We start from the raw sequence: 225,339 nt of genomic DNA on the forward strand, positions 1-225,339 counted from the left end.
TCAATGACCTGGACGCCGCCATCGCCCACGTGCGCCGGCACACCTCCGACCACACCGAGGTGATCGTCACCCGCACGCCGGCGCATGCGGAGGCCTTCATCCAGGCCTTGCGATCCGCCGTGGTCATGGTGAACGCGTCTTCGCGCTTTTCGGACGGGGGCGAGCTGGGCCTGGGTGCCGAGATCGGCGTTTCCACGACCCGCCTGCATTCCTACGGCCCGATGGGGCTGGAGGCGCTCACGGTGGAGCGCTTCGTCGTTCGCGGCGAGGGCCAGATGAGGCACCCGGACCTGCGCTGACCGCTGGCCTCAGGCGGACTCGGTCAGCGCGGTGAAGTCCTGTGGGCGGGCGTCCTCGCCCATATGCAGGACGGTCACCTTCCCCAGCACCAGGGCGCGCGCGACGGCCGGCGGCGCGCCCAGGGAATCGGCCACTTCCGTCAACGTTGCGCTGCGCGGCTGGCTGCGCCTGTCCACGCGACTGAACCGGAACCGGTTGTACTCGGCCCACGCGATCAGCAGCAATGCGCACGCGACGGCCAGCACCGGGAGCGTGAACAGCAGGAACGGCTCGATGGTGTGCTCGCGCACGTAGAGTTCGAAGAACGCCGTGCGGATGCCGAGCAGCCACAGGATCAGGGTGACCAGCGGCGTCCACAGGTAGACGTACACCATCCAGAAGCCCAGGGTGACGAAGCCCCATGCTGCGCGTTGCAGGCGCGGCTGCTTCATGGGCTTGCGGATCAAGCGCGAATCGAATTTCATCGTATCCCCCGGTCAGGGCTGACCCATGTGGCGCGTCCGCGCCGGCGACGCATCAGCGTCTTCGGCACCGCCACGACGGTGGTGAACAGGCTCAGCATCCAGTACGCCATCGGGTACCAGATCATCCAGAAATAGTTGCGGCCCACCGCGGTCTCGTAACGGCGGTCGATGACGATGCTGCTGGCGAACTGCAGCATGCAGATCAGGGCCAGGATCACGCCGTGCCAGGACGGCAGCAGGGTGTGCACGTACAGCCCGGGCGGCATCTGCACGAACTTGCCCAGCAGCCAGAGCACCATGATGAGCAGCATGGTGTACGCCCAGACCACGCTGAGCAGGTATTCGACCAGCACCGCCCACATCCGGCGCTTGCGCCAGGTGAACATGTCCACGCTGTGGCGGATCAGGACTTCGACGCCGCCCTGCGCCCAGCGCAGGCGCTGGCGCCACAGGCCCTTGAGGGTTTCCGGCATCAGGATGAAGCACAGCGCGTTGGGCTCGTAGCGGATATCCCAATGGTCGAGCTGCAGGCGCCAGCTGATGTCGATGTCCTCGGTCACCATGTCGTCGGCCCAGTAGCCGATGCGGTGCAGGGCGGTGCGGCGGAAGCCGCTGATCACGCCCGACACGGTGAAGATCCGGCCGTAGACGCGTTGTGCGCGCTTGATCATGCCAATGATCGACGAGAACTCGCCCACCTGCAGACGGCCGAGCAGCGTGGAGCGGTTGCGGATGCGCGGATTGCCGGTCACCGCGCCCACGCGGGGGCCGGACGTCAGGTGCCAGATCATCCAGTGGGTGGCGTATTCGTCGAGCAGCGCATCGCCGTCGATGCAGACGAGGTATTCGCTGCGTGCGGCCAGGGCGCCCATGCGCAGCGCGTTCGCCTTGCCCAGGTTGCGGTCCAGGTGGATCACGCGCAGGCGCGGGTGCTTCGCCGCCAAGGCGTTCAGTCGGTCGCCGGTGTCGTCGCGGCTGCCGTCGTTGATGGCGATCACCTCGAAGTCCGGATACTGCTGGGCGAGCGCGCCGCCGATCGTGTCCTCGACGTTGTCGCCCTCGTTGTGGCACGGGATCAGCAGCGTGGCGAACGGCATCACCGCCATCGGCGGCGGCTCGTTGCGCGGGCGCGCGTGCCGTTCGCGGCGGAAGTAGTAATAGAGCCCACCGGACATCCAGAAGAAGGACATCACGATCGGATACAGGAACGCGAACTGGAACAGCGTCTCGAGGTACGTGCCCATCATCGTTCCTCGTACGGGAAGCTGCGCGCCGACAGGCTGCCGCGCACGTCGGGCAGGCGCGGCTGGTCGCCGATGAAGTCGTCCGGGTACCAGCCGAGGTGGCGCACGCCATCCGCCTGCAACTGGCGGACCAGGGCCTGCAGGGTCTCGCCCGGGATCGGCGTGTTGGTCCGCCAATCGCGCGTCTGCAGTTCGAACAGGGTCTTGTTGAACGACGGATCGTGGGCGCGCACCGCATCGGCCAGTTCGCGCATCCAGGCGGCGGGACGGCGATGCTCGCCTTCCATCCACGGCATCGCCATCAGAGCGGTGTAGTCGTAGGCGGTGAGGAACGTGTCCAGGCGCTGGCCGAACCATTGCTGGCTCTCCGGTTCCAGCACCGTGCGTGCGTACAGGTTGCGGACGGTGAGCAGCTTGGGGCGCCAGCGCTCGGCGGAGCGCTTCAGCTCGAGGGTGAAGTCCACCAGCAGCTGCGCGCGCGCATCGGCATCGCCGACGGCAGGCACTTCGTCGTCGCGCAGGTAGGCGTCATCGTGGAACAGCAGGCCTTCGAAGTAACTGGCGATCGCGAGGTCTTCGTAGATGTCGCTCACCATCGCGCGGACGCGGGGATTGCTCGGATCCAGGCGGAAGATGTCGCCCTTGCGCTCCGGCAGGGCGAGAGCCCGTCGCTGCGCCGGATCGGCAGGTTCGAAGCCCAGGACCGGCAGCCAGGCGAGCACCTTGACGCCCGCGCGCGTGCGCAGCTGCCACGCCACGCGGTTGAAGAGGTCGGCGCGCACCGGCAGGTGCCGGTTCGGGAAATACAGCGCATCCGCGGAGCCATTGCCATCGGGATCGGCGAAGGCCTGCAGGAACACGTGGGTGGGGCCGATCCGCTTGACCCGCTCCAGCAGCACGTCGAGATTGCGGTTCAGCTGTGCAGGATCCGCATCGTAGACATAGTCCAGGTCGACCTGCATGGCGCGCACGCCGGTCACGTTCTCGTCGCGTCGCAGCTCGTAGGCCAGGTCGTTGACGCTCGGGTTGTCGCTGAGCAGCAGGCGCGCCAGACCGTGCAGATCGTTGCCCAGCGGCTGCTCACGGCCTTCCAGATCGAACGACACCGTCATGCCGAGGGTTTCGGCAATGCCGTTGCTGATGCTGTTGTACGCGGCATACGGCCAGACGATCGCGCGCGGCCGCACGCCAAGCTCGCGCTGGAGCAGGTCGGCACTGGTCTTCAGGTCGGCCTGGATGCGGGCGCGGTAGTCGGCTTCGGTCTCGTAGTGGTGCGCGCCGGCATCGTAGCGGCGGGTGATGGCCGCCGGCGTCATGTTGCCCTGCGGGTTCGACTGCACGCCGTGGTGCAGGTCGTGGCTGTGCGACGCGATTTCGACCAGGCCGGTGGCCTGCATTTCGCGAAGTTGCGCCCAGGTCAGGAAATCGTCGCGCGTGAACATGCGCGGGCCGTAATCGACCTGGCGATCCTTGGGCAGCTCCACCCAATCGGTCACCACCGCCACCAGCGCGGGGTAGCCATACGCGCGCAGCAGCGGAAACGCATGCGTGTACACGCTGCGGAGGCCGTCATCGAAGGTGAGCAGTACGGCTTTCTCCGGCAGCGCACGTTCGCCGCGGGAGGCGGCCATCACGTCGCCCAGGCTGACCGGGTGATAGCCATGGCCCGACAGCCAGTCGAGGTGGGCCGCGAAGTTCTGTGCGCTGACCGCGTAACCGTCCGGATCGCCCTTGCGGGCGACGTCGTCGCGGATGTCGTGGTAGCTCAGGACCAGCAGGCGGTTGCCGCCCACTTGGAGCGTACTGGCGCCCACGCCGGCACCGGCCGCGAAGGCCACGAAGGGCGATGCGGCGACCAGGGCGAGACAGGCGCGCAGCACGAGTGCGAACAGGATGCGCGTCATGGTCATTCTCCCCACCGATATTCGATATCCAGCGCGACGCGCTGTTCCCGCTGTCCGTCGTACACGGGACGCGACCAGGACACGCCGTAGTCCAGCAGATGACCCATGCCCAGCTTCCACTCGTGCCGGTAGCTCGCCCGCGGTACCCAGGCGGTGCCATACCCTTCCTGCCAGTACGTGCCGGCCGTGATCTCCAGGCGCTGCCGCAGGTGGCGTTCGTAGCGGCGCCACGCGATATGGTCGAGGCGCACGCCGCCATTGAAAGCGTGGTCGCTGGAAGGATTGAAGTACGGCGCATCGTCCCGGCTGCCGCGGGACGCATACGCGTCGCCGATCACGTCGACCAGCAGGTGCGGCCGGGTGATCCATCGGCGCTGGCCGACGAGACCCAATTCCTGGCGCCGGTTGCCGTCGTCGTAGTCCCAATGCTTGTAGCGAAGACCCAGCTGACCCTGCTCGGAAGGCGTCCACGTCACCGCCGCCTGCCACGCGTCTGCGCCGATCCCGCTGCGTCGCGCCTGCAACGAGGCCTCCGGGTCCGCGTGGAATGCCGCGGCGCTGGCAGACCAGGTGTCGCTGAAACGCCAGCCCGCCTGCAGACCGAACGCCGTGTCGTCGAGATAGCGATCGTCCGGCCGCAGGGCCTGCGCCTCCAGCGAGAGGCGATCGTGCACGTAGCGCAGGCCCATGCCGGCGTAACGACCATGGACGCGCTCGCCTTGGAAGTCCGCCCACGCGTCGCTGGCCTGTGCCGTGATGCGCCAGCGATCGCCCAGCAGCGGGCTCTCCACGGAGAGGCCGTATTCGCCATCGCGATTGCCGAGCGGCGACGCGGTGTTGCCGTTGCCTGTGGCATCGCTGCGGCCGGTGGCCGCCCACGCGCGTCCGTGCCAGCCCTGGCGCGCATCCCAGTAGCGCTCGAGCCGGCGGACATGGGTATTGCCGGGGTATTGCTGGATCAGTCCGTCACGGAGCATCCGCGCCTCTTCGACACGGTCGAGCGACAACAGCGACTCGGTCGCTCCGATGCGGGCTTCGGTGCTGCGCGGATCCAGGGTCATCGCCATGCGCTGCCGTTCGAGCGCGCGCTCGGTCCAGCCGCGCATGCTGAAGACCGAGCCGAGGCGCGACTGGAGACCGGCATTGTTGGGCGCCAGCGCGACGAGCGCCTGCAGCGCCGTTTCCGCTTCGCGAAGTCGGTTGCCGTACGCGGTCACCATCGCGTGGTTCGTGTCGGCTTCGAATCGTTGCCAGTTCTGGTGGCCACGACGCGCGCCCGCGGCACGGGGCCAGGGTTCGTTCGCCTTGGCCAGCGCTTCGAGCAGCGTCAGGGCGCGGTCATGCTGCTCCGACTCGAGGTAGGCGTAGGCGAGCAGTAATTGGATGTCGAACTCGCCCGGCATCTCCTTCAGGGAGGCTTCAAGCGCCGCGGCCGCTTCTTCGGGGTGACGGGTCGCTAGCAGCGAATCGCCGACCTTCGCCAGGGCATAGGGCGGCACGCGCACGCCGTCGGCCTGCAGGGCACGGTAGGCGGCGACCACCTCCTCGTGCTTCTCGAGCGTGTTGAGGATGATCAGCGTGTCCAGCCGCGCGCGCGTCGCGTCGACGCGTTCGGCCGGCGTCAGGCGTGCGAGATGCTCGGCCATCGCGCGCTCGGCGAGCCGCATCTCGTCGAGCCGCGACGAGGTCTCCTGTGCATACAGGCCGCCCCACACGATCAGGCGCGCCAGGCGATCGCTCTCCAGGCGATTCGCCTGCGCTTCGGTGAATGCCTGGGGCCGCTCGCTGTAGAGCTGCCAGGCGCGCTGGGCGTTGCCCAGGTCGGCCAGCGTCAGTGCGCGCAGCCGGTAAGCCTCGTCATCGCTGGACCTGGCCGACAGCAAGCGCTCGTAGATCGCCAAGGCCGCGAGCCACTGGCGTTGATCGCGCAGATGCGCGGCCTCGTCCAACTGGGCATCACGCGACGCGGGCAGCGCGTCGACGGGAGCCGCCAGGGCGGACGGGAGTTGCAGGGAAAAGCCCGAAGCGCATGCGAGGGCGAGGGGCAGCAAACGGAGTTTCAAGAGCGGGCCTGACGTACGGGCGCGGGGGACGCGATCCTTCAGGGACTGTCTTAAGCAAAAACTCTGCCAATTCTCTAAACGGGTGTCGGGAAGGTCAGGTTTTGGTCGCGCGTGTTCATTTTTCGTAAAGATAGGTGAACCCTGACGGGCGCGAATCTCCCCAACCGCTCATCCGGCCAGCGGCAGCGAGGGGATATGTCGCTCGGCAGGACAAACGACACGTTCCGCTGGGGGCCGGCGGCGGGCAAAGAGTGACGCTCCGCGGCATATTTCTGTGACGGACAGCAAGTTTTCGGGCTTCCCCGAGTTGAGGGCAACCCGGGGGGATGACGGGAGCGGGAGGCCGTGGCGCGTGCCGCAACGCCCGAGCCGGGCTTGGGTCTGTTGCCGGAAACCGGGCAACAAAAAACCCGGGAAACTTTCGTTTCCCGGGTTTCATGTGTTGGTCGGGGAGACAGGATTCGAACCTGCGACCTCTACGTCCCGAACGTAGCGCTCTACCAGACTGAGCTACACCCCGTGAGCCGCGCATTGTATGCAGTCGTCGCGCGTGCGGCAATAGGGCGAGTCCTTTTCCTGTCGGTCCGGGGCCTTCCCATCTAGAATGCGCTGTTGCCTTCTGCCGGAGTTTTTCGCTTGATCAAGCCCCGTACGCCGCCTGGAGTGATGGAACTGCTTCCGCGCGAGCAGATCGCCTTCCAGCGCATGCTGGACACCATCCGCCGCAACTACGAGCGCTTCGGCTTCCTGCCGGTGGAAACGCCGGTATTCGAGCTGTCCGAGACGCTGCTGACCAAGTCGGGCGGCGAAACCGAGCGGCAGGTGTACTTCGTCCAGTCCACCGGTGCGCTGGCGAAGGAGGGCGACGGCCTGCCCGAACTGGCGCTGCGTTTCGACCTGACCGTGCCGCTGGCGCGCTACGTGGCCGAACACGAGCACGAACTGACGTTCCCGTTCCGCCGCTACCAGATCCAGCGCGTCTATCGCGGCGAGCGCCAGCAACGCGGCCGCTTCCGCGAGTTCTACCAGTGCGACATCGACGTGATCGGCAAGGACGCGCTCAGCGTGCGCTTCGATGCCGAGATCCTGGCGGTGATCCACGCCGTGTTCAGCGACCTGGGCATCGGCGACTTCACCATCCAGTTGAACAACCGCAAGCTGATGCGCGGCTTCTTCGAGGCGCAGGGCGTCACCGACGGCGAGCAGCAGGCGCTGGTGCTGCGCGAGGTCGACAAGCTGGACAAGCGCGGCGCCGACTACGTGCGCGAGACGCTGACCGGCGAAGGCTTCGGGATGTCGGCCGAGGGCGTGGACCGCATCCTGGACTTCGTCGCCATGCGCAGCAGCAGCCACGCCGACGCGCTGGCCAAGCTCGACGCGCTGGGGCAGGGCAGCGAGATCTTCAACCAGGGCCTCGCTGAACTGCGCGAGGTGCTGGAGCTGGTGAAGGCGCTGGGCGTGCCGGAAGCGGCGTACTGCCTGAACTTCTCCATCGCCCGCGGCCTGGACTACTACACCGGCACGGTCTACGAGACCCAGCTGGACGGCTATCCGCAGATCGGTTCGATCTGCTCCGGCGGCCGCTACGAGGACCTGGCCAGCCACTACACCAAGTCGAAGCTGCCCGGCGTGGGCATCTCGATCGGGCTGACGCGCCTGTTCTGGCAGCTGCGCGAAGCCGGCCTGATTGCAGGCAGCGACGAGAGCAGCGTGCAGGCGATGGTCGCCCTGATGGACGAGGGCCAGTTGGCCGAATCGCTGGACATCGCCCGTCGCCTGCGCGCGGCCGGCATCAACACCGAAGTGCAGATGGAAGGCCGCAAACTGGCCAAGCAGTTCCAGTACGCCTCGCGTGCGAGCATCCGCTTCGTGGTATTGGCGGGTGATGACGAGCGCGCGCGCGGTGCGGTGACCGTCAAGGACCTGTTGCGCGAGCAGCAGTTCGAAGTGAAGCGCGAAGACTTGGCCAGCAGCCTGAAGGTTGAGCTGGAACAGGCGCGCGCACTGGCGGGGCGCTGACATGAAACCGATCCTGCTGGATGGTGCGTCGCTGACGCGCGACAGGTTGGTGGAGATCGCGTTCGGTGCCAGCGTCGAACTGGACAAGGGCGCACTGAAGGCCGTGGCGCGCGCGGCGGATTTCCTGGCCGAACAGGTCCGCCGTGAGGAGCCGATCTACGGCGTCTCCACCGGCTTCGGCAGCAACGCCGACAAGCTGCTGGGCGCGCACCCGGTGCGCGACGAACTGCCGGGCGCGGCGAAGTCCGGGCGCTCGCTGCACGAAGAGCTGCAGTACAACCTGATCGTCACCCATGCCGTCTGCGTGGGCGAACCGATGGCGCCGGAGATCGTCCGCGCCATGCTGGGCATCCGCATCAACACGTTGTTGAAGGGACACTCCGGCATCCGCGTGGAAACGCTGCAGGCCCTTGCGGCGATGCTCAACGCCGGCATCGTGCCGGTGGTGCCGTCGCTGGGCTCTGTCGGCGCGTCGGGTGACCTGGCGCCGTTGTCGCACCTGGCCATCGTGCTGCTGGGCGGTGGCGAAGCGTTCTACCAGGGCGAGCGCATGCCGGGTGCCGACGCGCTCGAGCGCGCGGGCTTGACGCCGGTGTCGCTGTCCTACAAGGAGGGCCTGGCGCTGAACAACGGCACCGCGCAGATGCTCGCCATGGGCGTGCTGGCCACCTATCGGTTGGATCATTTGCTGGATACGGCGGACCTTGCGGCGGCGATGACCATCGATGCCTTCGCCGGTCGCCTGGGTGCGTTCGCCGAAGAGGTGCATGCACTGCGCCCGCACCCCGGTCAGGTGCATGTCGCCGCGCGCCTGCGCGACTTGCTGGCGGGTTCGACGCTGGCCGACATTCCCTATCACCTGGTGCCTCGGTTTCGCACCTGGCTACCGGGCAGCTGGGACACGCCGGCATCGCAGGCCCTGCGCTTCGACATTGGCTGGGACTGGGTGCCCACGGGGCAGCGCCACGGGCGCGAGAAGTTCTACCGGCGCTTCATGCCCTTCCGCGGCGGCAAGAAGCACCAGCCGCAGGACAGCTATTCGCTGCGCTGCATCCCGCAGGTGCACGGCGCCGTGCGCGACGCGGTGGAACAGGCCAAGCGCGTGCTGGAGATCGAGCTCAACGCGGTCACCGACAATCCGCTGGTGTTCCCGGATCGCGAAGCCACGCACGTCGAGGAGCAGGTCATCTCGGCCGGCCATTTCCACGGCATGCCGCTGGCGCTGGTGATGAGCTACGTGAAGGCCGCCATTCCCACGCTGGCGTCGATCTCGGAGCGCCGCCTCAACAAGCTGGTCGATCCGGCGACCAACGACGGCCTGCCAGCGTTCCTGATCGGCAACGAGGACGGTACCGAGTCCGGCCACATGATCGTGCAGTACAGCGCGGCCGCCATCGTCAACGACCTGGCGAGCCGCGCGCATCCGGCCAGCGTGTTCTCGGTGCCGACCAGCGCGAACGCCGAAGATCATGTCTCGATGGGCGCCAACGAGGCGCGCCATGTGCTGGCGATGACACAGGACCTCGGCAAGGTGCTGGCACTGGAGCTCTACACCGCCGCGCAGGCGCTGGACCTGCGTCGCGACATGATCAACGCCGCGCGTTCGCTCGCAGATCGGACCGATGCCGAAGGACTGGCCGCCAAGGTGTCCGGTGGCCCGTCGCCCGGCACGGAAGGTCGGGATGCCTTCCTGGCAGAAGTCGATGCATTGCGTGCCGCGCTCGCCGACAGCGAAGCCTTCCATCCGGGGCATGCCGTCGCCGCGGCGCACGCGGCGATCCGCGCCCGGATTCCCTTCCTCGACCGCGATCGCGCACTCGATGGCGAAGTCGCCACCGCCGTGCGTCTGGTGGAGTCTGGCGAGATCCTTGCCGCGGTCCGCAACCGCTGAGTTCCAGGGAGGGTAGGTGTGGGAGCGATGTAAGTCGCGAGCTTCAACGCCATCGCGACTTACGTCGCTCCCACGCCTGGAATCCCGAACCCTACAGCGTCCGCACGCAGTCCCGCCCCTCGGCCTTGGCGGTGTAGAGCGCCTGGTCGGCGACCTGCAGCGCCGATTCCAGGCTGTCGCGGGCTTCCAGGTCGACGCAATGCACACCGATGCTGGCGGAGATCGCGATCTCCAGCTCACCGCTCCGGCACGGCTGCGCTCGCAACGCCTGGCGCAATTCCTCGGCCACCACGCTGGCTTCGCCCAGGCCCATGCCGGGCAGGGCGGCGATGAACTCCTCGCCCCCGAAACGGGCCAGCAATGCGCCATGCGGGCGCAGCGCCTCGGCCAGCGTGTTGGACGTGCAGCGCAGGCAATCGTCGCCGACCAGGTGGCCGTAGGTGTCGTTGATGCGCTTGAAGTGGTCCAGGTCGATCATCAGCAGCGAGATCGGTCGTTGCGAGTTCCGCGACTGCGACAGCAGGTGCTCGAAGGCTTCGCGGAAGTGGGTCCGGTTGTACAGGTCGGTCAGACCATCGAGGCGGCTGGATTCACGCAGCCGGTGATGGGCGCTCTCCAGTTCCGACATCGCCTGGCGTAGCTCGGCGGTGCGGGTGATGACCTGTTCCTCCAGCTGGTTCTTAGCATCGCGCACGATGCGTTCGTTCTCGTTACGCAGCGCGGCGTAGCGGTAGCCCAAGGCGACCGACAGCAACAGCATCTCCAGTGCGGAGCCGATCTGCACGCCGTACTCGGTCATGAAGGTCTTGGGCAGCAGGCCGAACGCCAGCGCCACGAAGATGCCCGTACCCAGCAGGAACATCGTCCACGCGAGCAGGAAGACCTTCGCCGGGCGGTAGCCGCTGCGCACCACCACCAGCGCGATCACCGCAATCCACGCGATGCTCGGGAACACCGCGGCCGACGCGATCGGCGTGGCCACGTGGTACGGCAGCTGGGTGGCTGCGATGCCCAACAGCACAAAGAAGGCGATGATCGCCTTGCTGATGCGGTCGCCCCATCGCCAGCGCGTGTTCAATCCCAGGAACGTGCGCGAGAACTGCTGCATGCCGATCTGAGCCAGGCAGACCGACAACGGGACCGACTTATCGGCCAGCCAGGTGGAATGCGGCCAGAAGTATTCGAAGCCCAGCCCGTTGAGGGTGAACAGCACCAGCCCGAAGGCGGTGATGTGGAACAGGTACCAGAAGTAGCTGCCGTCGCGCAGCACCAGCCAAAGCACCAGGTTGTAGAAGAACAGCGCGACCAGGATGCCGTAATAGATGCCGATGCCGAGCTGGCCGTCGCGCGAGAGTTCGGCGAAGGCGGCGGGCGTGTAGAGGAACAGCGGCACCTGCATCGAGCTCTGGCTCTGCACGCGGACCAGCAGGTCGACCGGCTGATCGGTGGGAAGCTCCAGCCAGAAGTTCGGATGCCGGTAGCGGATGCTGCGGTGCTCGAACGGGAAGGTGTCGCCGCCCGTGTGGTGGACCGTGCGGCCATCCGGGTAGCGCGCGTAGATGTCGATCCGGTCGCTCAGCGCGTACTGCTGGACCAGCAGCCAGCGTTGTTCGCGGGCGTTGGTATTGGTGACCGCGACGTGGAACCAGAAGGCGCCGGTCTGGAAGCCAAAGGACGCATCGCCGTTCGGCAGCGGCGCGAAGCGTCCGGTATCCAGCAGTCGCTGCGCCTCATCGAGGGTCGCCGCGCCGCCCGCGTCGTGCAGGTAGGTGGTGTGTGGGGCCAGCGCCGCATAGCTCGCGTCAGGTCCGATGCGGGCCGGCGTGGAGGCCGCGGCGGCCATGGGCCACAGCAACAGGGCGAACAGCCATACCCACCAGCGCGGGTGGCTTGTCGTGTCTGTGCGTCGTCCCTGCATGCCCATCCCCCCCGGGTGGCCTGTCCGCATGCCGGCGGTCTCGCCGGGCCGGCCGTGCGGCGTCCTTGGCAGTGTACTCATCGTCCTTGCCCACTCCAGCCCATCGTCGGTCCCCTGGTATGGCTATGCCGGAAGTAACGGGAAAAGCCCGTCATTCCAGACATGCTCCGGGTTGACGAGCGGCCAAGGCATCAATTAATGTATTAGCACGTTAATACATTAGTGCATGATCCCGCCCATGAAGCGCCGCTCGCCCCAGGACGAAGTCGCCGACAACGGCCCCCTGCAGGCCCTCTCCGAGGCGCTGGCGGCGTTGTCGGACCCGGGTGAGGTGCGCGCCTTCCTGGAAGACCTGTGCACGCCAGCCGAGCTGGAGGCCATGGCCGACCGTTGGCGGGTGGTGCCCCTGCTGCTGAAGGGCGTGCCGTACCGGGAAATCCACGATCTCACCCAGGTCAGCGTGACCACCATCGGCCGTGTCGCCCGCACCCTCGAGCGGGGCGCGGGCGGTTACGCCGCCGCCGTGCACCGCCAGCAGGCGGCGACGGCTACCGCCTCCCACTGAGCGTTCTCCATGAGTCCCACCCTGACCCCCGCGACGCGCGAGCGTCTGCGTATCGCCATCCAGAAGAGCGGCCGGCTCGCGGAGCCGGCGCGCACGCTGCTGGCCGCCTGCGGCCTGAGCTGGCGCGAAAGCCGCGACAAGCTGTTCTGCTACGGCGAATCGCTGCCGGTGGACCTGCTGCTGGTGCGCGACGACGACATCCCGGGCCTGATCGCCGATGGCGTCTGCGACTTCGGCATCGTGGGCCGCAACGAACTCGACGAACAGGCGGGCGAACGCGCCCTGATCGGCTTGCCAGAGGCGTACCGCGAACTTCGCCCGCTGGGGTTCGGCAGCTGCCGGCTGATGCTGGCCGTTCCGGAAAGCTGGGACTGGACCGGGCCGGAACAACTGCAGGGCCTGCGCATCGCCACCAGCTATCCCTCCGTCCTGCGCCAATGGCTGCAGGCGCGCGGCATCGACGCGGCCGTGGTGGAGCTGTCAGGTTCGGTGGAAATCGCGCCGAAACTGGGTACCGCCGACCTCATCTGCGACCTGGTTTCCAGCGGCGCCACACTGGCCGCCAACCAGCTCAAGCCGGTAGAGACGCTGCTCGACAGCGAGGCCGTGCTCGCGGGCCCGGCACGCGCCTTCGACGATGCACGTGCCGGCCTGGCCGACATGCTGCTGCGCCGCCTGGACGGCGTGCTGAAGTTGAAGGACAGCAAGCTGCTGATGTTCCGCGCCGAGCGCGAGACCGTACCGGCGCTGGCACGGCTGCTGACGGACAGCGATGGCGTGGTGACGCTGCCGGGCAACGGCGAAGGTCCCCTTTCGCTGCAGGCGATGTGCCACGGCACCGTTACCTGGCAGCGGTTGGAGGAACTGCAGCGTGCGGGTGCGCAAGGCCTGATGGTGCTGTCCGTCGAGAGGTCGCTGGCATGAGCGCTTCCGTCGCACCGCGTTACGACTGGGCCACGCTCGACGAGGCCGCGCGCACCGTGCTGCTCGCGCGGCCGGTGCAGACCGTCGCGCAGCGCACGCGCGATGCCGTCGCCGACTTGCTGGCCGATGTGCGCGTGCGTGGCGACGCGGCGTTGCGCGAGATCACCGCGCGGCTCGATGGCGTCGCACTGTCCGGCTTCGCCGTCAGCGATGAGGAATTCGCTGCCGCGCACGCGGCCGTGTCTGCGGAACTGAGGCAGGCGATGCTGGAGGCGGCCGGGCGGATCGAGGCCTTCCACCGCGCCGGCATGGCGCAACCGTATGCGGTGGAAACCGCCCCCGGCGTGGTGTGCGAGCGGGTCATCCGGCCGATCCCACGCGTGGGCCTGTATGTTCCCGCGGGCACGGCACCTCTGCCGTCCACGGCATTGATGCTGGGTGTACCCGCGCGGCTGGCCGGCTGTCGGGAAGTGGTGCTGTGCACGCCGCCGCGCAAGGACGGCACCGCCGACCCCGCGGTGCTGGTCGCCGCGCAGCTGACCGGCATCCGCCGCGTGTACAAACTGGGCGGCGCGCAGGCCATCGCCGCGATGGCGTTCGGCACCGACAGCGTTCCCAAGTGCGACAAGCTGTTCGGGCCCGGCAACAGCTACGTCACCGAGGCCAAGCAGCAGGTCGCGCAAGGCGGTGCCGCCGCTATCGACATGCCGGCGGGTCCGTCGGAAGTGCTGGTCATCGCCGACGCCGGTGCCGATGCGGCGTTCGTCGCGGCCGACCTGCTGTCGCAGGCCGAGCACGGTCCCGATTCGCAGGTGCTGTTGGTGTCCGACGACGCGGGCCTGATCGCGCGCGTGCAGGATGAACTTGCCACGCAGCTCGCAGCCCTGGACCGCGCCGACATCGCGCGGCAGGCTCTGTCGGCATCGCGGCTGGTGCAGGTCGCCGCGCTGGAGGAAGCGTTCGCCATCAGCAACCGGTATGCGCCCGAACACCTGATCCTCGCACTGCGCGAGCCCCGTGCGTGGCTGGAGCGGGTGGAAGCGGCGGGCTCCGTATTCCTTGGCGACTACACGCCGGAAGCGCTGGGCGATTACTGCAGCGGCACCAACCACGTGCTGCCCACGGCGGGCGCGGCCCGCGCCTACAGCGGCGTGAGCGTGGCCAGTTTCCAGAACTTCGTCAGCGTGCAGTCCGCCAGCCGCGCCGGCATTGGCGCCATCGGCGGCTGCGCGGTGACGCTCGCGCAGGCCGAAGGCCTCGATGCGCATGCCAATGCCGTCACGCTGCGCCTGCGCAAGGCGGCTGCGTGAGCGCCATCCTGCCGCTGGTGCGTCCGGACCTGCGCGACTTCGCCGGCTACAAGTCCGCGCGCAGCGAGTCGTTGCGCGGCGACGTATGGCTCAACGCGAACGAGTCGGCCTGGTCCAATCCCGCGGATGGGGAAGGGCGCAGCCGTCGCTATCCGGATCCGCAACCGCCGGCCCTGCGCGCACGACTCGCGGAACTGTACGGCGTCGCACCCGCCGCGCTACTGGTCGGCCGTGGCAGCGACGAGGCCATCGACTTGCTCGTGCGTGCCTTGTGCGTGGCAGGCCAGGACGCCATCGTCGTCACCCCGCCGGTCTTCGGCATGTATGCGGTCTGCGCACGCCTGCAGGGCGCGCCGCTGGTCGAGGTGCCGTTGGTGGACGGCGTTGATGGTTTCTCCGCCGACCTGGAGGCGATCCGCGAGGCTGCGCTGTCGCAGCGCGCCAAGCTGGTTTTCCTGTGTTCGCCCTCCAATCCCGCGGGCAGCGCCATTCCGCTCGCCGGGATCGCTGCGCTCGCCGGCGCACTGGAGGGCAAGGCCGTGGTCGTAGTGGACGAAGCCTACGGCGAATTCGCCGACGGCCCATCCGCGACAACGCTGCTTGCGGCGCATCCGAACATCGCCGTCCTGCGCACGCTGTCCAAGGCGCACGCGCTGGCGGCCGCGCGGATCGGCGTCGTGATCGGCAACGAGGACCTGATCACCATCCTGCAGCGCTGCCAGGCGCCGTATCCGGTGCCCACGCCGTGCGCCGACCTGGCGCTGGCGGGGCTGTCCGATGCGGGGCTGGCGCAGACACGCGAGCGGATCGCCCTCGTGCGCCGTGAGCGTGACCGGCTGCTTGATGCGCTGGCGCAGTCGCCTGGCGTGTTGCGCGTGTATCCATCGCAGGGCAACTACCTGCTGGTGCGCTTCGACGATGCCGAAGGCGCGTTCCGCGCGCTGCTCGCCGCCGGGGTCGTGGTGCGCGACCAGCGCGCCGCCCCGCAACTGGGCGACGCATTGCGCATCACCGTCGGCTCGCCCCACCAGAACGACCGCGTCATCGCGGCCCTCAACGCCCGGGAGCAGGCGGCATGACGCCCATCCTCTTCATCGACCGCGACGGCACCCTGATCGAGGAGCCCGAAGATTTCCAGATCGATGCCTACGAGAAGCTGCGCTTCGTCGCCGGGGTCATCCCGGCGCTGCTGAAGCTGCGCGACGCGGGCTACCAGTTCGTGATGGTCAGCAACCAGGACGGCCTGGGTTCGGAGCAGTATCCGCGCGCGTCGTTCGAGGGTCCGCACGCGCTGATGATGCAGGTCTTCGAAAGCCAGGGCATCCGTTTCCGCGACGTGCTGATCGATGAGAGCTGGCCGCACGAGAACAAGGCCACGCGCAAGCCAGGCATCGGCCTGGTGATCCCGTACCTGCAGGACCGCAGCATCGACTGGGCGCGCTCGGCAATGGTCGGGGACCGGCCCACGGACAACCAGTTCGCCGACAACCTGAAGATCCGGGCGTTCCAGCTCAAGACCACGCAGTTCGGTGGTGACTGGGATTGGGCCGGCATCGCGCATGCGTTGGCCGACGCGCCGCGGCGCGCGGTCGTCCAGCGCAACACGAAGGAAACCAAGATCCGCGTCGAAGTTGACCTGGACCGCGTCGCCGAGCCGGTGGCGAAGACAGGTCTTCCGTTCTTCGACCACATGCTGGAGCAGATCGGCAAGCATGGCGGCTTCGCTCTCGACGTGCGCGCCGACGGCGACCTGCACATCGACGAGCACCACACGGTCGAGGACACTGGTCTGGCGCTGGGTCAGGCGCTGAAGGAAGCGCTGGGCGACAAGCGCGGGATCGGCCGGTACGGCTTCACGCTGCCGATGGACGAAACCTTGGCCAGCGCCGCGCTGGATTTCAGCGGGCGCCCGTATTTCATCTTCGAGGGCGAGTTTCGCCGTGAGCGCGTCGGCGACTTGCCGACCGAACTCGTGCCGCACTTCTTCCGTTCGCTGTGCGATGCGTCCGGGCTGAACCTCAACCTGAAGGTGCAGGGCGAGAACGACCACCACAAGGTCGAAGCGAGCTTCAAGGCGCTGGCGCGCGCGTTGCGCCAGGCCATCCGGCGCGAAGGCGCAGAGTTGCCCTCGACCAAGGGCGCACTCTGATGCGGGTGGTACTGGTCGATGCCGGGGGCTCCAACATCGGGTCGGTGCGCTACGCCCTGCAGCGGCTCGGTGTCGAAGCGGAACTGACGGGCGACGCCGCGACGATCCGCGCGGCGGACCGGGTGATCCTCCCGGGCGTCGGCGCGGCAGCGGTTTGCATGGCGCGCTTGCGTGAACTGGACTTGGTCGAGACGCTGCGCGCGCTGGAGCGGCCGTTGCTCGGCGTCTGCGTCGGCGCGCAGCTGTTGTTCGCCCACTCCGAAGAGGACGATACGCCGTGTCTTGGCCTGCTGCCGGGCCGCGTCCGCAAGCTGCCGGTCTCGCCCGGTATCCGTGTGCCGCACATGGGCTGGAACACCTTGCAGCGCCGGCGCGACAGCTCGCTGGTGGACGGCATCGCCGAGGGCGACCACGCCTACTTCGTCCACAGCTATTCCGCGCCGGTCGACGACGATTGCCTGTGTAGCAGCGAACACGGGGCGCGCTTCGCGGCCGTGGTGCAGCGTGGACGCGTGGCCGGGGCGCAGTTCCATCCGGAACGGTCGGCAGGGGTGGGCGCACGCCTGCTGAAGAATTTCATCGAGTACGGACTGCAATGACCGGTTTCACCCTCTATCCCGCGATCGACGTCCGCGACGGTCGCGTCGTCCGCCTGGCACAGGGCGACTATGCGCGTGAGACGCGCTACGACGGCGCGCCGCTTGAGGTGGCGGTCCGCTATGCCGGTCAGGGCGCCGCGTGGCTGCACCTGGTCGACCTGGACGCGGCCCGCGCAGGCGGTTACACGCTGCTGCCGCTGCTGCAGGCGCTCGCCCGCGACACATCGCTGAAGGTGCAGACCGGTGGCGGCGTACGCGAGCGCGATGACGTGGCGCGCCTGCTCGATGCCGGCGCGCAGCGTGTCGTGATCGGTTCGCTGGCGGTGCGCGCCCCCGATACCGTGCTGGCCTGGCTGTCTGAGTTCGGCAGCGAGCGCATCACCGTGGCGCTGGACACGCGCCGCGATGGGGACGGCGTGTGGCGGCTGCCCGTGCATGGCTGGACTGAGACCGCGTCGGAGACGCTGGAAGTGCTGGCGACCCGTTATGCTGAAGCGGGGCTGCGTCACTTGCTATGCACCGACATCGCCCGCGACGGCATGCTGAGCGGACCCAATCTCGACCTGTACGCATACCTGCGGGCCACCGTGCCGACCTTGGCCGTGCAGGCCTCGGGTGGCGTGAGTGCGGTGGCCGATGTCAGCGGCGCGCGTGATGCCGGATGCGCCGGTATCGTACTGGGTCGCGCGCTGCTCGAAGGCCGGTTCACCCTGCCGGACGCCCTGGCATGTTGAGCCGGCGCCTCATTCCCTGCCTCGACGTGCGCGAAGGCCGTGTCGTCAAGGGCGTCAAGTTCCGCGACCACGTCGACATGGGCGACATCGCCGAACTGGCACTGCGCTACCGCGACGAAGGTGCGGACGAACTGGTGTTCTACGACATCAGCGCCAGTCCGGAAGGGCGTTCCGTCGACTACGCCTGGATCGAACGCGTCTCGCGCCTGCTGGACATCCCCTTCTGCGTGGCCGGTGGCATCCGCGATGTCGAGACCGCGCGCCGCGTGCTGTACAGCGGGGCCGACAAGGTGTCGGTCAATACGCCGGCGCTGGAGCGTCCCGACCTGATCAGCGAGCTGGCGCAGGCATTCGGCGTGCAGTGCGTGGTGGTGGGCGTGGATTCGATCCTCGAAGCCGACGGCGAATGGCGCGTGCGCCGCTACACCGGCGATCCCACGAAGATGCAGGGCGCCGGCCTGCGCACGCTGGATTGGGTGGTTCAGGCACAACGGCTCGGTGCCGGCGAGATCGTGCTGAACTGCATGGATCAGGACGGCGTCCGCCGCGGATACGATCTGGCCCAGTTGCAGGCCGTGCGCGCCCTCTGCGAGGTGCCGCTGGTCGCGTCGGGTGGCGCGGGCGAGGTGGAGCACTTCGTCGATGTCTTCCAGCAGGCGGACGTCGACGGTGCACTGGCGGCAAGTGTCTTCCACAGCGGGCATATCCGGATTCCGGCATTGAAGCAGGCACTGGCAGAACAGGGCATCGAGGTGCGACGTGGCGAGTGAATCTGCGGGTCGCGGGCTGGATCCCGCGCGGCTGGATTGGGCCAAGGGCGATGGGCTGCTACCGGCCATCGTGCAGGATGCCGCGACGCTGCGCGTGCTGATGCTCGGCTACATGAGCCGCGAGGCGCTGGAAGCCACGCTGGCGAGTCGCAAGGTGACGTTCTTCAGCCGTAGCAAGCAGCGCCTGTGGACCAAAGGCGAGAGCTCGGGCCATGTGCTGGAGCTGGTTTCGGTGGACGTGGACTGCGACGACGACAGCCTGCTGGTGCTGGCGCATCCGCGCGGACCGACCTGCCACCTGCAGCGCGCCAGCTGCTTCCCTGACGCGCCCGGTGCCTTCCTCGCCGAGCTCGACGCGCTCATCGCGCGGCGCGAGCGCGAGCGGCCGGCCGACAGCTATACGACGCGATTGTTCGAGGCGGGCGTGCGCCGCATCGCACAGAAAGTGGGTGAGGAAGGGGTGGAGACCGCATTGGCGGCCGTCGCCCAGGACGAGCCGGCTTTGCTCGGCGAGAGCGCCGACCTGCTGTACCACCTGATCGTGCTGCTCCGTGCGCGCGGGCTGTCGCTGGACGATGCGATCACCGTCCTGGCCCAGCGGCACGCCCGCTGACCGCATCGGCTGCCGCGGGTCATAATCGGCCCGTCGTCCCTGCCGGAGTCGCCATGCGCGCCTCGCTGATCGCTGTCGTCCTGGCGCTGTTCGCCGTTTCCGCCCATGCGTTTCCGCCGCCTTGCAGTTGGGGGCAGGTGTTCGAGGACCGGAACGGCAACGGCGTCCGCGATACCGGAGAGCCCGGGCTGCCGGGTATCAAGGTCTCCAACGGCATCGATATCGCGATCACGGATGCGCGGGGCGAATACAACCTCGAGTACATCGACGGCCGCACGATCTTCATCATCAAGCCGGCAGGCTACGACCTGGCCGTACGGCGCGATGGCCTGCCTGCGCGCTGGCGCAACCTGCAGTACCACGCCGGGCCTGCACTGAAGTACGGCGGCATCCCGCAGCGCCAACCGGACTGCACCCACTTCGCGCTGAGGCCGAAGCCGGCAGGGCAAGCCGAACTCGATGTACTGCTGTTCGCCGACAGCCAGACCTCGTCCGTGGAGGACGTGGACTACTACTGGCGCGATATCGTGCAACCGCTGGTGGGGAAGCACGGCGCGGCCCTGGGCCTGACGCTCGGCGATGTGACCAACGACGACCTGTCGCTGTACCCCGAGATCCTGCGCACGACGATGAGCCTGCAGGTGCCGTGGCTGTTCATTCCCGGCAACCACGACCTCGATTTCGACGCGGCCAGCGATGAGGAATCGTTGCGTACGTTCCGTCATCACCTGGGGCCGGACACGTTCGCCTGGGAAGAAGAGGCGGCGACCTTCATCGGCCTGGACGACGTGATCTACCAGCCCGGCAAGTCGCCGGCGTACTTCGGGGGTTTGCGTGAGGACCAGTTCGCCTTCCTGAAGGCCTACCTGCCCACGGTGCGCAAGGATCGGCTGCTGGTGATCGGCGTGCATATCCCGTTCTACGAGCCCGGTGCGCGCGGCTTCCGTCCGCAGGACCGCGAGCGCCTGTTTGCGCTGCTGAAGGACTTTCCGCATGTCCTCCTGCTCAGCGGACATACGCACACACAGCGCCACTGGTACCACGATGCCTCGACGGGCTGGCAGGGCCTGGCGCCGCTGCATGAGTACAACGTCGGTGCCGCCTGCGGCGCCTACTGGTCGGGCGTGAAAGATGCCGAAGGCATTCCCGACACGACGATGGCCGACGGCACACCCAATGGCTATGCACGGCTGCGCGTGCGCGCGGGTGGCGAGTACGCCTTGTCCTGGCATCCGGCGCGCGTGACGGACGACAGTGGCATTGGCTTGCACGCACCGCGCGTGCTGCGCAAGGGCGCGTACCCGGCGTGGGGCGTGTTCGCCAATGTGTACATGGGCGATGCCGATACACGGGTGGAGTACCGCGTCGATGGCGGTGCGTGGAAACCGATGAAGCGCGTCGAACAGCCCGATCCGCGCCTGCTGGTGGAGAACATGCGCGACGACGTCGCCGACGCGCTGCGCGGCTACGACCGTTCGCCGGAGGCCGAGGCGTCGCAGCACCTGTGGCGGGGCGCATTGCCCACCGACCTGGCCGAAGGCGAGCATGCGGTCGAGGTGCGCGCGTTCGACCGCTGGCGCGGTGAGCAGTCCGCCCGTACGTCGTATCGCCTGCAGATCGCGGAGCCCTGATCATGGCCGCCACGGAGCTGCCCATCGAACTGTTCGTGGACGCTGCCGCGTGGGAACGCTGGCTGGAGCGCCACCCCGCGTCCGAGGGCGTGTGGCTGAAGATCGCAAAGAAGGACTCGGGCGTCGTGTCGGTCAGCTATGCCGAAGCGCTCGACGTCGCCCTGTGCCATGGCTGGATCGATGGGCAGAAGAAGGGCTTCGACGAACAGTGCTTCCTGCAGCGCTTCACGCCACGGCGCGCACGCAGCACCTGGTCGAAGATCAACGTCGCCAAGATCGAGGGCCTCGTCGCCGCGGGAAGGATGCGCCCCGGGGGATTGCGCGAGGTCGAGGCGGCCAAGACCGACGGCCGCTGGGACGCGGCTTACGACGGGTCCAGATCGATGGAAGTGCCGCCGGAGCTCGCCAAGGCCCTGGCGAAGAACCGCAAGGCGAAAACCTTCTTCGATGCGCTCGACAAGACCAACCGCTACGCGGTGTGCTGGCGTGTGCAGACGGCGGTAAAGCCGGAGACCCGGCAGGCCCGCGTGGAGAAGCTGGTCGCCATGCTGGCGCGCGGCGAGAAGATCCACGGGTCCTGAAACGGAAACGCCTCCCGGGGGAGGCGTCCTGAAACCTGGCGGGCGAGCGGAGGCTGGCGGGCGAGGTTCACGTGGCTGGCTGGCGGAGGCTGGCTTGCGACGTGGCGCGCAGTCTAGTCAGATCGGCCGAATCATGTAGAAACGCGAATCGCTCTCATCGCGCCGCGCGGCTGGCGCGGACGCTGAGCCACGCACCGGTCAGCAGCAGCGCGATGGCGACGGCCTGCATCCAGTGCGCCTGCGCGCGTCCCGACGCGACCAGCAGCAACGTCGACAGCAGCGGCGCGAGATACGACAGGCTGCCCAGCAGCGCGATGTCGCCGCGCTTGGTGCCGTGGTCCCACAGCCAGAACGCGGCGCCCACGGGGCCGACGCCCATCACGGCGAGGACCAGCCATTGGGGCGCGTCCGGCGCGACCGTGCGTTCGAACAGCAGGTGCGCGATGCCACCCAGGACGGAAACACCGGCGCAGGCCACAGTGATCGCGGCGGTGGGCACATCAGCAAAACGACGGTTGAGCACCGAGTACGACGCCCAGATCACCGCGGCGCCGAGCGCGGCGAGGTAACCGGGCACGTGCGCCGGGTCCACCTGCAGCCCGCGTCCCCGTGTGACCAGCAGGACCGCAGCCGTCAGCCCCAGCAGCGTGCCCACCCATTGCCCGGCACGCACGGCGACGCCGCCCAGCAGGCCGACGAACACCACGATCAGCAGCGGCCACAGGTAGTTGAGCAGGTTCGCTTCCACGGCGGGCGCGCGCTTGAGCGCGATGAAGTACAAGGCGTGGTAGCCGAACAGGGCCAGTGTGGACAGGGCCAGCGCCGCCCAAGGCTGACGCAGCTCATGCCAGCCGGCACGTCCGCGCGATGCTGCTCGCAACAGGCCGAGCAGGGCTGCGACACCGAAGCTGATCGCCAGCACCTGGAAGGGCGGCAGTGTGCCGGTCGCCGTGGTCAGCACGGCCAGCGAGGCCCACAGCAGGATCGCCACCAGCCCGATTAGCGTGGCCGTGCGTTGCGATGCCATTGCGGGATTTAGTGCGGCAGTTCGATCGCATCGAACGCGTCGACGCGCGGATGGCCGTGCGCGGCGTCGCCTTGGCGCGGCACCGGATAGTCTTCCAGACGATCGATCAGGCAGGTCTGCAGGCCGGCTTCGCGCGCGGCATCCAGCTCTTCCACCACATCGGACAGGAACAGGACATTTCCGGCCGGTACGCCGATGCGCGCGGCGATCGCGCGATAACTGTCGGCTTCGCGCTTGCCGCCCACTTCGGTATCGAACCAGCCGGAGATCATCGGCGTCAGGTCGCCGGCGTCGCTGTGGCCGAAGAACAGCTTCTGCGCCGGTACCGAGCCGGACGAGTACACGTACAACGGATACCCTTCGTCGTACCATCCGCGAAGCGCGGGCGCAGCATCGGGATAGATGTGCGCGGTGAAATCGGCGTCGCGGTAGCCCGCTTCCCACACCAGACCCTGCAGCGCCTTCAGCGCCGTGTGCTTGCGGTCCTGGTCGATCCAGCCCTGCAGCGTCTCCACGATGACATCGTCGCTGCAGATGCTGCCGTGCTCGGTCGCCACCACGTCCAGCCAGCGACGTACCTCCGGATCGTCGCCGTGTTCGCGCACGAAATCGGGCAGGGCGCGCCGCGCGTAGGGGAACAGCACGTCCTTCACGAACGAGATGCTGCTGGTGGTGCCTTCGATGTCGGTGAGGATGGCGGAAACGGGCATGGGATTCCTGTAGAGCGGAGCTCGCTCCGCTGCTCTTGTCCGGACGGTTGTGCAGCCGAGCAAGCCCGGCTCTACACGGTCAATGGCCCTGCGTCAGGCCTTCGTAACGCGGGAATTCCTGCGCGATGGTGGTGCCGGTGAAGTGGCCGACCCAGCCATCCGGCTCGGTGAAGAAGCGGATCGCGATGAAGCGCGGCTCGGGGCCCATGTCGAACCAGTGCAGCGCGCCATCGGGCACGGCGATCAGGTCGTCCTGCACGCATTCGATCTCGTAGACCTTGCCGTCCACGTGCAGCGTGAACAGACCGGAGCCGGCCACGAAGAAGCGCACTTCGTCTTCCTTGTGGAAGTGCTCGTCGAGGAACTTGGCGCGCATCGCCTCGCGCTGCGGATTGTCCGGCGCGATGCTGACAACATCGACCGTCTTGAACCCGCGCTCGGCGACCAGGCGGTCGATGTCGCTGCGGTAAGCGGCCATGACGTCCTCGGGCGTCGCGCCCGGCTCGACCGGCTTGGTGGCCTTCCAGCGTTCGAAAACCACGCCGATCTTCTTCAGCTCGGTGGCGATGAAGTCGGGGTCGTAGCTGGCGAACTCCGGCGTGGCCGGGTCCGATTCCTTGAAGATGCGTAGGCGGCTCATGGCGATGGCGTGAAGCGGCGAGGGGACGCTAAGGGTAGCAAACCCGGTCCCCGCGCCCTGTTGCGGAAACGGAACGCTGCGATAACCGGCGGTTATCAGCGGCGGCAGCCGAGCTTGCGCAGCTCCAGTTCGGCCGCGAAGAGGAACTCGAAGGCCTCCAGGTGCCGGCGCGCCTCGGCCATGGTGCGGCCCCAGGCGTACAGGCCGTGGCCGTCGATCAGGTAGCCCCACAGCGGCTGCCGGTCGAGCAGGGCATCGACCTGGGCGGCCAGCGTCGGCATGTCCTGGGTGTTGGCGAACACCGGCACGTCGATTGCCATCTCGTGCGTCTGGTTGCCCTGGAACGCCTTCAGCAGCTCGAAGCCTTCCAGGCGGACATGGCCGGCGCCGGCGAACAGCCGCGAAGCGACCGTCTGCACCAGCGAGTGGGTGTGGAGCACGCAGCCGATTTCCGGATAGCGGCGATACAGCTGCGTGTGCAGCAGCGTTTCCGCCGAGGGTCGGTGGTCGCTGCCGACCGCCTTGCCGTCGAAGTCGACGACCATGATGTCGCCTTCCACCAGACGGCCCTTGTCGCGGCCGGAGACCGTGATGGCCGCATGGCGTTCGTCCAGGCGCTCGGAGAAGTTGCTGCTGGTGGCGGGGGTCCAGCCAAGCTGGGACAGCTCGCGCACATTGCTGATGATCGAGTGCGCGCGGTCGCGCAGCTGGTCGGCGTCGTAGGGCAGGAGGCTCATGCGCGCAGTTTACCGCCAGTGGCTACCCGGCGCCCGTCCGCCGCGAACGGGCGAAGGTGCGGTACACCGCGAGCGCCAGCAGGGCCACGACGATGCCGCCCACCAGTGTCTTCACGGGCGTGGAATACACCAGCAGCCCGCACGCGAGCAACGCCCCGATCCCGATGGCCCGATCGCCACCGGACGCGGGGCGCGCGGGCGTGCCCCAGGCCAGGCTCAGGGACGCGGCGACATAGGCCATCACCACCAGCACCACCACCATGTTGATGATGGTTTCGAACTGGCCTGCGACGGTGGGCGACAACGTGAAGACCGCCAGCAACGTCATCGACACCGTGACGATGAAAAGTCCCCAGCCGGCAGCCCCGTTGGCGAGCAGACGGCCGAAGACCGGAGGCAGGAAGCCACGCTGCGCCGCACGCGCACCGGACTCGCCCGTCACCAGCATCCAGCCGCCCAGCGTGCCGGTCGCCTTGATGGCAGCGGCCGCCGCGATCACCGGGATCGCCCAGTCGCCGAACATGCGGCCTGCGACCAGCGCGAACGGCGCGCCGGAATCCGCCAGTTCCGCGGCGGGCACGATGCCCATCATCAGCACCGACGAGGTCAGGTACACCGCGCCCGCAATGACGATGCCACCCAGCGTCGCGATCGGCACGTTGCGTGCGGGGTCGCGCACGACGCCGGCCACCATCGCGCCGGTCTCGAGGCCGACGAACGCCCAGAAGATGGGCGCCAGCGACGATACGACGACGTGCGCATCCGAGGAGCCGGAGACATTCCATGCGGCGCGGTAAAGCGTGGTGTCGAAACTGCCCCAGCCCCAGATCAGGATGGCCGCCACGGGCAGCAGGCCCAGCACCACGCACAGGGACTGGAAACGCGCGATCGCGCGCGGGCCGAACAGGTTCAGGGCGAACATCAGCCAGATCAGCGCGATCTGCCCGATCACGCGCGTGGCCGCCCCGTCCTCGACCGGAAGCAGCAGCGCCAGGTACCCGAAGGCAGCGACCGCGATGGCGTTGTTGCCGATCCAGGACGAGATCCAGTAGAGCGTCGCGGCCAGGAATCCCATGTCGCGGCCCAGTGCGGGGCGCACGTAGTCGTCCGGGCAGTCGAGCTTGGGATAGTCGCGCACCAGCCGGGCGAACGTGGCGCCGAGCAGGACCGCCAGCAGCGTCGCCAGCAGCCAGCTCAGGGCGGTGACGCCGCCGGAGCGCGCCAGCGTGGCCGGCAGCAGGAAGAAGCCGGACCCGATCATGTTGTTGGCGACCGCGAAAGTCGCCAGGACCGGGCCGATCTTGCGGGGCGTGGTGTCGGACATGGGTGCTCGGAAAGAAAGCGGTATCGGACCCTGAAACGGAAAATGGCGCGTTTCCGCGCCATTCTCCGGAGTTGCGGCCAGGCGTCCCGTATCAGGGGCCGGCGTTCGGGCCTTCCTGCACCAGCGGGTCGGCGTCCAGCTTGTCGCCGTGGCCGTGCAGCAGGTGCTCGTTGCCCGGCGCCAGATGGCTGCGGCGACGCGCATAGGAGAAGTACACGATCAGGCCGACGATGGCCCAGACGCAGAAGAACTTGATGGTCGGGTTCCAGCCCAGGCTGAAGAACAGCAGGGCGCTGCCGGCGACGGCCAGCGGGCCGACGATCCAGATCAGCGGGGTCTTGAAGGGACGCGCGCGGCCCGGTTCGGTCCGGCGCAGCACCATCACGCCGATGGCGACGGCGGCGAAGGCGAACAGGGTGCCGGCATTGGAGATGTCCGCGAGGATGTCGACCGGGAACAGCGCGGCGAAGAAGGCCACGAAGATGCCGGTGATCCAGGTGATGACGTGCGGCGTCTTGTACTTCGGGTGCACCGAGGCCAGCTTGTCCGGCAGCAGGCCGTCGCGGGACATGGTGAACAGGATGCGGGTCTGGCCGAACATCATCATCAGCACCACCGAGGGCAACGCCAGGATGGCGGCGAAGCCGACCGCATCGCCCCAGCCCGGATGACCGATCTCGCGCAGCACGAAGGCCAGCGGCTCCTTGCTTTCCGACAACGGGCCACCGGGCTGTGCACCCATCGAGCCGATCGCGGTGTAGGCCACCAGCAGGTAGATGATGGTGCAGACCGCGAGCGAACCGATCAGGCCGATCGGGATGTTGCGGTTGGGGTTCTTGGTCTCTTCCGCCGCGGTGGAGACCGCGTCGAACCCGACATAGGCGAAGAAGATCGAGGCCGCCGCGCCGAGCACGCCGACACCGGACAGCGGAGTACCCCAGCCGTTCGGCAGCATCGGTTCGAAGTTGGTGCCCTGGACCTTCGGGAAGGCCAGCACGATGAACGCCATCAGCGCGATGATCTTGATCGCCACGAGCACGGCGGTGACCTTCGCCGACTTGCTGGTGCCCAGCACCAGCAGCCACGTCACCAGCAAGGCCAGCAGGAACGCGATCAGGTTGAAGCCACCCTTGTGGGTCACGCCGTCCACCATGTGGATCACGGCGCCCTGGTCCTTGATGTGTTCGACCCAGAACGGGCCCGCGGTCAGGAAGTCGGGCAATCCGATCCCATGGTGGGCGAGGAAGCCGTTCGCATAGCCGGACCACCCGACCGAAACGGCGCCTGCGGCGACCGCGTATTCGAGGATCAGCGCCCAGCCGACCATCCAGGCGAGGACTTCGCCCAGGACGGCATAGGAATAGGTGTAGGCCGAACCCGAGACCGGGACCATCGCGGCGATTTCGGAGTAGATCAGCGCCGTCAGCGCGCAGACCGCGCCGGCGATCATGAAGCTGTACATCATGCCGGGGCCGGCCTTGTTGGCCGCCACTGCGGTCAACACGAAGATGCCGGTGCCGATCACGGCGCCGATACCCAGCATGGTCAGATCGAAGGCGCCCAATTGGCGCGAAAGCGAGCGTTTGGCGGCGGTCTGGAGAATCAGGTCAAGCGGCTTTCTGCGCTGAAACAGCATCAGGTTCGTCCCCGGGTCTGGCGGCTGGCGGGACCGGGGCGGCGACTCAGCCACGGTCAATATTTCCGGAACATTACCCGCATTGGCTTCAGTGACACAAGCAACCTTCACGCGGCGATAATGACGCTCCCCTGTTCATTTTTGCAGTCGCCATGGCGTCGATTCCGCTCCGCTTTTCGTTTCTGTCGGCGCAATTGCAGGCGTATCGCCAGCGCTGGCCGGACGAAACCGGCGTGGTCGGCCAGTTCCTCGACCTGCTGGCGGATCCGGCCGATCCCTCCGTCCGCGAGCGGCTGGAAGGCCATCTGACGGGCGGTGCCTGGGTGGTCAGCGGCGACGGCCAGCGGACCCTGATGACCCACCACCGCAAGCTCGGCCGCTGGTTGCAGTTGGGCGGGCATGCCGATGGCGACATCGACATGGCACGGGTGGCGCTGAAAGAGGCCGAGGAGGAATCCGGCCTGGCCGATCTCTCGGTCGAACGCGAGATCTTCGACCTGGACCGGCACTGGATCCCGGAACGCAGGGGCATCCCGGGCCACTGGCACTACGACGTGCGCTACGTCGTGCACGCCGGGGGCAGCGAGGCCTACGTGGTTAGTGAGGAGTCGCTGGACCTGGCCTGGCGCGAGATCGCGCCGATGGCGGCCGACGACGATGCGTCGATCAGCCGCATGGCCCGCAAGTGGCTGGCGCGCAACCCGTAGGAGGCAAGGCCCGCCGGGCGGCGTCGCTCAGTACAGCACGCGTACGCGCAGCGTGCCCGGGATGGCCGCCATCGCGTCGCGCAGGCTGGCCGTCTGTTCCTCGTCGGCGGTGACGTCGATGACGACGTAGCCGACTTTCGGGTCGGTACGCAGGAACTGGCCGTCGATGTTGATGCCGCGGTCGCGGAAGATGTCGTTGATCTGCGACAGCACGCCGGGCACGTTGCGATGGATGTGGAGGATGCGGCGGCTGCCGTCGTGGCCGGGCAGGGTGACTTCGGGGAAATTCACCGCCGACAGCGTGCTGCCGTTGTCGCTGTAGCGGACCAGCTTGGCTGCGACCTCGATGCCGATGTTGTCCTGCGCTTCGAGCGTGGAGCCGCCGACGTGCGGGGTCAGGATGACGTTGTCGAGCCCCCGCAGCGGCGATTCGAACGACTCGGCGTTGCCCTTGGGCTCTACCGGGAACACGTCCACCGCCGCGCCGCCGACGTGGCCGGACTTCAACGCATCGGCCAGCGCGTCGATGTCGACGACGGTGCCGCGTGAGGCGTTGATCAGGTGGGCGCCGCGCTTCATCTTCGCGATCTGCGCCGCACCGAACATGTCCTTGGTCGCCGCGGTCTCCGGCACGTGCAAGGTCACCACGTCGCTCAGTGCCAGCAGGTCGTCCAGGCTGATGGCCGGGCGCGCATTGCCCAGCGACAGCTTGGTCTCGATATCGTGGAAAAGCACGTGCATGCCCAGCGACTCGGCCAGCACGCCGACCTGGGTGCCGATGTGGCCATAACCGATGATGCCCAGCGTCTTGCCGCGCACCTCGTGGCTGCCCGCCGCGGACTTGCTCCAGCCGCCGCGGTGGCATTCGGCGTTCTTCTGCGGGATGCCGCGCATCAGCAGGATGGCCTGGGCGACGACCAGTTCGGCCACGCTGCGGGTGTTGGAGTAAGGCGCGTTGAAGACAGGAATGCCGGCCAGTTCAGCGGCTTCCAGGTCCACCTGGTTGGTGCCGATGCAGAAGCAGCCCACCGCGATCAACCGGCGCGCCTGCGCCAGCACGTCGTCGGTGAGGTGGGTGCGCGAGCGGATGCCGACGATGTGGGCGTCGGCGATGCGCTGCTTGAGTTCGGCTTCCGGCAGCGACTTCTCGTGGAACTCGATCTGCGTATAGCCCGCCGCGCGGAAGGTCTCCACCGCGGTCTGGCTGACCCCCTCCAGCAACAGTACGCGGATGTCCTGCTTCGGGTACGAGGTCTTCTTGTTCGACATGCTGGAAGGTCGCAGCGGGGGAAGGGAAAGGGTCGCCACTATGCCAGATGCACGCCGTCGATGCTGCGGCGCGGAATGGAATGCTCGGTTGCCGTTTTTTGGGTTTGGTTGCCTCTGAAACGGACCCCTTCTCGGCTGGACGCAGCGCAGCATCGCTGGCACCCTGAGCGCCCCCGAAAATCCACCTCCGCAATGAGCGATCCGCGCCTGCAAGCCCTGCTCGACGCCGCCCCGGCGCTGCGCCTGAAGACCGATCCCGCCGACCTGGAGCACTATGGCCGCGACTGGACCCGGCGCTGGACGCCCGCGCCCCTGGCGATCGCGCTGCCCGCGACGGTGGACGAGGTGCAGGTGGTGGTGCGCTGGGCGAACGCGCACGGCGTCGCCGTCGTGCCCTCCGGCGGTCGCACCGGCCTGTCCGGCGGCGCGGTGGCAGCGAACGGAGAGCTGGTGCTCAGCCTGGAGCGCATGAACCAGGCGCTCGATTTCAATGCGGTGGACCGCACGCTCACCGTGCAGGCCGGCATGCCGCTGGAAGCCGTGCACAACGCGGCGCGCGAGCATGGGCTGGTCTATCCGGTGGACTTCGCCGCGCGCGGTTCCTGCGCCATCGGCGGCAATATCGCGACCAATGCCGGTGGCATCCGGGTGATCCGCTACGGCAACACCCGCGAGTGGATCGCCGGGTTGAAGGTCGTCACCGGCGCCGGCGAGGTGCTGGAGCTCAACAAGGCGCTGATCAAGAATTCCAGCGGCTACGACCTGCGCCATTTGTTCATCGGCTCGGAGGGTACGCTGGGCGTGGTGGTCGAAGCCACCGTGCGCCTGACCGATCCGCCGCCGCCGACCAACGTCATGCTGTTGGCGCTGCCGTCGTTCGACGTGCTGATGCAGGTGTTCGCGGCATTCCGCGAGCGCCTGCAACTGGAGGCCTTCGAGTTCTTCACCGACCGAGCGCTGCACCACGTGCTGGCGCACGGCGCGCAGAAGCCGTTCGACGAGGTGCATCCGTACTACGTGGTCACCGAATTCGCCATCGGCGACGAGGCGAAGGAAGCCGCGGCGATGGCGGCCTTCGAAGCCTGCATGGAGCAGGGCTGGGTCAGCGATGGCGTGATCAGCCAATCCGACGCCCAGGCCGCGCAACTGTGGCGCCTGCGCGAGGGCATCACCGAAGCGCTCGCCCGCTACAAGCCCTACAAGAACGACGTGTCGGTGCGGATTTCCGCGATGCCGGCCTTTCTCGCGGAGACCCAGGCCTTGCTGGGCGAGGCTTACCCGCAGTTCGACGTGGTCTGGTTCGGTCATATCGGCGACGGCAACCTGCACATCAACGTGCTCAAGCCCGACGACGTGGGGGATGCGGATTTCGTCACCCAATGCGAGCAGGTCACCAAGCTGCTGGCCGCGTCGCTGCAGCGCCACCAGGGCAGCATTTCCGCCGAACACGGCATCGGCCTGGTGAAGAAAGGCTACCTGGAAAGCACACGGAGCGCCGAAGAGATCGCGGTGATGCGTGGCGTCAAGCGTGTGCTGGATCCCAACGGACTGATGAATCCCGGCAAGCTCTTCGACGCGCAAGGGTGATGCGGGTTCATCCTGCGCGCAGCGTTTGCGGGTAGGCTTTGCGCACCGCGCCGCCGACGGCGTGCCCACCGGAAGATTCCATGTCCCGTTTGATCCTGGCCGGCGTGCTGCTGGCGCTTTCCGTCCCCGCCCTGGCCGGCAGCTTTGCCGGCAGCTCCGCGGGCGCGTCGTCCGCGGGTTCGTCCGCGTCCTCCGACAGCTCCTCCGGCGACGACAAGATCGTCCTGCAGGCACGCGAGGATGCCGCCAGCTTCGTCGCCAGCCATGGCCGCATCCGCGGCGCGCAGCTGGAAGCCGCGCTGCGCCACCTGCGCGAGACGGACGAAGCCGCGCGTCGTGCCAGCGACATGCAGCTGGCGCAGGCGATCCTGGCGCGTTGATGGTGCCGCGTCGGCCATGGGGCCGGCGCATCGGCGTGGCCCTGGCCTGCGTGCTGATGGGCCACGCCATTCCTGCTTTCGCCGTCCGCGTCGATCCTGCGGGATTGGATGCGGCGCAGGTCGCGGCCACACAGACGCTCGTCGACGATGTCCTCGCCCGTTTGCCGCGCGCGTGGCGGGGCGGATTGCCGCGGGATCTGGTCCTGGCATGGCGCACCGATCTGCCGCACGACGTGCAGGGCCGTCGCCATGGCCGGCGGCTGTGGCTCGATCGTGACCTGCTGGACAATCCGGACGCCTCCGCTGCGCGCAAGGCGCTCGTCCACGAACTCGCCCACGCGTACGACCGCGCGCATCGCAATGTCTTGTCCGGGGATGCGCGCCTGCGCGACCTGGCGGGTTGGCAGCGCAGCGTATTCCGCATCGCAGGTCGGCGCAGCCGCAACGATTTCACCGCACGCAGCCCGGATCGTTACGAGCTGACGCGACCGTCGGAATTCGTGGCGGTGAACCTGGAGCACTACGTGCTCGATCCGACGTATGCATGCCGGCGCCCAGCCCTGCATCGCCATTTCGCGATGCATTTCGGCGAGCCGGCGGTCGACGCGGCGTGCGCGCCCGGCCTGCCGTTCCTGGAAGCCGACGCCGCTCGCGGCGACGCGGCCCTGCTCGCGATGGATCCCGCGCGCGTCTACGAAGTTGACTACCTGTTGGCCGAAGGCAACACGCAGGCGATGAGCCGCTGGGGCCACAGCATGCTACGGCTGGTGGTGTGCGCGCCGGGACGCCCGCCCGGTCCCGACTGCCGTCTGGATCTCGCCCACCACCGTGTGGTGTCGTTCCGCGCGTTCGTGGGCGATGTGCAGATCTCCGGCTGGCGCGGGTTGACCGGATCCTATCCGTCCAGGTTGTTCCTGCTGCCGCTGGACCAGGTGATCGAGGAGTACACGAAGGTCGAGCTGCGTGGCCTGCAATCCATTCCGCTGCGTCTGCGCCAGGACGAGATCGCGTCGCTGCTGGAGCGGGCCGCGCAGCTGCACTGGAGCTATGACGGACGCTACTACTTCATCAGCAACAACTGCGCCGTCGAGACCTGGAAACTCCTGCACGACGGGGTGCCGCGATTGGCGAAAGCACCCTTGGCGAGTATCACGCCCACGGGTCTGCTGGAGAAACTGGCGCGGGAGGGTATCGCCGATCGCAGCCCACTCGACGATGCAGAGCAGGCCCGGCGCCAGGGGTATTACTTCGAACCGGCGAGCGCACGTTACGACGCATTGTTCGCCGTCGCGCGCGAGGCGCTGGCATTGCCGCAGCGCGATGTCCAAGCGTGGCTGTCGCTGGCGCCGGGCGAACGCGCGCGCTGGATGCCCGACGCTGACTTGAAAGCGAGCGCTGCATTGCTGGTGCTGGAGACCGCGGCGCTGCGCCGGCAGCAGTTGCTGTTGCGCGACGAACTGAAGCGGCGGTACCTCGGGCGCGACGTGCCCGAGGATGCCGCGCTCGCCGTGCAGGCGCTGAAGGCCTGGCTGGGCGACACCAGCTTCGTCAGCCGGCCCGCGGAACTCGCACAGGAAGGCTACGGATTGCCGCAATCGGTGGAGCGCACGCGTATCGCCGCTGAAGCGCAGGCGAGGGTGGCGCGGCTGCGTAGCCAGGACGCATCGTTGCGTCGCGATCTGGAGCGCTGGCTTCCTGAGGAGCAACGCGAAGCGCTTCGCGGCATCGAGGCCAATGTGGAGACGATCGGCGCGCGCCTGCGGGCCCTGGCGGCCGCAGGCGCGTCGTAACGGCGCGTCAGTCGGCGCGGCCGCCGAATTCGCCGGTGGTCGTGTTGACCAGGATGCGCTCGCCGTTGGTGATGTACTCCGGCACCATGATCTCGATGCCGGTGCTGAGCTTGGCCGGCTTCGGGCGTTTGGTGGCGGTGCCGCCCTTCAGTTCCGGCGGGGTTTCCACCACTTCCAGGGTCACGTGCTGCGGCAGCTGCAGCGCGACCGGCAGTTCGTCGATCACCTGCACGTAGCAGCCGCTCAGGCCGTCGGTGATGTAACCGGCATCGTCGCCGATGACATTGGCATCCAGCGTGTACGGCGTGTAGTCCTCGTCATCAAGGAACACGAACGCGTCACCGTCCTTGTAGGAGTACGTCGCCTGGCGGCGCAGCAGCTCCACTTCGGACAGGTTGTCGTCGGCGTCGAAGCTGGCGTCGAGCTTGTTGCCGCCCGGCACGCTGTACATGATGAAACGGAAGCGCACGTTGCCGCCGCGGCCCTGCGGCGAGCTGCGCTCGATGTCGCGGATCTGGTACACGCCGCCGTTGTGTTCGACGACGTTGCCCTTCTTGATGTCGAAAGCCTTCATGGATGAACCGTAGGTAGTAAGGGAAAGAGTTCGGTGGACTTACTTCGGCGCCAGCCGCACGGCGCCGTCCAGGCGGATGGTCTCGCCGTTGAGGTAGGTGTTGCCGAGGATGTAGGCGACCAGATCGGCAAACTCCTCCGGCTTGCCCAGGCGGGACGGGAAGGGGATCGACGCACTGAGCGACTGCTGTACGGCCTCGGGCATGCCGTCGACCATCGGCGTCCAGAAGATGCCCGGCGCCACGGTCATCACGCGGATGCCGAAGCGCGAGAGCTCGCGGGCCATCGGCAGGGTCATGCCGACCACGCCGCCCTTCGACGCCGAGTAGGCCGCCTGGCCGATCTGGCCTTCGTACGCCGCCACGCTCGCCGTGTTGACGATGACGCCGCGTTCGCCGTCGGCGTTCGGGGTGTTGTGCTGCATTGCATCCGCCGCTGCCTTGGCCACGTTGAAGCTGCCCACCAGGTTGACCATCACGGTCGACTGGAACGTGGACAGCGGCATCGGTGCCTCTTTGCCGAGCACGCGTCCCGCGCCGAGGATGCCGGCGCAGTTGATCGCGGCGTTCAGGCCACCGAGGAACGCCTTCGCGGCGGCGATGTTGGCGGACACGCCGGCTTCGTCGGTGACGTCGGTACGGACGTAGCGCGCGTTGGCTTCTCCCAGCTCCGCGACGGCGGCGGCGCCCTTGTCGTCGTTGACGTCGAACAGGGCGACCTTGCCGCCGTGCTGGACCAGATGACGGGCGACGGCCAGCCCCAGGCCGGAGACGCCGCCGGTGATGACGGCGCGGGTATCGGAAAGCTGCATGCGGCGGACCTGCTGCGGAAAGGGCCGCATTTTACGCGATGGCGGGGGGCAATGCCGGTGACGGGCGTGCGTCCCGTGGGAGCGACGTCAGTCGCGAATGAACGTTCCCTGTGAAGCCTCATCGCGACTGACGTCGCTCCCACACCTGCCCACTCTATGCGGGATTCAGGCGTGCAACGCGCGCTCCAGCGGGGTGTCGGCCAGCCGCCGTGCGAATTCGTCCGGCGACAGGCCCGGGGCGAACAGGAAGCCCTGACCCACCGGGACGCCCAGGTTGAGCAGGAACTGGCGCTGTGCTTCGGATTCGACGCCCTCGGCGACCAGTCCCAGCCCCAGGCTGCGGGCGATGGCCGAGACCGCTTGGCAGACGGCGACGTCGGAGCGGTTGTTCGGCACGCCTTCGGTGAACAGCGGGCTCAGCTTGAGGCCGTGGATGGGCAGCCGGCGCAGGTAGTTCAGCGCGCTGTAGCCCTCGCCGAAGTCGTCGATGGTCAGTACCACGCCCAACTGGCGCAGGTCGGCGAAGGTGCGCAGCGTGGCCGGCGCGTCCTCGATCAGCACGCGCTCGGTGAATTCCAGCTCCAGCGCGGCGCCCGGCAGGTCGAATTCGGCGAGGATCGCGCGCACGCGATCGGCGAGGTCGTCGCCGGCGAACTGCCGGTACGAGACGTTGACCGCCACCCGCACGATGCCCAGTCCCTGGTCGCGCCACGCGGCCACCTGGCGGCAGGCCTCGCGCAGCACCCAACTGCCGATCCGCACGATGTCGCCGGTGGTCTCCGCATGGCTGATGAACACGTCGGGGCGCAGTTCGCCCAGTTGGTGGTTCTGCCAGCGGATCAGCGCTTCGGCCGCGATGATGTGGCCGTTGCGCAGGTCGACCTGCGGCTGGTAGACGAGGCGGAATTCCTCGTTGTCCACCGCGCGCCGCAGTTGCGTTTCGATCTGCAGGCGGTCCTGCTGCCGCTGCGCCAGCTCCTGGGTGAAGCTCTGCCATCCGTTGCGTGCGCGATGCTTGCTGTCGTACATCGCGATGTCGGCATTCTGGATCAGCTGTTGCGGCCGCAGGCCGTCGCCCGGCGCCACGGCCAAGCCGATGCTCGCGGTGATGGCGAATTCGTCCTTGCCGAACCGGAACGAGTCCGCGAACGCGCCCAGCACCGCGTGCGCCAGCTGCTCGGGCAGCTGCGGGTCGTCGCCGGCGTCGCAGATCACCAGGAACTCGTCGCCGCCGAAGCGGGCGATCATGCCGTCGGTGCCCACGGCGCCGCGGATGCGGTCGGAGGCCTGCACGAGCAGTTCGTCGCCGGCGTTGTGGCCGAGGACGTCGTTGACCATCTTGAAGCGGTCCAGGTCGATGTAGAGCACCGCCACCTGCGCGCGCTCGGGATCGGACAGGCGCGCGCCCAGTTCGGTCAGCACGGCGTCGCGGTTCATCAGCCCGGTGAGGGGGTCGGTCCGCGCCTGGATGCGCAGCGTCTCTTCGGCCTGCTTGTCCTGCGAGATGTCCTGCATGGTGCCGGTGATGCGCGAAGCGCCCGGGTCGCCGGGCTCCGCATCGCCGATCACGCGGATCCAGAACGGATGGCCGTCGGCCTGCGTGCCCTGCAACTCCAGGTCGAAGCCCTTGCCACCGGCCGTGACGAGATCCAGCGCGCCGCGCAGCCGGCGGCGGTCGGCCTCGCGCAGGCAGGTGAGCATGTCGTCCAGGGTGATCAGCGGACGTGCCGCACCGAGGATGCGCTGCGCTTCGTCGGTGAGGTACATGCGGTCGCGGCCGATGTCCCATTCCCAGCCGCCGATGTGGGCCAGCGATTGCGCGCGGTCGAACAGCGCGCTGTCGCGCTTGAGCTCGGTGACGTCGCTGAACAGCGTGGTCACCTGCGATGGGCGGCTCTCGCCGGGCGCGAACTGCGGCACCGACGTCGCCGTCACCCAGATCAGGTGCTTGCGCTCACGGTGGTACATGCCCAGCAGCACGCTCTCCACCATCTGCCCGCTGTTCAGGGCACGCTGCGCGGGAAGCTCGTTGCGCTGCATCTCGCGGCCGTGTTCGTCGACCACGTGCCAGCGGTCGAGCGACAACTCGTGATTGACGCGCTGGTCCTCGCGGATGCCGAAGATGCGCATCGCCGCGCCGTTGCAGTACTGCACCACCAGGTCGCGGTTGTTCACCACGATGCCCTTGTCGATCGTCTCCATCAGCTCGCGGTAGCGCATTTCCGCGAGCCGGCGGCTGCTGATGTCGCGCGCCACCGCGACGATGCTCTTGCGGCCGTCGAAATTGATGTTGGCCGAATGCACTTCGACCGGGAACCGGGTCCCGTCGCCGCGCATGTTGGTGACTTCGATGACGTAGGTCTCGCCACGGTTCAACGTTTCCCACACCGGCACCAAATGGTCGCGCGGCAGGTCCGGGTTCAACACGTTGATGTTGCGCCCGACGATCTCTTCCGGCGGCCGCTTGTAGGCTTGCATGCCGGCCTTGTTGAGGTCCAGTACGGTGCCGTCCTCGGCGATGATGCTGACCGGATCGGGCACGGCATCGAACAGGTTGCGGTAGCGCGAACGCTCGGTGTCGGCTTCGTGCTGCTTGGCGAGCAGCGCTTTGCGCGCCTGGCGCAGCAGGTTGGCCGTGGCGTCGTCCGTGCCGCGTTCTGCCGCGGCGCTCTCCAGCGCGGCGACGAGCGCCTGCAGATCGAACCCGTCGCTGGCCGCGTCGTGGGTCATGCCGCAGCCGCCAGTGCCTTGCCGACGCGGCTGCCGGTTTCGCGGCCCAGGCGCGCGGCGAGCCAGCGTCCGGTCTCGGCGAGCAGGTCCAGGTCCACGCCGGTGCGCAGGCCCTGGCCATGCAGCAGGTAGACCACTTCCTCGCTGGCGACGTTGCCGCTCGCGCCCTTCGCGTACGGGCAGCCACCGGCACCGGATACTGCGGCATCGACCACGCGCACGCCGACGTCGAGGCAGGCCAGCAGATTCGCCAGCGCCTGGCCGTAGGTGTCGTGGAAGTGCACCGCCAGCGCCGGCATGGGTACTTCGTCGGCGACCGCCTTCAGCATGTCCGCGGCTTTGCGCGGCGTGCCTACGCCGATGGTGTCGCCCAGCGAAATCTCGTAGCACCCCAGTGCGTGCAATCGCTTCGCCACGCGCACCACGTCCGCCAGCGGCACGTCGCCCTGGTAGGGGCAGCCGAGCACGGTGGAGACGTAGCCGCGGACCTTGACGCCATCGGCGGCGGCGCGCGCCAGCACGGGCCGGAAACGCTCGATCGATTCGTCGATCGACGCGTTGATGTTCTTCTGGTTGAAGGCTTCCGACGCGGCGGTGAACACCGCCACTTCCTCCACGCCCACGGCGCGCGCGCGGTCGTAGCCGGTTTCGTTCGGCACGAGCACCGGGTACGAGGTCCCAGGGCGCCGGGTGATGGCGGCGAACACCTCGGCGGCGTCCGCCAGCTGCGGCACCCACTTGGGGCTGACGAAACTGGTGGCCTCGATGGTGAGCAAGCCGGTGCGCGACAGGCGGTCGATCAGTTCCACTTTATCGGCGGTGGCGACCTGCGTTTTCTCGTTCTGCAGGCCGTCGCGCGGGCCGACCTCGACGATGCGCACGAAATCGTTGGCCACAGCCGGAGGCGTGTGCGTGCTCATGGGCGCTTGTCCGCCTTCGCCCGGCGCATGCGCAGGGTCTTGGCCTTGCCGTCGAAGGCCTCGAACAACTCCGGATGCTCGCCCAGCAGGGTGCGCAGCTGCGCGGGGCTGCCTTCGAAGAGATACGTGCTGGCGTCGGTCTCGCGGGCCTTGAGAGTGCCCTGTTGGACGCGCTGCATGATGGTCACCGTGTCGAGCATCGCGATCTGCAGCGTATCGTCATGGATACGGTATTTCAGCAACGTGACGGCGCCTGCCGGCATGCCCTTGGGCGTGGGCGGCGCCTCCTGGCCGGTGCCGAACAGGCCTTCCAGTTCCTCGAACCCCAGCGCCAGATAGCGCTCGCCATCGACCTGGAAGCCGAGCGCATCGAAGCCGGGTTCATCGCGGCGGTTGTTGTCGCGCAGGCGGACGTGGCAACGCGCATCGACCTCCGCGTAATCGTCCTTGCCCAGCGGCACGCGGTCCTGCGGACTGTCGGGCAGGGGAATCCAGCGGCCGACCAGATCCGGATCGCAGGCGAGCGGGGCAGGGGCTTGTTCGAACATGACGCATCCGGTCAACAGGCTGGCCGCGAGCAGCAGGGCGGTCAACGGTCGCAGCGGCGCCATGGCGACCCTCATTCCAACGCCACGAGGACGGTATCGGCCTCGACAAAGTCGCCGGCGCTGGCGCGCACGTCCGCCACCACGCCATCGCGTGGCGCCTTGACGGCAAGTTCCATTTTCATCGCTTCCATCACCAGCAACTCCTGTCCGGCCGCGACCGCATCGCCGGGCTGCGCCTTCACCAGCACCACGCGTCCCGGCATCGGGGCGACGATCTTCCCGCTGCCTGTCGCCTCGGCCGCATCCGCGCGCCGGTAGGCAGGCACCGTCTCCACCGTCGTCCGTTGTTCCCCATCATGCAGCGTCAGGCGGGTGCCGTGGCGCAGGACGCGGAATCGCCGCGCCTGTCCATGAATACGCAATCCGAGCTGGTCGCCGGTCAGCCGCGCCGCCTCCACCTGGTGCTGGCCGTCGGCGAGCTCGACCCGGTAGCGGCCGCCATGGCCGTGCGCCAGGCCTTCCCAGGCCTCACCGCGGTGCTGGAACGCCAGCGGGCGGGCGCCCGCATGGCCGAGCCGCCAGCCGTCGGTGATCGCCCAGGGGGAGCCGGGCTCCTGACTGCGCGATGAGGCGGCCTGCGCTTCGGTTTCCTGGCGGAGCAGTTCGGCCACGGCGATGGCCACCCGGTGGCCGGCGGGCAACCCCGGCGCCGGCATGAACTCGTCCAGGTGGCGGTCCAGGTAGCCGGTGTCGATCCGGCCCTCGACGATCGCCGGGTGGCGTGCCAGCCGCTCCAGGAACGCGATGTTGGACTTGGGTCCGGCGATGTCGCACCCGGCCAGTGCTTCGCGCAGGCGGGCGAGGGCTTCGGTGCGGTCCGCGCCATGCACGATCAGCTTGGCGATCATCGGGTCGTAGAAGATCGTCACCGTGTCGCCTTCGACCACGCCGGCATCGATCCGCACGCCCGGCGAAGCGTCGGGCAGGACGAGCCGCTCGAGGCGCCCCGAACCGGGCAGGAAGCCGGCTTCCGGATCTTCCGCGTACAGGCGTACTTCGATGGCGTGCCCGTGCTGGCGGATGTCGTCCTGCGCCAGCGGCAAGGGCTCGCCGGCCGCGACACGCAGCTGCCACTCCACCAGGTCCAGGCCGGTGACCAGTTCCGTCACCGGATGCTCCACCTGCAGGCGCGTGTTGATCTCCATGAAGTAGAACTGTCCGTCGGGATCGACGATGAATTCCACCGTGCCGGCGTTGACGTAGTCGATGGCCTGCGCGGCCTTCACCGCGGCATCGCCCATCGCCGTGCGCAGTGCGGGTGTCAGGAACGGCGAGGGCGATTCTTCCAGCACCTTCTGGTAGCGGCGCTGCGCCGAGCACTCGCGTTCGTTGAGATGCAACGTGTGGCCGTGCGCATCGGCGAACACCTGGATCTCGATATGGCGCGGCGAGGACACGTAGCGTTCCAGCAGCACGCGGTCGCGGCCGAAGGCATTGGCGGCCTCGCGTTGGCAGCTTTCCAACTGGGCGATGAAGTCCTCCAGTCGGTGGACGACGCGCATGCCCTTGCCACCGCCGCCATGGGCCGCCTTGATCATCAGCGGGAACCCGATGCGCGCGGCCTCGCGCGACAGCGTGTTCGGCGACTGGTCCTCGCCGGTGTAGCCGGGCACGACCGGGACGCCTGCCGCCGCCATCAGCTCCTTCGCGCCGGCCTTGCTGCCCATCTTGCGCATCGATGGGCCGGACGGGCCGATGAACACCAGGCCCGCGGCCGCGACCGCATCGGCGAAGTCGGCGTTCTCGGACAGGAAGCCGTAACCGGGATGGATGGCCTGCGCGCCAGCCTCCTTGGCCGCCGCGATGACGGCATCGCCGCGCAGATAGCTGTCCGCCGGGCGCGGTCCGCCGATCAGGTAGGCCTCGTCGGCCTGGCGCACGTGCTGCGCATCGGCGTCGGCCTCGGAGTACACGGCGACGGTGGCGATGCCCAGCCGACGGCAGGTGCGGATGACGCGGCAGGCGATCTCGCCGCGATTGGCGATCAGGATCTTGGAGAACATCAGGCGTCGGTGTCCGCGGGCAGGTGGCAGACGGCTTCGATGTTGTGGCCGTCCGGATCGATGGCGAAGGCGCCGTAGTAGTTCGGGTGGTAATGCTCGCGCAGTCCGGGGGCGCCGTTGTCGCGCGCACCGGCCGCCAGTGCCGCGGCATGGAATGCGTCGACCTGCGCGCGGCTGCCTGCCCTGAACGCGATGTGCGAACCGCGGCCTGGCTCGCCACTGCCCTTGCCGACCCAGAAATGCGGTCGATTCGGCGGGCCGAAGCCGCAACCCTCATAGCCTCCGGTCATCTCGCGCGTCACGTCCATGACGACGCCGTAGCCCAGAGTACCCAGCACGCGTTCGTAGAACGCGCGGCTGCGCGCGTAATCGGCGACTTCGATGCCCAGATGATCGATCATCGGTTCAGTCCTTCGCCCAGCCGGGCGCGCGCTTGTCGAGGAAGGCGGACAGGCCTTCCTGGCCTTCCGGCGAGATGCGCAATCCGGCGATCAGGTCGGCGTTGTCGCCATCGATGCTGTCGCGGTCAGCGGTGGCCGCGACGCGCGCGACCAGTCGCTTCGCGCCGGCGGCGGCCAGCGGACCCGCCTTCAGCAGCAGCGCGATCTGGCGTTCGATGGCGGCATCGAGCGCCTCCGCTTCGACCACCTCGTGCAGCAGGCCGATCCGCAGCGCGGTGGCGGCGTCGAAGATCTCGGCGGTGGCGAACCAGCGGCGCGCCTCGCGCGCACCTATGGCCGCGATCACATAGGGCGAGATCACCGCCGGCAGCAGGCCCAGCTTGCTTTCGGTCAGGCCGAACTTCGCCGCCGGCACGCCGATGGCGATATCGCAGCAGGCCACCAGGCCCACGCCGCCGCCGAAGGCAGCGCCGTGCACGCGGGCGATGGTCGGTTTTGGCAGTTCGTCCAGCGTGCGCATGAGACGGGCGAGGGCGAGCGCATCCTGCCGGTTCTCCGCCTCGCTGGCGGCGGCCATGCCGCGCATCCAGTTCAGGTCCGCGCCGGCCGAGAACGACGCCCCGCTGCCTTCCAGCACGACCACGCGCACGTCGGCGTCCGCGGCCAGCTGTTCCAGCGTGGCGGTCAGGGCCGAGATCAGGCCTGCATCGAAGGCGTTGTGGAGGGCGGGACGGTCCAGCCGCAGGCGGGCGATGGCGCCGGTGCGTCCGAGCACGAGGGGGTGTTCCTGCGGCAATTCCGCCATTGCGACCGTTCCTTGCGAAGTCGCCGAATGATAACGGCACGCTGCGTTGCGGCCTTCCTGCACTGCGGCGATGCTACAATGAGAATAGTTCGCATTTGAGAGCCCGGCGTGATCCTGACAGACCTGCCTTCGCGTACCCCCGCCATCGTCGATACCGTGGAAGACCACGGTCCCCAGGACTCGATCGCCCGTCGCCTGCGCGAACTGGGCTTCGTCAACGGCGAGGAAGTGGAAGTGGTCGCGAAGGGTCCGCTCGGCGCCGAGCCGCTGCTGGTGCAGGTGGGCTTCACCCGCTTCGCGCTGCGCCGTTCCGAAGCCGCGCGCATCCGCCTGCGCAACGGAGCCACGGCATGAGCGCGGCCGAAGCCTCGACGCTGCGGCTGGCGCTGGTCGGCAATCCGAACTGCGGCAAGACCGCACTGTTCAACCAGCTGACCGGCAGCCGCCAGAAGGTCGCCAATTACGCCGGTGTGACGGTGGAACGCAAGGAAGGCCGCCTGCATTCCGCCGCGTCGGGACGGCAGTACGCCGTGCTCGACCTGCCGGGCGCGTACAGCCTGCACGCGGCGAGCCTGGACGAAGCGGTCACCCGGGACGTCTGCCGCGGCTTCTATCCCGGCGAACCCGCGCCCGACGTGCTCGTCTGCGTGGTCGATGCGACCAACCTGCGGTTGCACCTGCGCTTCGCGCTGGAAGTGCGCGAGCTCGGCAAGCCGATGATCCTCGCCGTCAACATGATGGATGCCGCGCAGCGCCGCGGCATCGCCATCGATCTCGCCGCGCTCGAGCGCGAGCTGGGCGTGCCGGTCGTCGAGACCGTCGCGGTGAAGCATAACGGTGCGCGCGCACTGGTCGAACAGATCGACCGCACCGCGGCAAAACCGCACGAACCGACCCAGCGCCTGGCCGAAGGCACGGACCTCCACGCCGAGACGCGTCGCCTGCTCTCGCTGGCGGTGAGCATGCCCACCCGGACGGCCAAGGTCGACGACGCGCTGGACCGCTGGCTGCTGCATCCGGTGTTCGGTCTGCTGGCGTTGGCGGTGGTGATGTTTTTGATCTTCCAGGCGGTGTACGCCTGGGCCACGCCGCTGATGGACCTGATCGAAGCCGGCAGCGGCGCGCTGGGCGAGTGGGCCGGTGCACTGTTGCCGGAAGGGCCGCTCAATAGCCTGCTGGTGGACGGCATCATCGCCGGCCTCGGCGGCGTCGTCGTGTTCCTGCCGCAGATCCTGATCCTGTTCGCCTTCATCCTGGCGCTGGAAGAGAGCGGTTACCTGCCGCGTGCCGCGTTCCTGCTCGACCGCATGATGGCGTCGGCCGGGCTGTCGGGCCGTTCCTTCATCCCGCTGCTGTCGAGCTTCGCCTGCGCCATCCCCGGCATCATGGCCACGCGCAGCATCCAGGATCCGCGCGACCGCCTGGCGACGATCCTGGTCGCACCGCTGATGACCTGCTCGGCGCGGCTGCCGGTGTACGCGCTGCTCATCGGCGCGTTCATTCCGCAGAAGACCGTGTGGGGCGTCTTCAACCAGCAGGGCCTGGTGCTGTTCGGCCTCTACGCCGCCGGTATCGCCAGCGCGCTGATCGTGTCGTGGGTGATGAAGAAGTGGCGTCGCGACAAGAGCGAGCACGCTCTGTTGCTGGAACTGCCGTCCTACCGCATCCCGCACCCACGCGATCTGCTGATCGGCCTGTGGGAGCGCGCGATGATCTTCCTCAAGCGCGTCGGCGGCATCATCCTGGCGCTGACGATCCTGTTGTGGTTCCTGCTGAACTTCCCGGCGCCGCCCGAGGGCGCGATCGGCCCGGCGATCGACTACAGCTTCGCCGGCCGCATCGGCCATGCGATGGCCGTGTTCTTCTCGCCGCTGGGGTTCAACTGGCAGATCTGCATCGCGTTGATCCCCGGCCTGGCCGCGCGCGAAGTCGCGGTGTCGTCGCTGGCGACGATCTATGCGCTGTCCGCCGCCGACGATGACGCGGCCATCCAGGCGCTGACGCCGGTGATCAGCGATGGTTGGTCACTTGCGACCGCGCTGTCGCTGCTGGTGTGGTTCATCTATGCGCCCATGTGCATCTCCACGCTGGCGACGATCAAGCGCGAGACCAACTCGTGGAAGCAGATGGGTTTCGCGACGTTCTATCTCTTCGCACTGGCCTACTTGGCCTCGCTGCTGACCTACCAGGTCGCCAGCGCACTGGGGGCCGGCTGAGCGATGGACGCCTCGCTCGCCCTGCAGTACGCCGTCATCGCGATCCTGGTGGTGGCCAGCGCGTGGGTGGTGCTGAAGAAGCAGTTTCCCGGTCCACTGCGCAAGGCGCGGATCGCGCTGGCGCTGCCGCTGCTGCGCGAAGGCCGGTCGAACTGGCAGCATGCCTTGGGCCGGTGGATCGCACCGGCCGGCAGCCTGGTGAACGGCCGGATCGCCGGCAAGGACTGCGGCGGCTGCGACGGGTGTGGTTGAGTTGGCGGATCAACCGTAACGGATCGCCAGACCCGCGATGCCCAGTCCCACGAACACCGTGAAAGACGCGATCGTCGTCCAGCGGTTGCCGGCGGCGGCCGCGATGCTGATCCGGTGCCGCTTCGCGTAGGCCCAGTCGCAGGCGGTCATGCCGATGGCGGCGCCTGCCAGCGCAAGCAACCAGGGCGACGGCAGGTCAGGCATGGGCAGCGCACGCACAAGCCAACTCGTGCCGACCGCGAAACGCAGCGCATCGAAGAACTGGCGGAAATGGAGCAGCGCGGCGGGCAGCACGAGCGCGAACGCGAGCGCCGGCAGCTGCGGCAGCCACCAGGCCACCCACAATCCCGCGACGGCCAGCCAGACCGGCATCAGTGCGATCCATGGCGAATGCAGGGTGGCAGGCCGTTCGCGTAGCGCCCACAGAGCACGCATCGCGTGCCAGATGCACAACATGCCGGCCACGGCGACGAACGCGAGACCCATCATGCGCTGTTGGCGCTCGGGCGCGAGCCCGACCACCGCACACAGACTGGCGATAGCCAGGGTCGCGAACGCCGCGGTGACGAGGACGGTCGCCCAGCGCCATGGACCGGCATAGAAAGGGTCGGCAATGCGCTCGAAGAAGACCTGCTGTCGGCCATCGAGGCCCGGCACGTCATCGCCGTAATCCGCCGTCAGTCGTTGCGACAGACGCGCTGCGCGAAATGCGAAACCGGGGACGCACGCCAGGACGAGCGCGAGGGGCCATCCGAAGGCGCGCTTCAGCTGTCGGATGGTCAGTGGTCGGTCCTCGTCGAAGGCGTCAGTGTTCTCCGTGGAGACCGCCTGCAAGACCTGCTGGCGTCGTTCCACCCACTCCGGTGGGGTGAACCCGAAGAACTCCGCGAGGACGGCCAGGGTCCCGGGCCGCACCTGCACTTCTTCGTACGCAATGCTCTCGAAGATTGCCTGCCCGATGCGGCGTTTCACTTCCAGGCCGTACAGGGCGGGATGGTGCTCAAGGTAGTGGCGGAACGCAGAAGGCAGATCTCCCTCCGCGCGGGCGATCAACTCCGCGCGCAACGTTGCCTCGTCGATCCGGGGCGTGGGGGGCTCGTGCGCTAGCGCGCTTGAATGTCCCGCATGCAGCGCGGGAGATGAGGTATCCGGCGCCGGCGTATCCGGCGAGGCCTCGGCACTGTACGCATCGGCGCCGGCTACCTCGAGCACCTGTCCGCGTATCAGCGACAACGCTTCCTGATAGGCCTCGTGCAAGTGCTGGAACCCCGCCGGATCCTCGTCCGGCCGTGTCGTCTTCAGCAGGCGGGCATAGGCACGCTTGATGGCGCGTTCGTCCGCGTCTGCGGGCAGGCCGAGGAGGGCAAAGGCGTCGGTCATGGTGCCGCTCCGGAACAGCGTGTCACTGAAAGCATCGCTAGTAGCATCATCCAAATGGCCACGCCGAAGGACCAACCCAAGCTGCCGGAGGACGATGAGGAAGAGGGTTCCGCGTAAGGCTTCCGGATCGATTCGGCATCTTCGAGCGTCATCTGTGCATAGCGCTCCAGTGCGATGACGTACGTCTCGAGCTGGGCGCGCGCAGGACCCGCCGTATCCAGTCCCAGGAAGTGCATGACCGCGGCCACGTGCCGCGGCGGCAGTGCCGGCTTCCGTAGCAGCGCGTCGACGATCTCATAAGCATGGGTTTCACGCGCACCGATCGAATAGAACGCCGGGTGCGCCTGCAACCACCGGAGGACGTCGCGGCCGCTGGCCGTTTGCGAGAGGTCGAACAGGGCAACGACGAACGTTCCGATGTCGAATGAGGGGGCAACGGCAGGCACAGGCTCGGAGGCGGATGTGGCAGGTGCGCCCGGCGCGTCGAAGACGAAGCCCCGTGGCGCTTCGGGTCCGCCGCCCTTCAATTGGCTGAGACAGAATTGGTAGGCCTGGTTGAGGCGCTGGAATCCTTCCGGATCGTCATCGGGCCTGTGGACTTTCAGCAGGCGCGCATACGCGCGCTTGATGGTGCGCTCGTCAGCGTCCTCATCGATATCCAGCAGGGCATACGGCCCATCGTTCACCCCTGCGCCTCGATGCTCTCCAGCATCCGCGCGAAATCGGCACGGTGTTCACGGATCTGCAGGGGATCCTGGCCGTCCAGCACCATGCGGAAGCGTACCAGGGCGTCCTGAAGGTCGCGACGCGCCCAGAGAAGTTCCTCGTACAGGCGCTCGGCGCGGGCGATCACCAGGAGATTCTCCTGTTGGTCACGGGGATGCACCTTCAATTGGGACAACGCCGCCAGGCGCTGGCGGATCTCGTCCTGGGTCAGCACGCCTGGGTTCTGCTGCAGGACCACCTCATGGGTCTGCCCGGTCGCCACGATAGTGGCTTCTACCTGCAGCAACCCATTGACGTCGTAGGTGAAGCGGATGTCAACGGGGTTCTCGTGCGCGGCGCGCGCCGGGACCTTCACCGAGATCGTGCCCAGCTTGACGTTGTTCTCCACGCGCGGGCTTTCGCCCTGGTAGATGTTGAACTCCACCTGCGTCTGCTGGTCGCGCATCGGCTGGTAGCGTTCGACCCGGCTGACCGGCACGGTCGCGTTGCGGTGGATGATCGGGGAGAACAAGCCGGTGGTGACCTGCCCACGCCCGTCGTCCTGCGCGGTGTCCACGCCGAGCGAATGGGGACACACGTCGGTGAGGATGATCTCTTCCAGCGATTCGTCGCGCGCCTTCATGCCGGCGGCCACCGCCGCACCCAGCGCAATCGCTTCGTCCGGGTTGATGTGCCGCAAGGGCAGGCGACCGAACATCCGCGACACCAACCGCGCGGTCAGCGGCATCCGCGACGCGCCGCCGACCAGAACGATGTCGTCCAGCTGGCCCGGCGCAAGGCGCGCGTCGCGCATGGCCCGCTCCAGCGGCGCGCGCATGCGCTGCACCAATGGCTCGCACAGCCGCGAGAAGCCCGCTTCGTCGATCTGCCAACGCCGCGGCTCGCCGCCCAGCAGGATATCGACGTCTACGGGACCGCCGGATGTGTTCGACAGTTCGCGCTTGGCCGACTCCAGGCGGCGCCTCAGCTGGGCATCTTCGCTGGCCGTCAGGCTGGCTGCGTCGACCTTGAGCTCGCGCAGGCAGGCATCGCGCAACGCGGAGAGAAAATCCTCTCCGCCAAGGAAGTTGTCGCCGGCGCTGGCGTGGACTTCCATCACGCCGTCGAACATTTCCAGGATCGAGACATCGAAGGTGCCGCCACCGAGGTCGAATACCAGGAAGCGTCCGCCCCCGTCGCGCTGCTGCAGGCCATAGGCCATGGCGGCGGCGGTAGGTTCGTTGATGAGGCGTTCGACCTTGATGCCGGCCAGCTCGCCGGCGATACGGGTGGCCTTGCGCTGCGCGTCGCCGAAGTACGCCGGCACGCTGATCACGGCCTCGGTGACGGGACTGCCGAAATGGCTCTCCGCATCGGCGACAAGCGCGCGCAGGACCAGGGCCGACAGTTCTTCCGGGCGCAGTGCATGCTTGCCGAGGCGGCTGACGCGGTTGGTGCCCATCCAGCGCTTGAAGCTCGCGACGGTGCGCTGTGGATGGGTGATCAATCGGTCCACGGCGGCCCGACCGACGATGAGCGCCTCGTCCGCATCCACGCTGACGACCGATGGCGTCAGCAGTTCACCCAGCGCGTTCGGGATAAGCACCGGGCCGTCGGGCCCGTGGTAGCCGATCAGCGAATGCGTGGTCCCCAAATCGATGCCGACGATCATCCAGCCCCCTGCTGGCGTCCTTGTCGATGCCGAGTGTAACGGGACGTACCGTGGGCGGGGAGGGCGTCAGTGCCGGGTGCGCCGTCCCGCGGCTTTGCCGGTGGCGGGGTTGAGTTCGACCGACAGGACGAAGCTGCGTTGCTCGTGGGGCTGCATGGCGCCGACGCCGACAACCTGGCGGGTCACTTCTTCGCCACGGTCGTTGCGGATGGAGAGCACCACGCTGTATTCCCAGGCCGCTCCCTCTGCGGGGGGCTGCAACGTCCCCTCGATGCGCAGCGGGGTGAGCGCGGGCGCCCCATTCGCGCCCGCACCGGGTTCGAAACGCAGATGGTGGCGGCAGCCGGGACAGACCGCCGCGCTCTCCAGGATCGTCGCCTTGCAGTGCGGGCAGGTGCGGGTGGCGCCGGCACTGCCAGGGCGGGGTTGGCTCATGCGGCGGCGCCGGGCTCCGTGCTGCCGGACTTGCCGCCCTTGGCGGCGGGCTCGTCCCAACCGAAGTCGGCCTGGCCGCGCATCCGCGAGCCGGCGGCAACGGTGAGGGAGCCGGCCTTGACGTCGCCGATCAGCACGCCGGACGCCAGCAGTTCGACGCGTGCGGCCGATTCGATGTTGCCCTCCAGCTCGCCGGCGATGGTGACCTTCTTTGCCCGTACGCCGCCGTTGAGCTTGGCGCCGGTCTCGATGGTGAGATCGCCCTGCACGTTGACGTCGCCCTTGAACTTGCCCGCGATGCGGATGTGGCCGGTGCCCTCGATCTTGCCTTCGATGGTCAGGTCGGAGGCGATCAGCGATTCCTTGAGCGTTTCCTGCGGCGCGCGCTCCGGTGCGCGGGTGCCCGGCGGGGCGGTCACGGTCGGGGAGAAGTCGGCGACCGCCGGGGCCTCACGCACGCCGGCGGGCGTGGGCTCGGAGGGGGGCGGGACGGCCTCTTTCTTTGCGGGGCCTTGGTCTTTCCAGATGGACATGCAGGGGATGCTCCGGGGTGGCAGGGCATTGGACTATCGCCAATCCGCGGAACGTCACGCTGTGATCACGCCTGCCAAACGGCGATGCCGTACGCGCCCCATCACACCGGTTCACGTTCCAGCCGGAGTTGTCTACGCGCCGCTCACATGCCTGAAGCGGGGGAGCCGATTCACCGCCCGCCGGCGACGTCGATGAAGGTGCCGGTGGAATAGGCCGCCCGGGACGACAGCAGCCACAGGATGGCTTCGGCCACCTCGTCCGGCAGGCCGCCACGCCGCATCGGCACGAAGGCCTTGACCCGTTCGACGCGTCCCGGCTCGCCGCCGTCCGCGTGCATGCCGGTGTAGATGAAGCCGGGCCGGACCGCATTCACGCGGATGCCTTCCTGCGCGACTTCCTGGGCCAGGCCGACGGTCAGCGTATCCATCGCGCCCTTGGACGCGGCGTAATCGACGTACTCCCCGGGCGACCCGGTCTTCGCCGCGACCGACGACACGTTGACGATCGCGCCGCCGCGGCCGCCATGGCGGGTCGACATGCGGCGCACGGCTTCGCGGCAGCAGAGCAGGGTGCCGGTCACGTTGGTGGCAAGGATGCGGTTGATGCGGTCGGCGTCCATCGCGTCGACGCGCATCTGCATTTCCAGGATGCCGGCATTGTTGACCAGCGCGGTCACCGGGCCCAGCGTGTGGTCCAGCCGGTCGAACATGGCGACCACGTCGGCTTCATCCGACACATCGGCCTGCAAGGCGATGGCGCGGCCGCCCGCCGCGGTGATCCGCTGCACGATGGACGCGGCCGCATCCGCGTCGCGGCGGTAGTTCACGCCTACGGCGTAACCGCGTTCGGCCGCGAGCAGCGACGTCGCCGCGCCGATCCCCCGGCTCCCGCCCGTGACGAGGACGATCTGCGAGGACATCGGCTACATCCGGAACACGCCGAACTTCGCCGGTTCGATCGGTGCGTTGAGCGAGGCCGAAATGCCCAGGCCCAGCACGCGGCGGGTGTCGGCCGGATCGATGATGCCGTCGTCCCACAGGCGCGCGGTGGCGTACCACGGGCTGCCCTGGGTTTCGTACTGGTCGCGGATGGGCGCCTTGAACGCGTCCTCGTCCTCCGCCGACCACGCCTTGCCGGAGGCTTCGATGCCGTCGCGCTTCACCGTGGCGAGCACGCTGGCGGCCTGCTCGCCGCCCATCACGCTGATGCGCGCGTTCGGCCACATCCACAGGAAACGGGCGCCGTAGGCGCGGCCGCACATGGCGTAGTTGCCCGCGCCGAAGCTGCCACCGATCACCACGGTGAACTTGGGCACCGACGAGCACGCCACGGCAGTGACCATCTTGGCCCCGTCCTTGGCGATGCCGGCGTTCTCGTACTTGCGGCCGACCATGAAGCCGGTGATGTTCTGCAGGAACACCAGCGGGATGCCGCGCTGGTTGCACAGCTCGATGAAATGCGCGCCCTTGAGCGCGCTCTCGCCGAACAGGATGCCGTTGTTGGCGATGATGCCGACGGGATAGCCGTGCAGATGGGCGAAGCCGGTCACCAGGGTCTTGCCGTAGCGCGCCTTGAACTCGTCCAGTTCGCTGCCGTCGGTGATGCGGGCGATGACTTCGCGGATGTCGAACGGCCGGCGCGTGTCCTTGGGCACGATGCCATAGAGCTCCTCGGCGGCGTACAGCGGCTCGCGCGCCTCGCGCAGTGCGACCGGCACGGTCTTGCAGCGGTTGAGGTGGCCGACGATGCCGCGCGCGATCTCCAGCGCATGACGATCGTCCTCGGCGAAATGGTCGGCCACGCCCGACACGCTGGTGTGCACGTCCGCCCCGCCGAGGGCCTCGGCATCCACCACCTCGCCGGTCGCGGCCTTCACCAGCGGCGGACCGCCGAGGAAGATCGTGCCCTGTTCGCGCACGATGACGCTCTCGTCGCACATCGCCGGTACGTAGGCGCCGCCGGCGGTGCAGCTGCCCATCACCACGGCGACCTGCGGGATGTTCTCCGCGCTGAGTCGCGCCTGGTTGTAGAAGATCCGGCCGAAATGCTCGCGGTCCGGGAAGACCTCGTCCTGCAGCGGCAGGAACGCGCCGCCGGAATCGACCAGGTAGATGCACGGCAGCCGGTTCTCGCGGGCGATCTCCTGCGCGCGCAGGTGCTTCTTCACCGTCATCGGGAAGTAGGTGCCGCCCTTGACGGTGGCGTCGTTGGCCACGACGACGACTTCCAGCCCCATCACGCGACCGATGCCGCACACCATGCCCGCGGCCGGTGCGGCGCCGTCGTACATGTCCTCGGCGGCGAGCGGCGCGATCTCGAGGAACGGCGAGCCGGGGTCGAGCAGGGCGGTGATGCGGTCGCGCGCGAGCAGCTTGCCGCGCTCGGTGTGCTTGCTGCGGGCCTTGTCGCCGCCGCCTTCCGCGGCACGCGCGAGCCGGCGGTCCAGTTCCTGCACCAGGACGCGGTGATAGGCCGCGTTGGCGGTGAAGTCGGGCGAGCGCGGGTCGAGTTGGGAGGCGATGGCGGGCATGCGGCACGCGGATGCGGGAAAGGCGGCATCAGACCACAAAGCCCCGCACGCGCCAAACCGCAGTGCAAAAGAAAAGGCCCGCTTGCGCGGGCCTTCCTGATGCGCGCGGAGGCGAATCGATTACTTCTTGACTTCTTCAGCCTTGGCTTCGGCCTTGTCGGCCACTTCAGCAGCCTTGTCGGCGGTCGCCTGGGCGGCGTCGGCGGTGGCCGCAGCAGCGGAAGCGGCAGCGTCGGTGGCGGCGGCTTCGGTCGCAGCAGCGGCGTCGCCGGCGGCGGCGGTCGCAGCGGCAGCGGCGTCGGTGGTCGCGGCGGCGGCGGCATCGCCCGCGGCAGCGGCGGCGTCGCCGGCAGCGGAAGCGGCGTCACCGGCGGCGGCGGCAGCCTGGTCGGCGGCAGCGGCGGCGTCGGCAGCGGCGGCGTCGGTGGATTCGCTCTTCGTGCAGGCGCTCAGGGCCAGGACGGCGGCGACCAGCAGGACGGTGCTCTTGATCTTCATAGGGATCCCCAAATCGGTATGTGTGTGGAAGGTGACGCCGGGAAGGCGACTGTGTTCGTCCGTTGAGGAGGCCGAACCGGGGTGCCGGACCCGGATACAGAAAAAGCCGCCAGCGAACTGGCGGCTTTCTCATTTTAACGCTAAATCAGGCAACCGCCAGCAGATTACTGCTTGGTGGCTTCCTTGGCAGCGTCGGTCGCGGCTTCGGCGGTGTCGGCAGCCTGGGCAGCGGCGTCGGCAGCAGCGTCAGCGGCTTCGCCGGTGGTGGCGGCAGCGGCGTCGGTCGCGGCGGTCGAAGCAGCGTCGGCGGCAGCGGCAGCGGCGTCGGCCGACTGCTGGGCGGCGTCGGCGGTGGCTTCGCCAGCGGCGGCGGAAGCGTCGGCAGCGGCCTGGGCTTCGGTCGAAGCGGCGGCGGCGTCGGCGGCGGCGTCAGCAGCCTGCTCCTGGTTCGAGCACGCAGCCAGGGCGAAACCCAGAGCCAGCGCGATCAGAGCCTTGTTCATGGTCATCTTTGCATTTCCTCGTCGTTAGTTAGGCAACGCGCAATTGCGCGCCTGCAACATGATGACAAGCCCATTACCGCTGTCAAGCGGTTGGCCGGTTATCTTTGTCAATCCGTTGTTAAACACTATGGGGCGAAGGAAAACACGCGCTCCCTCGCCCCAAACTGCGCAAAAACTCAGGCCACCTCGACCGCGATCGCAGTGGCTTCGCCGCCGCCGATGCAGAGGGTCGCGACGCCGCGCTTGAGGCCCCGGACGCGGAGCGCGTTGATCAGGGTGACCACCAGGCGGGCGCCGGACGCGCCGATCGGATGGCCGAGCGCGCAGGCGCCGCCGTTGACGTTGACCTTGGCGTGCGGGATGCCCAGTTCCTTGATCGGCGCCATCGCCACGACGGCGAACGCTTCGTTGACCTCGAACAGGTCCACCTGGTCGACCGTCCAGCCGACCTGCTTGAGCAGCTTGTCGATGGCCGCGACCGGGGCGGTGGTGAACCACTCCGGCTGTTGCGAATAGGTGGCGTGGCCCACGATCCGGGCCAGCGGCTGCAGGCCACGCTTGGCGGCTTCATCGGCGCTCAGGAGCACGGTGGCCGCGGCGCCGTCGGAGATGCTGGACGAGCTGGCGGCGGTGACGGTGCCGTCCTTCTTGAAAGCGGGCTTGAGGGTGGGGATCTTGGCGAGGTCGGACTTGCCCGGCTGTTCGTCGGTGGCCACTTCGACCTCACCCTTCCGGGTCGCGACCTTGACCGGGACGATCTCGCCGTCGAACGCGCCGGATGCCTGCGCGGCCTGGGCGCGGGTCACCGATTCGATGGAGTAGGCGTCCTGCTCCTCGCGGGTGAAACCGAACTTGGCGACCGTGGCTTCGGCGAACACGCCCATGGCCTGGCCGTCGTAGGGGTTGGTCAGACCGTCCCAGGCCATGTGGTCCACCGCCTGGAAGTTGCCGTAGCGGTTGCCGGTGCGCGAGTTCGGGATCATGTGCGGGGCATTGCTCATGGATTCCATGCCGCCGGCGACCACGATGGTGGCCGAGCCGGCCTTGATCAGGTCATGGCCCAGCATGATCGCCTTCATGCCGGAGCCGCACACCTTGTTGATGGTGGTGGCGCCCGCCGCATCGGGGATGCCGGCCGCGCGCGAGGCCTGGCGCGCGGGCGCCTGGCCCAGGTTGGCCGGCAGCACGCAGCCCATGATGACCTCGGACACGTCCGCGGCCGGAATGCCCGACTGCTCCAGCGCCGCGGCGATGGCGGCGGCACCCAGGGTCGGGGTGGGGACGCCGTTGAACTGGCCAAGGAACGAACCGATGGCGGTGCGCTTGGCGGCGGCGATGACGATGTCGGACATGGGGGATTCCCGCGTGGAGTGAGAGGGCGATTATCCCGCCGCGCCCCGACGGCCGGCAAATCGGCCGTTCGTACAGGGCCGCAACCCCCGCCGCGGCGTATGCTCGGGCCGGAGGGGACCGATATGTCAGACGAACCAGCCACCGATGCGGGGCCGCGCGCCTTCGTGGTGCCCTGCGCGACCCTGGATGCGGGCGCGCCATGGCGCTGGCTGCGTGCCGGCTGGCAGGACCTGCGCCGGGCGCCCGGCCTGTCCCTGCTGTTCGGCGCCGTGATCGTGCTGGTCAGCGCCGGCATTTCCTGGCTGGCGTTCGTCCTGGGGCGCTTCGCGTTGCTGGCGACCCTGCTGTCGGGCTTCGTCTTCATCGCCCCGCTGATCTGCGTGGGCCTGTACTGCGTGAGCCGCGGTCTGGAGCAGGGGCGCACCCCGCGCCTGCGGGATTCGTTCGTGCTCGCCCGGCGCGTGCTCGGCCAGGCCGGGGTGTTCGCCCTGGGGCAGGGGGTGATCATCCTGCTGTGGTCGCGCGCCGGGATGATGGTCAGCGCCTTCTTCCCGTTCGATGGCGGCGACCCGGGCGCGTTCTGGGAATTCCTGGCGCTGGGCTCCGCCATCGGTGCGGTCTTCGCCGCCCTGACGTTCGCGGTGACGGCGTTCTCGCTGCCGATGATCGCCGACCGCGACGTCGACATGGTGACCGCCGCCGTCTCCAGCGTGCACGCGGTCATGCGCAACAAGGGCGTGATGGCGGTGTGGGGCCTGCTGCTGGTCGTGCTGACCGTGATCGGGTTCGCCACCGCGCTGCTGGGGCTGGCGGTCCTGATGCCATGGCTGGCCTACGCCGCGTGGCATGGCTATCGGGAAACGCTCGACGCCTCGGCGTGGCCCGCACTGGATTGAGCGTCGTACAGAGGCCGCGAGGTAGGGCGGGCGTCAGCCCGCCATCACTATCCATGAACCCGACGGTGGGCCAAGGCCCACCCTACGACGACGGGTGGCTCAACCGCGACCGTCGAACAATTCCCGTCCGATCAGCATGCGGCGGATCTCGTTGGTGCCCGCGCCGATGGCGTACAGCTTGGCATCGCGCAGCAGGCGGCCAGCCGGGTACTCGTTGATGTAGCCATTGCCGCCCAGCGACTGGATGGCTTCCAGCGTCACCTGCACGGCCGCTTCCGAGGCATGCAGCAGGCAGCCGGCCGCGGCGGCGCGCGAGCCCTGGCCTTCGTCGAAACCGCGCGCCACCTGGTAGGCGAAGGCGCGGCTGGATTGCAGCGCGGTGTACATGTCGGCCAGCTTGCCCTGCATCAGGCCGAAGGTGCCGATGGCGGCGTCGAACTGCTTGCGCTCGCGCACGTAGGGCAGGGTGATGTCCAAGGCGGCCTGCATCAGGCCGATCGGCCCGCCGCTGAGCACCAGGCGCTCGGTGTTGAGGCCGCTCATCAGCACGCGCACGCCCTGGTTCACCTCGCCCAGCACGTTCTCGGCCGGGATCTCGCAGTTCTCGAACACCAGTTCGCAGGTGTTGCTGCCGCGCATGCCCAGCTTGTCCAGCTTCTGCGCGGTGGAGAAGCCCTTCATGCCGCGCTCGACGATGAAGGCGGTCATGCACTTGCTGCCCGCGTCCTTGCCGGCGGTACGCATGTAGACCAGCAGCACGTCGGCTTCCGGGCCGTTGGTGATCCACATCTTGTTGCCGTTGGCGACCCACACGCCGTCGCGCAGCTCGGCGCGGCAGCTCATCGAGCCGACCACGTCGGAACCGGCACCCGGCTCGCTCATCGCCAGCGCGCCCTTCCACTCGCCACTGGACAGCTTCGGCAAGTACGTCGCGCGTTGCGCGGCGTTGCCGTTGAGGTAGAGGTTGGACACGCACAGGTTCGAGTGCGCGCCGTAGCTCAGGCCCACCGAGCCCGATGCGCGCGAGATCTCCTCCATCGCGACCAGATGGGCCAGGTAACCCATGCCGCTGCCGCCGAACTCGGGATCCACGGTGATGCCGAGCAGGCCCAGCTCGCCCAGCTTGGGCCACAGGTCCTGCGGGAACGCATTGTCGTGGTCGATCTGCGCCGCACGCGGCGCGATCTCGGTCTGCGCGAACCGCTGCACGGCCTCGCGCAACGCATCCAACTCTTCGCCCAGCGGAAACCCGCTGACGGTATCCGGTCGCATTCGGTCCTCCCTCCTCCGCGGCCCAACTTCCAGGTTTTCGGTAACGCCTTCGGTCTCAGTGCTCGCCGCGCAGGTGGCCCATGAAGCGCGGCGCGGTGCGGCCCAGCGGCAGTTTCAGCTTGCCGATCGCCTTCATGCGGGCCTCGGCGATGCGGTCGGCCGCGTACTGCGGCGCGATGCCTTCCTTCTCGGCCAGGTCGAAGATCTTGCCGACCGTGTGGTAGATCGTCCGCATCATGCGCATCGCGCGTTCGCGGTTGTAGCCGTCGATCTCCAGCGACACGTTCATCACGCCGCCGGCGTTCACCGCATAGTCCGGCGCGTACAGGATGCCGCGCTTGGCCGCTTCCACGCCGGTGACGTGCGACATCTGGTTGTTCGCCGTGCCGCAGATCACCTTCGCCTTCAGGCGGGGCAGGGTCTGTTCGTTGATGGCGTACTCCAGCGCGCAGGGGCTGAACACGTCCACCGGCAGGTCGTAGATCTCGTCCGGCTTCACCGCTTCGGCGCCGTATTCCTCCACCGCGTGCTCGACGAGCGCCGGGTTGAGGTCGGTGACGAACAGCTTGGCGCCGCGCTCCTTCAGCAGCTTCACGAACTCCATGCCGATGTGGCCCAGGCCCTGCACGGCGTAGCTGTACTTGCCGATTTCCTCATTGCCGAACTTGCGGTTCAGCGTGGCCATCAGGCCCTGCAGCGCACCGTAGGCGGTGAACGGGGCCGGGTCGCCGGAGCCGCCGTGCACCTGGTGCACGCCCACCACGTACTCGGTCTCGCGGTAGACGTTCTCCATGTCGTTGACGTCGGTGCCGACGTCCTCGGCGGTGATGTAGCGGCCGCCCAGCGAGTCGACGTACCGGCCGAACGAGCGGAACAGCACCTCGGTCTTGTCCTGGCTGCTGTCGCCGATGATCACCGCCTTGCCGCCGCCGACGTTCAGGCCGGCCAGCGCGTTCTTGTAGGTCATGGTGCGGCTCAGGCGCAGCGCATCGGTCAGCGCCAGCGCGCTGTCGGCGTAGGGGCGCATGCGCACACCGCCCAGCGCGGGGCCGAGCACGGTGCTGTGGATGGCGATGATGGCCTTCAGCCCGGCGTCCGGGTTGTGGCAGAAGACGACCTGTTCGTGGCCGGAGGTGTCGAGCGTTTCGAAGATCATGGGTGGGCTCCGGTGCGCGGGCGGGGACCGGCGCGGGCTTGCCTTCAGCGTGGCTAACGGGTTGTCAGAAAAGAAAAAAGCGACGTTTCCGGTGTGGGCCGTGGTCGTCGCTGGGGGCCAGTTTAATCCAATCGCCCGCTATTGAGATGACAAGGGGGCGCCCGCCGGGGTGACCTCCGGCCTATTGTGGGAATCGAACGACCGTGCTATTTCTGCCCTCATGAGTCCCCAGGCCGCCACGCACAAAGGCAATGCCACCCGCGAGATGATCGTGGCGCGGGCGTACGACATCGCCGCCCGCCACGGGCTGGAAGGCCTGTCGATCGGCGAACTGGCCACGGCCGCCGGCATGTCCAAGAGCGGCGTGTTCGCCCACTTCGGCTCCCGCGAAGATCTGCAGCTGACCGTGCTGGAATGGACCGCGGATCGCTACGCCCGTGCGGTGATCGGCCCGGCCATCGGCCTGCCGCGTGGCCTGCCGCGGTTGCGGGCCATCATGGACAACTGGTTCCAGTGGGTCTGCGACAACCCCGATGGCTGCATCATCCTGGCCGCCGCCCACGAGTACGACGCCCGCCCGGGCCTGCTGCGCGACCGCATCGTCGATTGGCTGCTGCAGCTGCGCCAGCAATTGGTGAAGGCGATCGGCATGTGCATCGACACCGGCGAACTCTCGCCGAAGACCGACCCCGTCCTGCTCGCCTTCGAACTGTTCGCCGTCGCCCAGGGCCTGCACGACGCCCGACTCTACGACGCGAAGCACGCGCCGCTGCTCGCCCGCCGTTCCCTGGATCGCCTGCTGGCGTCCTACGGCGCCCCCGCTGTCTCCACCCCCGCCTGACACCCCCGAGGTCCACCACCATGGCCGCTGTCACTGTCCGTCAAAATAGCACGACCGTTCGCAAACCCCTGGCGCTGTCGCTGCTGAGCGCACGCTTTGCCGTCGGCAGCTGGCTCGCGCCGCGCAGCACGCTGGCCCGCGCCTTCCAGCTGTTCTGCACGCCCATGCCCGGCGCCCGGACGCGCGCGCGCCAGAGCGAGACCGCCGGTGCGCGCATCGGCGAACTCGCCTTCGGTCGCGAACGCCTGGCCATCTATACCTGGGGCGATCCCGCGCGCCAGCCGACCGTCCTGCTCGCGCACGGCTGGTCGAGCTTCGGCCTGCGTTTCCTGCCGTGGGTGGAACCGCTGCGCCGCGCCGGCTATGCGGTGGTCACGTTCGACCAGCCCGCGCATGGCCGCAGCAGCGGACGCCGCGCCACCTTGCCGATGTTCGCCGAGGCGATCGCCCGCGTGGCCGAACACACCGGGCCGCTGGCCGCCGTCGTCGGCCATTCGCTCGGCGGCGCCGCCACCGCCATCGCGATGGCGCGCGGCCTCGAAGCCGAACGCGTGATCCTGCTGGCGCCCGCCGCGGATCCGTTCGATGCCGCGCGCCGGTTCGGCGGCATGGTCGGGCTGGCGCAGTTCCTCAGCCGTCGCCTGTTCGACGAATACCAAGAACTCACCGCCCACGACGTGCGCGCGCTGCATGCGCATGCGACCGCGCCGCAGATCGGCCGCCCGGGCCTGGTCGTGCACGACCTGGAAGACACCGACGTGCCGTGGTGCGAAGGCGAGCGGTATGCGCGCTACTGGCCGCAGGCCACGCTGCTCAGCACCACCGGCCTGGGCCATCATCGCGTGACCATCGCGCCGGAAACGCTCGACGCCGCCCTGCGCTTCCTGCGCGGCGACAGCGTCGGCCAGCGCGTGGTCTCCACGCGCGACCTGCCGTTCGGCCTGTGCTGAAAAGCATGACCGCACGCCACCGTAGGGTGCGTGTGCGGTGTGCACTGGTGTGCAATTGGTGAGGTGCTGACGCGCGAACCGCTACAATCCCGGGTCTGTCAGTACCGTGAGTGACGTACGCGTGAGCACACCCGCCAGCCAGTTTCCCGCAGCCCAGGCCGATGCCACGCCGCTGCGCTTCGTGACCGCCGCCAGCCTGTTCGACGGACACGATGCCGCCATCAACATCATGCGCCGCCTGATCCAGGGCGAGGGCGCGGAAGTCATCCACCTGGGCCACAACCGCAGCGTCGAGGACGTGGTCCGCGCCGCGCTGCAGGAAGACGCCGACGGCATCGCGCTGTCCAGCTACCAGGGCGGCCATGTCGAGTACTTCAAGTACATGGTCGACATGCTGAAGGACCGCGGCGCCGGCCATGTGCGCGTGTTCGGCGGCGGCGGCGGCACCATCACGCCGGAAGAGATCGCCGAGCTGCAGGCCTACGGCGTGGAGCGCATCTACCACCCCAACGACGGCATGAAGATGGGCCTGGTGGAAATGATCCAGGACGTCGTGAAGCGCGCCGGCGACGCGCGCGCGGAAACCGCCGCCGCGCGCGACACCGCGCCCGCGCAGCCCAGGCTCACCGACGAAGCCGGCATCGGTCGCGTGCTCAGCGCCATCGAGGATGGCCGCTATACCGAGGCCGAGCTGGAGAAGTTGCGTGCGCAGTGGGCCAAGGGTCCGCATGCGCCGTTCCCCGCGCGGCCGACGCCGGTGGTCGGCATCACCGGTACCGGCGGCGCCGGCAAGTCGTCGGTCACCGACGAACTGATGAACCGCTTCCTGTCGTGCTTCCCGCAGATGCACATCGCGGTGATCTCGGTCGATCCCACCCGCCGCCGTACCGGGGGCGCGCTGCTGGGCGACCGCATCCGCATGAACGCGCTGCGCAGCGACCGCATCTACATGCGCTCGATGGCCACCCGCCGCCAGCACGTGGCCACCAATGCCGTGCTGAAGGACTGCATCGCCTTCCTGAAATCGCTGGGCTTCGACCTGGTGATCGTCGAGACCGCCGGTATCGGCCAGAGCGATTCGGAGATCGTCGACCTGGTCGACTTCCCGATGTACGTGATGACCAGCGACTACGGCGCGGCCAGCCAGCTGGAGAAGATCGACATGATCGACTTCGCCGAGCTGATCGTGTTGAACAAGTACGACAAGCGCGGCGCCGAAGATGCACTGCGCGACGTGCGCAAGCAGTGGAAGCGCAACCGCGTGGCGTTCCAGACCGCGGACGCCGACGTGCCGGTGTATCCCACCATCGCCAGCCAGTTCAACGACCCCGGCGTCAGCTGGATGTTCGCCAACCTGTGCCGCCTACTGCGCGAGAAGCTGCAGCTGCCGGCGGAGAAGTGGACGCCCGCGCTCGATACCGAGCTGAAGGAACCGCGCGCCACCGTGCTGATCCCCGGCAGCCGCGTGCGCTATCTGGCCGAGATCGCCGAACAGGGTCGCGGCATCAACCGCCGCATCGAGACCGAAGCCGAGACCGCCAGCCGCGCCCAGCATTACTGGCATGCGCTGAAGGACCTCGATGATGCCGCGCTGCCGACGGCGCTGGCCCTGTATCCGGCCGATGCGCTGGTGGGCGAGGGCGACCGTTCGCTCCTCACCCTGCGCCAGCGCTACAACGACGCCATCCAGTCGCTGTCGTCCGAGGCGCTCAAGCTGCTGCGCGAGTGGCCCGCCCGCTTCAAGGCCGTCACCGATCCGGTCAACGAGTACCAGGTGCGCGGCAAGACGATCCGCATCGAGAACTACCGCGAATCGCTCAGCCACCAGCAGATCCCGAAGATCGCGCCGCCGCCCTACCAGGGCTGGGGCGAACTGCTGACCTTCCTGCAGAAAGAGAATCTGCCGGGCAGCTATCCGTACACCGGTGGCGTGTATCCGTACCGCCGCACCGGCGAGGATCCGATCCGCATGTTCGCCGGCGAAGGCACGCCCGAGCGCACCAACCGCCGCTTCCACTACCTGTCCGTCGGCCAGCCGGCCGCGCGCCTGTCCACCGCCTTCGACAGCGTCACGCTGTACGGCGAAGACCCGGCGCCGCGCCCGGACATCTACGGCAAGATCGGCAACTCCGGCGTCAACATCCCCACGCTGGACGACATGAAGAAGCTGTACTCCGGCTTCGATCTGTGCGCGCCCACCACCTCGGTGTCGATGACGATCAACGGCCCGGCGCCGATGATCCTGGCGATGTTCATGAACACCGCCATCGACCAGCAGGTGGAGAAGTACCTGCAGGCCGACGACGCGCGCTGGGCCGAGGCGCAGCAGAAGATCGCGGCGTTCTTCGAAGGCCGCGCGCGGCCGCAGTACCACGGCGAGTTGCCGCCCACCAATACCGGCCTGGGCCTAGGGCTGCTGGGCATCACCGGCGATCAGCTGGTGGACGAAGGCACCTACGCGCGCATCAAGGCCGAGACGCTGGCCACCGTGCGCGGCACCGTGCAGGCCGACATCCTCAAGGAAGACCAGGCGCAGAACACCTGCATCTTCAGTACGGAGTTCGCCCTGCGCATGATGGGCGACATCCAGCAGTACTTCGTCGACAACGCGGTGCGCAACTTCTACTCGGTGAGCATCAGCGGGTACCACATCGCCGAAGCCGGGGCGAACCCGATCAGCCAGCTCGCCTTCACGCTGTCGAACGGCTTCACCATCGTGGAGTACTACCTGGCCCGCGGCATGAAGATCGACGACTTCGCGCCCAACCTGTCGTTCTTCTTCAGCAACGGCATGGACCCGGAGTACACCGTCATCGGCCGCGTCGCCCGCCGCATCTGGGCGCGCGCGATGCGCGAGCGCTACGGCGCCAACGAGCGCAGCCAGATGATGAAGTACCACATCCAGACCTCCGGCCGCTCGCTGCACGCGCAGGAGATCCAGTTCAACGACATCCGCACCACGCTGCAGGCGCTGTATGCGCTGTTCGACAATTGCAACAGCCTGCACACCAATGCCTATGACGAGGCGATCACCACGCCGACGGAAGAGAGCGTGCGCCGCGCGGTGGCCATCCAGATGATCATCAACAAGGAGCTGGGGCTGAACTTCAACGAGAACCCCTGGCAGGGAAGTTTCGTCGTCGACCAGCTGACGGACATCGTGGAAGAGGCGGTCTACAAGGAGTTCGAGGCCATCAGCGAGCGCGGCGGCGTGCTCGGCGCCATGGACACCATGTACCAGCGCGGCAAGATCCAGGAAGAGTCGCTGTACTACGAGCACAAGAAGCACGACGGCAGCCTGCCGCTGGTGGGCGTGAACACCTTCCTGCCGCGCGAGCACGGCGGCGAGATCGCCACCGAGATCGAGCTGATCCGGTCCACCGAAGAAGAGAAGGGCCAGCAGATCGCCAACGTCCGCGCCTGGCAGGCCTCGCGCAACGCGCTGGCGCCGGAAGGCGAGACCGACCATAGCCACGCCACGGCGTTGGAAGAACACGCCGACCCCGAGGTCCACGACGGCCACGGCCTGGCCTACCTGCAGCGCACCGCCCGCGAACGCCGCAACGTGTTCGCCGCGCTGGTTGAAGCGGTGAAGACCCACAGCCTGGGGCAGATCAGCCACGCGTTGTACGACGTGGGTGGCGAGTACCGGCGGAATATGTAAGCCAACGAACAGAAAACCCCGCTTCGGCGGGGTTTTCTTTGGGTGTGGGATGGGAGCGGGACTATGACGGGTTGCGTTACATGACGGGTAGCGTTATAGTCGGTGCGTGATCCGGGACTTCGCCGACAAGGAAGCCGAAAAAGTCTGGAACGGCACGTCCTCGCGGCGTCTGCCGGCCGACATGCAGGCCGTTGCCCGTCGCAAGCTGCGTATGCTCAACAACGCGGCCACGCTGGACGATCTGCGCATTCCGCCTGCGAATCGGCTGGAGGCGTTGAAGGGAGACCGCAAGGGCCAGCACAGCATCCGGATCAACGATCAATGGCGCGTCTGCTTCCGCTGGAAGGATGGCGACGCGCACGACGTGGAAATCGTCGATTACCACTGAACTGTCATGAGAGGAGTTCTTCCATGAAGACCCTGCCCAATATCCACCCCGGTGAAGTGCTGCTGGAAGAGTTCCTGTTGCCGATGGGCATCAGCCAGAACGCGCTGGCGCGTGCCGCGGATGTGCCGCCGCGCCGTATCAACGAGATTGTCCTCGGTAAGCGCGGCGTCACTGCCGACACGGCGGTCAGGCTGGCGGCAGCGCTGGGTACGAGCGAGCGTTTCTGGCTGGGCTTGCAGGCGGACTATGACCTGGAAGAGGCGCACCGCTCGCTGGGCGCTGCCGTGTCCAGGATCGAGCGCATCGCGGCATGAGTCGCGCTACGCACGCCGTCGCCTGAGTAATCAGGACGAAACCCCGCCTCGGCGGGGTTTTTTTTTGCGCATAACAACCGAAGCCTCCCTCTCCCTGCGCAGCGGGGAGAGGGTGCCGAAGGCGGGTGAGGGGCGAACGGAGTGGGGATGTTTCGGCGCCCGATGACGCACCGCGCCAGGCCCCTCATCCGCCCTCCGGGCACCCGCCCCGGCCGGGCGAAGCACGCCCGGCGTTCGGATGACCCGCGCGGCATGCCGCGCAAGCAGGTCATCCTCACCCCCGCTGCGCAGGGAGAAGGGAAAAGCGGTGGCGTTCCTCTTACCGGTACGCCCCCGGCCCCCGCCAGATCAGTTCGCCGCGGCGGTAGACGCGTTCGACGGTGACCACGTCGCGGGCGTCGCCGATGCCGGCCATGGCGGGGTCGTTGGGTTGCACCAGGCGGCAGCCGCCGGAGCCGCGGCGGGCGACGATCTCCAGGGGGCAGACCATGTATTCGCGACGGCCGGGCAGGGGGAAGGACAGTTCGGTCATGCCGCGGTCCTGCCATTGCTGCACGCGGATCTCGTTGCGCAGGTCGTAATAGATCTGGTGGCCGTCCACGTCCATGCTGGGGCTGGCGGCGTTGTCCTGGCCGCGGCCTTCGCTGCGGCCGGTGCCGGCGGTATAGCCGCGGTTCTCGGGGGCGGTGTCCTGGCTGAGCATGCCGGGCGGTTGGCCCCATTGGGCGGAGCGGCGCCAGGCGGGCTGGCTGGCCGGTGGGCGGGTCTGCGGGTTGGGCAGGGCCTGTTCGGAGGCGGTGGGCTGGGGCGCACTTTCTTCTTCCGCCACCGGGTTCTCGGCCTCGGTCACGCGGGTGGCGTCGACGGGCGAGGTGACGGGGGTGGTCACCAGGGGTTTGAGGGGTTTGGGGCGTTCGCGCGGGGCCTGGACGCCGGTCGGCGGCACGGGCGGGCGCTGGTCGTCGCGGTCGGTCTCGCCCAGGAAGTCCACCTTCACCCGCGCGCCGCCGCTGCTGCTGCCCTCGGGCGGCGTCAGTTCCAGCTGGGAGGAGTACAGCAGGGCCAGCACGAACAACACGTGCACCAACAGGCTGGCCAGGGCGCCGATCCGGCGCTCCCTCTGTTTTATGTAGAGGTCTTCCCTGTCCAGCGGGCCTAGCAACGCCGCGGGCGAGCGGCTTAGGGCGTCGCTCATGTGGGGGCGAGGGCGGGGGTGGGGGGGGTCATCAAGGAAAGCGGGAGCTAGGAGCCGCAATTATGGAGTGCTTCTAGTTGTGTAACGAGTATTACCTAACTCTGGCGAATGATTGAAAATTTTGATACTCGTCACAATAGTGAATCAGGAGTGGCAGATGTCTTGAGGGCCCGCCAGCTCTGCCGCCCGCCACCTATTGAGCTAATCTCAAGGACGAGTCTGATGAAACTTTCTCAAATTGCTCCGAACTCTGACGATTGGTTCGAAAAGCTGGGTGAAGCGATCAACCTCCCAGACTCCATGTATCAGGCGGCGGAGCGTAGCTACAAATCGGTGAGTAGCTGGCTGGAGCGCGATGACTCCTTCTTCAGCTCTGTCGATTTCCATGTCTATACACAGGGCTCCTTCCGTCTAGGGACCGCAATCGCGCCCCTTGATCCGGAGGAGGAATACGATCTGGATATCGTGTGTCAGTTCTCGTTGAGCAAGTTGGAGTACACGCAACGCGCAATTCATGAGGCTTTAGGCCGTGAGCTAAATGCCTACGCAGCTCGATACGGGATGGAGCAACCTTCAGCGTGGGATAGGTGCTGGACATTGAACTATGCGGAGAGTGCTCAGTTCCACATGGATGTCTTACCCTGCGTGCCGGACGCGGCTCGCCAGCGATATCTGCGAGAGAGTTTGGGTGTGGATACGGCTTTTGTAGAAAGCGCTGTATCTATCACTGATAGGACACACCAAAACTTTTCGCTCGTATCCGAGGAGTGGCCATCAAGCAATCCAAATGGTTATGCCAATTGGTTTCGTGAGCGAATGAAGCTCGCTTACGATAGGCGTCTAGAGAAAATCAAGCTAGTCGAAGCGAAAGTTGACGTCGACGAAATTCCAGAGTTCTCGATAAGAACTCCTCTTCAACTCGCGATTCAGATACTGAAGCGCCACAGAGACGTCTATTTCTCCACGCGCCATGGTGATCTGAAGCCCTCCTCGATCGTCATTACAACCCTTGCAGCACATTCGTACCAGCAGCAATCCACTGTTGCCACGGCGCTGGAAGGCCTTCTGCAAGGGATGGCTAACTTCGTAGAGCGAAAGGGCAAGACTTACTTCATTCCAAATCCATCCGATCCTCGAGAGAACTTTGCCGATGCATGGAATGTAGAAGGCGCAAAAGCGGAGTCATTCTATGCGTGGCTGGAAGTGGCGCGAGAAGATTTCTGGCGTGCAAGAGATCGCGTAAATCTTTCCGATTTCATGAAAGAGCTTGCGCCTAACCTAGGTGAGGCGCTGCTTGAGAATGCTTTCGCTGATGAGCCCAGAAGGAGGGCGGGAAGTCGGTGGAAGATTAGTCGCATCATGGCTGCGAAGCACAAGTGTCCCCCGGAGTGGCCGGTATCCGACAGGGGCAAAGTAAGCCTCGATGTGGAGGTTCACCGAGATGGCTTTCGGCCTTCGAGCATTCAGAGCGACGATAGTGAGGTCGCTAGATGGGCGCGCGTACACTTTCGAGCAAATACCGATGTTCCGGCACCATTCGAAGTTTTCTGGCAGGTAGTCAATACCGGTAGGGCAGCAACTGATGATGAGAATCTACGTGGAAACTTCGATCGCCAAGTCGAAGCTCATGGGCATCTGCGGCGCACCGAGACTGCCCAGTATCCAGGTAGTCATAGTATTGAATGCTTCATCGTAAAGAACGGATTCGTCGCTGCGAGATCCGGAATCTTCATAGTCAATGTAGCGTCCTCCAGCTTGTAGGTTGAGCGTCGTTCGTTCGGAGAAATGAAGTGAATCAAGATCAGCTTAGGAAAGAGATCGCCACGACGGGCTATGACGTCCTTTATGGAGCAAAGAAGCACTTTGCAACATACGACTTAGTTGAGAAAGCCCCTGGTTGGATCACCATAGCTACACTTGGAATTGGCATCTATGCGCTGTTCGTTCCAGCGCTTAATAATCGATATTTAGCCGCCGCGGTGCTGCTGGTAGGAGTTGCATCAATTTACTTCAACCAGTTTCAGTCGCAGAGTGACAAGTATGCTAAAGCTGGAGGCGAACTGATTGGAAAGTACGGTGCTTTGCGTGGACTCTATGGTCACGTTGTGAGTAGGGCTGCTGGTGAATCGGTGGACGACCTTGAAGGTGAGTACAAGAAGATTCTTGCTAGTTCGCAGACCGTCTACTTGCATCGGCATATTTTTCTTAGCGATTGGTATGCGCACTACAAGATATTCTGGCAGGCACAAATATCCTGGCTCGACGATGAGCTTAAATTCAAGTTCTGGCGGGACAAGATCCCGTTATCTCTAAGTGCTGCCGTTGTTGTTCTGTTCCTTGCGCTGATATGGGTTGGTTTCTGTACATCAATTGGATTTCCAAATTGTGGCTAATCATTACTTGGTGTAGGGGTCGCAGATGGGCGTGGGCGATGATTTCAGGACATTCTGCGGAAGTTTGGCGGTAACGCAGAGATCGGTCATCTCGGAGAGATATGAACTGATTACGAGGAGATTGAATCTCGACTTCTACAACACCGATTCGCGTGTGCAACATAGCGTTCAGGTTGGATCTTATGGTCGAGGCACTGCGACCGCTAAGACCAGTGATGTCGACATGATTTTTTGGCTTCCTCTCTCTCAGTACTACAGGTTTGATGCGTATTCGGGTAATGGTCAATCCGCTCTACTTCAGGCGGTGCGCGCTTCAGTGCGGGCGACGTATTCGAGCACTAGTGTCGGTGCGGATGGTCAAGTGGTCAGCGTGCCGTTTCATGACGGGATTAACTTTGAGGTGTTGCCTGCTTTCGAGAACTCCGATAGAAGCTTTACATATCCCGATGCAAACAACAGTGGTCGCTGGCGGGTCACTAGTCCGCGACCAGAGATCGAAGCGATGAATCTTATGGATTCCCTTTGCAACGGAAATCTGAAGAATCTCTGCAAGATGGCCAGAGCGTGGAAGCATGTCTGGAGTGTTCCGATGAGTGGCCTACTTATCGATACGCTTGCGTATCAGTTCATCAAAGACTACGAGTATCGTGAGAGGTCATTCTTGTACTATGACTTTATGAGTAGGGACTTCTTTGAGTTCTTGCGATCACATAGTCCTCTGCAGACTCGGTGGTTGGCTCCTGGATCGGGCCAGCATGTCTACCGCGAGGGGAACTTCGAGTACAAGGCTCTCCAGGTCAAAAATATCGCTGCCGCTGCATGCGCATATCAAGCCGATACCTACGGAGGAGTCGCCCGCGCTAAGTGGCGGCAGATATACGGAACCAAGTTTCCGGCGTAGCAGGAAGGTGCATGAAGCTTCTTCGTGAGGCTCAGCCAGTTGGCGCCCCGGATCGGCTAGGAGGCGGATCACGTAGTGCGCGCGCGTGTCAGCCTTGTTGCGGTTTGCGAGCCTAAGCATCCGTGGCGATCGCCTGCCACTCCGCCAACGATCTCTCTTCTCACACGAACCCCCTCGCGACACCCAAAAAGGGTCTCGCATGACCCTCCGAGGGTGTTTCTTCTCTCACTAAGGGTGTCGCGAGACCGAAAAAGGTCCGACGTTCCACCTAAAAGGGTCTTTCTTCTCTCACTAAGGTCCGACGTTCCACCTAAAACGGTGTCTCTTCTCTCATTGAGGGTGTCGCGACACCGAAAAACATCCAACGTTTCACCAGAAAGGTGCGCGCGTCAGTGGAAAAGGGTGGTTCTACTCACACATAGCTTGGCGCGTCAGGCGAAAAGCCTCGCTCGACACACACTAAGCCTCACGCGAGAGGCAAAAAGCCTGGCTCGACACACACTAAGCCTCACGCGAGAGGCGGAAAGCCTGGCTCAACACACACTAAGCCTGACGCGTCAGGCAAAAAGCCTGGCTCAACACACACTAAGCCTGGCGCGAGAGGCAAAAAGCCTGGCTCAACACACACCAAGCCTGGCGCGTGAGGCAAAAAGCCTGGATGGGATGTCGGGGCGGTGGTGGTCGCGGGCGTCGGTGACGCCGCGCTGAGCGGGGTTTGCAACCCGGCCTCCGGAACCGTGAGGCGCCGGGCCCCGGGTGCGGCCTGCGGCCTTACCCGGGCTACGCGAGGTGTCGCGTGCGCGGAAATCAAAGCGCCCCTCATCCGCCTTCGGCACCTTCTCCCCGTTGCACGGGGAGAAGGAAGCGACAGGTGCGCCGGCTCAGGCGCCCGACACCCGCGCCTTGTTCCGCAGCGACAGGCAATAGCCCGCCGTTACCGCGATACCCAGCAGCACCGCCAGCGAGCCGCCGATCACCGCCACATCCTTCGGCGCCGCGATCCAGAACCCCGCATAGACCAACCCGCTGAGCGCCATCGACCAGCCGGCCACCCGCTGCGCCTGCCGGGCCCGCGCACTGGGCACGAAGCGCTTGGGCATCTGGTTGCCGAACCACGCCACCATCAGGCCGACGGCGCCCATCACGATGCGGTCGACCATCTCGCTGTCGATGTAGCCCCGCGACCGCGCGAACGTCGCACACAGCGCCAGCACCACGATGCCGATGCCCCACGCCAGACTGGACAACACTTCTCTGTTCATTGCGAAGACCCCTTCTTGGACTTCGGCGCGGGATTGCCCGCACCGAAGGAGTGGACGAAACCGAGCAGTGCGTCTTCCAGCACCGACAGCTTCAGGTGATAGATCACGGACTTGCCGACCTTTTCCGCATGCACCAGGTCGGCCTCTTTCAGCACCGCGAAATGCGCCGACATCGTCGGCTTGGAGACATCGAACTGGTCGCTCAGCTCGCCCGCGCTCATCGGCCCCTTGCGCAGCAACTGCAGCACCTGGCGGCGGGTGGGATCGGAAAGGGCGCGGAAGACCTGACTCATGATGCGATAGTTAGCTAAACATCGAAATGTGTCAAGCGCCGTTGGTCGGGCGTGCTTGACCGGTTCCGTGCCGGGCGCCCGTGCATACTCACGACAGCCCGCTGGGGATGGCGGGCACCACCGGAGAGACCGAATGCCGACTGCGCGCGTCGTACGCCCCTTGCTGCTCGGGGCCCTGCTGCTTCCCTTCGCCACCGCCCTGGCCCAGGCGCCCATCGCCAAGGTGCAGCCTGTCACCGACGACTACTACGGCACCGCGGTCACCGACCCGTACCGCTGGATGGAAAGCGGCAAGGACCCCGACTGGATGCCCTGGCTGCAGGCGCAGGCCAGGCACACCCAAGGCGTTTTCGCCGCCATGCCCGGCCGCGCCTCGCTGCTGGCCGACGTGGCCGCGCGCTCCGGCGAACTCACCACCGTCGGCCAGGCCGAACAGGCCGGTGGGCGCGTCTTCCACGAAATCCGCGCGGCCGGCGAGCAGGACACCAAGCTGATGGTGCGCGAGGCCGATGGCCGCACCCGCGTGCTGCTCGACCCGACCACGTTGAAGAACGCCGATGGCGACCAGGTGATCGACCGCTGGGCGGCGTCGCCTACCGGCCGCCATGTGCTGGTCGCCTTGTCCAAGCGCGGTACCGAACACTCCACGTTGCGCGTGCTGGAGGTCGACACGGGCCGCTTCTTGCCGGTCGCGATCCCGCACGCCTGGATGATGAGCTGGACCCGCCATGGCGAAGGCTTCAGCTATCTCAAATTCGTCGGCGAACCGGGCACGCCGAGCTATTTCGTCGGCAACGAAGCCCGCCTGCATCGCCTGGGCACCCCCACACCGGACGTGCTGTTGGCCACCCGCGGGAAAGGCGGCATCAGCGCGAAGGCCGAACAGTTCGTGCCGGTGATCTTCGACCCCGACAGCCCTACCGCGCTGGCCGTCGTGCGCGATGGGCGCAACGAGATCGCGATCTACCGCGCCGATGCCGACCGCGCGATGACCGGACAGGCGACGTGGACGCCGGTGGCCGGCTTCGAGGATGTCGTGGTCGACACCGCCCTCGACGGCGATCGCCTGTACCTGATCTCGAAGAAGCAGGCCTCCGGTGGGCAGATCCTGCAGACCTCGGCGACGGCGCCGGACCTGAAGACCGCGCGCGTCGTCGCGCTGCCGGGTACGCCGGTGATCGAATCGATCCTGGCCGTGCAGGGTGGGCTGCTGGTGCGCACCATCGATGGACCGGCCTCTGGCCTGTGGCGCGTGGGTGCCGACGGCAAGGCGACGAAGCTCGCACTGCCGTTCGATGGCCAGGTCACCTCGCTGCAGGGCTGGGCACCGTCGTCCGAGGTGCTGGTGGCGATGACGGGCTGGTTCACGCCGTCCACGATCTACCGCCTCGACCTGCGCGACGGCCAGCTGAAGGACCTCGCGCTGGTGCCGCCGCTGCCGTTCGACACCGCCGGCTATGAAGCCCGCCGCAGCCAGGTGGCGGTGCGCGACGGCACGCAGGTGCCGTACACGCTGGTGATGAAGAAAGGCGCCACGCTGGATGCCGACACACCGGTGCTGCTGGAAGCCTACGGGTCCTACGGCTACGCCGCGCTGCCGCGCTTCAACGCGCGCGTGCTGGCCTTCCTCGACCGCGGCGGTGTGTACGCGCTGGCGAACGTGCGCGGCGGCGGGGAGTTCGGTCGCGACTGGCACTACGCCGGCAAGGCGGCCACCAAGGCCACCACCTGGCGCGATGCCATCGACGTGGCCGAGCAGCTGATGCGCGACAAGGTGGGCTCGTCGAAGACGATGACGCTGATCGGCACCTCGGCCGGCGGCGTGATGCTGGGCGGTGCGATCAACGAGCGTCCGGCGTTGTTCGCCGGCGCGATCGCCAACGTCGGCTTCATGAATCCCGTGCGCTACGTCTCCGAGCAGAACTACGCGGACATCGAGGAATGGGGCGGGCCGATCACCGATGCGGCCTCGTTCAAGACCATGTTCGACCTGGACCCGTACCAGCACATCCGTGCCGGCACGGCGTACCCGCCCACGCTGGTGGTGTCCGGCCTCAACGATCCGCGCGCCGCGACCTTCCACAGCGCCAAGTACGCCGCGCGCCTGGCCGCCGCGCAGGACGGGAAGGTGCCCGTGCTGCTGCGGCTGGATTTCGGCGCCGGCCATGGCATGGGATCGAGCCGCAGCCAGTTGGACGAGGTGTGGACCGACATCTACGCCTTCACCCTGGCGCAGGCGGGGCGCACGGATTTCAGGACGGCATCAGCGAAGTGACGCAGCGCCTCACCCGTTGAGCGGTTCGAAACCGCCATCGCGCCCCGGACGGTTGGGGTCCGGCGGTGGCGGCGGCGCGCTGACCGGACACACGCGCACCAGCAGGTTGAACTCGGTCAGCGAGAAGTCGTGCACCTTGTACGGCGGCGAACGGCCCTGGTTGAACTCAGCCAACGCGGTGTTCATGCCCGCCTGCACCTGGTCGCGCAGTTGCCGCGCAATGGCCGGGCCGATGAAGCCATCGAAGAATCCATCGCAGGCCGCTTCCAGCGCCTTCGCCACGGCCGACGAACAGCCGCCCGAGAGGATCGCCGACGCGGTGCCGAACGATACGTTGGTCCGCGCGAAGCCGTAGCGCGCGGCGACCCGCCCATCCACCGGGAACACCTCGAAACCCAACGTCATGTCGATGTCGGCATCGAACCAGTTCGGCACATCCGCGGTCAGCGGGATATCGACGACGAAACTGTTGATGCCGAAATCCACGCCGATCTCGCTGCCGCGCAACGTCACCTGGCCCGAGGACGGGAACGCGCGGCGCACCTCTTCGCGGATCAGGTCGCGGATCACGTCGCTGCGCTGCGGCAGCTCGAAGCACGCGCCGAAGTCGATGCCCAGCGTCACCTGGCCCATCATCCGCACGGCCAGCGGCGTGCGCAGCGACAGCGTGTAGGTAGTCTCGTTGTACGGCCGCGCGGGCCGCGTGCCCTGCGCCGGTACGATCTGCTCGCCTTCGCCGAACAAGACCGCTTCCACGTGCACGCCGGGCAGGAAGGTCGTCGGCATCGTCACGTCCCACGCCAGCGTCGACCATCCCCACGGCGTGCGTGGGTTGGGCGAGGCCGCGAAGTTCACCAGCACCGCTTCGTTGAGCAGTTGGATATGCCGGAAGCGTTCCGGATCGATGGGGGGCGGCAACACTTCGCCGTCGATGGCGGGATTGCCGTGGGTAGTGCCGGGAAAGCGGGGACGGTCGGCCATGATGCGACTCCTTCGGCGACATGCCGTGCATTCCGTCCAACGCCCCGGTCGCGGCACGACGGACACCGCACGTCGTACGTGCCCCGCTTTCACGTCGACATAACCCTACCAGCGCAATGCACCCTGCGTTTCCTTCTCCCCGCCTGCGGGGAGAAGGTGCCCGGAGGGCGGATGAGGGGCGGGCGCGGGGTCGCATCGTGCGCGGCGTAGCCGTCGGTCGCTGTCGAGGATGCGTTCGACGTCAGTACGCGGCGAACACGTCGCGTGCGCGACGGAAAAGCGCCCCTCATCCGCCTTCGGCACCTTCTCCCCGTTGCACGGGGAGAAGGGGACAGCCGGTACGACGTGTTTCTCCTGCTCCACGCCCTCAGGGAGAAAGGGGCCGCCAGCGCTTCGCTCCCGCGGCTTACAACACCGGCCACCACATGAAGGCGATGGCCGCCACGCTGCCGGCGGCCGTGAGCAGCGCCAGCAGGCAGAGCAGGGCACCCGTGGCCACCTTCACCCCCGCATGCCGAGAACGTTCCGCGGCGAAGTACAGCGACAGCACCGCCAGCGGCACCAGCCAACTGCCGAAGCTGACCAGGATGAAAGGCGCGCCGGTGTAGTCGATCGTGATGCCCAGCGGCGTCAGCACCAGCCCGGCCAGCATGATGCCGATGCGCAGGAACCACACCCCGTTCACCAGCAGGTACGCGCGCAGCGCATGCCGCCGGTGCGCGGCGACGTCCTTCGCCCGCGCACTGCGCCAGGCCAGCAGCGCGAAGACCACGATCAACAGCCCGTTCACCGAGATCGACAGATTGCTGGCCGGCCCCAGTTGCGAGCCGCGCACCCAGACCAGATAGAAGCCGGTCAGCGTGACCACCAGCGCCACCGACAGGAACACGCGTCCGTTCCACCGGTGCAGGTGCGGCCACCGTCGCCGCAGCGCCGGCACCAACTGCCAGGCGCCGGCGAAGGTCACCAGCCCGGCGAGCAGCGCGTGGCCGACGAACTGCAGGTTCCCCACCACATCGCCCGGCACATACCCGGTGACGTGCGGCTTGGCGTTCAGCGGCGACAGATCGCCGCCCAGCACCGGACCGCCGAAGAACAGCACGATGAAGGCCACGAAGGCCCACTGACCGAACGTGGCGGCGACGAACCAGGCGGTGGCGCCGAGCGAGAGCACACGGGACGGCGCGGGAAGGGAAGGCGACACGGGCATGGCAACGGCTCCGGGGAAGGGAGCCGCACGATGGGCGGCGCCTGCCGGGGCCGTCTCGCCGGATCGGAAATCGGCCAGCCGGATCGTGCGTGCGCATTCGGCGCGTGGCGGGGCGGCGGCCATGACCGATGGCGCTTGGCGCCGGATGCCCGCGGCCGCACCCTGTGGCGGACCCCACGAGGACACCGCCATGCCGACCTGGCCGACCATTACCACGGGCATCGCCGTCACGGTCGCGGTGGCTTCGCTGCTGATGCTGCTGTGGCAGCGCCCCAAACGCGACGCCGAGGTGATCTTCGCCGTGGTCAGCGGCTCGATGGCGCTCTCGCTGATGTCGCCGTGGATGGATGGCGCACCCACCTGGATGCTGTGGGCCGTCGCGATCGGCGGCAGCGCCACCTGCAACGGGTTCTGGCTGGTGTCGCGGGCGCTGTTCCGCGGCGACGGCGGCGTGGGCCGCGTGCACGTGCTGGTCGCGGGCGGCGTGGCCTTGCTGATCGCCGCCTACCGCGGCGCCACCCTCGGCACGCACGGGGCGGTGTCGCCCTGGGCGTCCGGGTTGGACAGCCTGCTGACGCTGGCCAGTTCCACCTTGCTGGTGCTGACCTTCCTGGAAGCGCTGCGCGGCGGCTGGACCACGCTGCCGACCAGTGAACGCCGGTTGCGGTCGGCCTTCATGCTGGTGTTCGCCGCCTGCGTGCTGACCACCACGTTGATGGGCGCGCTGGCCGGCACCTGGCCGTGGCTGGCGCAGGTGCGTGGCGGGGTGATCCCGCTGTGCGCGATGGCGATGATCCTGTTCACCCACGGCGCGCTGTGGCATCGCCGTCGCGTGCCGTGGCCGCCGGCCGAAGTCCCGCAGCCCGCCCGCGTGCCGGTGGGCCCGCAGGGCGCGGAAGAACTCCGCCTGGTCCGCGCGTTGCGGCATCAGTTGGACGTGCAGCAGGTCTACCGCGAGCCGGAGCTGAAGGTGATCGACCTGGCGCACCGCCTGGGCACCGCCGAACACAAGCTGAGCCGGCTGATCACCCAGGCGCTGGGCGAGAAGAACTTCAACCAGATGCTCAACCGCCACCGCATCGCTTACGCCTGTCGCCGGCTGGCGGATGCGGACGACGACGCTACCGTCCTCGACATCAGCGGCGACGCCGGCTTCGCCTCGCTGGGCCCGTTCAACCGCGCGTTCAAGACCGCGATGGGCTGCACGCCGACCGCGTATCGCGCCGCGCATCGTGCCACCGCACGCGCCGAGTTGGAGTTGTCGTAGCGCGGGACGGGATCGGGGGCGCCCTCACGGACGCCGGGATCCCGCTAACCCCTGAACAAAGCCGGCCCGCGAAGTGGATTCGGCTTGAATGAATCGTTAGGCGGCATCACCGCCACCAACGACGCTCCGGTGGATAGTCAGCCTTCGCCTCTGCATCCGCAGGTCCATGACACTTTATATCCCAGGCCTGCTGGGGAGTCAGAATGCGGACGCCGCACATGCGTAGGTCACAGGAGCGCGGCTGCGACCCGTCGATGAGCGATATGCCCCACACCTGCCCATCCTCAGCGCCTACGCAAAGGCAGGGGTGATACGCGCAGTCCTCATAGATATCGCCAGGCGAGATGATGAGGCTTTCAAGCTCGTTGCGCTCTGTCATGCGGGCTAACTGCTGTCGCCGCGCACGCGCTCCACGCGCTGGCGGTAGGCGCTGACGTTGTCGCCGTCGATGCCGGCGCGCTGGGTGCCGCGGATCTCGTCGATCTTGCGGTCCGCGCCGGTGACGGGCTGGGCGACGACCTCCGTCTCGCGCTCGAAGGCGTGCGACTTGTCGGTGTTGCGGTAGTAGCGGTACAGCGCCCAATACAGCGCGCTTGCGCCCGCAGGCCCCAGGGCCAGCAGCCATAGACCGTTGTCGTCGCTCATGCGCCCGCCCAGATGATCGCGAGGGCGATGCCCTCGAGGAATGTGCCCACCGTCAGCGCCGCCAGCAGCAGCTTCCAGTGCTGCACGGGCACGCTGCCCATCGTCTCGCCGGTGCGGCCGTTGACCGCGATGTAGTGCAGCATGCCGCCGTTCTTGCCGGGCTGGTGGTAGGAGTACAGCCACACCGGCAGGTACATCGACACCCAGCGCGTGCCGTGCACGTCCAGGCGTTCGCGTTCCCAGCGCACGCCGCGGTCGTAGCGGTCCACCGAATCCTCGACCTGCGCGCGGGCGATGGACAGCAGCTGGTCTTCCAGCCGGGGCCGCAGCTGCTCCACGTCGGTGTCGCGCTTCTCCGAGGTGAAGCCCGAGAGGTACGACGCATTCCACTTCACCGCGTTCTTGGTGTCGAACGGCAGGATGGTGTTGATGATGTTCTGCGTGTTGACGGCGGTGTCGAGGTTGCCGCGCTCGCGCGAGGATTCCAGCGGCAGGTCGTCGACGGTGAAGTCCACCTGGCGTTCGACCTGGTAGAGGTCGGCGTCGTAGTAGGTCTTCTTGTTCTTGTCGGTGCCGCGCGTGTAGCGGCGGATCAGGATCTCGCCCTTGCCGGCCACCTCGGCGCTCGCGTTGCCGTCGACGATCATGTAGGGCAGGTACACGCCGACGACGTTCTCGGGCGTGAACTGTTCCTTGAACGCCTTCAGCGCGAACAGCCGCCGCTTGTCGACGAACTGGCGGATGCGGGCGACCGCGTCGTCCTTCTTGATGTGGAAGGGCAGCACCGCGTCCGGCACCGCGCCGTTGGCGATCTGCTCGTTGACGCCGAACATGTGCCGGCACCAGTGGCAGCGCGCCGTCATCGCGTTCTCGGTGTTGACGGTGACCTCGGCGCCGCAACCGGTGCACTTGAAGGTCATCAGCAGCGCGGCATCGGCATCGATGTTGCGCGCGCCGGACGCCATGATGGTGCCGCGCAGGTCGGCGTGCCCGGTGCCGAAGCCGAAGGCTTCCTCGACGCGCGCGCCGTCCCATTCGTTGCGGCAGTACAGGCAGACCAGCAGGTCGGTGCCGGGCTTGTGGCGGATCTCGGTGGCGCCGCACTTCGGGCAATGGTTCTGCCCGTCGCGCAGCTCGGCCGAGGCGGTGTCGATGGCGACCGGGTCGGGCGCCTGCAGCTCGTCGCGGATGGCGTCGGGCAGGGGGGCGGGATCGACCGGGAACGTGCCGGGCAGCGGCGGCACGTCCTGCGGCGAGCCGGGCCCCAGGGGTGGGGCCGGCGGCAACGGCGGGGGCGCCGGACGGTTCGGGGTGGACATGGGCGGTGTGCGGATTACAGGCCCAGTGCCTTCGCCTTCAACGCGTCGTAATCGGCCTGGGTGATCAGGCCGAGGTCGAGCATCTGCTTGGCCTTCTGCAGCTTCGCGACCGGATCCTCCGCCGCCGGGGCGGCCGGCGTGGCCGGCTGCTGCAGCGCGCCCAGGCCACCCACCATGCCCGAGGCCATGCCCACGCCGACCAGGCCGGCGGCGCCGCCGGTCTCGCCGGCGGACTGGATGCCCTGGGCGACGCTGGCCTGCAGGTTGGAATTGCCGCGCGAACCGGCCAGCGCATCGGCGCGCTGCACGGTCTTCAGCAGTTCACGGGTGGTGGCGTCGTACTCGATGGAGACGATGGCGGTCTTGACGATGGCCAGGCCGCGGTCGGACTTCCACTGGTAACCCTGTTCCACCGCCGCCGACAGGCTCTGGGCGAAGCCCAGGGAATCCTGCTGGATCTTGGTGATGCGGTTGCCCTTGGACGGATCGTTCGTATACAGGCTGAAGGCCGGCGCCAGCGAGCCGACGACTTCGTTGAACAGCTGGCCGGCGGCCGCGTTGTCCAGGTCGGTGAAGTCGAACACCTTGCCCGGCTGCAGGTACGCGGCCGGCACGAAGTTCTTCACGAACAGGATCGGGTCGACGATCTTCAGCGTGTACGAGCCGCGCGTGATCGCGCCGACCTGGGTGTTGAGGAAGCCGTCGTCCCAGTAGATCTCGGACTGGGTGCCGAAGCGGTTCTCCGGCAGTTCCTTCAGCGAGACGAAGAACGCCGCCTGCTGCGAGCCCGGCTGGCCGCCGAACTTGAAGCGCTCCCAGCTCTGGGTGATGAAGGTCGACACGATGCCGTCGCCGGCGAAGATCGACTTGGAGTTGATGTCGTCCGAACGCCATTCGTAGCCGCCCGGCTCGGCGACGAACGCGGTGATCGCGCCGTCCTGCATCAGCAGCAGGCCGTAGCCTTCCGGCACGACGATCTTCGAGCCGTTGGTGATGATGTTGCTCGAACCGCTGGTGTTGGAGCCGCGACCGGCATTGGTGCCACGGGGGACCGCCGCGAACAGCGCGGCCGTCGCCGGCAGGCCGTCCGGCACGGTGTAGAAATCCTTCCACTGGTCGCCGAGCACGCCGCCGACCGCACCCACCACCGCCTGCACAAGACCCATGACATCGCTCCGTGATTCGGGGCGGGAAGGGGTACCCGCCAACCGTGACCGAGTATACAGAGCGATACGCAGCGTCCATGGCGCAGAGGTCATGCCTGCGGCGCGGGCTCCGGCTACCATGGCGCATGGCCACGGATGACACCGCCACCGTCCTGGAATCCGACCTGCCGCTGGTCCGGCGCGAGTTCCCGTGGCCGATCCGGGTGGGCTGCGTGCTCGCGGGCGCGTTCGCCATCGGCATGACGCTGTGGGAACTTGGCCGCGGCCTGTGGCCGCTCAACATCGCATCGCCGTTCTTCGCGGTCATCGTGGGCGGTGCGTGCTACGTCGGCGTGCAGTTCATCCGCGCCGGGCTGTCCGGCTGGGGCGACACCTGGACGTACGCGCCCCACGCCATCGTCGTGCAGCGCCGTGCCTGGGGGCGGTCGACGAGCACCCGCCTCAGCGCGACCAACGTGGCGGCCGTCGAGGTGCGCCGCAGCGAAGACAGCGACCACGACGACGCGCCGTGGCAGGTCGTCATCGTGCCGCGGCCCACGTTCTCCGGTCTGGCCGCCACGGCCGGCCCGGGTGGCGTGTTCGATGCGGGCAGCTACGGCTCGCAGGCCTACGCCGAGCGCGTGCGGCGCGCGTTGGCCGACCACCTGGGGCTCTGACCGCCGCATCTGCTGCAGCGCATGGTGCAGCCGGTGCCGGTTCGCGTATCGTGCGCGTGCAGCGCGGGGGCGCTGCCTGTCGTGCCGGTGGGGACCGGATGTCCGGTGGCCGGCACCAGGGGGTTTTCGACGAACGGACGATGCAGTGGGCGCGCGCCTCGGCGCGCGCGCGGCTGCACGCCTGTCATTCCATCATCACGGGGGAAGGGAATCATGTTGAAGCGCGTATGCGTGCTGCTGTGGGCGCTGTCGTTGCCGGGCCTGTGCCTGGCGGCGAAACCGATCGAATTGCCGATGCCGCTGGGCGAGCAGTTGCCGGTCGAGATCATCGAAGCGCAGCAGGAGATCGGGGTGGTGGTGCCGGCGACGGCCCAGAACATGGGTATGCAGTTCGGCCTGATCGGCGCGCTGATCGGCAGCGCGGTGCAGAACTCGCAGGTGAAGAAGGCCGAGGAAGCGGTGGTGCCGCTGCGCGACCTGCTGGTGGGCTATCCCTTCAACCAGAAGATGCAGGATGCGTTGCGCGCCAAGCTGGTGTCCGATGGCATCTCGCCGAATCCGCAGGTGACGGTGATGCCTTCGGCATGGGAGGCCCACGACGCGCAGCAGAAGGCGCAGCTGCCGCCGCAGGCGCTGGTCCTGACGCCGAGCTATTCGGTCGACAACCAGTTCACCCAGTTGACGGTGCTGGTGCACGCGCAGTTCGTGGAGCGCAGCGTCAAGTCGAACGGCAAGATCAAGGTGGTGCCGCGCCTTACGCGAGACTACAGCTACCAGTTCCCGATGTCCGGCGCGCGCAGCCCGGAGCCGATCCAGGACTGGCTGGCGCTCGGCGCGCCCGGCCTGGCGGCGGTGGTGGACCGCGGCATCCAACAGGCAGCCGACATGCTGGTGAACGACTTCACCGCCGAGAGTCGCGTGGCCTGGAACGCCAAGGTCAAGGGCGAAGCGGTCAACCTGTCGGGCATGCGCTACACCGGCGTGCCGGTGCGCCAGGGCGAAGGGTGGTCGTGGCTGCGCGTGGGCCGTGGCCACATGCAGACCCTGTTGGGCCTTGAACCCCTGCTGGCCGGTGCGCCGCTGCCGGCGGCCTTCGTGCCGGCGGCTGCGCCGACGAGGGTGGCCGCGGTCGAGGGCGCAGCGGGCGACCCAGCGTCCACGCCGGCCGAGGCGATCGCCACCGGCGCGCTCGACGCCACCGCCCCGATGCCGGCGACCGAAGCCGCACCGCAGGCACCGGCGACACCGGACGCGGCACCGGCCACCACGCCGGCCGATGTCGCGCCTGCGACCGCGCCGGTCGGGGGCTGAGGCGATGCGTGCCGGATGGGGCGCGCTGGCCGTCGGTTTGCTGGCCACGTCGCTGGGCGGCTGCGCGATGAAGGTCAACCGCGTGCAGATGGACGCCTCGCGGCTGGCCGGCAAGGTCGACCGCAGGGTGGCCTGCGCTTACCGGCAGGGCGAGGTGGTGGATGCGCGTCCGTCGACCGGGCGGGCAGGCGGCCTGGGCAAGCATCTGTTCCTGGTGGACGACGCGTCCGTCATCGTCCGCGAACGGATGACGGCGTTCGGCATCGCACCGCAGGGCGAGGGCGACGAGGTCGATGTGCGCATCCTGCACATGTACATGGCGCAGAACCTCGGTACCAAGGTGCCGGTGGTGGTGTTGAGCGCCACGGTGGGGACGCAGCCGGCCTTCACCCTGCGCTCGCAGAAAGCCTCGATGAACTGGAACGGCAGCGAGGACGAGGCGTACGAAGGCTATGCGCGCGCGCTCGACGATGCGATGACGCAGCTGGTGATGCGACTGGATGCGGGTTGCCGGACGACGTGATCGTCCTCGCCCGGTGATGTCGGACGCCCGGGCGCGCCCTGCGCATCCGGGCGTTGCGTGTTTGGGCCTGCGTCACGCCGCCGGCAAGGCCCGGTTGCGTCCTTCACCCTTGGCCCGGTACAGCGCCGCGTCGGCGGCGTGCAGTAGCGCGTCGGGCGTGCCGCCCTGCGCCGGTCGCAGGCTGGCGGCACCGATGCTGACGGTGACGATGTCGGCCACGCTCGACGCGCGATGCGGCAGGGCGAGGCGCTGCACGTCGGCCACCAACCGCCGGGCGAGCGCGAGCGCCGCGTCGGCGTCGCAGTCCGGCAGCAGGATGGCGAACTCTTCGCCGCCGTAACGCGCCGCCAGGTCGTCGCCGCTGCGCAGGCTGTCGGCCAGGTGGGTGGCCAGGGTGGCCAAGGCGGCATCGCCACCGAGGTGGCCATAGCTGTCGTTGTAGGCCTTGAATTCGTCGACGTCGACGAGCAGCACCGCCAGCGGCGCATCGCGCTCGGCATGGTCGTCCCAAGCCAGTTGCAGGCAGCGGGTGAACTCGCGCCGGTTGGCGATGCCGGTCAGTGCATCGCTGGCGGCCAGGTGCTGCAGGCGGGCATTGGCTTCGCGCAGGGCGTCGGTGCGTTGCGCCACTTCATGGGTCAGGGCGCGTTCGCGCGCCCGCGCGGCACGCAGGCGCAGGCGCACCAGGACCGCCAGCAGGCCCAGCACCAGCAGCACCGCCAGCGTGCGCAGCCACCAGGTCTGGTGCCATTGCGGCAACAGGGTGAAGCGCAGCTGCGCGCCTTCCTCGTTCCACACGCCGTCGTTGTTGCTCGCCATCACCCGGAACACGTAATCGCCGGGTGGCAGGTTGGTGTAGTAGGCGGCGCGACCGGTGCCGGGTTCGCTCCAGGCGCGGTCGAAGCCTTCCAGTTTGTAGCGGTAGCGCACGGCCGAGGGGGCCACGTAGCTCATCGCGGCGAAGTGCAGCTCCATGCGTTCAACGCCCGGGCCCAGCCGGCCGGCGCGCGCCGGATCCACCTCCACGCCATCCACCAGCAAGCGCTCGATCGCGACCGGCGGCGGTTGCGGATTGCCCTGCATGCGGTCCGGGTCGACGATGACCACGCCCTTGGCGGTGCCGAACCAGAGCCGGCCGTCGTCGCTGCGGTCCGCCGGCGTCTGCGAGGCGCCGTTGCCCTGCGCGTTGAGCATGCCGTCGCTGGTGCCGTACCAGTGCGGTTCCAGTTGCTGCACTTCGCCGCGGTCGAGCGCCGTGAAGCCGGCCTTGGCGAGGCGGCCGATGCCGCGGTTCGAACTGAACCAGAGATTGCCGCGACCGTCATCCAACAGCGCGAACACCGCATCGCCGTGGAAACCGGCGCGCTGGAGATAGCGGGTGACCTTGCCGTCACGGACGCGCACGATGCCCACGCTGGTGCCCAGCCACAGGCTGCCGTCGACGGCGGGATGGAAGGCGAACACGCTGGTGCCGGACAGGCCGTCGGTGCCGCAGGTGTCCACCACGCCGCGGAAGAGGCAGCGCAGGCCGCTGCGCAGGCCGATCCACAGGCGGCCCTCACGGTCTTCGTAGAGGGCGCGCGTATCGTCGCCACGCGTGCCGTCCACGACTTCGACCCGCGTGCCGTCGATCCGCGCCACGCCCTGCAGGGTGCCGGTCCACATGCCGCCCTCGCGGGCCGGGGCGAAGGCGAACACGATCGTGCCCGGCAAACCTTCCGCCAGGCTGAAGGTGCGGGCCCGTCCCGCGGCATCGAAGCGGGTGACGCCTTCGGTGCCGGCCACCCACAGCTGGCCGGCGTCGTCTGAGCGGATGGCGCGCACCAGTTGGCTGGGCAGCTGCCGGTTGTAGTCCGTGGCCGGCTGCAGCACCGCGCCGTCGTAGCGCGACAGGCCGGCGCCGTCGGTGCCCACCCACAGTGCGCCGCCGGGTGCCTGGTGCACCGCGCGCACGGCGTTGGAGACCATCTGCCCGGTCACCGTGACCAGCTTGGACGGGCTGAGCCGGTGCAGGCCGCTGGACGTGGTGCCGATCCACAGGTTGCCTTCGCGGTCCTCGAACATTGACCGCACGGTCTCGCCCTGCAGGCCGGCCAGGGTGTTGTCGCAGCTGAAGTGGTCGGCCGTCAGGCGGCACAGGCCCACGTCCAGCGGCGCGAACCAGACGCTGCCGTCGCGGTCGCCGTACAGCGTGTAGATGCGCCGCCCATCGAGCGCGGCCGCGCGCGGATCGCGCTGGAAACGGCCGTCGCGGAAGAACGCCGGACCGGCCTGGGTGCCGACCCAGGCTGTGCCCGCGGCATCGATGGCGAGGCTGTAGACCGCATTGCTGGGCAGGCCGTCGCGCTCGTCGTAAACCCGCGCACGGCCGTCCTGCCAGTGGACGACGCCGACGCCATCGGCCGCGATCCAGACGCCGCCGGCGCGGTCGGCGACGATGGCCCGGTAGAAGCCGCGCGGCGGGAAGCCGTCCGCATCGCCGAGCAGGCGGGGCTGCCCGTTCGCCATCCGCACCACGCCCGCATTGGTGGTCAGCCACAGGCCGCCCGCCGTGTCGCTGACGATGCCGAACACGCTCTCGATGCCGTCGGGCAGGCGCACCGGATCGAGGGTGCGGCCCTGCCGGTGGTACAGGCCGCCGTTGAGCGTGCCGACCCAGACGCCGCCGCGGCGGTCGGCGCTGACCGCGGTGATCGCCGAGCTCTTCAGGGCCGGCGCCACGCGCGGATCGATGGTCTCGAAGCCGTCGCCGCTGTGGCGCGCCAGTCCACCGTAGGTCGCCAGCCAGATGGCGCCATCGGCCTGCTGGGTGATGGACAGCACCGTGCCTTGCGGCAGCTCGTTCTCGTACCACGCGTGGGTGAACTGGCCGATCGCGCGGCGCGGTTCCAGGGCATGGGCGGGGAGCAGCAGGAGCGCGCACAGCACACCGGCGAGCAGGGCGCAGGCGCGCCGTACGTCAGGCATCATGCGGAATTCGAGGCATCGGTCCCCCACCGGTGTCGCGTCATGCTACCAGTTGATAGCGGCACCGGTGGCGGCGAATTGAGGGCCGGAACCCCGTACGGCCCGGCTCATCCGCGGACGGCGGCCTCGATCTTGGCGACGTCGATCTTGCGCATCTCCATCATCGCCGCGAACGCGCGCTTGGCCACGGCCTTGTCCGGGTTCGTGAACGCCTCGGTGAGCACGCGCGGGGTGATCTGCCAGTTCAGGCCCCACTTGTCCTTGCACCAGCCGCAGGCGCTTTCCGCGCCGCCGTTGCCGACGATGGCGTTCCACAGGCGGTCGGTCTCCTCCTGGTCGTCGGTGGCGATCTGGAAGGAGAACGCCTCGCTGTGCTTGAACGTGTCGCCGCCGTTCAGGCCGATGCAGGGGATGCCGTACACGGTGAACTCCACCGTCAGCACATCGCCTTCCTTGCCGGACGGATAGTCGCCGGGGGCGCGGTGCACGGCGGTGACCTCGCTGTCGGGGAAGATCGTGGCGTAGAAGTTCGCGGCCTCTTCGGCATCGTGGTCGTACCAGAGGCAGATGGTGTTCTTCGGGGTCATGGTGGTCTCCTGGGAAGGACGGGGCAGGGCAGAGGGCCGATCATCCCGGCCCGGCGGGAAAGCGGGGTGAATGCGGGGGCGTGCGGTGCTTCAGCCTTCGGCGAACGAGCCGGTGCGGACGTCGCCTTCGCGCTCATAGCGCCCGATGACGATGCCGGTCGGCGTGGTGCGCGAACTCGCCAGCCGGAAGGCCGCGGGGTGCTCATCGCCATCGAATAGGCGCTTGCCGCGGCCGAGCAGCACCGGATAGACCAGCAAGCGCAGTTCGTCGACCACGTCGCTGGCCAGCAGTTGGTGGATCAGGTCGCTGCTGCCCTGGGTGACGAGGTCGGGGCCGTCTTCGCGCTTCAGCGTGCGCAGCGCGCCGACCGGATCGTCGCCCAGCGCCTGGCTGTGGGCCCACGCCAGCGTGTCCGGATGATGCGTGGCCACGTGCTTGGTCGCGGCGTTGAACGCATCGGCGATGCCGCCGTGCGGCGCATCGCTGGGCACCTGCGGCCAGTAGCCGGCGAAGATGTCGTAGGTGCGGCGACCGAGCACCAGCGAGAAGGGGCGTGCGAACAGGCCGTCCATCGCTTCGTCGTCGCTGGCGTAGGGCCAGGCCCAACCGCCGAGGGCGAAGCCGCCGCTGCGGTCTTCGTCGGGCCCGCCGGGGCCCTGGATGACGCCGTCGAGACTGACCATGACGGCCACGATGAGCTTGCGCATCTCGGAATTCCTCGTAGAGCGGTGTGTCCGCCTTTCCCCAGCGACGAACGGGAGGCGGCCGGATCGACACGGCGTGCACGCGATCGTTCAGGATGCTCCGGCCCGCTTGCTAAGCTGGGCCCGACTTCCCTCGACAGGCGGTGACATGCACAGCAGGCGGAACTTCCTCGGAACGGCGGCGCTGGCCGCCTCGGCCCTGATGCTGCCGCTGGCGGGCCACGCGCCTGCGTTCGCGGCCGCTCCGCGCAAGCGCCTGCTGCCGCTGGCGTTGAATCCGGGCGATACGGTCGGCCTGGTCAGTCCCTCGGCCGCGACCGACGAGCCGCTGGACCTGCAACTGGCGCGGGAAGCGATGGAAGCCCTCGGGCTGAAGGTGAAGGTGGCGCCGCACCTGGCTGCGCGCCGCGGTCACCTGGCCGGCACCGACGCCGAACGCGCGGGCGACCTCAATGCGATGTTCGCCGATGACGAGGTCAAGGGCATCGTCTGCGCGCGCGGCGGTTCCGGTGCGGCGCGGTTGCTGCCGCTGCTCGATTACGCGGCGATCCGTCGCCATCCCAAGATCCTGCTGGGCTACTCCGACATCACTGCGTTGCACAACGCGCTGCTGTCGCAGGCCGGACTGGTGAGCTTCCACGGCCCCATCGGGATCGGCAGCTGGAACGCGTTCAACGCGGACCAGTTCCGTCGCGTGTTCTTCGAGCGCGAACAGATGGAATACCGCAACAGCGCCGACAAGGGCGACGAACTCGTCCAGCGCCGCAACCGCACCGTCACCATTACCGGTGGGAAGGCGCAGGGCGAACTGGTGGGCGGCAACCTGTCGGTGCTGGTGGCGCTCGCCGGCTCGCCGTACCTGCCGGACTTCCGCGGCAAGATCCTGTTCCTCGAAGACGTTTCCGAGGCGCCGTACCGGATCGACCGCATGCTCAGCACGCTGCGCCTGATGGGGGCGCTGGACCAGGTCGCCGGCGTGATCTTCGGCGAGTGCACCGACTGCGATCCCGGCAACGGCTACGGCTCGCTGACGTTGCCGGAGATCTTCGACGATTACTTCAAGCCGCTGAAGGTGCCGGTCTACCGCGGCGCAATGATCGGCCACATCCGCCAACAGTTCATCGTGCCCGTGGGCGGCCGCGTGGAGATGGACGCGGATGCCGGCACGTTCCGGATGCTGGAGCCGGTGTTCCAGCGGTAAGCGCCGGGTTTCGCATGCCTTGAACACGCGGAATCCCATCCTCCTCCCCTTAGCGCGACCGACCGGGTCGCCATCAGCCGCAAGGAGCACCGCATGAGCCCGACACCGAAGGACACCCACGACGCTTCGCGCCGCATCGATGCGCGCATCGACGAACTCCGCGATTGGCGTGGCGATGTGCTGGCGCGCGTACGCGCCCTCATCCACGAGGCGGATCCGGGCGTGGTGGAGGACGTGAAGTGGGTCAAGCCGACCAACCCGCATGGCGTACCGACGTGGTCGCACGACGGGCTCGTCTGCACCGGCGAGGTCTACAAGGCCTACGTGAAGCTGACCTTCGCGCACGGCGCCAAGATCGAGGACACCGACGACCTGTTCAATGCCAGCCTCGATGGCGGCACGCGTCGCGCGATCGACCTGCGCGAGCGCGACGTGCTGCAGGGCGCGGCGTTCAAGGCGCTGTTCCTGCGCGCGGTGGCATTCAACACGGCGAAGAAGGCCAAGGCCTGAGATGGCGACGAAGAAGGCCGCCACGAAGAAGGCGCCTGCTAGGAAGGCGGTCGCTAAGCAGGTGGCTACGAAGCCGACATCGCCCCGCCTGCTGTCCGGCGGCAATCCGCAGATTCCGAAGGGCGAGGGCGATGCCCCTGTGCGTGCGTACCTGGCCGCGGTACCCGGCTGGAAACAGGCGTTGGCCAAGCGCCTCGATGCGCTGGTGGAGAAGACCGTGCCCGGCGTGCGCAAGGCGGTGAAGTGGAATTCGCCCCTCTATGGCGCACCGGGCGCTGAGGGCTGGTTCCTTTCGTTCCATTGCTTCGAGCGCTATCTCAAGGTGACCTTCTTCCGCGGCCAGTCGCTGCGGCCGGTGCCACCCGAGGCGTCGAAGGTTCCCGATGTCCGCTACCTGCATCTGCGCGAAGGCGAGGCTTTCGATGAAGCGCTGCTGGGCGGCTGGATCGCGCAGGCGAGCCGGCTGCCGGGCGAGAAGATGTGACCGTTCGGCACAGCGCCCCTTGAAACCGGGCGCGGGAGCGTGTTCGAGTAGGGGGAGGCGCTAAGGGGAGATGCGTATGCGGGGAATGACGCAGTGGGGAAGCGGTGTATTGCTCCTGGTCGGCATCCTGATGGGCGGCCAGGCCAGTGCACAGGCGTGGCGCGCGCCCGACGGCACGCCTGGCCCCTCCACCGAATCGAGGAAGGAGGTCGACGGGTTCAGTGCGATGCTGCTGGTCACGCCGGACATGGACTGGCAGGACAAGTGGGACACGCCGCCGGACGTGATTCCGCACTTCCGGGAGGCGGACCGCGTGGCGCGTGATGAGCGCCTCGCCATCCTGATCTTCTTCGCCAATCCCGCCGAGGTTGATGGCAGCGCGCATACCGTCCTGGACCTGAAAGTCATCCAGCCCGATGGCAAGGCGCAACTCGCGGTCGAGGATGTCGCCTGCTTCACCGGCCCGCTCATGGGCCACCCGACCAGCGTGCGGCTGTGCGAAACGTCGCTTGGTTACATCGCGGATCCGGATGACCTGTCCGGCCAATGGCGCGTGGAGGTGGTGGTGAAGGACCGCAAGCGCAACGTCGAGATCCCCTTGCAGACAGGCTTCCAGGTGCTCGATCCCGGCGTGCGCGCGGACTGAGCTACATCAGCAGGCAGTCGATGCCATCCAGCATCACGTGGATCAGCAGGCCGATGCCGAACCAGCGGGTCTTCTTCGGCACGGCCAGGCCCGCGTAGACGGCGATGGCGGGCCAGGTGTGCAGCGGATGGAAGCCGATGCTGCAGCGGCCGGGCGCGTAGATCGGGTCGGCGATCAGATGGTCCAGGTCGATCACCCAGGCGGCCAGCATCCACAGCGCCGCACGCTTCCACTGGGCGGGCCAGCACAGGCGGGCCACGACCAGCGGCATGATGACGTGCAGCACCAGATGGAAGACGGGACGGAACTCCAGTTCGAGCATCGGATCAACGACGTGCGGCCAGCCAACGGTCGAGCTGGTTGGCGAAGGCCTGGCGGTCGCGCGCGTTGAACGCGGCCGGGCCACCGGTCTGCACGCCGGCGCCGCGCAGCTCGTCCATGAAGTTCCGCATCGACAGGCGTTCGGCGATGTTGTCGGGCGTGAAGCGGTCGCCGCGCGGATTGATCGCCTGCGCGCCGTTCGCCAGCACGCGCGCGGCCAGCGGGATGTCCTGGGTGACGACGAGGTCGCCGGCCTTTGCGCGCTCGACGATGGCGTCGTCGGCCACGTCGTAGCCGCCCTGGACCTGCAGGGCGCGGATGAAGCGCGAGGGCGGAGTCCGCAACCACTGGTTGGCGATCAGGGTGACGTGCACCTGCGCGCGTTCCCCAGCGCGGAACAGGATTTCCTTCACCGGGCCCGGGCAGGCGTCGGCGTCGACCCAGACCTGCGGCGCCGGGGCCGCATCGTCATTCATTCCGCGGTGTCGGCTGGTGCGTCCTCAGGCGCGGTATCGGTCCGGGCCGCGTCGCGTTCGGCGCGCTTCTTGGCGTCTTTTTCTTCCTTCTTCTTCTTCTTGGCCAGCTCGCGCTGTCGTTTCTCGAAGGAATAGTTGGGTGTAGGCATGGGCAAGTCGTCCAGGGAGGGAAGGGACCGTCCAGGGGCGGTCCGTACCCCTACACGATAGCCCGCAGTCGCGCTGCTGGCGAATCCCGGCGCCCGTCGGCTCGCTGCGGCCCCGGCCCCTGCGATACCATCGGGCCGTCGGCCACCCCTGGGGACTGGGGCGGTCAGGACGTCCTTCCATGGGGTGAACAATGCGGCGGATCCTCTGCCTGGTGCTGGCGGCCCTGGTGCTGGCTGGCTGTGCGAAACGTGTCAGGGAAATGCCGCTGCCTCCGCCCGTGGAGACGCCGCTACCGCCGCCTCCACCTCCGCCGCCTCCTCCTCCTCCTCCTCCTCCGACCAGTGCGGCGGAGGCAGCCGCGCTTGCCGAGGCACAGCGCCGTGCCGCGGCCGCCGAAGCCGAAGCGCGCGCACGCCAGCAGCGGGATGCGACGGCCCGCGAAGCGGCCGAGCGCGCGGCACGCGCCCGTCAGGCCGCGCAGGCCGGCAAACCGCCGGAGCAGGACTTCGTCAACGTCGACGTCTTCTATGCCACCAACCGCACGCCGGCGGCGGCCTTCGCCTCGCTGCCGGCGGGCGACCGCTTCACGCCGGCGCTCGCGCGCCAGCTGACCTACGGCACGGCGAGGATCAGCATCCCGAAAGTCCACGTGGCCGGCGAACTCGAGTCGCCGCGCTGGTACCTGCTGGAGTTCAAGGAGGATCCCAAGCAGCACGTCATCCTGCAGGATGTCGCCAGGCTGGAGAAATCGCCTTTCTTCGCGCGGCTGTACGACCGCGTCGGCGCCTCGCGCGGCAGCAATGCCTTCGTGTTCGTGCACGGGTACAACGTCAGCTTCCGCGATGCCGCCCGGCGTACCGCGCAGCTGGCCTACGACCTGCGCTTCGACGGGGCGCCGGTGTTCTACAGCTGGCCGTCGCAGGCGGCGCTGTCAGGCTATTTCACCGATGAGCAGAGCATCGCGCGCTCGGTGCCCTACATCGAGAACTTCCTGTCGGACCTCGCCGACCGCTCCGGCGCGCAGAACCTGTACGTGATCGGGCACAGCATGGGCACGCGCGGGCTGACCCAGGCGGTGCGCAACCTGGTGACGAAGCGTCCGGAACTGCGCGGTCGCTTCCGCGGCATCATCCTGGCTGCGCCGGACATCGATGCGAAGGTGTTCCGTACCGATCTGGCGCCGGCCCTGCAGGCGGCCAGTGGGCGCGTCACCCTCTACGCCTCGTCGGAGGACCTCGCGCTGAAGGCCTCCAAGCAGGTCAATCGCGGGCCACGCGCCGGCGACACCAGCGAGGGCGTGGTGCTGGTGTCCGGCGTGGACACCATCGACGTCTCGGGCGTCGACCAGAGCGTGCTGGCGCACTCGTACTTCATGGAATCGGACAAGGTGATGGGCGACATCCGCGAGATGTTCCGCGCCAACCAGCCCGCCGCGCAGCGCAAGCCGTTGCAGTCGGTGAAGCTGGGCGCCGGCATGTTCTGGAAGATCCTGCCGCCCCCATGAGGCGGCACGCGCGTCACCCGGCGGCGGACAGCGCCACGGGCGAGCGCGCGGTGGCGACGACGAACTCGCCCGGCATGCGGTAGCCCCGGCCGACGCGCCACGGCCGGATCGCCTGCAGGTAACGCGCGCGGACGCGTCGGCGGGTCGCATCGTCGAAGCGCGACCAGGCCATCGCCACGGGGCCGCCGACGAAGGCCGCGTCGCAGGCGTCGTCATCGCCGGCGTACTGCAGCACCGCTTCCACCCGGTGCTCCTCCGCGTCCACGAACCCCGCCCGCGTGCACAAATCGACCAGCATGCCCGCGTGGCCGAGCTGGAAGAACAGCGGGCACACGTCGCTGGCCACTTCCTCGTCGACGATCGGGAACACCGGCGACCAGCCGCAGCGGGCGCGCTGGCCCCATACAGCTACTGCGACGCGCCCGCCCGGACGCAGCGCCCCGTGCATGGCGCGCATGGCCTGGTCGGGGTCGGGCATGTACATCAGGCCCAGCGCGCAATACGCCAGGTCGAAGCCGACGCCCGAGGTATCCAGCGCCTCGCCGTCCATGCGCAGGAAGCGCGCATGGTGCAGGCCGTGCGCCCGCGCGCGCGCGTTCGCTTCATCGACCATCCGCTCGGCGATGTCCACACCGACCACGCGGCCTTCCGCACCGACGGCCTCTGCCGCGGCGAGCGCCATGACCCCCGTGCCGCAGGCCACGTCGAGCACGGCTTCGCCCGGCGCCGCCGGCGCGACCGCCAGCAGCCGACGGTGCGCGCCCGACAACTGCGCCTGCCAGAGCGCGTCGTAGCGGGAGGCGGCGAGGTCCCAGCCGTAACGCTGGACGCGCCGCTGCAGGCGTGCATGGTCCTTCACCGGCGCACGACCACGATTTCGAGGTACTCGCTGGGAATGACCAGGCCATTGCCGTTGCCGCGGTCCATGCGGTCCATCAGCGCATGCAGGTCCTGCTCCAGCTCGGCGGCCTTGTCGGCAGGCAGCGCCTGGAAGGCTTTCTGCACCGGCCCGTACCAGGTGCGGAACACGTCGATCATGTGGGCGGCATCGCGGTAGCGGAAGTTGAACATGCGCGCGGTGACGCCGATGGCGCCCGCGCTGTCGCCGAACAGCGACTGCACGTGCGCGGTGGTGCCCCACAGCGAAGGCGGCTGCACGCCGGCAGGCGGTGCGATATGGCGGCCGAGCACCTTGAACATCTGGCCGATGAAGCCCTCCGGCGTCCAGTTGGCCAGGCCGATGCGGCCGCCGGGGCGGCACACGCGCGCCAGTTCACCGGCGGCACGCGCGTGGTCGGGGGTGAACATCACGCCGAACGTGGACAGCACCACGTCGAAGCTCGCATCGGCGAACGGCAGGGCTTCGGCATCGGCTTCGGCGAAGGTGACCTGCAGTTGCTCCGCATCGGCGCGCGCCTGTCCCAGGTCGAGCAGGGCGGGCACGTAGTCGGTGGAGACCACCAGGCCCCCGCGGCGCGCGGCGGCGAGCGTGGCGTTGCCGTTGCCGGCGGCGACGTCGAGCACGCGTTCGTCCCAGCGCAGATCGACTGCTTCGGCCAGGCGCTCGCCGACGATCTGCAGGGTGGTGCCGACGACGGCGTAGTTGCCGCTGGACCAGGCGGCCTGCTGGCGCTGCTTGAGGGCATTCAGGTCGGGCGGGGTGGGGAGGGCGACGGCGACGGCATTCATGCGGGGCGTTCCAGGGATTGGGGAGGGCGCAGCGTGGCGGTCCCGGCGTGCCGCCGTCCTGACGGGGCGTCTGCCAGGGCTGGCCGCGCGTCCGGGCGTGCGCGTGGGTTTCCCGGGGCTCCGCGATTCCTTGCCGATCGTCCGAAGGCTGGCCGCGGCCCACGCCGGGCTGCGTTGTTGAGCCCAGAATCCGCTTGCCCCTGCCGTCCGTTGGAGTTCCGATCCATGAATACCCCCCACGACATCGCCCAGGCGATGCAGCGCGCCGTCAGCGTGTTTACCCGGCGGCCCGACATGGGCCTCCACGATGACGTGAGCGCGCAAGCGCACTGGCAGGGCGGCATGCGCGTCGTCGCCGCTCACGCATCGGGTGCGGAGATCAGCACGGACATGCCGGTGGAACTCGGCGGCACCGGCGACCGGCCGTCGCCGGGCTGGTTCTTCCGCGCCGGCATCGCGGCCTGCGCGACGACGGCCATCGCGATGGTGGCGGCCGAGCAGGGCGTGGCGTTGGACAGGCTGGAGGTGGAGATCGGCAGCCGCACCGACACGCGCGCGCTGCTCGGCATGAGCGGTGCGGACGGCGCCAGGATCGCGGCCGCACCGGCGTCGATGCAGATCGGCATTGCGCTGCACGCCCCGGGCGTCGATACCGCGCGCTTGCAGGCGCTCGTGGACGAGGCGCTGCGTCGTTCGCCGATGCAGGGCGCGTTGGCGGGCCAGCCTCCGATCCGCGTGGTCGTGTCGGTCGGGGACGGGCAGGCCAGCTGAGCATGGACGCGCTTTCCGAAATCCTGCGTGTCGTGCAGATGTCTGGCGCGTTCTTCGTCAACGCGCGCTTCAGTGCGCCGTGGTGCTACCAATCGCCGAAGGCCGCCCTGGCCGCGCGCTGGCTGGATCCGACGGCCGAGCAGGTGGTGATCTTCCACTTGGTTACCGAAGGCGAATGCCTGGTGGAAATGGACGGCGAGCCTCCGTTGGCGGTGCATGAGGGCGATGTGGTCATGTTCCCCGGCGGCGCCGCGCACCGGATGGCCTCGGCGCCGGGCTTGCCGCCGCCGCGTGGCGCGGCCGACCTGAAGAAACTGTTCTCCAGCCGTCCGCGCCGGCTCGCCTACGGCGGGGGCGGCGCACCCACGCGCATCGTCTGCGGTTATCTGGCCTGCGATACGCGTTTGGCGCGCCTGCTGCTGGATGGACTGCCGCCCGTCGTGCGCATCAGCCTGCGCGACTCGGAGGCGGGCGCCTGGCTGGAATCCTCCGTGCGGTATGCGCTGGCGGAAGCCCGTACACCGCGCCCCGGTGGCGCCAGCCTCTTGTCGCGGCTCGCCGAACTGCTGTTCATCGAGGTGCTGCGTCGCTATGTGCACCAGCACGAAGGCCACGCGGGCTGGCTGGCCGGACTGGGCGACCGCATCGTCGGTACGGCGCTCAACGCCCTGCACCAGAAACCGTGCCAGGACTGGACGCTCGCCGATCTCGCGCGCGCCGCCGGCACGTCGCGCTCGGTGCTGGCCGAGCGTTTCCAGCAGCTGGTCGGCACCTCGCCGATGCAGTACCTGACGCAGTGGCGGATGCTGATGGCGGCCAACCTGCTACGGCGCAGCAATGCGCCGCTTTCGCGGGTCGCGGAGGAAGTGGGCTACCAGAACGACACCTCCTTCAGCCGCGCATTCCGGCGCGAATACGGGCAGCCGCCCGCCGCATGGCGGCGCAGCCTGGCCGATGTCGGACAGGCTGCGCACGCCTGATGCCGCGTGGCGCGCTTACGGCCGCCGCTTGTAGGTGATTTCCATCATCTTGGCTTCCTTGCCGTCCGGGCCGGGGCCGTACATTTCGAACACCTCGGTGTTCTTGTCGGTCCAGCGGGTGGTCATGCGGCTGCTCTGCGGCTTCTTCGTCACCGGGTCGTTGTGGGTGCCCGTGTAGGTGCAGCTGAGCTGCGCATCGCAGGTGCCTTCGCTGATCATCAGGCCCGTGCTCATGCTGTCGTTCCACGTACCCCAGTACTTGCCGGTGACGTTGTCGAAGCCGTGCAGGCCCTGGCCGGTGAAGGGCTGGCCCATCACCTGCGAGGTGACTTCTTCCTGCATCACCCGGTTGCCGAGGATCATCTTGCGCGTCGCGGTACCGGGATCGACGCTGGGCGGCGCGCCGGGCGCATGCCAGCTCTTCACGACCAGGTCGTAGGTGCCGGCCATCGAGGCCAGCCGGCTGTGCTCCGTGCCCGGCGTGCCGGCCTTCTGGTAGGCCTCCATCATGGCCTGCATCTCCGGTGTCATCGCCGGCGGCGCGTCCTGGGCGTTGGCGGGGCCTGCGAGCAGCAGGGCGGTCACGGCGACGGACAACAGGGTGGTGCGGTGCATGGCGGCCCCTCCCGGGCGTGGTGGTGGCGCCGTTGTGCGCCCCGTCGCGCTCAGGTGGCGTGAAGGGCGCCCGCGCGCACGTCAGCGCCGCTGCGCGACCACGCCGTCCAGCGCCCGCTTTGCCTTGAAGCCGGCCTTCTCCAGTCGCTTTGCGACCTCGCCGGGCACGTCGCGCCCGCTGGTCAGCTTGTTGGGCGTCCCGGTGTAGTGGAACAGCTGGCCGCCACGACGCAGCACGCGCGCCAGTTGGTCGTAGAACGCCTGCGAATACAGCTCGCCGGCGATGCCGAAGCGCGGCGGGTCGTGGAGCACCGCATCGACGGACGCCTCCGCCACACGGACGATGGCCTGCGAAATGTCGGCATGCGCCAGCTGCAGCCGGCCGCCGTGCTCAGGCGCGTCCGGATCCGGCGACCACGGGTTGAGCGTGCGCAGCCACAGCACGTCCTCGTTCTTCTCGAACGACTGGATGCGCGCGGCGCCGGCGGCGAGGCAGCAGGCGGCGAAGTAGCCGAGCCCGCCGCAGGTATCCAGCACGGTCTTGCCGCGCGGCTCGACCAGCGCGACCTTGCGCCGCGCATCGTCCAGCGGCGATTCCTTCGACGTCGGCAGCATCTTGATGCCGTCGATCTCGAACGTGGGCACGCCCCACTCGGTGGGCACGAGCTTGATCAGCGACCCGGCATAGCGCGAGATCGGCGCGAAATCCTCGCCATCCCAGTGGTACAGCGTGCGGTCCTTCAGCCCCTCCGGATACGGATAGGCCGCGTCCCGCCAGCGCCAGGCCTCGGCGCCCAGTCCCACCTCCGCCTGCGTGCGGCCGAGGTCAAGCGAGCCTTCCCACGTGCCGTCCCCGCGATCGCGCGCAATGCGCAGCGCATGCGCGATGTCGCGGGTGAGGAGGGGGCCGGTGTAGTGGGGCATCCGCGTGAGCGTCCAGGCATGCCGCCCGGTCGGACGGTCTTGGAGATGGGGCCGCTATTGGACGCGGTTGGCGCGCCGCTGACAACTGCTACCATCGCGACCAGACAGCACAGGGGGCACGCATGGGGATGCGTCGGTGGTGCATGGCAGCGATGCTGCTGGCGGGCGGTTTGGGGGTCGCTCACGCGGGGATGGCAGCATCGGTTCCATTGCAGGCCGCGCCTGCGCCATTGTCGGTGCCGGACGCGGACGCCGCCGTGAAAGCCGTGACGACCGCGAAAGAAGTGGCCTATCGCGACATGCTAAGCCGCTTCGATGCGTCCGAATCGTCAGGGGGCGTCGCGGCGGTGATCGCCCGGTGCCGATTCATAGGCAACTACACCGAAGAAGACTATGGCGATTGGGTCGCGTCGGCGTCGGACGACTACGAGGCCTGCCTCGAACGTCTACGCCAGCGCTGGGCACGCACGCCCGAAGCGCAGTTGTTCCTCTATCAGCAGATGTGGGGCGAGGAAGCCGTCACCGAAGGGTCCGCCCTGATCAAGCGGGCGACGGCATGGCCGGCCCCGTTGCGCGCCGATCTTTACGCCACGCAGTCGCGGTTGCTTGACGCCCTCCATCAGAAGGAGAAGGCCAAGGACATGGCCCTGCTGGCCGCTCGTCTGGGAAACCACGAGCGCGTTCCGCAGGCCGTTGAAGCGCTATTGGCGAAGCAGGACCAAGCCGGTGCCGCGCGTTTGTTGCGGGAGGCGCCCGTGGCGACAAACGCGTGGACGGCGAACCGTCGCCTGGAGGTGGCGCTGAAGCTCGAGGACGCGCGTGTCGCGCTGGACGAAGTGGAGCGTTACGAAGGCAAGGAGCTCACCCTGGACGGCGCGTTGGTCGCGCGCGCGCATCTCAATGCGGGCAACGTCGAGGCGGCCCATGGCGCGTTGGAAGGCCTCGGGGAGGGCGATGACGAGGCCCAGGCGCGTTTCGACGTTGCGCTGGCGAGGGCGGACGTTCCGGCGGCGGTCGCGCAGATCGACATTACCAACACCGACGAGATCGCGACGCAGTTGGAACGGTTCGCGGTGCTCGCCAACCGGTTCCCGGCTTCGGTATTCCATTTGCCCATGCTGGGCATGGCCATGATGTCGGGTGGCATCCTGCTTTGCCTGGCGTTGTTGCCGATGATGCTTCTGGTGCCGGTCCATTACCGCGGACTGGCGCGTCGCGTGCAGGGTCGTGCGCCCGAGCCCCTTTATCCTCGCATCGGCCTGTGGCATGCGTGGTGGGCGATGGTGCTGCTGCTTGCGCTGCCTTTCCTGATCGCGGGCGTGGTCGAGCCTCGTTCGCTCGCCCGCTTGTTCACGGGAGACCCGCTGCCCGAGGCCAATGCGTTCTTCAGGATCAATCTCTGGAGCACCGTTGCCAGCCTGCTGCTGTTGATGCCGCTGGCCTGGCGAATGGGGCGCGAAGCGGTCACCGGACAGATCGGTGTGTGGCGGCAAGTGGGGTGGCTGCTGGTGGCGCTGGTGCTGCTGTACACCGTGGCTTACCTGCAGGGCGCGTGGCTCCAGTGGCGTGCCGAAGACAGCCGGACCCTGCAGACCGAAGCGGTCGAGCGCCTCCTGGATGGGGGCGCCTCGACCTACGGTCCGGTGCTGACCTTCCTTCTGATTGCAGTGCTGGCGCCGATCGTCGAAGAGGTGGTGTTCCGCGGGATGTTGTTGGGAGGCATGGCCCGCCACATCAGCTTCGGGTGGGCCAACCTCCTGCAGGCATTGCTGTTTGCGATCATCCACAACGACACGCCGCGCTTCTTTTTCTACTTCGCCATGGGGCTGCTGGCCGGCTTCCTCGTCCGCAGGACGCGTTCGCTGATACCGGCCATCGCCCTGCATGTCATCAACAACGGCTTCTTCTTCCTGTACGCGACCTAGCGGGGCCACCGGCGCGGTCAACGTGTTGTGCGTCCGTGTCCAAGATCGGAGGACACATCGTGGTCGCGCGCCGACCGCACCCGCCCCGGCAGCAGCATCGGCACCTCGCGCTGGTAGCGGCGGTAGGCCTCGCCGTGCTGGGCGATCAGGTCGCGCTCTTCGAAGCACTTCACGGCCACGATGATGTAGGCGGTGGTCACCGCCGCGAACAGCAGGTGGCCGGCCGTCATCGTGGGGGCGGCCCAGAAGGCGATCAGGAAGCCGAGCATCAGCGGGTGGCGCACGATGCGGTAGAGCGCGCGCACGACGAAGGGCGTTTCCGGCGCGGGCGCGCGCTTGCGGGCGAGGTCCCAGACCTGGCGCAGGCCGAACAGTTCGAAATGACTGATCAGGAACGTGCTGGCGAGCACCAGCAACCAGCCGAGGGCGGCGATCGCGTACACCGCGCCGCGCGCGAGTCCGCCTTCCACGTCCCACACGATCCCCGGCAGCGGTCGCCATTGCCAGAACAGCAACGCGAGCACGAGACTGGAGGCCAGCACGTACGTGCTGCGTTCGATCGGCTTGGGCACGAAGCGCGTCCACCAGCGCTTGAATGCCGGGCGCGCCATCACGCTGTGTTGCACGGCGAACAGGGTCATCAGCACCAGGTCGATGGCGAGCGCGATGAGGGTCGGCGTGTCGGCGCCGTTGTCGACATGTTTGGGGACGCCCGCGCCGGTGACGAAGGCGACGGCATACAGGAACGTGACGAGGAACACCGCATAACAGGCGGTGCCGTACAGCAGGGCAAGCAAGCGGGACATCGGGAATCTCCGGGGGAAGACAGGGCCGTCGCCGCGCGGACGCACCGCGCCGGGCGCGGGAGAGGAGGACGGTGCGCGCAGTCTGGGCAGCGGTCCCCGGCGTCGCCATGGGAACCTTGTCCCGGGTCGGCGACGCCGCCGGGTCCGATGCGGGACAAATGTCCCGGGTCTCAGTCCGCGGATCCGGGGAGATGTCCGTAGGTCTTCACGATGGCCTCGGCGCGGCTGCGCACGCCCAGCTTCCGGTAGAGGTGGGAGATGTGGTTGCGCACGGTCTTTTCGGCGATCCCCAGCTGCCAGCCGATCTGCGCATTGCTGCGGCCTTCGCACAGCAGCGAGAGGGTGGCGCGCTCGCGCGCGGTCAGCGACGCGGACAGGTCGCCGTCGCCCGGCAGGTCGGCGATGCGCTGGCCGGTGAACTCGAGCACCGCCTGCTGGAACTGTTGCCAGGCCGGTTCGTGCTCCAGCAGCACGTGGTTGCATGAGTCCAACTGCACGAAGGTGGCGCCGGGGATCGCGCTCGCCAGGCGCCTGCCCTGGGCCAGCGGTGCGATCTGATCGTCCGCGCTGTGCAGCACCAGGGTCGGCACGCGGACCTGCGGCAGGACCTCGCGCACGTCGATGTCGCCACGCGCGGCGAGCAGGGCGCGCGCGTTCTCCGGCGAGGTGGTGCGCCGGCACAGTTCGTTGAACCAGTCGAGCTGGGCGCGGCTGCCCTGGGGCACGAAGCGGGAGGTGAACAACTGGCGGAATGCGGGGTTGTCGTTGCCCCAGCCATGGCCGATGACGTCCATGAGGGCATTGAACAGGCTGCGGCGCTCCGGGTTCTCGCTGCGGTTGCCGCCCATCGCGTAGCCGCCGTAGAGGATCAGGTGCGAGACGCGATGGGGGTGGCGCACGGCGTAGCGGATCGCAGTGGCCGCGCCCTGGCTGATGCCGAGCAGGGCGAACGGGCGGTCGATGCCGGCGGCGTCCACCACGCGCTCCAGATCGTCCACCCAATGCGAGGCATCCAGCGCGCCGGCATGCCAGTCGGACATGCCGCAGCCGCGTTCGTCATGGCGGATATAGCGGAAATGCTCGCCGAAGAAGCGCGCCCAGTGCGACCAGACCGGGCTTTCGAGGTCGTACTGCAGGTGGGTGAGCCAGGTGGCCGCCTTCACCAGCGGCAGGCCGCGGCCCATCTCCGCCCAGGCCAGGCGGATCCGGTCGTCGGTCACCACATAGTGGACATGCTGCTTCATCACGCGCGGAGGGCCTCGGCATCGCAGGAGCGTCGCGGAGAAAACGCAACCGGTGGACCACGCCGGCCGCGGGAGCGGGTCGACTGCCGGCGCGGTGCTAAAGTGCCGCACTTCCTGCTGCCTGTACGTGAACGACACATGCAAATTTCGACCTCTCCCACGATCGGCACGCCCGGCCAGCCCTGGGGAGCGGCCGAGAAGGCCGCGTGGCGCACGCAGCAGCGCGTGCGCCGGCGCTACGCGGACGACGTGGTGGCCTCCATCGACCGCCTGCGCGAGCGTTTCGACGTGGAGGCCTACGGCACGCTCGACTACGGTCCGGGCGAGACCTATCCGCTGTATGCGATGCGCAGCCGTGGCTGGGACGACGCCTTGCCGCTGATGCTGGTCACCGGCGGCGTACACGGTTACGAGACCAGCGGCGTGCATGGCGCGCTGCAGTTCCTCGAGCAGCGTGCGGCCGAGTACGCCGGCCGCGCCAACCTGCTGGTCGTGCCCTGCGTGAGCCCGTGGGGCTACGAACGCATCCACCGCTGGAACGCGGATGCGCTGGACCCGAACCGCTCCTTCCGCGCGGACAGCCCCGCCCAGGAGTCCGCCGCGCTGATGGCCCTGGTCGCGCCGGTGAAGGACCGCGTGCGGATGCACATCGATCTGCACGAGACCACCGACAGCGACGAGACCGAATTCCGACCCGCACTGGCCGCGCGCGACGGCAAGCCGTTCGAGCCGGGCGAGATTCCGGACGGTTTCTATCTGGTGGACGACAGCGAGAACCGCCAGCCGGCTTTCCAGCAAGCCGTGATCGCCGCCGTCGCACGGGTGACCCACATCGCCCCCGCCGATGCGCAGGGCGAGATCATCGGGTCCCCGGTGGTGGCCGAGGGCGTCATCGAGTACCCGGTGAAGTCGCTCGGCTTGTGCACAAGCATCACCGATGCGCGCTACACCACCATCACCGAGGTTTATCCGGACAGCCCGAAGGCCACGCCGATCCAGTGCAACGATGCGCAGGTCGCGGCGGTGGTGGCCGCGATCGACTACGCGCTGGCGCACGCCTGAGTAGGCGCCACTGGCCGTTCACCTGACGGCCGGCAGCAGCTTCTCGGTGATCAGGCGGAACGTCAGTCGCGGCGCGTTCTGCACCTGGTAGTTGGTGGTCGTGATGACGACCACCAGTTTCTGCTCCGGGAACACCCGCACCGTGTTGCCGCCGGTGCCGTTCATGCCGTACGAGTCGAACGTGCGGGTTCCGCTGGTCTCGTGGTGCAGCCACCACAGGTAGCCGTAGTCGATGCCATCCTCGATGCGGGCGTGCGGACGGAGCGATGCGGCGACCCACGCCGCCGGCACGATCTGCTTGCCGTTCCAGCGGCCACCCTGCCGGTAGAGCTCGCCCAGCGCGAGCAGGTCGCGGCTGCGCAGTCCCAGTCCACCGCCGGCCTGCGCCAAGCCCTGCGGCGAGAACTGCCATTCCGGCGCCTGGATGCCGAGCGGCTCGAACAGCGTGCGTTGCGCGAACGCGGGCAGTGGCTCGCCGGTCGCGGCCTGGATCACGGCGCCCAGCGTGGCCACACCGGCCGTGCAGTAGCGGAAGCTGCGGCCGTACGGCGCGTCCTCAGGGCGCGTCGTCCACGCGGGGTAGCCCTGGATCGGCAGGTCGAGGTAGAAGCCCACCCAATCCTCGATCAGGTACATGCGTTCTTCGTTGCCGCGCGACCAGGTGTTCCAGTCGTCGCATTCCAAGGCTGAGGACATCGTCATCAGGTCTTCGACGGTGATGGCGTCCTTGCGTGGGTCGGGCAGCGCCGGCGGCGGTCGCCGCAGCAGTGGCAGGATCCGGGCCTGTGCGCCTGCCAGCTTCCCCTGGTCGATGGCGATGCCGGCGAGCATGCCGGCCACCGTCTTGGTGGCCGAGCGGGTGTTGCGCCGTGCTTCGCGCCCGCCCTCGTCGAAATAGCGCTCGTACACCAGCGTGCCGTCGCGGGCGATCAGCACGCTGGTGACCTTCTTGAAATCGCCGGCGCCGATGGCGCGCTCCATCTCGGCGAGCGCGGACGCATCCAGGCCCACGTCGACGGGACGTCCTTGCGGCAAGTCCGTGGCGTGCGCGGCTGCGGCGAAAAAGGCGAACGACAACAACCAGGGCGTGATCAGGCGCTGCATCGGGAAGGTCCGGTGTGGGGAGAGGGCGCCACGATGCCGGCGGTGGGGCACGATGGCTTGCACGTGGGCAACACGGGTCATTCAGACAGCCGAGCGGAACGCGGTGGGTGGCATGCCATAGGCGCGCACGAACAGACGATGGAAGTGCGCCTGGTCGGCGAAGCCGCACGCCACGGCGATCGACGCGACGGTGGCCGGACCGTGACGCAGCATCGCCGCCGCCCGCGCCAGGCGCAGGCGGCGCGAGTACTCGGTAGGGGTGCATCCGTGGCGGCGCCGGAACACCCGCGCCAGATGCACCGGATGCACATCGCACGCATGTGCCAGCGACGGAGTGTCGGCAGCGGAGTCGGCGTGGTCGTGCAGCCAGGCCTCGGCGCGCGCGAGCCAGGCGGGCCAGCCACGGGCGGCGGGTTCGGGCACGGCGATGGCATCGAGCATTTCGTCGAACAGGGTTTCCGCCAACACGCCGTCATCGCCCTGCCAGTCCGCGCAGGCCTGCGCCAGCCCATGCGCAAACGCCTGCGCGCGCCGCCCCGCGCGCAGCGCCCCGTGATCGAGGCCGCCGCGCAGCCTTGCCTGCAGCGTGGCGGGCAGGGCGATCGTCATGAATTCGCCGTCCAGATCATGGAAGCGATCGCGGTGTGTCGTGGCAGGTGGCGTGTAGATCAACGTGCCCGCCGTGCATTCGGGCGGGCCTCCTGCGGCCGATGTCAGATAGCGCCCGCTGAGCAGCAGCACCAGATGCGCGTCGTCATGCGTGTGCCGGGCCAATGCACGTGCCGGCACGGTGGGTGTCAGCCGGGCGATCTGGACGCCGTTGGCGAGTCGACGGACCGTGCCGGCGCCCAGGCAGCCTGCGCGGCGTGCGGGATGCGTTCGGGACGAGCCGGATGCGTCGACGGCAGCGGGCATGCGATGGCGTACGAAGGAAGGGTCATTCGACTCTGGCATTCGGCCGGGCGAACCGGCACGCCGATGCGACGAAGCGGGGGAGGGCGCGACGAACGCCCTGGAATGCGGTCCGCCGTTCGTCTGCTACACGCGTGAACGTCGCGAACGGTCCGCTTTGCGTGGCCGCGGGACCGGGGCGGCGCCGTCTTGTCCCTGTGAACGACTTCGCTGCGGAGGAACGGCTCATGCGTCACGTCTTGTGTGCAGGGATCATCGTGGCGGTCGGCGTGCTCGCCGGCTGCAAGTTCCAGGTGGTGCCGCGTGCGGTGGAATCGAAGCCGCAGGCCAACATCGTCGGCACCTTCAAGTTCGAGCGGCGTTGGCAAGGCACCGACCTCAACACCGGCGGGGGCTGCCTGGTATTCCAGAATGCGGCGCCGCTGGCCTGCGATGCGGGCGCGTTTTGCCAGGCGAACAAGCCCGCGGGCGCCGGCTACGGCTATTGCCTGCACAAGTCGGTCTCGGTGTGGGGCGCCCAGGGCAAGGGGCCACAGCAGTGCTGGTGGCAGCCGACGCCTGCCTCCTGCCTGCGCGGCACGCCTGTCGATCCGTTGAAGGTCGGCGAGACCTATCGCACCACCCCGGCCGTGCTGGCCAAGCCGCCGGGAACGAAGCCTGTCGTACGGTGGCGCGTGCTCACCTGCACCAACATCAAGCAGGGCGCCTGCGCCGATCCCAACGCCAAGGACGGCGAAGACCGCATGTACCTCGCCGGGCCGATCTGGTCGAACTGAGGGCCGGGCGGGAGTCAGGTGGCCGGGTGTACGCTGCCGGGACAGTGACGGATGGGAGCAGGTCATGGCGACCGGATGGGCGGGCGATGGCGCGGTGCAGGACCAGATCGATGCGACCGTGAAAGACGGCATCGAGCGGGCGCGGCGTGCGTTGCCGAAGGGGCCGAGCCTCACCCACTGCGAGGAGTGCGACAAGCCGATCCCGCTCGCGCGGCAGAAGGCCGTGCCGGGCGTGCGCCTGTGCGTGATCTGCCAGGAAGCCGCCGACCACGATGAGCAGTCCGCCGGCATGTTCAACCGCCGCGGCAGCAAGGACAGCCAGCTGCGCTGACGTCTTCTCCACGCCTTCTCTGCCGCAGGTCAGCATGGGTACGCTCCACACCGTCGCCGCCGTCATCCTCAACCCGCAGGGCGAGGTGCTGCTGGTGCGCAAGCGTGCGTCGGCCATCTTCATCCAGCCCGGCGGCAAGACCGAGCCGGGCGAAGAGCCGCTCTCCGCGCTGGCGCGCGAACTGGACGAGGAACTCGGCGTGCAGCTCGACCACGCTTCGGCCGTGTGGCTGGGCGAGTTCGAGGCCGATGCCGTCAACGAGCCCGGCTTGCGCGTGCGAGCCCATGCGTACCGGTGCGCCGTGCACGGCACGCCCGCGCCGCAGGCCGAGATCGAAGCACTGGCATGGGTCGATCCTGCGGGACCGTATGCCGTGACCGTGGCGCCGCTCAGCGCGGAGCACATCCTGCCGGCGTTGCTGGCGTGGCAGGGCAAGGGCGGCTCCACGCTGCGTTGATCGCCGTCCGGCGTGGCCTGCGGCGTCTTCGCGTGGCGTTGGATCGGATGGCGGTCGTCGCCATGTCCATCGAAGGAACCTGCGCATGCGCCCGACTGTCGTCGTATCCGTCGTGCTGTCCCTGCTCATCGCCTGGCCTGCGCAGGCCGGCTGGAAGGCCGCGACGCCGGAGGTCGCCGAAGCCGCCCGGCAGCCGCGCATCGCAGCCGCCATCGAGGCGGCGATGCGCTTCGACCGCGCCATCCTCGCGCACGACGCGCAGGTGTTCGCCGACACCTTCACCGAGGATGCGGTGGTCAACAATCCGTTCAATCGCATCGCCCGCAAGCCGGATGCCGTGGCCAACTTCGCGACCGGCCTGATCGACTACACCTCGCTGGAGCGGGTGATCGAGTACGCGGCCACGCGGGGCGAGCACGATGTGGTGCTGATGGGCGAAGAGCACCTGACGCCGGTCGGCAAGGCGAAGTTCGCCGGCAAGCAGGTCAAGCGCCGGACCACCGAAATCTGGACCGACGAAAGCGGCGGCTGGAAGCTGGCCCTGCGTCAGGCGACGATCTATTCCGCGGAGTAGATCGCCCTCAAGTTCCCCGGCCACCTGCCGCTACCGTCTCGACGGGTACGTCGGGGGACGCGCGTGGCACTGCTGGGGGCACTGACATCGTGGTGGCAACGTGGGCGTACGCCGGCCGTCGCGCCGCGCGTGGTTTCGACGATCCCGCCGTCAACCGCGTCGACAGGCACCCCGCCACCCGCGCTCGACCGCGACTGGGCGACCTCGCTGCTGGACGTGGCCTACGAGGGCCAGGCTGCGCCGCTGTCGCCGGAGGCCAGCGTGCCGCTGCGGTTGGCGGCGGAACAGGCGCTGGCCCGCTTCGCGGATGCGCCACAACGGCTGCCACGCAGACCACAACTGTTGCCGCAGCTGCTCAGCACGCTCAACGACGACGATGCCTCGGGCCGTGAGATCGCGGGTGTGATCGCGCGCGATCCGGCGCTGGCCGCCCACCTGCTCCGGCTCGCCAACAGCGCGCTCTACCGCACCCAGCCAGCGCCCATCGAGAACCTGGATCGCGCCGTGGCGCTGGTCGGCACCGAGGGCCTGCGCCACCTGGTGGCGATGGCGGTCATGCAACCGGTGATGCGGATGGAAGGCGGCGCACTGGGCGCGCTGCCCGACCTGATCTGGGACCACACGCAGCGTACGGCGCTGGCCGCCGCACAGTTCGCCAAGACGGTGGAACGCGAAGACGCGTTTGCCGCCCAGATGCTCGCGCTGCTGCAGGGCCTCGGCGCCATCCTCGTCGCACAGGCGCTTCGCGATGCCTGCGCACAACAGGATGGCATACCGGATGCCGGCGTCGCCGCACGGCTGCTGCAGGACGCTTCGCCGCGGCTGGGCCGCGCCGTCGCGCGCGAGTGGGGCCTGTCCGAACGCCTGTTGCAGGGCCTGGACGACCAGGCGCTCGACGACACCGCCGGCATGAGCGGCCTGGGCCGTGCCCTGGCCGTGGCGGCGCCACACGCGACCGCCGCGATGGCGGCCGCCCGGATCGCCGACGCCGCCTGATCGCGCGGTTGCATTCCAGTCAGGCAACACGCGCTGGATTGACGTCACGCTCATATCCGGTGGGGTATTCCTGCTGCGTCAGGGATCACGCGAGGTGTACCGATGACGCTGGCATTGCGTTGCCGTTGCGGACAGGTGAAGGGAATCGTCGTCACCGATCGCGCCTATGTGCGCGCGACGTGCTACTGCCGTGACTGCCAGGCCTATGCACGCCATCTGGGCCAGCCGGGCCTGATGGATGCCCACGGCGGAACCGACATCGTGGCGATGAATCCGCTCGCGGTGCGTTTCACCGCAGGCGAGGAGCACATCGCCGGTCTGTGCCTGCGCAAGGGCGGACTGTACCGCTGGTATGCGGAATGCTGCCGCACGCCGTTGGGCAACACGCCGCACGACGGCCGCACCGCCTACGTCGGGATGGTGACGGCCTGCCTGGCGCCGGCGGCGGAGGTGGATGCCTCGTTCGGGCCGGCAGGGCGTGTGGTGCTCAACACCGATTCCGCCCTCGGCGACGTCAGCGGCACGCCCGTCGCCTTTGTACTGGGGGGCGCGAGGATCGCCACCGGCATCCTGGGCGCGAAGCTCCGTCGCCAGCCTCCCTCCCTGTTCTTCAATCCGTCGGGACAGACGTTGCGCACGGCGTATCCGCTGAGTTCGGGCGAACGCGATGCCGTCGGTCTGGAAACGGGCTGACCGAAGGCCTTCCGGATTGACCCGGGATATTTGTCTGACTAAAGTCAGGCAATGGACGATACCCAGCGCCTGCGCCGCTTCAACCGGACGGTCACCCGCCGGATCGGCGTGCTCAACGAGGACTACCTAGGGCATGGGCGCCCGTTGGCCGAATCACGGCTGCTGTTCGAGGTCGGGCGAGATGGCGCGGACGTGCGCGACCTGCGCGCGCGCCTGGCCCTGGATTCGGGCTACGCGAGCCGGTTGCTGCGCGCATTGGAGGCGCAGGGCCTGATCCGCGTGCAGGCCTCGCCCGCCGATGCGCGTGCGCGCCGTGTCGTGCTGACGGCAAAAGGCCGGCGCGAGGTCGAGGCCCTGGACCGCGATTCGCAAGCGCTCGCCGATGCATTGCTCGCGCCGTTGTCCGAACGCCAGCGCATGCGGATGCTGGCGGCGATGGACGAGGTGGAGGCGTTGCTGCGCGCCTCGGCGGTGGAGATCAGCGTCGCGGATCCCGCCAGTGCGGAGGCACAGGCCTGCATCGGGGCGTACCTCGACGAACTCGATGCCCGCTTCGAGACGGGCTTCGACGCCGCGCGCAGCGTCTCGGCCAACCCGCAGGAGCTCGTGCCGCCGCAGGGCGTGTTCCTGCTCGCCTGGCTGGATGGCGCGGCGATCGGATGCGGCGGGCTGAAAGTGACGGGTGAGGGGACGGGCGAGATCAAGCGCATGTGGGTGGCGCCCGACGCGCGTGGCCTGGGTGTCGCGCAGCGCCTGCTCGATGCGCTGGAAGTTCACGCGCAGTCGCGGGCGCTCGTGCGCGTCAGGCTGGATACCAACCGCACGCTGGTGGAGGCGCGGGCGTTGTATGCGCGCAACGGCTATCAGGACATTCCCGCGTACAACGACAATCCGTACGCGGATCACTGGTTCGAGAAACGCCTGCCGGGCTGACATCGCCTCGGCCAACCTCTGGCACGGTCTTCCATCGGACGCAGCCGGTACCCTGTCGGGCCCGCGCGCATGCGCGACCGTTCCGGAGTTCCGTTTTGAAGAAGACCCTGCTGTCCAGCGCGACGTTGCTGGCCCTCACCCTGGCCGGTCCGCTGGCTGCGCACGACACCGACACCGGCTGCCTGGACGATGGCTGCACCGTGCAGGCGTTGTTCGCCGAGGCCGGCGATACGGGCTCCGCGGGTTCGGCGATCGCCGCCCGCCGCTTCGGTGCATGGGGCCTCGACACCGCCGGCATGGACCGCAACGCGAAACCCGGCAGCGACTTCTTCCGTTACGTCAGCGGCACCTGGGCCGACACCACGCAGATCCCGGCCGACCGCTCCAGCTATGGCGGCTTCGCGATCCTGCGCGACCTGTCGGAAGCGCGCCTGCGCGTGCTGGTGGAAGGTTATGCGCTGGGCGATCCCGCCACCGGCGGCGATGCGGCCAAGATCGCAGCCCTTTACAGGGGCTTCATGGATGAGGCGACCGTCGATGCGCTCGGCGCCAAGCCGCTGCAACCGGTGCTGGATGGCATCCGCGCGGCAAAGGAAAAGCGCGCCGTGGCGATGCTGATGGGCCAGCGTGGCGGCTTCTACGACAGCTTCTTCAACCTGGGCGTCAGCGACGACCAGAAGGATCCGGACCGCTACACGCTCTATCTGAGCCAGGGCGGCTTGGGCCTGGGCGACCGCGAAATGTACCTGCGCGACACCTTCAAGCCGCAGCGCGAGCGCTACGAGGCCTATATCGCGCAGATGCTGCAGCTGGCCGGTTGGGAGAAGCCGCAGGAGAACGCGAAGGCGATCCTCGCGCTGGAGACGCGCATCGCCGACACGCACTGGACGCGCGCCGAAAGCCGCAACCGCGACAAGACCTACAACCCGCTGGCGATGACCGACTTCGCGACGACGTCGCCCGGATTCCCGTGGGCGGACTTCTTCAAGGCCGCCGGCGTCGACGGCGCGGGCCTTGCGGTGATCCGCCAGGATTCCGCGATTCCGAAGATCGCCGCCATCTTCGCCGACACCGATGTCGCCACGCTGCAGGCCTGGCAGGCCTTCCACGCGACCGACAACGCGGCGCCGCTGCTGTCGAAGGACTTCTCGGTGGCGCAGTACGAATTCCGCGACAAGTTCCTGTCCGGCCAGCCGCAGCAGCGCGAGCGCTGGAAGCGCGGCGTGTCGTTCGCCGAATCGGCGATGGGCGAGGCGATCGGCCGCGACTACGTGGCGCTGTACTTCCCGCCGGATGCCAAGGCCAAGATGGATGCGCTGGTCGCCAACGTGAAGGCGGCCATGGGCGCGCGCCTGGACACGCTGGCCTGGATGAGCCCGGCGACTAAGAAGGAGGCACACGCCAAGCTCGCCGGCTTCGGCCTGAAGATCGGCCACCCGGAGAAGTACCGCGACTACAGCGCGCTGGTGGTGAAGAACGGCGACCTGTTCGGCAACGCGCAGCGCGCCGCCCGGTTCGAGTGGGACTACCGCCGCGCACGCATCGGCCAGGCCGTGGACAAGGGCGAGTGGGGGATGACGCCGCAGACCGTCAACGCGTACTACAACTCGGTGAAGAACGAGATCGTCTTCCCCGCGGCCATCCTGCAGCCGCCGTTCTTCGATCCGGACGCCGACCCCGCAGTGAACTACGGCGGCATCGGCGGCGTGATCGGCCACGAGATCATCCACGGCTTCGACGACCAAGGCCGCAAGTCCGACGGCCAGGGCGTGCTGCGCGACTGGTGGACGGCCGAGGACGCGGCCAAGTTCGAAGTGCAGGCCGCCAGGCTCGGCGCGCAGTACGAGGCGTACGCGTTCCCGCAACTCCCCGGCATGCACATCAACGGGCGCGTGGCGATGGGCGAGAACATCGGCGACCTGGGTGGCCTGACGATCGCGCTCGAGGCCTACCACCGCTCGCTGGCCGGCAAGCCGGCACCGGTGATCGATGGCTTCACCGGCGACCAGCGCTTCTTCATGGGCTGGGGCCAGATCTGGCGCACCCTGTGGCGCGACGATGCGCTGCGCCAGCAGTTGGTCAACGGCACGCATTCGCCGGGCCACATCCGCTCCTTCGCCCCGCTGCGCAATATCGATGCCTGGTACGACGCGTTCGGCGTCAAGCAGGGCGACCCGCTGTACATCGCGCCGCAGGAGCGCGTGCGGATCTGGTGATCCGGTGAGCTGACGAGGGCGGGACGGATCGTCCCGCCTTCCGTCGCGGGTTGCACGTCGCCGCCATCGCGCCGATGATGCCGGGCATCGTCATCGTCCCATGCCGTTCGCGTCATGCCCGCCACACCCGCACCGTCCCAGCAAGGCGATCTGTTCGGCGGCCCGCAACCGGGGCGCCTGCACCGGCTGTTCATCGCCCTCGTGCCGTCGCCGGGCGAGTGCGAGGCGTTGCGGCACCGGGCCGAGGACCTCAAGGCGGCATTCCCGCAAGCGCGTTGGGTACGGCCCGAGCGCTACCACCTGACCCTGCATTTCCTCGGCGAGAGCGACGGGCCCCGTGACGACATGGTGGCCTCCGCGCACGAGGCGATGCGCGACTGGCAACCGGAACCGGTCGGCATCACCCTCGACCACCTGCTGTGCCTGGGAAACCCCAAGAACCCCGCACTGACCCTCGCGGCGCTGCATCCGTCGCCCGCCGTCGTGGCGTTCTGGCGCAGCCTGCAACAGCGGCTGCTGCGCGCGGGCTTCAAGCAGCATGTCGGCCGCAGTTTCGTCCCGCACCTGACGCTGGCCTATGTCCCGCCGCGCACCGCGCCGGTGGATGTACAGCCGGTGGTGCTGCACCCGCAGGCGGTCCACCTGCTGCAGAGCGTCGAAGGCGAGGCCGACTACGGCCTGCTCGGGGAATGGCCGCTCGGCTGAGCCGGCTCAGTGGCCCTGCCGGCGGAGCGTGTCCAGCTTGGCCTGGTAGAGCGCCCGGGTATCGCCTTCACTGAGTTCGCGCGCATGGGCCAGCGCCTTGCCGGCACGCCGGGTGTCGCCCTGCAGGAAATACACGCGCGCCAGGCCGAAATGGAACCGGTGTTCCCCGTCGTACAACTGGATCGCCTTGCGGTAGTGCTCGGCCGCCTGCGCGAGGTCGCCGTCACGCTCGAAGCCCGCGGCCAGCAGGAAATGATGGAACGGGTCGCGGGCCTGCACGGCGTCCAGCCGCTTCTGCAGCGGGCGGGCGGCCTCCCTGTCGCCGGCGCGCTGGTAGAAGGTCACCAGGTTGAACAGTGCGCCGGGGTTGTCGTGGTCGAGGTCGAGCGCGTGCTGGTACGCCTGTTTGGCGCGTGCGGCGTCGCCGCCGCGCAGATAGATGACGCCGGTATTGCTCCAACTGGTGGCATAGCCGGGATCGAGATCCAGCGCGATCTCGGCATGACGGCGCGCGTCTTCCACGGCGCCCTGTTCGAGCAGTTCGGCCGCGCGGTTGTTGTAGTAATGCGCGATCAAACGCTCGTCGCGGATGCGCTCAGGCGGTTCGCGGGTGATGACTTCGTCCCAGGCCACGTCGACGGTGAAACGCCGTTCGCGGATGCGCACGCCGGCATTGACGTGCTGGGTGCGGTAGAGCGTGTTGCGGTCCTGGCGCCAGGCCAGGGTTTCGTCGACCTGCTGGGCGTAGGCCTCCAGGCCCGCCTCGCGCGCCAGCGCCACCGTCAGCAGGGTGAAGCTCATGCAGTTGGCCTGGCGCGTGGCATAGGCCTCGGCCACGGTGTGGTTGGCGTCGGGTTCGTAGCGCATGCCCAGCCCTTGCGGGCTGAACAGGAAATCGACCATCCGCTCGAGGCGCGCGCTCGGCAGGCGGGCATGGGCGAGGACCTGCTCACGGAACTGTTGGCGCAGGGGCTCCGGCACGGCCAGCACGTCGGCGGGCGCAGGGGGCGGAGCGGGCTGGGCGAACGCCGACACGACCGACGACGCCAGCAGCAGGGTGCCGAGCCATTTCGTCCACATCGCCCACCTCCGGGTCCCGCATCGGGACGCGTCGCGTGCGCCGAGTGTAGTCGCGCATCGCAGTGCGGCACGATCGGGCGCCCGGGGGCGGACGCGCGGTTCCGCGCTTCGGCGACGGGCGGTAGGATGCCCGCATGAACGCCGATGCCCACCTGATCGCCTGCCCGCACTGTGCGGCGATGAACCGTGTGCCGCCGGCACGGCTGGCGGAGGCGCCCGGCTGCGGGCGCTGCCACCATCCCTTGTTCACCGGGTTGCCGTTGGCGCTGGGCGAAGCCGAGTTCGATCGTCACGCGCTGCGCAGCACGTTGCCGCTGCTGGTGGACTTCTGGGCACCCTGGTGCGGGCCCTGCCTGCAGATGGCCCCGCATTTCCAGCAGGCGGCCGGCGTGCTCGAGCCCGCGATGCGCCTGGCCAAGGTCGATACGGAGGCCTGCCCGGGCCTGGGCAACCGCTTCGGCATCCGCAGCATCCCGACGATGGTGTTGCTGCAGGGCGGGCGCGAGATCGCCCGGCAGAGCGGCGCGATGGCGGCGGACGCGATCGTGCGGTGGGCGAGGGGACAGGTGCGCTGAACGTCTCATCCGCGACGCGGGCAGCGTCGCTTTCCACAGGGGAATCGCAGGTTGAAATACACGAGTGCCAATGAGGGTGTCGGCAAGGCGTTGCCGGTGCTCATGACGTCCCGTTTCCGCCTGCGGCCGCTGGAACGCCGGGACCAGGCGTTCTACGCGTCGATCTATACGGACGAAGCGCTCATGCGGTTCGTCGGGGAGCCGATGACGCAGGCGGCGGCGGAGGACGCGTTCCGCGCGTTCCTGCAGTCGAACAGGCGCGGCGATCTCCATCGCGCCTGCTGCTGGGTGGTCGAGGACGGCGCCGCGGGTCCGACGCCCGTCGGATTGCTGGCGTTGATCCCGCATGCCGCGGCGGCGGAGATCGGGGTGATGGTGATCGACGCCTGGCAGGGTCGCAAGGTGGCGCAGGAGACCATCGGGTTCCTTTCCGGATACCTGTTCGATCATTCCGGCTGGACGCGCACCTTCAGCCGGCATGTGCGGGCCAACGATGCGGGGGCAGGCGTCATGCGCCGGCTCGGGTTCCGCGAGATGCAGGAGGTGCCGGGCGGCAGCGCTTTCCGGGGCTGGGAGATGACGTGCGAGGCCTGGCGCGTGCGCGAAGACGCGACCGGGCGGGTGTCGGCGTGAGCGCGGCGGGCGATTCGAAACCGCTCGACGGCACGCTCGTCTGCGTAGGCGTGGGGATGACGCTGGGCGCGCATCTCGCCCCGCGTGCACGCAGCCACATCGAACAGGCCGACATCGTGTTCAGCGCCATGTCCGACCCGATCGTGGAGTTGTGGGTCCAGGGCATGAACCCGGATGTCAGGAGCCTCCAGCCGCTGTATCGCGAAGGCAAGCCCCGCCGCGACACCTACCGCGAAATGGTGGAGGCGATGATGGTGGAAGTTCGCCGCGGACGTCGCGTCTGCGGCGCGTTCTACGGCCACCCGGGTGTCTTTGCCCAGGTGCCGCATGCCGCCGTGGCGCAGGCACGCACAGAGGGCTACGTGGCGTCGATGGAGGCCGCGGTATCCGCGGAAGACTGCCTTTACGCGGACCTGGGCATCGATCCCGGGGCGGTGGGCTGCCAGCATTTCGAGGCCAGCCAGTTCATGTTCTACCTGCGGCGCGTGGATCCTTCCGCCTACCTGATCCTGTGGCAGATCGGGGTGGCGGGGGACCTCACCACCGGGCGCCTGTCGACCGCGGCAGGGATGAAGGGCTTGCTGGTGGAGCTTCTGCTTGCGGACTACCCGCCGTCCCACGAAGTGATCGCCTACGAGGCCGCCACCCTGCCGATCGCCTCGCCGCGGATCGAGCGGTTCCCCCTGGACCAGCTGCCCGTGGCGGCGTTGACGACCGCGACCACCCTGGTGATTCCGCCCGCCGCGCCCATGCGGCGCAACGAACGCATCCTCGAACAGCTCCGCCTGATGGGGGGCTGAGCGGCCATGCCCGGTCATGGCACGGGCATGGAAAAGTGAGTATTGTCGCGCTGGGGGGTTGTCCCTGCGGAGAGCCGCGGGCGCCGACGGGCAACCGGAAGTTCGTATTCATACTTTCATTTGGGGAAATGGCGTGTCCAATGCAATTCGATTTCTGGAATCCATGGGGGCATCCGCCTCGCTGCGTGGAGCGGCGGATTACGCGGCCGCGGTAGCTGCACTCGAGGTGGAGCCTGCCCAGCGTGCCGCCTTGCTCGGCCGGGACGCCGATGCGCTCGCCAGGCTGCTGGATGGTCGCCCGGCGATGTTCTGCATGATCCTCGCGCCGGACGAGGGCAAGGAAGACGAAGCGCAGGAACAAGCGGACGAGCAGACGGGTGGAGACGAAGAGCCCGGCGAAAAGGAGTAGCCTCCGGAAGCGTTTCGCTCCGGTTGCATCGGTCGGTCAGGAGAAGGACATGAAACTCGGGAAAGGACACGCCTTGTGGGCCGCCGCCGTCATGGCATGCATATGCGCATGGCCGGCACAGGCTCAGGTTTCATCGGACATCGATGCGTTGATCAAGCAGGCTGAGGCGATCAAGACGTCCCAGCCTGCGAAGTTCTACGACGTGCTGGAACGCCTCGAGAAGCGCGTCGAGGAAGCGACGCCCGAGCAGCGCCTCAAGCTGAGGCTGCTGCGGGCGCACGGCTTCCTGATGAAGGGGAAGTCGGAACCCGCGATCCGCGAGCTCCGGCAGATCCAGCAGGAAACCAAGGATCCGGAGATGTTGTTCTGGACCGGTTCGCTGCTCGTGAACACCTACGCGCTGACACGCAAGTTCGAACAGGGCCTGACGACCCTCAACGAAATCCTGCCGCTCGCCACCAAGGTCGAGAAGAAGGACGTACGCCATCGCGGCTTGCTGGTCGCGGGCCTGCTGTACAACCAGGTCGGCGAGTATGCGCTCGGCCAGCAATACGCCCGCCAGGTGCTGGCGGACACTCCTGAGGGACGCAACCAGTGCGCGGCCGGCAACCTCGTCGCCGAAGCGGCGCTGGGCCTGAAGCAGGCGCCTTCGGAGGAGATGATCTTCCGGACCATCAAGTTCTGCGAGGAGCAGAAGGAGCCCATCCTCGGCGGACTCACGCGGACCTATCTGGCGCGCAAGTGGGTGGACGACGGCAAGATCGATCAGGCGATCGAACTGCTCGAGCGCTACCTGCCGACCGTCACCGCGACAGGCTATCCGCTGGTCATCAGCGAATACCACGCGATGCTGGCCAGCATGTACCTGAAACTCGGCGACATGCGTACCGCGCAGACGCACGCGGACGAGGCCGTGAAGCGGGGCATGGGCATGACCTCGCTGCCGTTGGTCGTGGCCTACAAGTCGCTGTACGAGATCGCTAACAAGCAGGGCCACGCCGAAGTCGCCCTCCTGCGCTACCAGCAGTACGCCGAGGCCGACAAGGCGTACCTCAATGACGTGAAGACGCGCCAGCTCGCCTACCAGATCGTCCGCCAGCAGATCCTGCAGAAGACGCAGCAGATCAGCATGCTGGATCAGGAGAACCAGGTGTTGCAGCTGCAACGCCAGGTCGACCAGCAGGCGGCGCAGAACACCCGGCTCATCGTGATCCTGCTGATCGTGCTGGTGGCCTCCATCGGCTACTGGGCCTTCAAGATCAAGCGCGTGCAGCTGTCGCTGAAGAAGATGGCCGAGACCGATGCCCTGACCGGCATCTGCAACCGCCACCACTTCACCATCCGCGCCGAGCGCGCGCTGGCCGAATGCGCCCGCAACGGCGAGCAGGCCGCGCTGATCATGTTCGACCTGGACCACTTCAAGAACATCAACGACCGTTTCGGCCACGGCACCGGCGACTGGGCGTTGAAGGAAGTGTCCGAGGCCAGCAAGGGCTTCTGCCGTCGCATCGACGTGATCGGCCGCCTCGGTGGCGAAGAATTCGCCATCCTGATGTACGGCTGCGATCTGCGTGCCGCCGCCCGCGTGGCCGAGGACTGCCGTGTGCGCCTGGCGCAGATCGACACCCGCGATACCGGCCATGTCTTCGCCATCACGGGCAGCTTCGGCGTGACCTCCAGCATGCAGTCCGGCTACAGCCTGGCCAAACTGCTCTCGCACGCCGACAAGCAGCTTTACCGCGCCAAGCACCAGGGCCGCAATCGCGTCTGCGTCTACGAACCCGCGCACGAACACGCGCGCGACGCCGGCAGCAACGTGCTGGAACTGCCTTCGCGCGAAGGCCGCGCCGAACACCACATCGGCGCCTGATCGCGGACCGCCCGGGAGGCGGTCCGTACAAACCCGAAGGAAGAGACGCCCTGGCGATGCGTCAGGGCGTGACGGTGGCCGTCTGCAACCCTTCGTGCACCGCCCACTGGTTGCGGCCGTTGCTCTTGGCGCGGTAGAGCGCACGGTCAGCGGCTTCCAGCCACGCGCGCAGACCTGCAGACGAGGCGTCCGCGCGCGCCAGACCGAGGCTGACGGTGGGCTGCAGGCCCGGCGCGCTGTCCAGGCGCAGCGCTTCCACGCCTTCTCGGATGCGTCGTGCGACCTTCTCGGCGGCGACCAGATCGCTGCCGCGCAGGAGCACGGCGAACTCGTCGCCACCCAGGCGCCCGGCGCAGTCCAGGGTGCGGATGCTGTGGCCGATCACGCCGGCGACCGCGCGCAGCATGTCGTCGCCCGCGGCATGCCCGTGGCGGTCGTTGATGGTCTTGAAGTGATCGATGTCGATCATCATCAGCGTGGCCGGTTCACCGGTTTCGGCGCACTGCGCGAGCAGCAGCGCCGCCTGGTCCTGCCAGTAGCGGCGACTGTCCAGGCCGGTGAGGGTGTCGCGACGGCTGAGTTCGTCCAGCATGCGGTTCTGCCGCTTGACCTTGCGGACCAGCCGGTAGCTGGCCTGGCTGACGGCGATCGAATGGATCAGCAGCATCGGCAGGCAGGCCAGCATCACCGGCATGCTGGTGACGGGGCTCAGCTCGAAGCCGGTGAGCGCGCCTGCCAGCAGCGCGCCGGCCAGCATCAGCGGCAACGACCAGTACCACAGGCGATCGATGCCGGTGCTGATCTTGTCCACCGTGGCCAAGGTCACCAGCAGCACGCTGGGCAGCAGGTTGAACGCCATCAGCGGCACCCACATGCCGGCCAGGGTCGAATCGATGAGCAGGTTGCGGATCTCGCCGCGGAAGGGTTCGCGATGGCGCAGGGCGAGCCAATACGCCAGTTGCGGCCAAAGAAGTGCGGTGAAGCCCAGCCAGGCCCAAGCGCCCCAACCGGCGCCGTTCTCCAGCAGCACCGCGCCTACCGGCAGGGCGGCCAGGCCCATGCCCAGCATGCGCAGCCGGTAGATCCGGCGTGGCAGGCGCTGGGCGTGGTGGCGCACCGGATGGGCGTCGGATGGCGATACGTCGAACGGCATTGGCGCGTGGAGTCCCCTCGCTCGTGGCGGCCAGTCCCCCGGGTGCCCCGCGGGGAGGGTGGAGTGTAGGTCAAACCGTGACGACGGGCACGTCACGGACTTCTGCCCACGACAGCGGCCTGGCCCAGGCGAACTTGAGCGCTGACCGATAATCGGTGCCACGTTCGCTGAGACCCCGCCATGCCCGATGCCACGCCGCGCGCTTCCGTTCGCCCGCTCCCGGCGATCCGCCTGGCGGCCGGGTCGGCGATCGTCGGGGCGGTCCTGTTCCTGCTGGTCGCGGGTGCGCTGCAGATCGTTCGCCACGACCTGTCCTGGCCCCAGGCCACGCTGAGCCAATACCTGAGCGGGCCCTACGGCCTGCTGCTGCGTATCGCTTATTGCCTGCTGGCGGCCACCATCGTCCTGCTGGCGATGGGCCTGCGTGCGCAGTTGGCGCCGCAGGCGCGGAGCGGGGCTCCTGTGCTGCTGTTCTGCCTCGGTGCGGCCGCCCTGGCCGGCGTGGCCGTGGGCGATTCCTGGCTGCCGATGTTCGCGCCGGAGTTCCACCGTTGGTTCCACCACATCTGCGCGATCACGGCCTTCCTCTGTGTCACCGCGGGCATGTTGCTGCAAGCGTGGCGGTTCCGGCTGGACGCGGCGTGGCGATCACATTTTCCGCTCGCGGCGGCGTGGTCGCTCGCGTGCTTCGTGCTGCTATGGGTCCATGCGCTGTGGGCCCCGGCCGGGAAGGGTTGGGTGCAGAAGCTGCTGATCGCATCGATCGTCGCAGCGATGTTGCTTGCAGGCACATGGCTCTGGCGCGCCAGCACCCGTGCGATGACGGGGGCGCGGCGCTAAGCTGCGGGCATCACACAGGAGACCGATCCATGATCCAGCGATTCGACGTAGGCGCGCGCCTCTCCGAAATGGCCATCCACAACGGCGTGATCTACCTGGCGGGGCAGGTGGCGGAAGACGCGACCCAAGGCATCGCCGGGCAGACCGAGCAGGTGCTCGCCGAGATCGACGCGCTGCTCGCGCGCGCCGGCAGCGACAAGGCGAAGATCCTGCGCGCGGAGATCTTCATCAAGGACCTGCACGATTTCGAAGCGATGAACCGCGTGTGGGATGCGTGGGTGCCGGAAGGCAACGCGCCGCCGCGCGCGACGGTGCAGGCGAATCTGGCGCGCGCCGGATGGCTGATCGAGATCGTGGTGACCGCGGCGGTCTGATCGATGGCGACGCGCAAGCCAGGCCCGTGGCAGCGTCCTGCGCCAACGCGGCGCGGCGGTGGCCTCACGCTCACCCCGGCCCAGGTGGAAGAGGCCCGGGCCCGCGCCGAAGCGGCGGGTCGGCGCTATCCCAACCTGGTCGACAACATGTACGTCGCCGCCAAGGCGCGGCGCAAAAACGAGGCAAAAAAGCCTGCGACGGACGAGACTGAATGAGAGTTCAGCGGCCTGAGGTGCAGCATGCACATCCGGCCGTAAATGTCTGTAATAAAACTGCTTTGAAACGCTAACCGGACCTCAACAACGGCTCGCGTATCGTGCGCCCACGTTCCGCAGCCGCTGCGGCACGCACTTCCCGGGGTGCGCGCCGCAGCCCCTGCGGACGACCAGTCAGGCGTTGCGTTGCGCCAGCCAGTCGACCACGCCCCGCGCGGCCTGGCGACCGCTGGCGAAGCACGCCGTCAGCAGGTAGCCGCCGGTGGGAGCCTCCCAGTCGAGCATCTCGCCGGCGGCGAATACGCCGGGCAGCCCGCGCAGCATCAGGCGCGCGTCCAACGCTTCCAGTGGCACGCCGCCGGCGCTGCTGATGGCCTCCGCGATCGGGCGGGGGCGCTGCAGGCGGAACGGGAAGCGCTTCAGCGTCGCCGCGATCTTGGCGGGATCGGCCAGCGCCGCCTTGTCGAGCACTTCGTACAGCAGCGCCGCCCGCACGCGGCTCACACCGGCTTCGCGACGCAGCTGCTCGCTGAGGCTGCGCGAGCCGCGCGGCTTGGCCAGCCGGCGTGCCAGGTCCTGTTCCTCACGCCCCGGCAGCAGGTCCAGCACCAGCGTGGCCTGGCCATCGCGTGCGATGGCATCGCGCAGCATCGGAGAGAGCGCGTAGACCAGGCTGCCCTCGATGCCGGTGGCGGTGAGGACGCACTCGCCCTGACGGTGGTGCGGCGTGCCGTCCGCGTCCTGCCAATGGGCCGTGACCGGTTTCAGCGGTTCGCCGGCGAAGCGGCTCGCGAGATGCGCGCTCCAGCCGATGTCGAAGCCGCAGTTGGAGGGCCGCAGCAGTGCGATCTCGACCCCGCGCGACTGCAGCGCATCCACCCACGCGCCGTCCGAACCGAGTTCCGGCCAGCTGCCGCCCCCCATTGCGAGCACGACGGCATCGGCGCGCACGTCGACATCGCCGTCGGGTGTCGCGAAGTGCAAGGCACCGTCCGCACGCCAGCCGGTCCAGCGGTGCAGCACGTGGAAGCGCACGCCCTGTTCGCGCAGGCGCCGCACCCAGCCGCGCAACAGCGGCGCCGCCTTGAGATCGGTCGGGAATACCCGGCCCGAGGTCCCGACGAAGGTGTCCACGCCCAGGCCGCGCGCCCAGGTGCGCAGGGCGTCGGCATCGAAGTCGCGCAACCAGGCGGCGACCTCGTGCGTGCGCGTGCCGTAGCGCGTGACGAAGACGTCGAACGGATCGGAGTGGGTCAGGTTCATGCCGCCCTTGCCGGCGATCAGGAACTTGCGTCCCACCGAGCCCTTCGCGTCGTACAGATCGACCTGCAACCCCGCCGCGCGCAGGGTTTCGGCGGCCATCAGGCCGGCCGGTCCGCCGCCGATGATGGCGACCGTGTGCGGGGGGCAGGGCGTGTCGGGGTGTTGCGAAGACATCCGCATAGTATGCCGTGCCCGGCCAGCACTCCCGGCGGGCGCATGGCCTGCGGTATCGTCGTGCGCAACGCTTGAAGGGGATCACTGATGCTGATGTCGCCTGCGGTCGCGCGCCGCGCCCTGTTGTTGCTCTGCCTGGTCGCACCGGCGGCTGTCGCCAAAGAGCCGCCGCCGCCCGCGTTGCAGGACCTCGACACCTACGTCGAGTCGGTGCGCAAGGCCTTCGATGTGCCGGGCATCGCGGTGGCGGTGGTGAAGGATGGCGAGGTGGTGCTGGCGCGGGGGTGGGGCGAGCGCGAGATGGGCAAGCCGGCCAAGGTCGACGCGCACACGATGTTCGCCATCGCCTCGAACACCAAGGCCTTCACCTCGGCCTCGCTGTCGATGCTGGCCGACGAAGGCAAGCTCACCCTGGAAGACCGCGTGATCGACCATCTGCCGTGGTTCCGCATGGCCGATCCCTACGTCACCCGCGAAATGCGCATCCGCGATCTGCTGGTCCATCGCAGCGGCTTGGGCCTGGGCGCGGGAGACCTGCTGTATTGGCCCACCACCACCTACAGCAACCGCGAGGTGGCCGAGCGCCTGCGCGATGTGCCGCTCAGTGGCGGGTTCCGCGAGCGCTATGCCTACGACAACATCCTCTACGGCGTCGCCCAGCTGGTGGTGGAGCAGGCCAGTGGCCAGTCCTACGAACAGTTCCTGCGCACGCGCTTCTTCCAGCCGCTGGGCATGCGCGAGACGCGCTACAACAGCGACACGTTGAAGCCGGGCGACAACGTCGCCACCGGCCATGCCATGGCCGACTTAACCACGCTGCAGCCGGCGCCGCGGATGACGTGGCGCAATGTCGCCGGCGCGGGCGGCGTCTATGCCAGCGTGAACGACATGGCGAAGTGGATGAACGCCCAGCTCGCCGGCGGTACGTATCGGGACGCGCAGGGGCGGGAACATGCGCTGTTCACGCCCGCCCGCCAGAAGGCGATGTGGTCCTTGGTCACGCCGATCCCGATCTCCGAACCCAAGGTGGAGGCGCTGAAAGCCGCCAAGCCGAACTTCCTCGGCTACGGCGAAGGCTGGATGGTCTCGGACTTCCAGGGTCGCAAGCTGGTGTGGCACACCGGCGGCTGGCCGGGCATGGTGTCGCGCGTCACCCTGGTGCCGGAGCGGAAGCTGGGCGTCGTCGTGCTGACGAACCAGGAAGTCGGTGCCGCCTTCCACGCGATCACCCTGAAGGTGCTGGACGCGTATCTGGCGAACAGCGGCACCGACTGGCTGGCTGCCTACCAGGCGCAGGTCGCGCAGGCCAAAGACAACGCCGACGAACACTGGCAGAAGCTGCAGGCCGCGCGCGATGCCACGTCGAAGCCCTCGCTGCCGCTGGCGAAGTACGCCGGCACGCTGCGCGACCCGTGGTATGGCGATGTGGTCGTCGCGCAGGAAGGCGAGGGCCTGGTGCTGCGCTTCAGTCGTACGCCCGAACTGGTGGGCGACCTGCAGCCGTGGCAGCACGATACCTTCGTGGTCCGCTGGCGCGAACGCTGGCTCAATGCCGATGCGTTTCTGACGTTCTCGTTGAAGCCGGATGGCGGCATCCGCGAAGCGCGGATGGAGGCGATTTCGCCGCTGACCGATTTCAGCTTCGACTTCCACGACCTGCGGTTGGCGCCGGTCGTGGAAGCGAAGGACTGATGGCTCACTCGTGCGGTGTGACGTCCAGCAGTTCGACGTCGAACACCAGTGAGGCGCCGGGCGGGATCACGCCGCCCGCGCCGGCGTTGCCGTAGCCGAGGTCGGCCGGAATCAGCAGGGTGCGCTTGCCGCCCACCTTCATGCCCGCCACGCCGTCGTCCCAGCCGCGGATCACCTGGCCCGCGCCGAGCAGTAAGGTGAAAGGCTCGCCGCGGTCGACCGAGCTGTCGAACTTCATCCCGTGCTTGTCCGGCGCGTTCTCGTCGTACAGCCAGCCGGTGTAGTGCACGGTGACGTCGCTGCCGCTGGTGGCGATGGCGCCGGTGCCTGCCTGCGTATCGAGGCGTTGCAGGTCGGCCACGCTGCCGCCGGGCGGGGGACCTGCAGGCGTGCAGGCGGCAAGCAGGGTCAGCGAGAAAGCGAGCAGCAGGGAGCGCATCGGTCGTCCGGATGAGAGGGGCGTGCAGGGTAGCGCACGCCGGTACGCTCAACGCTGACCGGCTAGACTGTCGCGATGGCGAAACTCTTCCTCAACCTGCGCAACGTGCCGGCCGACGAAGCCGATGAGGTGCGCGAGATGCTGCGTGCGCATGCGATCGACTTCTACGAGACGCCACCCAGCCCGTGGGGCATTTCCGCGGGGGGGCTGTGGATCGAGGACGCCGACGCGTTGGCGCGCGCCAAGGTCCTGATGGCGGAGTACCAGGCCCGGCGTCGTGACGATGCGCGCGCCGAGCAGGCCAGCGCCGAGCGCGAAGGGCGAGCGGAGACCTTCGGCAGCCTGCTGCGCGACCGGCCGGTTTACGTGGTCGGGATGCTGGCCGCGATGCTCTTCATCATCGCGCTGACGCTGGCCTTGCCCTGGCTGCTGCTCTGAGGATCAGGCCGCGACCCGTGCATCGGGATCGTCCATCGCGACGTCCTTGCGGTGGATCAGAACAGCGCGTGCAGGGCGTCGAGCATGGTGGTCCAGCCGCGCTGGGTGGGTGCGGCATAGTCCGCCCAGGCCCGTGGCAGTGTGTGGGTGAGGCGCAGTTCGCAGCCTGTCGGCGTGGGGGAAATGAAGATGTCCACGCGGCTGCCGTCCTGGTCGGATTCGCCGGCGATGGCCCAGGTGAAGGACAGCCGGTGCGGACGATCAATGACGAGGTACTCGCCGACATGGTCGATGCGCTCGCCCTGGCGTTCGACCAGCATCGAGAAGCGCCCGCCCACCCGCGGATCGACATCGAGCCGCAGCACTTTTTCGTCGCGCACGCCGGGGCCGAACATCCATTGCCCCAGCAGGCGCGGGGTCAGCCAGGCATCGAACACGCGTTCGGCCGGCGCAGCGAAGGCACGATGCACGGCGACATCGATCGTGTCGTGGGTGGGCGCGGTCATGGGTGTTTCCGGGTCGTCGAGGCGGAGGATGGCGTGTCCGTTTGCAGGACCGCATCGAGCGCGTCGAGGCGTGCGGTCCAGAACTGCTCGTACTGCCGCAGCCAGGCCTCGCCTTCGGCCAGCGCCTGCGGCTGCAAGTGGCACAGGTGGGTGCGGCCCTGGATCTGGCGCGTCACCAGTCCGGCGCGTTCCAGCACCTTGATGTGCTTGGAGGCCGCGGCCAGCGAGATCCGGAACGGGGCGGCCAGTTCGCCGACGCTGCGCGGTTGCCCGCCCAGGCTGCGCAGCATGCGGCGACGGGTGCCGTCGGCCAGTGCGCGGAAGACCGCGTCCAGGCGAGGGGAATCATGTTCAACCATGTGGTTGAGTATTGAAGGCGGATCACTCATTGTCAACCGTTTGGTTGAATGATGGGGGCGGAGCCGACGGACGGTAAAATCGCCGCATGGTCACCAACATCGCCGCCTACCACTTCACGCCGATCGCACGTCCGGAGGCGTTCGCCGACGAGATCCGCGAGCGTGCCGAGCAGCTGGCCCTGCGCGGCTCGGTGCTGATCGCGGGAGAGGGCGTCAACCTGTTCCTGGCGGGCGGGGCGGAGGCGATCGAGGCCTTCCTGGCGCCGCTGCGTGCAGATCCGCGTTTCGCCGGTCTGCGCGTCAAGTACAGCCGCAGCGCGCAGGTGCCGTTCGCACGGCTCAAGATCAAGGTGAAGCCGGAGATCATCAGCTTCCGCCGCCCGGGCACGACGCCGGAGGACGCACGTGCACCCACCGTGGCACCGCACGTCGTGGCGCGCTGGCTTGAACAGGGCCATGACGACGACGGTCGTCGCGTAGTGATGCTCGACACGCGCAACGCGCAGGAAGTGGCGTACGGCACCTTCACCGGCGCGCTGACCCTGCCGATCGACAAGTTCACCGACCTTCCGGCGGCGCTGGAGCCGCACCGCGATGCGTTGAAGGACGCCACCGTGGTCAGCTTCTGCACCGGCGGCATCCGCTGCGAGAAAGCCGCGCTGTGGATGCAGGCCGAGGGCATGGACAACGTCCTGCAGCTGGACGACGGCATCCTTGGCTATTTCGAGCAGGTCGGCGGCGCGGGTTACGACGGTGCCTGTTTCGTGTTCGACGAGCGCGTCGCGCTGCGGCCGGACCTCACGCCGTTGGTGGACGACGCGGCCGACGCGGCATGAGCGGCATGCGCGCGCTGCATTTCGACAACCGTTACGTCAACGAACTGCCGGGCGATCCGGAGCAGTCCCCGCATCGTCGCGAAGTGCGGGGTGCGGCGTGGTCGGCCGTGGCACCCACGCCGGTTGCAGGGCCGGTGCTGCTGGCGCACTCGCCGGAGGTGGCCGCGCTCGTCGGCTTCGACGAAGCCGACATCGCATCGCCGGAGTTCGCCCGGATCTTCGGTGGCAACGCCCTGCTGCCGGGCATGCAGCCGTATGCGGGCAACTACGGTGGCCACCAGTTCGGCAACTGGGCCGGGCAACTCGGCGATGGACGCGCGATCACCCTGGGCGAAGTGGTCAACGCGCAGGGCGAGCGCTGGGAGCTGCAGCTCAAGGGCGCAGGCCCGACACCGTATTCGCGTACCGCCGACGGGCGCGCAGTACTGCGCTCGTCCATCCGCGAGTTCCTCTGCAGCGAGGCGATGCACCACCTGGGCGTACCGACCACGCGCGCACTGAGTCTGGTGGGCACGGGCGAAACGGTCGTGCGCGACATGTTCTACGACGGGCATCCCGTGGCCGAACCGGGCGCGGTGGTGTGCCGGGTGGCGCCGTCGTTCCTGCGCTTCGGCCACTACCAGCTGCCGATGTCGCGCGGAGATACCGATCTGCTGCGCACGCTGGCGGACTTCACGATCCGGCGCGACTTCCCGCACCTGCAGGGCGAGGGTGAGGCGCTGTACGGCGCGTGGTTCGCCGAGATCTGCGAGCGCACGGCGGTGATGGTGGCGCACTGGATGCGCGTGGGCTTCGTCCACGGCGTGATGAATACCGACAACATGTCAGTGCTGGGGCTGACCATCGATTACGGTCCTTACGGCTGGATCGACGACTACGATCCGGACTGGACGCCGAACACCACCGACGCGCAGGGCCGCCGCTATCGCTTCGGCTGGCAGCCGCGCATAGCAGGATGGAACCTGACGCGCCTGGCCCATGCGCTGTCGCCGCTGTTCGACGGCGTCGACGCCCTGCAGGATGGACTGCAGCGGTTCGCCGATGCCCACGCGCGCGAGGACCGCGACAGCACGGCGCGCAAGCTTGGTCTGACGGCGCATCGCGACGGCGACACCGAACACATGCAGGCGCTGCAGGCGCTGCTGCTTCAGGGCGAGATCGACATGACGCTGTTCTTCCGCGCGCTGATCGATGCCGACCTGGGCGATGCGTCGTTGACGGCGTTCGACGAGACCTTCTACGACGCCGGGAAACGTGACGCCGTTGCACCCGCGCTCCGCGACTGGTTGGCGGCGCACGCACGCCGGCTCAGCGACGATCCGCTCGATCCCGCCGCGCGCCGCGAACGCATGCGCCTGGCCAGTCCGCGCTACGTATTGCGCAATTACCTGGCGCAGCAGGCGATCGACGCCGCGGAAGCCGGCGACCTGTCCGGCTTGCATGAACTGCTGGACGTCATGCGCCGGCCCTACGACGACCAGCCCGGCCGCGAGCGGTTCGCGCAGCGCCGGCCGGACTGGGCGCGCGATCGTGCGGGCTGTTCGATGCTGTCGTGCAGTTCCTGATGCCCGCCGCGCGGTAGCATGCGCCATCCCCGCGGAGCATCGGCATGATCACCGTCCACCACCTCAACAACTCCCGTTCCCAGCGCGTGCTCTGGCTGCTCGAGGAACTGGGGCTGGACTACACCGTGGTGCGCTACCAGCGTGACCCGCGCACGATGCTCGCGCCGCCGGAACTCAAGAAAGTGCATCCGCTGGGCAAGTCGCCCGTGGTCGTCGATGGCGAGCACGTGCTGGCCGAATCCGGTGCGGTGCTGGAGTACCTGGTGGAGCGCTACGACGCGGCGCGCCGGTTCGCGCCGTCGCCTGGCACGGCCGAGCACCTGCGCTACCGCTACTGGTTGCACTACGCCGAAGGCTCGGCGATGCCGCCGATGCTGCTGAGCCTGGTGTTCTCGCGCCTGAAGAAGGCACCGATGCCGTTCTTCGCACGCCCCATTGCGCGCGGCATCGCCGACAAGGCGCTGAAGACCTTCGTGGGCCCACAGGTGAAGCTGCACCTGGGCTACATGGAGCAGGCGCTGGAAACGTCGGCCTGGTTCGCCGGGGACGAATTCAGTGCGGCCGACATCCAGATGAGCTTCCCCGTGGAGGCCGCCGCGGTGCGCGCCGGCCTGGACACGTATCCGAACCTGGCCGGCTTCCTGCAACGCATCCATGCGCGACCGGCCTACCAGCGCGCCCTGGCGCAGGGCGGCCCGTTCGACCTGCTGGGCTGAGCGGGATACAGCGTCCCGCAGGCGACGGTGGAATCCGTCTCCGCGCACCCCCATGACGATGTCATCGTCATTGCCGGCCGTCCCATGATTCCGTATTCGCTCCTCGACCTCGCCCCCGTCTGCGAGGGCAGCGACACCACGCAGGCCTTCGTCCACATGCGCGACCTGGCGCAGCATGCCGAGCGTTGGGGTTACACGCGCTACTGGCTGGCCGAACACCACAACATGCCGGGCATCGCCAGCGCGGCGACCGCGGTGCTGATCGGCCACGTAGCCGGCGCCACCTCGACGATCCGCGTCGGCGCCGGCGGCATCATGCTGCCCAACCACGCGCCGCTGCAGGTGGCCGAGCAGTTCGGCACGCTGGCGTCGCTGTATCCGGGGCGCATCGACCTCGGCCTGGGCCGCGCGCCAGGCACCGACCAGCCCACCGCGCGCGCGTTGAGGCGCTACTTCGACAGTGCCGAGCAGTTCCCGCAGGACGTGCAGGAAGTGCTGCGCTACTTCGAGCCGGTACAGGAAGGGCAGGCCGTGCGTGCCGTGCCGGGCGCGGGCCTCGAGGTGCCGGTCTGGCTGCTGGGCTCCAGCCTGTTCGGCGCCCAGCTGTCGGCCGCGCTTGGCCTGCCGTACGCGTTCGCATCCCATTTCGCGCCCGACGCGATGGACCAGGCGCTGCTGCTGTACCACCGCGATTTCCGCCCGTCGAAGCGGCTGGCCAAGCCGCACGCGATGCTGGCCCTGAATGTCGTGGCGGCCGAGACCGACGACGAAGCCCGCCATCTGTTCACCACCCAGCAGCAAGCCTTCGTCAACCTGCGCCGCGGCCGCGCGGGCCTGGTGCCGCCGCCGATCGACGACATCGAGGCGTTCTGGGAGCCGCACGAGAAGGCCGGCGTGGCGCAGGCACTGGCCTGTGCGGTCGTCGGCAATCGCGATACCGTGCGCAAGGGCATCGCCGACTTCATCCAGCGGCATCGTCCCGACGAACTGATGCTGACCGCCAACATCTTCGATCACGCCAAGCGGCTGCGTTCGTTCGAGATCGCCGCCGAGGTGATGTCCGGCGGCTGAGGGTCAGAACGTCCCGCGCTGGATGAAGGGCGCCTGTTCGTAGAGCCGGCGCTCCGCGCCACGCGGGTCGTCCTGCATCCGCGAGGCGTCGTCGAAGACCATCGTCTGCCGTTGCGGCAACGTGTACGGCGACCATGCCGGCAGGCCGGCATGATTCGGGTCGCCATGGCGGGCGAGGGCGATCAGCGCCTCGCTCATGCGCGCGGCCATCGCCCGAGCGCGCGCGTCGTCGCCGGTCTTCGAACCTTCCGCCGCCACGTTGTCGAAGACGAGCGGGATGTCGAGCGTGTGGAACGCGCGCAGGCGGCCACCCTCGGCTGGCGAGCGCCAGTCCAGCTGGTAGACCCACGCTGGCGCGCCCTGTGCCGCGCGGGCTTCGGCTTCGATCACCGCGCCACGCCACGAACGTCCCGCGGTGGTCGCCGCGAAGAAGACGTCCGATGGGGTGTAGTCGGGATACAGATGACGGTACTCGGCGATGACGACATCCGGCGACAGGTCCACGTACTGTTGTTCGCGCAGCTTCTGGGGCAATGCCTCCCAGGTCAGGGCGAAGTTCGCTTCGTCGTTGCCCAGGAACGCGCGCGTCTCGTCGCGCGTGTTGCCGATGATCATCGGGATGCGGGCGGACTGCGCAGGTGCATCGGGGTAGAACGGATGCCGGGGCAGATTGTGCGTATCCAGTACCGGGCCGAAGTAGAGCGCGGTGTTCTCCACGCGCGATGGGTCGCGCACGCGCGTGGCGTCCAGCAGGCGCGCCATCGGCATCGTCAGCAGCGCATCGGTGTCGCGCGGACCCAGCCCCAGTTCGGCGAGGAACAGCGCGGTGCGCTGCGCCGCGGCGCGCGGGCCTGCGGCGGTGACCTGCTGGCCGCTCATCGTCATCGCCTTGTGGAACAGGCCGCCGGCTTCCGGCATGGCCATCAGCGTGGCGATCTTGGCGCCTCCGCCGGACTGGCCGAACACGGTCACGTTCCCGGCGTCGCCGCCGAATTCGGCCGCGTGTTCGCGCACCCAGCGCAGGGCATCGATCAGGTCCAACTGGCCCACGTTGCCGGCATCGCGCAGGCGCGTGTCGCCGCTTTCTCCCAGATACAGATAGCCGAACGCGTTGAGCCGGTGATTGACGGTCACGACGACGACGTCACCGCGACGGCAGAGATTCGAGCCGTCGTAGAGCGGATGCGAGCCCGAGCCGTTGTTGTAGCCGCCCCCATGGATATAGACCAGGACCGGGCGCTTCCCGCCATCGCGCAGTGCCGGCGTGTGGACGTTGAGGAACAGGCAGTCTTCGCTGATCGGTTGACCGTCGGCATCGCCGCGCTGCGGCGCGGAAGCGCCATGACGGGTCGCCTCGCGCACACCGGTCCAGGCGGTTTCAGGCAGGGCGCGCTGGAACCGGCGCGTCGCGGTGTTGGCGCCGTAGGGCACGCCGCGGAAGATTTGGACGCCCCGGTCCGTCCGTCCGGCGATCCGGCCGCTGCGGGTGGTGGCGACCGGTGCGCCGCGGAGGGCGGAGGCGCCCAGGGGCACTGCCACCGTCAGCGCAGCCATGGAGGTAGTTCCCGCGCACTGGATCAGGAAACGGCGGCGGGTAGGCAGGAGGGGCGTGGACGGCATGGAAACCCTGGAATGACACCGGTTTCCAAAAGAGTAGCAAGGGCGTTGGTCCGGGGAACGCCGCAGTGCGTCAGACCGCCAGGCCTGCCGCGTGGCCCGATGCCCAGGCCCACTGGAAGTTGTAGCCACCCAGCCAGCCGGTAACGTCGAGCACCTCGCCGACGAAGAACAGGCCCGGCACGCGCTTGGACATCAGGGTGCTGCTGGAAACGCCGTCGGTATCCACGCCACCCAACGTCACTTCGGCGGTTCGGTAGCCCTCTGTGCCGCTGGCGATCAGCGGCCAGTCGGCGAGCAGGGTGGCTGCTTCCTTGAGCTGGGGCGCGTTGAACTGCCTCATCGGGCGATTGGGCAGCCAGACCTCGCAGAGTCGCTGGGCGAAGCGGCGCGGCAACGCGTCGGACAACACGGTCTTCAGTTCGGCGTCCGGGCGCTGCTGCTGTTGCGCCAGCAGCCAGTCCAGCGAATCACGGTCCGGCAGCAGGTCCAAGCGCAGGTCATCGCCCGGTTGCCAGTAGGAGGAGATCTGCAGGATCGACGGGCCACTGACGCCGCGATGGGTCAGCAGCACGAAATTGCGGAAGCGTGCCTTGCCGCAGCGGGCCTCCACTGGAAACGACACGCCGCTCAGGTCGGCCAGCCGTTCCTGGTGCTTGCCGCTGAGGGTCAGCGGCACCAGGCCGGCGCGCGTGGGCAGCACGTCGTGGCCGAACTGCTTCGCCAGCTCGTAACCGAAGCCGGTGGCGCCCATGCTCGGGATAGAAAGCCCGCCGGTGGCCACCACCAGCGAGGGTGCCGCGAAGCGGCCCAACGTCGTGTCCAGGCGGAACACGCCGTCCGCCTGTTCGACCTTGCCGACACTGCAACCGGTTTCGATGCGCACGCCGGCGGCCAGGCATTCGTCCACCAGGAGCTTCACGATCAGCTTGGACGAGACGTCGCAGAAGAGCTGGCCGAGTTCCTTCTCGTGATAGGCGACGCGATGGCGTTCGACCAGTTCGATGAAGTCGCTTGGCGTGTAGCGGGCCAGCGCCGACTTGCAGAAATGCGGATTGGCCGACAGGAAGTTGGCGGGCGTGGTGCCGGTATTGGTGAAGTTGCAGCGGCCGCCGCCCGACATCAGGATCTTCTTGCCCACCTTGTTGGCGTGCTCGACGACCAGCACGCGCAGGCCGCGCTGGCCGGCGGTGAGGGCGGTCATCAGGCCGGCGGCACCGCCGCCCAGGACAAGGACGTCGTGGGTCGGAAGCATGCGGTCAGGCCGCCCGCGCGAGGCCTGCCTGGCGGATGGCCGGGATCACGCTGACCACATGCTCGTCGGTCATCCACTGCATTTCGCCGTCCTGGATCATCACGTTGAAGCGCATGCTGCGGACCATCAGTGCGGTGATCGCGTCCACCGCATCAGGCGTGATGTCGAGCACGGTCAGGTTGCGGTGGCGGGCGAGCAGCGCCGCGTTCTTGTCCCACCACAGGTCGGCCGCCCGGCCGCCATAGTTGACCACGACCACCTCGTTGGCCCGCCCGCAGGCCTTGCGGATCCGGGACTCGTCCGGCTGGCCCAGGTCGATCCACTGCTCGATCAGACCGGTGTAGTCCTTGCGCCACAGGTCGGGCTCTTCCTCGTTGCTCAAGCCCTTGCCGAACTCCAGGCGTTCGTCGGCATGCAGGGCGAACGCCAGCAGACGGACCATCAACCGTTCGTCGGTTTCGGAGGGGTGCTGGGCCAGCGTCAGGGCGTAGGTACCGTAGTGATGACGGTCCATGTCGCTGATCTGCAGCTCGGCTTTGACGACAGTGGACTTGAGCGCCATGGCAGGGGTTCGGCAAAAGGGGCGCCATCATACGCCGGCCGCGTCGGGACGCCGGACAGGCCGGCTGCAACCGGTTACACGGAGGCACGGGATCGCCCTGTTCAGCTTCGATCGTGGCGGGATTCGCTTTTGCGCGCAAACCCCGGTAGAGTGCGCGGCACTGTGCTTGCCAGGGTCACCGTGAATCGTGAGCCTGATGCGGTAGATACATCTGCTACATCTTCCCGCTTTACCAACGCCTGCAAACCCAGTCCCGTTCCAGCCAATGCTGGAATCGTGGTCCTTTCATCCATGTTTCAGGAGTTAGTAAAGATGTCTGATCGTCAGACCGGTACCGTCAAGTGGTTCAACGACGCCAAGGGCTTCGGCTTCATCACCCCGCAGAGCGGCCCCGACCTGTTCGTGCACTTCCGCTCGATCCAGGGCAATGGCTTCAAGTCGCTGAAGGAAGGCCAGCAGGTCACCTTCGTCGCCGTGCAGGGCCAGAAGGGCATGCAGGCCGACCAGGTGCAGGCGCTGTAATCCAGCCCTGAACCCTACGGTTCAAGAAAACGCCGGTGCGCAAGCGCCGGCGTTTTTGTTTGCGCGCGTTACAGCTTGCGGACGCGGAAACTGCGGCCCTTGATCTTGCCGGCATTGAGCCGGGCCAGCGCCGCCGCCGCCTTGTCGCGCGCGACCGCCACATAGGTGCGGGTGGGGAAGACGTTGATCTTGCCGATGGCGGCGGCCGACAGGCCGGCGTCGCCGGTCAACGCACCGAGCACATCGCCCGGGCGCAGCTTGTCCGTCTTGCCGGCATCGATGCGCAGCGTGGTCATGGCCGCCGGCGGGGCCGCATGCGCCTTCGGCGCGGCGGGCACGTTGCGGTCCCACAGCAGCGGCGCGCCGAAGCGTTCTTCCAGCATCGCGGCGCGCGGCAGTTCCCGCGGCGTGCACAGGCTGATCGCCAGGCCATCGCGGCCGGCGCGGCCGGTACGGCCGATCCGGTGGACGTAGGTATCGGCATCGCTGGGCATGTCGAAGTTGACCACCAGGCCCAGATCTTCGATATCCAGGCCGCGCGCGGCCACGTCGCTGGCCACCAGCACGTTGCAACTGCGGTTGGCGAAGCGCACCAGCACTTCGTCGCGGTCGCGCTGTTCCATGTCGCCGTGCAGGGCGAGAGCGGAGAAGCCGAAGTGCTGCAGCGAGACGGCGACTTCGTCCACGTCCTTGCGCATGTTGCAGAACACCACGCAGGTCTCGATGCGCTGCTGTGCGATCAGTCCCGCCAGCGCCACCTGCTTGCGCGCGGGCTCGACCTGCACGAAACGCTGTTCGATGGCGGCGCGTTCCTGTGGTCCGTCGACAGTGACTTCGAGCGGGTCGCGCAACGTGTTGCGGGCGATCGTGCGGATCGCATCATCGAAGGTGGCCGAGAACAGCAGGCTCTGCCGGCCCTTCGGCGTCTTGCCGATGATTTCGCGGATGGGCTCCTCGAACCCCATGTCGAGCATGCGGTCCGCTTCGTCCAGCACCAGCGTGCGTACGCCGCCGAGGTGCAGCACCTTCTTGCGCAGCAGTTCCTGGATGCGGCCCGGCGTGCCGACGACGACGTGCGGGTCGTGCGCCTCCAGCGAACGGATCTGCGGCTCCAGCGGCAGGCCGCCGCAGAGCGTCAGCACTTTCAGGTTGGGCAGTCCGACCGCGAGCTTGCGAATCTGCTGCGCGACCTGGTCGGCCAGTTCGCGGGTCGGGCACAGCACCAGCGCCTGCGTGCGCACGGTGCCCAGGTCGAGCCGGTGCAGCAGGCCGATACCGAACGCGGCGGTCTTGCCGCTGCCGGTCGGCGCCTGCGCGATGACGTCGCGGCCGTCGAGGATGGCGGGCAGGCTCTGCGCCTGGATCGGAGTCGGCTGGGTATAGCCGAGGGCGTCGACGCCCTGCTGCAGGCCGGGCGCCAGCGGGAGATGTTTGAAATCGTGCATGCGGCATTTTCGCAGATCGGCGCGCCGGCCGTCGGAAACCTACTGCAGGTCGGGGAAATCCTCTTCCGGCAGCGCAATGAATGCCCAGAACGGCACCTCATCCGCCGCCCAGGCCTGCGATGCCTCGTCCAGGATGTCCAGCAACGTGTCGAAGTCGGCTTCGTTGTGTTCGCGCAGCGCATGGGCTTCCTCGAACAGCAGCACGTAGCCCGGCGCCGGCAGCCAGGACAGGTCACGCAGGCTGTCGGACAGGGCATCCCAGTTGCGCCCCGACGTGTCGGGGAAGTCCAGTACCGTGGCGATGCGCAGCAGCAGCGCGGCCTTGCCGTCGCAGCCGGAGAGGTCCACGCGGCGGGCCAGCAGACCGGCGTCGCGGCCGACGGCGGCGAGCGGGCCGAGGTCGTCCTCGGTGACGAAGAACACGCCCGCGCGCGCGGCATCGGTCAGGCCGGGATCGAAGCCGGATTCGCTCATGGTGCGGTGCCCTTATCGATCTCGAACCGGCGGAAACTGTCGTAGTGGTCGTCCGTGTAGTAGTACTCGCTCGGCGGCGTGCCACCCGTGACGATGCGCCGCGCGCCGCGATGGTCCAGGTCGGGCGTGTCCACGGTGTACTCGTGGTAGTAACCGCGTGCCTGGCGCGGGAGCCGTCCTTCGCGATTCTGGAACACCGCTCCGTCCTGGCGATGAGGGAACGGGCCGCCGCGCTGGATTAGGTCCAGCGTGGCGCGCGCTTCCGGCGGCAGGAACGCGGGCAGCGTGGGCGTGGCAGGCGTTGATGTTGTCGGAGCGGGCGCCGACGCGACGGCCGGCACCTCGCCTGCGAGCGCGCCGGGCCGTGTCTGTTCGACCGGTGGCAGCGACAGCGCTTCGTTGACGCGTTGCGGATCGCCAACCTGCTGTGCCACTTCGGGCGTCGGCGCATCGGGGGCGTCGCCCCGCTGCGTCCACCACCATGCGCCTGCGCCGATCAACAATAAGGCGACGAAGGCGAGCAGGGGCAGGCGAAGGCCGGAGGATTGGCGGCGGCGGGAACGTCGGCTCATCAGGGGCTCATTCGGTCAGGAAGCGGCCGCAACCGCGGTAGGTCCGGTCGCCGACGACGAGCGTCGCGGAGGCCGGGTATTCGGTATCGCTCATGCCGTCGCTGCAGGGCTCACGTCGGGTAGTCAGCGACACGGCGGTCTGGTCGGCCGCCTTGCCGCGGTAGCCGTCCGTGATGCGCTCCAGGCGCGCCACATCGATCTTGCGCTCGCCGTAGTCGAGTTCGGCATGCAGCGCCGGCGTGGCGCCCGCGCCGACTTCGACCAGCCAGCCCGGCTCGGTGCCGATGCCGCGGAAGACGATACCGCGCGCCTTCGCCTGGTCCCACGGTGAGCCGTTCGGCGGCACCGGGTCGCCGCCAGCGCGCACCATGCGGAACTCGACCGGCGTGCTGGCCCCCGGCGTGACAGGCACGCGCGTATCGGTGACGAACCACAGCTTGCCCTGGGCGTCGCGCAATCCGGCATGCAGGCCGTAGCGGCCATTGGGCCGGAGCTTGGCGGGGTCGTAGGCCAACGAGAACGCGTAGGGAGGTCCCTGCAGGCCGGTGAACTCCTGGCTGGCGATCACCGCGGCCGGCGTGTCGGCCAATTGCGCGTCCACCAGCTGCACGCTCAGGCGGGCATCCGGCGGTGGGGCGATGCGTTCGAGATACGTGGCGCGGCCTTCAACGGCGGCGGTCGGTCGTGGCGTGTCGGTCGCAGGCACCGGCTGGCCGGGATCGGTGGCGGGGCGCGGTGTGCACGCGGCAAGCGCCAGGCAGGTGGCGGCCAGCAGGGGTCGGATCATCGAGGGCGCTCTCGCGTTCGAGGTGACCCAGCATAGCTACGCCTGACGTAACGGATCGTCAATGCGGGGCGGGTCAGGACCGCGCTACAGTGCGCACGTTCGAGGGACGCCCGACATGCCGACGACCGATCCGCGCATCGATGCCTACATCGCCAAGGCGGCGGATTTCGCCCAGCCGATCCTCATGCATGCGCGCGCCGTGGTGCACGACGCGTGCCCGCAGGTGGAGGAAACGGTGAAGTGGGGCATGCCGACGTTCCAGTACGGGGGGCGCATCCTCTGTGGCATGGCGGCGTTCAAGCAGCATGCCTCGTTCGGCTTCTGGCAGCACGAGCAGGTGATGGAGACCGGCGAGCGGACCGGCATGGGCAGCTTCGGCAAGATGACGACGGTCCGCGATTTCCCCGCGCGGCGCACGCTGGTCTCCCTGATCCGCAAGGCCATGGCGTTGATCGATGCGGGTGCGAAGCCGGACGCCGCGCGCGCGTCTCGCACGACCAAGCCTGCGCTGCGGGTGCCGGCCGACCTGCGCGATGCGCTGGCCGGCAACGCGGCCGCGAAGACGACGTTCGACGGCTTCAGTCCGAGTGCGCGCCGCGAGTACATCGAGTGGATCACCGAGGCCAAGCGCGCGGACACGCGCACGCGCCGGCTCGAGCAGGCCGTCGCCTGGCTGGCCGAGGGCAAGACGCGCAACTGGAAGTACGAGCGGCGCGGGTGACCGCCGGCGGGCATCGACGGCCCACATCGCCACGATTCAGTTTTGCGATGACACCTGTCGGCGCAGCGGCGCTAGGATGCAGGCGTACGACGTAACGCACCGCGACCCCGGAGTTCCCGGCATGAACCGCGTCCTGCAGCCGTTCGCCCACACCCGCACGCAAACCGCCTGGCCCTATCTGCTGGCCGTGGCCGCGATCATCGTCGCCGCCGTGTGGTGCGTGGTCGGCATCCCGTCGAACCCGGCCGAGGGCGGCATACGGCAGTCCCTGCGTGGCGGCGCGCTCTGCGCGCTGGCGACGGCGCTGGGCGCGCTGCCGGTGCTGGTGGTGCGGGCGATCCCCCAGCGCGTATCCGACGGTCTGCTGGGATTCGGTGCCGGCGTCATGCTGGCGGCTACGGCGTTCTCGTTGGTGCTGCCTGGTTTGGAAGCCGCGAGTGGCGCGGGCTACTCGCCCTGGGGCGCCGCAGCGCTCGTCAGCGGTGGCGTGCTGCTCGGCGCAGGCGTGCTGCTGCTGATGGACCGCGTGCTCGTCGACGATCCGCTGGACGCGCAGCGGCATCTGGTGCCGTCGCGGGTGATGCTGTTCGTCCTGGCCATCGTGCTGCACAACATACCGGAAGGCATGGCGGTCGGCGTCTCGGCGGGCGGCCGCCTGAGCGGTGCGGAAGGACTCGCCATGGGTATCGCCCTGCAGGACGTGCCCGAAGGCCTGGTGGTGGCACTGGTGCTCGCCACCGCCGGCATGGCGCGCAGCAAGGCGGTCTTCATCGGTGCGCTGTCGGGCGTGGCCGAACCCCTGGCGGCCGTGCCCAGCGCATGGGCGGTGGGTCTGTCGTCGGTCCTGCTGCCATGGGGACTGGCGTTCGCGGCGGGTGCGATGCTGATCGCGGTGGGGCACAGCGTCATACCGGAATCCAACCGTCACGGACACGGCGCCATCGCGTCCTGGGGGCTGGCCATCGGCTTCTGCCTGATGATGTCGCTGGATACCGCCCTGGGTTGACCCGATCGCGCGGACTGCGCACCCTGCGTCGGACCTCGACGGAGCAGGGACATGACGGAACCGCTGACGATCATCGGCAACTACATCTCGCCCTACGTGCGGAAGGTGCTGGTGTGCCTGGATGTAAAGGGCATCCCGTACCGCATCGACCCCATCGCGCCGTTCGTCGGCGACGACGCATTCAGCCGGCTCAGTCCGTTGCGCCGCATCCCGGTGCTGATCGATGGCGATCTAGTCCTCAACGACTCCACCGTCATCTGCGAGTACCTGCAGGACCGGTTTCCCACACCGTCGCTGTATCCTGCCGATCCGGTGCAGCGTGCGCAGGCGCGTTGGCTGGAGGAGTACGCCGATTCCTACCTCGGCGATGTGGTGATCTGGCGGATGTTCTTCCAGAAGGGCGTGCGGCGCTTCCTGTTCAACGAAGGCACGGACGAGGACGTAGTCCGCAAGGCGCGCGACGAGGAACTGCCTGTCGCGCTGGACTATCTTGAAGCGCGGCTGCCGGAGGAGGGCTGGATCTTCGGTGAACTGTCTATCGCCGACATCAGCGTGGCCAGCTTCTTCCGCAACGCGGCCTTCGTGAAGTACCAGGTGGACCCGCAACGGTGGCCGCGCGTCGCGGCCTTCGTCGGACGCGCCCTCGCTTTGCCCGCGTTCGCCCGGCTGGCGGCCTTCGAAGACCGCACGTTGCGCACGCCGTTGCCGGAGCAGCGCGCCGTACTGTCCGAGATGGGCGCTCCGCTCACCGCGACGACCTGCGGCAATGCGGCACCGCGCTACGGGGTGATGCGCCTGGGCTGAGGATGTCGCCTAACCGCGACGGCGCGGCTTCAGGGCGCCGCATCCACGCGCAGCACCGGGTAGAGCTGGTAACGCTCGTCCCACGAGGGATGACGACGGTAGAAGAATTCCAGCCGTGCGGCGGGGTCGTCCGCGAAGGCCTTGTCTTCGCGCAGCCTGCGTTCGAACTCGGCCTTCACGGCCGGGTCGCGCAGCATCTCGCGTGCGACGGTTTCGGCCACGTAGTCTTCCATGTACTCCTTGCGCTCGAACGCGTTGTTGAAGCGACCCCAGGCGAGCAGCGAATCCGGTGCCTTCGGCTCCAGCAGCGCCATCACCAGGCGCGCCTTGGGCTGGGCGATGGGTACGAACAACGCACCCGTGGGCGTGCTGCGGGCTTCGCGCGTCCAGTCGCCCTCGACCGTCAGGCGCTGGTGGGTTTCGACCGACGTGCCGCCGAAACCGCTCTTGGTCGCGCGGAACACCTGCGCGTCGCCCTGCCAGGCCTTGCCCAGCAGGCGGTAATCGATGCCGTGCGTCTTCAGCAGCGGCGCGACCCATGTGGCTTCCGCCGCAGGCACCAGGTAACCACCACGCGGCGCGTCCACGACGACGCCCGGGCGGATGTCGTCCTTCAGCGGTACCTTCCAGATCTGTGGCGTGGTTTCGTCGTAGCGCGTCATCAGCGCGCCGGATACGTCGGACTTCGTTCGCGTGTAGGCGTAGCCGCGGAAGTCGACCGTGCGCGCCGTCGGCGCCGCGACCCAGGTCAGGGGCTCGGCCTGGCCGGCCAGCTGCGTGGCCGCCGCATCCGCCTGCTTCGCGGCCGCCTGCCAGGCGGCGCCATCACGGGCGACGTGCTCCAGCACCGAAACGACGGTGTTGCGGGTGATGCGCACGCGCACGGGGTATTCCTTCCACGAGTGCGTTTCCACCAGCATGCCGATGCGGTTGCGCAGCAGGAAATAGCCGTGCGAGAAGCGGGGCGGCGGCACACCGTCCTCGAAGCCGGAGGTGGGATCGTCGCCCACGACGAACGACGGGTAGTAGGGCAGGGGCAGCGAGCCCTGCTTGGCCAGGTCGCCGATGACGGCGGTGCGCAGGGCGAGACCGGCCTTGCGCAGGCCGGCATCGCCGGCATGCACCGGTTCGACCTGGATGGAGATGTCGTGCTCGAACTGCGCGCCATTGGTCGCGTGCAGGTCGACCGCAACGATCGGGTCCCAGCGCTGCACCAGCTGCAGCATGGCCTGCATTTCGGCCGCGTCGGCCTTCACGTAGTCGCGGTTGAGGTTGTAGTTCTGCGCGGTGGTGCGCCAGCCCATTTCCTTCGGGCCGCGCTGATTCGGGCGATTCCACGCGCCGAAGCGTTCATGGCCATCGACGTTGAACACCGGTACGAACACCCACACCAGCTTGTCCAGCGCGCCGGGCGCCGCCTTGCCTTCCAGCACCTCGCGCAACGCGAGGAAGCCCGCATCCTTGCCATCGATCTCGCCCGCGTGGATGCCGCCCTGGACCAGCACGACAGGCAGCTGGCGGCGTTGCGCCTGTTCGGGCGTAAGCGCGCCGCTGGTCGAGGCGATGATGGCCTTCATCGGCCGGCCTTCGGGCGTGGTGCCGAACGTGGTGCAGCGCACCGCCTTGGGATACTGGCGCGCGAATGCGTCGCAGAGGGCGATGACCTCGTCGTAGCGGCCGGTGTCCACGAACCCCGAGCGCTCCGACACCGTGGTCAGGGCCGATTGGGCGTGCGCGAGCGGCGCGAGGGCGAGCAGCAGCGTGATGCAGGGCAGGCGCAGCATGGTCATATCCTGAACAGGGCAGCGCGCATGATGCCCAGCAATCGCGGTCAGTCCCAGTCCCCTTTGCGCCCATGCGGCCACGTCGTGGGCGGTTCGACCCGTCGCGGGGGGATACGGTAACCTTCCGGGACTTTTTCACCGGAAGATCGGATGAGCACGACCGCAGAAGCCAGCCAGGGCCGCATGCCCCGCCAGATTCCCTACATCATCGGCAACGAGGCGTGCGAGCGGTTCAGCTTCTACGGGATGCGCAACATCCTGGTGCCGTTCCTGATCAGTTCGGTGCTGCTGGCGTACCTGCCTGATGAAGCGTCGCGGAACGGTGCGGCGAAGGACATTTTCCACAGCTTCGTCATCGGCGTGTATTTCTTCCCGTTGCTGGGCGGCTGGCTGTCGGACCGCTACTTCGGCAAATACAACACCGTCCTCTGGTTCTCGCTGATCTACTGCGCCGGCCACGCGTGCCTGGCGATGTTCGAGAGCCACGCAACCGGCTTCTACACCGGCCTGTTCCTGATCGCGCTGGGTTCCGGCGGCATCAAACCCCTGGTCGTGACGTTCTGCGGCGACCAGTTCGACCAGACCAACAAGAGCAAGGCGAAGATCGTGTTCGACGCCTTCTACTGGATCATCAACTTCGGCTCGTTCTTCGCTTCGCTGCTGATGCCGCTGGTGTTGAACAGCTGGGGTCCTGCCTGGGCATTCGGCATCCCGGGCATCCTGATGTTCATCGCCACGCTGATCTTCTGGGCGGGGCGCAAGAAGTACGTCAACGTGCCGCCTTCGCGCGGCAACGACCCCGACGCGTTCCTCAACATCGTGCGCAGTGCATTGCTGGTGAAGGGATTCGGCGCAGGCACGTTCGTCGCAGCCGTCGGCATGGTCGGCGCCGTCGTGATGCTGGCATTGTGGGCGCTGAAGTTTGCGGGCGTCGGGATCTGGCCCGAGGCGTGGGGCTTCGTCATCACCGCGTGCCTTGCGTTGGGCGCGATCATCGCCGGTGTCGGCCTCGGCGCCTCGCTGCAATTGGAGCGCGCGCGTGGTCTGCATCCGGATGCCGCCATCGAAGGCGTGCGCTCGGTGCTGCGCATCCTGATCGTGTTCGCGCTGGTCACCCCGTTCTGGTCGTTGTTCGACCAGAAGGCCTCCACCTGGGTCATCCAGGGCAAGGACATGGTGATCCCGCACGACGCATGGTGGTGGCCTAGCCGGCTGGTGAAGGACGCTACCCAGATGCAGGCGTTGAACCCGCTGATGGTCATGCTGCTGATCCCGTTCAATAACCTGGTGCTGTATCCGCTGCTGCGGAAGATGGGCTTCAACGTCACCGCGCTGCGCCGGATGGGTTGGGGCATCGCGATCTCCGCGCTGTCGTGGATCGTCGCCGGCCTGCTGCAGCTGCAGATGGACGAGGGCGAGAAGGTCTCGCTGGCCTGGCAGACCCTGCCGTACCTGCTGCTGACGTTCGGCGAGGTCCTGGTGTCGGCGACGGCGCTGGAGTTCGCCTACAGCCAGGCGCCGATGGCGATGAAGGGCGTGATCATGGCGTTCTGGTACCTGACCAGCACCTTCGGCGGGCTGTGGGTGCTGCTGACGAACGCCAGCGTGCGCGATCCGGCCGTGATCGGTTGGATCCAGTCGCAAGGCTGGACCGAGAACGCTTTCCTGATGTTCTTCTTCGCCGGCTTCGCGTTCGTGGCCGCGCTAGCGTTCGCGCTGTACGCGCGAAGCTACCCGATGCAGGACAACTACCGCACCGCGGCCTGAGGACGACAGATGGACGCGCCCATCACTCTTCTGATCATCGCTGCTACGTGTGTCGTCAGCCTGGTCGCCTTTCGCACCCCCACGCTGTTGATGCGGTTGATCCTGTGGCCGCCGGCGATCGACCGCCATCGGCAGTACGACCGATTGGTGACCTACGGTTTCATCCATGCCGACTTCTGGCACCTGTTCTTCAACATGTTCACGCTTTTCTTCTTCGGTCGCGAGATCGAAGGCTGGATGGCGGGACAGAAAGGGCCTTGGGTGTTCCCTCTGTTCTATCTTTCGGCGCTGGTGGTATCCATCCTGCCTACCTATCTGAAGCATCAGAAGGATCCCAACTACCGCAGTCTCGGCGCCTCGGGTGCAGTGTCGGCAGTGCTGTTCGCTTTCATCATGCTGGCGCCATGGGCAAGGATCGGCGTGTTCTTCGTCCCGATGCCGGCCATCGTATTCGCCGTGCTCTACATCGCGTACAGCATCTGGATGGACAAGCGCGGCGGCGACAACATCAACCACGGCGCACACCTCGCAGGTGCCGCATATGGCGTGCTTTTCTTAGTGGTGATGGATACCGGAGTCGTGGAGCACTTCCTGCAGGAGCTGTCACGTCCCAGTTTCGGTTAAGCCGCCATTGCGGTGGCGATCACCTGCACTGAAGGTTCTCCGTGCTATTTCCGTGCCACGTCCCACACGTGGAGAAGCGCATGGCAACGGCACGCAAGGCGACTGGCAAGAAGGTCACCAGGAAAGCCGCCAAGAAGGCGGCAAAGAAGACCGTGAAGAAAGCGGCGAAGAAGGCGACGGCGAAGAAGACCGTTGTCCGCACGGCGAAGAAGGCGGCCGGCAAGACCACGAAGAAGGCCGTCAAGAAGAGCGCGGTCCGCAAGATCGCCAAGAAGGCGGCGGCGAAGAAGGCGCCGCGCAAAGCTGCGGCGAAGCGCGCGCCTGTGAAGAAGGCAGCGAAGAAGGTCGCGCGCAAGGCTGCGGCCAAGAAGGCAGTGAAGAAGGTCGCGCGCAAGGCCGTGGCCAAGAAGGCGGTCAAGAAAGTAGCGAAGAACGCGACGAAGCGCGTCGCCGCCACGCCGCGTCCCGCTTCGGCGGTGAAGGCGCGCAAGGCGACCACCGCGCCTCGCAAGGCGCCGCCGCGCAAGCGCGCACCGAAGAAGATCACCCCCGCACAGGCGCTGGCGAACGCACGGGCGCTGCTGGAACAGAAGCAGGAACATGACCGCCAGCCGACACCGTGGCAGCAGCTGGACGAGAACGGTCAGGGGTCGACGCCGGGCGCCGGCTTCGTGTCATCCGAAGCGGCGGGCAAGGCGCTGGAGTTGCATGCGGCCGAGAGCCGGATGAAGGCGATCCAGGGCAGTTCCGGCACGCAGGATCGGCGCAACCAGGGCAAACGCGATCATCGCGGCGACTGACGCGACGGTATCGAAGAAGATGCGGGATGTATCGGTTTCTTCCTGCGGATCCGCAGGAGGGACGGGACTCCGGCGCGGCAGTCGCACCCGAAGGCGGACCCCTGCGCCGCGCCGGAGCACCCGGTAGAGAAGAAGCGTCTTGCGATCAGTCCATCAACGAGTGCACGGCGTGCACGCTGCCGATCTCGGCGCTGGAGTAGGCGGACATCAGGCGCTCGTACACGGCGTTGTTGAGGCGCTCGAACTCCCAGTCGCTGGTGTGGCCGGTGACGGTGAGCTGGAACAGGCCTTCCAGCAGCGTGAAATCGCTGGCGTTGGAGACGTCGGGCAATTCTTCGATCAGGCTCATGGCGGAACTCCGAAGTGCGGGTCTATGGGTCTGTACACGCAGCAATCGTGCCAACTCTTGTTTCGCGAACCCGGTCACGTTTCGGTCGCGCGACAAAACCTTTCACAACGATGAATGTGACGCGCTGCGTCAGTTTTGCCTCAGTCCACCCTGGGCATTGGGTCACAATGTCCATGAGCCCCCTGCCACGGAGATGCCATGACCCCCGACCCGCCTTCCCCGGATGTGCATCACGACGCCGATACCCGCCGGTTCCACACCCGGGTGGACGGCCACGAGGCCGAGCTGCTGTATTCGCTGCGGGACGGCCGGATGACCATCAACCACACCGGGGTCCCGGACGTGATCGGCGGACGGGGCGTGGCGGCGGCGCTGGTGAAAGCGGCGCTGGAACTGGCGCGCGCTCAGGGATGGCGGGTGATACCGGCCTGTTCGTACTCCGCGGCCTACGTCCAGCGGCATCCTGAGTACGCCGGTCTGGTCGAGGGCTGAATCGGCTGGAGGACGCGGGTGGTGCGCCCTAGAATGACGGCCATCACACACGCGGAAGGAGCCCGAAGTGTCCCCCAGCAAGTCCTCCCCCCTGGCGCGCACGGTCCTGTTGGCCGCGCTGGCGGCCGTTTCCCTGGCTGCCTGCAAGCGTGAATCCGCCCCGGCGGCACCCGGCGACGGGGCCACACCCGCGGCCACCCCGCCGGCAGGCGCGGACGCCGCACCGGTGGCGCTGAAGGACGCCATCGAGACGACCGACCGCTACGTGGTCGGCATCAGCTATCCCGCCGCCGCCAACCGGTACCCGGGCCTGGCGAAGGCGTTGTCCGACTATGCGGCCGCCGAACGGGCGGAACTGATGGAGGCGGTCGATGCCTTCGGCAACGACAAGCCCACCGCGCCCTATGAGCTGTCGCTGGCTTTCGAACAGGTGGTGGACACGCCTCAGATCGTCGCGGTCGCGGCCGATGGCAGCCGTTACACCGGCGGTGCGCACGGCCAGCCGCTGATCGCGCGGTTCGTCTGGCTGCCGCAGCAGGACAAGCGCCTGACGTCGGCCTCCCTGGTGCCGGACCCCAAGGGCTGGCAGGCGGTCAGCGACTACGTGCGCGAGCAGCTGCATACCGCGGTGGTCACGCGCGCCGACGAGGACGAACTGGCGGCCACGGACCGCGCCGCGCTCATCAAGAGCACGTCACGGATGATCGATGAGGGTACGGAACCCGAGCCGGCCAACTTCAGCGAGTTCGTGCCGGTCCTCGACGCGGCCGGCCATGTCGCTGCGCTGCGCTTTGTGTTCCCGCCCTACCAGGTCGGGCCGTACGCGGACGGCACGCAGACCGTGGATGTCCCCGCCAGCGTCCTGCTGCCGCACGTCGCGCCGGAGTACGCGGGGCTGTTCGCCCGCTGAGTCCGCCATGCCGCACGCCCGCTTCGAGCACAGGATGCGAACCCTGTTGGCCGAAGCGGATGTGCGCATCGACGGCGATCGGCCGTGGGACTTCCGGGTCAACGACCCGCGCGTGCACGCGCGCGTGCTCGGCGAGGGCTCGCTGGGCCTGGGCGAGAGCTACATGCAGGGCTGGTGGGACGCGGATGCGCTCGATGGCCTGCTGTTCCGCCTGCTGGACGCGCGCCTGGATGAGCGCGTGCATCGGCCCGGCGAACTCTTCGAAGCGCTGCGCGCGCGCCTGACGAACCTGCAGTCGCGCCGCCGCAGCGGCGAGGTCGGGCGACGCCACTACGATCTCGGCAACGATCTGTATGCCGCGATGCTCGGTCGGCGCCTGGTCTACAGCTGTGCCTACTGGCGCGATGCGCAGGACCTGGACGCCGCCCAGGACGCCAAGCTCGACCTCGTCTGCCGGAAGCTACGCCTGGCGCCGGGCATGCGTGTGCTCGACGTCGGTTGCGGCTGGGGCGAGGCGCTGAGATTCGCCGCCGAACGGTACGGCGTCAGCGGTGTCGGCGTGACCATCTCGACCGAGCAGGCCGAGTACGCGCGTCGTCTCTGCGCCGGCTTGCCGGTCGAGATCCGCCTGCAGGACTACCGTGATCTGGACGAGCGCTTCGATGCCGCGTTCTCGCTGGGCATGTTCGAGCATGTCGGGGTCAAGAACTACGCGACATACTTCGACGTCGTACGCCGCTGCCTGCCCACCGACGGTCTCTTCCTGCTGCATACCATCGGCACGAACCGCTCGGTGCACCGGACCGATCCGTGGATCGCGCGCTACATCTTCCCAAACTCGATGCTGCCTTCCGCCGCGCAGGTCGCGCAGGCGTTGGAAGGGCGCTTCGTGCTGGAGGACTGGCACAGCTTCGGCGCGGACTACGACCGCACGCTGCAGGCCTGGCGGAGCAACGTGGAGGCGGCATGGGAGCGGCTGGATCGGCGCTACGACGCACGGTTCCGGCGGATGTGGCGGTTCTACCTGAGCGCCTCGATGGCCACGTTCCGAAGCCGCCGTTCGCAGTTGTGGCAGTTGGTGCTGTCCCCGCGCGGGGTGCGGGGCGGCTACGTGGCGCCCCGCTGAGGGCGCAAACGAAAAGAGCAGGCCGGAGCCTGCTCTTTGTGCGACGCGTACCGGCGCGCTTCAGGCCGAGGGCGGCGAGGGCAGTTCGCGGGCGTTGAAGATGCGTTCGATGACCTCGGCCAGTTCGTCTTCCGAGAAGGGCTTGGTCAGGTAGGCCTTGGCGCCCTGGCGCAGGCCCCACATGCGATCCGTGTCCTGGTCCTTGGTGGTCACCAGGATCACCGGGATGTGTTTGGTCGTGGCTTCGCGGCTCAGGGTACGGGTGGCCTGGAACCCATTCAGGTTGGGCATCACCACGTCCATCAGGACCATGTCCGGCAGCTCGCGCTTGGCGACTTCCACGCCTGCGGCGCCATCTTCGGCGGTGATGGATTCGTGCCCGAGTTTCTCGACGATACGCTGGATGCCCAGCAGCTGCGACGGTGAATCGTCGACGATCAGAATCTTTGCCATGGAGTTCCCCAAGTTGTCCCCGCCGAGGATTGTAGAGCGACTTTGGGACAAGACAAATGGGGATCGCGGCCAGGGCATGACGCCTGTCGTGCCGCCAGTGCCGTTCATCCCATTCGCACGAGCGTACGGCCGAAGGACTGGCCGGCCAGCATGGTCCGGAAGACCTCGGGAAGGCCGTCCAGGGTGGTTTCACGGGTGCAGATGGTGTCCAGGTGGGCCGGCTTCCAGTCGCTGCCCAGGTGGGCCCAGACCGCCTCGCGGATGTCCCGCGCGGTGCCCGCCGAGGCGACGCCCAGCAGCGAGACGCCGCGGATGATGAAGGGCATAACCGTGGTGGGCAGATCGTGGCTGGCGGCCAGGCCGGCCGTGGCCACATTGCCGTACGGCGTGGTCTGCGCCAGCAGGCTGGCCAGCATCGGGCCGCCGACGTTGTCCAGGCCCCCGCCGAAGCGCGCCGACTCCATCGGTCGCGTCGTGGCGAGCGCATCACGGCCGAGGACCTGGCGCGCGCCGATGGAGGTCAGGTAGGCGGTGTTCTCCGGCTTGCCGCTGATCGCGTGGACCTCGAAGCCGGCCTTGCTGAAGATGTCCACGGCCAGCGAACCGACACCGCCAGTTGCGCCGGTGACGGCCAGCGGCCCCAACTCGGGCGTCTGCCGGTTCTCGCGCATCCGGAACAACGCGAGCGCGGCGGTGAAACCGGCCGTGCCGAGGATCATGCTCTCGCGCAGGCTGAGGCCGGCGGGCAGGGGAATGACCCACCGCGCTTCAAGGCGCGCGTACTCGGCATAGCCGCCATCGCGCGTCTCGCTGAGGCCGCAGCCGGTGACGAGCACGGCATCGCCTTCCTTGAACGCCGGATCGGTCGAGGCCACCACATGCCCCGCGACGTCGATGCCGCCCACCAGCGGGAAACGCCGCAGGATCTTGCCTTCGCCGGTGCCGGCGAGCGCATCCTTGTAGTTGACCGACGAGTACGCGGTCTTGATGACCACTTCGCCCGGATTCAAGCCATCGAGCGTCAGGGTTTCGATGCCTGCACGGTAGCCGGCGTCGTCGTTGTGGATGCGGAAGGCGGTGAAGGTGGCGGGCAGGGTCATGGGGTCTCCTTGTTCGTCGTCGCGATGAACGGCAGGGAACGGCGTGGTCCCGATTCTGCCTGCGGACGAGGTGCGGGTGCGCCGGACTTTGGTCTAATGCGTCGCGCGACCGATCAACGCAGCGACTTCCGCCGCTTCTCGTCCATCCACTTGTCGGCCTGCGCCGGCGAATAGGCGCGCATCCAGGCGACCATCGCGTCGAGGTCGTCGCCGTGCCACAGGTCGTTGCGCTGTTCCGGGTGCAGGAAGCGCTCCTCCACCATGCGGTCGATCATGCCCATCAGCGGCGTGTAGAAGCCTTCCACGTCGAGGAAGGCGCAGGGCTTATCGCCGATGCCGAGCTGGCGCCAGGTCAGCATCTCGAACATCTCGTCCAGCGTGCCGAAGCCGCCGGGCAGGGCGACGAAGGCATCGGACAGGTCGAACATGCGCTTCTTGCGCTCGTGCATGTTGGCGACCACCTCAAGCCGGGTGACGCCCTTGTGCGCCACTTCCCAACCCACCAGTTGCTCCGGGATCACGCCGATCACCTCACCGCCCGCGGCGAGGACCGCGTCGGCGACGATGCCCATCAGGCCGACGTTGCCGCCGCCGTAGACCAACTGCATGCCCTCCCTCGCGATGCGCTCGCCCAGGGCGACGGCGCGTTCGGTGTAGACGGGCTTGCTACCGGCGTTGGAGCCGCAGTAGACGCAGATGCTCTTCATGTCGCTGTCCTGTAGTGCGTGTTGTCTGAAACGCAAAACGCCAGGCTTCGCCTGGCGCATGCGGTATCTCGGCGACCCGCGTTCGCGCGGTCGCCGTGCGGGCCTCAGTTGGCCTTGTGGATCGAACGCTTGTGCACGGCCATCGCGGCGTCGTGGATGGCTTCCGACAGGGTCGGGTGCGCATGGCAGATGCGCGCCAGGTCGTCGGCCGAGCCCTTGAACTCCATCGCGATCACGCCTTCGTGCACGAGTTCCGAGACGCCCACGCCGACGGCGTGCAAGCCCAGGATCAGGTCGGTCTCCTCATGCGCGATGACCTTCACCAGGCCGGCCGGTTCGCCCATCGCGACCGCACGGGCGATGGCGGCGAACGGGAAGGTGCCCACCTTGTACGGCACGCCCTCGGCCTTGAGCTGCTGCTCGGTCTTGCCGACCCAGGCGATTTCCGGCTCGGTGTAGATGACCCACGGCACGGTGTCGAAGTTGACGTGGCCCGGCAAGCCTGCGATCAGTTCCGCCACGGCGATGCCTTCCTCGAAGCCCTTGTGCGCCAGCATCGGGCCGCGCACGCAGTCGCCGACGGCCCAGACACCGTCCACGCCGGTGTGGCAGTGGTCGTCGACTTCGATCTGACCGCGGTCGGTCAGCTTCACGCCGGTGCCGTCGGCCAGCAGGCCCTTGCTCGCGGCCTTGCGGCCCACGGCGACCAGCAGCTTGTCCACCGTCAGCGTCTTCTCGCCTTCGGCGTCGCTGTAGGTGACCACGACTTCCTTCTTCTTGCCCTTGCCGGTGAGCTCGGTCTTGCTGACCTTCGCGCCAAGGCGGATGTCCAGGCCCTGCTTCTTGAATTCCTTCGCCGCGACCTTGGCGATCTCGGCGTCGGCGGCGGCCAGGAATTCCGGCAGCGCTTCCAGGATCACCACCTCGGCGCCGAGGCGCTTCCACACGCTGCCCAGCTCGAGGCCGATCACGCCGGCACCGATCACGGCCAGACGCTTCGGCACTTCGGTGAAGTCCAGCGCGCCGACGTTGTCGACGATGTACTCGTTGTCGAACTTGGCGAACGGCAGTTCGATCGAATCCGAACCCGAGGCGATGATGACGTTGGTGCCCTTGAGCTCGACGTCGCTGCCGTCGTGCTGCTTCACCTTGACGACGTTGCCGGGCTGCAGCTGGCCGAAGCCGTAGTACGGGGTGATCTTGTTCGCCTTGAACAGCATCGCGATGCCGCCGGTGAACTGCTTCACGATCTTGTCCTTGCGGCCGACCATCGCCTCGACGTCGATCTTGGCGTCCTTGAAGGTGATGCCGTGGTCGCCGAACAGGTGGCTCATGTTCCAGTACTGGCGCGAGGAGTCCAGCAGCGCCTTGGACGGCACGCAGCCCACGCGCAGGCAGGTACCGCCCAGCGCGGGCTTGCCGTCCTTGCCGAGCGCGGCGTCGATGCAGGCGACCTTCATGCCCAGCTGCGCGGCGCGGATGGCGGCGTGGTAGCCGGCCGGGCCGGCACCGATGACGACGACGTCGAATTGTTCAGCCATTTCAGTGTCCTTTGCCTTGTGCGTCCATGAGTGGACGGTGGCGGTGTCTCGTGGAAGGAAATGGGGCCCCGCAGGGCCCCTTTCCAGCCCCCCGTGGGGAGCCGCGCGTCGTTACATGCCCAGGAGCATGCGGTGCGGATTTTCCAGCTGGTTTTTGATGTCCACCAGGAACAGCACCGCGTCCTTGCCGTCGATGATGCGGTGGTCGTAGGACAGCGCGATGTACATCATCGGCGCGGCGATCACCTGGCCGTTCTCGACGATGGCGCGGTCCTTGATGGCGTGCATGCCCAGGATGGCGCTCTGCGGCGGGTTGACGATCGGGGTGGACATCAGCGAACCGAAGGTGCCGCCGTTGGTGATGGTGAAGGTGCCGCCCTGCAGGTCTTCCAGGCCCAGCTTGCCGTCGCGCGCCTTCTTGGCGTACTCGGCGATGCCCTTCTCGATGTCGCCGAAGCCCATGCGCTCGACGTTGCGCAGCACCGGCGTGACCAGGCCCTTCTCGGTGGAGACGGCGATCGAGATGTCGGAATACCCGTGATAGATGATGTCGTTGCCGTCGACCGAGGCGTTGACGATCGGGTGGCGCTGCAGCGCATTGGCGGCGGCCTTGGCGAAGAAGCTCATGAAGCCGAGCTTGATGCCGTTGGCCTTCACGAAGTCGTCCTGCAGCTCCTTGCGCATCTCCATGACCTTGCCCAGGTTGACTTCGTTGAACGAGGTCAGCATGGCGATGGAGTTCTTGGACTGCATCAGGCGCTCGGCGATGCGCGTGCGGATGCGGGTCATCGGCACGCGTTCTTCCGGACGCGCGCCGCCGGACACGCCGGCGGTCTTGCCGCTGGCGTAGTTGACCAGGTCTTCCTTGGTCACGGCGCCACGACGGCCGGTGCCTTCCACGTTCGCCGGATCGATGCCCTGGGTGACGGCGGTGAAGCGCGCGCCCGGGGGCAGCGCGTCGGTGCCGACCGGGGCCGGCTTGGTGCTCGCCGGCGCGGCGGCTTCGGCCTTCGCGGCCTCGGCCTTGGGCTGGACTTCCTGGGCGCCGGCGGCCGGCTTCTTCTCTTCTGCGGCAGGGGCGGGCGCGGCGGCGGCCGCACCTTCCTCGATGATCGCCAGCAGCTGCTGGCTGGTCACCGTGTCGCCTTCCTTGAACTTGATCTCCTTCAGCACGCCGTCGACCGGCGAGGGCACTTCCAGCACGACCTTGTCGGTTTCCAGGTCCATCAGGTTCTCGTCGCGCTTGACCGCATCGCCCACCTTCTTGTGCCAGGCGGCGATGGTGGCGTCGGAGACGGACTCGGGAAGAACCGGAACTTTGACTTCAGTGGCCATTGGATGGGGCGTCCTGGTGGTGTTGTTGTTCGTTGGAATTCGGGTGTGCTTACTCGGCGACGTTGTCGCTGCCGAGCTTGTTGACCAGCGCATCGGCGACCAGTTTCAGCTGCTCCTCGACGTGCTCGGCGAAATGGCCGGCGGCGGGCGAGGGCGAGCGCGGGCGACCCGCGTAATGCAGCGTCTGCTTGTCGGCCAGGCAGGCCTGCAGGTGGTGCTTGATCTGGTACCACGCGCCTTGGTTCTGCGGCTCTTCTTGGCACCAGATGACTTCGGTGGCCTTGCCGTAGCGCTTGAGTTCGGCGGCGAGCTGCTCGCGCGGGAACGGGTAGAGCTGTTCGACGCGCAGGATCGCCACGTCGTCCTGGCCGCGCTTCTGCGCATCTTCCAGCAGGTCGTAATAGACCTTGCCCGAACATGCGACGACGCGCTTGACCTTCTTCGCGTCCGCGGCGGCGTCCGGGATCAGGTGCTGGAATTCGCCGTTGGCCAGGTCGTCCAGGGTGGACACCGCCAGCTTGTGGCGCAGCAGCGACTTCGGCGTCATGACGATCAGCGGCTTGCGCGTGGTCATGCGCATCTGCCTGCGCAGCATGTGGTAGGCCTGGGCCGGCGTGGTCGGCACGCAGACCAGCATGTTCTCCAGCGCGCACAGCTGCAGGAAGCGCTCCAGGCGCGCCGAGCTGTGCTCGGGGCCCTGGCCTTCGTAGCCGTGCGGCAGCAGCAGGGTCAGGCCGCTGATGCGTCCCCACTTGGCTTCGCCCGCGGCGATGAACTGGTCGATCACCACCTGCGCGCCGTTGGCGAAGTCGCCGAACTGCGCTTCCCAGATGCACAGCGTGTTGGGATCGGTGGTCGAAAAGCCGTACTCGAACGCCATGACCGCTTCCTCGCTCAGCAGCGAGTCGATGACGGTGGCCTGTTCGGGCTGTTCCACCAACTGGCGCAACGGCAGGTAATAGCTGTCGGTCTTCTGGTCGTGGAGGATCGCGTGGCGGTGGAAGAACGTGCCCCGGCCCGCGTCCTGGCCGACCAGGCGCAGGCCGTGGCCTTCGGCCAGCAGGGTGGCGTAGGCGAGGTTCTCGGCGAAGCCCCAGTCGCCCGGCAGTTCGCCGGCGGCCATCTTCACGCGGTCTTCGTAGATCTTGGCCACGCGCGGGTGCAGCACGACGCCGGCCGGGATGGTGGTGATGATCTTGGCCAGCGAATCCAGCGACTTGCGCTTGACCTTGGTGTCGACCGGATCGCTGACCTTCCCGGACAGGTAGCGCGACCAGTCGATCGCCAGCTCGTCGCCCTTCTGCTTGGCGAGCTCGGTGGTGACTTCGCCGGAATCCAGCTTGTTGCGGAACTCGTCCGCCAGCGCCTTGCCGCCCTCGGCGGGGATCACGCCGGCGCCTTCCAGCTTCGCGGCGTACATTTCGCGCGTCGTCGCGTGCTTGCGGATGGTCTGGTACATCACCGGCTGCGTGGCCGCCGGCTCGTCGGCCTCGTTGTGGCCGTGGCGGCGATAGCACACCAGGTCGATGACCACGTCCTTCTTGAACTGCTGGCGGAAGTCGTAGGCGAGCTGCGCCACGAAGACCACCGCTTCCGGATCGTCGCCGTTCACATGGAACACCGGCGCGCCGACCATCTTGGCCACGTCGGTGCAGTACAGCGTGGAGCGCGAGTCTTCCTTGTTGCTGGTGGTGAAGCCGATCTGGTTGTTGATGACGATGTGCAGCGTGCCGCCGACGGCGAAACCGCGCGCCTGCGACATCTGGAACAGCTCCATCACCACGCCCTGGCCAGCGAACGCGGCGTCGCCGTGCATGATGATCGGCAGTACGGCCTGGCGCGCGGCGTCGCTGCGGCGCTCCTGGCGCGAGCGGACGCTGCCGGCCACGACCGGGTCCACGATCTCGAGGTGCGACGGGTTGAAGGCCAGCGCCAGGTGGACCGGTCCACCGGGGGTGGCGATGTCGGCGGAGAAGCCCATGTGGTACTTCACGTCGCCGGCGTGGGCCAGGCTGTTGTCGTGCTCGAACTTGCCTTCGAACTCGTCGAACAGCTTGCGCGGGCTCTTGCCCAGCGTGTTGACCAGCACGTTCAAGCGGCCGCGGTGGGCCATGCCGACCACGATGTCCTTGACCCCGCCTTCGCCCGCGCTCCGGATGGTGGTGTCCAGCAGCGGGATCAGCGCGTCGCCGCCCTCCAGCGAGAAGCGCTTCTGGCCGACGTACTTGGTGTGCAGATAGCGCTCCAGGCCCTCGGCGGCGGTCAGGCGCTCGAGGGTGCGGCGCTTGGCATCGTCGGACAGGCCGAACTGGCCGCCGGCGGTCTCGAGGCGCTGGTACAGCCACTGGCGCTGCTCGACTTCCGAGATGTGCATGAACTCCACACCGATCGGGCCGGTGTAGGTGGCCTTCAGCCGCGCCAGCAGGTCGCGCAGCTTCATGCGCGCGTGGCCACCGACATTGCCGGTGCTGAACTCGCTGTCCAGGTCCTTGTCGGAGAGGTCGTGGAACGACAGCTCCAGATCGGGCGGATTGACCGGCGGGGTCAGGCCCAGCGGGTCGATCTGCGCGCCGAGGTGGCCGCGCGAACGGTAGGCGGTGATCAGGCGGCCGATGTTGCGCTCGCGCTCGTCGCCACCCGCGGCCACGACGTGGCCGTTGTTGGCGGCCTGGCGGGCCGCCTCGGTGATCTGCTGGATCACCACCGAGTGGGGGACGTCACCGGCCTCGTGACCCTTGAATCCGTCGAAGTAGGCCTTCCACTTGGGGCCCACGCTGTCCGGGGCGACGAGGTACTGCTCGTACAGGTCTTCGACGTAGGAGGCGTTGCCCCCGTTGAGCTGCGAGGATTGCGCGAACTGCTTCAGGAGATTGTCCACGATGGCGATGGCGTGCTGTGGGGTAGTCGGGGAGGCGCTTACGGTCCATGTCGCGCGATGTCCGACGGACATGGACGAAAACCCAGAAATTATACCCCCATGCCGGGAAGGGGGCGTAACCGGATTGGACTAAAGACGCAGGGCACGGGTCCACGAAGGCCGTCGTGGCGAGGTTTCGGAGGCTTCTATCAGAGGCCGAGCGCGCGGAATTCCGTGACCGGGCGCGCGCGTTCCCACATCTGCGTGAACTCGTTGCGCAACTGGCGGGCGCGGCCCGCATGCTCGAGGCCGGCCTCGCCATCGAAGCGATGGCCCAGCGGGCGGTAGTAGTAGCCGTGGTCGTCGTTGGCGACGAAGGCGGCCGTATAGGGCAGGTCCACCGGGTCCTGCACTTCGCGGAACTGGAAGACGCTGGGCAGCCGTTGGCCCAGGCCGATCAGGGGGGCGAGCGCCTGCTGGGGCGTGGTGGCGTCCTGCAGGAGCACCTGGACCTGCACGCCGGTGCGGTGGGTGGCGAAGCGGCGCAGGGCGTCCATTACGGGTGATGCGTCCCACAGCCCGGGGTCGAGCGCGCGGCTGTAGATCGCCAGCGAGCGACGCGCCTGCACGACGACGGCGCTGGTGATGGCCACAGCCTCGGCCCGGTGGGCGATGGTGGCCGTGCCGCCCAGGACCCGGCGCATGCCCTGGTGCTCGATGCCGGCCTCGAAGAATCGCTCGCCTTCGGGCAGGAAACCCTGGCGTGCGTAGAACCGTTCGGCCTCCACCTGCGCATGCAGGGATACCGCCGGCCACTGGCGCCGACGGGCTTCGGCCAGCAGGGCGTGCAGCAGGGCCTCTCCGACACCCCGGTTGCGCCACGCAGACAGCACCGCCATGCGGCCGATCCGGTGGTCCGGGGTGAGCCGGCCGGTACCGATGGGCTGCCCGTCAGCGTCGCGGGCGATCACGTGGTGGCACAGCGGGTCGAGGGCGTCCCGTTCGAGCTCGCTGGGCACGCCCTGTTCCTCGACGAACACCACGTCGCGGATCCGTCGCAGGTCATCCAGCGCGGTGGTGTAGTCGACCGCATCCACGCGATAGTCGATGCTCATGGGGCCTCGCCCTCCCCGTCCGGATCGTCATCGTCCAGGGCCAGTTGGTAATGGCCCTGTGCGGCGAGGGCCATGACCGCGTCGCGGCCGGCGGCGCTGAGCGCGGTGTAGGTCGCGCCGTCGAGCGTGTCGAGGGCCGCGAGCTGGCGGGCATCCTTCACCGGCAGTACGTAGTCCACGCCGTTGCAGAACAGCGTCGCGTCCTTGTGCCGGCGGCGCCAGGCGAAGCGCGAGAAGGGATGGCGGAGCAGCTGCGCGCCCTGCTGCAGGTCCCACTCCAGCTCGATCCGCGAGCGGGCGTCGGGGCCCGGCATCACGTCGCCGGAGGCGCGGTAGGTGGTGATGAACCGGCCGAACCAGTCGCCCACGCGGTCTGGATCGTTCATGCGCAGGGCATTCAGGGCCTCGATCACGCGCTCCATCGCGCGCGCATCGATCTCGTACGGGTCCTGCGGCGCCGTGAGGTCTTCGTCGTGGTAGCGGAGCGCCTCGTCGGCGTCGGCCACCAGGGTGTCCAGGTAGTCGGCGATCAGTTCGGCCGAGGACGGCGCGCGCATGCCGACCGAGAAGGTCAGGCACGGATTCTCTGCCACGCCGTGGTGCGGCACCAGCGGCGGCAGGTACAGCATGTCGCCGGGGGAGAGCACCCATTCGTGGGTGGGTTCGAAGGTGCGCAGCAGCTTGATCGCCACGTCCTCCTGGAACCCGAGGTCGGGCGCCGGCCTCCCCATCGCCACGCGCGCGTCGATCATCCAGCGGCGTTCGCCCTGCGCCTGCAGCAGGAACACGTCGTAGTGGTCCACGTGCGCGCCGACCGAGCCGCCGGTGGCCGCGAAGCTGATCATGATGTCGTCCACCCGCCAACGCGGCAGGAAGCGGAACTGCTCCAGCAGCGTGCGGATGTCGGCATCCCACTTGTCGACGTCCTGCACCAGCAGGGTCCAGTCGTGGTCGGGCAGGCCGGGGAAATCCTCTTCCTGGAACGGGCCGGTGCGCACGTCCCACGTGCCGGCGGCGCGATCGAAACTGATCATCCGCGCCAGCACCCCTTCTTCGCAGGCCAGGCCGGCGAGGTCTTCCGGCTGCACCGGCGTTTCGAAGTCCGGGAAGGCGTTGCGGATCAGCAGCGGCCGCTTGTGCCAATAGTCGCGCAGGAAGCGTTCCGCGGGCATGCCCAGCGGATGCTCGCGCGTGGCCTGGATCTCGAACGGCAGCGCGGTGGCGGGACGGGAGGCGGTGGTCTTCTTGGTCATGGGCGGTGAGGGGCCGGTGGGCACAACAAATAAAGGAGCGTCAGGATCGCGACGGACGCCGGGCCCGTCATTGATGCCGATCAAGGGCGAGGCGTGGCGGCGGACGACGATGCCGCTTCGTCCGACAGGCGTTTGTCCAGGCGCTGGGTCGCGGCGTTCGCGTACGCACGGCAGGCGCCGGTATCGGAGAGCGGCGCCTGGGCGCCGGGGCCGATCCGGGTCCACAGCCGGCTCGCCGACGGATGCGGCGTGACCAGCACGTCGCAGTCCAGCGCAGCGATCCTCGCCAGCGTGTCGCGAAACGCCGCCACGTAACCGGGGTGCGCGTGTTCGTCGCTGTAGCGGTACACATCGTCGGAGATCGCCGTCAGGCTGTCGGCGTAGACCATCTGGTGGCAGACATCGCCTTCGCAGCTGCGCCAGGTCCAGCTGGTGCCGCCCGGCGTATGGCCGGGCGATGCGATGGCCTGCAAGGCCAGCGGGCCGACGCGCACGACGCCATCGTCGGCAAGGGCGACGACGCGTTCGACCGGGGCGAGGGGCTCGGACACTTCGAATTGCGGATCGCTACGATCGGGCTTGCCGCGCTTCAGCACGCCCACGGCCGGCGCGCGCGCATACACGGGCGCAGCGGTGGCCCGCTGGAGCTCGGCCAGGCTCCCCGCATGGTCGTGGTGTTCGTGCGAGAAGACGATGGCGCGCACATCCTCGGGTTTGAAGCCCAGGGCGCGGATGTTGGCCAGGATCTGCGGGCCAGCCTGGGGTGTGGCCGCATCGATCAGGATGTGGCCGGCGTCGGAGGTCACCAGCAGCGCGCTGATCCCGCACGTGCCGACGAACCATGTGTTGCCGTACACGCGCAGCGGGGTGGCAGGATCGTTCCAACCGGCGTCGTCGGCGCACGCTTTTGCGGCGGGCGCATCGGTCGCGGCGGCCGCGAACGGCAGCGCGAGGGCGATCAGGCAGGCGATGAAGCGGCAGCGCAGGGTCATGTGGCGATCTCGTCGTAGCCACGGTTGACGAACTGCAGCAGGCACCAGCCATGGCCCCAGGGATCGGCCAGCCGCACGATGCGGCCCCAGTTCGCTTCGCGGATGTCGGTTTCCTGCCGCAGTCCGGCCGTGAGGGCGCGGGCCAGGGCAGGTTCCAGGTGATCCACCACGACGTCCAGGTGCACCGGCGTCCAGTGGCGGGCGTAATCACGGCGCGCGTCGGCGGCGGCAACGGACCCGGCGGGGTTCTGCAGCACATAGATCGGCGCCTGCGCGCCGAGCAGCTCCACGCTGCCATCGCCGAAGCGGCGCCCCGCAGTGAGGCCGAAGGCGTGCGTGTACAACGCCTCGGCGGCAGGCAGGTCGGGCACGTCGATGTTGATCAGCAGGTGCATCGTCGTTCCCGCCTCCGCGGGTCAGATGTCCCGTGCGAGGCGTTCTGCCAGGCCGGTGTAGCTTCCCGGCGTCATCTCGCGCAGGCGCTGCTTGGCGTCCGCCGGCAGGTCGAGCGACTCGATGAAGGCCCGCATCGAATCGGCGGTGATGCCCTGGCCGCGCGTCAGCGCCTTCAGCTGTTCGTACGGGTTCGGCAGGCCATGGCGGCGCATGACCGTCTGCACGGCCTCGGCCAGCACTTCCCAGGCGGCGTCGAGGTCGGCGTCCAGGCGCTGCGGGTTCACTTCAAGCTTGCCCAGCCCCTTGGCCAGCGAATCCAGTGCCACTTGGGTGTGGCCGAACGCGGTGCCCAGCGCACGCAGCACGGTGGAGTCGGTCAGGTCGCGTTGCCAGCGGCTGATCGGCAGCTTGGCGCTGAAGTGCTCGAACAACGCATTGGCGATGCCGAAGTTGCCCTCGGCGTTCTCGAAGTCGATCGGGTTGACCTTGTGCGGCATGGTGGAGCTGCCGACTTCGCCTTCCTTGAGCCGTTGCTTGAAATAGCCCAGCGAGATGTAGCCCCAGATGTCGCGGGCGAGGTCGACCAGGAGGGTGTTGGCGCGGCGCGCCGCATCGCCGATCTCGGCGATGTTGTCGTGCGGTTCGATCTGGGTGGTGTACGGATTGAACACCAGGCCGAGGCCTTCGACGAAACGCTGGGCGAAGGCCGGCCAGTCGACGTCCGGATAGCTGGCCACGTGGGCGTTGTAGTTGCCGACCGCGCCATTGATCTTGCCGGTCAGTTCCACCGCGGCGATCTGCGCGCGCTGGCGCTCGAGGCGGGCGACGACGTTGGCGAGTTCCTTGCCGAGGGTGGTCGGCGAAGCAGTCTGGCCATGCGTGCGCGACAGCATCGGCTGCGCGGCCTGCGCGTGGGCGAGCGCGCGCAGCGTGGCCGCGACGCTGTCCAGCGAAGGCAGCAGCACGTCCCGGCGGGCCTGCTCCAGCATCAGGCCGTAAGACAGATTGTTGATGTCTTCGCTGGTGCAGGCGAAGTGCACGAACTCCAGCGCGGGCGCGAGTTCGGCGTCGTCCTTCAGCTGCTCCTTGATGAAGTACTCCACCGCCTTGACGTCATGGTTGGTGGTGCGTTCGATCTCCTTCACGCGGGCGGCGTGGGCGACGCTGAAGCCGTCGGCCAGCGTGCGCAGGCGGGCTTTCGCGCCGTCGGAGAACGCAGCCAGTTCGGCGATGCCCGGCTCCGCGGCCAGCGCGAGCAGCCACTCGATCTCCACCTTCACGCGGGCGCGGATCAGGCCGTACTCGGAGAAGATCGGGCGCAGCGCATCGACCTTGCCGGCGTAGCGGCCGTCGAGCGGGGAGAGGGCGAGCAGGGACGATTCCGACATGGGGGGCGGGGAGGGCTGAAAAGGATCGTTTCATTTTACCCCGGGAAGCGGCCGAACCGGCCTGGCGTATCCTGTCGGCCCCGCCAGCCACCGGCCTTCAGCCGGTGCGCAAGCCGTGAATTCCTGCCAGGAGACGGTGCATGACCAGCAAGAAGACCGCGGGCCGCACCCGCGTCGAACACGACAGCATGGGCGAACTGCGGGTTCCCGCGGACGCGCTCTGGGGCGCCCAGACGCAGCGGGCCGTGCAGAACTTCCCGATTTCCGGCCGGCCGATGCCGCGCGGGTTCATCCGCGCGCTGGGTCTGGTCAAGGCCGCCGCCGCGGAGGTCAACGCAGGCCTGGGCCTGCTGCCCAAGGGCGTCGCCAAGGCCGTGCAGGTAGCCGCGAACGAGGTCGCACGTGGCGATCACGACGCCCACTTTCCGATCGATGTCTACCAGACCGGCTCGGGCACTTCGTCCAACATGAATGCCAACGAGGTGATCGCCACCCTGGCCTCGCGCGCGGGCAAGGTGCAGGTCCACCCGAACGATCACGTCAACCTCGGCCAGAGTTCGAACGACGTCATCCCCACGGCCATCCGCGTGGCCGCACAGCTGGCGGCGGTCGAAGACCTGCTGCCGGCGATCAAGCACCTGCGCAAGACGATCGATGCGCGGGGTCGCGCGCTGGGCAAGGTGGTCAAGACCGGCCGCACGCACCTGATGGACGCCATGCCGCTGACCTTCGGCCAGGAGTTCTCGGCGTGGTCGGCGCAACTGTCGTCCGCGCAGGCACGTATCGAGGACACCCTGAAGCGCGTGCGCCGGTTGCCGTTGGGCGGCACGGCGATCGGCACCGGGATCAACGCCGATCCGCGCTTCGGCGCGCGCGTGGCGAAGGCGCTGTCGGCCGACACCGGCACCCGCTTCGAAAGCGCGGCCAACAAGTTCGAAGGCCTGGCCGCGCAGGACGATGCCGTCGAACTGTCGGGCCAGCTCACTGCGCTGGCCGTGGCCCTGACCAAGATCGCCAACGACCTGCGCTGGATGAATTCCGGGCCGCTGGCCGGCCTGGGCGAAGTGGAGCTCCCGGCACTGCAGCCCGGCAGTTCGATCATGCCCGGCAAGGTGAACCCGGTGATCCCCGAAGCGACCGTGATGGTCTGCGCGCAGGTGATGGGTTACCACACCGCGGTGACGGTGGCGGGCCAGACCGGCAACTTCCAGCTCAACGTCACCCTGCCGCTGATCGCGCACAACCTGCTGGATGCGATGCACCTGCTGTCGAACGTGTCGCGGCTGCTGGCGGACGACTGCATCGCGGGGCTGAAGGTGCGCGATGCGCGGGTCAAGGAAGCGCTGGACCGCAATCCGATCCTGGTGACGGCGCTGAACCCGGTGATCGGCTACGAGAAGGGTGCCGCCATCGCCAAGCAGGCGTACAAGCAGAACCGGCCTGTACTGGATGTGGCGCGCGAGGTCACCGGGTTGCCGGAGAAGACGCTGAAGCCGCTGCTGGATCCGGCCGTGCTCGCCAAGGGCGGCATCCACGGCAAGGCGGGCGGCGGAGGCGGTTGAACCCGTCCGCCGTGGTGCGGCGGCGGATCGTATTCGACGGGATCAGGGCTTGGCCGGCTCCGCCGCAGCGGCGTCGGCTTCCGAGGCGGCATTCTTCGCGCCGCCGTCGTCGTCCTTGATCGCCTGGCCGATGGCGCGGCCGACGTCTTCGCCGGCCTCGTGGCTTTCGTTCTGCTCGGTACGGCAATCCTCGACATCGCCTTCGTCCATGGAGGCATACGGCAGGAAGGCGGGGAGGGCGGCGGCGAGTTCCTGCTGCGCCTTGTACAGGCCCGGCAGGCGGTCGCAGATCTTCATCGCTTCGGCTTCGACCTTCTTGGCTTCCGCCTCGATCTCCTTGTCGATCTGGTCCGGGTTGCCGCTGAAGATGCCCTTCACCGCGGCGCCCACCGCCTTGCCGGCGAGCTTGGCGCCTTCCTTGCCGGTGGCGATGCCGGCATCGGCGATGCCGCCCAGTTCGCGGTGGTAAGCCACCAGCAGCGCGCGCTGCGCGTCGTTCACCTCGACTTTCTTGCCGTCGATGATGAAGTCGCCCTTGGCGGATATTTCCGCCTTCGGCTGGCCGGTCGCGTTGAGCGTGAGGTTCTGGCCCCACAACGCGCCGGACGCTTCGATGCGGGTGCCGGAATCGGGCGCCTTGTCCTTGCCCGAACAGGCGGACAGGAGGACGAGGGAGAGCGCGAATGCGAGCGGTGCGAATCGGGTCATGGTCATTCCTTGGAACTCAATGATGTTTCGGGAGATCGATGGCGCCCTTCACGCCTTCGTGGTGCACGTCGCCGCTGCCGATGGAGCGCACGGTGAGCGCGCCCGCGACGTTGCGGGCTTCCACGCCGCCGGAGCCGACCGACCCGACGACGACGTCGCCGCCGACATCGCGTACTTCGGCGTCGCCGGAACCGATCGAGCCGATCTCGACGCTGCCGGTGCCGCGCACCAGGGTGAAGTCGCCCGAGCCGATGCTGCCGACATGGACGGCACCGCGAACGCCCCGTGCGGTGACATCGCCGGAGCCGATGGAGATCACGCGCACCGCGCCGACATCGTCCAGTTCGATGTCGCCGGAACCGACCGACACCGCTGCCAGTCCGCGGATGCCGCGTGCGGCGACATCGCCGGAACCCACGTCGGCGCTCAGCACCGGCGAGCCGGTGACGACCGCATCGCCGGAGCCGACCTTGAGCTGCACGGGGAGGGTGTCCGGGAGGGTCACCGACAGGGTCTGGTAGGCGTAGTTGTTGCCGAAGAACACGCCACTGAAGCGCCCCTCGCGCCAGACGCGCACCACCAGCTTGTCGCCGACGCGTTCCTGGGACAGCTTCAGGCTGGGCAGCGCATCGGCCTGCGACGCGCAGGCCTTGCCTTGCAGCGAGACGGCCGCGCCGGGCGAGGCGTCCACGCGCAGGTCGTTGTGGCCGATGTCGAACACGATGGCCTTGGCGCCGGCCGTGTCCAGCTTCAACTGGCGCGGGGCGGAATGCTTGCAGTGTTCCCCCTGCGCGAACGCGGGTGCCGCGAGCAGCGCGGTCGCGAGGAACAGCAAGGGGGCGGTGGTCGACATGCGCATGCGGTCGTTCTCCGGGTGGCGGGAATCAGAAGTTCCAGTCGGACTGGTTGGCGCAGTCGTCCACGTCGGCCTGGTCCATGCTGGCGTACGGCTTGAACTCCGGCACGGACGCCGCGAGCGCCTGCTGCGCCGTGAGCAGCGCCGGCAGGCGGCCGCAGAGCTGGTCGACCATCGGCTTGATCTTGGTCTTGGCTTCCGCGCCGACCTGCTTGCCGATCTCGTCGCCCGACTGGCCGGACAGCACGCCCTTGAGTGCGCTTGCTGCCGCATCGATGCCGACCTTCGCGCCTTCCATGCCGATCGCCATGCCGTCGCCGACCACGGTGATCATCGCGCCGCGGTAGGCCAGCACCTTCTCTTTCTGCTCAGGCGTAGTGGCCACGGACTTGCCTTCGATCAGCAGGTCGCCGGCGGGTGTGATCTCCGCTTTCGGCAGCTGCTGGTTCTCGTTGCGGTTGAGCGTGAGGTTCTCGGTCGCCAGCTTCTTGCGCGCCGCGTCGATCTCGCTCTGGGCCTTCTGCAGTTCCTGGCTGGCTTCACCGAGGCCCTTGCGGGCTTCGTCCATCGCCTTGGCGGCGATGCCGGTGGGGGCGTTGTCGTGCTTGTCCTGGGCCGGCTGGCAGGCTGCCAGCGCCAGGGCGGCGACGAGGGGGAGCGTACGCAGGAGGGCAGTGCGGGGCATGGGGGCGTCCTCGTTGAATGGAGAATGGGGTGGCGGCCGCAGCCGCCACCGTGTCCAGGCTTATTCGCTTTCGCGCCAGCGGCGCAGGTAGATCGCGCCGACGATCAGGGCGATGCCGATGACCGCGCCGATCCAGATGTCCGCCGAGGCGAATGCCTGCCAGCTGCGCGTCAGGTCGATGGCGTTGGCCAGTTCGTCGGGCGTGTTGATCTCGGTATGCGCGCCGGCGGCACCGCCCTGCAGGGTCGGGAACCAGGCGCCCGGCACCACGCTCAGCAGGCCGCGGTAGACCACCGTGTACCAGACCAGGTCATGGCGGATGTTCAGGCCCGGCAGGATGTCGGTCATGCTGATGATCACGCAGGCCAGCACCGGCACCAGCACGGCCCACAGGAACGGCTTGCTGCGTGCCCACGCCGAGCAGAACATCAGCCAGCCGATCGCCGGCAGCGACCAGAACACGTAGACGGGCAGCGAACTGATCACACCGCCGATGACGCGCAAGGGGTGCGAATGGGTGAACATCGCGCCACCGGCCGGCAGGCCGTTGACGGTGATGGTCAGCGCCGAGATCAGCCACATCGCCACGCCGATCAGGATGCCGATGCCGATGGCCAGCAGCGGCGCCAGGACCAGCGCCCAGGCCAGCTTCGACAGCACCATGTGGGTGTCCGAGACCGGCAACGACTTCCAGAACAGGACGCTGCGGTCGCGGCGGTCGTCGTACAGGGTGCCCAGGGCGTAGAAGAACACCACGAACGCCAGCACCACGCAGGCGAGGATCACGCCGCCCAGCAACATGCCGTCGCCGATCCCGCCGACGATCTGGTGCGCCTTTTCCGGTGCGTCGTCGATGACGAAGCCGCCATCGCCCATCGAGCGGCGCGCCGCGATGCTGCCGATGACGGCCAGGATCAGGTTCAGCACCAGGAAGATGCCGCCGGTGATCACCGGCGCCCAGAAGAAGCCGCCGCGGTTCTCCCAGAACTCGCGCTTGATCAGCCACTTGAACGCGCCCGGCTTGGAGGGCTTGCCCAACGTCGAAGTCACGGCGTTCATGCGTAGGTTCCTTTCATGATGGCGACGAACAGGTCGGCCAGGCCAGGGGTACGGGTTTCGCCCAGCGGGGCGAGCTGCGCCTGCGGCACGCCGTCGAAGAGCAGCACGGTCTTGCCGAAGGGCAGGGCACGTTCATCGATCGGTTTCAGGGCACGCGCCTGATCGGCCGCCTCGGCGCCGCCGACGAGCACTTCGGTGTAGCGCTCGGCAACTTCGTCCATCTGCGCGGTCAGCACGATCTTGCCGTCGCGGATGAACATCACGTCGGTGAGGATGTGTTCGATCTCCTCGACCTGGTGGGTGGTGACGATGATGGTCTTCTGCTCGTCGAAGTAGTCTTCCAGCAGGCGTTGGTAGAACTGCTTGCGGTAGAGGATGTCCAGGCCGAGCGTGGGTTCGTCCAGGACCAGCAGTTTGGCGTCGATCGCCATCACCAGCGCCAGGTGCAGCTGCACGATCATGCCCTTGGACATCTCGCGGACGCGCAGGTTGGGCTTGAGCTGGGTGTTGGCGATGAATCGCTCGCACTTGGCCCGATCGAAGCGGGGGTGCACGCCTTCGACGAAATCGATGGCTTCCTTGACCTTCATCCAGCGCGGCAGCACGGCCACGTCGGCGATGAAGCAGACGTCCTTCATCAGTTCGTCGCGGTCCTTGCGCGGATCCAGGCCCAGCACCCGCAGCTGGCCCTCGAACGGCGTCAGGCCGAGGATGGCCTTCAGCGCGGTGGTCTTGCCCGCGCCGTTGGGACCGATCAGACCGATGATCTTGCCCGCCTCGATCTCGAAGCTGGTGTTGTCCAGCGCCAGCTTGTTCTTGTAGCCCTTGCGAAGACCGTGGGCAGTGACCACGGTGTTGGCGATTGCGGCATTCATCACTTGTTCCCCTTGGATTGCAGCAGCTCTTCGATAGACAGGCCCAGGCGCTCGATGCGCTCGGCGACGGCCGGCCATTCTTCGGTCAGGAACCGCTCGCGCTCGCTGCCGCGCAGCTTCTTGGACGCTTCGTCGGTGACGAACATGCCCAGGCCGCGGCGCTTCTCCACCAGGGCCTCGTCGGCCAGCTCCTGATAGGCGCGCGATACGGTGATCGGATTCAGCTGGTACTCCGCGGCCACCTGGCGCACGGAGGGCAGGGCGTCGCCCGGCTTCAGGATCCCGTCCAGCATCATGGCGATCACACGATCCTTCAGCTGGCGGTAGATGGGAGCGCCGTCGCTCCATTGGATGGACGTCATGGCTCAGCTCCTCGGACGCAGCGATTGGCCAAAGGAGAAGTAGGGCATGGCCAGCGAAGCCCGGGCGCGACGCTTGTGCTGCCGCGTGTCCGGGTTGCCGTCATCGCCTGCAATCTCGCGGGCATCGGATTCCAGCGCGGCCAGCGCGGCGGATTCCACTTCGGCCGTGCGGGCGCCGGTGACGGTCGCCAGCACACCGATCGCCAGCAGCAGGCCGCCGACGGCCAGGCTGGGCAGTGTGTGGGTCAGTTTCTGGTTCATGGCATCCCCCGCTGAGTTGGGTGAGTGGTGTTGTATTCAACTATAACACCAAAACACAGGGCGTCAACTCCCTTGTGGGGTTTTGTCACCCAACTGAAGGCATACTTGTCATGTTCGTACTAGCGGAGCAGATCATGACATCCAAGTTACTGAAATCATTTGCTTTTGTGGCGCTCCTCGGGACTGCCGCGACCGTCCTGGCGGCCGGTCTGCTCGATGTCAGCTACCGCCCCCTGAGCGGAAAGAGCCCCGTGAACCTGAAGGAAAAGTACACCGGGCAGGTGCTGCTGGTGGTCAATACCGCCAGTAAGTGCGGTTACACGCCTCAATACGAGGGATTGGAAGCGCTGAACCAGCGGTACGCGGGAAAGGGCTTTGCGGTGCTGGGTTTCCCTTCCAACGACTTCAAGGGACAGGAACCCGGTAGCGAGAAGGAAATCCAGGAGTTCTGCACGCTCACCTACGGGGTGAAGTTCCCGATGTTCGAGAAGGTGTCCGTGATCGGCGAGAACGCCACGCCCTTGTACAAGGCGCTCACCGAAGCCACGGGCACCGCACCGGGATGGAACTTCCACAAGTACCTGATCTCCCGCGACGGTCGCGTGGTCGCGAACTTCCCCAGCAAGATCAAGCCGGACGATCCGGCGCTGGTCGCTGCGATCGAGCGCGAGCTGGCCGCACCGCGTGCGAAGCGCTGACCCTGCTGCCGTGCGGGGCGGCCGGCATGCCACAATAAGGAGTTAGCGCCATCCACCCGGCGCAGGTTCCAGGAGTGAGAAGGATGAAGCGGTCGGTCCGCGGCATTGCCGCGTTGTTGGGAATCTCGTTTTCGATGCTGGGAGGCAGCGTGTCTGCACAGGGAAAAACCGCGCTGGACACCGAGCGCGACAAGGTCAGCTACGCCATCGGCGTGGACGTCGGCAGTTCGCTGCAGCCGGTGGGCCCGTTCCTCGACACCGCTGCGTTCGAGCGCGCGATCGTCAATACGTTCGCTGGCAAGCCGGCGCTGATTTCCGAACAGGAAGCGCAGGCCACCGACCAGCTGCTGCGCGTGAATCTCGCCGTGGCCGATGGCCAGACCATCCCGGGCATGCCGCCGGGCAGCACACCGCCGCCGGTCGACAAGACGAAGGTGGGGCTGTTCCTGGGTACCTACGTCGTCGGCCCCTCGCTGCTGCCGTTCAAGGACGTGGTGGATCCGTCCGTGCTCACGCAGGCCGTGCGCGCCGTGGCCGGCAACAGCGGTACGCCGCTGATGACGGTTGAACAGGCGCAGGCCGAGATGAAGGCCTACCTGACCAAGCGCCAGGCGGGCCTCGCCCAGCGCAACCGTGACGAGGGCGCGAAGTTCCTCGCCGAGAACAAGGCCAAGCCGGGCGTGATCACCACGCCGTCGGGCCTGCAGTACATGGTGCTGCGCCAGGGCAACGGCCAGCGTCCGATGCCGACCAGCCGCGTGCGCGTCAATTACGAAGGCAAGCTGTTGAACGGAGACGTCTTCGACAGCTCGTACGAGCGCGGCCAGCCGGCTGAATTCCCGCTCAACGGCGTGATCGCGGGTTGGACCGAAGGTGTTTCGCTGATGCCCGTGGGTGCGAAGTACCGTTTCTGGATTCCTTCCGGCCTGGCCTACGGTTCGGGCGGTGCGCCCGGCGGCAAGATCGGCCCGGATGCGACCCTCACGTTTGACGTGGAGTTGATGGGCATCCTGCAATAGTCGTCGGCTGTAATAGCCACGACTAGGTCCAGGAGGCCGCTGCATGCGAGTTGCCATTTTCGGCACGGGTTACGTTGGGTTGGTGACGGGTACGTGCCTGGCGGAAGTCGGACATGACGTGGTCTGCGTCGATATCGACCCGGCCAAGGTCGACGGACTGAACCAGGGCGTCGTGCCGATCTACGAGCCCGGCCTGTCGCCGATGGTGAAGGCCAACCATGCAGCGGGCCGACTCAACTTCACGACCGATGCCGCGGCGGCGCTGACACACGGCGACGTGCTCTTCATCGCGGTGGGCACGCCGCCCGACGAGGACGGCAGCGCGGATCTGCAGTACGTGCTGGCCGTGGCGAGAACCATCGGCCGCCATATCGAGCGTCCCTGCACGGTGGTGAACAAGTCCACCGTGCCGGTCGGCACCGCGGACAAGGTGAAGGCGACCATCGAGGCCGAACTGGCGTCGCGCGGCGTCGACGTGGCCTTCGACGTGGTGTCCAACCCGGAATTCCTGAAGGAAGGCGATGCGGTCAACGACTGCATGCGGCCGGACCGCATCATCATCGGCGCCGCGCGTCCGCAGGCCGTGGACAAGCTGCGCAGGCTGTACGCGCCGTTCAACCGCAACCACGAGCGCTTCGTGGTGATGGACGTGCGTTCGGCCGAGCTGACCAAGTACGCGGCCAATGCGATGCTGGCGACCAAGATCAGCTTCATGAACGAGATCGCCAACATCGCCGAACGCGTGGGCGCGGATGTCGAGCATGTACGCCAGGGCATCGGTTCCGACCCGCGCATCGGCTGGCACTTCATCTACCCGGGCGCCGGTTATGGCGGCTCGTGTTTCCCGAAGGACGTGCAGGCGCTGGCCAAGACCGCGCAGCAGTACGGCTACGCGCCGCAGCTGTTGCAGGCCGTGGAGGGCGTCAACGAGCGCCAGAAGGGCCACCTGTTCGAACTGATCCAGCGCCACTACGACCGCGGCGAAGACGAAGGCGTGCGCGGCAAGACCTTCGCCGTGTGGGGGTTGGCCTTCAAACCCAACACCGACGACATGCGCGAGGCGAGCAGCCGCCGGTTGCTGGCGGAACTCTGGGAGGCCGGCGCACGCGTCCGCGCCTACGATCCGGAAGCCAGCGAAGAGGCGTCCCGTATTTTCGGCGAGCGCGACGACCTGGTGCTTTGTACCGATGCCCGCGCCGCACTGGAAGGCGCCGATGCGCTGGTGGTGGTGACCGAGTGGAAGCAGTTCCGCAGCCCGGATTTCGCCCGCCTGCACGCGACCCTGGCCGATGCCGTGGTCTTCGACGGCCGCAACCTTTACGATCCCGGCGAAGTCGAGGCCGCAGGCATCGCCTACTACGGGATTGGACGGGGGAGATCGATACATGCAGGCTGACCTGCCGCTGCAGCGGGACGCGCTGGAGCACCGCCTGGTGGAACTGGAAACGCGCCTGGCGTTCCAGGAGCACGCACTAGGCGAGCTGAGCGAGGCGCTCGCTGACGCGCGCGCCGAGAACCAGCGCACCGCGGTGCTGCTGCGGCACATGGTGGAAGAACTGGGCAAGGTGCGGTCCTCGTTGTTCGAGGACCCCGCCAACGAGCCGCCGCCACCCCATTATTGATACGCTGTAGGGACAGTACGTCCCCCTGAAAGACCGATGAGCGATACCCTCCGCGACCAACTGCTGGGCCTGGGCTTCAAGCCCGCCCCCAAGCCCGAACGCAAGCCCGACGCGCGCAAGCCCGGCCCTCGGCCGCCTGGCAAGGATGGACCGCCGCCGCGCGCCGGGCATGGCGGCAAGCCGCGCCCGTCCCAAGGGCAAGGGCAAGGGCAAGGGCGAGGTCAGGGTCAGGGCCAGGGGCGCAAACCGCGCTCGCAGGAAGACATCGACCTGGCGAAGGCGTACGCCATCCGTGCGCAGCGCGAGAAGGACGAGCGCATCGAAGCCGAGCGCGTGAAACAGGAAGAAGCGCGCCTGCGTCGCGAAGCGAAAGCCAAGCTCGAGGAGTTCCTCAAGGACAAGGCGTTGAACGACGCCGAGGCAGACATCGCGCGGCACTTCCCGTACGGCGGCAAGATCAAGCGGATCTACGTCAATGCGGACCAGTTGAAGGCGCTCAATGCCGGCGAGCTGGGCGTGGTGCAGCAGAACGGGCGCTATCTGCTCGTCACCTCCGTCGTGCTGATCGAGGCCGAAGCGATCTTCGCGCCCGCCGTGGCCCTGAGGGTCGATCCGAACGCACCCGCCGGGGAAGATCCCTACGCCGATCCGCAGTACCAGGTGCCCGACGACCTGGTGTGGTGAGGGTGTCAGGCGCCGCTTGAACCTGGGCGAACGGCTGGACGGACCAGCCATCGCCACACGATCACCGCGGCGAGCAAGGCGATCACGGACGACGCCATGAAGGCCGTTTCGCCGCCGAAGCGCCACAGTTGGCCGGCGAGCAGGGCGCCGCAGACGCCACCGACGCCCGACGACAGGCCGTAGAACACACCCTGGCCATGGCCGTTGAGGCGGCCGGGGAAGAAGCGCACCAGCAATTGCATCGCGGCCGCGAAGAACGCGCCGAAGTTCAGCGCGTGGGTCAGCTGCGCCAGCACCATCACCGGCGTGTTGTCGGGGAACAGCGCCGTCACCAGCCAGCGGACGGAGGCGCTGAGCAAGGCCAGCATCAGTACGCGCGTGGCATCCCAGCGGCGGAAGATCCGGCTGGAGAGGAAGAACACCACGATCTCCGCCAGTACGCCCACCGTCCACAGCACGCCCTGCGTGCCGGTGCTGTAGCCGTGTTCGGACAGGTAGATCGAGAAGAACGTGTAGAACGGCCCGAACGAGATCTGGGTGAGGAAGGCCGCAACGAAGAACGCGATCACGTGGGGCTGCCGCAGGCGCGCGCGGAAGCCGTCTTCCGCAGCGGCCCGCGGGGCCTCCGGCTCATGCGCGTAGCGGTTGGCCAGCGCGGAGCCGAGCACCGCCGTTAGCACCGGCAGCATCAGCCAGGGCAGGGCGCCGACGCCCAGTCGGCGGGCGTCGATCAGCCAGCCGAACGAGGCGACGACCACGATGAAACCGATCGACCCCCAGACCCGGATCAATCCGTACCGATCGCTGCGCGTCGCCAGGTGCGACATCGTGATCGATTCGAACTGCGGCATGACCGCGTTGTAGGCGAAGCAGAACGCCGCCATCACCGCGAACAGACCGACGTAACCCCATGGCAGCAGGAACAGGGCGAAACTGCCGACGGCCAGGGCGCACCCAAGGTGCAGCCAGCGGATCGGATGCGGCGAGCGGGCCGCGAGGGTCGTCCACAGCGAGGGCGAGACGATGCGCGTGGCGTACCACAGGCTCATCAGCACGCTGATCGCGGTCACGCCCAGCCCGCGCGACTCCAGGTACAGGCTCCAGTACGGCGTGAACGCGCCGAGCGTGGCGTAGTAGAAGAAATAGAAGCTGGACAGCCGGGCCGCGGGATATCCCGATGCGTGCGTCGACGCGCTCACGGCGCGCGCCCCCTCATCGCCACGAGGGGCGCCATCAGGACCGGGCGGAGTGGAAGAGGCGACGTCACGGCGGGACCACGAGACAGGTGGCGCATTCTAGCCGGGAGCGTGGCCTCACTCGGGATCGTAGTCCAGGTTCGACGCCAGCCAGCGCTCGACCTGGGCGACGTCCACGCCCTTGCGCCGGGCGTAGTCGGCCACCTGTTCCTTGGACACGCGGCCGACGACGAAGTACTGGCTCTGCGGATGGCTGAAGTAGTAGCCGGACACCGCCGCGGTGGGCAGCATCGCGAAGCTCTCCGTCAGCGACATGCCGGCGTGGTTGCCGGCATCGAGCAGGCGGAACAGCGTACCCTTCTCACTGTGTTCGGGGCAGGCCGGGTAGCCGGGTGCGGGACGGATGCCGACGTACTTCTCCGCGATCAGCGCTTCATTGTCGAGGGTTTCGTCGGTGACATAGCCCCAGAACTCGGTACGCACGCGCTGGTGCAGGCGCTCGGCCAACGCTTCGGCCAGGCGATCGGCGAGGGCCTTCAGCAGGATCGCGTTGTAGTCGTCGTGGTCGGCCTCGAAGCGCGCGACGTGCGCGTCGATGCCGATGCCGGCGGTGACGGCGAATCCACCGATCCAGTCCTGGCGGCCCGACGCCTTCGGTGCGATGAAATCGGCGAGGCAGAAGTCCGGGCGTTCCACCGGCTTGTCCACCTGCTGGCGCAGGAAGTGCAGGCGTTCGGTGCGGCCGTCGTGCGTGAGTTCGACATCGTCACCCACGCTGTTGGCGGGCCACAGCCCGAACACGGCCTTGGCGGTCAGCCACTTGTCCGAGACGATCCGCTCCAGCATCGTCCGCGCATCGCGATAGAGCTCGCTGGCCTGGGGGCCGACCACCTCGTCGGTCAAGATGGCCGGGAACTTGCCCGCCAGTTCCCAGGCCTGGAAGAACGGCGTCCAGTCGATGCACTCGACCAGCTCCGCCAGCGGATAGTCGTCGAACACGTGCAGGCCGGGCTGGCGGGGGGCGGGCGGCGCATAGTCGGCCCAGCCGCCTTCGAATTTCTGGCCGCGCGCCTTCTCCAGCGACACCAGCCGCTTGGCGTCGCCGCGGTTCCTGTGGCGTTCGCGGATCTCGGCGTAGTCGGCGTCGTTGGCCGCGACGAAGGCCGCGCGCATGTCGCGGGAGATCAGTGACTGGGCGACACCGACAGCGCGCGAGGCGTCCTTCACCCATACGGTGGGCGCCGTGTAGTGCGGGTCGATCTTCAGCGCCGTGTGCGCGCGCGACGTGGTCGCTCCGCCGATCAGCAACGGGGTGTCGAAGCCTTGGCGCTGCATCTCGCGCGCTACATGGGTCATCTCTTCCAGCGACGGCGTGATCAGGCCGGACAGGCCGATCAGGTCGGCGTTTTCCGCGCGGGCGGTGTCCAGGATCTTCTGCGTGGGCACCATCACGCCCAGGTCGACGACATCGAAGTTGTTGCAGGCCAGGACCACGCCGACGATGTTCTTGCCGATATCGTGCACGTCGCCCTTGACCGTGGCCATGACGATCTTGCCGTTGGATTTGCCGACATCGCCGGTGCGCAGCTTTTCTTCTTCGATGAAGGGCAGCAGGTAGGCGACTGCCTTCTTCATGACGCGGGCGGACTTCACCACCTGCGGCAGGAACATCTTGCCGGCGCCGAACAGGTCGCCGACCACGTTCATGCCGTCCATCAACGGTCCCTCGATGACGTCCAGCGGACGCGAGGCCTGCTGGCGGGCTTCCTCGGTGTCGCCGTCGACGAAGGCGTCGATGCCGTGCACCAGCGCGTGCGCCAGCCGCTCGCGCACCGGCTTCTCGCGCCAGGCCAGGTTCTCGACCGGCGCTTCGCCCTTCTTGCCCTTGTAGCGGTCGGCGATCTCCAGCAGCCGCTCGGTGGCGTCCTTGCGCCGGTTGAGGATCACGTCTTCCACGCGCTCGCGCAGGTCCGCGTCCAGGTCGTCGTAGACCGGCAGGCCGCCGGCATTGACGATGCCCATGTCCATGCCCGCCTGGATGGCGTGGTACAGGAACACCGAGTGGATGGCCGCCCGGACCGGTTCGTTGCCGCGGAACGAGAACGACACGTTCGACACACCGCCGGAGACATGGCAGTGCGGCAACGTCTGCTTGATGATCCGGGTGGCTTCGATGAAGTCCACCGCGTAGTTGTCGTGCTCTTCGATGCCGGTGGCGACGGCGAAGATGTTCGGGTCGAAGATGATGTCTTCCGGCGGGAAGCCGACCTCGTCGGTCAGGATGCGGTAGGCGCGGGTGCAGATCTCGACTTTGCGCGCGCAGGTGTCGGCCTGGCCGGTCTCGTCGAAGGCCATGACCACGGCCGCCGCGCCGTAGCGCAGCACCTTGCGGGCATGCTCGATGAAGGCGTCCTCGCCTTCCTTCAGCGAGATCGAGTTGACCACGCCCTTGCCCTGCAGGCACTTCAGGCCGGCCTCGATGACGCTCCACTTGGAGGAGTCCACCATCACCGGGATGCGCGCGATGTCGGGCTCGGACGCGATCAGGTTGAGGAACCGGACCATCGCCTTCTCGGAGTCGATCAGGCCCTCGTCCATGTTCACGTCGAGGATCTGCGCGCCGTTGGCGACCTGCTGGCGCGCCACGTCGACCGCTTCCTCGTAGCGCTCTTCCTTCACCAGCTTGCGGAACTGCGCGCTGCCGGTGACGTTGGTGCGCTCGCCGACGTTGACGAACAGCAGGTCGGGCGTGATGACCAGCGGCTCGAGGCCGGACAGGCGGGTGTGGCGGACGGGGGCGCTCACGCGGCCTGCTCCAGGGTTGCGGCCAGGCGGCGTGGCGGCAGGCCGGCGACGGCGTCGGCGATCGCCTTGATGTGCGCTGGCGTGGTGCCGCAGCAGCCGCCGACGAGGTTGAGCAGGCCGGATTGGGCGAACTCCTTCAGCGTGGCGGCCATCTCTTCCGGCGTCTCGTCGTATTCGCCGAATGCGTTTGGCAGGCCGGCGTTCGGGTGCGCGCTGACATAGGCGTCGGCGACGGTCGCCAGCGTATCGACATGCTCACGCAGGTCTTTCGCGCCGAGGGCACAGTTCAGGCCGACCGACAGCGGGCGGCTGTGCGCGACGGAGGTGTAGAAGGCTTCCGCGGTCTGGCCGGAAAGCGTGCGGCCGGACGCATCGGTGATGGTGCCGGAGATCATGATGGGCAAACGGCCGCCACGGGTGTCGAAGACTTCCTCGATGGCGTAGAGGGCCGCCTTCGCGTTGAGCGTGTCGAAGATCGTTTCCACCATCAGCGTATCGGCGCCGCCGTCGATCAGGCCTTCGATGGCCTCCCGGTAGGTGCCGCGCAGTTCGTCGAAGCTGGTGTTGCGGAAGCCGGGGTCGTTGACGTCGGGACTGATGGACGCGGTGCGGCTGGTCGGGCCGAGCACGCCGATGACGAAGCGCGGCTTGTCCGGTGTCCTGGCCTCGGCGGCGTCGCAGCATTCGCGCGCGACGCGGGCGCCGGCCTTGTTGAGCTCGTACACCAGGTGCTCCAGGCGGTAGTCCGCCTGGCTGACCGAGGTGGCGTTGAAAGTGTTGGTTTCCACCAGGTCCGCGCCGGCCTCCAGGTAGGCGCTGTGCACGCCGGCGATCACTTCGGGCTTGGTCAGCAGCAACAGGTCGTTGTTGCCCTTCAGGTCGTGGTCGCAGCCGGGGCCATGTTCGTGCGCGTGCTGCGTGTCGCAGCCGGCGGCGAAGCGTTCGCCGCGGTAGTCGGCTTCCTGCAGGCCGTGGCGCTGGATCATCGTGCCCATCGCGCCGTCAATGATCAGGATGCGTTCTTCCAGTGCCTTCAGCAGCAGCGCGGCACGGGGGGGATTCAACCAGGGAAGGGTGTTCATGGCTTCTGGGCGGTCAGCGACAGTACTTCGAAATGGGGCGGGCGGCGTTCACGGGTGACGGTCTCGGCATTGGCGATCCCCAACCCGGCCTTCTCGGCGAACTTGCGCAGTTCCTTTTCCGAGAAACCCAGGTTGACGTGGCCGTAGGCTTCCACCACGGAACGGTGTTCGTGCTTGGCCAGGCTGCTGAGGAGCAGGCGGCCGCCGCGGCGCAGCACGCGCGCGGCTTCCGCCACGGCCTGCGCCGGCTTGGTGGAGTAGGTCAGCGCATGCATCAGCACGACCAGGTCGAAACTGGCGTCCTTGAACGGCAGCGCATGCATGTCCCCTTCCCGCACTTCCACATTGGGGAAGCGGCGCAGGCGCTCGCCAGCGGCCGCGACCACGCGGGTGCTGGTGTCGATGCAGATATAGCGGTTGGCGTGCGGCGAGAGCAGCTCCGCCAGCACGCCGTCGCCGGAGGCGATGTCGAGGACGTCGCCGGTCTCCAGCAGGGGCAGGGCGGTGCGGGCCAGCGCCTCCCAGGTCCGGCCGGGCGAGTAGTGGCGCTCCATGTCGCCGGCCACGCTGTCCGCCCAGTTCTGGTCCGCGGCCCGGTTGGCGAGCACGCTGGCCACGCGCTCGGCGTCCTGGCGCAGCAGCGGATCGTCGCTGCCGTCGCGCAGGCTGCGCCAGAGTTCGCGCTGGACCGTGTCCAGGTTGTCCTCGTCGAAACGGTAGTACGCCGATACGCCGGCGCGGCGGTCCCGCACCAGGCCGGCTTCCTTCAGCTTGGCCAGGTGGGTGGATACGCGCGGCTGCGCCAGCTGGGTGATGGCGGACAGCTCGGCCACGGTCAGCTCCTCGCGCGCCAGCAGGGCCAGCAGGCGGACACGGGTGGCGTCGGCGAAGACCTTCAGCCGGGTGGACCAGGCTTCCAGATCCATAAATATCTTCCTATCGCGATATAGAGATATTTTGAAGCTCCCCCGTGGGCCGGGTCAACCCTCGGCATACGGCCGCGGATGGTCGCGGGTTACAATTGGTATTCAACGTTAGTTTGCCGAGGGGTAGCCGTGGATTTCGCGTTTAACGAAGAGCAGTTGATGATCCAGGACGTCGCGCGCCGGATCGCCCAGGAGAAGATCGCCCCCAGCGCGGAGCACCACGACAAGACGGGCGAGTTCCCGCTGGAGAACATCCGCCTGCTCGGCGAGAACGGCCTGATGGGCATTGAGGTGCCGGCCGAGTACGGCGGCGCGGGCATGGATCCGATCGCCTACGTGCTGGCGATGATCGAGATCGCCGCCGGCGATGCGGCCCACTCGACCATCGTGTCGGTGAACAACTCGCTGTTCTGCAACGGCATCCTGACCTTCGGTACCGAGGCGCAGAAGCAGAAGTACGTGCGCGCCATCGCCGAGGGCAGCGAGATCGGCGCGTTCGCGCTGACCGAGCCGCAGTCCGGCTCCGATGCCACCGCGATGCGCTGCCGCGCCGTGAAGCAGGCCGACGGCAGCTTCGTCGTCAACGGCAAGAAGAGCTGGATCACCTCGGGCCCGGTGGCCAAGTACATCGTGCTGTTCGCGATGAGCGAACCGGACAAGGGCGCGCGCGGCATCACCGCCTTCATGATCGACACCACCCAGCCGGGTTTCCACCGCGGCAAGACCGAGCCGAAGCTCGGCATCCGCGCCTCGGCCACCTGCGAGATCGAGTTCACCGACTATGTGGTGCGTCCGGAAGACGTGCTGGGCAAGGAAGGCGAGGGCTTCAAGATCGCCATGAGCGTGCTGGACGCCGGCCGCATCGGCATCGCCAGCCAGGCCATCGGCATCGCGCGTGCCGCGTACGAGGCCACGATCGCCTACGTGAAAGAGCGCAAGGCGTTCGGCGCGGCGATCGGCACCTTCCAGATGACCCAGGCCAAGATCGCGGACATGAAATGCAAGCTGGACGCGGCCACGTTGCTGACGCTGCGCGCGGCCTGGGTGAAGGGGCAGGGCCAGCGTTTCAGCAACGAAGCGGCCATCGCCAAGCTGACCGCGTCGGAAGCCGCCATGTGGATTACCCATCAGGCGCTGCAGATCCATGGCGGCATGGGCTACTCGAAGGAAATGCCGATCGAGCGCTACTTCCGCGACGCCAAGATCACCGAGATCTATGAGGGCACCAGCGAGATCCAGCGCCTGGTGATCGCCCGCAACGAGACCGGCCTGCGCTGAGTTCCGCCGTCGCGCCGTCCAGCGAAGACGCCGCCGCGAGGCGGCGTTCTCCGTTTCGGGACACCGCACGCAGGACCCCCGTCTTTGGTCATGGGACCACCGGGGCGACGGTCGGCTAGAGTGGCCTGATGCGGGGGTCCGTCCCCGTTTTCCTCCTGGAGATCCCGATGCGCAAAACCCTGATCGTCTGTGCCCTGACGCTGGCCCTGGCCGCCTGCGACAAGGGGAACGCCCCGGCCGCCGGTGGCGCCGATGCCGCCACCCCGGTGGCGTCCGCCGCCGACATCGCCGCCGAAAGCAAGCGACTGAACGAGTGGTTCGACAAGAAGTACGAGGAACAACTGAAGTTCAGCCCGATCCAGCTGACGTTCCAGGGCCGCAAGGATCTGTACGACCAGGTGGACGACATGTCCGAGCAGGCGTCGCGCGACCAGGTCGCCTGGCAGAAGGCCAGCGTGGAGGAAATGGAGAAATCCTTCGCCTACGCCAAGCTCGACGACGAGACGAAGCTGTCCTACGACCTGTGGAAGCTGCAGTACGAGAACGCCCGTGACGGCCTGCCGTTCATGGTCGACGGTTATGCGTTCGACCAGATGAATGGCGCGCAGGGCTTCTGGCCGACGTTCCTGATCAGCTTCCACAAGGTGGAGGAGGAATCCGATTACACCGCCTACATCAAGCGCATCAGCGAGACCGGTCGCGCCTTCGACCAACTGCTCGAGCGTGCCCGCGCTTCGGCCGCTCAGGGCATCCGTCCGCCCAAGTTCGCCTACGAGGGCGTGATCGACCAGGCGAAGAAGGTCGTCACTGGCGCGCCGTTCTCGGCCGGCGCGGACGCGGCGATCTGGGCCGATGCCCAATCCAAGGCGGACGAACTGGTGAAGGCGGGCAAGATCGATGCCGCGCGCGCCACCACGCTGAAGGACGAAGCGCGCAAGGCGCTGCTGGAGCAATTCAAGCCGGCGTACGACCGCGTGATCGCATGGAGCGAGGAAGAGCTGCCGAAGGCCGCGGTCAACGCGACGGGCGTGGGCGCCACGCATCCGAACGGCAAGGCGTACTACGAGTACCAGTTGCGCCAGATGACGACCACCGGGATGACAGCGGAGGAGATCCACGCGCTGGGCCTGAAGGAAGTGGAGCGCATCAAGGGCGAAATGACCGCCTTGAAGGACAAGGTCGGCTTCAAGGGCGACCTGGACGCGTTCTTCGCCTTCATCGATACCGACAATCAGTTCAAGTACCCGAACACCGATGCCGGCCGCCAGGCCTATATCGACGATGCCACCCGCGCGATCGAGAACATCAAGAAGGTCCTGCCGGAATACTTCGGCCTGCTGCCGAAGGCGGACCTGGTGGTCAAGCGCGTCGAAGCCTTCCGTGAGCAGGACGGTGCCGCACAGCACTATTACCCGGGTACGCCGGACGGTTCGCGTCCCGGCGTCTACTACGCGCACCTGTCCGACATGAACGCGATGCCGAAGCCGGAACTGGAAGTCATCGCGTACCACGAGGGCATCCCCGGCCACCACATGCAGATCTCGATCGCCCAGGAACTGACGGCCGTGCCGAAGTTCCGCACCCAGTACAACACCACCGCCTATGCCGAGGGCTGGGGCCTGTACGCGGAGTGGCTGGCGAAGGAAATGCCGGGCACCTACCAGGATCCGTATTCGGAGTTCGGCCGCCTGAGCTCGGAAATGTGGCGCGCGATCCGCCTGGTGGTGGACACGGGCCTGCATGCGAAGGGCTGGACGGAGCAGCAGGCCGTGGAGTATTTCGACGCCAACAGCGCCGTGCCGCGCGCGGCGATCGAATCCGAGGTGAAGCGCTATCTGATCATGCCGGGCCAGGCCACCGGCTACAAAGTGGGCATGATCAGGATCCAGGCGCTGCGCAAGAAGGCCGAAACCGAACTGGGCGACAAGTTCGACATCAAGGGCTTCCACGACACCGTGCTGGGCGGCGGCGCACTGCCGCTGACGCTGCTGGAACGGCGCGTGGACCAGTGGATCGCGAAGGAGAAGGCCAAGCAGGCCTGAGGCATTCCTTGGTGCAACACCGAGAACCCCGGCTTCGGCCGGGGTTCTTGTTTGTGCGATCAGTGCGGCGTCGTCAACAGATCGATGTGCCCGGGGAGCCAGGCATCGAACGTCGATGGCGCGCGGCCGGTGAGCGTGGCGAACTCGTCCGTCACGTCGCCCAGGTCGCCCGCGGCGGTCGCGACATCGAACGAAGTGAAGACATCCGCCAGCACCGGCGGGAAGCCATGCCCGCGCAGCCCCTCGGCCAGCTGTTCCGGCGTGACGCCGACCACGGACAGCGGCTTGCCCGTGGCCGCCACGACCTTCTCAGCGATATCGCGAGCGGTCAGCGCCTGTGTGCCGGTCAACGTATAGACCCGGTTGTCCGCATGGGTCGAGGCCAGGGCGGTGGCGGCGGCCAGCGCGAGATCATCCCGGGCGATATAGGCGATGCCGCCTTCGCCGGCGGCCGTGACCCATTGGCCGGAGGCGAGCGCCGACGGCAGCGTATAGACCAGGTTCTCGGCGTACCAGGCGTTGCGCAGCGCCGTCCAGGCGAGCCCGGACGCCGCCAGCGCCTGCTCGGTGCCGAGATGGTCGGGCGCGAACGACACATGCGAGGTGTCGGGTGATGGCAGCGAGGTGTAGACGACATGCGTGACCCCGGCATCGACCGCCGCCTGTACGGCCGTGCGGTGCTGTACCAGGCGCTTGCCCGGCTCCAGCAGCGCGTCAGTGCTCACCAGCAGCACGCGGTCGGCGCCGCGGAAGGCCGCGGCAAGCGTATCGGGCCGGTCGAAGTCGGCCGCCCGGACGGTCACGCCTAGAGCGGCGAGATCGGCGAGGGTCTCCGGTTTCCGGCTGGTGGCGATGATGCGGGTCGGCGACACCTGGAGGGTGTCCAGCAGGTGGCGCACGACGGCGCGGCCGAGCTGGCCGGAGGCGCCGGTGACTAGGAGGGTGGGGGCAGACATGGGAGCTCCTTGGCTTGGTAACGGAAAGGACATTGGTTACCCTATGGTAGTAATGGCGTCCGCACCCACAAGCAGGGCGTTGGAAGTAACCCGGTTACTGCGCGGTAACCGATGCCGGAGCCCGACCATGACCCTGCACCGCCAATCCCTGATCCTTGTCGAGAACTGCCCGATCCGCGACGTGCTGGACCGCCTCGGCGACCGCTGGACGGTGCTCGTCCTGCACGAACTGGCGATGGGAACGCTGCGTTTCTCCGAGATCCGCAAGCGCGTGGCCGACATCTCGCCGCGCATGCTGGCGCAGACGCTGCGCCACCTGGAGCAGGACGGCCTGGTCAGCCGCACGGTATTCCCGACCGTGCCGCCACGGGTCGACTATGCGCTGACTTCGCTGGGTGCATCGTTCTTCGAGCGCGTGGAGATGCTGGCGGAATGGGCGTCCGATCATCACGACGAGGTCCGTGCCGCACGCAAGGCCTACGTGGCCCCGGCCGCCAACGCGCCCAAGTAGGCCCCAGAAAAAAGCCCCGGCTGACCGGGGCTCTTTTCTTTCGCTCGCGCCGCGGCTCAGTGGCCGCCGGCAGGCTCCGCCGGCAGCGTGCCGTCGGCGTCGCGTGCCTGTTCGCCGTCGCGGTCGTGCGCATGGTCGCGGGCCAGGTACAGGTAGAACGCCGGCAGCACGAACAGGGTGAACATCGTGCCGATCGTCATGCCCGAGGCGATCACCACGCCCATCGAGAAGCGCGAGGCCGCGCCCGGGCCGCTGGCGATCAGCAGCGGGATCATGGCGAACACTAGGGCGGCGGTCGTCATCAGCACCGGGCGCAGGCGGATGGCCGCGGCTTCCTCGATGGCCTCCCGCTTGGACAGGCCGCGCTCGACCTGCAGCTTGTTGGCGAACTCCACGATCAGGATGCCGTGCTTGGAGATCACGCCGACCAGCGTCACCAGGCCTACCTGGGTGTAGATGTTGATGCTCATGCCGGGGAAGGCTTCGATCTGCATCAACCCCAGAATGCCGCTGAGCAGCGCCAGCGCGTTGAGTGTCAGCAAGGCACCGCAGATCGCCATCGGCACGGTGAGCAGCATGATCAACGCATCGCGGAAGCTCTCGAACTGCGCCGACAGCACCAGGAAGATCACGATCAGCGCCAACGCCAGCGTCACCAGCATCGCCGCGCCTTCCTGCTTGAACTGGCGCGACTCGCCGGCGTAGTCCACCGAATAGCCCTGCGGCAGGATCTCCTTGGCGGCCTGGTCGAGGATGGCCAGCGCCTCGCCCTTGCTGACGCCGGGGCGGGGGGCGAAGGTGATCGATACCGCGTTCAACTGCTGGAAGCGCTTGAGCGACTGCGGCTGCGCGCTTTCCTTCAGCGTCACGATGGTCGAGAGCGGGATCAGCTCGCCGTCGCGGGTGCGGGTGTAGTAATTCTCCAGGTCGCTGGCATTGAGACGGTCGCTGCGCTGCACCTGGGGGATCACCAGGTACGAGCGGTTCTGCATCGCGAAGCGGTTGGTGTAACCGCCGGACAGCATCGCCGCCATGTCGGCCGCCAGCGTGCGCATGTCGATGCCCAGGGTGGCCGCCTTGTCGCGGTCGATGTTCACCTCGATGCGTGGCTTGTCGATCTTCAGGTCCTTGTCGAGGAAGATGAAGCGCTTGCTCTCCATCGCCTTCATCAGGATCTGGTCGGCCAGTTCGGCCAGCTGGCTGAGTTCGCCGACGCCGCCGATGACGAACTCGCCACCGCCGCCATCGCCGCCCGCGCTCGGGAGCGAAGGCGGTACCAGGGCGAAGATGTTCAGGCCACTGACCTGGCTCATTTTCGGCTGGAGCTCCTGCTGGAGCACGGCGTTCGTCGAGCGGTCGCGTTCGCTCCACGGCTTCAGCACGAAGCCGGCCATGGCCATGGGACTGGCGCCGCCGCCGCTGCCGCCGAAGCCGCCGTTGAACAGGAAGTAGTCCTGCACTTCCGGTACGCCCTTGGCGATCGAGGTGACTTCCTCGGTGTAGCGCTCCACATAGTCCAGGGTGGAGTAGGGGTCGGCGCTGGCGACCGAGAAGATGAAGCCCTCGTCTTCCAGCGGCGCGGGTTCCTTCGGCGCGGTGATGTACAGGAACACGCACGACACCAGCACCAGCAGGCCGAGCACGCCGATCACCGACTTGGTTTCCAGCGTGCCGTGCAGGCGTCGCTGGTAACCGGCGTTGAGCCTTTCGAAACGCGTGTCCAGCCACTTCTCCAGCTTGCCCTTGCCGCCCTCGCTATGCGGCTTGAGCAGCTTGGCGCACATCATCGGGCTGAGGGTCAGCGCGATCACGCCGGAGAGCAACACCGCGCCGGCGAGGGTGAAGGCGAATTCGGTGAACAGCACCCCGGTCAGGCCGCCCTGGAAGCCGATAGGCAGGTAGACCGCCACCAGCGTGGTGGTCATCGCCACGACCGGCCAGGCGAGCTCGCGCGCGCCCTTGATCGCCGCATCGTAGGGCGACATGCCTTCCTCGATGTGGCGATGGATGTTCTCCAGCACGATGATCGCGTCGTCGACCACGATGCCGATCGCCAGCACCATCGCCAGCAGGGTCAGCAGGTTGATGGTGAAGCCCATCAGCAGCATCAGGAACAGCGCGCCCACCAGCGACAGCGGCACCGTCACGGCCGGGATCAGCACGCTGCGCAGAGAACCCAGGAACAGGAAGATCACCACGATCACGATGATCACCGCCTCCACGATCGTGCTGACCACCTCGTCGATCGCGTCCTGGATCTGCTCGGTGCTGTCGTAGGGGATGGTCGCCTTAATGCCCTCGGGCAGTTGCGGCACGATCTCGTTGTCCCACAGCGTGCGCACGTTCTTGATGACGTCCAGCGAGTTCGCGTCGGGCGACACGAAGATGCCCATGAACGTCGCGGCCTCGCCGTTGATGCGGACCGAGGTGCCGTAGCTTTCCGAACCCAGCTGCACGTCGGCCACGTCGCCGAGACGGACGATGGCGCCGTTCTGTTCGCGGATGATCAGCTGGCGGAATTCGTCGGCGTTGCGCAGGTCCGTGCGTGCCGTCATGTCGATGGCGACCATCTGGCCCTTGGTCGAACCCACCGCGGCCAGCACGTTGTTCGAAGACAAGGCCGTGGAGACATCGCTGGCGGTCACCTGCAGCGCCGTCATGCGGTCCGGTTTCAGCCAGATGCGCATGGCGAAGGTGCCGGCACCGAGGATGTCGGCACGCTGCACGCCCGACACGGTGACCAGCTTGGGCTGGACCACGCGGGTCAGGTAGTCGGTAATCTGGTTGTTGTCCAGGGTTTCGCTGGCGAAGGACACGTACATCGCCGCGATCTGCTGGCCCTGCTGCAGGTCGATCACCGGGTCTTCCGACTCCGGCGGCAACTGGCCGCGCATCTTGTTGACCTTGGCGGCGATCTGGGTGAGCGCTTCGTTCGGGTCCTGGTCCAGGCGGATGTAGGCCTGGATCTGGCTGACGCCGGCCGAGCTGGTCGAACTGAGGTACTCGATGCCCTCGGCGCTGGCCACCTCGCGCTCCAGCGGCGTGGTGATGAAGCCCTGGATCAGGTCGGCATCGGCGCCGTAGTACACGGTGCTGATGTTGATCACGGCGTTGCGCAGTTCGGGGTACTGGCGGACGTTCAACTCGGTGAACGAACGCAGGCCGAACAGCAGGATGAACAGGCTGACGACGATCGCCAGCACCGGTTTGTTGATGAAGATGTCGGTGAATTTCATGCCGGGCGCTCCGTCAGCGGTTCTCGGGCTTCGGCTGGGCCTCGGTCACCGGCTGCACCTTGTTGTTCACCACCACTTCGGCATCGTTGCGCAGCTTGAGCAGGCCCGTGGTCGCCACGCGCTCGCCGGGCTTCAGGCCCTCGGTGACCGCGATCAGGTCGCCGCGGGTGGCGCCCGTCTTCACGAAGCGCTGGCGCACCACCAGCTTCTTGCCGGTCAGCGGGTTGCCCTGCATGTCCTTCTCGCCTTCGGCGCGCTGTACTTCCTGGATCACGTACACGGCGTTGCCGTACGGGTTGAAGCTGATCGCGGTCTGCGGCACCACCACGACCTTGCGGCTGTCGCCGGTGTCGAAGCCGACGTGCGCGAACGCACCCGGGCGCAGGTTGTATTCGCCGTTGTCCAGCGTGGCCTGCACCTTGAAGTTGCGGGTGGCTGCATCGACCTGCGGTTCGACGGCGGTCACCTTGCCTTCGAAGACCTGGCCCGGTAGCGCGTCGACGGTGGCGCGGATGGCCGTGCCCGGCAGCACCTGGCCGACCTGGCGCTCGGGCAGGGTGAAGTCGAGGTAGATGGGGTCCAGGGCCTGCAGGCTGACGATGGGATCGCCCGGGTTGATGAACTGGCCCAGGTTGACCTGGCGGATGCCGAGCACGCCGTCGAACGGCGCACGGATGGTCTTCTGCGCGATCAACGCACGCTGCGCCTCGACCTGTGCGAGCGACGTGGCCGCCACTGTGGCGCGCTCCTCGGCCTCGGCCTGCGAGACCAGCTTGTCGCGTGCCAGCGCCTGCCAGCGGTCGCGCTGGACGGCGGCCAGCTTGGACGAGGCTTCCAGCGACTTCAGCACCGCCAGTTCATTGGCCGTGTTGAGCTGGGCCAGCACCGTGCCGGCCTTGACCGGCTTGCCCACGTCGATCGACAGGCTGCGCACGACGCCGCCCGCCTCGGTGGTGACATCCGTGCCGTTGATCGCGACGAACGTACCCACGGCCTGCTGCGCGTCGACCCATTCCTCTTCCTTGGCCGTCCAGTCCGTCACCGTGGAGGCGGGCTGCGGCATGTTGTCGAAGAAGCCGTTCAACAAGTTGCCCATGACCGCCTTGGCGATGAATACGCCACCGAAGACGAGCACCACCGCGATAAGCATGAGGCTCATGCGCAGGGGCGTGGAGGGCTTTTTCCGTGCGTTGGGGTCTTTCCGTGTCATGGGGAGGTCTTCGGCAGGTCAGGGAGGTCGTCAGGGCGACGAACGGGCGGGGGCCGGTTCGACAGCATGAAGCGCCGGATTATCACGGTTTGAGACGCCGGCTAGAAGTGCGGTGCGTTTACCAGGCCTGCCTCGGTGTTCAAGGGGCGGGGCGAGGCCGACCGTCGACACGGCGAAAGCGGTCCATCGCGGTCAGGTACAGGATCGCGATGCCCTCGACACAAAGAAAAAGCCCCGGCAGGGCCGGGGCTTCGTTCCATCCGCAGTGCGCTCAGCGGGACGCCGGCTTGCCCTGTTCCTCCAGGAACTCCTTGGAGGGCTCGTCCATCCTGTCGCCCAGCATGCGCCGCACCGATACGAAGAACACCGGAATCAGCAACAGGCCCAGGAACGTGGCGAACATCATGCCGCCGATGACACCGGTGCCGATGGCGTGGCGGGCATTGGCGCCGGCGCCGGTGGAGATGGCCATCGGCAGCACGCCCATGATGAACGCGAAGGAGGTCATCAGGATCGGGCGGAAGCGCAGGTGCGAGGCCGAGATCACCGCTTCGCGCAGGGTCTTGCCCTGCTTGCGCTCCATCACCGCGAACTCGACGATCAGGATCGCGTTCTTCGCCGCCAGGCCGATGATGGTGATCAGGCCGATCTTGAAGAACAGGTCGTTCGACAGCCCGCGCAGCATGGTGAAGGCCAGGGCGCCCAGGGCGCCGAGCGGCACCACCAGCAGCACGGCGACCGGGATCGACCAGCTTTCGTACAACGCGGCCAGGCAGAGGAACACCACCACGATCGACAGCACCATCAGCAGGGTGGCGCTGTTGCCGGCCAGGATTTCCTGGTACGACATGCCGCTCCAGTCGTAACCGAAGCCCTGCGGAAGCTGGTCGGTGACGATGTGCTCCATCGTGGTCATCGCCTGGCCCGAGGAACTGCCGGGCGCCGCGGAGCCGTTGATGTTCACCGCCGAGTAGCCGTTGTAGCGCGACAGCGACGGCGGCACCGAGGCCCAGTTCGATTGCACCACATTGGAGAGCGGGATCATCGCGCGCCCGCCGCTGGCGTCGGTCTGCTGGCTGCTGGGCGTGTAGATGCGGCCCAGCGATTCCGCACCCGTGCGGTAGGCGGCATCGGCACGCATGTTCACGCGCTTGATGCGGCCCTCATAGAAGAAGTCGTTGACGTACACCGGCGCCAGCATCAGCTGGATGCCGTTGTAGATGTCGCTCACCGACAGGCCCATCGCCTGCGCCTGCACGCGGTCCACGTGCAGTTGCAACTGGGGCGCGTTCTCCAGTGTGTTGGGACGTACGGCCATCAGGCTCTGGTCCTGGGCGGCCGCACCCAGCAGCTGGTTGCGCGCCGCCATCAGGGCTTCCTCGCCCAACCCGGCCCGGTCCTGCAGCCACATGTCGAAGCCGCCGAACTGGCCCAGGCCCTGGATCGTCGGCAGGTTCACCACGAAGATCTGCGCGCCCTTGATGCCGTAGAAGCGCTGGTTGGCCTGCTGGATGAACTCCGGCACGGTGACGTCGCGCTCGTCCCAGGGCTTGAGCCGGATGAAGGCCATGCCGACGTTCTCGCCGCGGCCGAGGAAGCTGAAACCGGCCACTTCCATGACGCCGTCGAAGCCGTCCATCTGCTGCAGCGTGCCGCGGACCTGGTTGAACACCTGCTTGGTCTTCTGCAGCGAGTTGCCGGGCGGCAGCTGCACGATGGCCAGCGCGTAGCCCTGGTCTTCCTCCGGCACGAAGCTGCTCGGCAGCCGGGTGAACATGAAACCCGCCAGGACGGTCAACAACGCGAAGACCACCATCCAGCGAGGCGCGTGCTTGATGGCCGCGCCGATGTGGCCCACGTAGGTCTTCTCGAGCTTGCCGTAGTACTTCTCGAACGTACGGAAGATGATGTTCTTCTTCTCGTGGCTGTCGTGTTCGTGCTGCTTGAGGAAGGTCGCGCACAGCGCCGGCGTGAAGCCCAGCGCCAGGAAGGCAGAGAACGCCATCGAGATGGCGATGGTCAGCGCGAACTGCTTGTAGATCTCGCCCGACGCGCCGCCCTGCAGGGCGGACGGGATGAACACCGCCGCCAGCACCACGGTGATGGCGATCACCGCGCCGGTGATCTGGCCCATCGCCTTGATCGTCGCCTCGCGCGGCGGCAGCTTCTCTTCGGCCATGATGCGTTCGACGTTCTCGATCACCACGATGGCGTCGTCGACCACGATGCCGATGGCGAGCACCAGGGCGAACATCGTCAACTGGTTGATGGTGAAGCCGATCAGGCTCAGGCCCCAGAACGTGCCGAGCAGCGCGACCGGGATGACGAGGGTGGGGATGATGGTGGCGCGGAAGTTCTGCAGGAACACCAGCATCACCAGGAACACCAGGATCACGGCCTCGACCAGCGTCTTGACCACTTCCTCGATCGAGATCTTGACGAAGGTGGTGGTGTCGTACGGCGAGAACCAGCTCACGCCCGGCGGGAAGCTGGGCGCCAGCTCGTCCATCTTCGCGCGCACCGCGTCCGCCACGTTCAGCGCATTGGCGCCCGGCAGCAACTGGATGGCGAAGGCGCCGACCGGCTTGCCGTTGAACTGGGTGTCGAAGCCGAAGTTCTGCGCGCCGAACTCGACCCGGGCCACGTCCTTCAGGCGGACGGTGGAGCCATCGCTGTTGGCGCGCAGGATGATCTGCTCGAACTGCTGGGGCGTCGTGAAGCGGCCCTCGGCGGAGACCGTGGCCGTGAACGCCTGGCCTTCCGGCGCCGGGTCGGAACCGACGGAGCCGGCCGCGAACTGCACGTTCTGGCCACGCACCGCGGTGAGGACTTCGGTGGCCGACAGATTGAAGCCCTGCAGCTTGCCGGGGTCCAGCCACAGGTTCATGGCGTACTCGGAACCGAAGTGCTGGGTACTGCCGACGCCCGGCACGCGCGCGATCTGGTCGAGCACGCGCGATGCGACGATGTCGTTCAGGCGGTTGCGGTCGATGCTCGGGTTGTCGGACTGCAGGCCCACCACCATCAGGAAGCCGGCATTGGCCTTCGCGACCACGACGCCTTGCGCGGTGACTTCGCTGGGCAGGCGGGGCGTGGCCAGCGACACCTTGTTCTGCACCTGCACCTGCGCGATGTCCGCGTCGGTGCCGGTCTGGAAGGTCAGGGTGATCGACGCCTGGCCGGCCGAACTGGAGCTCGAACTGAAGTACAGCAGGTTGTCGATGCCGGTCAGTTGCTGCTCGATGACCTGGGTGACGGACCGCTCGGTGGTCTCCGCGCTGGCGCCGGGATAGGTCGCGCTGACCGTCACCTGCGGCGGCGCGATGGACGGATAGGATTCGACGCCGAGGTTGAGGATCGCGATCACGCCGGCGAGCGAGATCAGGATCGACACGACCCAGGCGAAGATCGGGTGGTTGATGAAGAACTTGGGCATGGGGGAGGGTCCTTCTTACTCGGCCTTGCCTTGCGCCGGCGCGGGCTTGGCCTGCGCGGCCTTGGCAGCGGCCGCCTGTTCGGCGGTGACGCCCTTGGCCGGCGCGCCTTCCTTGACCTTCTGCAGGCCTTCGACGATGACCTGGTCGCCGGCCGCGAGGCCGTCGGTGACCAGCCAGTTCGCGCCGACGGCCTGCTGCGTGCTGACGTTCTTGCGCGCCACGTTGCCGTCCTTGCCGATGACCATCGCGTAGGCGCTGACCGTATCGCGCTGGATCGCGCCCTGCGGGATCAGGAACGCGCCCTTCTGCTCGCCCAGCGTCGCGCGCAGGGTGACGAACGTGCCGGGCAGCAGTGTGCGGCCCTGGTTCGGCACGGTCGCGCGCAGCGACACGCTGCCGGTGGCCGGATCGACGACGGTGTCCGAGAAATCCAGCGTGCCGGTCTGGTCGATGACCTGGCCGTTCGGCAGCACGATCTGCACCGTGCGCTGGCCGGCGCCGGCCAGTTCGATCTTGCCCTCGCCCTGGGCCTGCTGGATCGACTGCATTTCGCTGGAGCTCATCGAGAAGTTGGCGTACAGCGGATCGATCTGGTCGATCGTGGTCAGCAGCGTGGCGTCGCCCTGGCCGACCAAAGCGCCCTCGGTGACCTGCTGCTTGCCCGCGCGGCCGGAGATCGGCGCGGTGACGCTGGCGTAGCCCAGGTTGATGCGCGCGGTCTCGACATTGGCGCGGGCCTGCTGCACGGCCGCGGCCGCGCTGCGTTCGGCGGCTTCGGCGTTGTCGAGGTCGGACTTGGACACGAACTTCTGCGGTGCCAGCTGGCGGGCGCGGTCGGCGGACACCTTCGCATTGGCGTAGGTCGCCTGCGCCGACGCCAGGTTCGCCTGTGCCGCGCTCAACGACGCCTGCAGCGGCGCCGGGTCGATCAGGAAGAGCACCTGGCCTTCCTTGACGTCGCTGCCTTCCTGGTACACGCGCTTCTGCACGACGCCGGCCACGCGGGCCCGCACGTCGGAGCTGCGGAAGGGCGACAGGCGGCCGACGAGGTCGCGCTGCAGGGGCACATCCTGCGGCGTGGCGCTCAGCACCACCACCTCCGGCGGCGGCATCTGCTGCTGTTCGGGCTTGCTGCAGGCGGCGAGGACTGCGAGCAGGGCACTGGCCAGGACGAGGGAACGGACGGGGGACGTCATGGGGAAGCTCCGTTTCTTTTTCTTTGAGACGTGGGGAGAGGGTGCAGCGAGCGGATGCGGCGGCCGGGGCCGGCGGCTGGCGGGACGGGTTCGCCGTCGTCGCGGGAAGGAGCGAACGCGCGCAGGAAGGTGTCCACGGCGAACATGGACCATCGCTGGCGCGCCTGGCGGCCGGCGCGATGGGGGACGCCGAAGCGTTGGCGCTCGAAATCCATCCCGACGATCATGCTGAGCAGCAACTCCGCGGCGTAGTGCGGATCGTCATGCCTCAACCGGCCCTGGTCCATGGCGTGTTGCAGCCAGGCGGCGAGGCGCTGTACGAGAGTATCGCAGGCGTCGCGGTACAGGTCGCGCGCTTCCTGCGGAAATTGGTGCGCTTCTGCCGCCAGCAGCTGGCTGGCGGCGACCACGGACGGATCGCACAGGTGGCGCAGGTGTTCCTCGGCGAAGGCCAGCAGCGCCTCGCGCGGCGCCTCGGTCGCCGGCGACAGCCGTGCGGTGGCCAGTTCCTGGTGTTCGGCGATCACGCTGCGCAACAGTTCCTGCTTGCTGCCGAAGTGCGCGTAGAGCGTCTGCTTCGAACACCCGGCGCGCGCCGCGACGGCGTCCATGCTGATGCGGAAGCCCTGCTCGGCCATGAGTTCGCGCACGGCCTCGTGGACGCGGCTGCGACGCTGATCGAGCGCGGACGTAGTGGGGGAGGGGCGCATGCGGACTAGACTATACCGTCCAGTTTAAAAATTTGACAGCCTTGATTTCAGGGCATTTCCGTGCACAAAGCAGGCGCGCGAGCTTGTTATCGGCGCGTGACGAACCGCGTGTGCTTCCATGCGCCTGCGCATGGTGGCCGGCGCGGCATCGGCCTTGCGGCATCCGTGCATGAGCGCGCTCCCAAACAAATTCGGCATGCGTTTGCAAGCGAAGCTTATGTGGCCGCGCAGCAAGTCTTGTCATGGCGGCGAGGGATACAATGACCATTCGACTACCAATCGTTGAGCCACTCCCTGCATGAACGCTGCACGCAGCCCGAAAAAAGCCTCGAAACAGACGTCAAAACCGGAAGCCTCCAAGGCCACCAAGTCGGTGACCCCGAAGGCGACCCCCACCAAGAAGGTGGCGGCCCGACCGGTGCAGGCGGCGAAGGCCGCGAAGGGCAAGGCAGTGGCGACCACGACGGGCGAAGCGTTCTCGCTGTCGCCGATCCTGGCGGCGATCCGCAAGCGCGTGTCCGGCGCCGCTGCGCAGACGGAAGCGCAGACCTTCGCCGAAGCGTTCTACAAGCGCATGGAGGAGGACGAGTATCCCCATCACAGCGCTGAAGGCTGGGCGGCCATCGCCACCGACATGCTCGCGTTCGCGCGTACCCGCAAGGCGGGCACCGCGAATGTCCGCGTGTTCAATGCCTCGCAGAAGTCGCATGGCTGGGAATCGCCGCACACCGTGCTGCAGATCGTCAACGAGGACATGCCGTTCCTGGTGGACTCGGTGAGCATGGCGTTGGCCGACATGAGCGTCGGCGTGCACGTCCTGGGCCATCCGCTGGTGCGCTTCACCCGCGACAAGGCCGGCAAGGTCTCCGCCGTGGGCGAGGGCAAGCCCGAGTCGCTGATGCTGCTGGAGATCGACCGCCTGCCTGCGGAAGAGATGGCGCAGATCGAGAAGCGCATCCGCTCCGTGCTGGAAGAAGTGCGTTCGATCGTCCGCGACTGGAGCTCGATGCGCGAGAAAATGCTGGCGCTGGCCGACGACCTCGCGACCCGCCGCATGCCGGTGGACGACGACGGCCGCCGCGAGGCGCAGGAGTTCCTGCGCTGGGCCGCCGCCGACCATTTCACCTTCTTCGGCTACCGCGAGTACCGCGTGGAGAAGGGCACCGGCATCCTCGGCGCGGTCGAGGACAGCGGCCTGGGCCTGCTGCGCGAGGGCGACACCACGCCGCCGCGCAACATCAAGACCCTGGCCGCGCACTACCTGCCGCAGGGCGGCTCGGTGGATGCGCTGATCCTGACCAAGACCAACCGCCGGTCCACTGTGCACCGTCCGGGCAACATGGACTACATCGGCGTGCTCGAGTTCGACGCGCAGGGCAACCCGATCGCCGAACAGCGCTTCATCGGCCTGTACACCTCCAGCGCCTACAACCGCCGCCCCTGGGAAATCCCGCTGGTGCGCGAGCGCCACGAGTACGTGATGCAGAAGTCCGGGCTGTCGCCCAGCGGCCACAGCGGCAAGGCGCTGCGCCACATCCTGGAGACGCTGCCGCGCGAGGAGCTGTTCCAGTCCAGCGACGAGGAGCTGTACCGCACCGCGATGGGCATCCTCGGCCTGCAGGAGCGCGTGCGCAGCAAGCTGTTCCTGCGCCGCGACCGTTACGGTCGCTTCTACTCGGCGCTGGTCTACATCCCGCGCGAACGTTTCAACACCGACGTGCGCCTGCGCATCGAGTCCCTGTTGAAGGACGCCATGCGCGGCGAGTACGTCGACAGCAGCGTGCTGCTCGGCGAGTCGCCGCTGGCGCAGCTGCACCTGACCATCCGCCCGAAGGCCGGTGAGCAGGTCGACGTGAACACCGCCGCGCTCGAGGGCGACATCGCCCACCTGCTGCGCAACTGGCAGGACGACCTGCGAGAGACCCTGATCGGCCGCCACGGCGAATCCAAGGGACTTCTGCTGGCAGGCGGCTACGGCCGTGCGTTGCCGGCGGGGTACATCGAAGTGGTGTCGCCGGAAGGCGCTGCGCGCGATGTCGAACACCTGGCCGCGCTGACCGGCGTCGACGACCTGCGCCTGAGTCTGCACGAGTCGCGCCGCAAGCGTCCCGGGCAGGGCCGCCTGCGCCTGAACCTGTACAAGCAGGAATCCGACATTCCGCTGTCCGACGCCCTGCCGCTGATGGAGAACATGGGCCTGCGGGTGATCTCGGAGCATCCGTTCCGCCTCGAGACCGGACAAGGCGCCCGTTATATCCAGGAGTTCGAGGTCGAGCCGGTCAACGGTGCGTTCGATGTCGAGCGCCTCGCGCCCGCGTTCGAGGACGCCTTCGCGCGCATCTGGCGCGGGGACGCCGAGAACGACGGCTTCAACAAGCTGGTGCTGGGCGCCGGCCTGGCCTGGCGCCAGGTCGCGCTGCTGCGAGGCTATTGCAAATACCTGTTGCAGACCGGCGTGCCGTTCTCGCAGAGCTACGTCGAAGAAACGCTCAACCGCTACCCGCTGCTCGCCCGCTTGCTGGTGGAGCTGTTCGAGGCCCGCTTCGATCCGGCGACGGGCAGCGAGAGCAAGGCGCAGATCAAGGAGGGCCAGGAGCACTTCGCCGCGCAGCTGAAGGCGCTGGCCGGCGACGACGAAGCCGCGGCGAAGACGCTGGCGGTGTTGGTCGATGCCCGCGGCGGTGCGCGCGAGCAGCAGATCGACGCCGCGCACCAGTCGCTGCTGAAGCTGATGGACCGCGTGTCCAGTCTGGACGAAGACCGCATCCTGCGCGGCTTCATGGGCGCGATCGAAGCCACGCTGCGCACGAGCTTCTACCAGCGCGGCAAGGACGGCCAGCCGGCCCACACCATCAGCTTCAAGTTCGATTCGGCGAAAGTGCCGGACCTGCCCAAGCCCCGTCCGTACCGCGAGATCTTCGTGTACGGCCCACGCGTGGAAGGCGTGCACCTGCGCTTCGGCCCGGTGGCCCGTGGCGGCCTGCGCTGGTCCGACCGCCGCGAGGATTTCCGTACCGAAGTGCTCGGCCTGGTGAAGGCGCAGATGGTGAAGAACACCGTCATCGTCCCGGTCGGCGCGAAGGGCGGCTTCTTCGTCAAGCGTCCGCCCGTGGGCGGCGACCGCGACGCCGTGCTGGCCGAGGGCATCGCCTGCTACAAGCTGTTCATCCAGGGCTTGCTGGACATCACCGACAACATCGTCGGCAACAAGATCGTGCCGCCGGTGGACGTGGTGCGCCACGACCAGGACGACCCGTACCTGGTCGTCGCCGCGGACAAGGGCACGGCGACGTTCTCCGACATCGCCAATGGCCTGGCCATCGCGCATGGCTTCTGGATGGGCGACGCATTCGCCTCCGGCGGTTCGGTGGGCTACGACCACAAGGGCATGGGCATCACCGCCCGCGGCGCGTGGGAATCGGTCAAGCGCCACTTCCGCGCCCTGGGCCGCGATTCGCAGACGCAGGACTTCACCTGCGTGGGCATCGGCGACATGTCCGGCGACGTGTTCGGCAACGGCATGCTGCTGTCGGAACATATCCGTCTGCTGGCCGCGTTCGACCACCGCCACATCTTCCTGGATCCGAACCCGGACGCGGCGAAGTCGTTCAAGGAACGCGACCGCATGTTCAAGGTGCCGCGTTCCAGTTGGGCGGACTACGACGCCAAGCTGATTTCCAAGGGTGGTGGTATCCATCCGCGCAGCGCGAAGTCCATCGAGATCACGCCGGAAGTCCGTGCCGCGCTCGGCATCGCCGATGGCGTGAAGGCGATGACGCCCAACGAGCTGATGAGCGCCATCCTGAAGTCGCCGGTCGACCTGCTGTGGAACGGCGGCATCGGCACCTACGTCAAGGCCGCCGGCGAGACGCATGCCGACGTGGGCGACCGCGCCAACAACGGGCTGCGCGTCGACGGCCGCGCCCTGCGCTGCAAGGTGGTGGGCGAGGGCGGCAACCTGGGCCTGACCCAGCTCGGCCGCATCGAGGCCGCGCAGCACGGCGTGTTGCTCAACACCGACTTCATCGACAACTCCGCCGGCGTGGACACCTCCGACCACGAGGTGAACATCAAGATCCTGCTAAATGGGGTGGTGCAGGCCAAGAAGCTGTCGATGGATGCCCGCAACACGCTGCTGGCCGACATGACGGACGAAGTGGCCGAGCTGGTGCTGTGGGACAACTACCGCCAGAACCAGGCCATCAGCCTGATGGAGCGCATGAGCGTCTCGCGCCTGGGCTCCAAGCAGCACTTCATCCAGACACTTGAATCGCAGGGCCTGCTGGACCGCCAGATCGAGTTCCTGCCGTCGGATGCCGAGCTGGCCGAGCGCAAGGCGCGCGGGCAGGGCCTGACCCGTCCGGAACTGTCGGTGCTGCTGTCGTACTCCAAACTGGTGGCGTTCCAGCAATTGCTGGAATCGGACATCCCCGAGGATCCGTACCTGTCCAAGGAGCTGCAGCGCTACTTCCCGCAGCCGCTGCAGAAGAAGTACGCCTCGGAGATGGAGAAGCACCGCCTGAAGCGCGAGATCATCGCCACCGCGGTCACCAACACCACCATCAACCGGATGGGCGCCACCTTCCTGCTGCGCATGCAGGAAGACACCGGCCGTTCGCCGGCGGAAGTGGCCAAGGCCTTCACGATCACCCGCGAGACGCTGGATGCCCGCGCGTTGTGGAACCAGATCGACGCGCTGGATGGCCAGGTGCCGGAATCGGTGCAGATCGATGCCCTGCAGGTCATCTGGCAGGTGCAGCGCAACTTCACCCGCTGGCTGCTGACCCGCCAGGGGCCGATCCCGGCGATCGCCACGGCGGTGGAGCGCTACCACGACGGCTTCAACGAGATCCGTGCGGCCGACGGCGTGCTGCCGGATTCGCTGCGCCCGGCATACAACGCCAGCCTGCAGGACTGGAAGGACAAGGGTCTGCCGGTCGCGCTGGCCGGCCAGATCGCGGCGCTGCCGTATCTGGAACCGTCCTGCGACATCATCGAACTGGCGCGTGCGCGCAAGCTCAAGCCGGTCGAAGTGTCCAAGGTCCACTACCGCTTGGGCGAAGCCCTGCACTTGCCGTGGCTGCAGGACCAGATCGAGGCGCTCAAGGTCGACGGTCGCTGGCATGCGGTCGCACGTGGCGTGCTGCGCGATGAGCTCGCCGCGCACCAGCGCACCCTGGCCAATCAGGTGCTGTCGCTGCCGGGCGGCAATGCCGATGCCAAGGTCCAGGCCTGGCTGGGCCGCGATGACGCGGGCCTGCGCTTCACGCTGAACATGCTCAACGAGCTGGCAGCGCAGAAGACGCTGGACTACCCGACCGCGTCGGTGGCCGTGCAGCGCTTGGGCCAGCTGGCGTCGCAGGGCTGAGCATCGCCTGAGACATGAAACGGGGCGGCCTTCGGGCCGCCTTTTTTATGTACGCTGTGCAGGCCCGACGATGGAGCCACGGATGACCAAGCCCCGCATCGCCTTCCTCGCCAGCCCCACGCCCGAGGCGCAGGACGCCTTGGCGGCGCTGCAGGCCGAACACGGTGCGCATTCGCCTGACCAGGCCGATGTGCTGTGCGCGCTGGGTGGCGATGGCTTCATGCTGCAGACGCTGCACCGGCACGGTGCGCTGGGCAAACCGGTATTCGGCATGAAGCTGGGGACGGTGGGCTTCCTGATGAACCACTACCGGGAAGATGGGCTGGTCGAGCGCATCGCGGCGGCCGAGCCCGCCAAGCTGCGTCCGCTGGAGATGCAGGCACTGACGGAATCCGGCACCACGACGTCATCGCTGGCATACAACGAAGTCTCGCTGCTGCGGCAGACGCGCCAGGCCGCCCATATCCGCATCGACCTCAACGGCGAGACCCGCCTGGACGAACTGATCTGCGACGGCGTGCTGACCGCCACGCCCGCCGGCAGCACGGCGTACAACTTCTCCGCGCACGGGCCGATCCTGCCCCTGGGTTCGAACACCATCGCGCTCACGCCGATCGCCCCGTTCCGCCCCCGCCGCTGGCGCGGTGCCATCCTGAAGGCCGACACCGAAGTGCGCTTCCGCGTGCTCGACCCCTACAAGCGGCCGGTCAGCGCCACCGCCGATTCGCATGAAGTGCGCGACGTGGTGGAGGTGACGATCCGCGAGTCTCGCGACCGCATGGTCACGCTGCTGTTCGACCGCGAGCACAACCTCGAAGAGCGCATCCTCAGCGAGCAGTTCATGACCTGAGTCGCATTGTCCCTGGGGACAACGCGATTCCGCCGCACTGCGGCTTGCCGCACCTCGATGCGCATGGTATCCAGCGCCGCATAGCGGTTCGGTTCGCATCCGCCCGGGGAGGGGTACCGATGCAGTTGAAGTACGCTTTGGCGATCTGCGCCTGTCTTGTCGTGGCCGACGCAGCGGCCTGCAGCCTGTCCACCGGCACCACACCGTTCGCCGTCGCGGGAGCGCCCACCGTCGAGGCCGGCGATGCGTTGCGGGCGCCGGCGCTGGAGGTGGTCAGCCTGACGCGCGGCATCAACGGACGCGCGTCCTGCGATGCCAGTGGCCTGCTGACGCTCAGCGTGGAGTGGCCACGGGGCACGGACTACCGCTTGCGCGATTTGGGGTTCGAGTTCCAGGTGATCGGCGGCGACGACCGCCTGTCCATCTTCCCCAAGACACCGGTCGCCGGTCGCATCGACGGACGCCGCAGCGAGTTCGTTTTCCTCTGGCAGGACGGTCCGCCGGCAGAGCAGCGGCCCATCGACCTGATCGTGGAAGTGCGCGCGGTGACGCCGGACAACCGGCGCGGCCCGCCGGCGCAGCTGCGCATCTCGGCCGCACCGGGCAGCTGACGTCTCACGCAGCGCGGGCGGGATGGCGGATACTGTATGCATGGCCGACAACACCCCCCGCTTGCTCACCGTTGCCGTCACCTCGCGTGCGCTGTTCGACCTGGAAGAGAGCCACGCGCTCTATGAGCGCGAAGGCGTTGAGGCGTACAGCGACTACCAGCGCGCGCACGAGGACGATGTCCTGGCCCCCGGCATCGCGTTCCCGGTCGTGCGCAAGCTGCTGGCGCTCAACGCCGGCGCCGCCGAAGACACGCCCCGCGTCGAAGTGATCCTGCTGTCGCGCAATTCCGCGGATACCGGCCTGCGCATCTTCAACTCGATCCAGCACCACGGCCTGGGCATTGTGCGCGCCACGTTCACGGCGGGCGAGGCGACCTGGCCCTACGTGAAGCCGTTCGGAACCGACCTGTTCCTCTCGGCGAACCCGGAATCGGTGCGCCGTTCGCTGGAACACGGCATCGCCGCCGCCACCATCCTGCCGGCCAGTGCGCCGCAGCAGCAGCGGCACGAGCACCAACTGCGCATCGCCTTCGACGGCGACGCCGTGATCTTCAGCGACGAAAGCGAACGCATCTCGCGGGAGCAGGGCGTCGAGGCCTTCGGCAAGCATGAGCAGGCGCGTGCGCGTGAGCCGCTGTCCGGCGGCCCGTTCCGCAACTTCCTGTCGGCCCTGCACCAGCTGCAGCAGGTGTTCCCGGCCGACGAGCGTTCGCCGATCCGCACGGCCCTGGTGACCGCACGTTCGGCGCCCGCGCACGAACGGGTGATCCGCACGTTGCGCGAATGGGGCGTGCGCCTGGACGAAGCGCTGTTCCTCGGCGGCCGCCACAAGGGGCCGTTCCTGGAAGCGTTCGGCGCGGACATCTTCTTCGACGACTCGCAGCACAACATCGACAGCGCCCGCCAGCATGTCGCCGCCGGCCACGTCCCGCATGGTGTCGCCAATCCCTGACGTTCGGGCAATCCGCGCTACAGCGGCAACCGGATATCGGTCAGCCGCCAGCGCAATCCCTGGCGGGTGAACACGAATACGAGCGGATCGCCGTCGGCATCGTGGATGGTCGCAGTGAATCGCGACAGCGATTCGTAGTGGTGGGTGGCTTCCTTCAACGGATCGGCCGGCACGGCGGGTGCGTAGGTATCGCCACCGACGGTTTCGCCCACGGCGCGCTTCCAGGTGGCCCGGCCCTCCAGGATCGCGGCGATGCCCATCGGCGTCACCAGCGTGTCCACGCCGCGGCCGAGCAGGCTGTTCGCGATCGAGAGCGCGGCCGCGCCGAACAGGTTGGACGCGACGTCGGTACCGGCGCGTCGCGCCAGTGCATCTTCCACCTGGGCCCGCAGGTTCACCCGCAACGCGGGGAAGTCGACGTGTTTCTGCAGCCGGCCGGTGTCCTGCTCGGCCAGGGCCGTGCGGATGCCATGGATGGCGAGGTACGGTCCGGCGACGACATAGGCCGCCAGGCCGAGTACGGCGGCCAGCAGCAGTCCGATCACGAGCGACTTTTTCATCGGCAAGGCCTCCGGCTCAGAATTCCAGGTCCAGCGCGGCGCACAGGTAATCCACGAACGGTCCCAGCGCTTTCAGGTCGCCGGCCACGGTCTGCCGCAGCCGCGGCCCTGTCATCGTCGCATCATCCAAGGAGCGCCAGAACACGAAGTTGCGGTGCTTGAGATCCTCGATGAACTCGAAATCGGCGGGGAACCCGCGCGGGGCGCGCACCAGCTTTTCGCTCTCCTCGAACTCGAACCGGCGCCGGAACGCGGTCTCGTGCGCGGCTTTCTTCCAACTGCCGGGATTGTCGAGGATGAACTGCCGCACGCGACGCTGGGTGTCGGGTTCCGGATGCCAGAGGCCGGCGCCGACGAAGCATTCGCCCGGCTGCAGATGCAGGTAGAAAGAGGGGGCGGGGACCTGTTTGTGGCGCTCGTGGAACAGGCGCGCGCCCTGCCAGGACTTGTACGGCGACTTGTCGTTGGAGAATCGGGCGTCGCGGTAGATCCGGAACAGCGAGCCGCCGACCGTCTTCGGCTCGGAGCGGAAATGCAGGCTGACCGCGGCGAGGTCGGGCTGCAGATCGGTCAGCAGGCGGAGGAAGGGCTGGCGCACATGGTCCTCGTATCGGGCCTTGTGCGTGTTGAACCAGGTCTTGTCGTTGTGTCGCGCCAGCCCGCGCAGGAACTTGAAGCTGGCATCGGAGAAGTAGGTGGCCATGTGCCGATTGTAGTCAGGCCGGTGTCAAATGGCCGACAACGCCGCCCTCAATGAGGCCGTCCGCGTCAGAGGCTGGCGCCCAGGTCGTTGCGCCATTGCTGCACATGATCCAGCAGGGCCAGGCGCGGACCATCCCCGGCGTGGGCAATGCGCAGTGCAGCGACGTCCTGATCGAACGTGGCGAAGTCCAGTTCGGAAAGCCCGCTGTCCGTCTGCAGGCGCGTGCGGCGGTAGTCGTCCCAGCGCGCACGCTCGGCCGCGTCCAGCGTGCCCGGCCAGTTGCGCGCGCGATAGCGGAACAGCAGCTCGGGCAGGCGCGGGTCACGGAAGCCGAAGTCTCGCTGGCCCAACAACGCAGGCGGCGTCGTGCGCACGTCGGTGAAGCGGCGCTTGTCGGCGTCGGCAAGGAACCCGTCGTACAGCGAGCCATCGACGTCGCCGCGCGGGTACTCCTGCGCGCCGGCGAACACCTGGCGCACCTTCTCGGCCAGCTCGGGGCCCGCCTGGCGAAGGGCTTCGGCGTGACGTGCGACGCGATCGGCGTCGATCCCCATGCGTTGCAGGTCGTCCGGCCGCAGATGGGCCCACGCCACCAGGGCCGGCGCCTTGTTGAGATGGACTTCCTTCAGCGGGATGCGCTGCTCGCCCTCGGGCAGGTCGGCGGCCGGCGTGTAGAGCCGGTCGGCGATGTCCGCGGGCGCCATCGCCAGCAACGGTGCCGGATCGGCGTCGAGATCGAACACCACGATGCGACTGTCGAAGCGTGGATGGCGGGCGAGCGGCAGCACCGGCGCGGCGCACAGGCGGCTGGCGGGGTAGCGCTGCGACACGTGCAGGACCGGCTGCATCGCGGTGGTGTCCAGCAGACGCGCGGCGAAGCGCTTGTCGCGCAATTGCAGCGCGTAATCCCACAGGCGCGGCTGGGCCTGGCGCATCAGGCGCGCCAGCCCGATGGTGGCGACGACGTCCGACAGCGCTTCGTGGGCGTCGCCATCGCGCACACGGTTGGCCAACGCGAGGTGCTCCAGCTTGAAGGACGTGGCGCCATCCTCGCGCCGGGGCCAGGTGATGCCGTCCGGGCGCAGCGCCCGCATCAGGCGCATGACGTCGAGCAGGTCCCAGCGCGAATTGCCGCCACGCCATTCGCGCTCATACGGCTCATGGAAATTGCGGAACAAGCCGTGGCGGACGAACTCGTCGTCGAAGCGGAGGCTGTTGTACCCCAGCGTGCAGGTCTCGGGTCGCCCCATTTCGTCGGCGATGCGGGCGAACGCTTCGGCTTCGTTGACGCCTTCGCGGAGCGCGTGCTGCGGGGTGATGCCGGTGATCAGCGTGGCGACCGGGGAAGGCAGCAGATCATCGGCAGGCTGCACGAAGAAGCTGATCGGTTCGTCGATGACGTCCAGCGCCGGAGTGGTGCGGATCGCCGCGAACTGGGCCAGTCGGCTACGACGCGGATCGGCGCCGAAGGTCTCCAGATCGTAGAACAGGAAGCTCGCGCTCACGTCGCCGCGTCTTCCAGGGGCGCCAGCGTGGATGCCACGTCCGCATCCACGGCCGTCCAGTCCACCTGATCCAGACGGTCGCGCCCCGCCGTATGCCGGACCAGCAGGGCGCGTTGCAGCTCGCTGCGATGCTGGGCGACGGAATAGGGGATGCGCATGAAGCTGACCATCGTGTAGTGGGGCACGAAGCGGTCAGGATGCCGCTGCTGCAACGCCAGCTCGAGTTCGCGCTGGAGCAGGAAGCCGCTGTCGTCCACTTTGTCGCGCATCTCGACGTAGTTCTCCAGCGCCATCTCCTGGATCGCCAGGGCATCGGGCTTGCGCTCGGCCTCGAAGGCGGCGAAGGCGGCGGCCAAGTCGTCGGTGGCTTGCAGGTGGCGGGCCAGCGACACGCAGTCCTCGAACGCGCAGTTCATGCCCTGGCCGTGGAACGGCACCATCGCGTGGGCGGCATCGCCGAGCAGCACGGCCTGGCCTCCAAGGCGCCAGCGGTCCAGGTAGAGCGTCGCGAGCACGCCGACCGGGTTGGCTTCCCAGTCCTGTTCCAGTTCGGGGATCAGCGGCACCGCATCCGGAAAATCACGCAGGAACAAGGCCTTCGCCTCGGCGCCCGTGCGTACGCTGGCGAAGCTCGGGTCGCCCTCGTTCGGCAGGAACAGGGTGACGGTGAAGGTGCGCTCGTCGTTGGGCAGCGCGATGCACATGTAGTGGCCGCGGGGCCAGATATGCAGCGCGTTGGGCTCCATGATGAAGCCGCCGTCGGGCGCTGGCGGGATTTCCAGTTCCTTGTAGGCGTGGTCGAGGAACTCGGTCCGTTCGCCCAGGTCCTCGCGTGCCTGCATCGCCGCGCGCAGCGACGAGCCGGCACCATCGGCGCCAACCAGCGCGGAGAAGCCGGACTCGATGCGGCTGCCATCGCGATCATCGACGAACCGCGCGACGGAGGCATCGAAGTCGACGCCTTCCAGCCGATGATGGAAGTGCAGGTGCGCGCCGGCCTGTTCCGCCAGGTCCAGCAAGGTGATGTTGAGGTCGCCGCGATGGATCGACCAGATCACTTCGGAATCGTCGCGGCCATAGCGCTGCAGCTGCTGCCGTCCATCGACGGCATGCACCATGCGTCCCCGCATCATGACCGCCTGGCGCATCACTGCGGAGTCGGCATCGGCCATCCGCAATGCATGCCGGCCGCGTTCGGCCAGCGCTAGATTGATCGAGCGTCCGCCCTCGTAACCCTTCACCCGGGGATCGCCGCGCTTCTCGTGCACGTCGACGCGCCAACCGGCGCGCGCCATCAACGTAGCCAGCAGCGCGCCCGCCAGCCCGGCGCCGATGAGGGTGATGTGTCGCGTGCCGTCAGCGCCCAAGGTCGTTCCTCCGGATCAGAAGCCCCGCCACGTTTCGACTTCCTCGATGAAGCGATGGACGTCCATGTAGCGGTTGTACAGGGGGGCAGGGGAGATGCGGATCACGTCCGGTTCGCGCCAGTCGCCGACGGTGCCGACCGACAGCAGGTAATCGAACAGCTCGCGACCGCGGTCGCGTCCGCCGGCGACGCGCAGCGAGAGTTGCGCGCCACGCATCGCAGGATCCGCCGGCGTCACGATCTGCAGCACGTCGCTCAGGCGCGCCTGGATCAGCGCTTCCAGCAGGCCGGTCAGCTTGAGGGACTTGGCGCGCACCGCCTCCATGCCGCCGGCCTTTTCGAACAGCTCCAGCGACGCGCGCAGCGGTGCCAGGCCGAGGATCGGCGGGTTGCTCAACTGCCAGCCCTCGGCGCCAGGCGTCGGCACGAACTCCGGGGCCATCCGGAAACGGGTGTCCTTCTCGTGGCCCCACCAGCCTGCGAAGCGGGGACGGTCGGTGTCGGCATGCCGCGCGTGCACGAAGCAGCCGGCGACCGCGCCCGGCCCCGAGTTGAGGTACTTGTAGTGGCACCACACCGCGAAATCCACGCCGCTGTCGTGCAAGTGCAGCGGCAGGTTGCCGACCGCATGCGCGAGGTCGAAGCCGACCACGGCACCTTGCGCGTGACCGAGCCGCACGATCTCCGCGATGTCGAAGGCCTGTCCGGTGCGGTACTGCACGCCCGGCCACAGCACCAGCGCCAGACGAGGGCCATGTTCGGCGATGGCGCGCTCGATGGCCTCCAGCGAGAACGTGCCGTCCGCCTGGTCCGGTGCCAGCTCGATGAGATCGGTGGCCGGATCGAAGCCGTGGAAGCGGATCTGCGATTCGACGGCGTGTCGATCCGAGGGGAATGCGCCCGCCTCCATCAGGATCGCCGGACGCTCGGCGGTCGGGCGGTAGAAGCTCACCATCATCAGGTGCAGGTTGGCGGTGAGCGTGTTCATCGCCACCACCTCGGCCGGCTGAGCCCCCACCAGCCGTGCGAGCGGTTCGCGCACGAGCTCGTGGTAGGTCATCCATTGCGCGTTGCCGGTGAAGTGGCCTTCGACGGCTTCGTTCGCCCACTTGTCCAGGACTTCGTTGACGTAGCCGCGTGCGCCCTTGGGCTGCAGGCCCAGCGAGTTACCGCAGAAATAGATCTGGTCGTTGTGCTTGTGGCGCGGGATCAGGAACTCGTTGCGGAGCGGACGCAGCGGATCGGCAGCGTCCAGGGCGATGATATGGGTGCGGGACAGCGGGTCGGTCATGGAAAGTCAGGTCAGGCGGAACGATGCCGGCGACGGGGCGCCGGGACGGAAGGCAGGATCATGCAAAACGGGAAGCGGGCAGGCCCAGCCATTCGAGCGCGGTGCCGTGGTACAGGCGCGCCCGTTGCACGTCGTCCAGGCCCAGGGCGGCGATGCCGGCGCCGGGCTCCTGCTCGCCCAGCGGGAACGGATAGTCGGTGCCCAGCATCACCCGTTCGTGGCCGACGGTATCCAACAGGTAGTGCAGCGCCCGCGGATCGGCGACCCAGGAATCGAAATACACCCGGCCCAGATAGTCGCGCGGGTTGCGCGGGTTGTCGGTGGCCACCAGGTCCGGCCGCATGTTGAAGCCGTGCTCGATGCGGCCGATCGTGTAGGGGAAGCTGCCGCCGCCGTGGGCGAAGCACACTTTCAGTTCGGGCAGTCGCTCCAGCACCCCGCCGAAGATCAGGCAGCATGCCGCGCGCGATTGTTCGGCCGGCATGCCGACCAGCCACGGCAGCCAGTATTTCGGCATCGACGCGGCCCCCATCATGTCCCAGGGGTGCACGAGGATGGCGGCGCCGAGCTCGCTGGCGGCCTGGAAGAACTCGAACAGCTCGGGTGCGTCCAGATTCCAGTCGTTGACGTGACTGCCGATCTGCACGCCCTGCAGGCCGAGCTGGTCCATGCAGCGCTCCAGTTCCTGCACGGCCAGGCGCGGCGACTGCAGCGGTACCGTGCCGATGCCGGCGTAGTGGCGCGGATAGTCGCGGCACGCTGCAGCGGTGTGGTCGTTGAGCGCCTGGTGCAGTTCCAGCGCGTGGTGCGGCTTGGCCCAGTAACTGAACATCACCGGCACGGTGCTGATGACCTGCACCTGCACGCCGAAGCGGGCGTAATCGGCGATGCGCTCCTCCGGGTCCCAGGTCTTGGGCCAGATCTCGCGGAAGAACTTGCCGTCCTTGTAGATGCGATGGCGGCCGTCGTCGCCGTGGTGGATCACCGGGAAGCGCACGTCCCCGTACTTGGCGGCCAGGTCGGGCCAGTCGCGGGGCAGGAAGTGCGCATGGGTATCGATCTTCAACATGCCGCGAGTCTACTTCGCCGGTTCCCCAGCTGGCGACGCTGCATCGCCGCAATCGTCCAGGCACACGAGGCGTCCGTCCTTCATCACCATGCGCATCCGGAGGAGGTGCGCGACATCCGCCTGCGGGTCGCCGGACACGGCGATGATGTCCGCCCACGCACCGTCGCGGAGGCGGCCCAGGGCGTCGCCCATCGCGAGGGCATCCGCATTGCCGGCCGTCGCGGCCCGCAGTGCGGCCGGCGCAGGTACGCCGGAGGCGACGTACAGCGCGACCTCGCGCGCCGTCGCGGTGACGTCGAAACTGGGCCCGCCATCGGTGCCGAGCGCGAGCGGTACGCCCGCCCGCCAGGCGCGCCCGGGCCCGGCCTTGGCCGCTTCGACCCATTGGCGCAGGTCGTCCTGCGAGCGCCCGTCACGGCCGCCGGCGAACATGTCGAGGCGGGAGCCCACGTAGTCGGCGACGAAGGCCGTCGGCACGAGATAGGCCTGCTTCCGCTTGAACAGCGCGACCGAGGCATCGTCGAAATAGGTGCCGTGCTCGATCGTGCGTGCGCCGGCGCGCAGCGCGAGATTGATCGCGGCCGTGCTGTGGGCATGCGCTGCGACCGATCGTGCGGCCTGGCGGGCCGCGGCGATCGCACTCTCGGCTTCTTCGTCGAACAGGTTGGGCAACGCCTCGGGGCGGCCGCCGGCCTCGCGGCCCGAGCCTGAGACGGTGATCTTGATCCAGTCCGCGCCGGCTTCGATGTTCTCGCGGACCACGCGGCGGCAGGACTCCGTGCCGTCGCAGGAGGCGGGCACGAAGGGCAGTTCGATGGCCGATGCGCGCTTCGCGCCATGGCCGCCGGTGCGCGAGACGACGCGTCCCGCCGCGAGGATGCGGGGTCCTTCGATCAGGCCTTGGTTGATCGCGTCCCGGACCGCGTAGACCGTACCGCCGTTGTCGCCGACGTCGCGCACGGTGGTGACGCCCGCGCGCAACAGGCGGCGGGCATACGCGGCGGTCGACAAGGCCAGTCGTGCTTCCGATGTGCTGGTCGTGGTGTCCGCCTGCATGTCGATGGCGAGATGCATGTGGGCGTCGATGAGCCCCGGCAGCACGTACGCGTCGCTCAGGTCGACGATCCGTGCACCGGGGATCAGGTCGCGTCGCAGCCCGGGCACCACCTTCTCGATGCGTCCGTCGCGGACCTGCAGGGTATGCGGCCCCCGCGTCGGTTCGCCGGGTTCGACGATCAGGTGGCCAGCGAGGATCACCGTGGGCGCGGCCGGCTCCGGCACAGGGGGTGTCGGTTGCGCCAGCGAAGTCGTCGCCGCGACCAGCAGCAGGCAGGCGGCGACCATGCGATGCGGAAGACGGGTCATGGTCATGTGCCGGCGGCGTTCAGGTATCCGGCATCACGTACTTGGACGGCGCCGGGTTCAGGTGTCCGCACGCCGTGCAAGTACGGTGCTCGCGCGAAGCGTAGAACCGCTCGAACACCGGGGGGAAGTCGGTTTCGATGTTGTGCAGGGTGAAATACTCTTCGTACAGCTTGTGGTTGCACTGCTCGCAGAACCACATCAGCCCGTCCTGCTCGTGCGGCAGGCGCCTGCGTTCGATGACCAGGCCGATGGAGTCGGGCATGCGCTGTGGCGAATGCGGCACTCGCGGCGGCAGCAGGAAGATTTCTCCGGCGCGTAGCGGGATGTCGCGCGGGGCGCCGTCTTCCTGGATCCGCAGGACCATCTCGCCTTCCAACTGGTAGAACCACTCTGGGCCTTCGTCGTAGTGGTAGTCGGTGCGCTGGTTCGGTCCGCCCACCACCATCACGATGAAGTCGCCCGCGTAGATGACCTTGTTGCCGACGGGTGGCTTCAGCAGGTGGCGGTGTTCCTCGATCCAGGCCTGCAGGTTGAGCGGGTTGGGCAGCATGTCAGCGACGCTCCGGCAGGTGCGCGATGCACTTGAGTTCGATGGCGATGGGCGTGGGCAGGGCGGTGATGCCGAGCGTGGTGCGGCAGGGCGCCGTCGCCGCGTCGGGGAAATACTCGGCCCAGACCGCGTTGTAGCTGGGGAAGTCGCCGGCCATGTCGGTCAGGTAGATGGTGACGTCCACAAGGTCCTCCCAGCGGGCGCCGCTGGCGTCCAGTACCGTGCGCACGTTGGCGAACACGGCGTGGGTCTGCGCATCGATCCCCGCCGGGATCGCATCCGTCGCCGGGTCGCGCGGGCCGATGCCGGACAGGAACAGCAGGTCGCCGACGCGCCGCGCGTGCGGGTAACGGCCGACGGGCTTCGGTGCATCGCCCGCCTGGACGACATTACTCATCGCGCTTGCCCCTCGGCGGCACGCCGGCCAGGGCGCGCTGGTAGGCAGGCTGGATGTCGTCCGAACCCGCCACGTCCATGCCGAGTTCGCGCACGCGGCCGTCGAACAGGCTGTAGACCCAGCCGTGGATCGCCAACGGTTGGCCGCGCGCCCAGGCGTCCTGGACGACCGTGGTCTGGCAGACGTTGAACACCTGCTCGATCACGTTGAGCTCGCACAGGCGCGCGTGGCGCAGGGATTCGGTATCGACCTGCTCCAGCAGGTCGGCGTGCTTCATCGCCACGTCGGCCACGTGGCGCAGCCAGTTGTCGGCCAGACCCACGCGCAGGCCGGTCATCGCCGCATGCACGCCGCCGCAGCCGTAGTGGCCGACCAGCAGGATATGCTCGACCTTCAGGATGTCGACGGCGAACTGCACCACCGACAAGGCATTGAGGTCGCCGTGCGACATCACGTTGGCGATGTTGCGATGGACGAAGACTTCGCCCGGGTCCAGGCCCAGGATCTGGTTGGCCGGCACGCGCGAATCGGAACAGCCGATCCACAGGTAGCGCGGCGACTGCTGCTGCGACAGCCGCTTGAAGAAGCCGGGATCCTCCTGCTTGATGCGGGCGGCCCAGTCGCGGTTGTTCTGCAGCAGTTGTTCGAGTTCGGAAAGGTCAGGCATTCGGTAGTTCGTCCTCAGCGCAACGCCACGCAGACGTTCTTGGGTTCGGTGAAGAAACGCATGGCCTCCAGGCCGCCCTCGCGGCCCAGGCCGGACGCGCCCGTGCCGCCGAACGGCGTGCGCAGGTCGCGGGTCATCCAGGTGTTGATCCAGACGATGCCGGCGCGCAATCGCGCGGCCAGGCGGTGGGCGCGGTCCAGGTCGCGCGTCCAGACCGTCGCCGCCAGTCCGTAGTCGCCCGCATTGGCCAGCGCGAGTGCATGCGCCTCGTCCTCGAAGGGCTGCAGCGTGACCACGGGCCCGAAAATTTCCTCGCGGTTGGTCGCCGCTTCGGGTCCCAGGCCTTCGATGACGGTGGGGGCGATGAACCAGCCCGGCCGGTCCAGCGGCTGCCCGCCGGTGAGCAGGCGCCCGCCTTCGACGCGGGCCCGGGCGATGCAGCCCAACACCTTGTCGAAGTGCGCCTGCGACACCATCGCGCCGAGCCGGGTCGCCGGATCGTCGAGCGGACCGGCCTGCAGCGCGCGCGTGCGCTCGACCAGCGCATCGCGGAATTCCTCGTAGATCGCCTGCTGGACGAGCAGCCGCGAGCCGCACAGGCAGATCTGGCCGGCATTCTGGAATGCCGAGCGGAGCAAGGTGTCCAGGTGTGCGCGCCAGTCGCTGTTGGCGAACACCAGGGTGGCGTTCTTGCCGCCCAGTTCCAGCGACACCTTCTTCAGGAGGGGGCCCGCCAGCCCGGCGATGCGACGGCCCACGGCCGTGCTGCCGGTGAACGACACCGCCTTCACCGCCGGATGCAGGATCAGCGGCTCACCCACGGCAGGTCCGCTGCCATGCACGATGTTCAGTACGCCGCGCGGCAGGCCGATCTCGGCGGCGAGCGCGCCGAGCATCGTCGCCGTCGCAGGCGTGATCTCCGAAGGCTTGGCGACCACGGTGTTGCCCGCGGCCAGGGCGGGCGCGATCTTCCAGGTGAAGAGGTAGAGCGGCAGGTTCCAGGGGGAGATCGCCGCGACCACGCCCAGCGGTGCGCGCAGGGTGTAGTTCAGGCCCGCTTCGCCGTGGTGCGATTCGCTGGCGAACTGCGTGGCCGCATGCGCGAAGAAGCGCAGGTTGGCCACCGCGCGCGGAATCTCGATGTCGCGCGCCAGGGCCAGCGGCTTCCCGGCATCCCGCGACTCCGCAGCGGCAAACGCATCCAGGTGGGTTTCAAGCGCGTCGGCCAGACGCTCGAGCCAGCGCGCACGGGCGCTGGAGGGCAGCGCGGCCCAGGCGGGAAACGCCGCCTCGGCCGCGTCGATGGCCTGCAGCACATCGCTTTCGCTGCCGTCCGCGACTTCGGCGTAGACCTCGGCCGAGGCCGGCTCGAAGACAGGACGCCAGGCGCCACCGGGGCGCGGTTCGCCATCGATGAAGTGGCCGTAGCGTTCCATGCCCACTAGCTTAACCCGGCTGGCAAGTCCCTCGCGCCGGGATCACAGCGACTGCATGCGGCCGCCGTCGACGGCCAGGCTGACCCCGTTGACATAGCCGGCGGCGGGCGTGGCGAGGAAGGCGATCGCCGCGGCCACTTCATGCGCCTCCGCGAAACGGCCGGCGGGCACCGATGCCAGCATCGCCGCGCCGATGGCGGCTTCGTCCTTGCCGGTGGCCTCCACGCGGTCGCGCAGGATCTGCTCCAAGCGTTGGGTGCGCGTATAGCCCGGCAGCACGTTGTTGACGGTGATGCCGTCGGCGCCCAGTTCCTTCGACAGCGTCTTGGCCCAGCTCGCCACCGCGCCGCGGATGGTGTTGGACACGCCGAGGTTGGCGATGGGCTCCTTCACCGACGTCGATACGACATTGATGATGCGGCCCCAGCGTGCCTGACGCATGCCGGATACGACCGCCTGCGCGAGCGTCTGGTTGGCGAGCACATGGCGCTGGAAGGCCGCGAGATAGTCGTCGGCGCCGGCATCGAGGGCGCGGCCCCCGGGAGGGCCGCCGGTGTTGTTGACCAGGATGTGGACGGGGTGGTCCGCCAGGGCCGCGCGGACGCCGGCGTCGAGCGCCGCGGTGTCGGCCACATCCTGCACGAGGGTGCCGTGCCGCTGGCCTTCGGCGACGCGGGGCAGGGCGGCCACCACGTCTTCCAGCACCGCCGCGCGGCGGGCGAGCACGGTGACGTCGGCGCCCAGCAGCGCGAGCTCGATCGCGGCAGCGCGGCCGATGCCTTCGGAGGCGCCGCACACCAGCGCGTGGCGGCCGGCGAGGTTCAGGTCCATGCGAGGGTCCGGGAGTCGGGGTGGGTCGAGTGTACCGATCCGAAGGACGCGATCGGATCAGGCCGGCCGGCGATCCAGCCGGTCGCGCATCAGGGCCGCGATCTCCCGATTGTCCTCACCGCCCAGTCGCTCCAGCGCGTCGGCGGCGCCTCGGACGTTCGCGACGGGATGGTTCTGGCTGAGCTTGAACTTCAGCTCGATGCGTTCGGCGACGAAGCGGAACCCCACGATGCCGCGCAACTGGCGCACGTGATCGTCGCGGTCGTGCTCGAATCGCCAATCGTTGCCCACGTGCGCTTCGTTCACCTGGCTGAGACGGTCGACGATCGATGCGAGCCGCGCCGTGTCTTCCGTGGTCTCGAGGTGGCCGTGCAGGTGCGCGACCGCGTAGTTCCAGGTCGGGACGCGGGCGGCCTCTTCCTTGTCCACGTACCAGCCGGGCGACAGGTAGGCGTGGGGGCCGTGCACGATGGCCAACGCCGGACCGGCATGGCGTGCCTGCGGATTGGGTTTGGCCCAATGGCCTTCCAGGACCACCTGTTCGCCATCCCGCGCATACAGGACGGGCAGGTGGCTCACGAAGGGCAAGCCGTCGGCGATCGTGACGAGGGTGACGAAGGCGTCGCGCGCGATCAGCCCGTCGAGTTCGGTGAGGTCGGCTTCGGCGAACGCGCGCGGCGTGTACACACAGGCCTCAGGCGCGCGCGCCCAGCGAGCGCACCATCTGCGGCACGAGCGCCGCATCGTCGTCGCCCTGCGGTGGCGCCACGTCGTTCAGCGCGAAGCCGCGCGCGAGCGCGTCGTCTTCGTCCAGGCCATCGAAGGCCACGAATTCGGCATCGAACAGCGCCGCGCGGGCGCTGTCCTCGCTGTCGTAGGGCAAGGTGTTGCCGTCGCTGTCCAGCACTTCGGCCGTGCCCGCGTCCAGCACCCGCAGGCGCGCCCAGATCAGGGTGCGGCCGAGCGAGGCCAGGTACCAGTCTTCACGCAGGAACGGGTTCATGCGAACGCCTCCGCCCACAGGGCCAGCAGGCCGGCCATCGCCAGGCCGAACAGGATCACGCACAGCGAGATCCGCGCCGGCGTGGCCAGCCCCGACAACGACGGATCGGGAATCGCCCGGTAGCCGCCGCCGAGCAGCCAGCGCAGGGCGACGGGCTTGAGGAACGCGCCTTCGCCCCACTGCGCGCCAAGCGTGCCGTGGCGGTCGCGGACGTGGACCAGGGTCAGCGGCCAGAAGATGACGAAGGCGCAGAACCCGGCGATCGCCACGCCGACGAAGCAGAGCGCGAAGAACAGGATCATCAGAACTCCGCGGTGCCCGGCGCGCGCGGGTAGGCGATCGCGTCGCGGATGTTGGCCAGGCCGCAGACGTACACCACCAGGCGTTCGAAGCCGAGACCGAAGCCCGCGTGCGGCACGCCACCGTAGCGGCGGAAGTCCCGGTACCACTGGTAGTGCTCGGGATCCAGGCCGAACTGCGCCATGCGCGCGTCGAGCACGTCCAGGCGCTCTTCGCGCTGGCTGCCGCCGATGATCTCGCCGATGCCGGGCGCCAGCACGTCCATCGCGGCGACGGTCCGGCCGTCGTCGTTCAGGCGCATGTAGAAGGCCTTGATGTGCTCGGGGTAGTTCATCACCACCACCGGGCGGCCGACGTGTTCCTCGGTCAGCCAGCGCTCGTGTTCGGTCTGCAGGTCCAGGCCCCATTCGACCGGGAAGTCGAACTTCTTGCCCGCCTTCTGCAGCAGGCCGATGGCATCGGTGTAGTCGATCCGCTCGAACGGCGCATTGATGAACGATTCGAGCCGGGTGACGGCATCTTTCTGCACGCGCTCGGCGATGAACGCCATGTCGTCGGCGCGCTCGGTCAGCACCGTGCGGAACAGGTACTTCAGGAAGTCCTCGGCGAGGTCGGCATCGGCCGTCAGGTCCGCGAAGGCGATCTCGGGCTCGATCATCCAGAACTCGGCCAGATGGCGCGTGGTGTTGCTGTTCTCGGCGCGGAAGGTCGGGCCGAAGGTGTACACCTTGCTGAGGCTGAGGCAGTAAGCCTCGACGTTCAGCTGGCCGGAGACGGTCAGGAAGGTCTCCTTGCCGAAGAAGTCGCGCGAGAAGTCCACCTCGCCCTTGCCGTTGCGCGGCAGGTTGGCCAGGTCCAGCGTGGACACGCGGAACATCTGCCCGGCGCCTTCGGCATCGGACGTGGTGATGATCGGCGTACTGATCCAGTAGAAGCCCTGCTCATGGAAGAAGCGGTGCACCGCTTGGGCCAGGCAGTGCCGGATGCGGGTGACCGCGCCGAAGAGGTTGGTGCGCGGGCGCAGGTGGGCGAACTCGCGCAGGTATTCCAGCGAGTGCTGCTTGGGCTGCATGGGGTAGGTGAGCGGGTCCTCGACCCAGCCGACCACCTCGACCGACGAGGCCTGGATCTCGTAGCTCTGGCCCTGGCCCTGGGACGCCACCAGGGTGCCCGTGGCGACCACCGCGCAGCCCGTGGTCAGGTGCTTCACCTCGGATTCGTAGTTGGCCAGCGTATCGGTCGCGACCACCTGGATCGGCGCGAAGCACGAGCCGTCGCTGACGTTGACGAAGGACAGGCCCGCCTTGGAATCGCGCCGCGTGCGCACCCAGCCACGCACCGTGACTTCGCCGCCGGCCGGGAGTTTGCCCGCCAGCGCATGTTCGACGCTCACCACCGTCATGGCTTGAATCCTTCGGTAACAGTCTTATTTATGGAACGCGGAGTTTAGCAAGAGCCGCGCGGCCGACGGCGCACCCGCGGCTATAATCGTCCCGTCGAACAGGAGCTTCCCATGGCCATCACCCTCACCCCCGTCGCCCTCGAACGCGTGCAGCGTTTCGTCGCGCAGACGCCGGGCGCGCTGGGCCTGCGCTTCGGGGTCACCCGTACAGGCTGCTCCGGCTGGGGCCACGTGGCGGATCTTGCCCGCGACGAGCGCGAGGGCGACACCGTGTTCGAATTCGGTGGCGTCCGTATCTACGTCGATGCCGACAGCCTGCCGCTGGTCGACGGGACCGAGATCGACTTCGCCAAGCAGGGACTGTCCGAGACCTTCACCTTCCGGAACCCCAATGCGGCCGCCGAATGCGGCTGCGGCGAGAGCTTCACGACGACCGCCGCATAAGGTCCCAAGGGGTCCCGCCAAGGACCTATATATATCCGGATATCAGCTACTTATGTAGCCATTGTGTTCCGTGAGTCACCTTGACGGCTCACCCTTGCGGGGGCAAATATGGGGGCACGGCCCCGGGTTCGGGGTAGTCATGCCCCCAAATTCCCGGCGAGGATGCCCCCACCATGGCGACCAACAAGCTCACCTCGGCACGTGTCCGCACCGCGCCGGCGGGCAAGCATTTCGATGGCGACGGCCTTTACCTCGAGGTCATGCCCAACGGCTCGCGCCTTTGGCGGCTGAAATATCGCTTCGGGGGAAAGGAGAAGCGCCTGGCGTTGGGTGCCTCGCATGAGGTCGGACTCGCCGAGGCCCGACGCCGCCGAGACGAAGCCCGCGCCCACCTGCGCGATGGACGAGACCCTAGCGACGTGCGACGCACCGAGCGCGTGGCTGCCGCTGTCAAAGCTGCGAACAGCTTTGAAGTCGTGGCACGCGAATGGGTTGCGACGCGTGGCGCGCGCTGGTCGGAGCGCCATCGCGAGAACCTGGTCGCCCAGCTCGAGCGGGATGCGTTCCCGCGTATTGGTGGCCGCCCGGTGTCGGATCTGTCCGCTGCCGAGGTCCTGGCGGTCCTGCGCGAGGTCGAGCGCCGCGGGTCACTGGATAGCGCAGGGCGCCTGCTGCAGCGGGTCCGCGGCGTCCTGAACTTCGCGGTAGCCACCGCGCGAGCCGAATCGAACCCGGCGCGCGACCTAGAGGGTGCTTTGACGCCACCGATGCGCCGGAACTTCGCCGCGCTGCCGCTGGCCCGCGTGGGTGCGTTCCTTGCCGCACTGGACGATTACCCCGGGCAGCCCGAGACGCGCATCGCGCTACACATGCTGCTCCTCACCTTCGTGCGCTCGGGGGAGCTGCGTGGCGCACGCTGGAGCGAGTTCGACCTGGCTGCCAAGGATGACCATGGCGAAGCGGCGCCTACCTGGTCGATTCCCGCCGAGCGCATGAAGAATCGCCGGCCGCACGTCGTGCCGTTGGCTCCCACGGTGGTCGAGCTGCTCGGACAGCTACGGGAGCTCACTGGCAGTGGGGAGTTCCTGTTTCCGCACCGCATCCGCCCGCGCACGCCGATGGGCGACTCGACGCTACTCGCAGCCCTGCAGCGCATGGGATTCGGCGACGTGACGGCGCATGGATTCCGGGCGCTCGCGTCGACCGAGCTAAACGGCCTCGGCTTCCGCGCGGATGCGATCGAGCGGCAGTTGGCTCACGTCGAAGCGAACAAGATACGCAGCGCCTACCACCGCACGACTTATCTGGACGAGCGCCGGACCATGATGATCGCGTGGGCTGACCTGATTGAGGGGCAGCGCAACGGAGCAGGGAAGGTGGTGCCGTTTCTGCGCGTAGTCGGTTGAGATGCGTCAATGACAGTCGCTCGACCTGCATTAACTGCAATCTAGAGCTCCTCACCATTACGTAGTCAACGCTAGACGACCTTTACGGAACCACAGCGCGGTAGCCCATCGAAAAAAGCTAGGAGGCCGGACGGGCCTCTCGTCGGAAAATGCATAGGTTCAAGATAGCCCAAATGGCAGCCAATGGGCCATACGCGTAGTAGGAGTACTCATGGAGTCCATAGTGTCCAACATGCGTGTAGATCAATATCGACTCAACAATCTCGAGCACTGAGAGGAGCGCCAAGCAACAGGCCGCCACGAGCCAGCGCCTACCAGCCCTTCTCCATACAGGAAGAAGTGTTGCCGCAAGTAGGGCGCTAAGCGCGATCAGGATAGCTGCTACAGCTTTCGCATGGAAAGGCTGCTCAAGACTTTGGCCCGTAAGGACTTCTTGATGCAAACCGAAAAGCACCCAGACACCTGTAAGCAATGCCCGTCCAAGCAGAGCGATGTTACCGAGCAGTGTGATTGCTTTTAGCATACATATCCTTTTGATTCTCCTGATCTCTGTGAGCTAGGGCCAAATTATGGTCCGCCGCTTGCCTGCCCGTAGTACAGATCAACATAGGTCGGCACTCCTTGAGGCGTGGTTCCAGTCATTTGCCTGACGACGTGGTAGACATCAGGGAGTTTTAGCGTGAGGCCCTGATCACCGCTGGAAGGTCCGAACCCCGAAGAGTTTGGTCCACAGAACGAAAAGCACTTGTTGAATGGGTGAGTGTGATAAACAAAACGTATGTTCCACTCGGCTGGATTCAGACCCGCAATTGCAAACTGTCGTAGAACCTGCTCTTTAAAAGGCATGCTTTTATAGCCGAAGGATTGAGGCCAGATAGACCATTCGGAATCGAGGTGCAAGTAACGCATCTCAGCTCCGTCAAGACTCTCAATGCCCACCATTCCATACTCACGGCGGAAATAACCGTCGAAAGAGCTCTCCCAATAAGATGCCATACGCGCTTCAATGGCGGGGTATTTCTCCTTGAGCGCTGCAAAGCCTTGTGGGATCTCATCTGTATAGCTTCCGAACGCATTAGAGCCGCCTCCACTCAAGCTATCCTGGAGCGGCCGCTTAGCTAAGGCTCCTTGAATTGCGCCGGAGATCGCGCCATTGGCAAACTTCCCACCGGTGGCATCCGAAATGGTGCCGCCAACGATAGCGCCAACCACGGTACGCAAGAAGTCATTCTGAATATAGCCGACCTGCGGCATTACTAGTGTTGTCAGGCCCGCACTTACGAAGCCATTACCAAACTTTCCGCCCTGAATTTCTGCGGCCACGCCCCCGGCTAGTGCACTGATAGCGACTCTGCCGTAGGTGACTTCACCGCCGTAGTGCATATCAAGTCCGTAACCAACTGCTGCGGTGAATGCACCAGCAACAGCAGCTTTTCGAGCTTCCTTGGGCGATGCGCCGAATGTTCTCGCCAAGTCATAGCTGCCGCCGGCGGCGCATGCAATCGCCCAAGGGCCGGGCACGTAACTGCAGCCAACGCCCACTGCTAGGCCGCTGACATTTGGGCCCAGCATGCGCATAGCTCCGCGTATCAACCCTGCGCCAGGATTGAACAACGCTCGGCCAATCGAGAACATCCCGGTGGGATCGGTGTAAGCGAGTGGATTGTTGTAGACGTAGGTGTACGCATTCCAACTCTGACCATTTCCCGTCGATTGCACTAGTGGGTCAGCTTGTAAGAAGCGCCCAAGTTGCTGGTCATAGATGCGGCCATTCATGTGGGTGACCTGAGCGCCATCCACGTATTCGTGACCGGTGTAACCGCGCGGCGTGTAATTTGAAGCAGCGCCACTGCCGGACGGATTGCCATAGCTTCGGCGGTCGCCGAAGGTCGTGTAGTCAAGTGCTTCCGCTACCGTGCCATCTGGATTGGCGACACGGACCAGACTGCCGAGGTGGTCGTGGAACAGATATCGCGTGCTCTGCACGGCGCCGTTCGCAACGGTCTGCAGCGCTACGCCCGCTGCGTAGCGACGCGCGGTCTGCACACCGTTCTGGATTATGAACTCAACTCCGTCTACATAAAGAGTGGTAGTAGTACCATCAGTGCGCTTGTATCGCTTCCCATCGGGTCCATACCAGAAGCGGGTGGTCTGACCGTTCCCCAGCGCGATCTCATGCGCCCGACCACTCGCTGTGTAACTGATTGTGCGGTCGTTGGTCGTTCCGGGCGCGTCCCGCATAGTCTGGTTGCCGCGATCGTCGTAGTAGTAGAAGGTTGCATTGGACCCTGCACCTACCTGACTCACTGCATGTGGGCTACTTATAGCGGAGAATGCGGCTGCAGCCACTTTTACTGACTTAGTAGCGGCTTCTACTTTGTGCGAAGTATTCGGAGGTTCGCGTCCAACAAGGGGCGTCTCATTAAGCCGAGAAGAAGGCCCGTCATCCAAGCCGAGTCTGCCGGTTCCGTCACGGTGGGTCGTGGTGGCTACTACATGGCCTGAGGCGCTAACCTCTGTCACGCTGTTTCGAGCCTCCCTTAGAGGCACCGGCGTAAGCCGCGCGGCAAGCGAGGGGACGCCGACGGCTTGTGCCATCGGTAGCGCTCCCACGCATCCGTCAGCGCCAGGGTAGGCGTAGCCCAAGCCATCCTTGCTGCAAACATTGCCGAGCTGGTCGTAGGCATTAGTCAGCAAGACTTGGTTGACATACGAGCCATTGGCCATCATTAGTCGGCCTTCGACGACCCGATTCAGGCTGTCGTAGGTGAATTGCTCGAGGTAGCGGCCTTCTTTCTGGTGGGAGGACAGGTTGCCTGCCGCATCCCAAACGTAAGCTTCCTGCATAATGTTGCAGCTGATATTGCCGCCGCAAACCTCAGTAACACGCCCGCTTAGTGGATGATGTTGGCGGCGAACTTCCAGATTGGATTGTCCGCCTCGTATCTCGCGAACGACATTGCCCCAGGCGTCGGTTGCAAGCGTGCGTGTGTAGGTGTCAACAGTGTTGCCACAGGTGGCAGAGTTATCGACACCGTCACTTGCACATGAAGCCGCGGGACCACGATTGCCAAACTCGGTCTTGCTCCAGACGCCACTAGCGTCGCGCGATTTCCACGGTCGCCCTAGGGTGTCGTACTGCACTTCTGTGCTGAAGAACCCCTCCGCCAGCATCAGGAAGGTGCTGGTGGGTCGCCCCATCGCATCGTATGAGAAGTAGCGCGTGTAGTTGACTTCGGTGTTGCTTTGACCTGACCAAGAGGCGTACTGGCCAGTAATCGTCTCAGAGATCGGCAGCCCCGATGTATTATCGAAAGTGTCGTAGTCGGTGGTAGCTTGGGTTTCTACAACGCCGCCAGGTAGCTTGGCGGTGAAACGCCAAGCTCGGCCGCGCGCATCAATATCCCGTTCGGTGCGGTACCCCTCGTTGTCGGTCTGCGCAACCAGTTCGCCGAATGCGTTGTACTCAAAAGTCGTTGTGCCGGTATCGGGGTCGACCTGCTGGATCTTCCGTCCGAGAGCGTCATAGTCGAAGCTATTTGTGATTACACCGTTACCGGCGTCTCGCGTGACACTAACGAGGTTGCCGTCAGCTCGATAGGCGAACTGTGTGACGAAACCGCTTGCATCCTGTGTAGATGCCAACTCCCCCTTGCCGTTGCGTACTTGAATGCTCGGGTTGTTGCGCTCATCGATTGTGGTTGTAGCCAGGCCTGCATATTGAGAGACAACTTGGCTTCCATCGGCGGCCTGCACGAGTACTGGGCGACCCAGTAGGTCATATTGATTTAAGGCCCAGGCCCGACTGGGGCTACTGCAAACGCTGGTCACATCTGTGGGGCCAGTCGTTCCTGCGGTGCCGCTGAGGAAGAACGGGGTCGAAGTGCGAGATACCCGACCCACGCCGTCGTACTCCGTACATACGGCGGAAACGTCTTGGTCGCTCACGCCTACATTAAACGTTTCGGTTGCGGCCATAATGGGCCTGCCAAGAACGTCAAAGTACTTCCACTGCCGCGGTGCCGCTGTAGCAGCAGTTTGTTGGCGGAATACAGCACCGGTGGGGCAAGCTACCGCCTCGGGGCCAGTGGCACACCAGCGATAGGTGACGAGGCCAACCGACCCTCCATTGCCGGGCGTCGCGTACGGTGTGGTTTGAGTCCATGTGAAATAGTCTCGGCCGAGTCCACCCTTGATGACCAAGCTCCGCACGTTGTTTACGTCGAAGACAGTGGTGGCATCGCCGAACTCGTTCCGCGCAGCCACAAAACTGGTGCGGCGCTCTTGACCGCTGCCGCCATTGCCGAATGGCTCATAGGTGGCGACAGGGAAGCGGCCCTGTGCGTCGTACTCAACGCGCGAGTACCGCCGTTGCGCGTCCAGGGCTGAAGGACGGAATGCGAATCCGGTCAGCGAGCACCCTGTGGCCGGTGCAGCGCAGGAGACCGACTGTGTGCGATTCCCATAATCGTCGAGCGTGTGCGCGATCGCAGATGCAAGATTAGCAGGGCCGCCAGGTTGCGTGCGCTCTTCGGTCAGGAGGCCCGTGCCGTTCAGTCCAAGTGCATAGCTAAAGCCTGTGGTACGCACTACATCTGTATAGCCGGGGCGGCGATGCGTGACTGTACTGGCTGTTAGGCGGCCCAATCGCCAGTTAGTTGTGTCGTCACTGTAAGTGTTCTGCGTTATTTGTGTAGCAGTCAGTGTGAGCATGCCGGTATACGTATCGACTACCGTCTGGGTCACGTTGCCGTTGGCCCCATAGCTGAAAGCGCTGGCTATCTTGCTGGTGATCAAACCAGTAAACGGATCGCGTAGTGTTTCCTCTGTGCCCTGGGTGCGAACATGGATCGCGACTTGATTGGACAGCGTACTTGGCGCCATTTCCCAACTTTGCGTGCCATTGGAAAACCACTGTCCGCCAAGATCGGAATGTGCGATTCCAGGTCCGCTGAAGCAGGCGTTGTTGGGCACTGTTACCAGACAGGTGGGAACAGTGTATGAGCCCGAGATCGCCTTCTTGAGGGTCTGCATCGGCAAGCCGATGAAAGGGAAATTTTGGGCATAATGTGTCGTCGTGACGACGTGGCCGCCTGACTGGTTTGGGTCAATTGTCTCGATCGTTCCGAATCCCAGAAAGCCACGCCCACCGGCCTGGATACGACCGTTTGCGTAACGATAGTAAAGATTAGCCATGGCTCCGGTGTCGCCCGCGCGGGGCGCGCTGCTGGAGGCGCGAGCTACCACATAGCTCGACGTCAGCATGTCTTGGACGGGCGCGCCACGGCCCCAGTTCGCATTGTTTCGCGAACCGGTATTGCGCCGATACACCGCACTGTTCGTCAGCGGGGCGTATTGCAATTGCGTCACGGCACCCAAGCCGTTGGTGACAGTCGTGATCACATCGCGCGGCTGGAAGGTCTGCGGGCCGCGCGAGACGGCCAGCCCGACGTTGCTGCCGGAGAAATCCAAGGCGAGGAAGTCCAGATTGCCATCGCCGTCGGTGTCACTGAAGATCGGCACGCGCTGCTGCTGGTTGCAGCCACTGCCTTGGCAAAGCCGCGCATTGCCTCCTGGTAACGCTGTCCCGCTAGCGAAACCGCCCTCCGGTAACGCCCGACGCATCGCGTACGCCTTGTAGCTGCCGTAGTTGACCAGATACAGCATGTCGGCCCGACCATCGCCGGTTACATCGACAAAACGCGCCTGGTCGCGGTAGTCGCTCAGGGTCAGGATGCCGCCATGCAGGAAGCCTCGGCCCGTGTTAAGCGCGTAGGCCCAGTCGCCCGAGGCCGTGCCACGTAGCAGACGATCGGACAGGCCATCCCCGTTGAGGTCGGCAAAAACGATGGCATAGGGGTTGCCGCTGGATACCACGTCGTAACCGCTCAGCAGGAGCGCGTTCGCGTCCTGGGTATCGACGGTCAGGGCGTACAGGTCATCGGAGCGTACTTGTTCCCAGCACGGATCGGGGGGCGCAGCCAGCATGGAGGCTGTCGGCTCATCCGGATCCTCATAGCGGCTGATTACGCCCCTGGACGACACGGCCGCCCCGCGCCGAAACTCGGGCTCTCGCTCGCAGCCCGGGAAATTGGTCCAGAGCTCGGCCTGCGTCGTGATGCGAATCAACAGGTCCGAGGCGGCATCGCCGTTGAAGTCGACCATCTGGAGGAAGCCAGTCTTGGTCGTCGGCGTCCCGGAGATTGTGCGCTCACAATTGCGTACGTCTGGATTGAATGGATCGTCGCATCCCAGCGCGATGGGCCCCAGCGTGCTCTCATCCACCACGGTGGTGCGCTCGCTCCCCCAAACGAACGCACCCGCTTGTCGTTCCATCAACCGGGCGCGCAGCCCGCTAGCACCGGGATAGACGATATCGGTCAAGCCGTCGCCATTGAGATCGGCCAGTTGCACCTGCGAGGTCTCCGCCTCGGCCGAAGCAATCACTGGTGACAAGCCGGCGATCAGGTTGGTGGTCATGTCAAAGTGCGTGCCATTGGACGGATGCACGCGCCAGCCTTGCCCGGTATAGCTGGAGACGAAAAGGTCATCCAGGCCATCGCCGTTGTAGTCCAGCAGGTGCCAGGCGCCATCGCCTCGAGCGGTGATGTTGGCCGGCACGCAGTTGAAGGTCGTACTACCGTAGGTGGGGCGGCCAGCGCCATCTTGTGTACCAAGCATACTGACGATCCAGCTGCCGCCCTGGCAGCCGGTGCCGGCCAGGTAAAGCACCGCTAGGTCTTGACGTCCATCGCCATTGATATCGCCGACCTTGAAACCCTTGAAGTGATCGGTAGCCAGCGACAGGTTCGCAGGCGTCTCATAGCTGGTGAAACTGTGACTGGCCGTGCTCCAACCGAACAACGTGGCAGCGGAGCAGACCGCTGCTGAACTGCTCCGGCACTCCTGCAAACCAATCAAGGTGTCCTGCTGACTGCCAGATGGGGACGGCGCGTAGGTGAGTAAGACATGCCGAACTTGATCGTCCGCGCCCGTGCAAGCCACCGTGGCGCAGCTGGTGATGCTCTCCAGGCGCTGTGTCGTGGCGACCACACCACCGGCCACATAGCCACGGCTCCATTGCGCAGTGGGCAGCGTGGTGTAGTTGAACTGGACTTTGGCATACGGCGCGCTCGCGCCAGTGGATTGGCCGGCCAGCGCGGCACGACCGGTGTAGCGCACTTCGCGCACATGGATCTCACCAGTATTCGCCGCACCCGGATTCTCGTTGTAGAGATAGTCAATGTAGTTGCCAGTGGAGTCCTGGAAACGCGTCTGGACCCACAGCATGGCCGCGCCAGGGCTAAGCGGTGAGGTAGTCTCCACATAGCCATCTGGGCGCGTCGCCCCGCCAGTACTGCTGTCCCGATCGCCGTACCAGCTGATCGAACCATCCTTGCGTTCGACGGTGAAGAACGCGGGGCCGGTGCTGCTGCCGGCGGCGCTGTAGGCGCATATGCGGCTGAAGCTCTCGAGTTCGGTAGCATGCGCCACCCCACTCATCCCGCCGGCGGAAGGACACGTCGTTGACGAAGGCAGCAGACGCTGGCCATCCAGACAATAGCGGTCACTAGTGCTGAAATTGACCGGCCGCGGATTGCCGTCCGGTGTGGCAGCGCCGAGGAAGTCGCCGCCTTCGCGCGTGGCGCGGCAGCGACTGATCGAGGACAGCCCACCTATAGACCAGCCCTTGCCCAGCGCTCCGTAGCCACCCTGACTCGAATAGCTTAGGGAGAGCTTTGGGACCACACCAGCCGTACCAGGTACGGTGTACAGCGGCACGCTGTAAGTGGCCGCGCCGGACTCATCGACGCGGAACTCGGCGCCGGTGGCAGACACTGCATCCGATACGGGATCCGGCGAAGCCAGGACCCCCGGCGGATTGTTGCCGCCCATAACTTGCGCGACAACCTCGAATACGAAAGCGCCGAAGGGCGCGAGGATGAGGCTGGCCACCAGCAGCAACAGGGTGGCGGCACCGGCGGATACGCGCGACGAGCTCTGGTCAGGCATGCGGAACTCCGTTTCCGCGATGGACTGTGCCCGCGCGGTTCATCACGGTGGCAACGACAATCCCTGTTGAAGCCTTACTGCGACCGGCCCGTACCGGGATTGCAGACCGCGAGATCGGTCGTTCCCCTAGCTCGCGTGGCGGCAGTATCCGCACACTTCTGGTCGGTTCGCAACGGGATATTTCGGTAAATTCGTGTACTAGTGTTGGGGGCGCTTCCGAAAGCTGCGTTTGCGTCTTGTTCGGCAGTTTCCACAGTTTGTTGAGGTATGCCGGGCAGGGCTTTGGCGCCGGCTCGGCCTATGCGGTGGCTATAGGAAGGAGAGGTATGGACGGGGGGTTCCATGCTGAGGACCGGTTGAGTCCGCGCAATTGGTCGGCTGAAGCGGGTTGAGACGAGCCACTTCTCGGGGACTATATGCGCGTGTCGGGAAGTCGCGTGAAGTTGCGGGAATCTGAAAAAAAAAGCGATTGACGGGCTACATCTCGTGGTTAAGGTGGGTCGTACCTTCGAACAAAGAGGTACACCATGAAGTCCCCACTGTCGGCCACCACCGCAGCACATGTTCGCGAAGGTGAGCGCCTTCTGCGCTTGCCCCAAGTCCTCGCAATCATCCCCGTTTCTCGCACCGAGTGGTATCGGCGCCTCGCGTCCGGTGAGGCTCCGCAGCCCGTGGAACTTGGCCCCCGGGCTCGCGCTTGGCGCCTATCCGACGTCAACGATTACCTGGTGCGCATCGCTGCGCGCGATCGCTCGCAAGTCGGAGCCGTCACGAAGTGAACCCCCGGCAACCCTTCAATCAAGGATTGCCGAGGGTCGGAGTGATGGCCAAAGTCATGCGCATGTTCTTTATGACGCGCGTCCAAAGCCTTGACGGCCATCGCCCACGCAGGGTGGTCGCATGAACGATTCCCGTCGAAGCAATCGCAAGCCAGTCCCACCCGTGCCCGTCCTGCAGGCGGTCGACCTGACGGACCTATCGAAGGCGACGCCTCCGACCGCTGATTACGTCATCTCGGGTCTGCTGCCCTCGGCACTGGTCCTGCTTGGTGGCCACGGTGGTGCGGGCAAGTCGATTATTGCGCTGGTCATCGCGGTGCATGTGGCCGCTGGCGTGCCCTTCGCTGGTCATCCGGTACGTAGTGGCCGCGTGGTGTTCGTGTCGCTGGAAGACCCAGCGCAACTGCTGCGGTGGCGCGTGCGCAGGGTGTGCGATGCGTTCGGGTTGGACGCCGCGACGGTTGTTGAGAACCTTCTGATCCTGGACGGCGCGGACATCGAGGCGTCACTTGTGGTCGAAGAGATCGACGAGGGACGCCGGCGGATGGTGCCCACGATCACCATGGTCGAGATTGCTGACGCGGCGCGCTACGGGGCGGTCCTGGTCATCATCGACAACGCCAGTGACGCCTTCGATGGAAACGAGAACGACCGGCGGCAAGTACGCGCGTTCATGCGTGCGCTTGCCCAATTGGGACGCGACGCCGGGGCCGCGGTCCTTTTGCTTGCCCACATCGACAAATCGGCCGCCCGCTACGGCGCGCTTGGCAACTCGTACTCCGGCTCGACCGCCTGGCACAACAGCGCCCGCTCGCGCTTCGTCGTTACGACCGAGGATGGACTGGTCGTGCTCAAGATGGAAAAGAACAACCTGGGCCGGCTTGCCGAGCCTCTCCACTTCCGATGGGATGATCACGGCGTTCTCATTCCGACGGCACCCGGAGATACGGCCGCCAACGACGACCGAGACCCGCACCTGGCTGCTGACAACGAGGCGATCATGCGATGCCTAGCTCGTGCGTTGCATGAGCGCAACACGGTGCCCACTGGCCGCACCGGGCCGAGCAATACCCACGCCGTGCTCAAGACTCATCCGGATCTGCCGGGCTGGGCGCAGAAGGACAAGAGCCGATTCTGGGCGGCTATCACGCGCCTGCAGCGGGTCGGCTGGATCGAGCGGGTCGAGTACACCACTGCGAGCCGCAACAGGTCGGAACGCTGGGCCATCGGACCCAAGGCGCCGGACCAGTTCACCCGGGTGCCCATCTGGGCGGGAGACGTCCCGTGATGCGTGCGTTCCCGCGCGTGCGTTTGTTCCCCCATACCCCCTGCGAAGGAACGCACGCAAGGGCGCGTCCCTTCGCGTGGGTTCAAACCCACGAAGAACTCACGAAACCCACGAGGGCACATCAATGACCAATACCCTGGACGCCGCCGACCTCGACACGGCCTTTCATGCCCTCGCGCGCATCGGCCGGCGCCGTGGTCGCCTCGATCCGACCATCGGCACGCTCGATCGTGCGCTGGTCGACTCACTTACTGGGCTGCAGGAACTACGCGCGCATCTTGACCGCGAAACCGTGGCTGCGGGCCTCGCCTCACCGTACATCGCCCGTCATCTGCAGCCGACCAGCTCGACACGCCTCGCTGCTGCCCAAGCGCAACAGGAACAGCGCGTCCACGAACTGGCCGCGCAGGTTGAACGCGAGCGCAGGAGCGCCGTGAATGGACGGCGGGGATGGGCGGATAGGGAGACGAGCGCGCCGTGATAGCCGGCCTGCTAGCCGTCCCCCTGATGTCGCGGGTCCTCCCTGAGGGGGAGGGGGTGACGGGGGACGGAGACCGCCCGGCCTCACTACATGAACCCGCCGACGAATTTCAGACCGATTCCGCCGCCACGGGCGGCAACAACGAGGAGCAACAGCAATGAACGCAACACGATCCACCCTCCAGGCCGGCGCAATGCAGGCCGGCCAGTCCCTGGACGCGGGAGCTGCGGCGCTGCAGCGCGCGCGAGCCATCCTCAATCATGCCGCCGCCAATGAAGCTCCGGACCTGGCGTTGCAGTTGGCTGCGGGAAAGATGCCGACCGAAGCCGCCGTGACCGCGCTGGAAAAGGCGACGGCGCCCACCGACCTGATCGCCACCGCCAAGGCCATGGGCCTGGCCTGACCAAGGAGATGAAGATGACGAACAACCGATCGACGGCTCGAGCCGGCCACGTACAGGCGGGACATACCCTCGACCAAGAGGCGGCAGCCCTGCCGCTTGCCGACCTGCTGACGCCCCGCACGGTGGCCGAAGCCGATGACGCATTGGCACTGATCGCTGCGCGCCTGGAGCCCGCCAACGACGCGGTCGCCGCTCACGCTGAGGGCCGAGATGATGCCCTGCTGGCCGGAACCGAGGCCGAGCATGACGCACGTGGTCAGCGCCTCGCGGACGAAGCCCGCCGGCTGACCGTGGCTGCCGAGCGGCTCGCCGTCCGGCGTGAGGAGCTGATCGCCACCGAGAAGCGCTCCCGCGCCGAACGCGATGTCCAGCAAGGCCGCGATGCTGCCCAGCGCGCAGAGGACCTGACGCTCAAGTACCAGGGCTTGGCGCACCAACTCGCCGAGGTCCTGGCCGAGCTTCCTGGATTGCACGTGCAGGTGGAGCGCGCCCGGCGCACTGCGCGGGAGCATGACCTGCCGACGGATGGCCTCGTGCTTCCTCACGAGACGCGCAGCCGCTCAGCGGAATTTGAGACGGAGGAGGTCGAGGTGGTCCAACACGGTCCACGCGTCACCGATGCCTCCGGCCGTAGTGTGCAAGCGGGCCCGCAGGAGCCCGTGGCGCGCTTCACCCGTAGCGAGAGCCGTATGGTCCGTCCCCAGGTCAGCGCCGCCAATCTGACCACGGTACACATCGAGCTGCCCGCGATCGACGGTGGCGCGGCGATCGTGTCTCAGGGCCCGGACCGCCGTTGATGGCAACGAAGGCGGCCACCGTTGCCCATTGGCCGGATACCGCCACGGCGGACCAGCTCGGCGCGCTGCTGCAAATAAGCGGCCGGCGCGTTCGCGAGCTGGCCGCCGAGGGCGTGTTCCCTCGTGCGGCCAGCGGGCGCTACGCGGTGTTGCCATGCACCCATGCGTTCATCGCGAGCCTACGCACCCGGGAGAAGGCAAAACCG

Annotated in this window: 210 protein-coding genes, 1 tRNA gene and 1 pseudogene (2 of these 212 only partly in view); 97 read left to right on the plus strand and 115 right to left on the minus strand. The window is 67.6% G+C overall.

The features are described 5' to 3' along the window. Nucleotides 1-299, plus strand: the 3' end of a protein-coding gene (locus BLT45_RS08505; RefSeq protein WP_093297393.1) for a glutamate-5-semialdehyde dehydrogenase. The gene continues 964 nt to the left of window position 1, outside the view; 299 of the gene's 1,263 nt are visible here — the last part of the coding sequence; its start codon lies beyond the left edge, outside the window; its stop codon occupies nt 297-299. 9 nt (nt 300-308) lie between these two features. Here BLT45_RS08505 and pgaD read toward each other — a convergent pair whose 3' ends face one another. From pgaD to BLT45_RS08530, 5 genes are all read right to left on the minus strand, one after another. Beyond that, nucleotides 309-764 carry a poly-beta-1,6-N-acetyl-D-glucosamine biosynthesis protein PgaD gene (pgaD, locus tag BLT45_RS08510; RefSeq protein ID WP_093297395.1) on the minus strand — a complete coding sequence of 152 codons (456 nt, stop codon included), beginning with the start codon at nt 762-764 and terminating at the stop codon, nt 309-311. Then, nucleotides 761-2,008 (minus strand): poly-beta-1,6-N-acetyl-D-glucosamine synthase, encoded by a 1,248-nt coding sequence (pgaC, locus tag BLT45_RS08515; protein ID WP_093297398.1) that lies wholly within the window; start codon nt 2,006-2,008, stop codon nt 761-763. The genes pgaD and pgaC overlap by 4 nt, the downstream gene beginning before the upstream one ends. Next, a complete protein-coding gene (gene pgaB, locus BLT45_RS08520) occupies nt 2,008-3,912 on the minus strand; it encodes a poly-beta-1,6-N-acetyl-D-glucosamine N-deacetylase PgaB (protein ID WP_093297399.1) in 1,905 nt (634 codons plus the stop codon). Before pgaB ends, pgaC begins: the two co-directional genes overlap by 1 nt. 2 nt (nt 3,913-3,914) lie before the next feature. Then, nucleotides 3,915-5,975 (minus strand): poly-beta-1,6 N-acetyl-D-glucosamine export porin PgaA, encoded by a 2,061-nt coding sequence (pgaA, locus tag BLT45_RS08525; protein ID WP_175455766.1) that lies wholly within the window; start codon nt 5,973-5,975, stop codon nt 3,915-3,917. Between the two features lie 443 nt (nt 5,976-6,418). Continuing rightward, nucleotides 6,419-6,495 (minus strand) — tRNA-Pro (locus BLT45_RS08530). A 116-nt stretch (nt 6,496-6,611) separates the two neighbouring features. On the opposite strand from BLT45_RS08530, the gene hisS reads away from it, so the two are divergent. Next, the gene (gene hisS / locus BLT45_RS08535) at nt 6,612-7,994 is read left to right on the plus strand and encodes a histidine--tRNA ligase (protein WP_093297401.1); all 1,383 of its coding nucleotides are present in this window, start codon (nt 6,612-6,614) and stop codon (nt 7,992-7,994) included. 1 nt (nt 7,995) lies between these two features. Beyond that, nucleotides 7,996-9,885, plus strand: coding sequence for an HAL/PAL/TAL family ammonia-lyase (locus BLT45_RS08540; protein ID WP_093297402.1), 1,890 nt, complete (start codon nt 7,996-7,998; stop codon nt 9,883-9,885). 91 nt (nt 9,886-9,976) lie between these two features. On the opposite strand, the gene BLT45_RS08545 is transcribed toward BLT45_RS08540, so the two are convergent. Continuing rightward, on the minus strand, nt 9,977-11,803 hold the full coding sequence (locus BLT45_RS08545; RefSeq protein ID WP_175455767.1) for a sensor domain-containing diguanylate cyclase: 1,827 nt from the start codon (nt 11,801-11,803) through the stop codon (nt 9,977-9,979). 238 nt (nt 11,804-12,041) lie between these two features. On the opposite strand from BLT45_RS08545, the gene BLT45_RS08550 reads away from it, so the two are divergent. Genes BLT45_RS08550 through BLT45_RS08600 form a run of 11 tightly spaced genes read left to right on the plus strand, consistent with a single transcriptional unit; the run spans nt 12,042 to nt 21,679 of the window. Beyond that, nucleotides 12,042-12,368: a YerC/YecD family TrpR-related protein gene (locus tag BLT45_RS08550; RefSeq protein ID WP_093297404.1), complete on the plus strand. Its 327-nt coding sequence runs from the start codon at nt 12,042-12,044 to the stop codon at nt 12,366-12,368. 9 nt (nt 12,369-12,377) lie between these two features. After that, the gene (hisG, locus tag BLT45_RS08555; RefSeq protein WP_093297405.1) at nt 12,378-13,292 is read left to right on the plus strand and encodes an ATP phosphoribosyltransferase; all 915 of its coding nucleotides are present in this window, start codon (nt 12,378-12,380) and stop codon (nt 13,290-13,292) included. Further along, complete coding sequence (hisD, locus tag BLT45_RS08560; RefSeq protein WP_093297406.1) at nt 13,289-14,602, plus strand: histidinol dehydrogenase; 1,314 nt, start codon at nt 13,289-13,291, stop codon at nt 14,600-14,602. The genes hisG and hisD overlap by 4 nt, the downstream gene beginning before the upstream one ends. After that, nucleotides 14,599-15,681 carry a histidinol-phosphate transaminase gene (hisC, locus tag BLT45_RS08565; protein ID WP_254771814.1) on the plus strand — a complete coding sequence of 361 codons (1,083 nt, stop codon included), beginning with the start codon at nt 14,599-14,601 and terminating at the stop codon, nt 15,679-15,681. The genes hisD and hisC overlap by 4 nt, the downstream gene beginning before the upstream one ends. Further along, nucleotides 15,678-16,751 carry a bifunctional histidinol-phosphatase/imidazoleglycerol-phosphate dehydratase HisB gene (hisB, locus tag BLT45_RS08570; RefSeq protein WP_093297407.1) on the plus strand — a complete coding sequence of 358 codons (1,074 nt, stop codon included), beginning with the start codon at nt 15,678-15,680 and terminating at the stop codon, nt 16,749-16,751. The genes hisC and hisB overlap by 4 nt, the downstream gene beginning before the upstream one ends. Continuing rightward, on the plus strand, nt 16,751-17,350 hold the full coding sequence (hisH, locus tag BLT45_RS08575) for an imidazole glycerol phosphate synthase subunit HisH (protein WP_175455768.1): 600 nt from the start codon (nt 16,751-16,753) through the stop codon (nt 17,348-17,350). The genes hisB and hisH overlap by 1 nt, the downstream gene beginning before the upstream one ends. Further along, entirely contained in the window at nt 17,347-18,084 is a 738-nt protein-coding gene (gene hisA / locus BLT45_RS08580) for a 1-(5-phosphoribosyl)-5-[(5-phosphoribosylamino)methylideneamino]imidazole-4-carboxamide isomerase (protein WP_093297410.1), read from the plus strand. The genes hisH and hisA overlap by 4 nt, the downstream gene beginning before the upstream one ends. Then, on the plus strand, nt 18,078-18,854 hold the full coding sequence (gene hisF / locus BLT45_RS08585; protein WP_093297413.1) for an imidazole glycerol phosphate synthase subunit HisF: 777 nt from the start codon (nt 18,078-18,080) through the stop codon (nt 18,852-18,854). The genes hisA and hisF overlap by 7 nt, the downstream gene beginning before the upstream one ends. Then, the gene (hisIE, locus tag BLT45_RS08590) at nt 18,844-19,467 is read left to right on the plus strand and encodes a bifunctional phosphoribosyl-AMP cyclohydrolase/phosphoribosyl-ATP diphosphatase HisIE (protein WP_093297417.1); all 624 of its coding nucleotides are present in this window, start codon (nt 18,844-18,846) and stop codon (nt 19,465-19,467) included. Before hisF ends, hisIE begins: the two co-directional genes overlap by 11 nt. A gap of 53 nt (nt 19,468-19,520) precedes the next feature. Further along, on the plus strand, nt 19,521-21,098 hold the full coding sequence (locus BLT45_RS08595; RefSeq protein WP_093297420.1) for a calcineurin-like phosphoesterase C-terminal domain-containing protein: 1,578 nt from the start codon (nt 19,521-19,523) through the stop codon (nt 21,096-21,098). Nucleotides 21,099-21,100: 2 nt separating this feature from the next. Then, nucleotides 21,101-21,679 carry a YdeI/OmpD-associated family protein gene (locus BLT45_RS08600; protein WP_093297423.1) on the plus strand — a complete coding sequence of 193 codons (579 nt, stop codon included), beginning with the start codon at nt 21,101-21,103 and terminating at the stop codon, nt 21,677-21,679. Between the two features lie 154 nt (nt 21,680-21,833). Here the strand turns inward: BLT45_RS08600 and BLT45_RS08605 are convergent, their stop codons facing one another. The 6 genes from BLT45_RS08605 to BLT45_RS08630 all read right to left on the minus strand — a co-directional run bounded on the left by BLT45_RS08605 (nt 21,834) and on the right by BLT45_RS08630 (nt 27,753). Continuing rightward, entirely contained in the window at nt 21,834-22,706 is an 873-nt protein-coding gene (locus BLT45_RS08605) for an aromatic amino acid exporter YddG (protein WP_093297426.1), read from the minus strand. 8 nt (nt 22,707-22,714) lie between these two features. Next, on the minus strand, nt 22,715-23,416 hold the full coding sequence (gene mtnC / locus BLT45_RS08610; protein WP_093297429.1) for an acireductone synthase: 702 nt from the start codon (nt 23,414-23,416) through the stop codon (nt 22,715-22,717). A 79-nt stretch (nt 23,417-23,495) separates the two neighbouring features. Then, complete coding sequence (locus BLT45_RS08615) at nt 23,496-24,056, minus strand: 1,2-dihydroxy-3-keto-5-methylthiopentene dioxygenase (RefSeq protein ID WP_093297432.1); 561 nt, start codon at nt 24,054-24,056, stop codon at nt 23,496-23,498. Nucleotides 24,057-24,151: 95 nt separating this feature from the next. Then, nucleotides 24,152-24,793: a methylthioribulose 1-phosphate dehydratase gene (locus tag BLT45_RS08620; RefSeq protein WP_093297435.1), complete on the minus strand. Its 642-nt coding sequence runs from the start codon at nt 24,791-24,793 to the stop codon at nt 24,152-24,154. 22 nt (nt 24,794-24,815) lie between these two features. Continuing rightward, nucleotides 24,816-26,117, minus strand: coding sequence for an amino acid permease (locus BLT45_RS08625; RefSeq protein ID WP_175455769.1), 1,302 nt, complete (start codon nt 26,115-26,117; stop codon nt 24,816-24,818). Nucleotides 26,118-26,208: 91 nt separating this feature from the next. Next, nucleotides 26,209-27,753 carry an amino acid permease gene (locus tag BLT45_RS08630; RefSeq protein ID WP_093297439.1) on the minus strand — a complete coding sequence of 515 codons (1,545 nt, stop codon included), beginning with the start codon at nt 27,751-27,753 and terminating at the stop codon, nt 26,209-26,211. A gap of 152 nt (nt 27,754-27,905) precedes the next feature. Between BLT45_RS08630 and BLT45_RS08635 the strand changes: the two genes are divergently transcribed. Continuing rightward, nucleotides 27,906-28,460: an NUDIX hydrolase gene (locus BLT45_RS08635; protein ID WP_093297441.1), complete on the plus strand. Its 555-nt coding sequence runs from the start codon at nt 27,906-27,908 to the stop codon at nt 28,458-28,460. 27 nt (nt 28,461-28,487) lie between these two features. Here BLT45_RS08635 and serA read toward each other — a convergent pair whose 3' ends face one another. Continuing rightward, nucleotides 28,488-29,729 carry a phosphoglycerate dehydrogenase gene (serA, locus tag BLT45_RS08640; RefSeq protein WP_093297443.1) on the minus strand — a complete coding sequence of 414 codons (1,242 nt, stop codon included), beginning with the start codon at nt 29,727-29,729 and terminating at the stop codon, nt 28,488-28,490. Nucleotides 29,730-29,921: 192 nt separating this feature from the next. Here serA and BLT45_RS08645 point away from each other — a divergent pair, with 192 nt between their 5' ends. The 3 genes from BLT45_RS08645 (at nt 29,922) to BLT45_RS08655 (ending at nt 33,486) form a co-directional block, all read left to right on the plus strand. After that, nucleotides 29,922-31,316, plus strand: coding sequence for an FAD-binding oxidoreductase (locus tag BLT45_RS08645; RefSeq protein ID WP_093297446.1), 1,395 nt, complete (start codon nt 29,922-29,924; stop codon nt 31,314-31,316). Nucleotides 31,317-31,396: 80 nt separating this feature from the next. After that, complete coding sequence (locus BLT45_RS08650; RefSeq protein ID WP_093297448.1) at nt 31,397-31,696, plus strand: DUF2388 domain-containing protein; 300 nt, start codon at nt 31,397-31,399, stop codon at nt 31,694-31,696. 35 nt (nt 31,697-31,731) lie between these two features. Further along, nucleotides 31,732-33,486, plus strand: coding sequence for a DUF7844 domain-containing protein (locus BLT45_RS08655; RefSeq protein WP_254771815.1), 1,755 nt, complete (start codon nt 31,732-31,734; stop codon nt 33,484-33,486). A 7-nt stretch (nt 33,487-33,493) separates the two neighbouring features. Here the strand turns inward: BLT45_RS08655 and yeiP are convergent, their stop codons facing one another. From yeiP to BLT45_RS08695, 8 genes are all read right to left on the minus strand, one after another. Beyond that, nucleotides 33,494-34,060 (minus strand): elongation factor P-like protein YeiP, encoded by a 567-nt coding sequence (gene yeiP / locus BLT45_RS08660; RefSeq protein WP_093297452.1) that lies wholly within the window; start codon nt 34,058-34,060, stop codon nt 33,494-33,496. 39 nt (nt 34,061-34,099) lie between these two features. Further along, a complete protein-coding gene (locus BLT45_RS08665) occupies nt 34,100-34,870 on the minus strand; it encodes an SDR family NAD(P)-dependent oxidoreductase (RefSeq protein ID WP_093298767.1) in 771 nt (256 codons plus the stop codon). Nucleotides 34,871-35,035: 165 nt separating this feature from the next. Then, nucleotides 35,036-37,600: a sensor domain-containing protein gene (locus BLT45_RS08670; protein WP_093297455.1), complete on the minus strand. Its 2,565-nt coding sequence runs from the start codon at nt 37,598-37,600 to the stop codon at nt 35,036-35,038. Next, complete coding sequence (locus tag BLT45_RS08675; protein ID WP_093297458.1) at nt 37,597-38,520, minus strand: hydroxymethylglutaryl-CoA lyase; 924 nt, start codon at nt 38,518-38,520, stop codon at nt 37,597-37,599. The genes BLT45_RS08670 and BLT45_RS08675 overlap by 4 nt, the downstream gene beginning before the upstream one ends. After that, the gene (locus tag BLT45_RS08680; protein WP_093297461.1) at nt 38,517-39,131 is read right to left on the minus strand and encodes a hypothetical protein; all 615 of its coding nucleotides are present in this window, start codon (nt 39,129-39,131) and stop codon (nt 38,517-38,519) included. The genes BLT45_RS08675 and BLT45_RS08680 overlap by 4 nt, the downstream gene beginning before the upstream one ends. A gap of 8 nt (nt 39,132-39,139) precedes the next feature. Next, entirely contained in the window at nt 39,140-41,131 is a 1,992-nt protein-coding gene (locus BLT45_RS08685) for an acetyl/propionyl/methylcrotonyl-CoA carboxylase subunit alpha (protein ID WP_093297464.1), read from the minus strand. Further along, nucleotides 41,131-41,532, minus strand: a complete 402-nt coding sequence (locus BLT45_RS08690) for a VOC family protein (RefSeq protein WP_093297467.1) — start codon at nt 41,530-41,532, stop codon at nt 41,131-41,133. Before BLT45_RS08690 ends, BLT45_RS08685 begins: the two co-directional genes overlap by 1 nt. Before the next feature lie 4 nt (nt 41,533-41,536). Then, nucleotides 41,537-42,337, minus strand: coding sequence for an enoyl-CoA hydratase-related protein (locus BLT45_RS08695; RefSeq protein ID WP_093297469.1), 801 nt, complete (start codon nt 42,335-42,337; stop codon nt 41,537-41,539). 108 nt (nt 42,338-42,445) lie between these two features. Between BLT45_RS08695 and BLT45_RS08700 the strand changes: the two genes are divergently transcribed. The 3 genes from BLT45_RS08700 to BLT45_RS08710 are packed head-to-tail and all read left to right on the plus strand — an operon-like array spanning nt 42,446 to nt 44,805. Next, nucleotides 42,446-42,691, plus strand: coding sequence for a FeoA family protein (locus BLT45_RS08700; protein WP_093297471.1), 246 nt, complete (start codon nt 42,446-42,448; stop codon nt 42,689-42,691). Continuing rightward, nucleotides 42,688-44,553: a ferrous iron transport protein B gene (feoB, locus tag BLT45_RS08705; protein ID WP_093297474.1), complete on the plus strand. Its 1,866-nt coding sequence runs from the start codon at nt 42,688-42,690 to the stop codon at nt 44,551-44,553. Before BLT45_RS08700 ends, feoB begins: the two co-directional genes overlap by 4 nt. Nucleotides 44,554-44,556: 3 nt before the next feature. Then, nucleotides 44,557-44,805, plus strand: a complete 249-nt coding sequence (locus tag BLT45_RS08710; protein WP_093297477.1) for a DUF6587 family protein — start codon at nt 44,557-44,559, stop codon at nt 44,803-44,805. 9 nt (nt 44,806-44,814) lie between these two features. On the opposite strand, the gene BLT45_RS18420 is transcribed toward BLT45_RS08710, so the two are convergent. The 10 genes from BLT45_RS18420 to BLT45_RS08760 all read right to left on the minus strand — a co-directional run bounded on the left by BLT45_RS18420 (nt 44,815) and on the right by BLT45_RS08760 (nt 54,414). After that, entirely contained in the window at nt 44,815-46,185 is a 1,371-nt protein-coding gene (locus BLT45_RS18420; RefSeq protein WP_093297480.1) for a J domain-containing protein, read from the minus strand. Next, nucleotides 46,182-46,871: a J domain-containing protein gene (locus BLT45_RS08720; RefSeq protein ID WP_093297484.1), complete on the minus strand. Its 690-nt coding sequence runs from the start codon at nt 46,869-46,871 to the stop codon at nt 46,182-46,184. The genes BLT45_RS18420 and BLT45_RS08720 overlap by 4 nt, the downstream gene beginning before the upstream one ends. Continuing rightward, nucleotides 46,868-48,562 (minus strand): molecular chaperone HscC, encoded by a 1,695-nt coding sequence (locus BLT45_RS08725; RefSeq protein WP_093297488.1) that lies wholly within the window; start codon nt 48,560-48,562, stop codon nt 46,868-46,870. Before BLT45_RS08725 ends, BLT45_RS08720 begins: the two co-directional genes overlap by 4 nt. Before the next feature lie 66 nt (nt 48,563-48,628). After that, entirely contained in the window at nt 48,629-48,997 is a 369-nt protein-coding gene (locus BLT45_RS08730) for a hypothetical protein (RefSeq protein WP_093297491.1), read from the minus strand. After that, the gene (locus BLT45_RS08735) at nt 48,994-49,530 is read right to left on the minus strand and encodes a bactofilin family protein (RefSeq protein ID WP_093297495.1); all 537 of its coding nucleotides are present in this window, start codon (nt 49,528-49,530) and stop codon (nt 48,994-48,996) included. Before BLT45_RS08735 ends, BLT45_RS08730 begins: the two co-directional genes overlap by 4 nt. A gap of 170 nt (nt 49,531-49,700) precedes the next feature. Next, the gene (locus BLT45_RS08740; RefSeq protein WP_093297498.1) at nt 49,701-50,450 is read right to left on the minus strand and encodes an SDR family oxidoreductase; all 750 of its coding nucleotides are present in this window, start codon (nt 50,448-50,450) and stop codon (nt 49,701-49,703) included. A gap of 3 nt (nt 50,451-50,453) precedes the next feature. After that, a complete protein-coding gene (locus BLT45_RS08745) occupies nt 50,454-52,061 on the minus strand; it encodes a carboxyl transferase domain-containing protein (RefSeq protein ID WP_093297502.1) in 1,608 nt (535 codons plus the stop codon). A 120-nt stretch (nt 52,062-52,181) separates the two neighbouring features. Continuing rightward, on the minus strand, nt 52,182-52,559 hold the full coding sequence (locus tag BLT45_RS08750) for a hypothetical protein (RefSeq protein ID WP_093297505.1): 378 nt from the start codon (nt 52,557-52,559) through the stop codon (nt 52,182-52,184). 164 nt (nt 52,560-52,723) lie between these two features. Further along, on the minus strand, nt 52,724-53,068 hold the full coding sequence (locus BLT45_RS08755; protein WP_056880473.1) for a hypothetical protein: 345 nt from the start codon (nt 53,066-53,068) through the stop codon (nt 52,724-52,726). A 170-nt stretch (nt 53,069-53,238) separates the two neighbouring features. After that, nucleotides 53,239-54,414 (minus strand): thiolase family protein, encoded by a 1,176-nt coding sequence (locus BLT45_RS08760; protein ID WP_093297508.1) that lies wholly within the window; start codon nt 54,412-54,414, stop codon nt 53,239-53,241. 123 nt (nt 54,415-54,537) lie between these two features. On the opposite strand from BLT45_RS08760, the gene BLT45_RS08765 reads away from it, so the two are divergent. Beyond that, on the plus strand, nt 54,538-55,311 hold the full coding sequence (locus tag BLT45_RS08765) for a DUF2189 domain-containing protein (protein ID WP_175455770.1): 774 nt from the start codon (nt 54,538-54,540) through the stop codon (nt 55,309-55,311). Between the two features lie 99 nt (nt 55,312-55,410). On the opposite strand, the gene BLT45_RS08770 is transcribed toward BLT45_RS08765, so the two are convergent. Continuing rightward, a complete protein-coding gene (locus tag BLT45_RS08770; protein ID WP_093297515.1) occupies nt 55,411-56,583 on the minus strand; it encodes an isovaleryl-CoA dehydrogenase in 1,173 nt (390 codons plus the stop codon). Nucleotides 56,584-56,638: 55 nt separating this feature from the next. Continuing rightward, a complete protein-coding gene (locus tag BLT45_RS08775; protein ID WP_093297518.1) occupies nt 56,639-57,739 on the minus strand; it encodes a Glu/Leu/Phe/Val dehydrogenase dimerization domain-containing protein in 1,101 nt (366 codons plus the stop codon). Between the two features lie 220 nt (nt 57,740-57,959). Between BLT45_RS08775 and BLT45_RS08780 the strand changes: the two genes are divergently transcribed. The 5 genes from BLT45_RS08780 to BLT45_RS08800 all read left to right on the plus strand — a co-directional run bounded on the left by BLT45_RS08780 (nt 57,960) and on the right by BLT45_RS08800 (nt 63,896). Continuing rightward, nucleotides 57,960-58,580 (plus strand): TetR/AcrR family transcriptional regulator, encoded by a 621-nt coding sequence (locus BLT45_RS08780; RefSeq protein ID WP_093297521.1) that lies wholly within the window; start codon nt 57,960-57,962, stop codon nt 58,578-58,580. 20 nt (nt 58,581-58,600) lie between these two features. After that, entirely contained in the window at nt 58,601-59,530 is a 930-nt protein-coding gene (locus tag BLT45_RS08785; protein ID WP_093297524.1) for an alpha/beta hydrolase, read from the plus strand. Between the two features lie 121 nt (nt 59,531-59,651). Then, nucleotides 59,652-63,194: a methylmalonyl-CoA mutase family protein gene (locus tag BLT45_RS08790; protein ID WP_093297527.1), complete on the plus strand. Its 3,543-nt coding sequence runs from the start codon at nt 59,652-59,654 to the stop codon at nt 63,192-63,194. A 106-nt stretch (nt 63,195-63,300) separates the two neighbouring features. Then, on the plus strand, nt 63,301-63,582 hold the full coding sequence (locus BLT45_RS08795) for a type II toxin-antitoxin system RelE/ParE family toxin (RefSeq protein WP_093297530.1): 282 nt from the start codon (nt 63,301-63,303) through the stop codon (nt 63,580-63,582). Between the two features lie 23 nt (nt 63,583-63,605). Next, a complete protein-coding gene (locus BLT45_RS08800; RefSeq protein WP_093297534.1) occupies nt 63,606-63,896 on the plus strand; it encodes a HigA family addiction module antitoxin in 291 nt (96 codons plus the stop codon). Nucleotides 63,897-64,215: 319 nt separating this feature from the next. Here the strand turns inward: BLT45_RS08800 and BLT45_RS08805 are convergent, their stop codons facing one another. Then, nucleotides 64,216-65,091 carry a type II toxin-antitoxin system RelE/ParE family toxin gene (locus BLT45_RS08805; RefSeq protein WP_139187966.1) on the minus strand — a complete coding sequence of 292 codons (876 nt, stop codon included), beginning with the start codon at nt 65,089-65,091 and terminating at the stop codon, nt 64,216-64,218. A gap of 222 nt (nt 65,092-65,313) precedes the next feature. Between BLT45_RS08805 and BLT45_RS08810 the strand changes: the two genes are divergently transcribed. The 3 genes from BLT45_RS08810 to BLT45_RS08815 are packed head-to-tail and all read left to right on the plus strand — an operon-like array spanning nt 65,314 to nt 68,385. Next, complete coding sequence (locus BLT45_RS08810; protein WP_093297539.1) at nt 65,314-66,852, plus strand: nucleotidyltransferase; 1,539 nt, start codon at nt 65,314-65,316, stop codon at nt 66,850-66,852. Between the two features lie 29 nt (nt 66,853-66,881). Then, nucleotides 66,882-67,484: an SLATT domain-containing protein gene (locus BLT45_RS18115; protein ID WP_139187967.1), complete on the plus strand. Its 603-nt coding sequence runs from the start codon at nt 66,882-66,884 to the stop codon at nt 67,482-67,484. A 25-nt stretch (nt 67,485-67,509) separates the two neighbouring features. After that, the gene (locus tag BLT45_RS08815) at nt 67,510-68,385 is read left to right on the plus strand and encodes an SMODS domain-containing nucleotidyltransferase (protein WP_093297542.1); all 876 of its coding nucleotides are present in this window, start codon (nt 67,510-67,512) and stop codon (nt 68,383-68,385) included. Between the two features lie 881 nt (nt 68,386-69,266). On the opposite strand, the gene BLT45_RS08820 is transcribed toward BLT45_RS08815, so the two are convergent. Further along, nucleotides 69,267-69,647 carry an ammonium transporter gene (locus BLT45_RS08820; RefSeq protein WP_175455771.1) on the minus strand — a complete coding sequence of 127 codons (381 nt, stop codon included), beginning with the start codon at nt 69,645-69,647 and terminating at the stop codon, nt 69,267-69,269. Beyond that, nucleotides 69,644-69,940 (minus strand): autorepressor SdpR family transcription factor, encoded by a 297-nt coding sequence (locus BLT45_RS08825; protein WP_093297545.1) that lies wholly within the window; start codon nt 69,938-69,940, stop codon nt 69,644-69,646. The genes BLT45_RS08820 and BLT45_RS08825 overlap by 4 nt, the downstream gene beginning before the upstream one ends. 133 nt (nt 69,941-70,073) lie before the next feature. On the opposite strand from BLT45_RS08825, the gene BLT45_RS08830 reads away from it, so the two are divergent. Beyond that, entirely contained in the window at nt 70,074-72,215 is a 2,142-nt protein-coding gene (locus BLT45_RS08830; protein WP_093297548.1) for a prolyl oligopeptidase family serine peptidase, read from the plus strand. A gap of 9 nt (nt 72,216-72,224) precedes the next feature. On the opposite strand, the gene BLT45_RS08835 is transcribed toward BLT45_RS08830, so the two are convergent. Both BLT45_RS08835 and BLT45_RS08840 read right to left on the minus strand, forming a co-directional pair. Next, a complete protein-coding gene (locus tag BLT45_RS08835) occupies nt 72,225-73,196 on the minus strand; it encodes a hypothetical protein (protein WP_093297551.1) in 972 nt (323 codons plus the stop codon). A 406-nt stretch (nt 73,197-73,602) separates the two neighbouring features. Continuing rightward, nucleotides 73,603-74,406 carry a DUF2306 domain-containing protein gene (locus BLT45_RS08840; RefSeq protein ID WP_175455772.1) on the minus strand — a complete coding sequence of 268 codons (804 nt, stop codon included), beginning with the start codon at nt 74,404-74,406 and terminating at the stop codon, nt 73,603-73,605. Nucleotides 74,407-74,596: 190 nt separating this feature from the next. Here BLT45_RS08840 and BLT45_RS08845 point away from each other — a divergent pair, with 190 nt between their 5' ends. Next, nucleotides 74,597-75,673, plus strand: coding sequence for a helix-turn-helix domain-containing protein (locus BLT45_RS08845; protein WP_175455773.1), 1,077 nt, complete (start codon nt 74,597-74,599; stop codon nt 75,671-75,673). 384 nt (nt 75,674-76,057) lie between these two features. On the opposite strand, the gene BLT45_RS08850 is transcribed toward BLT45_RS08845, so the two are convergent. The 3 genes from BLT45_RS08850 to BLT45_RS08860 are packed head-to-tail and all read right to left on the minus strand — an operon-like array spanning nt 76,058 to nt 78,803. Next, nucleotides 76,058-76,318, minus strand: a complete 261-nt coding sequence (locus BLT45_RS08850; protein ID WP_093297560.1) for a hypothetical protein — start codon at nt 76,316-76,318, stop codon at nt 76,058-76,060. Next, nucleotides 76,315-77,637, minus strand: coding sequence for a hypothetical protein (locus BLT45_RS08855; protein ID WP_093297563.1), 1,323 nt, complete (start codon nt 77,635-77,637; stop codon nt 76,315-76,317). The genes BLT45_RS08850 and BLT45_RS08855 overlap by 4 nt, the downstream gene beginning before the upstream one ends. A gap of 14 nt (nt 77,638-77,651) precedes the next feature. Continuing rightward, nucleotides 77,652-78,803, minus strand: a complete 1,152-nt coding sequence (locus tag BLT45_RS08860) for an SPFH domain-containing protein (RefSeq protein ID WP_093297566.1) — start codon at nt 78,801-78,803, stop codon at nt 77,652-77,654. Between the two features lie 125 nt (nt 78,804-78,928). Between BLT45_RS08860 and BLT45_RS08865 the strand changes: the two genes are divergently transcribed. From BLT45_RS08865 to BLT45_RS08875, 3 genes are all read left to right on the plus strand, one after another. Beyond that, the gene (locus tag BLT45_RS08865; RefSeq protein WP_093297568.1) at nt 78,929-79,459 is read left to right on the plus strand and encodes a hypothetical protein; all 531 of its coding nucleotides are present in this window, start codon (nt 78,929-78,931) and stop codon (nt 79,457-79,459) included. 213 nt (nt 79,460-79,672) lie between these two features. Further along, nucleotides 79,673-80,770 (plus strand): hypothetical protein, encoded by a 1,098-nt coding sequence (locus tag BLT45_RS08870; protein ID WP_093297571.1) that lies wholly within the window; start codon nt 79,673-79,675, stop codon nt 80,768-80,770. A gap of 4 nt (nt 80,771-80,774) precedes the next feature. Further along, nucleotides 80,775-81,293 (plus strand): hypothetical protein, encoded by a 519-nt coding sequence (locus tag BLT45_RS08875; RefSeq protein WP_093297575.1) that lies wholly within the window; start codon nt 80,775-80,777, stop codon nt 81,291-81,293. A 72-nt stretch (nt 81,294-81,365) separates the two neighbouring features. Here the strand turns inward: BLT45_RS08875 and BLT45_RS08880 are convergent, their stop codons facing one another. From BLT45_RS08880 to BLT45_RS08890, 3 genes are all read right to left on the minus strand, one after another. Next, entirely contained in the window at nt 81,366-84,263 is a 2,898-nt protein-coding gene (locus BLT45_RS08880) for a two-component regulator propeller domain-containing protein (RefSeq protein WP_093297578.1), read from the minus strand. A 104-nt stretch (nt 84,264-84,367) separates the two neighbouring features. After that, nucleotides 84,368-84,847, minus strand: coding sequence for a VOC family protein (locus BLT45_RS08885; RefSeq protein WP_093297581.1), 480 nt, complete (start codon nt 84,845-84,847; stop codon nt 84,368-84,370). A gap of 90 nt (nt 84,848-84,937) precedes the next feature. After that, entirely contained in the window at nt 84,938-85,555 is a 618-nt protein-coding gene (locus BLT45_RS08890) for a dihydrofolate reductase family protein (protein WP_093297585.1), read from the minus strand. Nucleotides 85,556-85,700: 145 nt separating this feature from the next. Here BLT45_RS08890 and BLT45_RS08895 point away from each other — a divergent pair, with 145 nt between their 5' ends. From BLT45_RS08895 to BLT45_RS08910, 4 genes are all read left to right on the plus strand, one after another. Further along, nucleotides 85,701-86,753, plus strand: coding sequence for a S66 peptidase family protein (locus BLT45_RS08895; RefSeq protein ID WP_093297588.1), 1,053 nt, complete (start codon nt 85,701-85,703; stop codon nt 86,751-86,753). Between the two features lie 93 nt (nt 86,754-86,846). Then, on the plus strand, nt 86,847-87,263 hold the full coding sequence (locus BLT45_RS08900; protein ID WP_093297591.1) for a DUF1801 domain-containing protein: 417 nt from the start codon (nt 86,847-86,849) through the stop codon (nt 87,261-87,263). A gap of 1 nt (nt 87,264) precedes the next feature. Further along, entirely contained in the window at nt 87,265-87,747 is a 483-nt protein-coding gene (locus BLT45_RS08905) for a DUF1801 domain-containing protein (protein ID WP_093297595.1), read from the plus strand. A gap of 85 nt (nt 87,748-87,832) precedes the next feature. After that, nucleotides 87,833-88,393: a hypothetical protein gene (locus BLT45_RS08910; protein WP_139187969.1), complete on the plus strand. Its 561-nt coding sequence runs from the start codon at nt 87,833-87,835 to the stop codon at nt 88,391-88,393. 1 nt (nt 88,394) lies between these two features. On the opposite strand, the gene BLT45_RS08915 is transcribed toward BLT45_RS08910, so the two are convergent. The 3 genes from BLT45_RS08915 to BLT45_RS18325 are packed head-to-tail and all read right to left on the minus strand — an operon-like array spanning nt 88,395 to nt 89,339. Beyond that, the gene (locus tag BLT45_RS08915) at nt 88,395-88,706 is read right to left on the minus strand and encodes a DUF6122 family protein (protein ID WP_093298774.1); all 312 of its coding nucleotides are present in this window, start codon (nt 88,704-88,706) and stop codon (nt 88,395-88,397) included. Between the two features lie 13 nt (nt 88,707-88,719). Beyond that, nucleotides 88,720-89,190 (minus strand): YaiI/YqxD family protein, encoded by a 471-nt coding sequence (locus BLT45_RS08920; RefSeq protein ID WP_093297601.1) that lies wholly within the window; start codon nt 89,188-89,190, stop codon nt 88,720-88,722. Continuing rightward, on the minus strand, nt 89,187-89,339 hold the full coding sequence (locus tag BLT45_RS18325; RefSeq protein ID WP_175455774.1) for a hypothetical protein: 153 nt from the start codon (nt 89,337-89,339) through the stop codon (nt 89,187-89,189). The genes BLT45_RS08920 and BLT45_RS18325 overlap by 4 nt, the downstream gene beginning before the upstream one ends. Before the next feature lie 191 nt (nt 89,340-89,530). Here BLT45_RS18325 and BLT45_RS08925 point away from each other — a divergent pair, with 191 nt between their 5' ends. After that, nucleotides 89,531-90,844 (plus strand): alpha/beta hydrolase, encoded by a 1,314-nt coding sequence (locus BLT45_RS08925; protein WP_093297604.1) that lies wholly within the window; start codon nt 89,531-89,533, stop codon nt 90,842-90,844. Nucleotides 90,845-90,857: 13 nt separating this feature from the next. Here BLT45_RS08925 and BLT45_RS08930 read toward each other — a convergent pair whose 3' ends face one another. Further along, the gene (locus BLT45_RS08930) at nt 90,858-91,703 is read right to left on the minus strand and encodes a class I SAM-dependent methyltransferase (RefSeq protein WP_093297607.1); all 846 of its coding nucleotides are present in this window, start codon (nt 91,701-91,703) and stop codon (nt 90,858-90,860) included. After that, nucleotides 91,700-92,533 carry a class I SAM-dependent methyltransferase gene (locus BLT45_RS08935; protein ID WP_093297610.1) on the minus strand — a complete coding sequence of 278 codons (834 nt, stop codon included), beginning with the start codon at nt 92,531-92,533 and terminating at the stop codon, nt 91,700-91,702. The genes BLT45_RS08930 and BLT45_RS08935 overlap by 4 nt, the downstream gene beginning before the upstream one ends. A 225-nt stretch (nt 92,534-92,758) precedes the next feature. On the opposite strand from BLT45_RS08935, the gene BLT45_RS08940 reads away from it, so the two are divergent. Next, a complete protein-coding gene (locus tag BLT45_RS08940; RefSeq protein ID WP_093297613.1) occupies nt 92,759-93,304 on the plus strand; it encodes an OsmC family protein in 546 nt (181 codons plus the stop codon). 2 nt (nt 93,305-93,306) lie between these two features. Beyond that, on the plus strand, nt 93,307-94,284 hold the full coding sequence (locus BLT45_RS08945; protein WP_093297616.1) for an AraC family transcriptional regulator: 978 nt from the start codon (nt 93,307-93,309) through the stop codon (nt 94,282-94,284). 15 nt (nt 94,285-94,299) lie between these two features. On the opposite strand, the gene BLT45_RS08950 is transcribed toward BLT45_RS08945, so the two are convergent. Together BLT45_RS08950 and BLT45_RS08955 are read right to left on the minus strand one after the other, a co-directional pair. After that, the gene (locus BLT45_RS08950) at nt 94,300-94,899 is read right to left on the minus strand and encodes a DUF1579 domain-containing protein (RefSeq protein WP_093297619.1); all 600 of its coding nucleotides are present in this window, start codon (nt 94,897-94,899) and stop codon (nt 94,300-94,302) included. Between the two features lie 81 nt (nt 94,900-94,980). Next, nucleotides 94,981-95,823: a class I SAM-dependent methyltransferase gene (locus BLT45_RS08955; protein WP_093297623.1), complete on the minus strand. Its 843-nt coding sequence runs from the start codon at nt 95,821-95,823 to the stop codon at nt 94,981-94,983. 143 nt (nt 95,824-95,966) lie between these two features. On the opposite strand from BLT45_RS08955, the gene BLT45_RS08960 reads away from it, so the two are divergent. Next, on the plus strand, nt 95,967-97,748 hold the full coding sequence (locus BLT45_RS08960) for a CPBP family intramembrane glutamic endopeptidase (RefSeq protein WP_175455775.1): 1,782 nt from the start codon (nt 95,967-95,969) through the stop codon (nt 97,746-97,748). A gap of 17 nt (nt 97,749-97,765) precedes the next feature. Here the strand turns inward: BLT45_RS08960 and mddA are convergent, their stop codons facing one another. Together mddA and BLT45_RS08970 are read right to left on the minus strand one after the other, a co-directional pair. After that, on the minus strand, nt 97,766-98,554 hold the full coding sequence (mddA, locus tag BLT45_RS08965; RefSeq protein ID WP_093297629.1) for a methanethiol S-methyltransferase: 789 nt from the start codon (nt 98,552-98,554) through the stop codon (nt 97,766-97,768). Nucleotides 98,555-98,724: 170 nt separating this feature from the next. Beyond that, nucleotides 98,725-99,798, minus strand: coding sequence for an alpha/beta fold hydrolase (locus tag BLT45_RS08970; RefSeq protein ID WP_093297632.1), 1,074 nt, complete (start codon nt 99,796-99,798; stop codon nt 98,725-98,727). Between the two features lie 138 nt (nt 99,799-99,936). On the opposite strand from BLT45_RS08970, the gene BLT45_RS08975 reads away from it, so the two are divergent. After that, entirely contained in the window at nt 99,937-100,860 is a 924-nt protein-coding gene (locus BLT45_RS08975; protein WP_093297635.1) for a M14 family metallopeptidase, read from the plus strand. 18 nt (nt 100,861-100,878) lie between these two features. On the opposite strand, the gene BLT45_RS08980 is transcribed toward BLT45_RS08975, so the two are convergent. Together BLT45_RS08980 and BLT45_RS08985 are read right to left on the minus strand one after the other, a co-directional pair. Beyond that, nucleotides 100,879-101,964: a serine hydrolase domain-containing protein gene (locus BLT45_RS08980; protein WP_093297638.1), complete on the minus strand. Its 1,086-nt coding sequence runs from the start codon at nt 101,962-101,964 to the stop codon at nt 100,879-100,881. A gap of 81 nt (nt 101,965-102,045) precedes the next feature. After that, complete coding sequence (locus BLT45_RS08985) at nt 102,046-102,918, minus strand: helix-turn-helix domain-containing protein (RefSeq protein WP_093297641.1); 873 nt, start codon at nt 102,916-102,918, stop codon at nt 102,046-102,048. Nucleotides 102,919-103,103: 185 nt separating this feature from the next. On the opposite strand from BLT45_RS08985, the gene BLT45_RS08990 reads away from it, so the two are divergent. The 9 genes from BLT45_RS08990 (at nt 103,104) to thpR (ending at nt 110,557) form a co-directional block, all read left to right on the plus strand. After that, the gene (locus tag BLT45_RS08990; protein ID WP_093297644.1) at nt 103,104-103,652 is read left to right on the plus strand and encodes a hypothetical protein; all 549 of its coding nucleotides are present in this window, start codon (nt 103,104-103,106) and stop codon (nt 103,650-103,652) included. A 64-nt stretch (nt 103,653-103,716) separates the two neighbouring features. Then, entirely contained in the window at nt 103,717-103,983 is a 267-nt protein-coding gene (locus BLT45_RS08995) for a DksA/TraR family C4-type zinc finger protein (protein WP_093297646.1), read from the plus strand. A 34-nt stretch (nt 103,984-104,017) separates the two neighbouring features. Next, nucleotides 104,018-104,440, plus strand: a complete 423-nt coding sequence (locus BLT45_RS09000) for an NUDIX hydrolase (protein ID WP_093297648.1) — start codon at nt 104,018-104,020, stop codon at nt 104,438-104,440. An 85-nt stretch (nt 104,441-104,525) separates the two neighbouring features. After that, the gene (locus BLT45_RS09005; RefSeq protein ID WP_093297650.1) at nt 104,526-105,014 is read left to right on the plus strand and encodes a nuclear transport factor 2 family protein; all 489 of its coding nucleotides are present in this window, start codon (nt 104,526-104,528) and stop codon (nt 105,012-105,014) included. 63 nt (nt 105,015-105,077) lie between these two features. Beyond that, nucleotides 105,078-106,010 (plus strand): HDOD domain-containing protein, encoded by a 933-nt coding sequence (locus BLT45_RS09010; protein WP_254771818.1) that lies wholly within the window; start codon nt 105,078-105,080, stop codon nt 106,008-106,010. A 102-nt stretch (nt 106,011-106,112) separates the two neighbouring features. After that, nucleotides 106,113-106,703, plus strand: coding sequence for a DUF6151 family protein (locus BLT45_RS09015; RefSeq protein WP_093297652.1), 591 nt, complete (start codon nt 106,113-106,115; stop codon nt 106,701-106,703). A gap of 51 nt (nt 106,704-106,754) precedes the next feature. Continuing rightward, the gene (locus BLT45_RS09020; protein ID WP_093297654.1) at nt 106,755-107,636 is read left to right on the plus strand and encodes a bifunctional helix-turn-helix transcriptional regulator/GNAT family N-acetyltransferase; all 882 of its coding nucleotides are present in this window, start codon (nt 106,755-106,757) and stop codon (nt 107,634-107,636) included. Between the two features lie 95 nt (nt 107,637-107,731). After that, nucleotides 107,732-109,852, plus strand: a complete 2,121-nt coding sequence (locus tag BLT45_RS09025) for a M13 family metallopeptidase (protein WP_093297656.1) — start codon at nt 107,732-107,734, stop codon at nt 109,850-109,852. A gap of 114 nt (nt 109,853-109,966) precedes the next feature. Then, entirely contained in the window at nt 109,967-110,557 is a 591-nt protein-coding gene (thpR, locus tag BLT45_RS09030) for an RNA 2',3'-cyclic phosphodiesterase (RefSeq protein ID WP_093297658.1), read from the plus strand. A gap of 6 nt (nt 110,558-110,563) precedes the next feature. Here the strand turns inward: thpR and BLT45_RS09035 are convergent, their stop codons facing one another. Continuing rightward, nucleotides 110,564-111,637, minus strand: a complete 1,074-nt coding sequence (locus BLT45_RS09035) for a tetratricopeptide repeat protein (protein WP_093297660.1) — start codon at nt 111,635-111,637, stop codon at nt 110,564-110,566. Between the two features lie 134 nt (nt 111,638-111,771). On the opposite strand from BLT45_RS09035, the gene trxC reads away from it, so the two are divergent. From trxC to BLT45_RS09060, 5 genes are all read left to right on the plus strand, one after another. Then, a complete protein-coding gene (gene trxC, locus BLT45_RS09040; protein ID WP_093297662.1) occupies nt 111,772-112,212 on the plus strand; it encodes a thioredoxin TrxC in 441 nt (146 codons plus the stop codon). 51 nt (nt 112,213-112,263) lie between these two features. After that, nucleotides 112,264-112,845: a GNAT family N-acetyltransferase gene (locus BLT45_RS09045; protein ID WP_139187970.1), complete on the plus strand. Its 582-nt coding sequence runs from the start codon at nt 112,264-112,266 to the stop codon at nt 112,843-112,845. Further along, nucleotides 112,842-113,645 (plus strand): SAM-dependent methyltransferase, encoded by an 804-nt coding sequence (locus BLT45_RS09050; RefSeq protein WP_256385816.1) that lies wholly within the window; start codon nt 112,842-112,844, stop codon nt 113,643-113,645. The genes BLT45_RS09045 and BLT45_RS09050 overlap by 4 nt, the downstream gene beginning before the upstream one ends. Before the next feature lie 133 nt (nt 113,646-113,778). Next, nucleotides 113,779-114,054, plus strand: coding sequence for a hypothetical protein (locus BLT45_RS09055; protein WP_139187971.1), 276 nt, complete (start codon nt 113,779-113,781; stop codon nt 114,052-114,054). A gap of 49 nt (nt 114,055-114,103) precedes the next feature. After that, a complete protein-coding gene (locus BLT45_RS09060) occupies nt 114,104-115,924 on the plus strand; it encodes a tetratricopeptide repeat-containing diguanylate cyclase (protein WP_093297669.1) in 1,821 nt (606 codons plus the stop codon). 61 nt (nt 115,925-115,985) lie between these two features. Here the strand turns inward: BLT45_RS09060 and BLT45_RS09065 are convergent, their stop codons facing one another. Next, entirely contained in the window at nt 115,986-117,077 is a 1,092-nt protein-coding gene (locus BLT45_RS09065) for a diguanylate cyclase (RefSeq protein WP_093297672.1), read from the minus strand. A 180-nt stretch (nt 117,078-117,257) separates the two neighbouring features. On the opposite strand from BLT45_RS09065, the gene BLT45_RS09070 reads away from it, so the two are divergent. From BLT45_RS09070 to BLT45_RS09080, 3 genes are read left to right on the plus strand one after another with little or no spacing between them, the layout of a single operon-like run. Then, a complete protein-coding gene (locus tag BLT45_RS09070; protein ID WP_093297675.1) occupies nt 117,258-117,917 on the plus strand; it encodes a DUF998 domain-containing protein in 660 nt (219 codons plus the stop codon). A gap of 29 nt (nt 117,918-117,946) precedes the next feature. Next, on the plus strand, nt 117,947-118,291 hold the full coding sequence (locus tag BLT45_RS09075) for a RidA family protein (RefSeq protein WP_093297678.1): 345 nt from the start codon (nt 117,947-117,949) through the stop codon (nt 118,289-118,291). Between the two features lie 3 nt (nt 118,292-118,294). Further along, on the plus strand, nt 118,295-118,507 hold the full coding sequence (locus BLT45_RS09080) for a hypothetical protein (protein ID WP_139187972.1): 213 nt from the start codon (nt 118,295-118,297) through the stop codon (nt 118,505-118,507). A gap of 174 nt (nt 118,508-118,681) precedes the next feature. Here the strand turns inward: BLT45_RS09080 and BLT45_RS09085 are convergent, their stop codons facing one another. Beyond that, nucleotides 118,682-119,944 (minus strand): TIGR03862 family flavoprotein, encoded by a 1,263-nt coding sequence (locus tag BLT45_RS09085; protein WP_093298780.1) that lies wholly within the window; start codon nt 119,942-119,944, stop codon nt 118,682-118,684. Nucleotides 119,945-120,037: 93 nt separating this feature from the next. On the opposite strand from BLT45_RS09085, the gene BLT45_RS09090 reads away from it, so the two are divergent. Continuing rightward, nucleotides 120,038-121,636, plus strand: coding sequence for a serine hydrolase (locus BLT45_RS09090; protein WP_093298782.1), 1,599 nt, complete (start codon nt 120,038-120,040; stop codon nt 121,634-121,636). A gap of 4 nt (nt 121,637-121,640) precedes the next feature. On the opposite strand, the gene BLT45_RS09095 is transcribed toward BLT45_RS09090, so the two are convergent. Then, nucleotides 121,641-122,075 (minus strand): FKBP-type peptidyl-prolyl cis-trans isomerase, encoded by a 435-nt coding sequence (locus BLT45_RS09095; protein ID WP_093297681.1) that lies wholly within the window; start codon nt 122,073-122,075, stop codon nt 121,641-121,643. A gap of 75 nt (nt 122,076-122,150) precedes the next feature. Here BLT45_RS09095 and BLT45_RS09100 point away from each other — a divergent pair, with 75 nt between their 5' ends. Then, a complete protein-coding gene (locus tag BLT45_RS09100; RefSeq protein ID WP_093297684.1) occupies nt 122,151-122,513 on the plus strand; it encodes a DUF6164 family protein in 363 nt (120 codons plus the stop codon). A 56-nt stretch (nt 122,514-122,569) separates the two neighbouring features. On the opposite strand, the gene BLT45_RS09105 is transcribed toward BLT45_RS09100, so the two are convergent. Further along, complete coding sequence (locus BLT45_RS09105) at nt 122,570-123,019, minus strand: SRPBCC family protein (RefSeq protein ID WP_093297687.1); 450 nt, start codon at nt 123,017-123,019, stop codon at nt 122,570-122,572. Further along, the gene (locus BLT45_RS09110) at nt 123,016-123,378 is read right to left on the minus strand and encodes an ArsR/SmtB family transcription factor (RefSeq protein ID WP_175455777.1); all 363 of its coding nucleotides are present in this window, start codon (nt 123,376-123,378) and stop codon (nt 123,016-123,018) included. The genes BLT45_RS09105 and BLT45_RS09110 overlap by 4 nt, the downstream gene beginning before the upstream one ends. Nucleotides 123,379-123,464: 86 nt before the next feature. Between BLT45_RS09110 and BLT45_RS09115 the strand changes: the two genes are divergently transcribed. The 4 genes from BLT45_RS09115 to BLT45_RS09130 all read left to right on the plus strand — a co-directional run bounded on the left by BLT45_RS09115 (nt 123,465) and on the right by BLT45_RS09130 (nt 127,566). After that, nucleotides 123,465-124,214, plus strand: a complete 750-nt coding sequence (locus BLT45_RS09115) for a sulfurtransferase (protein WP_093297690.1) — start codon at nt 123,465-123,467, stop codon at nt 124,212-124,214. Between the two features lie 5 nt (nt 124,215-124,219). Next, nucleotides 124,220-125,779, plus strand: coding sequence for a protein adenylyltransferase SelO (locus tag BLT45_RS09120; protein WP_093298787.1), 1,560 nt, complete (start codon nt 124,220-124,222; stop codon nt 125,777-125,779). A gap of 44 nt (nt 125,780-125,823) precedes the next feature. Then, on the plus strand, nt 125,824-126,495 hold the full coding sequence (locus BLT45_RS09125; protein ID WP_093297693.1) for a glutathione S-transferase: 672 nt from the start codon (nt 125,824-125,826) through the stop codon (nt 126,493-126,495). Nucleotides 126,496-126,579: 84 nt separating this feature from the next. After that, entirely contained in the window at nt 126,580-127,566 is a 987-nt protein-coding gene (locus tag BLT45_RS09130) for an LLM class flavin-dependent oxidoreductase (RefSeq protein WP_093297695.1), read from the plus strand. A gap of 3 nt (nt 127,567-127,569) precedes the next feature. Here BLT45_RS09130 and BLT45_RS09135 read toward each other — a convergent pair whose 3' ends face one another. The 3 genes from BLT45_RS09135 to BLT45_RS09145 form a co-directional block, all read right to left on the minus strand. Next, nucleotides 127,570-129,186 (minus strand): carboxylesterase/lipase family protein, encoded by a 1,617-nt coding sequence (locus BLT45_RS09135; RefSeq protein ID WP_093297698.1) that lies wholly within the window; start codon nt 129,184-129,186, stop codon nt 127,570-127,572. A gap of 70 nt (nt 129,187-129,256) precedes the next feature. Next, nucleotides 129,257-130,438, minus strand: coding sequence for a BaiN/RdsA family NAD(P)/FAD-dependent oxidoreductase (locus tag BLT45_RS09140; RefSeq protein ID WP_093297702.1), 1,182 nt, complete (start codon nt 130,436-130,438; stop codon nt 129,257-129,259). Nucleotides 130,439-130,442: 4 nt separating this feature from the next. Next, nucleotides 130,443-131,000, minus strand: a complete 558-nt coding sequence (locus tag BLT45_RS09145) for a YaeQ family protein (RefSeq protein WP_093297705.1) — start codon at nt 130,998-131,000, stop codon at nt 130,443-130,445. Nucleotides 131,001-131,312: 312 nt separating this feature from the next. On the opposite strand from BLT45_RS09145, the gene BLT45_RS09150 reads away from it, so the two are divergent. After that, nucleotides 131,313-131,522 (plus strand): cold-shock protein, encoded by a 210-nt coding sequence (locus BLT45_RS09150; protein ID WP_056880400.1) that lies wholly within the window; start codon nt 131,313-131,315, stop codon nt 131,520-131,522. 68 nt (nt 131,523-131,590) lie between these two features. Here the strand turns inward: BLT45_RS09150 and dbpA are convergent, their stop codons facing one another. From dbpA to BLT45_RS09170, 4 genes are read right to left on the minus strand one after another with little or no spacing between them, the layout of a single operon-like run. Continuing rightward, on the minus strand, nt 131,591-132,967 hold the full coding sequence (gene dbpA / locus BLT45_RS09155) for an ATP-dependent RNA helicase DbpA (protein ID WP_093297708.1): 1,377 nt from the start codon (nt 132,965-132,967) through the stop codon (nt 131,591-131,593). Nucleotides 132,968-133,006: 39 nt separating this feature from the next. After that, nucleotides 133,007-133,441 (minus strand): barstar family protein, encoded by a 435-nt coding sequence (locus BLT45_RS09160; protein WP_093297711.1) that lies wholly within the window; start codon nt 133,439-133,441, stop codon nt 133,007-133,009. After that, the gene (locus tag BLT45_RS18685) at nt 133,438-134,013 is read right to left on the minus strand and encodes a guanyl-specific ribonuclease (RefSeq protein ID WP_093297714.1); all 576 of its coding nucleotides are present in this window, start codon (nt 134,011-134,013) and stop codon (nt 133,438-133,440) included. Before BLT45_RS18685 ends, BLT45_RS09160 begins: the two co-directional genes overlap by 4 nt. Nucleotides 134,014-134,020: 7 nt before the next feature. Beyond that, a complete protein-coding gene (locus BLT45_RS09170) occupies nt 134,021-134,800 on the minus strand; it encodes a YbaY family lipoprotein (protein ID WP_093297717.1) in 780 nt (259 codons plus the stop codon). Nucleotides 134,801-134,915: 115 nt separating this feature from the next. Here BLT45_RS09170 and BLT45_RS09175 point away from each other — a divergent pair, with 115 nt between their 5' ends. The 3 genes from BLT45_RS09175 (at nt 134,916) to BLT45_RS09185 (ending at nt 137,331) form a co-directional block, all read left to right on the plus strand. Beyond that, nucleotides 134,916-135,521, plus strand: coding sequence for a YdeI/OmpD-associated family protein (locus tag BLT45_RS09175; RefSeq protein WP_093297721.1), 606 nt, complete (start codon nt 134,916-134,918; stop codon nt 135,519-135,521). Nucleotides 135,522-135,642: 121 nt separating this feature from the next. After that, entirely contained in the window at nt 135,643-136,527 is an 885-nt protein-coding gene (locus BLT45_RS09180) for a ZIP family metal transporter (RefSeq protein ID WP_093297725.1), read from the plus strand. A 51-nt stretch (nt 136,528-136,578) separates the two neighbouring features. Further along, nucleotides 136,579-137,331, plus strand: coding sequence for a glutathione S-transferase family protein (locus tag BLT45_RS09185; RefSeq protein WP_093297727.1), 753 nt, complete (start codon nt 136,579-136,581; stop codon nt 137,329-137,331). A 29-nt stretch (nt 137,332-137,360) separates the two neighbouring features. Here the strand turns inward: BLT45_RS09185 and BLT45_RS09190 are convergent, their stop codons facing one another. Continuing rightward, the gene (locus BLT45_RS09190) at nt 137,361-139,115 is read right to left on the minus strand and encodes a M14 family metallopeptidase (RefSeq protein WP_093298790.1); all 1,755 of its coding nucleotides are present in this window, start codon (nt 139,113-139,115) and stop codon (nt 137,361-137,363) included. Nucleotides 139,116-139,265: 150 nt separating this feature from the next. Here BLT45_RS09190 and BLT45_RS09195 point away from each other — a divergent pair, with 150 nt between their 5' ends. The 3 genes from BLT45_RS09195 (at nt 139,266) to BLT45_RS18330 (ending at nt 142,306) form a co-directional block, all read left to right on the plus strand. Then, complete coding sequence (locus tag BLT45_RS09195) at nt 139,266-140,882, plus strand: POT-type proton-dependent oligopeptide transporter (RefSeq protein WP_093297733.1); 1,617 nt, start codon at nt 139,266-139,268, stop codon at nt 140,880-140,882. A 9-nt stretch (nt 140,883-140,891) separates the two neighbouring features. Continuing rightward, complete coding sequence (locus tag BLT45_RS09200; protein WP_093297736.1) at nt 140,892-141,506, plus strand: rhomboid family intramembrane serine protease; 615 nt, start codon at nt 140,892-140,894, stop codon at nt 141,504-141,506. Nucleotides 141,507-141,586: 80 nt separating this feature from the next. Continuing rightward, entirely contained in the window at nt 141,587-142,306 is a 720-nt protein-coding gene (locus BLT45_RS18330; protein ID WP_175455778.1) for a hypothetical protein, read from the plus strand. 145 nt (nt 142,307-142,451) lie between these two features. Here BLT45_RS18330 and BLT45_RS09210 read toward each other — a convergent pair whose 3' ends face one another. Further along, nucleotides 142,452-142,655 (minus strand): hypothetical protein, encoded by a 204-nt coding sequence (locus BLT45_RS09210; RefSeq protein WP_056880390.1) that lies wholly within the window; start codon nt 142,653-142,655, stop codon nt 142,452-142,454. A 198-nt stretch (nt 142,656-142,853) separates the two neighbouring features. Between BLT45_RS09210 and BLT45_RS09215 the strand changes: the two genes are divergently transcribed. The 3 genes from BLT45_RS09215 to cfa all read left to right on the plus strand — a co-directional run bounded on the left by BLT45_RS09215 (nt 142,854) and on the right by cfa (nt 145,183). Then, nucleotides 142,854-143,147 carry a GNAT family N-acetyltransferase gene (locus BLT45_RS09215; RefSeq protein ID WP_093297740.1) on the plus strand — a complete coding sequence of 98 codons (294 nt, stop codon included), beginning with the start codon at nt 142,854-142,856 and terminating at the stop codon, nt 143,145-143,147. 67 nt (nt 143,148-143,214) lie between these two features. Continuing rightward, nucleotides 143,215-144,057, plus strand: coding sequence for a DUF3298 and DUF4163 domain-containing protein (locus BLT45_RS09220; protein ID WP_254771819.1), 843 nt, complete (start codon nt 143,215-143,217; stop codon nt 144,055-144,057). Nucleotides 144,058-144,064: 7 nt separating this feature from the next. Beyond that, nucleotides 144,065-145,183, plus strand: a complete 1,119-nt coding sequence (cfa, locus tag BLT45_RS09225; RefSeq protein ID WP_093297743.1) for a cyclopropane fatty acyl phospholipid synthase — start codon at nt 144,065-144,067, stop codon at nt 145,181-145,183. A gap of 60 nt (nt 145,184-145,243) precedes the next feature. Here cfa and pilH read toward each other — a convergent pair whose 3' ends face one another. From pilH to purB, 11 genes are all read right to left on the minus strand, one after another. After that, nucleotides 145,244-145,636: a twitching motility response regulator PilH gene (gene pilH / locus BLT45_RS09230; protein WP_093297747.1), complete on the minus strand. Its 393-nt coding sequence runs from the start codon at nt 145,634-145,636 to the stop codon at nt 145,244-145,246. A gap of 104 nt (nt 145,637-145,740) precedes the next feature. Then, nucleotides 145,741-146,736 carry a YhdH/YhfP family quinone oxidoreductase gene (locus BLT45_RS09235; protein ID WP_093297751.1) on the minus strand — a complete coding sequence of 332 codons (996 nt, stop codon included), beginning with the start codon at nt 146,734-146,736 and terminating at the stop codon, nt 145,741-145,743. Nucleotides 146,737-146,849: 113 nt separating this feature from the next. Then, nucleotides 146,850-147,443, minus strand: a complete 594-nt coding sequence (locus BLT45_RS09240; protein ID WP_093297754.1) for an LOG family protein — start codon at nt 147,441-147,443, stop codon at nt 146,850-146,852. 104 nt (nt 147,444-147,547) lie between these two features. Beyond that, nucleotides 147,548-148,984: a dihydrolipoyl dehydrogenase gene (gene lpdA, locus BLT45_RS09245; RefSeq protein ID WP_093297757.1), complete on the minus strand. Its 1,437-nt coding sequence runs from the start codon at nt 148,982-148,984 to the stop codon at nt 147,548-147,550. Between the two features lie 111 nt (nt 148,985-149,095). Then, nucleotides 149,096-150,319: a dihydrolipoyllysine-residue succinyltransferase gene (sucB, locus tag BLT45_RS09250; RefSeq protein WP_093297760.1), complete on the minus strand. Its 1,224-nt coding sequence runs from the start codon at nt 150,317-150,319 to the stop codon at nt 149,096-149,098. 49 nt (nt 150,320-150,368) lie between these two features. Further along, nucleotides 150,369-153,197: a 2-oxoglutarate dehydrogenase E1 component gene (locus BLT45_RS09255; RefSeq protein WP_093297763.1), complete on the minus strand. Its 2,829-nt coding sequence runs from the start codon at nt 153,195-153,197 to the stop codon at nt 150,369-150,371. A gap of 188 nt (nt 153,198-153,385) precedes the next feature. Next, the gene (locus tag BLT45_RS09260; protein WP_093297766.1) at nt 153,386-154,291 is read right to left on the minus strand and encodes a GNAT family N-acetyltransferase; all 906 of its coding nucleotides are present in this window, start codon (nt 154,289-154,291) and stop codon (nt 153,386-153,388) included. Then, on the minus strand, nt 154,288-155,544 hold the full coding sequence (locus BLT45_RS09265) for a ribosomal protein uL16 3-hydroxylase (protein ID WP_093297769.1): 1,257 nt from the start codon (nt 155,542-155,544) through the stop codon (nt 154,288-154,290). The genes BLT45_RS09260 and BLT45_RS09265 overlap by 4 nt, the downstream gene beginning before the upstream one ends. Before the next feature lie 80 nt (nt 155,545-155,624). After that, nucleotides 155,625-156,536, minus strand: a complete 912-nt coding sequence (gene bla / locus BLT45_RS09270; RefSeq protein ID WP_093297772.1) for a subclass B3 metallo-beta-lactamase — start codon at nt 156,534-156,536, stop codon at nt 155,625-155,627. Next, a complete protein-coding gene (locus tag BLT45_RS09275; RefSeq protein ID WP_093297776.1) occupies nt 156,533-156,931 on the minus strand; it encodes a VOC family protein in 399 nt (132 codons plus the stop codon). The genes bla and BLT45_RS09275 overlap by 4 nt, the downstream gene beginning before the upstream one ends. Nucleotides 156,932-156,952: 21 nt before the next feature. Continuing rightward, a complete protein-coding gene (gene purB, locus BLT45_RS09280) occupies nt 156,953-158,320 on the minus strand; it encodes an adenylosuccinate lyase (RefSeq protein WP_093297779.1) in 1,368 nt (455 codons plus the stop codon). Between the two features lie 140 nt (nt 158,321-158,460). Between purB and BLT45_RS09285 the strand changes: the two genes are divergently transcribed. Continuing rightward, complete coding sequence (locus BLT45_RS09285) at nt 158,461-159,882, plus strand: class II fumarate hydratase (RefSeq protein ID WP_093297782.1); 1,422 nt, start codon at nt 158,461-158,463, stop codon at nt 159,880-159,882. Nucleotides 159,883-159,924: 42 nt separating this feature from the next. Here the strand turns inward: BLT45_RS09285 and BLT45_RS09290 are convergent, their stop codons facing one another. The 7 genes from BLT45_RS09290 to BLT45_RS09320 are packed head-to-tail and all read right to left on the minus strand — an operon-like array spanning nt 159,925 to nt 164,688. Then, nucleotides 159,925-160,590 (minus strand): DUF2884 family protein, encoded by a 666-nt coding sequence (locus BLT45_RS09290; RefSeq protein ID WP_139187973.1) that lies wholly within the window; start codon nt 160,588-160,590, stop codon nt 159,925-159,927. Between the two features lie 16 nt (nt 160,591-160,606). Beyond that, nucleotides 160,607-161,443 (minus strand): DUF4097 family beta strand repeat-containing protein, encoded by an 837-nt coding sequence (locus BLT45_RS09295; RefSeq protein ID WP_093298796.1) that lies wholly within the window; start codon nt 161,441-161,443, stop codon nt 160,607-160,609. Nucleotides 161,444-161,474: 31 nt separating this feature from the next. Next, the gene (locus BLT45_RS09300) at nt 161,475-162,131 is read right to left on the minus strand and encodes a YggN family protein (RefSeq protein WP_093297789.1); all 657 of its coding nucleotides are present in this window, start codon (nt 162,129-162,131) and stop codon (nt 161,475-161,477) included. A gap of 60 nt (nt 162,132-162,191) precedes the next feature. Further along, complete coding sequence (locus BLT45_RS09305; protein WP_093297795.1) at nt 162,192-163,190, minus strand: ABC transporter permease; 999 nt, start codon at nt 163,188-163,190, stop codon at nt 162,192-162,194. After that, a complete protein-coding gene (locus BLT45_RS09310) occupies nt 163,187-164,065 on the minus strand; it encodes an ABC transporter ATP-binding protein (RefSeq protein ID WP_093297798.1) in 879 nt (292 codons plus the stop codon). The genes BLT45_RS09305 and BLT45_RS09310 overlap by 4 nt, the downstream gene beginning before the upstream one ends. After that, complete coding sequence (locus tag BLT45_RS09315; RefSeq protein ID WP_093297801.1) at nt 164,065-164,427, minus strand: GntR family transcriptional regulator; 363 nt, start codon at nt 164,425-164,427, stop codon at nt 164,065-164,067. The genes BLT45_RS09310 and BLT45_RS09315 overlap by 1 nt, the downstream gene beginning before the upstream one ends. A gap of 3 nt (nt 164,428-164,430) precedes the next feature. Next, entirely contained in the window at nt 164,431-164,688 is a 258-nt protein-coding gene (locus BLT45_RS09320; protein WP_093297805.1) for a hypothetical protein, read from the minus strand. A gap of 134 nt (nt 164,689-164,822) precedes the next feature. Here BLT45_RS09320 and BLT45_RS09325 point away from each other — a divergent pair, with 134 nt between their 5' ends. The 5 genes from BLT45_RS09325 to BLT45_RS09345 all read left to right on the plus strand — a co-directional run bounded on the left by BLT45_RS09325 (nt 164,823) and on the right by BLT45_RS09345 (nt 168,711). Beyond that, nucleotides 164,823-165,386 carry a glutathione peroxidase gene (locus BLT45_RS09325; RefSeq protein WP_093298799.1) on the plus strand — a complete coding sequence of 188 codons (564 nt, stop codon included), beginning with the start codon at nt 164,823-164,825 and terminating at the stop codon, nt 165,384-165,386. 134 nt (nt 165,387-165,520) lie between these two features. Continuing rightward, nucleotides 165,521-166,405 (plus strand): FKBP-type peptidyl-prolyl cis-trans isomerase, encoded by an 885-nt coding sequence (locus tag BLT45_RS09330; protein WP_254771851.1) that lies wholly within the window; start codon nt 165,521-165,523, stop codon nt 166,403-166,405. A 43-nt stretch (nt 166,406-166,448) separates the two neighbouring features. Next, nucleotides 166,449-167,801, plus strand: coding sequence for a UDP-glucose dehydrogenase family protein (locus BLT45_RS09335; RefSeq protein WP_093297811.1), 1,353 nt, complete (start codon nt 166,449-166,451; stop codon nt 167,799-167,801). Next, nucleotides 167,791-168,027, plus strand: coding sequence for a SlyX family protein (locus BLT45_RS09340; protein WP_093297815.1), 237 nt, complete (start codon nt 167,791-167,793; stop codon nt 168,025-168,027). Before BLT45_RS09335 ends, BLT45_RS09340 begins: the two co-directional genes overlap by 11 nt. A gap of 36 nt (nt 168,028-168,063) precedes the next feature. Further along, nucleotides 168,064-168,711, plus strand: a complete 648-nt coding sequence (locus tag BLT45_RS09345) for a DUF2058 domain-containing protein (RefSeq protein ID WP_093297818.1) — start codon at nt 168,064-168,066, stop codon at nt 168,709-168,711. Nucleotides 168,712-168,716: 5 nt separating this feature from the next. On the opposite strand, the gene BLT45_RS09350 is transcribed toward BLT45_RS09345, so the two are convergent. The 4 genes from BLT45_RS09350 to BLT45_RS09365 all read right to left on the minus strand — a co-directional run bounded on the left by BLT45_RS09350 (nt 168,717) and on the right by BLT45_RS09365 (nt 174,720). Further along, nucleotides 168,717-169,910, minus strand: a complete 1,194-nt coding sequence (locus tag BLT45_RS09350) for an MFS transporter (RefSeq protein ID WP_093297821.1) — start codon at nt 169,908-169,910, stop codon at nt 168,717-168,719. A gap of 114 nt (nt 169,911-170,024) precedes the next feature. Beyond that, nucleotides 170,025-172,712 carry a methionine synthase gene (metH, locus tag BLT45_RS09355; protein WP_093297824.1) on the minus strand — a complete coding sequence of 896 codons (2,688 nt, stop codon included), beginning with the start codon at nt 172,710-172,712 and terminating at the stop codon, nt 170,025-170,027. After that, entirely contained in the window at nt 172,709-173,794 is a 1,086-nt protein-coding gene (locus BLT45_RS09360) for a homocysteine S-methyltransferase family protein (RefSeq protein ID WP_093297827.1), read from the minus strand. The genes metH and BLT45_RS09360 overlap by 4 nt, the downstream gene beginning before the upstream one ends. After that, the gene (locus tag BLT45_RS09365) at nt 173,791-174,720 is read right to left on the minus strand and encodes an ArsR/SmtB family transcription factor (protein ID WP_093297831.1); all 930 of its coding nucleotides are present in this window, start codon (nt 174,718-174,720) and stop codon (nt 173,791-173,793) included. Before BLT45_RS09365 ends, BLT45_RS09360 begins: the two co-directional genes overlap by 4 nt. Before the next feature lie 129 nt (nt 174,721-174,849). Between BLT45_RS09365 and BLT45_RS09370 the strand changes: the two genes are divergently transcribed. Further along, nucleotides 174,850-175,998: an acyl-CoA dehydrogenase family protein gene (locus BLT45_RS09370; RefSeq protein WP_093297834.1), complete on the plus strand. Its 1,149-nt coding sequence runs from the start codon at nt 174,850-174,852 to the stop codon at nt 175,996-175,998. A gap of 167 nt (nt 175,999-176,165) precedes the next feature. Next, nucleotides 176,166-178,040 carry a DUF885 domain-containing protein gene (locus BLT45_RS09375; RefSeq protein WP_093297837.1) on the plus strand — a complete coding sequence of 625 codons (1,875 nt, stop codon included), beginning with the start codon at nt 176,166-176,168 and terminating at the stop codon, nt 178,038-178,040. A 59-nt stretch (nt 178,041-178,099) separates the two neighbouring features. On the opposite strand, the gene BLT45_RS09380 is transcribed toward BLT45_RS09375, so the two are convergent. Continuing rightward, the gene (locus tag BLT45_RS09380; RefSeq protein ID WP_093297840.1) at nt 178,100-178,996 is read right to left on the minus strand and encodes an SDR family oxidoreductase; all 897 of its coding nucleotides are present in this window, start codon (nt 178,994-178,996) and stop codon (nt 178,100-178,102) included. A 127-nt stretch (nt 178,997-179,123) separates the two neighbouring features. On the opposite strand from BLT45_RS09380, the gene BLT45_RS09385 reads away from it, so the two are divergent. Continuing rightward, on the plus strand, nt 179,124-179,507 hold the full coding sequence (locus BLT45_RS09385) for a winged helix-turn-helix transcriptional regulator (protein WP_093297843.1): 384 nt from the start codon (nt 179,124-179,126) through the stop codon (nt 179,505-179,507). Between the two features lie 56 nt (nt 179,508-179,563). Here the strand turns inward: BLT45_RS09385 and BLT45_RS09390 are convergent, their stop codons facing one another. The 5 genes and pseudogenes from BLT45_RS09390 to BLT45_RS09410 all read right to left on the minus strand — a co-directional run. Continuing rightward, on the minus strand, nt 179,564-182,743 hold the full coding sequence (locus BLT45_RS09390) for an efflux RND transporter permease subunit (RefSeq protein WP_093297845.1): 3,180 nt from the start codon (nt 182,741-182,743) through the stop codon (nt 179,564-179,566). Between the two features lie 13 nt (nt 182,744-182,756). After that, nucleotides 182,757-183,902, minus strand: a complete 1,146-nt coding sequence (locus BLT45_RS09395; protein ID WP_217629540.1) for an efflux RND transporter periplasmic adaptor subunit — start codon at nt 183,900-183,902, stop codon at nt 182,757-182,759. Nucleotides 183,903-184,224: 322 nt separating this feature from the next. After that, complete coding sequence (locus BLT45_RS09400) at nt 184,225-187,389, minus strand: efflux RND transporter permease subunit (RefSeq protein WP_093297851.1); 3,165 nt, start codon at nt 187,387-187,389, stop codon at nt 184,225-184,227. 15 nt (nt 187,390-187,404) lie between these two features. Next, nucleotides 187,405-188,586 carry an efflux RND transporter periplasmic adaptor subunit gene (locus BLT45_RS09405; RefSeq protein WP_093297854.1) on the minus strand — a complete coding sequence of 394 codons (1,182 nt, stop codon included), beginning with the start codon at nt 188,584-188,586 and terminating at the stop codon, nt 187,405-187,407. Nucleotides 188,587-188,690: 104 nt separating this feature from the next. Next, nucleotides 188,691-189,296: pseudogene (locus tag BLT45_RS09410) on the minus strand (TetR/AcrR family transcriptional regulator); the annotation flags it as partial. Nucleotides 189,297-189,594: 298 nt separating this feature from the next. On the opposite strand from BLT45_RS09410, the gene BLT45_RS09415 reads away from it, so the two are divergent. The 4 genes from BLT45_RS09415 (at nt 189,595) to BLT45_RS09430 (ending at nt 197,077) form a co-directional block, all read left to right on the plus strand. Further along, the gene (locus tag BLT45_RS09415) at nt 189,595-194,664 is read left to right on the plus strand and encodes an NAD-glutamate dehydrogenase (protein ID WP_093297859.1); all 5,070 of its coding nucleotides are present in this window, start codon (nt 189,595-189,597) and stop codon (nt 194,662-194,664) included. A gap of 82 nt (nt 194,665-194,746) precedes the next feature. Further along, a complete protein-coding gene (locus tag BLT45_RS09420) occupies nt 194,747-195,514 on the plus strand; it encodes an NAD kinase (RefSeq protein WP_093297861.1) in 768 nt (255 codons plus the stop codon). A 119-nt stretch (nt 195,515-195,633) separates the two neighbouring features. Beyond that, nucleotides 195,634-196,125, plus strand: a complete 492-nt coding sequence (locus BLT45_RS09425; RefSeq protein ID WP_093297864.1) for a hypothetical protein — start codon at nt 195,634-195,636, stop codon at nt 196,123-196,125. A 40-nt stretch (nt 196,126-196,165) separates the two neighbouring features. Further along, complete coding sequence (locus BLT45_RS09430; protein WP_093297867.1) at nt 196,166-197,077, plus strand: 5'-nucleotidase; 912 nt, start codon at nt 196,166-196,168, stop codon at nt 197,075-197,077. A gap of 17 nt (nt 197,078-197,094) precedes the next feature. On the opposite strand, the gene BLT45_RS09435 is transcribed toward BLT45_RS09430, so the two are convergent. The 16 genes from BLT45_RS09435 to asnS all read right to left on the minus strand — a co-directional run bounded on the left by BLT45_RS09435 (nt 197,095) and on the right by asnS (nt 211,522). Continuing rightward, a complete protein-coding gene (locus BLT45_RS09435) occupies nt 197,095-197,637 on the minus strand; it encodes a DUF2939 domain-containing protein (protein ID WP_093297869.1) in 543 nt (180 codons plus the stop codon). A 16-nt stretch (nt 197,638-197,653) separates the two neighbouring features. Then, entirely contained in the window at nt 197,654-198,340 is a 687-nt protein-coding gene (locus BLT45_RS09440; protein WP_093297875.1) for a DUF2461 domain-containing protein, read from the minus strand. 65 nt (nt 198,341-198,405) lie between these two features. Continuing rightward, nucleotides 198,406-199,845 (minus strand): exodeoxyribonuclease I, encoded by a 1,440-nt coding sequence (gene sbcB, locus BLT45_RS09445; RefSeq protein ID WP_093297878.1) that lies wholly within the window; start codon nt 199,843-199,845, stop codon nt 198,406-198,408. Continuing rightward, entirely contained in the window at nt 199,842-201,212 is a 1,371-nt protein-coding gene (locus BLT45_RS09450) for an FAD-dependent oxidoreductase (protein WP_093297880.1), read from the minus strand. The genes sbcB and BLT45_RS09450 overlap by 4 nt, the downstream gene beginning before the upstream one ends. A gap of 15 nt (nt 201,213-201,227) precedes the next feature. Then, nucleotides 201,228-202,502: a kynureninase gene (kynU, locus tag BLT45_RS09455; RefSeq protein ID WP_093297883.1), complete on the minus strand. Its 1,275-nt coding sequence runs from the start codon at nt 202,500-202,502 to the stop codon at nt 201,228-201,230. Nucleotides 202,503-202,560: 58 nt separating this feature from the next. Beyond that, nucleotides 202,561-203,571, minus strand: a complete 1,011-nt coding sequence (locus BLT45_RS09460; RefSeq protein WP_093297886.1) for an amidohydrolase family protein — start codon at nt 203,569-203,571, stop codon at nt 202,561-202,563. 9 nt (nt 203,572-203,580) lie between these two features. After that, nucleotides 203,581-204,936, minus strand: a complete 1,356-nt coding sequence (locus BLT45_RS09465; protein WP_175455780.1) for an amidohydrolase family protein — start codon at nt 204,934-204,936, stop codon at nt 203,581-203,583. Between the two features lie 19 nt (nt 204,937-204,955). Next, nucleotides 204,956-205,486: a 3-hydroxyanthranilate 3,4-dioxygenase gene (locus BLT45_RS09470; RefSeq protein WP_093297892.1), complete on the minus strand. Its 531-nt coding sequence runs from the start codon at nt 205,484-205,486 to the stop codon at nt 204,956-204,958. Nucleotide 205,487: 1 nt separating this feature from the next. Continuing rightward, nucleotides 205,488-205,883 (minus strand): RidA family protein, encoded by a 396-nt coding sequence (locus BLT45_RS09475; protein ID WP_093297895.1) that lies wholly within the window; start codon nt 205,881-205,883, stop codon nt 205,488-205,490. Beyond that, a complete protein-coding gene (can, locus tag BLT45_RS09480; protein ID WP_093297898.1) occupies nt 205,876-206,550 on the minus strand; it encodes a carbonate dehydratase in 675 nt (224 codons plus the stop codon). The genes BLT45_RS09475 and can overlap by 8 nt, the downstream gene beginning before the upstream one ends. 14 nt (nt 206,551-206,564) lie before the next feature. Then, the gene (locus BLT45_RS09485) at nt 206,565-207,986 is read right to left on the minus strand and encodes an aldehyde dehydrogenase (RefSeq protein ID WP_093297902.1); all 1,422 of its coding nucleotides are present in this window, start codon (nt 207,984-207,986) and stop codon (nt 206,565-206,567) included. Between the two features lie 42 nt (nt 207,987-208,028). After that, nucleotides 208,029-208,817 carry an SDR family oxidoreductase gene (locus BLT45_RS09490; RefSeq protein WP_093297906.1) on the minus strand — a complete coding sequence of 263 codons (789 nt, stop codon included), beginning with the start codon at nt 208,815-208,817 and terminating at the stop codon, nt 208,029-208,031. Between the two features lie 57 nt (nt 208,818-208,874). Beyond that, a complete protein-coding gene (locus tag BLT45_RS09495) occupies nt 208,875-209,504 on the minus strand; it encodes an FMN-binding negative transcriptional regulator (RefSeq protein ID WP_093297909.1) in 630 nt (209 codons plus the stop codon). A 7-nt stretch (nt 209,505-209,511) separates the two neighbouring features. Next, entirely contained in the window at nt 209,512-209,820 is a 309-nt protein-coding gene (locus tag BLT45_RS09500) for a hypothetical protein (protein WP_093297912.1), read from the minus strand. Then, nucleotides 209,817-210,122 (minus strand): hypothetical protein, encoded by a 306-nt coding sequence (locus BLT45_RS09505; RefSeq protein ID WP_093297915.1) that lies wholly within the window; start codon nt 210,120-210,122, stop codon nt 209,817-209,819. The genes BLT45_RS09500 and BLT45_RS09505 overlap by 4 nt, the downstream gene beginning before the upstream one ends. Continuing rightward, complete coding sequence (asnS, locus tag BLT45_RS09510; protein ID WP_093297918.1) at nt 210,122-211,522, minus strand: asparagine--tRNA ligase; 1,401 nt, start codon at nt 211,520-211,522, stop codon at nt 210,122-210,124. The genes BLT45_RS09505 and asnS overlap by 1 nt, the downstream gene beginning before the upstream one ends. A 111-nt stretch (nt 211,523-211,633) precedes the next feature. Between asnS and BLT45_RS09515 the strand changes: the two genes are divergently transcribed. After that, nucleotides 211,634-211,966, plus strand: a complete 333-nt coding sequence (locus BLT45_RS09515; RefSeq protein WP_093297922.1) for a HesB/IscA family protein — start codon at nt 211,634-211,636, stop codon at nt 211,964-211,966. A gap of 173 nt (nt 211,967-212,139) precedes the next feature. Beyond that, complete coding sequence (locus tag BLT45_RS09520) at nt 212,140-213,372, plus strand: tyrosine-type recombinase/integrase (RefSeq protein WP_093297925.1); 1,233 nt, start codon at nt 212,140-212,142, stop codon at nt 213,370-213,372. 567 nt (nt 213,373-213,939) lie between these two features. Here BLT45_RS09520 and BLT45_RS09525 read toward each other — a convergent pair. Beyond that, nucleotides 213,940-221,385, minus strand: coding sequence for a toxin TcdB middle/N-terminal domain-containing protein (locus tag BLT45_RS09525; RefSeq protein ID WP_093297928.1), 7,446 nt, complete (start codon nt 221,383-221,385; stop codon nt 213,940-213,942). 900 nt (nt 221,386-222,285) lie between these two features. Here BLT45_RS09525 and BLT45_RS09535 point away from each other — a divergent pair. The 5 genes from BLT45_RS09535 to BLT45_RS09555 all read left to right on the plus strand — a co-directional run. Beyond that, entirely contained in the window at nt 222,286-223,452 is a 1,167-nt protein-coding gene (locus BLT45_RS09535) for an AAA family ATPase (RefSeq protein WP_093297935.1), read from the plus strand. Nucleotides 223,453-223,576: 124 nt separating this feature from the next. Next, a complete protein-coding gene (locus tag BLT45_RS09540; protein ID WP_093297937.1) occupies nt 223,577-223,933 on the plus strand; it encodes a hypothetical protein in 357 nt (118 codons plus the stop codon). Between the two features lie 157 nt (nt 223,934-224,090). Next, nucleotides 224,091-224,336: a hypothetical protein gene (locus tag BLT45_RS09545; RefSeq protein WP_139187974.1), complete on the plus strand. Its 246-nt coding sequence runs from the start codon at nt 224,091-224,093 to the stop codon at nt 224,334-224,336. Between the two features lie 14 nt (nt 224,337-224,350). Further along, nucleotides 224,351-225,133 (plus strand): hypothetical protein, encoded by a 783-nt coding sequence (locus tag BLT45_RS09550; RefSeq protein ID WP_139187975.1) that lies wholly within the window; start codon nt 224,351-224,353, stop codon nt 225,131-225,133. After that, nucleotides 225,133-225,339, plus strand: the beginning of a protein-coding gene (locus BLT45_RS09555; protein WP_093297943.1) for a hypothetical protein. 321 nt of this gene lie beyond the right edge of the window; only the first 207 of its 528 coding nucleotides appear in the window; the start codon lies at nt 225,133-225,135; the stop codon falls past the right edge of the window. Before BLT45_RS09550 ends, BLT45_RS09555 begins: the two co-directional genes overlap by 1 nt.

The organism is Pseudoxanthomonas sp. CF385 (assembly GCF_900104255.1).
GTDB lineage: Bacteria > Pseudomonadota > Gammaproteobacteria > Xanthomonadales > Xanthomonadaceae > Pseudoxanthomonas_A.

Coding starts and splice junctions, on each gene's coding strand:
- pgaD (WP_093297395.1), bottom strand. CDS start 764: ATGAAATTCGATTCGCGCTTGATCCGCAAGCCCATGAAGCAGCCGCGC.
- pgaC (WP_093297398.1), bottom strand. CDS start 2,008: ATGGGCACGTACCTCGAGACGCTGTTCCAGTTCGCGTTCCTGTATCCG.
- pgaB (WP_093297399.1), bottom strand. CDS start 3,912: ATGACGCGCATCCTGTTCGCACTCGTGCTGCGCGCCTGTCTCGCCCTG.
- BLT45_RS08540 (WP_093297402.1), top strand. CDS start 7,996: ATGAAACCGATCCTGCTGGATGGTGCGTCGCTGACGCGCGACAGGTTG.
- BLT45_RS08545 (WP_175455767.1), bottom strand. CDS start 11,803: ATGCAGGGACGACGCACAGACACGACAAGCCACCCGCGCTGGTGGGTA.
- BLT45_RS08550 (WP_093297404.1), top strand. CDS start 12,042: ATGAAGCGCCGCTCGCCCCAGGACGAAGTCGCCGACAACGGCCCCCTG.
- hisG (WP_093297405.1), top strand. CDS start 12,378: ATGAGTCCCACCCTGACCCCCGCGACGCGCGAGCGTCTGCGTATCGCC.
- hisD (WP_093297406.1), top strand. CDS start 13,289: ATGAGCGCTTCCGTCGCACCGCGTTACGACTGGGCCACGCTCGACGAG.
- hisB (WP_093297407.1), top strand. CDS start 15,678: ATGACGCCCATCCTCTTCATCGACCGCGACGGCACCCTGATCGAGGAG.
- hisH (WP_175455768.1), top strand. CDS start 16,751: ATGCGGGTGGTACTGGTCGATGCCGGGGGCTCCAACATCGGGTCGGTG.
- hisA (WP_093297410.1), top strand. CDS start 17,347: ATGACCGGTTTCACCCTCTATCCCGCGATCGACGTCCGCGACGGTCGC.
- hisF (WP_093297413.1), top strand. CDS start 18,078: ATGTTGAGCCGGCGCCTCATTCCCTGCCTCGACGTGCGCGAAGGCCGT.
- BLT45_RS08595 (WP_093297420.1), top strand. CDS start 19,521: ATGCGCGCCTCGCTGATCGCTGTCGTCCTGGCGCTGTTCGCCGTTTCC.
- BLT45_RS08600 (WP_093297423.1), top strand. CDS start 21,101: ATGGCCGCCACGGAGCTGCCCATCGAACTGTTCGTGGACGCTGCCGCG.
- BLT45_RS08605 (WP_093297426.1), bottom strand. CDS start 22,706: ATGGCATCGCAACGCACGGCCACGCTAATCGGGCTGGTGGCGATCCTG.
- mtnC (WP_093297429.1), bottom strand. CDS start 23,416: ATGCCCGTTTCCGCCATCCTCACCGACATCGAAGGCACCACCAGCAGC.
- BLT45_RS08615 (WP_093297432.1), bottom strand. CDS start 24,056: ATGAGCCGCCTACGCATCTTCAAGGAATCGGACCCGGCCACGCCGGAG.
- BLT45_RS08620 (WP_093297435.1), bottom strand. CDS start 24,793: ATGAGCCTCCTGCCCTACGACGCCGACCAGCTGCGCGACCGCGCGCAC.
- BLT45_RS08625 (WP_175455769.1), bottom strand. CDS start 26,117: ATGTCCGACACCACGCCCCGCAAGATCGGCCCGGTCCTGGCGACTTTC.
- BLT45_RS08630 (WP_093297439.1), bottom strand. CDS start 27,753: ATGCTGTTTCAGCGCAGAAAGCCGCTTGACCTGATTCTCCAGACCGCC.
- BLT45_RS08635 (WP_093297441.1), top strand. CDS start 27,906: ATGGCGTCGATTCCGCTCCGCTTTTCGTTTCTGTCGGCGCAATTGCAG.
- serA (WP_093297443.1), bottom strand. CDS start 29,729: ATGTCGAACAAGAAGACCTCGTACCCGAAGCAGGACATCCGCGTACTG.
- BLT45_RS08645 (WP_093297446.1), top strand. CDS start 29,922: ATGAGCGATCCGCGCCTGCAAGCCCTGCTCGACGCCGCCCCGGCGCTG.
- BLT45_RS08650 (WP_093297448.1), top strand. CDS start 31,397: ATGTCCCGTTTGATCCTGGCCGGCGTGCTGCTGGCGCTTTCCGTCCCC.
- yeiP (WP_093297452.1), bottom strand. CDS start 34,060: ATGAAGGCTTTCGACATCAAGAAGGGCAACGTCGTCGAACACAACGGC.
- BLT45_RS08665 (WP_093298767.1), bottom strand. CDS start 34,870: ATGCAGCTTTCCGATACCCGCGCCGTCATCACCGGCGGCGTCTCCGGC.
- BLT45_RS08670 (WP_093297455.1), bottom strand. CDS start 37,600: ATGACCCACGACGCGGCCAGCGACGGGTTCGATCTGCAGGCGCTCGTC.
- BLT45_RS08675 (WP_093297458.1), bottom strand. CDS start 38,520: ATGAGCACGCACACGCCTCCGGCTGTGGCCAACGATTTCGTGCGCATC.
- BLT45_RS08680 (WP_093297461.1), bottom strand. CDS start 39,131: ATGGCGCCGCTGCGACCGTTGACCGCCCTGCTGCTCGCGGCCAGCCTG.
- BLT45_RS08685 (WP_093297464.1), bottom strand. CDS start 41,131: ATGTTCTCCAAGATCCTGATCGCCAATCGCGGCGAGATCGCCTGCCGC.
- BLT45_RS08690 (WP_093297467.1), bottom strand. CDS start 41,532: ATGATCGATCATCTGGGCATCGAAGTCGCCGATTACGCGCGCAGCCGC.
- BLT45_RS08695 (WP_093297469.1), bottom strand. CDS start 42,337: ATGGCGGAATTGCCGCAGGAACACCCCCTCGTGCTCGGACGCACCGGC.
- feoB (WP_093297474.1), top strand. CDS start 42,688: ATGAGCGCGGCCGAAGCCTCGACGCTGCGGCTGGCGCTGGTCGGCAAT.
- BLT45_RS08710 (WP_093297477.1), top strand. CDS start 44,557: ATGGACGCCTCGCTCGCCCTGCAGTACGCCGTCATCGCGATCCTGGTG.
- BLT45_RS18420 (WP_093297480.1), bottom strand. CDS start 46,185: ATGACCGACGCCTTTGCCCTCCTCGGCCTGCCCGCAGACGCGGACGAA.
- BLT45_RS08725 (WP_093297488.1), bottom strand. CDS start 48,562: ATGATCGTCGGCATCGATTTGGGGACCACGCATTCGCTGATCGGCTAC.
- BLT45_RS08730 (WP_093297491.1), bottom strand. CDS start 48,997: ATGAGCCAACCCCGCCCTGGCAGTGCCGGCGCCACCCGCACCTGCCCG.
- BLT45_RS08735 (WP_093297495.1), bottom strand. CDS start 49,530: ATGTCCATCTGGAAAGACCAAGGCCCCGCAAAGAAAGAGGCCGTCCCG.
- BLT45_RS08740 (WP_093297498.1), bottom strand. CDS start 50,450: ATGTCCTCGCAGATCGTCCTCGTCACGGGCGGGAGCCGGGGGATCGGC.
- BLT45_RS08745 (WP_093297502.1), bottom strand. CDS start 52,061: ATGCCCGCCATCGCCTCCCAACTCGACCCGCGCTCGCCCGACTTCACC.
- BLT45_RS08750 (WP_093297505.1), bottom strand. CDS start 52,559: ATGAAGATCAAGAGCACCGTCCTGCTGGTCGCCGCCGTCCTGGCCCTG.
- BLT45_RS08755 (WP_056880473.1), bottom strand. CDS start 53,068: ATGACCATGAACAAGGCTCTGATCGCGCTGGCTCTGGGTTTCGCCCTG.
- BLT45_RS08760 (WP_093297508.1), bottom strand. CDS start 54,414: ATGTCCGACATCGTCATCGCCGCCGCCAAGCGCACCGCCATCGGTTCG.
- BLT45_RS08765 (WP_175455770.1), top strand. CDS start 54,538: ATGTCAGACGAACCAGCCACCGATGCGGGGCCGCGCGCCTTCGTGGTG.
- BLT45_RS08770 (WP_093297515.1), bottom strand. CDS start 56,583: ATGCGACCGGATACCGTCAGCGGGTTTCCGCTGGGCGAAGAGTTGGAT.
- BLT45_RS08775 (WP_093297518.1), bottom strand. CDS start 57,739: ATGATCTTCGAAACGCTCGACACCTCCGGCCACGAACAGGTCGTCTTC.
- BLT45_RS08780 (WP_093297521.1), top strand. CDS start 57,960: ATGAGTCCCCAGGCCGCCACGCACAAAGGCAATGCCACCCGCGAGATG.
- BLT45_RS08785 (WP_093297524.1), top strand. CDS start 58,601: ATGGCCGCTGTCACTGTCCGTCAAAATAGCACGACCGTTCGCAAACCC.
- BLT45_RS08800 (WP_093297534.1), top strand. CDS start 63,606: ATGAAGACCCTGCCCAATATCCACCCCGGTGAAGTGCTGCTGGAAGAG.
- BLT45_RS08805 (WP_139187966.1), bottom strand. CDS start 65,091: ATGAGCGACGCCCTAAGCCGCTCGCCCGCGGCGTTGCTAGGCCCGCTG.
- BLT45_RS08810 (WP_093297539.1), top strand. CDS start 65,314: ATGAAACTTTCTCAAATTGCTCCGAACTCTGACGATTGGTTCGAAAAG.
- BLT45_RS08815 (WP_093297542.1), top strand. CDS start 67,510: ATGGGCGTGGGCGATGATTTCAGGACATTCTGCGGAAGTTTGGCGGTA.
- BLT45_RS08820 (WP_175455771.1), bottom strand. CDS start 69,647: ATGAACAGAGAAGTGTTGTCCAGTCTGGCGTGGGGCATCGGCATCGTG.
- BLT45_RS08825 (WP_093297545.1), bottom strand. CDS start 69,940: ATGAGTCAGGTCTTCCGCGCCCTTTCCGATCCCACCCGCCGCCAGGTG.
- BLT45_RS08830 (WP_093297548.1), top strand. CDS start 70,074: ATGCCGACTGCGCGCGTCGTACGCCCCTTGCTGCTCGGGGCCCTGCTG.
- BLT45_RS08835 (WP_093297551.1), bottom strand. CDS start 73,196: ATGGCCGACCGTCCCCGCTTTCCCGGCACTACCCACGGCAATCCCGCC.
- BLT45_RS08840 (WP_175455772.1), bottom strand. CDS start 74,406: ATGCCCGTGTCGCCTTCCCTTCCCGCGCCGTCCCGTGTGCTCTCGCTC.
- BLT45_RS08845 (WP_175455773.1), top strand. CDS start 74,597: ATGCCGACCTGGCCGACCATTACCACGGGCATCGCCGTCACGGTCGCG.
- BLT45_RS08850 (WP_093297560.1), bottom strand. CDS start 76,318: ATGAGCGACGACAACGGTCTATGGCTGCTGGCCCTGGGGCCTGCGGGC.
- BLT45_RS08855 (WP_093297563.1), bottom strand. CDS start 77,637: ATGTCCACCCCGAACCGTCCGGCGCCCCCGCCGTTGCCGCCGGCCCCA.
- BLT45_RS08860 (WP_093297566.1), bottom strand. CDS start 78,803: ATGGGTCTTGTGCAGGCGGTGGTGGGTGCGGTCGGCGGCGTGCTCGGC.
- BLT45_RS08865 (WP_093297568.1), top strand. CDS start 78,929: ATGGCCACGGATGACACCGCCACCGTCCTGGAATCCGACCTGCCGCTG.
- BLT45_RS08870 (WP_093297571.1), top strand. CDS start 79,673: ATGTTGAAGCGCGTATGCGTGCTGCTGTGGGCGCTGTCGTTGCCGGGC.
- BLT45_RS08875 (WP_093297575.1), top strand. CDS start 80,775: ATGCGTGCCGGATGGGGCGCGCTGGCCGTCGGTTTGCTGGCCACGTCG.
- BLT45_RS08880 (WP_093297578.1), bottom strand. CDS start 84,263: ATGATGCCTGACGTACGGCGCGCCTGCGCCCTGCTCGCCGGTGTGCTG.
- BLT45_RS08885 (WP_093297581.1), bottom strand. CDS start 84,847: ATGACCCCGAAGAACACCATCTGCCTCTGGTACGACCACGATGCCGAA.
- BLT45_RS08890 (WP_093297585.1), bottom strand. CDS start 85,555: ATGCGCAAGCTCATCGTGGCCGTCATGGTCAGTCTCGACGGCGTCATC.
- BLT45_RS08895 (WP_093297588.1), top strand. CDS start 85,701: ATGCACAGCAGGCGGAACTTCCTCGGAACGGCGGCGCTGGCCGCCTCG.
- BLT45_RS08900 (WP_093297591.1), top strand. CDS start 86,847: ATGAGCCCGACACCGAAGGACACCCACGACGCTTCGCGCCGCATCGAT.
- BLT45_RS08905 (WP_093297595.1), top strand. CDS start 87,265: ATGGCGACGAAGAAGGCCGCCACGAAGAAGGCGCCTGCTAGGAAGGCG.
- BLT45_RS08910 (WP_139187969.1), top strand. CDS start 87,833: ATGACGCAGTGGGGAAGCGGTGTATTGCTCCTGGTCGGCATCCTGATG.
- BLT45_RS08920 (WP_093297601.1), bottom strand. CDS start 89,190: ATGAATGACGATGCGGCCCCGGCGCCGCAGGTCTGGGTCGACGCCGAC.
- BLT45_RS18325 (WP_175455774.1), bottom strand. CDS start 89,339: ATGCCTACACCCAACTATTCCTTCGAGAAACGACAGCGCGAGCTGGCC.
- BLT45_RS08925 (WP_093297604.1), top strand. CDS start 89,531: ATGCGGCGGATCCTCTGCCTGGTGCTGGCGGCCCTGGTGCTGGCTGGC.
- BLT45_RS08935 (WP_093297610.1), bottom strand. CDS start 92,533: ATGAATGCCGTCGCCGTCGCCCTCCCCACCCCGCCCGACCTGAATGCC.
- BLT45_RS08940 (WP_093297613.1), top strand. CDS start 92,759: ATGAATACCCCCCACGACATCGCCCAGGCGATGCAGCGCGCCGTCAGC.
- BLT45_RS08945 (WP_093297616.1), top strand. CDS start 93,307: ATGGACGCGCTTTCCGAAATCCTGCGTGTCGTGCAGATGTCTGGCGCG.
- BLT45_RS08950 (WP_093297619.1), bottom strand. CDS start 94,899: ATGCACCGCACCACCCTGTTGTCCGTCGCCGTGACCGCCCTGCTGCTC.
- BLT45_RS08955 (WP_093297623.1), bottom strand. CDS start 95,823: ATGCCCCACTACACCGGCCCCCTCCTCACCCGCGACATCGCGCATGCG.
- BLT45_RS08960 (WP_175455775.1), top strand. CDS start 95,967: ATGGCAGCGATGCTGCTGGCGGGCGGTTTGGGGGTCGCTCACGCGGGG.
- mddA (WP_093297629.1), bottom strand. CDS start 98,554: ATGTCCCGCTTGCTTGCCCTGCTGTACGGCACCGCCTGTTATGCGGTG.
- BLT45_RS08970 (WP_093297632.1), bottom strand. CDS start 99,798: ATGAAGCAGCATGTCCACTATGTGGTGACCGACGACCGGATCCGCCTG.
- BLT45_RS08975 (WP_093297635.1), top strand. CDS start 99,937: ATGCAAATTTCGACCTCTCCCACGATCGGCACGCCCGGCCAGCCCTGG.
- BLT45_RS08980 (WP_093297638.1), bottom strand. CDS start 101,964: ATGCAGCGCCTGATCACGCCCTGGTTGTTGTCGTTCGCCTTTTTCGCC.
- BLT45_RS08985 (WP_093297641.1), bottom strand. CDS start 102,918: ATGCCAGAGTCGAATGACCCTTCCTTCGTACGCCATCGCATGCCCGCT.
- BLT45_RS08990 (WP_093297644.1), top strand. CDS start 103,104: ATGCGTCACGTCTTGTGTGCAGGGATCATCGTGGCGGTCGGCGTGCTC.
- BLT45_RS08995 (WP_093297646.1), top strand. CDS start 103,717: ATGGCGACCGGATGGGCGGGCGATGGCGCGGTGCAGGACCAGATCGAT.
- BLT45_RS09000 (WP_093297648.1), top strand. CDS start 104,018: ATGGGTACGCTCCACACCGTCGCCGCCGTCATCCTCAACCCGCAGGGC.
- BLT45_RS09005 (WP_093297650.1), top strand. CDS start 104,526: ATGCGCCCGACTGTCGTCGTATCCGTCGTGCTGTCCCTGCTCATCGCC.
- BLT45_RS09015 (WP_093297652.1), top strand. CDS start 106,113: ATGACGCTGGCATTGCGTTGCCGTTGCGGACAGGTGAAGGGAATCGTC.
- BLT45_RS09020 (WP_093297654.1), top strand. CDS start 106,755: ATGGACGATACCCAGCGCCTGCGCCGCTTCAACCGGACGGTCACCCGC.
- thpR (WP_093297658.1), top strand. CDS start 109,967: ATGCCCGCCACACCCGCACCGTCCCAGCAAGGCGATCTGTTCGGCGGC.
- BLT45_RS09035 (WP_093297660.1), bottom strand. CDS start 111,637: ATGTGGACGAAATGGCTCGGCACCCTGCTGCTGGCGTCGTCGGTCGTG.
- trxC (WP_093297662.1), top strand. CDS start 111,772: ATGAACGCCGATGCCCACCTGATCGCCTGCCCGCACTGTGCGGCGATG.
- BLT45_RS09060 (WP_093297669.1), top strand. CDS start 114,104: ATGAAACTCGGGAAAGGACACGCCTTGTGGGCCGCCGCCGTCATGGCA.
- BLT45_RS09065 (WP_093297672.1), bottom strand. CDS start 117,077: ATGCCGTTCGACGTATCGCCATCCGACGCCCATCCGGTGCGCCACCAC.
- BLT45_RS09070 (WP_093297675.1), top strand. CDS start 117,258: ATGCCCGATGCCACGCCGCGCGCTTCCGTTCGCCCGCTCCCGGCGATC.
- BLT45_RS09075 (WP_093297678.1), top strand. CDS start 117,947: ATGATCCAGCGATTCGACGTAGGCGCGCGCCTCTCCGAAATGGCCATC.
- BLT45_RS09080 (WP_139187972.1), top strand. CDS start 118,295: ATGGCGACGCGCAAGCCAGGCCCGTGGCAGCGTCCTGCGCCAACGCGG.
- BLT45_RS09085 (WP_093298780.1), bottom strand. CDS start 119,944: ATGTCTTCGCAACACCCCGACACGCCCTGCCCCCCGCACACGGTCGCC.
- BLT45_RS09090 (WP_093298782.1), top strand. CDS start 120,038: ATGTCGCCTGCGGTCGCGCGCCGCGCCCTGTTGTTGCTCTGCCTGGTC.
- BLT45_RS09095 (WP_093297681.1), bottom strand. CDS start 122,075: ATGCGCTCCCTGCTGCTCGCTTTCTCGCTGACCCTGCTTGCCGCCTGC.
- BLT45_RS09100 (WP_093297684.1), top strand. CDS start 122,151: ATGGCGAAACTCTTCCTCAACCTGCGCAACGTGCCGGCCGACGAAGCC.
- BLT45_RS09105 (WP_093297687.1), bottom strand. CDS start 123,019: ATGACCGCGCCCACCCACGACACGATCGATGTCGCCGTGCATCGTGCC.
- BLT45_RS09110 (WP_175455777.1), bottom strand. CDS start 123,378: ATGGTTGAACATGATTCCCCTCGCCTGGACGCGGTCTTCCGCGCACTG.
- BLT45_RS09115 (WP_093297690.1), top strand. CDS start 123,465: ATGGTCACCAACATCGCCGCCTACCACTTCACGCCGATCGCACGTCCG.
- BLT45_RS09120 (WP_093298787.1), top strand. CDS start 124,220: ATGCGCGCGCTGCATTTCGACAACCGTTACGTCAACGAACTGCCGGGC.
- BLT45_RS09125 (WP_093297693.1), top strand. CDS start 125,824: ATGATCACCGTCCACCACCTCAACAACTCCCGTTCCCAGCGCGTGCTC.
- BLT45_RS09130 (WP_093297695.1), top strand. CDS start 126,580: ATGATTCCGTATTCGCTCCTCGACCTCGCCCCCGTCTGCGAGGGCAGC.
- BLT45_RS09135 (WP_093297698.1), bottom strand. CDS start 129,186: ATGCCGTCCACGCCCCTCCTGCCTACCCGCCGCCGTTTCCTGATCCAG.
- BLT45_RS09140 (WP_093297702.1), bottom strand. CDS start 130,438: ATGCTTCCGACCCACGACGTCCTTGTCCTGGGCGGCGGTGCCGCCGGC.
- BLT45_RS09145 (WP_093297705.1), bottom strand. CDS start 131,000: ATGGCGCTCAAGTCCACTGTCGTCAAAGCCGAGCTGCAGATCAGCGAC.
- BLT45_RS09150 (WP_056880400.1), top strand. CDS start 131,313: ATGTCTGATCGTCAGACCGGTACCGTCAAGTGGTTCAACGACGCCAAG.
- dbpA (WP_093297708.1), bottom strand. CDS start 132,967: ATGCACGATTTCAAACATCTCCCGCTGGCGCCCGGCCTGCAGCAGGGC.
- BLT45_RS09160 (WP_093297711.1), bottom strand. CDS start 133,441: ATGAGCGAATCCGGCTTCGATCCCGGCCTGACCGATGCCGCGCGCGCG.
- BLT45_RS18685 (WP_093297714.1), bottom strand. CDS start 134,013: ATGAGCCGACGTTCCCGCCGCCGCCAATCCTCCGGCCTTCGCCTGCCC.
- BLT45_RS09170 (WP_093297717.1), bottom strand. CDS start 134,800: ATGATCCGACCCCTGCTGGCCGCCACCTGCCTGGCGCTTGCCGCGTGC.
- BLT45_RS09175 (WP_093297721.1), top strand. CDS start 134,916: ATGCCGACGACCGATCCGCGCATCGATGCCTACATCGCCAAGGCGGCG.
- BLT45_RS09180 (WP_093297725.1), top strand. CDS start 135,643: ATGAACCGCGTCCTGCAGCCGTTCGCCCACACCCGCACGCAAACCGCC.
- BLT45_RS09185 (WP_093297727.1), top strand. CDS start 136,579: ATGACGGAACCGCTGACGATCATCGGCAACTACATCTCGCCCTACGTG.
- BLT45_RS09190 (WP_093298790.1), bottom strand. CDS start 139,115: ATGCTGCGCCTGCCCTGCATCACGCTGCTGCTCGCCCTCGCGCCGCTC.
- BLT45_RS09195 (WP_093297733.1), top strand. CDS start 139,266: ATGAGCACGACCGCAGAAGCCAGCCAGGGCCGCATGCCCCGCCAGATT.
- BLT45_RS09200 (WP_093297736.1), top strand. CDS start 140,892: ATGGACGCGCCCATCACTCTTCTGATCATCGCTGCTACGTGTGTCGTC.
- BLT45_RS18330 (WP_175455778.1), top strand. CDS start 141,587: ATGGCAACGGCACGCAAGGCGACTGGCAAGAAGGTCACCAGGAAAGCC.
- BLT45_RS09210 (WP_056880390.1), bottom strand. CDS start 142,655: ATGAGCCTGATCGAAGAATTGCCCGACGTCTCCAACGCCAGCGATTTC.
- BLT45_RS09215 (WP_093297740.1), top strand. CDS start 142,854: ATGACCCCCGACCCGCCTTCCCCGGATGTGCATCACGACGCCGATACC.
- cfa (WP_093297743.1), top strand. CDS start 144,065: ATGCCGCACGCCCGCTTCGAGCACAGGATGCGAACCCTGTTGGCCGAA.
- pilH (WP_093297747.1), bottom strand. CDS start 145,636: ATGGCAAAGATTCTGATCGTCGACGATTCACCGTCGCAGCTGCTGGGC.
- BLT45_RS09235 (WP_093297751.1), bottom strand. CDS start 146,736: ATGACCCTGCCCGCCACCTTCACCGCCTTCCGCATCCACAACGACGAC.
- BLT45_RS09240 (WP_093297754.1), bottom strand. CDS start 147,443: ATGAAGAGCATCTGCGTCTACTGCGGCTCCAACGCCGGTAGCAAGCCC.
- lpdA (WP_093297757.1), bottom strand. CDS start 148,984: ATGGCTGAACAATTCGACGTCGTCGTCATCGGTGCCGGCCCGGCCGGC.
- sucB (WP_093297760.1), bottom strand. CDS start 150,319: ATGGCCACTGAAGTCAAAGTTCCGGTTCTTCCCGAGTCCGTCTCCGAC.
- BLT45_RS09260 (WP_093297766.1), bottom strand. CDS start 154,291: ATGAGCATCGACTATCGCGTGGATGCGGTCGACTACACCACCGCGCTG.
- BLT45_RS09265 (WP_093297769.1), bottom strand. CDS start 155,544: ATGACCAAGAAGACCACCGCCTCCCGTCCCGCCACCGCGCTGCCGTTC.
- bla (WP_093297772.1), bottom strand. CDS start 156,536: ATGACCCTGCGCTGCCGCTTCATCGCCTGCCTGATCGCCCTCGCGCTG.
- BLT45_RS09275 (WP_093297776.1), bottom strand. CDS start 156,931: ATGCACCTGCTGATCAACATCGACGTGCCCGACCTGCCTGCCGCCGAG.
- purB (WP_093297779.1), bottom strand. CDS start 158,320: ATGTCGGAATCGTCCCTGCTCGCCCTCTCCCCGCTCGACGGCCGCTAC.
- BLT45_RS09285 (WP_093297782.1), top strand. CDS start 158,461: ATGACCAGCAAGAAGACCGCGGGCCGCACCCGCGTCGAACACGACAGC.
- BLT45_RS09290 (WP_139187973.1), bottom strand. CDS start 160,590: ATGACCCGATTCGCACCGCTCGCATTCGCGCTCTCCCTCGTCCTCCTG.
- BLT45_RS09295 (WP_093298796.1), bottom strand. CDS start 161,443: ATGTCGACCACCGCCCCCTTGCTGTTCCTCGCGACCGCGCTGCTCGCG.
- BLT45_RS09300 (WP_093297789.1), bottom strand. CDS start 162,131: ATGCCCCGCACTGCCCTCCTGCGTACGCTCCCCCTCGTCGCCGCCCTG.
- BLT45_RS09305 (WP_093297795.1), bottom strand. CDS start 163,190: ATGAACGCCGTGACTTCGACGTTGGGCAAGCCCTCCAAGCCGGGCGCG.
- BLT45_RS09310 (WP_093297798.1), bottom strand. CDS start 164,065: ATGAATGCCGCAATCGCCAACACCGTGGTCACTGCCCACGGTCTTCGC.
- BLT45_RS09315 (WP_093297801.1), bottom strand. CDS start 164,427: ATGACGTCCATCCAATGGAGCGACGGCGCTCCCATCTACCGCCAGCTG.
- BLT45_RS09320 (WP_093297805.1), bottom strand. CDS start 164,688: ATGAACCAGAAACTGACCCACACACTGCCCAGCCTGGCCGTCGGCGGC.
- BLT45_RS09325 (WP_093298799.1), top strand. CDS start 164,823: ATGACATCCAAGTTACTGAAATCATTTGCTTTTGTGGCGCTCCTCGGG.
- BLT45_RS09330 (WP_254771851.1), top strand. CDS start 165,521: ATGCTGGGAGGCAGCGTGTCTGCACAGGGAAAAACCGCGCTGGACACC.
- BLT45_RS09335 (WP_093297811.1), top strand. CDS start 166,449: ATGCGAGTTGCCATTTTCGGCACGGGTTACGTTGGGTTGGTGACGGGT.
- BLT45_RS09340 (WP_093297815.1), top strand. CDS start 167,791: ATGCAGGCTGACCTGCCGCTGCAGCGGGACGCGCTGGAGCACCGCCTG.
- BLT45_RS09345 (WP_093297818.1), top strand. CDS start 168,064: ATGAGCGATACCCTCCGCGACCAACTGCTGGGCCTGGGCTTCAAGCCC.
- BLT45_RS09360 (WP_093297827.1), bottom strand. CDS start 173,794: ATGAACACCCTTCCCTGGTTGAATCCCCCCCGTGCCGCGCTGCTGCTG.
- BLT45_RS09365 (WP_093297831.1), bottom strand. CDS start 174,720: ATGGATCTGGAAGCCTGGTCCACCCGGCTGAAGGTCTTCGCCGACGCC.
- BLT45_RS09375 (WP_093297837.1), top strand. CDS start 176,166: ATGCGCAAAACCCTGATCGTCTGTGCCCTGACGCTGGCCCTGGCCGCC.
- BLT45_RS09380 (WP_093297840.1), bottom strand. CDS start 178,996: ATGTCTGCCCCCACCCTCCTAGTCACCGGCGCCTCCGGCCAGCTCGGC.
- BLT45_RS09385 (WP_093297843.1), top strand. CDS start 179,124: ATGACCCTGCACCGCCAATCCCTGATCCTTGTCGAGAACTGCCCGATC.
- BLT45_RS09390 (WP_093297845.1), bottom strand. CDS start 182,743: ATGAAATTCACCGACATCTTCATCAACAAACCGGTGCTGGCGATCGTC.
- BLT45_RS09395 (WP_217629540.1), bottom strand. CDS start 183,902: ATGAGCCTCATGCTTATCGCGGTGGTGCTCGTCTTCGGTGGCGTATTC.
- BLT45_RS09400 (WP_093297851.1), bottom strand. CDS start 187,389: ATGCCCAAGTTCTTCATCAACCACCCGATCTTCGCCTGGGTCGTGTCG.
- BLT45_RS09405 (WP_093297854.1), bottom strand. CDS start 188,586: ATGACGTCCCCCGTCCGTTCCCTCGTCCTGGCCAGTGCCCTGCTCGCA.
- BLT45_RS09415 (WP_093297859.1), top strand. CDS start 189,595: ATGAACGCTGCACGCAGCCCGAAAAAAGCCTCGAAACAGACGTCAAAA.
- BLT45_RS09420 (WP_093297861.1), top strand. CDS start 194,747: ATGACCAAGCCCCGCATCGCCTTCCTCGCCAGCCCCACGCCCGAGGCG.
- BLT45_RS09425 (WP_093297864.1), top strand. CDS start 195,634: ATGCAGTTGAAGTACGCTTTGGCGATCTGCGCCTGTCTTGTCGTGGCC.
- BLT45_RS09430 (WP_093297867.1), top strand. CDS start 196,166: ATGGCCGACAACACCCCCCGCTTGCTCACCGTTGCCGTCACCTCGCGT.
- BLT45_RS09435 (WP_093297869.1), bottom strand. CDS start 197,637: ATGAAAAAGTCGCTCGTGATCGGACTGCTGCTGGCCGCCGTACTCGGC.
- BLT45_RS09440 (WP_093297875.1), bottom strand. CDS start 198,340: ATGGCCACCTACTTCTCCGATGCCAGCTTCAAGTTCCTGCGCGGGCTG.
- kynU (WP_093297883.1), bottom strand. CDS start 202,502: ATGACCGACCCGCTGTCCCGCACCCATATCATCGCCCTGGACGCTGCC.
- BLT45_RS09460 (WP_093297886.1), bottom strand. CDS start 203,571: ATGTTGAAGATCGATACCCATGCGCACTTCCTGCCCCGCGACTGGCCC.
- BLT45_RS09465 (WP_175455780.1), bottom strand. CDS start 204,936: ATGACCCGTCTTCCGCATCGCATGGTCGCCGCCTGCCTGCTGCTGGTC.
- BLT45_RS09470 (WP_093297892.1), bottom strand. CDS start 205,486: ATGCTGCCCAACCCGCTCAACCTGCAGGCCTGGATCGAGGAACACCGC.
- BLT45_RS09475 (WP_093297895.1), bottom strand. CDS start 205,883: ATGAGTAATGTCGTCCAGGCGGGCGATGCACCGAAGCCCGTCGGCCGT.
- can (WP_093297898.1), bottom strand. CDS start 206,550: ATGCCTGACCTTTCCGAACTCGAACAACTGCTGCAGAACAACCGCGAC.
- BLT45_RS09485 (WP_093297902.1), bottom strand. CDS start 207,986: ATGGAACGCTACGGCCACTTCATCGATGGCGAACCGCGCCCCGGTGGC.
- BLT45_RS09490 (WP_093297906.1), bottom strand. CDS start 208,817: ATGGACCTGAACCTCGCCGGCCGCCACGCGCTGGTGTGCGGCGCCTCC.
- BLT45_RS09500 (WP_093297912.1), bottom strand. CDS start 209,820: ATGAACCCGTTCCTGCGTGAAGACTGGTACCTGGCCTCGCTCGGCCGC.
- BLT45_RS09505 (WP_093297915.1), bottom strand. CDS start 210,122: ATGATCCTGTTCTTCGCGCTCTGCTTCGTCGGCGTGGCGATCGCCGGG.
- asnS (WP_093297918.1), bottom strand. CDS start 211,522: ATGACGGTGGTGAGCGTCGAACATGCGCTGGCGGGCAAACTCCCGGCC.
- BLT45_RS09515 (WP_093297922.1), top strand. CDS start 211,634: ATGGCCATCACCCTCACCCCCGTCGCCCTCGAACGCGTGCAGCGTTTC.
- BLT45_RS09520 (WP_093297925.1), top strand. CDS start 212,140: ATGGCGACCAACAAGCTCACCTCGGCACGTGTCCGCACCGCGCCGGCG.
- BLT45_RS09525 (WP_093297928.1), bottom strand. CDS start 221,385: ATGCCTGACCAGAGCTCGTCGCGCGTATCCGCCGGTGCCGCCACCCTG.
- BLT45_RS09535 (WP_093297935.1), top strand. CDS start 222,286: ATGAACGATTCCCGTCGAAGCAATCGCAAGCCAGTCCCACCCGTGCCC.
- BLT45_RS09540 (WP_093297937.1), top strand. CDS start 223,577: ATGACCAATACCCTGGACGCCGCCGACCTCGACACGGCCTTTCATGCC.
- BLT45_RS09545 (WP_139187974.1), top strand. CDS start 224,091: ATGAACGCAACACGATCCACCCTCCAGGCCGGCGCAATGCAGGCCGGC.
- BLT45_RS09550 (WP_139187975.1), top strand. CDS start 224,351: ATGACGAACAACCGATCGACGGCTCGAGCCGGCCACGTACAGGCGGGA.